The organism is Dickeya aquatica, from assembly GCF_900095885.1.
GTDB classification, from domain to species: domain Bacteria; phylum Pseudomonadota; class Gammaproteobacteria; order Enterobacterales; family Enterobacteriaceae; genus Dickeya; species Dickeya aquatica.
The window spans coordinates 4,200,184-4,430,869 of record NZ_LT615367.1 but is presented as its reverse complement, the minus strand read 5'-3'; the positions used below and the strand labels follow the sequence as shown (position 1 = coordinate 4,430,869).

At 55.1% G+C, this 230,686-nt stretch carries 191 protein-coding genes, 8 tRNA genes, 3 rRNA genes, 3 pseudogenes and 2 riboswitches (2 of these 207 running past the window's edge); of the genes and pseudogenes, 110 read left to right on the top strand and 95 right to left on the bottom strand.

The features are described from left to right. Both DAQ1742_RS20065 and DAQ1742_RS20060 read left to right on the top strand, forming a co-directional pair. Positions 1 to 742: the 3' portion of an SGNH/GDSL hydrolase family protein gene (locus tag DAQ1742_RS20065; protein ID WP_035338893.1), read on the top strand. Its footprint begins 380 nt before the window's first position; 742 of the gene's 1,122 nt are visible here — the last part of the coding sequence; its start codon lies off the left edge, out of view; it ends in the stop codon at positions 740 to 742. A 13-nt stretch (positions 743 to 755) separates the two neighbouring features. After that, a complete protein-coding gene (locus tag DAQ1742_RS20060; protein WP_035338895.1) occupies positions 756 to 1,952 on the top strand; it encodes a GDSL-type esterase/lipase family protein in 1,197 nt (398 codons plus the stop codon). Positions 1,953 to 2,021: 69 nt separating this feature from the next. Here DAQ1742_RS20060 and DAQ1742_RS20055 read toward each other — a convergent pair whose 3' ends face one another. Beyond that, entirely contained in the window at positions 2,022 to 2,669 is a 648-nt protein-coding gene (locus DAQ1742_RS20055) for a YitT family protein (RefSeq protein ID WP_035345594.1), read from the bottom strand. A 211-nt stretch (positions 2,670 to 2,880) separates the two neighbouring features. On the opposite strand from DAQ1742_RS20055, the gene DAQ1742_RS20050 reads away from it, so the two are divergent. Together DAQ1742_RS20050 and DAQ1742_RS20045 are read left to right on the top strand one after the other, a co-directional pair. Next, entirely contained in the window at positions 2,881 to 3,351 is a 471-nt protein-coding gene (locus DAQ1742_RS20050; protein ID WP_035338897.1) for an Lrp/AsnC family transcriptional regulator, read from the top strand. A gap of 78 nt (positions 3,352 to 3,429) precedes the next feature. Continuing rightward, positions 3,430 to 3,954, top strand: a complete 525-nt coding sequence (locus tag DAQ1742_RS20045; RefSeq protein WP_083960952.1) for a GNAT family N-acetyltransferase — start codon at positions 3,430 to 3,432, stop codon at positions 3,952 to 3,954. A gap of 6 nt (positions 3,955 to 3,960) precedes the next feature. Here the strand turns inward: DAQ1742_RS20045 and DAQ1742_RS20040 are convergent, their stop codons facing one another. Next, positions 3,961 to 4,401, bottom strand: coding sequence for a MarR family winged helix-turn-helix transcriptional regulator (locus DAQ1742_RS20040; protein WP_035338899.1), 441 nt, complete (start codon positions 4,399 to 4,401; stop codon positions 3,961 to 3,963). Positions 4,402 to 4,493: 92 nt separating this feature from the next. Between DAQ1742_RS20040 and DAQ1742_RS20035 the strand changes: the two genes are divergently transcribed. Continuing rightward, positions 4,494 to 4,796 carry a DUF3861 domain-containing protein gene (locus DAQ1742_RS20035; RefSeq protein WP_035338901.1) on the top strand — a complete coding sequence of 101 codons (303 nt, stop codon included), beginning with the start codon at positions 4,494 to 4,496 and terminating at the stop codon, positions 4,794 to 4,796. Between the two features lie 75 nt (positions 4,797 to 4,871). After that, the gene (glk, locus tag DAQ1742_RS20030) at positions 4,872 to 5,840 is read left to right on the top strand and encodes a glucokinase (RefSeq protein WP_035338903.1); all 969 of its coding nucleotides are present in this window, start codon (positions 4,872 to 4,874) and stop codon (positions 5,838 to 5,840) included. A 32-nt stretch (positions 5,841 to 5,872) separates the two neighbouring features. Here the strand turns inward: glk and pdxR are convergent, their stop codons facing one another. The 7 genes from pdxR to DAQ1742_RS19995 form a co-directional block, all read right to left on the bottom strand. Then, positions 5,873 to 7,351 carry a MocR-like pyridoxine biosynthesis transcription factor PdxR gene (gene pdxR, locus DAQ1742_RS20025; RefSeq protein WP_035338905.1) on the bottom strand — a complete coding sequence of 493 codons (1,479 nt, stop codon included), beginning with the start codon at positions 7,349 to 7,351 and terminating at the stop codon, positions 5,873 to 5,875. A 91-nt stretch (positions 7,352 to 7,442) separates the two neighbouring features. After that, positions 7,443 to 8,558, bottom strand: a complete 1,116-nt coding sequence (locus DAQ1742_RS20020; protein ID WP_035338907.1) for an alkylhydroperoxidase domain protein — start codon at positions 8,556 to 8,558, stop codon at positions 7,443 to 7,445. Further along, entirely contained in the window at positions 8,555 to 9,592 is a 1,038-nt protein-coding gene (locus tag DAQ1742_RS20015) for a putative FMN-dependent luciferase-like monooxygenase (protein WP_035338909.1), read from the bottom strand. Before DAQ1742_RS20015 ends, DAQ1742_RS20020 begins: the two co-directional genes overlap by 4 nt. Positions 9,593 to 9,607: 15 nt before the next feature. Beyond that, positions 9,608 to 11,251, bottom strand: a complete 1,644-nt coding sequence (locus DAQ1742_RS20010; RefSeq protein ID WP_035338912.1) for a dipeptide ABC transporter ATP-binding protein — start codon at positions 11,249 to 11,251, stop codon at positions 9,608 to 9,610. Further along, a complete protein-coding gene (locus DAQ1742_RS20005; RefSeq protein WP_035338914.1) occupies positions 11,248 to 12,105 on the bottom strand; it encodes an ABC transporter permease in 858 nt (285 codons plus the stop codon). The genes DAQ1742_RS20010 and DAQ1742_RS20005 overlap by 4 nt, the downstream gene beginning before the upstream one ends. Position 12,106: 1 nt before the next feature. Continuing rightward, a complete protein-coding gene (locus tag DAQ1742_RS20000; protein ID WP_067486514.1) occupies positions 12,107 to 13,048 on the bottom strand; it encodes an ABC transporter permease in 942 nt (313 codons plus the stop codon). Positions 13,049 to 13,074: 26 nt separating this feature from the next. After that, a complete protein-coding gene (locus tag DAQ1742_RS19995) occupies positions 13,075 to 14,715 on the bottom strand; it encodes a TIGR04028 family ABC transporter substrate-binding protein (protein ID WP_035338917.1) in 1,641 nt (546 codons plus the stop codon). Here DAQ1742_RS19995 and DAQ1742_RS19990 point away from each other — a divergent pair. Both DAQ1742_RS19990 and DAQ1742_RS19985 read left to right on the top strand, forming a co-directional pair. Beyond that, a complete protein-coding gene (locus DAQ1742_RS19990) occupies positions 14,714 to 14,929 on the top strand; it encodes a hypothetical protein (protein ID WP_035338919.1) in 216 nt (71 codons plus the stop codon). The genes DAQ1742_RS19995 and DAQ1742_RS19990 overlap by 2 nt on opposite strands. A 136-nt stretch (positions 14,930 to 15,065) precedes the next feature. Next, positions 15,066 to 15,317, top strand: coding sequence for a YdgH/BhsA/McbA-like domain containing protein (locus DAQ1742_RS19985; protein WP_035338922.1), 252 nt, complete (start codon positions 15,066 to 15,068; stop codon positions 15,315 to 15,317). Positions 15,318 to 15,469: 152 nt separating this feature from the next. On the opposite strand, the pseudogene DAQ1742_RS20670 reads toward DAQ1742_RS19985, so the two are convergent. Continuing rightward, a pseudogene (locus DAQ1742_RS20670) lies at positions 15,470 to 15,588 on the bottom strand (IS630 family transposase); the annotation flags it as partial. Between the two features lie 305 nt (positions 15,589 to 15,893). Here DAQ1742_RS20670 and DAQ1742_RS19980 point away from each other — a divergent pair. The 4 genes from DAQ1742_RS19980 (at position 15,894) to DAQ1742_RS19965 (ending at position 20,133) form a co-directional block, all read left to right on the top strand. After that, positions 15,894 to 16,589, top strand: a complete 696-nt coding sequence (locus DAQ1742_RS19980) for a thermostable hemolysin (protein WP_331888501.1) — start codon at positions 15,894 to 15,896, stop codon at positions 16,587 to 16,589. After that, complete coding sequence (locus tag DAQ1742_RS19975; protein WP_035338925.1) at positions 16,586 to 18,190, top strand: AMP-binding protein; 1,605 nt, start codon at positions 16,586 to 16,588, stop codon at positions 18,188 to 18,190. Before DAQ1742_RS19980 ends, DAQ1742_RS19975 begins: the two co-directional genes overlap by 4 nt. Beyond that, complete coding sequence (locus DAQ1742_RS19970) at positions 18,187 to 19,092, top strand: TauD/TfdA family dioxygenase (RefSeq protein WP_051123971.1); 906 nt, start codon at positions 18,187 to 18,189, stop codon at positions 19,090 to 19,092. Before DAQ1742_RS19975 ends, DAQ1742_RS19970 begins: the two co-directional genes overlap by 4 nt. Positions 19,093 to 19,356: 264 nt before the next feature. Then, complete coding sequence (locus DAQ1742_RS19965; protein ID WP_035338927.1) at positions 19,357 to 20,133, top strand: helix-turn-helix domain-containing protein; 777 nt, start codon at positions 19,357 to 19,359, stop codon at positions 20,131 to 20,133. Positions 20,134 to 20,188: 55 nt separating this feature from the next. On the opposite strand, the gene DAQ1742_RS19960 is transcribed toward DAQ1742_RS19965, so the two are convergent. Next, positions 20,189 to 20,959 (bottom strand): SDR family NAD(P)-dependent oxidoreductase, encoded by a 771-nt coding sequence (locus DAQ1742_RS19960; protein WP_035338929.1) that lies wholly within the window; start codon positions 20,957 to 20,959, stop codon positions 20,189 to 20,191. Between the two features lie 322 nt (positions 20,960 to 21,281). On the opposite strand from DAQ1742_RS19960, the gene DAQ1742_RS19955 reads away from it, so the two are divergent. The 6 genes from DAQ1742_RS19955 to DAQ1742_RS19930 all read left to right on the top strand — a co-directional run bounded on the left by DAQ1742_RS19955 (position 21,282) and on the right by DAQ1742_RS19930 (position 27,724). Next, complete coding sequence (locus tag DAQ1742_RS19955) at positions 21,282 to 22,607, top strand: aspartate aminotransferase family protein (RefSeq protein ID WP_035345600.1); 1,326 nt, start codon at positions 21,282 to 21,284, stop codon at positions 22,605 to 22,607. Positions 22,608 to 22,971: 364 nt separating this feature from the next. Further along, on the top strand, positions 22,972 to 23,811 hold the full coding sequence (locus DAQ1742_RS19950; protein ID WP_083960954.1) for an ABC transporter ATP-binding protein: 840 nt from the start codon (positions 22,972 to 22,974) through the stop codon (positions 23,809 to 23,811). Beyond that, complete coding sequence (locus DAQ1742_RS19945) at positions 23,801 to 24,691, top strand: ABC transporter permease (RefSeq protein WP_051123972.1); 891 nt, start codon at positions 23,801 to 23,803, stop codon at positions 24,689 to 24,691. The genes DAQ1742_RS19950 and DAQ1742_RS19945 overlap by 11 nt, the downstream gene beginning before the upstream one ends. Further along, positions 24,688 to 25,809, top strand: a complete 1,122-nt coding sequence (locus DAQ1742_RS19940; RefSeq protein ID WP_083960957.1) for an ABC transporter permease — start codon at positions 24,688 to 24,690, stop codon at positions 25,807 to 25,809. Before DAQ1742_RS19945 ends, DAQ1742_RS19940 begins: the two co-directional genes overlap by 4 nt. A gap of 94 nt (positions 25,810 to 25,903) precedes the next feature. After that, positions 25,904 to 26,914, top strand: coding sequence for an ABC transporter substrate-binding protein (locus tag DAQ1742_RS19935; RefSeq protein ID WP_035338930.1), 1,011 nt, complete (start codon positions 25,904 to 25,906; stop codon positions 26,912 to 26,914). A 141-nt stretch (positions 26,915 to 27,055) separates the two neighbouring features. Beyond that, a complete protein-coding gene (locus tag DAQ1742_RS19930; RefSeq protein WP_180706195.1) occupies positions 27,056 to 27,724 on the top strand; it encodes a TetR family transcriptional regulator C-terminal domain-containing protein in 669 nt (222 codons plus the stop codon). A 7-nt stretch (positions 27,725 to 27,731) separates the two neighbouring features. Here DAQ1742_RS19930 and DAQ1742_RS19925 read toward each other — a convergent pair whose 3' ends face one another. Both DAQ1742_RS19925 and DAQ1742_RS19920 read right to left on the bottom strand, forming a co-directional pair. Then, complete coding sequence (locus DAQ1742_RS19925; RefSeq protein ID WP_232046568.1) at positions 27,732 to 29,033, bottom strand: ferredoxin reductase family protein; 1,302 nt, start codon at positions 29,031 to 29,033, stop codon at positions 27,732 to 27,734. 258 nt (positions 29,034 to 29,291) lie between these two features. Beyond that, positions 29,292 to 29,573 (bottom strand): hypothetical protein, encoded by a 282-nt coding sequence (locus DAQ1742_RS19920; protein ID WP_035338934.1) that lies wholly within the window; start codon positions 29,571 to 29,573, stop codon positions 29,292 to 29,294. Between the two features lie 288 nt (positions 29,574 to 29,861). Between DAQ1742_RS19920 and DAQ1742_RS19915 the strand changes: the two genes are divergently transcribed. The 4 genes from DAQ1742_RS19915 to DAQ1742_RS19900 all read left to right on the top strand — a co-directional run bounded on the left by DAQ1742_RS19915 (position 29,862) and on the right by DAQ1742_RS19900 (position 33,170). Then, the gene (locus DAQ1742_RS19915) at positions 29,862 to 30,137 is read left to right on the top strand and encodes a helix-turn-helix domain-containing protein (protein WP_071604044.1); all 276 of its coding nucleotides are present in this window, start codon (positions 29,862 to 29,864) and stop codon (positions 30,135 to 30,137) included. A 209-nt stretch (positions 30,138 to 30,346) separates the two neighbouring features. Then, on the top strand, positions 30,347 to 30,523 hold the full coding sequence (locus DAQ1742_RS19910) for an Orn/Lys/Arg family decarboxylase (RefSeq protein WP_083960959.1): 177 nt from the start codon (positions 30,347 to 30,349) through the stop codon (positions 30,521 to 30,523). A 55-nt stretch (positions 30,524 to 30,578) separates the two neighbouring features. Continuing rightward, positions 30,579 to 32,075 carry a class I adenylate-forming enzyme family protein gene (locus tag DAQ1742_RS19905; RefSeq protein ID WP_035338937.1) on the top strand — a complete coding sequence of 499 codons (1,497 nt, stop codon included), beginning with the start codon at positions 30,579 to 30,581 and terminating at the stop codon, positions 32,073 to 32,075. Positions 32,076 to 32,204: 129 nt separating this feature from the next. Then, a complete protein-coding gene (locus tag DAQ1742_RS19900) occupies positions 32,205 to 33,170 on the top strand; it encodes a DMT family transporter (RefSeq protein ID WP_035338939.1) in 966 nt (321 codons plus the stop codon). Here the strand turns inward: DAQ1742_RS19900 and DAQ1742_RS19895 are convergent, their stop codons facing one another. Beyond that, positions 33,171 to 34,049, bottom strand: a complete 879-nt coding sequence (locus DAQ1742_RS19895) for a LysR family transcriptional regulator (RefSeq protein ID WP_035338941.1) — start codon at positions 34,047 to 34,049, stop codon at positions 33,171 to 33,173. Positions 34,050 to 34,809: 760 nt separating this feature from the next. Here DAQ1742_RS19895 and DAQ1742_RS19890 point away from each other — a divergent pair. The 4 genes from DAQ1742_RS19890 (at position 34,810) to DAQ1742_RS19875 (ending at position 40,436) form a co-directional block, all read left to right on the top strand. Then, on the top strand, positions 34,810 to 36,234 hold the full coding sequence (locus DAQ1742_RS19890; RefSeq protein WP_035338943.1) for an NAD(P)-dependent oxidoreductase: 1,425 nt from the start codon (positions 34,810 to 34,812) through the stop codon (positions 36,232 to 36,234). Continuing rightward, positions 36,227 to 37,540, top strand: a complete 1,314-nt coding sequence (gene preA, locus DAQ1742_RS19885) for an NAD-dependent dihydropyrimidine dehydrogenase subunit PreA (RefSeq protein ID WP_035338944.1) — start codon at positions 36,227 to 36,229, stop codon at positions 37,538 to 37,540. The genes DAQ1742_RS19890 and preA overlap by 8 nt, the downstream gene beginning before the upstream one ends. 61 nt (positions 37,541 to 37,601) lie before the next feature. Then, a complete protein-coding gene (hydA, locus tag DAQ1742_RS19880) occupies positions 37,602 to 39,053 on the top strand; it encodes a dihydropyrimidinase (protein ID WP_035338946.1) in 1,452 nt (483 codons plus the stop codon). Positions 39,054 to 39,146: 93 nt separating this feature from the next. Then, positions 39,147 to 40,436 carry a Zn-dependent hydrolase gene (locus tag DAQ1742_RS19875; RefSeq protein WP_035338947.1) on the top strand — a complete coding sequence of 430 codons (1,290 nt, stop codon included), beginning with the start codon at positions 39,147 to 39,149 and terminating at the stop codon, positions 40,434 to 40,436. Between the two features lie 70 nt (positions 40,437 to 40,506). Here the strand turns inward: DAQ1742_RS19875 and DAQ1742_RS19870 are convergent, their stop codons facing one another. The 3 genes from DAQ1742_RS19870 to lepA all read right to left on the bottom strand — a co-directional run bounded on the left by DAQ1742_RS19870 (position 40,507) and on the right by lepA (position 45,387). Further along, complete coding sequence (locus tag DAQ1742_RS19870; RefSeq protein ID WP_035338949.1) at positions 40,507 to 41,676, bottom strand: alpha/beta hydrolase; 1,170 nt, start codon at positions 41,674 to 41,676, stop codon at positions 40,507 to 40,509. Positions 41,677 to 42,193: 517 nt separating this feature from the next. Beyond that, positions 42,194 to 43,453 carry a valine--pyruvate transaminase gene (locus DAQ1742_RS19865; RefSeq protein WP_035338953.1) on the bottom strand — a complete coding sequence of 420 codons (1,260 nt, stop codon included), beginning with the start codon at positions 43,451 to 43,453 and terminating at the stop codon, positions 42,194 to 42,196. A gap of 134 nt (positions 43,454 to 43,587) precedes the next feature. Further along, the gene (gene lepA / locus DAQ1742_RS19860) at positions 43,588 to 45,387 is read right to left on the bottom strand and encodes a translation elongation factor 4 (RefSeq protein ID WP_035338955.1); all 1,800 of its coding nucleotides are present in this window, start codon (positions 45,385 to 45,387) and stop codon (positions 43,588 to 43,590) included. A gap of 503 nt (positions 45,388 to 45,890) precedes the next feature. On the opposite strand from lepA, the gene DAQ1742_RS19855 reads away from it, so the two are divergent. Beyond that, the gene (locus DAQ1742_RS19855; protein ID WP_035338957.1) at positions 45,891 to 47,099 is read left to right on the top strand and encodes an aldose 1-epimerase family protein; all 1,209 of its coding nucleotides are present in this window, start codon (positions 45,891 to 45,893) and stop codon (positions 47,097 to 47,099) included. A 68-nt stretch (positions 47,100 to 47,167) separates the two neighbouring features. Here the strand turns inward: DAQ1742_RS19855 and DAQ1742_RS19850 are convergent, their stop codons facing one another. The 4 genes from DAQ1742_RS19850 to DAQ1742_RS19835 form a co-directional block, all read right to left on the bottom strand. Then, the gene (locus DAQ1742_RS19850; protein WP_035338958.1) at positions 47,168 to 47,566 is read right to left on the bottom strand and encodes a rhodanese-like domain-containing protein; all 399 of its coding nucleotides are present in this window, start codon (positions 47,564 to 47,566) and stop codon (positions 47,168 to 47,170) included. Between the two features lie 78 nt (positions 47,567 to 47,644). Then, entirely contained in the window at positions 47,645 to 48,607 is a 963-nt protein-coding gene (ghrB, locus tag DAQ1742_RS19845) for a glyoxylate/hydroxypyruvate reductase GhrB (protein WP_035338960.1), read from the bottom strand. Positions 48,608 to 48,682: 75 nt separating this feature from the next. Next, positions 48,683 to 49,135: an N-acetyltransferase gene (locus DAQ1742_RS19840; protein ID WP_035338962.1), complete on the bottom strand. Its 453-nt coding sequence runs from the start codon at positions 49,133 to 49,135 to the stop codon at positions 48,683 to 48,685. Continuing rightward, a complete protein-coding gene (locus DAQ1742_RS19835; protein ID WP_035338964.1) occupies positions 49,132 to 49,692 on the bottom strand; it encodes a DNA-3-methyladenine glycosylase I in 561 nt (186 codons plus the stop codon). The genes DAQ1742_RS19840 and DAQ1742_RS19835 overlap by 4 nt, the downstream gene beginning before the upstream one ends. A 210-nt stretch (positions 49,693 to 49,902) precedes the next feature. On the opposite strand from DAQ1742_RS19835, the gene DAQ1742_RS19830 reads away from it, so the two are divergent. From DAQ1742_RS19830 to glyS, 3 genes are all read left to right on the top strand, one after another. Then, positions 49,903 to 50,709: a sulfite exporter TauE/SafE family protein gene (locus DAQ1742_RS19830; protein WP_035338966.1), complete on the top strand. Its 807-nt coding sequence runs from the start codon at positions 49,903 to 49,905 to the stop codon at positions 50,707 to 50,709. Between the two features lie 112 nt (positions 50,710 to 50,821). Next, on the top strand, positions 50,822 to 51,736 hold the full coding sequence (gene glyQ / locus DAQ1742_RS19825) for a glycine--tRNA ligase subunit alpha (RefSeq protein ID WP_012767825.1): 915 nt from the start codon (positions 50,822 to 50,824) through the stop codon (positions 51,734 to 51,736). A gap of 9 nt (positions 51,737 to 51,745) precedes the next feature. After that, positions 51,746 to 53,815: a glycine--tRNA ligase subunit beta gene (gene glyS, locus DAQ1742_RS19820; protein ID WP_035338968.1), complete on the top strand. Its 2,070-nt coding sequence runs from the start codon at positions 51,746 to 51,748 to the stop codon at positions 53,813 to 53,815. Between the two features lie 170 nt (positions 53,816 to 53,985). Here glyS and DAQ1742_RS19815 read toward each other — a convergent pair whose 3' ends face one another. The 10 genes from DAQ1742_RS19815 to DAQ1742_RS19770 all read right to left on the bottom strand — a co-directional run bounded on the left by DAQ1742_RS19815 (position 53,986) and on the right by DAQ1742_RS19770 (position 65,391). Next, positions 53,986 to 54,240, bottom strand: coding sequence for a hypothetical protein (locus DAQ1742_RS19815; protein WP_035338969.1), 255 nt, complete (start codon positions 54,238 to 54,240; stop codon positions 53,986 to 53,988). Positions 54,241 to 54,327: 87 nt separating this feature from the next. Continuing rightward, a complete protein-coding gene (locus tag DAQ1742_RS19810) occupies positions 54,328 to 55,215 on the bottom strand; it encodes an HNH endonuclease family protein (RefSeq protein WP_035338971.1) in 888 nt (295 codons plus the stop codon). A 2-nt stretch (positions 55,216 to 55,217) separates the two neighbouring features. Further along, positions 55,218 to 55,964 (bottom strand): OmpA/MotB family protein, encoded by a 747-nt coding sequence (locus DAQ1742_RS19805; RefSeq protein ID WP_035338972.1) that lies wholly within the window; start codon positions 55,962 to 55,964, stop codon positions 55,218 to 55,220. Between the two features lie 4 nt (positions 55,965 to 55,968). Continuing rightward, the gene (locus DAQ1742_RS19800) at positions 55,969 to 57,237 is read right to left on the bottom strand and encodes a hypothetical protein (protein ID WP_152482112.1); all 1,269 of its coding nucleotides are present in this window, start codon (positions 57,235 to 57,237) and stop codon (positions 55,969 to 55,971) included. 313 nt (positions 57,238 to 57,550) lie between these two features. Further along, positions 57,551 to 61,153 carry an urea carboxylase gene (gene uca / locus DAQ1742_RS19795; RefSeq protein ID WP_180706349.1) on the bottom strand — a complete coding sequence of 1,201 codons (3,603 nt, stop codon included), beginning with the start codon at positions 61,151 to 61,153 and terminating at the stop codon, positions 57,551 to 57,553. 127 nt (positions 61,154 to 61,280) lie between these two features. Beyond that, positions 61,281 to 61,946, bottom strand: coding sequence for an urea amidolyase associated protein UAAP2 (locus DAQ1742_RS19790; RefSeq protein ID WP_035338975.1), 666 nt, complete (start codon positions 61,944 to 61,946; stop codon positions 61,281 to 61,283). A 2-nt stretch (positions 61,947 to 61,948) separates the two neighbouring features. Beyond that, on the bottom strand, positions 61,949 to 62,668 hold the full coding sequence (locus DAQ1742_RS19785) for an urea amidolyase associated protein UAAP1 (protein WP_035345611.1): 720 nt from the start codon (positions 62,666 to 62,668) through the stop codon (positions 61,949 to 61,951). Positions 62,669 to 62,695: 27 nt separating this feature from the next. Beyond that, positions 62,696 to 63,475, bottom strand: coding sequence for an ABC transporter ATP-binding protein (locus DAQ1742_RS19780; RefSeq protein WP_035338976.1), 780 nt, complete (start codon positions 63,473 to 63,475; stop codon positions 62,696 to 62,698). A 30-nt stretch (positions 63,476 to 63,505) separates the two neighbouring features. Then, positions 63,506 to 64,318 carry an ABC transporter permease gene (locus DAQ1742_RS19775; protein ID WP_035338978.1) on the bottom strand — a complete coding sequence of 271 codons (813 nt, stop codon included), beginning with the start codon at positions 64,316 to 64,318 and terminating at the stop codon, positions 63,506 to 63,508. Positions 64,319 to 64,335: 17 nt separating this feature from the next. Continuing rightward, entirely contained in the window at positions 64,336 to 65,391 is a 1,056-nt protein-coding gene (locus DAQ1742_RS19770) for a putative urea ABC transporter substrate-binding protein (protein WP_035338979.1), read from the bottom strand. A gap of 77 nt (positions 65,392 to 65,468) precedes the next feature. After that, positions 65,469 to 65,564: riboswitch (guanidine-I (ykkC/yxkD leader) on the bottom strand. Between the two features lie 516 nt (positions 65,565 to 66,080). Between DAQ1742_RS19770 and DAQ1742_RS19765 the strand changes: the two genes are divergently transcribed. After that, a complete protein-coding gene (locus DAQ1742_RS19765; protein ID WP_035338981.1) occupies positions 66,081 to 66,791 on the top strand; it encodes a DUF3053 domain-containing protein in 711 nt (236 codons plus the stop codon). A 106-nt stretch (positions 66,792 to 66,897) separates the two neighbouring features. Here DAQ1742_RS19765 and DAQ1742_RS19760 read toward each other — a convergent pair whose 3' ends face one another. From DAQ1742_RS19760 to fdhD, 3 genes are all read right to left on the bottom strand, one after another. After that, positions 66,898 to 68,784 carry a methyl-accepting chemotaxis protein gene (locus DAQ1742_RS19760; protein WP_035338983.1) on the bottom strand — a complete coding sequence of 629 codons (1,887 nt, stop codon included), beginning with the start codon at positions 68,782 to 68,784 and terminating at the stop codon, positions 66,898 to 66,900. Between the two features lie 546 nt (positions 68,785 to 69,330). After that, positions 69,331 to 69,957 (bottom strand): superoxide dismutase [Mn], encoded by a 627-nt coding sequence (sodA, locus tag DAQ1742_RS19755; RefSeq protein ID WP_035338985.1) that lies wholly within the window; start codon positions 69,955 to 69,957, stop codon positions 69,331 to 69,333. Between the two features lie 254 nt (positions 69,958 to 70,211). Further along, entirely contained in the window at positions 70,212 to 71,039 is an 828-nt protein-coding gene (gene fdhD, locus DAQ1742_RS19750; protein ID WP_051124171.1) for a formate dehydrogenase accessory sulfurtransferase FdhD, read from the bottom strand. Positions 71,040 to 71,413: 374 nt separating this feature from the next. Here fdhD and exaC point away from each other — a divergent pair, with 374 nt between their 5' ends. Further along, positions 71,414 to 72,952, top strand: coding sequence for an acetaldehyde dehydrogenase ExaC (gene exaC / locus DAQ1742_RS19745; protein WP_035338986.1), 1,539 nt, complete (start codon positions 71,414 to 71,416; stop codon positions 72,950 to 72,952). 135 nt (positions 72,953 to 73,087) lie between these two features. Here the strand turns inward: exaC and DAQ1742_RS19740 are convergent, their stop codons facing one another. Both DAQ1742_RS19740 and DAQ1742_RS19735 read right to left on the bottom strand, forming a co-directional pair. Further along, positions 73,088 to 73,663, bottom strand: coding sequence for a DJ-1/PfpI family protein (locus DAQ1742_RS19740; RefSeq protein ID WP_035338988.1), 576 nt, complete (start codon positions 73,661 to 73,663; stop codon positions 73,088 to 73,090). 225 nt (positions 73,664 to 73,888) lie between these two features. Then, complete coding sequence (locus DAQ1742_RS19735) at positions 73,889 to 74,167, bottom strand: metal/formaldehyde-sensitive transcriptional repressor (RefSeq protein ID WP_035338990.1); 279 nt, start codon at positions 74,165 to 74,167, stop codon at positions 73,889 to 73,891. Positions 74,168 to 74,267: 100 nt separating this feature from the next. Between DAQ1742_RS19735 and DAQ1742_RS19730 the strand changes: the two genes are divergently transcribed. Both DAQ1742_RS19730 and argG read left to right on the top strand, forming a co-directional pair. Beyond that, a complete protein-coding gene (locus DAQ1742_RS19730) occupies positions 74,268 to 75,122 on the top strand; it encodes a nickel/cobalt efflux protein RcnA (RefSeq protein ID WP_035338992.1) in 855 nt (284 codons plus the stop codon). A gap of 293 nt (positions 75,123 to 75,415) precedes the next feature. Further along, on the top strand, positions 75,416 to 76,765 hold the full coding sequence (gene argG / locus DAQ1742_RS19725) for an argininosuccinate synthase (RefSeq protein WP_035338996.1): 1,350 nt from the start codon (positions 75,416 to 75,418) through the stop codon (positions 76,763 to 76,765). Positions 76,766 to 76,846: 81 nt separating this feature from the next. Here argG and DAQ1742_RS19720 read toward each other — a convergent pair whose 3' ends face one another. Continuing rightward, positions 76,847 to 77,347, bottom strand: coding sequence for a MarR family winged helix-turn-helix transcriptional regulator (locus tag DAQ1742_RS19720; protein ID WP_035338998.1), 501 nt, complete (start codon positions 77,345 to 77,347; stop codon positions 76,847 to 76,849). Between the two features lie 349 nt (positions 77,348 to 77,696). On the opposite strand from DAQ1742_RS19720, the gene DAQ1742_RS19715 reads away from it, so the two are divergent. The 9 genes from DAQ1742_RS19715 to DAQ1742_RS19675 all read left to right on the top strand — a co-directional run bounded on the left by DAQ1742_RS19715 (position 77,697) and on the right by DAQ1742_RS19675 (position 89,922). Further along, the gene (locus DAQ1742_RS19715; protein WP_035339000.1) at positions 77,697 to 78,581 is read left to right on the top strand and encodes a carboxylate/amino acid/amine transporter; all 885 of its coding nucleotides are present in this window, start codon (positions 77,697 to 77,699) and stop codon (positions 78,579 to 78,581) included. A gap of 452 nt (positions 78,582 to 79,033) precedes the next feature. Further along, positions 79,034 to 79,984: a pseudouridine-5'-phosphate glycosidase gene (locus DAQ1742_RS19710; protein ID WP_035339002.1), complete on the top strand. Its 951-nt coding sequence runs from the start codon at positions 79,034 to 79,036 to the stop codon at positions 79,982 to 79,984. Between the two features lie 10 nt (positions 79,985 to 79,994). Beyond that, positions 79,995 to 80,687 (top strand): HAD family hydrolase, encoded by a 693-nt coding sequence (locus tag DAQ1742_RS19705; RefSeq protein WP_035339004.1) that lies wholly within the window; start codon positions 79,995 to 79,997, stop codon positions 80,685 to 80,687. Between the two features lie 255 nt (positions 80,688 to 80,942). Beyond that, complete coding sequence (locus DAQ1742_RS19700; protein WP_035339006.1) at positions 80,943 to 85,412, top strand: amino acid adenylation domain-containing protein; 4,470 nt, start codon at positions 80,943 to 80,945, stop codon at positions 85,410 to 85,412. Positions 85,413 to 85,661: 249 nt separating this feature from the next. Continuing rightward, complete coding sequence (locus DAQ1742_RS19695) at positions 85,662 to 86,651, top strand: 3-oxoacyl-[acyl-carrier-protein] synthase III C-terminal domain-containing protein (RefSeq protein ID WP_180706194.1); 990 nt, start codon at positions 85,662 to 85,664, stop codon at positions 86,649 to 86,651. A 12-nt stretch (positions 86,652 to 86,663) separates the two neighbouring features. Beyond that, complete coding sequence (locus DAQ1742_RS19690; RefSeq protein WP_035339008.1) at positions 86,664 to 86,927, top strand: acyl carrier protein; 264 nt, start codon at positions 86,664 to 86,666, stop codon at positions 86,925 to 86,927. Beyond that, entirely contained in the window at positions 86,917 to 87,525 is a 609-nt protein-coding gene (locus tag DAQ1742_RS19685) for a VfmB protein (RefSeq protein ID WP_035339010.1), read from the top strand. Before DAQ1742_RS19690 ends, DAQ1742_RS19685 begins: the two co-directional genes overlap by 11 nt. A 23-nt stretch (positions 87,526 to 87,548) precedes the next feature. Then, positions 87,549 to 88,904 (top strand): MATE family efflux transporter, encoded by a 1,356-nt coding sequence (locus DAQ1742_RS19680; protein ID WP_035339012.1) that lies wholly within the window; start codon positions 87,549 to 87,551, stop codon positions 88,902 to 88,904. After that, positions 88,891 to 89,922 carry an alpha/beta fold hydrolase gene (locus DAQ1742_RS19675; RefSeq protein ID WP_035339014.1) on the top strand — a complete coding sequence of 344 codons (1,032 nt, stop codon included), beginning with the start codon at positions 88,891 to 88,893 and terminating at the stop codon, positions 89,920 to 89,922. The genes DAQ1742_RS19680 and DAQ1742_RS19675 overlap by 14 nt, the downstream gene beginning before the upstream one ends. Positions 89,923 to 89,991: 69 nt before the next feature. Here DAQ1742_RS19675 and vfmE read toward each other — a convergent pair whose 3' ends face one another. Next, on the bottom strand, positions 89,992 to 90,555 hold the full coding sequence (gene vfmE / locus DAQ1742_RS19670) for an AraC family transcriptional regulator VfmE (RefSeq protein WP_035339016.1): 564 nt from the start codon (positions 90,553 to 90,555) through the stop codon (positions 89,992 to 89,994). Between the two features lie 593 nt (positions 90,556 to 91,148). Here vfmE and DAQ1742_RS19665 point away from each other — a divergent pair. The 5 genes from DAQ1742_RS19665 (at position 91,149) to DAQ1742_RS19645 (ending at position 97,992) form a co-directional block, all read left to right on the top strand. Then, on the top strand, positions 91,149 to 91,856 hold the full coding sequence (locus tag DAQ1742_RS19665; protein ID WP_035339018.1) for an ABC transporter ATP-binding protein: 708 nt from the start codon (positions 91,149 to 91,151) through the stop codon (positions 91,854 to 91,856). A 3-nt stretch (positions 91,857 to 91,859) separates the two neighbouring features. Then, on the top strand, positions 91,860 to 94,301 hold the full coding sequence (locus DAQ1742_RS19660; protein ID WP_035339020.1) for an ADOP family duplicated permease: 2,442 nt from the start codon (positions 91,860 to 91,862) through the stop codon (positions 94,299 to 94,301). Between the two features lie 200 nt (positions 94,302 to 94,501). Next, entirely contained in the window at positions 94,502 to 95,902 is a 1,401-nt protein-coding gene (locus DAQ1742_RS19655) for a sigma-54-dependent transcriptional regulator (protein ID WP_035339022.1), read from the top strand. After that, positions 95,895 to 97,214, top strand: coding sequence for a sensor histidine kinase (locus DAQ1742_RS19650; RefSeq protein ID WP_035339023.1), 1,320 nt, complete (start codon positions 95,895 to 95,897; stop codon positions 97,212 to 97,214). Before DAQ1742_RS19655 ends, DAQ1742_RS19650 begins: the two co-directional genes overlap by 8 nt. Further along, complete coding sequence (locus DAQ1742_RS19645) at positions 97,171 to 97,992, top strand: 4'-phosphopantetheinyl transferase family protein (protein WP_035339025.1); 822 nt, start codon at positions 97,171 to 97,173, stop codon at positions 97,990 to 97,992. Before DAQ1742_RS19650 ends, DAQ1742_RS19645 begins: the two co-directional genes overlap by 44 nt. On the opposite strand, the gene DAQ1742_RS19640 is transcribed toward DAQ1742_RS19645, so the two are convergent. The 15 genes from DAQ1742_RS19640 to DAQ1742_RS19570 all read right to left on the bottom strand — a co-directional run bounded on the left by DAQ1742_RS19640 (position 97,989) and on the right by DAQ1742_RS19570 (position 112,754). After that, entirely contained in the window at positions 97,989 to 98,636 is a 648-nt protein-coding gene (locus DAQ1742_RS19640; RefSeq protein ID WP_035339026.1) for a GIN domain-containing protein, read from the bottom strand. The genes DAQ1742_RS19645 and DAQ1742_RS19640 overlap by 4 nt on opposite strands. 261 nt (positions 98,637 to 98,897) lie before the next feature. Continuing rightward, positions 98,898 to 99,863: a 3-oxoacyl-ACP synthase gene (locus tag DAQ1742_RS19635; RefSeq protein ID WP_035339027.1), complete on the bottom strand. Its 966-nt coding sequence runs from the start codon at positions 99,861 to 99,863 to the stop codon at positions 98,898 to 98,900. Then, positions 99,864 to 100,724, bottom strand: coding sequence for a hypothetical protein (locus DAQ1742_RS19630; RefSeq protein WP_035339028.1), 861 nt, complete (start codon positions 100,722 to 100,724; stop codon positions 99,864 to 99,866). After that, positions 100,708 to 101,844, bottom strand: coding sequence for an acyl-CoA dehydrogenase family protein (locus tag DAQ1742_RS19625; protein ID WP_035339029.1), 1,137 nt, complete (start codon positions 101,842 to 101,844; stop codon positions 100,708 to 100,710). The genes DAQ1742_RS19630 and DAQ1742_RS19625 overlap by 17 nt, the downstream gene beginning before the upstream one ends. A gap of 202 nt (positions 101,845 to 102,046) precedes the next feature. Continuing rightward, positions 102,047 to 102,970, bottom strand: coding sequence for a 3-oxoacyl-[acyl-carrier-protein] synthase III C-terminal domain-containing protein (locus tag DAQ1742_RS19620; protein WP_035339031.1), 924 nt, complete (start codon positions 102,968 to 102,970; stop codon positions 102,047 to 102,049). Positions 102,971 to 103,043: 73 nt separating this feature from the next. Continuing rightward, on the bottom strand, positions 103,044 to 103,571 hold the full coding sequence (locus tag DAQ1742_RS19615) for a hypothetical protein (protein ID WP_232046565.1): 528 nt from the start codon (positions 103,569 to 103,571) through the stop codon (positions 103,044 to 103,046). A gap of 1 nt (position 103,572) precedes the next feature. Then, a complete protein-coding gene (locus tag DAQ1742_RS19610) occupies positions 103,573 to 104,706 on the bottom strand; it encodes an acyl-CoA dehydrogenase family protein (protein WP_035339033.1) in 1,134 nt (377 codons plus the stop codon). Beyond that, positions 104,703 to 105,134, bottom strand: a complete 432-nt coding sequence (locus DAQ1742_RS19605; RefSeq protein WP_035339035.1) for a VOC family protein — start codon at positions 105,132 to 105,134, stop codon at positions 104,703 to 104,705. The genes DAQ1742_RS19610 and DAQ1742_RS19605 overlap by 4 nt, the downstream gene beginning before the upstream one ends. A 107-nt stretch (positions 105,135 to 105,241) precedes the next feature. Beyond that, positions 105,242 to 106,756 (bottom strand): AMP-binding protein, encoded by a 1,515-nt coding sequence (locus tag DAQ1742_RS19600; RefSeq protein ID WP_035339037.1) that lies wholly within the window; start codon positions 106,754 to 106,756, stop codon positions 105,242 to 105,244. Further along, positions 106,737 to 108,296: an AMP-binding protein gene (locus tag DAQ1742_RS19595; RefSeq protein ID WP_035339039.1), complete on the bottom strand. Its 1,560-nt coding sequence runs from the start codon at positions 108,294 to 108,296 to the stop codon at positions 106,737 to 106,739. The genes DAQ1742_RS19600 and DAQ1742_RS19595 overlap by 20 nt, the downstream gene beginning before the upstream one ends. Then, positions 108,284 to 108,601, bottom strand: coding sequence for an acyl carrier protein (locus DAQ1742_RS19590; protein ID WP_051123975.1), 318 nt, complete (start codon positions 108,599 to 108,601; stop codon positions 108,284 to 108,286). The genes DAQ1742_RS19595 and DAQ1742_RS19590 overlap by 13 nt, the downstream gene beginning before the upstream one ends. A 13-nt stretch (positions 108,602 to 108,614) precedes the next feature. Further along, positions 108,615 to 110,180: a class I adenylate-forming enzyme family protein gene (locus DAQ1742_RS19585; RefSeq protein ID WP_051123976.1), complete on the bottom strand. Its 1,566-nt coding sequence runs from the start codon at positions 110,178 to 110,180 to the stop codon at positions 108,615 to 108,617. Between the two features lie 9 nt (positions 110,181 to 110,189). Next, positions 110,190 to 111,134: a hypothetical protein gene (locus tag DAQ1742_RS19580; RefSeq protein ID WP_035339044.1), complete on the bottom strand. Its 945-nt coding sequence runs from the start codon at positions 111,132 to 111,134 to the stop codon at positions 110,190 to 110,192. Continuing rightward, entirely contained in the window at positions 111,131 to 112,450 is a 1,320-nt protein-coding gene (locus tag DAQ1742_RS19575; protein WP_035339046.1) for a type III PLP-dependent enzyme, read from the bottom strand. Before DAQ1742_RS19575 ends, DAQ1742_RS19580 begins: the two co-directional genes overlap by 4 nt. Beyond that, positions 112,443 to 112,754 carry a hypothetical protein gene (locus DAQ1742_RS19570; protein ID WP_035339048.1) on the bottom strand — a complete coding sequence of 104 codons (312 nt, stop codon included), beginning with the start codon at positions 112,752 to 112,754 and terminating at the stop codon, positions 112,443 to 112,445. The genes DAQ1742_RS19575 and DAQ1742_RS19570 overlap by 8 nt, the downstream gene beginning before the upstream one ends. A 713-nt stretch (positions 112,755 to 113,467) precedes the next feature. On the opposite strand from DAQ1742_RS19570, the gene DAQ1742_RS19565 reads away from it, so the two are divergent. Continuing rightward, positions 113,468 to 114,220 carry a helix-turn-helix transcriptional regulator gene (locus DAQ1742_RS19565; protein ID WP_035339049.1) on the top strand — a complete coding sequence of 251 codons (753 nt, stop codon included), beginning with the start codon at positions 113,468 to 113,470 and terminating at the stop codon, positions 114,218 to 114,220. Here DAQ1742_RS19565 and DAQ1742_RS19560 read toward each other — a convergent pair. After that, complete coding sequence (locus DAQ1742_RS19560; RefSeq protein WP_035339051.1) at positions 114,186 to 114,824, bottom strand: acyl-homoserine-lactone synthase; 639 nt, start codon at positions 114,822 to 114,824, stop codon at positions 114,186 to 114,188. The genes DAQ1742_RS19565 and DAQ1742_RS19560 overlap by 35 nt on opposite strands. A 472-nt stretch (positions 114,825 to 115,296) precedes the next feature. On the opposite strand from DAQ1742_RS19560, the gene DAQ1742_RS19555 reads away from it, so the two are divergent. From DAQ1742_RS19555 to DAQ1742_RS19545, 3 genes are all read left to right on the top strand, one after another. Beyond that, positions 115,297 to 117,954, top strand: a complete 2,658-nt coding sequence (locus tag DAQ1742_RS19555; RefSeq protein WP_232046563.1) for a class I SAM-dependent methyltransferase — start codon at positions 115,297 to 115,299, stop codon at positions 117,952 to 117,954. A gap of 262 nt (positions 117,955 to 118,216) precedes the next feature. Then, the gene (bhsA, locus tag DAQ1742_RS19550; RefSeq protein WP_035339052.1) at positions 118,217 to 118,462 is read left to right on the top strand and encodes a multiple stress resistance protein BhsA; all 246 of its coding nucleotides are present in this window, start codon (positions 118,217 to 118,219) and stop codon (positions 118,460 to 118,462) included. A gap of 200 nt (positions 118,463 to 118,662) precedes the next feature. Next, positions 118,663 to 119,346 (top strand): hypothetical protein, encoded by a 684-nt coding sequence (locus DAQ1742_RS19545; RefSeq protein WP_035339054.1) that lies wholly within the window; start codon positions 118,663 to 118,665, stop codon positions 119,344 to 119,346. A gap of 79 nt (positions 119,347 to 119,425) precedes the next feature. Here the strand turns inward: DAQ1742_RS19545 and tpiA are convergent, their stop codons facing one another. Together tpiA and DAQ1742_RS19535 are read right to left on the bottom strand one after the other, a co-directional pair. Next, positions 119,426 to 120,196, bottom strand: a complete 771-nt coding sequence (gene tpiA / locus DAQ1742_RS19540; protein WP_035339056.1) for a triose-phosphate isomerase — start codon at positions 120,194 to 120,196, stop codon at positions 119,426 to 119,428. 141 nt (positions 120,197 to 120,337) lie between these two features. After that, positions 120,338 to 120,931: a DUF1454 family protein gene (locus DAQ1742_RS19535; protein WP_371327841.1), complete on the bottom strand. Its 594-nt coding sequence runs from the start codon at positions 120,929 to 120,931 to the stop codon at positions 120,338 to 120,340. 181 nt (positions 120,932 to 121,112) lie between these two features. On the opposite strand from DAQ1742_RS19535, the gene DAQ1742_RS19530 reads away from it, so the two are divergent. Beyond that, a complete protein-coding gene (locus DAQ1742_RS19530; protein WP_035339059.1) occupies positions 121,113 to 121,544 on the top strand; it encodes a DUF805 domain-containing protein in 432 nt (143 codons plus the stop codon). A gap of 30 nt (positions 121,545 to 121,574) precedes the next feature. Here the strand turns inward: DAQ1742_RS19530 and fpr are convergent, their stop codons facing one another. The 4 genes from fpr to DAQ1742_RS19510 all read right to left on the bottom strand — a co-directional run bounded on the left by fpr (position 121,575) and on the right by DAQ1742_RS19510 (position 126,011). After that, positions 121,575 to 122,321: a ferredoxin--NADP(+) reductase gene (gene fpr, locus DAQ1742_RS19525; RefSeq protein ID WP_035339061.1), complete on the bottom strand. Its 747-nt coding sequence runs from the start codon at positions 122,319 to 122,321 to the stop codon at positions 121,575 to 121,577. A 159-nt stretch (positions 122,322 to 122,480) separates the two neighbouring features. Then, positions 122,481 to 123,491, bottom strand: a complete 1,011-nt coding sequence (gene glpX / locus DAQ1742_RS19520) for a class II fructose-bisphosphatase (RefSeq protein WP_035339063.1) — start codon at positions 123,489 to 123,491, stop codon at positions 122,481 to 122,483. A gap of 136 nt (positions 123,492 to 123,627) precedes the next feature. Then, positions 123,628 to 125,139, bottom strand: coding sequence for a glycerol kinase GlpK (gene glpK / locus DAQ1742_RS19515; protein WP_035339065.1), 1,512 nt, complete (start codon positions 125,137 to 125,139; stop codon positions 123,628 to 123,630). Between the two features lie 26 nt (positions 125,140 to 125,165). After that, the gene (locus tag DAQ1742_RS19510) at positions 125,166 to 126,011 is read right to left on the bottom strand and encodes an MIP/aquaporin family protein (RefSeq protein ID WP_035339067.1); all 846 of its coding nucleotides are present in this window, start codon (positions 126,009 to 126,011) and stop codon (positions 125,166 to 125,168) included. Positions 126,012 to 126,580: 569 nt separating this feature from the next. Here DAQ1742_RS19510 and zapB point away from each other — a divergent pair. Next, entirely contained in the window at positions 126,581 to 126,820 is a 240-nt protein-coding gene (gene zapB / locus DAQ1742_RS19505; protein ID WP_035339069.1) for a septal ring assembly protein ZapB, read from the top strand. Between the two features lie 86 nt (positions 126,821 to 126,906). On the opposite strand, the gene rraA is transcribed toward zapB, so the two are convergent. The 7 genes from rraA to priA all read right to left on the bottom strand — a co-directional run bounded on the left by rraA (position 126,907) and on the right by priA (position 135,418). Next, the gene (rraA, locus tag DAQ1742_RS19500; protein WP_035339071.1) at positions 126,907 to 127,392 is read right to left on the bottom strand and encodes a ribonuclease E activity regulator RraA; all 486 of its coding nucleotides are present in this window, start codon (positions 127,390 to 127,392) and stop codon (positions 126,907 to 126,909) included. 185 nt (positions 127,393 to 127,577) lie between these two features. Next, positions 127,578 to 128,495, bottom strand: coding sequence for a 1,4-dihydroxy-2-naphthoate polyprenyltransferase (locus DAQ1742_RS19495; protein ID WP_035339073.1), 918 nt, complete (start codon positions 128,493 to 128,495; stop codon positions 127,578 to 127,580). Between the two features lie 253 nt (positions 128,496 to 128,748). Then, positions 128,749 to 130,080 (bottom strand): HslU--HslV peptidase ATPase subunit, encoded by a 1,332-nt coding sequence (gene hslU / locus DAQ1742_RS19490; protein WP_035339074.1) that lies wholly within the window; start codon positions 130,078 to 130,080, stop codon positions 128,749 to 128,751. Positions 130,081 to 130,090: 10 nt separating this feature from the next. Further along, positions 130,091 to 130,621, bottom strand: a complete 531-nt coding sequence (gene hslV / locus DAQ1742_RS19485) for an ATP-dependent protease subunit HslV (RefSeq protein WP_035339076.1) — start codon at positions 130,619 to 130,621, stop codon at positions 130,091 to 130,093. Between the two features lie 85 nt (positions 130,622 to 130,706). Then, a complete protein-coding gene (gene ftsN, locus DAQ1742_RS19480; protein ID WP_071604046.1) occupies positions 130,707 to 131,696 on the bottom strand; it encodes a cell division protein FtsN in 990 nt (329 codons plus the stop codon). Between the two features lie 51 nt (positions 131,697 to 131,747). Then, the gene (gene cytR / locus DAQ1742_RS19475) at positions 131,748 to 132,818 is read right to left on the bottom strand and encodes a DNA-binding transcriptional regulator CytR (RefSeq protein WP_180706193.1); all 1,071 of its coding nucleotides are present in this window, start codon (positions 132,816 to 132,818) and stop codon (positions 131,748 to 131,750) included. Between the two features lie 401 nt (positions 132,819 to 133,219). Beyond that, positions 133,220 to 135,418 (bottom strand): primosomal protein N', encoded by a 2,199-nt coding sequence (gene priA / locus DAQ1742_RS19470; protein ID WP_067487413.1) that lies wholly within the window; start codon positions 135,416 to 135,418, stop codon positions 133,220 to 133,222. 365 nt (positions 135,419 to 135,783) lie between these two features. Here priA and rpmE point away from each other — a divergent pair, with 365 nt between their 5' ends. Next, positions 135,784 to 135,999, top strand: a complete 216-nt coding sequence (gene rpmE, locus DAQ1742_RS19465) for a 50S ribosomal protein L31 (protein WP_035339085.1) — start codon at positions 135,784 to 135,786, stop codon at positions 135,997 to 135,999. A 207-nt stretch (positions 136,000 to 136,206) separates the two neighbouring features. Here the strand turns inward: rpmE and metJ are convergent, their stop codons facing one another. Then, complete coding sequence (gene metJ, locus DAQ1742_RS19460) at positions 136,207 to 136,524, bottom strand: met regulon transcriptional regulator MetJ (RefSeq protein WP_035339087.1); 318 nt, start codon at positions 136,522 to 136,524, stop codon at positions 136,207 to 136,209. A gap of 185 nt (positions 136,525 to 136,709) precedes the next feature. Here metJ and metB point away from each other — a divergent pair, with 185 nt between their 5' ends. The 3 genes from metB (at position 136,710) to metF (ending at position 141,483) form a co-directional block, all read left to right on the top strand. Next, positions 136,710 to 137,870: a cystathionine gamma-synthase gene (gene metB / locus DAQ1742_RS19455; protein ID WP_035339089.1), complete on the top strand. Its 1,161-nt coding sequence runs from the start codon at positions 136,710 to 136,712 to the stop codon at positions 137,868 to 137,870. Positions 137,871 to 137,872: 2 nt separating this feature from the next. Next, a complete protein-coding gene (locus DAQ1742_RS19450; RefSeq protein ID WP_035339091.1) occupies positions 137,873 to 140,305 on the top strand; it encodes a bifunctional aspartate kinase/homoserine dehydrogenase II in 2,433 nt (810 codons plus the stop codon). A gap of 281 nt (positions 140,306 to 140,586) precedes the next feature. Next, positions 140,587 to 141,483 (top strand): methylenetetrahydrofolate reductase, encoded by an 897-nt coding sequence (gene metF / locus DAQ1742_RS19445; protein ID WP_035339093.1) that lies wholly within the window; start codon positions 140,587 to 140,589, stop codon positions 141,481 to 141,483. 132 nt (positions 141,484 to 141,615) lie between these two features. Here the strand turns inward: metF and DAQ1742_RS19440 are convergent, their stop codons facing one another. After that, positions 141,616 to 142,347 (bottom strand): glutathione peroxidase, encoded by a 732-nt coding sequence (locus DAQ1742_RS19440; protein WP_035339095.1) that lies wholly within the window; start codon positions 142,345 to 142,347, stop codon positions 141,616 to 141,618. A 163-nt stretch (positions 142,348 to 142,510) separates the two neighbouring features. On the opposite strand from DAQ1742_RS19440, the gene oxyR reads away from it, so the two are divergent. Next, the gene (oxyR, locus tag DAQ1742_RS19435) at positions 142,511 to 143,428 is read left to right on the top strand and encodes a DNA-binding transcriptional regulator OxyR (RefSeq protein WP_035339097.1); all 918 of its coding nucleotides are present in this window, start codon (positions 142,511 to 142,513) and stop codon (positions 143,426 to 143,428) included. Here the strand turns inward: oxyR and sthA are convergent. Next, positions 143,411 to 144,811: a Si-specific NAD(P)(+) transhydrogenase gene (sthA, locus tag DAQ1742_RS19430; RefSeq protein WP_035345625.1), complete on the bottom strand. Its 1,401-nt coding sequence runs from the start codon at positions 144,809 to 144,811 to the stop codon at positions 143,411 to 143,413. The genes oxyR and sthA overlap by 18 nt on opposite strands. A gap of 203 nt (positions 144,812 to 145,014) precedes the next feature. On the opposite strand from sthA, the gene fabR reads away from it, so the two are divergent. Together fabR and DAQ1742_RS19420 are read left to right on the top strand one after the other, a co-directional pair. Further along, positions 145,015 to 145,659 carry an HTH-type transcriptional repressor FabR gene (gene fabR / locus DAQ1742_RS19425; protein ID WP_180706348.1) on the top strand — a complete coding sequence of 215 codons (645 nt, stop codon included), beginning with the start codon at positions 145,015 to 145,017 and terminating at the stop codon, positions 145,657 to 145,659. 14 nt (positions 145,660 to 145,673) lie between these two features. Next, positions 145,674 to 146,045, top strand: a complete 372-nt coding sequence (locus tag DAQ1742_RS19420; protein WP_035339101.1) for a YijD family membrane protein — start codon at positions 145,674 to 145,676, stop codon at positions 146,043 to 146,045. Here DAQ1742_RS19420 and trmA read toward each other — a convergent pair. Continuing rightward, on the bottom strand, positions 146,042 to 147,145 hold the full coding sequence (trmA, locus tag DAQ1742_RS19415) for a tRNA (uridine(54)-C5)-methyltransferase TrmA (protein ID WP_035339103.1): 1,104 nt from the start codon (positions 147,143 to 147,145) through the stop codon (positions 146,042 to 146,044). The genes DAQ1742_RS19420 and trmA overlap by 4 nt on opposite strands. A 185-nt stretch (positions 147,146 to 147,330) precedes the next feature. Further along, a riboswitch (cobalamin riboswitch) is annotated at positions 147,331 to 147,525 on the top strand. A gap of 72 nt (positions 147,526 to 147,597) precedes the next feature. Between trmA and btuB the strand changes: the two genes are divergently transcribed. From btuB to DAQ1742_RS19370, 9 genes are all read left to right on the top strand, one after another. Further along, entirely contained in the window at positions 147,598 to 149,496 is a 1,899-nt protein-coding gene (gene btuB, locus DAQ1742_RS19410) for a TonB-dependent vitamin B12 receptor BtuB (protein ID WP_035339105.1), read from the top strand. Next, on the top strand, positions 149,441 to 150,313 hold the full coding sequence (gene murI / locus DAQ1742_RS19405; RefSeq protein WP_035339107.1) for a glutamate racemase: 873 nt from the start codon (positions 149,441 to 149,443) through the stop codon (positions 150,311 to 150,313). The genes btuB and murI overlap by 56 nt, the downstream gene beginning before the upstream one ends. A 355-nt stretch (positions 150,314 to 150,668) precedes the next feature. Continuing rightward, a 16S ribosomal RNA gene (locus DAQ1742_RS19400) occupies positions 150,669 to 152,209 on the top strand. 68 nt (positions 152,210 to 152,277) lie between these two features. Next, positions 152,278 to 152,354: transfer RNA gene (locus DAQ1742_RS19395), tRNA-Ile, on the top strand. Positions 152,355 to 152,411: 57 nt separating this feature from the next. After that, positions 152,412 to 152,487, top strand: a tRNA-Ala gene (locus DAQ1742_RS19390). A gap of 166 nt (positions 152,488 to 152,653) precedes the next feature. Continuing rightward, positions 152,654 to 155,559, top strand: a 23S ribosomal RNA gene (locus DAQ1742_RS19385). A gap of 118 nt (positions 155,560 to 155,677) precedes the next feature. Next, positions 155,678 to 155,793: ribosomal RNA gene (rrf, locus tag DAQ1742_RS19380) — 5S ribosomal RNA — on the top strand. The 16S, 23S and 5S rRNA genes sit together here with 4 tRNA genes alongside, the layout of an rRNA operon. 66 nt (positions 155,794 to 155,859) lie before the next feature. Beyond that, a tRNA-Asp gene (locus tag DAQ1742_RS19375) sits at positions 155,860 to 155,936 on the top strand. A gap of 8 nt (positions 155,937 to 155,944) precedes the next feature. Beyond that, positions 155,945 to 156,020, top strand: a tRNA-Trp gene (locus DAQ1742_RS19370). Between the two features lie 281 nt (positions 156,021 to 156,301). On the opposite strand, the gene hdfR is transcribed toward DAQ1742_RS19370, so the two are convergent. Further along, on the bottom strand, positions 156,302 to 157,129 hold the full coding sequence (gene hdfR / locus DAQ1742_RS19365; protein WP_035344980.1) for an HTH-type transcriptional regulator HdfR: 828 nt from the start codon (positions 157,127 to 157,129) through the stop codon (positions 156,302 to 156,304). 119 nt (positions 157,130 to 157,248) lie between these two features. Between hdfR and DAQ1742_RS19360 the strand changes: the two genes are divergently transcribed. Then, positions 157,249 to 157,587, top strand: coding sequence for a DUF413 domain-containing protein (locus DAQ1742_RS19360; protein WP_035344977.1), 339 nt, complete (start codon positions 157,249 to 157,251; stop codon positions 157,585 to 157,587). Between the two features lie 63 nt (positions 157,588 to 157,650). On the opposite strand, the gene DAQ1742_RS19355 is transcribed toward DAQ1742_RS19360, so the two are convergent. Next, positions 157,651 to 159,177 (bottom strand): YifB family Mg chelatase-like AAA ATPase, encoded by a 1,527-nt coding sequence (locus DAQ1742_RS19355; protein WP_035344973.1) that lies wholly within the window; start codon positions 159,175 to 159,177, stop codon positions 157,651 to 157,653. Between the two features lie 316 nt (positions 159,178 to 159,493). On the opposite strand from DAQ1742_RS19355, the gene ilvL reads away from it, so the two are divergent. The 7 genes and pseudogenes from ilvL (at position 159,494) to DAQ1742_RS19320 (ending at position 166,929) form a co-directional block, all read left to right on the top strand. Beyond that, positions 159,494 to 159,592, top strand: a complete 99-nt coding sequence (gene ilvL, locus DAQ1742_RS19350) for an ilv operon leader peptide (RefSeq protein WP_071604114.1) — start codon at positions 159,494 to 159,496, stop codon at positions 159,590 to 159,592. 139 nt (positions 159,593 to 159,731) lie between these two features. Continuing rightward, entirely contained in the window at positions 159,732 to 161,378 is a 1,647-nt protein-coding gene (ilvG, locus tag DAQ1742_RS19345) for an acetolactate synthase 2 catalytic subunit (RefSeq protein ID WP_067487371.1), read from the top strand. A gap of 17 nt (positions 161,379 to 161,395) precedes the next feature. After that, positions 161,396 to 161,653 carry an acetolactate synthase 2 small subunit gene (gene ilvM / locus DAQ1742_RS19340; RefSeq protein WP_035344957.1) on the top strand — a complete coding sequence of 86 codons (258 nt, stop codon included), beginning with the start codon at positions 161,396 to 161,398 and terminating at the stop codon, positions 161,651 to 161,653. Positions 161,654 to 161,677: 24 nt separating this feature from the next. Next, positions 161,678 to 162,604 (top strand): branched-chain-amino-acid transaminase, encoded by a 927-nt coding sequence (ilvE, locus tag DAQ1742_RS19335; RefSeq protein ID WP_035344955.1) that lies wholly within the window; start codon positions 161,678 to 161,680, stop codon positions 162,602 to 162,604. Positions 162,605 to 162,678: 74 nt separating this feature from the next. Beyond that, the gene (gene ilvD / locus DAQ1742_RS19330; protein ID WP_035344952.1) at positions 162,679 to 164,529 is read left to right on the top strand and encodes a dihydroxy-acid dehydratase; all 1,851 of its coding nucleotides are present in this window, start codon (positions 162,679 to 162,681) and stop codon (positions 164,527 to 164,529) included. A 5-nt stretch (positions 164,530 to 164,534) separates the two neighbouring features. Further along, the gene (gene ilvA, locus DAQ1742_RS19325; RefSeq protein WP_035344950.1) at positions 164,535 to 166,079 is read left to right on the top strand and encodes a threonine ammonia-lyase, biosynthetic; all 1,545 of its coding nucleotides are present in this window, start codon (positions 164,535 to 164,537) and stop codon (positions 166,077 to 166,079) included. A 110-nt stretch (positions 166,080 to 166,189) separates the two neighbouring features. Continuing rightward, a pseudogene (locus DAQ1742_RS19320) lies at positions 166,190 to 166,929 on the top strand (DUF2461 domain-containing protein). A gap of 3 nt (positions 166,930 to 166,932) precedes the next feature. On the opposite strand, the gene DAQ1742_RS19315 reads toward DAQ1742_RS19320, so the two are convergent. Both DAQ1742_RS19315 and ilvY read right to left on the bottom strand, forming a co-directional pair. Then, a complete protein-coding gene (locus DAQ1742_RS19315) occupies positions 166,933 to 167,697 on the bottom strand; it encodes a lysozyme inhibitor LprI family protein (RefSeq protein WP_051124141.1) in 765 nt (254 codons plus the stop codon). A 2-nt stretch (positions 167,698 to 167,699) separates the two neighbouring features. Beyond that, complete coding sequence (ilvY, locus tag DAQ1742_RS19310; protein WP_035344947.1) at positions 167,700 to 168,587, bottom strand: HTH-type transcriptional activator IlvY; 888 nt, start codon at positions 168,585 to 168,587, stop codon at positions 167,700 to 167,702. A gap of 158 nt (positions 168,588 to 168,745) precedes the next feature. Between ilvY and ilvC the strand changes: the two genes are divergently transcribed. After that, positions 168,746 to 170,224, top strand: coding sequence for a ketol-acid reductoisomerase (gene ilvC, locus DAQ1742_RS19305; protein WP_035344944.1), 1,479 nt, complete (start codon positions 168,746 to 168,748; stop codon positions 170,222 to 170,224). Between the two features lie 80 nt (positions 170,225 to 170,304). Here ilvC and putP read toward each other — a convergent pair whose 3' ends face one another. Further along, the gene (gene putP / locus DAQ1742_RS19300) at positions 170,305 to 171,801 is read right to left on the bottom strand and encodes a sodium/proline symporter PutP (RefSeq protein WP_035344941.1); all 1,497 of its coding nucleotides are present in this window, start codon (positions 171,799 to 171,801) and stop codon (positions 170,305 to 170,307) included. Positions 171,802 to 172,073: 272 nt separating this feature from the next. Here putP and putA point away from each other — a divergent pair, with 272 nt between their 5' ends. Beyond that, positions 172,074 to 176,051: a trifunctional transcriptional regulator/proline dehydrogenase/L-glutamate gamma-semialdehyde dehydrogenase gene (gene putA / locus DAQ1742_RS19295; RefSeq protein ID WP_035344938.1), complete on the top strand. Its 3,978-nt coding sequence runs from the start codon at positions 172,074 to 172,076 to the stop codon at positions 176,049 to 176,051. A gap of 60 nt (positions 176,052 to 176,111) precedes the next feature. Here the strand turns inward: putA and DAQ1742_RS19290 are convergent, their stop codons facing one another. The 4 genes from DAQ1742_RS19290 to ppiC form a co-directional block, all read right to left on the bottom strand. Next, positions 176,112 to 177,311 carry an MFS transporter gene (locus tag DAQ1742_RS19290; protein WP_035344935.1) on the bottom strand — a complete coding sequence of 400 codons (1,200 nt, stop codon included), beginning with the start codon at positions 177,309 to 177,311 and terminating at the stop codon, positions 176,112 to 176,114. After that, on the bottom strand, positions 177,308 to 181,357 hold the full coding sequence (locus tag DAQ1742_RS19285) for a non-ribosomal peptide synthetase (protein ID WP_035344932.1): 4,050 nt from the start codon (positions 181,355 to 181,357) through the stop codon (positions 177,308 to 177,310). The genes DAQ1742_RS19290 and DAQ1742_RS19285 overlap by 4 nt, the downstream gene beginning before the upstream one ends. 1 nt (position 181,358) lies before the next feature. Beyond that, positions 181,359 to 182,363, bottom strand: a complete 1,005-nt coding sequence (locus DAQ1742_RS19280; RefSeq protein WP_035344929.1) for a hypothetical protein — start codon at positions 182,361 to 182,363, stop codon at positions 181,359 to 181,361. A 387-nt stretch (positions 182,364 to 182,750) separates the two neighbouring features. Next, positions 182,751 to 183,032 (bottom strand): peptidylprolyl isomerase PpiC, encoded by a 282-nt coding sequence (ppiC, locus tag DAQ1742_RS19275; protein ID WP_035344927.1) that lies wholly within the window; start codon positions 183,030 to 183,032, stop codon positions 182,751 to 182,753. A gap of 183 nt (positions 183,033 to 183,215) precedes the next feature. Here ppiC and rep point away from each other — a divergent pair, with 183 nt between their 5' ends. Continuing rightward, positions 183,216 to 185,240 (top strand): DNA helicase Rep, encoded by a 2,025-nt coding sequence (rep, locus tag DAQ1742_RS19270; protein WP_035344924.1) that lies wholly within the window; start codon positions 183,216 to 183,218, stop codon positions 185,238 to 185,240. 125 nt (positions 185,241 to 185,365) lie between these two features. Here the strand turns inward: rep and DAQ1742_RS19265 are convergent, their stop codons facing one another. From DAQ1742_RS19265 to rhlB, 3 genes are all read right to left on the bottom strand, one after another. Then, positions 185,366 to 187,180, bottom strand: a complete 1,815-nt coding sequence (locus tag DAQ1742_RS19265; protein WP_035344921.1) for a glycosyl hydrolase family 28 protein — start codon at positions 187,178 to 187,180, stop codon at positions 185,366 to 185,368. Between the two features lie 232 nt (positions 187,181 to 187,412). Further along, positions 187,413 to 188,909, bottom strand: coding sequence for an exopolyphosphatase (ppx, locus tag DAQ1742_RS19260; protein WP_035346397.1), 1,497 nt, complete (start codon positions 188,907 to 188,909; stop codon positions 187,413 to 187,415). Between the two features lie 9 nt (positions 188,910 to 188,918). Further along, a complete protein-coding gene (gene rhlB / locus DAQ1742_RS19255; protein ID WP_067487368.1) occupies positions 188,919 to 190,211 on the bottom strand; it encodes an ATP-dependent RNA helicase RhlB in 1,293 nt (430 codons plus the stop codon). 118 nt (positions 190,212 to 190,329) lie between these two features. Here rhlB and trxA point away from each other — a divergent pair, with 118 nt between their 5' ends. The 23 genes and pseudogenes from trxA to DAQ1742_RS19140 all read left to right on the top strand — a co-directional run bounded on the left by trxA (position 190,330) and on the right by DAQ1742_RS19140 (position 211,005). Further along, entirely contained in the window at positions 190,330 to 190,656 is a 327-nt protein-coding gene (trxA, locus tag DAQ1742_RS19250; protein ID WP_035344919.1) for a thioredoxin TrxA, read from the top strand. A gap of 415 nt (positions 190,657 to 191,071) precedes the next feature. Then, a complete protein-coding gene (gene rho / locus DAQ1742_RS19245) occupies positions 191,072 to 192,331 on the top strand; it encodes a transcription termination factor Rho (protein WP_012886501.1) in 1,260 nt (419 codons plus the stop codon). Between the two features lie 245 nt (positions 192,332 to 192,576). Further along, positions 192,577 to 193,659: a UDP-N-acetylglucosamine--undecaprenyl-phosphate N-acetylglucosaminephosphotransferase gene (wecA, locus tag DAQ1742_RS19240; protein WP_408609442.1), complete on the top strand. Its 1,083-nt coding sequence runs from the start codon at positions 192,577 to 192,579 to the stop codon at positions 193,657 to 193,659. Between the two features lie 114 nt (positions 193,660 to 193,773). Next, positions 193,774 to 194,904, top strand: a complete 1,131-nt coding sequence (gene wecB / locus DAQ1742_RS19235; protein ID WP_035344916.1) for a non-hydrolyzing UDP-N-acetylglucosamine 2-epimerase — start codon at positions 193,774 to 193,776, stop codon at positions 194,902 to 194,904. Further along, a complete protein-coding gene (gene wecC, locus DAQ1742_RS19230) occupies positions 194,901 to 196,163 on the top strand; it encodes a UDP-N-acetyl-D-mannosamine dehydrogenase (protein WP_035344913.1) in 1,263 nt (420 codons plus the stop codon). Before wecB ends, wecC begins: the two co-directional genes overlap by 4 nt. 37 nt (positions 196,164 to 196,200) lie before the next feature. Then, positions 196,201 to 196,926, top strand: a complete 726-nt coding sequence (gene rffC / locus DAQ1742_RS19225) for a dTDP-4-amino-4,6-dideoxy-D-galactose acyltransferase (RefSeq protein WP_035344910.1) — start codon at positions 196,201 to 196,203, stop codon at positions 196,924 to 196,926. 42 nt (positions 196,927 to 196,968) lie between these two features. Beyond that, positions 196,969 to 198,099 carry a dTDP-4-amino-4,6-dideoxygalactose transaminase gene (gene rffA, locus DAQ1742_RS19220; protein ID WP_035344907.1) on the top strand — a complete coding sequence of 377 codons (1,131 nt, stop codon included), beginning with the start codon at positions 196,969 to 196,971 and terminating at the stop codon, positions 198,097 to 198,099. Then, positions 198,099 to 199,346, top strand: coding sequence for a lipid III flippase WzxE (wzxE, locus tag DAQ1742_RS19215; RefSeq protein WP_035344904.1), 1,248 nt, complete (start codon positions 198,099 to 198,101; stop codon positions 199,344 to 199,346). Before rffA ends, wzxE begins: the two co-directional genes overlap by 1 nt. Positions 199,347 to 199,433: 87 nt before the next feature. Next, on the top strand, positions 199,434 to 200,513 hold the full coding sequence (locus DAQ1742_RS19210) for a TDP-N-acetylfucosamine:lipid II N-acetylfucosaminyltransferase (protein ID WP_035344901.1): 1,080 nt from the start codon (positions 199,434 to 199,436) through the stop codon (positions 200,511 to 200,513). Beyond that, positions 200,506 to 201,834, top strand: coding sequence for an ECA oligosaccharide polymerase (wzyE, locus tag DAQ1742_RS19205; protein ID WP_035344898.1), 1,329 nt, complete (start codon positions 200,506 to 200,508; stop codon positions 201,832 to 201,834). The genes DAQ1742_RS19210 and wzyE overlap by 8 nt, the downstream gene beginning before the upstream one ends. Further along, on the top strand, positions 201,827 to 202,564 hold the full coding sequence (gene wecG, locus DAQ1742_RS19200) for a lipopolysaccharide N-acetylmannosaminouronosyltransferase (protein WP_035344895.1): 738 nt from the start codon (positions 201,827 to 201,829) through the stop codon (positions 202,562 to 202,564). The genes wzyE and wecG overlap by 8 nt, the downstream gene beginning before the upstream one ends. Before the next feature lie 284 nt (positions 202,565 to 202,848). Next, positions 202,849 to 204,242 (top strand): annotated as a pseudogene (thrP, locus tag DAQ1742_RS19195) (bifunctional threonine/serine APC transporter ThrP). 158 nt (positions 204,243 to 204,400) lie between these two features. Further along, positions 204,401 to 204,477, top strand: a tRNA-Arg gene (locus tag DAQ1742_RS19190). A gap of 74 nt (positions 204,478 to 204,551) precedes the next feature. Beyond that, positions 204,552 to 204,627 (top strand) — tRNA-His (locus tag DAQ1742_RS19185). Between the two features lie 20 nt (positions 204,628 to 204,647). Further along, a tRNA-Leu gene (locus DAQ1742_RS19180) sits at positions 204,648 to 204,733 on the top strand. 51 nt (positions 204,734 to 204,784) lie between these two features. After that, a tRNA-Pro gene (locus DAQ1742_RS19175) sits at positions 204,785 to 204,861 on the top strand. 138 nt (positions 204,862 to 204,999) lie between these two features. Beyond that, the gene (locus tag DAQ1742_RS19170; protein ID WP_035344891.1) at positions 205,000 to 205,335 is read left to right on the top strand and encodes a nuclear transport factor 2 family protein; all 336 of its coding nucleotides are present in this window, start codon (positions 205,000 to 205,002) and stop codon (positions 205,333 to 205,335) included. 224 nt (positions 205,336 to 205,559) lie between these two features. After that, positions 205,560 to 206,924: an adenylosuccinate lyase gene (gene purB, locus DAQ1742_RS19165; RefSeq protein ID WP_035344888.1), complete on the top strand. Its 1,365-nt coding sequence runs from the start codon at positions 205,560 to 205,562 to the stop codon at positions 206,922 to 206,924. Between the two features lie 11 nt (positions 206,925 to 206,935). After that, complete coding sequence (locus tag DAQ1742_RS19160) at positions 206,936 to 207,472, top strand: GNAT family N-acetyltransferase (protein ID WP_035344885.1); 537 nt, start codon at positions 206,936 to 206,938, stop codon at positions 207,470 to 207,472. Next, positions 207,473 to 208,246, top strand: a complete 774-nt coding sequence (locus DAQ1742_RS19155) for an amino acid ABC transporter substrate-binding protein (RefSeq protein WP_035344882.1) — start codon at positions 207,473 to 207,475, stop codon at positions 208,244 to 208,246. 75 nt (positions 208,247 to 208,321) lie between these two features. Then, a complete protein-coding gene (locus DAQ1742_RS19150; protein WP_035344879.1) occupies positions 208,322 to 208,993 on the top strand; it encodes an amino acid ABC transporter permease in 672 nt (223 codons plus the stop codon). A gap of 9 nt (positions 208,994 to 209,002) precedes the next feature. Then, positions 209,003 to 209,764 (top strand): amino acid ABC transporter ATP-binding protein, encoded by a 762-nt coding sequence (locus DAQ1742_RS19145; RefSeq protein ID WP_035344876.1) that lies wholly within the window; start codon positions 209,003 to 209,005, stop codon positions 209,762 to 209,764. 83 nt (positions 209,765 to 209,847) lie between these two features. After that, positions 209,848 to 211,005 (top strand): amidohydrolase, encoded by a 1,158-nt coding sequence (locus DAQ1742_RS19140; RefSeq protein ID WP_035344873.1) that lies wholly within the window; start codon positions 209,848 to 209,850, stop codon positions 211,003 to 211,005. A 73-nt stretch (positions 211,006 to 211,078) separates the two neighbouring features. Here DAQ1742_RS19140 and DAQ1742_RS19135 read toward each other — a convergent pair whose 3' ends face one another. The 7 genes from DAQ1742_RS19135 to DAQ1742_RS19105 all read right to left on the bottom strand — a co-directional run bounded on the left by DAQ1742_RS19135 (position 211,079) and on the right by DAQ1742_RS19105 (position 219,073). Continuing rightward, positions 211,079 to 211,843, bottom strand: a complete 765-nt coding sequence (locus tag DAQ1742_RS19135) for an amino acid ABC transporter ATP-binding protein (RefSeq protein ID WP_035344871.1) — start codon at positions 211,841 to 211,843, stop codon at positions 211,079 to 211,081. Next, positions 211,840 to 212,958 (bottom strand): amino acid ABC transporter permease, encoded by a 1,119-nt coding sequence (locus DAQ1742_RS19130; protein ID WP_051124250.1) that lies wholly within the window; start codon positions 212,956 to 212,958, stop codon positions 211,840 to 211,842. Before DAQ1742_RS19130 ends, DAQ1742_RS19135 begins: the two co-directional genes overlap by 4 nt. A gap of 11 nt (positions 212,959 to 212,969) precedes the next feature. After that, positions 212,970 to 214,184 (bottom strand): amino acid ABC transporter permease, encoded by a 1,215-nt coding sequence (locus DAQ1742_RS19125; protein ID WP_232046560.1) that lies wholly within the window; start codon positions 214,182 to 214,184, stop codon positions 212,970 to 212,972. Positions 214,185 to 214,260: 76 nt separating this feature from the next. After that, complete coding sequence (locus tag DAQ1742_RS19120; protein WP_035344866.1) at positions 214,261 to 215,325, bottom strand: amino acid ABC transporter substrate-binding protein; 1,065 nt, start codon at positions 215,323 to 215,325, stop codon at positions 214,261 to 214,263. A 178-nt stretch (positions 215,326 to 215,503) separates the two neighbouring features. After that, positions 215,504 to 216,253, bottom strand: a complete 750-nt coding sequence (locus DAQ1742_RS19115) for a sulfite exporter TauE/SafE family protein (RefSeq protein WP_035344864.1) — start codon at positions 216,251 to 216,253, stop codon at positions 215,504 to 215,506. Between the two features lie 62 nt (positions 216,254 to 216,315). Then, the gene (locus DAQ1742_RS19110) at positions 216,316 to 217,641 is read right to left on the bottom strand and encodes an MmgE/PrpD family protein (RefSeq protein WP_035344861.1); all 1,326 of its coding nucleotides are present in this window, start codon (positions 217,639 to 217,641) and stop codon (positions 216,316 to 216,318) included. A gap of 73 nt (positions 217,642 to 217,714) precedes the next feature. Further along, positions 217,715 to 219,073, bottom strand: a complete 1,359-nt coding sequence (locus DAQ1742_RS19105; protein ID WP_035344858.1) for an MmgE/PrpD family protein — start codon at positions 219,071 to 219,073, stop codon at positions 217,715 to 217,717. A 375-nt stretch (positions 219,074 to 219,448) separates the two neighbouring features. Between DAQ1742_RS19105 and DAQ1742_RS19100 the strand changes: the two genes are divergently transcribed. After that, the gene (locus tag DAQ1742_RS19100) at positions 219,449 to 220,105 is read left to right on the top strand and encodes a GntR family transcriptional regulator (RefSeq protein WP_035344855.1); all 657 of its coding nucleotides are present in this window, start codon (positions 219,449 to 219,451) and stop codon (positions 220,103 to 220,105) included. Positions 220,106 to 220,720: 615 nt separating this feature from the next. Here the strand turns inward: DAQ1742_RS19100 and hemY are convergent. The 4 genes from hemY to hemC all read right to left on the bottom strand — a co-directional run bounded on the left by hemY (position 220,721) and on the right by hemC (position 224,951). Further along, complete coding sequence (gene hemY, locus DAQ1742_RS19095; RefSeq protein ID WP_067487361.1) at positions 220,721 to 221,917, bottom strand: protoheme IX biogenesis protein HemY; 1,197 nt, start codon at positions 221,915 to 221,917, stop codon at positions 220,721 to 220,723. A 5-nt stretch (positions 221,918 to 221,922) separates the two neighbouring features. Next, entirely contained in the window at positions 221,923 to 223,050 is a 1,128-nt protein-coding gene (hemX, locus tag DAQ1742_RS19090) for a uroporphyrinogen-III C-methyltransferase (RefSeq protein WP_035344852.1), read from the bottom strand. A 216-nt stretch (positions 223,051 to 223,266) separates the two neighbouring features. Further along, entirely contained in the window at positions 223,267 to 224,016 is a 750-nt protein-coding gene (gene hemD / locus DAQ1742_RS19085; RefSeq protein ID WP_035344849.1) for a uroporphyrinogen-III synthase, read from the bottom strand. Continuing rightward, positions 224,013 to 224,951: a hydroxymethylbilane synthase gene (gene hemC / locus DAQ1742_RS19080; protein ID WP_035346391.1), complete on the bottom strand. Its 939-nt coding sequence runs from the start codon at positions 224,949 to 224,951 to the stop codon at positions 224,013 to 224,015. Before hemC ends, hemD begins: the two co-directional genes overlap by 4 nt. A 355-nt stretch (positions 224,952 to 225,306) precedes the next feature. Here hemC and DAQ1742_RS19075 point away from each other — a divergent pair, with 355 nt between their 5' ends. Then, complete coding sequence (locus DAQ1742_RS19075) at positions 225,307 to 227,862, top strand: class I adenylate cyclase (protein WP_035344846.1); 2,556 nt, start codon at positions 225,307 to 225,309, stop codon at positions 227,860 to 227,862. 83 nt (positions 227,863 to 227,945) lie between these two features. On the opposite strand, the gene cyaY is transcribed toward DAQ1742_RS19075, so the two are convergent. Continuing rightward, positions 227,946 to 228,266 carry an iron donor protein CyaY gene (gene cyaY / locus DAQ1742_RS19070; RefSeq protein ID WP_035344843.1) on the bottom strand — a complete coding sequence of 107 codons (321 nt, stop codon included), beginning with the start codon at positions 228,264 to 228,266 and terminating at the stop codon, positions 227,946 to 227,948. Positions 228,267 to 228,343: 77 nt separating this feature from the next. Between cyaY and lptM the strand changes: the two genes are divergently transcribed. From lptM to xerC, 4 genes are all read left to right on the top strand, one after another. Continuing rightward, the gene (lptM, locus tag DAQ1742_RS19065; protein ID WP_304412290.1) at positions 228,344 to 228,505 is read left to right on the top strand and encodes an LPS translocon maturation chaperone LptM; all 162 of its coding nucleotides are present in this window, start codon (positions 228,344 to 228,346) and stop codon (positions 228,503 to 228,505) included. A 90-nt stretch (positions 228,506 to 228,595) separates the two neighbouring features. Further along, a complete protein-coding gene (dapF, locus tag DAQ1742_RS19060) occupies positions 228,596 to 229,420 on the top strand; it encodes a diaminopimelate epimerase (protein WP_035344837.1) in 825 nt (274 codons plus the stop codon). After that, entirely contained in the window at positions 229,417 to 230,118 is a 702-nt protein-coding gene (locus DAQ1742_RS19055) for a DUF484 domain-containing protein (RefSeq protein ID WP_035344834.1), read from the top strand. Before dapF ends, DAQ1742_RS19055 begins: the two co-directional genes overlap by 4 nt. Continuing rightward, a protein-coding gene (xerC, locus tag DAQ1742_RS19050; protein ID WP_035344831.1) for a tyrosine recombinase XerC crosses the window boundary here: on the top strand, positions 230,115 to 230,686 show its 5' portion. Its footprint extends 337 nt past the window's final position; only the first 572 of its 909 coding nucleotides appear in the window; it begins with the start codon at positions 230,115 to 230,117; its stop codon lies beyond the right edge, outside the window. Before DAQ1742_RS19055 ends, xerC begins: the two co-directional genes overlap by 4 nt.

The window sequence follows — 230,686 nt, the reverse complement described above, 5'->3', positions numbered from 1 at the left end:
AGTGCTGTCGCCGCCATCGCCATTGGTGTTACCGCCTTCACCGAACGGTTTATCCGGTGTTCCGGTTGTGCCGTTGACCACACCGGTTGCGCTAAAACCCAGCCAAGCCGTAATGTTTATGGGTGATTCGATGATGGAAGGCGTTGCGCCGCACGTCATCAAAATGCTGCGTGACCGCTATCATCTGGCTGGGATTGATTTGAGTAAACGCAGCACCGGCCTTGCTTATCCGGGCTTTTTTAACTGGCCGCTCACGCTCGAACGAGAACTGAAGCGGCGGCAAAATGTCGGGTTGTTGGTGGTGTTTTTAGGCCCGAACGACCCGTGGGACATGCCTGCCGGCAAAGGAAAGCCGTTCCTTAAATTCGCCTCGCAGGAATGGGAAGAGGCCTACCGCGAACGTATCCGAACGATCATCCGTTTAGCCCGAGAAAAACAGATTCCTGTCATATGGGTTTCTCCGCCGAATATGGAGAATAAAAAGCTCAACTATGGCATGCATTACCTTGATGGCTTGTATCAGGCTGAGGTGACGGCAGCGAATCAGATTTTGATTCAGGTAAACGAGATCTTTGGCTACCGCGACACGAACTACTCGGCTGAGATTAAGCAAGAGAAGCAGAAAATACGCGTTCGCAGCGGCGATGGCGTCCATTTTTCGCCCGCCGGGCAAAAAATGATAGCCGATCGTATTTTCGACAAGATTGCGATATCTCCCTCAGAGAACGAGGTGAGCCATTAAGGTGATGATAGAAATGAAAAATAAAAAGTGGTATCTGATGCTGACAGCAGTTTGTCTTATGCTGCTCACGTCCTGCCATCGGGAAAGCGGCAATGCGCCGCTGGTTGTCAACACGCCCGGTACAGGGAGCAGTGAGGCACAACTGGTTGATTACGGTGATGTCAGGCTGGCGCAAATGAAGCGCAAGCTGGCAAACAGCAACCAGGAAAAGGTACACATCCTGCAACTCGGTGACTCGCACACGGCGGCGGATTTTTTCTCCGGCCAGCTGCGCCAGCATTTTCAGCAGCAATATGGTGATGGCGGTGCCGGGTTTGTCAGCCCGGTGGCGGTGCCGGGTAATCGTTATGATCAGGTGGTGTTTGGTAAAGCCAGAGGCTGGAGCCTGATTACCAGCCGCCGCAATAGCGATCCGGCGTTTACGCTGGGCGGGAATATTGCCACGCCGATGCAAGCGGGCAATAGCGCACAATTCGCCACCCGCAACGGTGATGACATGCAGGTACAGGCGTTGTACCGCAATCAGGCAGACAGCGTGCTGCAACTGTCAGGCCAGCGCGTTACCCTGCCGGACAGCCAGGCGCGCTGGCAGCTCAGTGCGCCAGTCACGACACACTCGCCGGTCAATTATTCGCTCTCTGCGGGCGCGGGCAGTCAACTGGCGGGCTGGTTATTGCGCTCACCGCGCGCAGGCGGCGTGATGCTCAGTGCGCTTGGCATTAACGGCGCGCAGGTCACGATGCTGGATAAATGGCACCTCAACTGGCCCTCGACACTTCAGGCGTTGCAACCGGATATGGTGATTCTGGCCTACGGCACCAACGAAGCCTTTGACCGGCAACTGGATTTGCAGCGCTACCAGCAAAATTACCAGCAGTACGTGCAGACCATTCGCCAGAGACTGCCGAATACGGTGATTTTGCTGGTGGGGCCGGGGAGCAGCATCAGCAACAAAAATGGTGCGTCGTGCCTACAGCGGCAGCCGGAAAACCTGAAGGCTATCATTGAGGTGCAGCGCGAGGTTGCCCGTGCCAATCAGGCGTTATTCTGGAACTGGTTTGATTACATGGGCGGGGATTGCGCCATTGAGAAATGGAACGCCCAAGGCTATGCGCGCAATGATCTTATCCACCTCAGCCAGCAGGGTTATCAGCGCAGTGCCGATGCGCTCTGGCAGCAATTCTCCACCTTGCTACAGGCGGCAAAATAAGCCGTTGTAGCCTGCAATTCCGATAAACACGGGGCGATATCTGATGACGTTTGTGCCAGTCGGCACAGACTAACCGCCTTGATAGCGCCCCGGTTTATGCCAGTTCATCAGCATCGCGTTCATCGCCAGCGCACTCAGGGCCGACCACAGCAACAACGGCAGCGGCAGGTTGATGAGCGAGAGCGCAAACACCAGCACATCCAACAGCATCTGGCTTTTCCCCGCGTTGATGCCAAAGCGCTGATACAGCCAGAGCGTCACCACGCCGGTGCCGCCAACCGAGGCGTTATGGCGCGCCAGTGACAAAATCCCCATGCCGAGAAACGTGCCGCCGACCAGGGCGGAAAACAGCGGATGAATGTAGTTAATCTTCAGCAGATAGGGCACCGTCTGGGTGGCGGCGCTCAAGGTGATATTAACGACAAGGGTTTTCAGCGTAAACGCGCGCCCCATGCTGAAATAGCAAAAAATCATAAACGGGATGTTGGTCAGGATGAACAACACCCCTATCGACAGCGGCAGGTGGTAGGAAAGCAGTAACGCGATACCGGCAATACCGCCCGTTACCATGCCGGATAATTTCAACATATTCAGGCCAAAGGCGATGAACATCACGCCGAGCGCCAGGCCGTAAATATCATCTTTCAGCGTGTGTGACAGCCCGGTTTTGGGCGGAGTTGCCGGGGACGCGGCGGGCAAAGCTGACTCTTTGATCACGGTGTTACCCTCATTGCCTGTCATTCGTTGTGCGTCATCTGTTTTTAGCCATAAGAAATGCATATATTTGCATCTTGTGTGATTTTGCATTCACTTTTAGCGCTCAAATTAACATTGATCATTGAGTGAGATTTAACTAAAAAGGAGGGTTTATTCTGCCATTTTTAGGGCTCGTCACTCGTTTGGGGCGATGATTTGGGGAAATTCACTCATGAAGATCGATCGTATAGATGCGCAGCTGTTGAATGAACTCCAGCAGGATGCGCGCCTGAAAACCACGACGCTGGCCGAGCGGGTGTGTTTATCAGCCACACCCTGTACCCGGCGGCTAAAACAGCTCGAAGACGCCGGGGTTATCGAGGGTTATGTCACGTTGCTGGATCAGGAAAAAGCCGGTTTCCCGGTCAATGCCTATATCTCGCTGACGCTTGAGCCGAAATCGGAAGCCACCTTTCGCAAGTTTGAACAGCAGATAGCCACCTTTGATGAAGTGATGGAGTGCCATTTGATGTCTGGCAGCCATGATTTCATGCTGCGGGTGGTGGCCGCCAGCCTGTCTGATTTTGAGCGCTTTTTGCAAAAGAAGCTGATAAAAATCGAAGGGCTGCGTGATGTGCAGTCATCTTTTTCGCTACGGCGATTGATTCATAAAACCGCGCTGCCGGTAAAAGCGCATGGCTAAGAGCAACCGATAACGCACGGGCGCTGCGCGAGTGCGGGTCGTTTAGTGGGGAAAGGCATGTATCAACGGGGGTGAGCTTTGTTAAATACAGGTGCGCGTGCGCCACAGCAATGGCGTCAGGGAGAGTATTGGGTTTCAACAGACCCACGGCAGCTTGATTTGGATACGGTGCACGGTTATCTCACCGAATCATCCTGGGCGGCGGGTATCGATAAAGAAACGGTGGCGCTGTCGCTGGAAAATAGCCTGTGCTTTGGGCTTTACCATCGCACGCAGCAAATCGGGCTGGCGCGCATGGTGACGGATTTCGCCACCTTCGGTTATTTATGCGATGTGTTTGTGCTCCCGGCCCATCAGGGCAACGGGCTGGGGCGGTTTCTGGTGCAATGCACGCTGGCGCACCCGGGTTTGCAGCGCCTGCGCCGCCAGTTGCTGCTGACCTCGACGGCCCCGTGGTTATACCAGAAATTAGGGTATGAAGCGGTGAACCAGCCGGATTACACCTGGACGTTACTGCGTCGGGATATCTATCGCCAACAGACGACAAGCGACAGCGGTGCGGATGATATCAACACCGCCGCCCCAGCCCGGCTGACTGACTGACTGACATTATTGTGCCGCTGCCAGGTTTTGCTGCATTTTTTGCAGCACTTGCGCAAACTGGCGGCGCTCTTCTTCGCTGACGTTGCTAAACGCCTGCTGCAATAACGCGCTGCGTGCCGCCACCACCTGCTGATGGATAGCCCATCCTTTTTCCGTGAGCGATACCACCTGCGCGCGCCGGTCATCCGGCGACGGCTGGCGTTGAATCAGCCCCAGCGCCTCCAGCTCTTTAAGCAGGCGCGCGATTTGCGCCTTGTCCCGGCCCGAGCGCGTCACCAGATGATGCTGGCTTTGTGCCGGGTGGCGGGCAATCATTCCCAGCGTGCGGGCCTGAAACGGAGCCAGCCCGGCCTCGCTCAATGCCGTGCTTTCTTGCAGACGTTGTTTAAACCCGTGGATCAATTCACCGAGCAGGTCGAACATTTGAGTGTCAGCCGTGTTATTCATTATTTGTTGACCTTATCAACCATTGAAGTGTATGGTTGATAATATCAACCATGTGGCGCTCTGCGCCATTTACAAACAGCAAGGATAAAATCATGCCGTATCACTATCGTATCACGCTGGAAAAACTCGCCGATAATCGCGATGACACGCCACAAAATCAGACTCTGACGTTTGACGCCACCAATCATGACGATATTCTGGAAATTATTGAACGAGTCCGGGCCAGGGCGATCCTGCCGGATGCCGAAGTGGCAGCGTTCTGCACGGGTTTGAAACTGTTTGGCGAGGTCATGATGGCCCACCGCAAAGACCCGCTGTTTGCAGAGCTGGCACCCCATTTTCGTGATTTTATGCTGCGGCTGAAAAAAGGTGCGCGGAAGAGTGATGACGCCTGAGTGCGGTGGCAAACGCTCTGCCGGTGCCGTTTGCCGCATGTTGGCAGATGACATTGCAACGGGAGACCATGATTTATGCCTCAGTATGCGCTGGTAGGTGATGTCGGCGGGACGAATGCGCGCCTTGCGCTGTGCGAGCTGGAAAACGGTGCGATTGCGCACAGCCAGCACTATGCCGTGCACGAGCACGACAGTCTGGAAACGGTGATCCGGCTGTTTTTAGCCGCCCATCCAGAGGCGTCGGTTAAACATGGGTGTATCGCCATCGCCTGCCCGGTGACGGGCGATTGGGTGGCGATGACCAATCATCACTGGGCATTTTCGATGGCGGAAATGCAGCAAAACCTTGGTTTTGAACAGCTTGCGGTGATCAACGATTTTACGGCGGTCAGCATGGCGGTGCCGGTGCTGGGCGGCGATGACGTTATCCAGCTTGGCGGCGGCGAGCCGCAGAAAGGCAAACCGGTTGCGATATACGGCGCGGGCACCGGGCTTGGCGTCGCGCACCTGTTGGCAGTCGGGGGCAAATGGCTCAGTCTGCCGGGCGAAGGCGGGCACGTTGATTTCGCCTCCAACAGCGAAGAAGAAGACCTGCTGTTACAGGTGCTGCGTCAGGAACTGGGGCATGTCTCTGCCGAGCGGGTGCTCTCCGGGCCGGGGCTGGTCAACATTTATCGCGCCATCGTCAAAGCGGATAACCGGGTGCCGGAAGCGCTGACGCCGCAGGTGGTGTCCGAGCGCGCGCTGGCGCACAGCGATGTTGACTGCCTGCGCGCTTTGTCGCTGTTTTGTGTGCTGATGGGGCGTTTTGGCGGCAATCTGGCCCTGACGCTCGGCACCTTTGGCGGCGTTTATATCGCAGGCGGCATTGTGCCGCGCTTCCTCGAATTCTTCCGCAACTCCGGTTTTCGCAGCGCCTTCGAAGATAAAGGCCGCTTTCGTGACTACCTTGCCGATATTCCGGTGTTTATGATCACCCACCCGCATCCGGGGCTCCTGGGCGCGGGAGCCTACCTGCGTCAGGCGCTGGGGCAAACGCTGTAATCGTGCTGGCAGGCCCGCTCTCGCTTTTGGCGTTAGCGGGCCACCTGCTCCAGCGCGAGAGCCAACCGACGAATCCCCTCATCAATCTGTTCCGGCCGGATGGCGTGAAAGCCGAGCCGGAAGTAATTTCCCGGCATCGGCGGCCCGAGAAAATGCGCCTGACCGGGTTCAATGACTACCCCGGCATGGGCGGCGCGCCATGCCAGTTGCTGGGTGTTTACGCCATCAGGGGCTTGCAGCCAGAATGCGCTGGCATGTTCGCTGCCCGCCCGACGCTGGCAGTGGGGCAAATCGCGGCCCAGCGCGTTATTTAATTGATGCCAGCGCCGCGCCGAGTCTTCCCGATAGCGGTGCAGGTACGCCTCGTAATAGCCTTGCGCCAGAAAATGCGCCATCTGGTGCTGGATGTTGGTGGGCGGGTGGCGATACATCAGCCGCCTGAGCGCCCGCAATTCGTCTATCAGCTCTGAGGGGGCGACCAGGTAGCCAAGCCGCAGGCCCGGCGACAGCGATTTGGACAGGCTGCTGACGTAAATCACCCGGCGGTTAACGTCACTGGCTTTCAGCGCCGCCCGAGGGTGCGGGTCGAAATTGGTTTCCGAGTCGTAATCATCTTCAATGATTATCTGGTCATAGCGGCTGGCATGGGCCAGCAGCGCGGTGCGCCGTGCGTTGCTCATTCTGACGCCGGTCGGGGCCTGATGGCTGGGGGTGACGTAAAAGTAGTCACACTGCGCCGAGTGCGCGTCGAGCACGAGCCCTTCATCATCCAGCGCGTGGGGAACGATGTGCGCGCCTTGCAAGGCAAAGGCGTTGATGGCCTCGCGGAACACCGGATTTTCTACCGCCACCCGGGTGTTGCGGTTAAACAGGAGCTGCGAGAGCAGGCTCAGGGCGTTTTGCGAGCCTAGCGTAATCAGAATCTCATCGGCGCGGGCGATGATGCCGCGCTTGGGCAAAATACGCTGGCGCAACTGTTCAATCAGGAACGGCACGTCCTGATCGATATTGTCATACAGCCAGTGGTGATCGCGGTGGCTGCCGGTGACGCGTCGGGTGGTATCACGCCATTGCTCAATCGGGAAGAGCTGGGTGTTGGGCTGGCCGTAAATAAACGGGTAGGGAAACGACATCCACTGCGCTGGTTTCATGATGGCGAGGAAATTGCTGGGGCTGACGTTCAGGCGTTTGCCCCAATCTGGTGCCTGGCCGTGTTCAGCGGCGGGCGCGGCGTTGGGGGCGGGCACGTCAGCAGGCTGATGGTAATCCGGGTGCAGGTAGTAACCGCTGCGCGGTCGGCTCACCAGATAGCCATCGCTTTGCAGCCCCTCATACACCAGCGCGACGGTATTGCGTGAAATATTCAACTGACACGATAGCTTACGGCATGACGGCAGCGCTTCATCGACGGGAAATACCCCGGCCAGAATCGAGGCAATCAACGTTTCACGCAACTGTTCTTGCAGGCTGCGGTGCGCCACAAAATCAATATGCAAACAGTGGTCGTTCATGCTGGCTGACTCCTGTGTTGAATCGGGTAACACAGGCAAGCAAGATATGTACCGGGTCAGTGCGCACTCAACACGCACTGACCGGTGCGGGTCAGTGTGAGGGCCAGAACGGTTCGCCAAGCGTCAGCATCAGGCGGTTAGCCCAGGCAAAAAACGCGGTGGACTGAATCAGGTCGAGGATGGCCTGTGTATCCAGCCCCGCTGCCCGCAGGCTATCGACATCGTGCGAGCTGACCTGCGCCGGGGTCGCAGAAAGCCGGGCGGCAAAGGTGATGATCGCCTGCCAGCGCGGGTCTTGTCCGGCCGCCAGAGAGCCGCCCGGCGGCACATTCAATAAGCGCTGCACCGCGTCATCCTGTTTTGACAGCTGGCTTGCCTTGCGCGCATGTACCGAGGCGCAATAAATACACCCGTTGACCTTGCTGACCACCGTGGCCGCCAGTTCGCGCTCGCTGCGCGGCAGGCCGCCCGAGGTATAAAAAATGCCCTTGTCGGTCAGGGTGCGTTGCTCGAGCAGCGGCAGGTTGCGCCCCAGCAGGCGGAAATAATCCGATTCGGTATGACCAAAACGCGCCAGAACCGCCTGTTCCTCTTCGCTGAAGGCCGCCAGCGGTTTCGCGGCTATCCACGGCTCCCAGCCCAACTCACCCTGCGTAAAGGCCGTCGGGGCGGTTTTGTTGCTGTGGGTCAACGGCTGGGTATGCCAGTGACCGGCGGTGACGTCAGCGGTGTTTGCCACCAGCGGCGCGGCGGTGGTGAGTTGCTGCAACCCCACCACCAGACGGCTTTGGAAACTGACAAACGCCACCAGTTGCGACAGCGTGACGATATCGTCATCGCTCCAGCCAGCCTGTTGTAATTCATGCAGGTGGGCTGGCGTTGCCGCCACGGGGTGGCGCGTCAGGCGCTCGGCGTGCGCCAGCGCCTGGGTTAACGCCTCGTCGCGGGCCGGTGTGGGAAAATCGGCCAGCCGACCGGCATAAAACTGTGCGAGTGCCGCATTGTCATGCAAGGTGCTGACGTGCGAGGCGATGAAAAAACGCAGCGCCAGCGATAAATTGCCCTGTGGCGGGTGGCTGAACAGCACGTCATAACTGCCCTGGGTGTGGCGGGTAGCAGCTTCGCGTACCGCTCTGGCCTGCGCCAGCGCGGAGTCGGGGGCTATCTGTGCCAGTTGTGCGATGATGTCTACAGTCGGGTGAGTCATACAAGCTCCTGTGTGGCGTTACCGGCAAAGGCATGTTGGGATGACCAGCCCAGCGCCGGGGCAACCCGGCTGGCGATAAGCTCCAGCGAGCGCAAAATATGGGCGTGCGGAGGGTCAATGGAATGCACCTGAAAGGCGATGTCGGTGGCGCGTGCCAGTGCGCTGTCGGCGGCAAGCGAGGCAATCACGTCCTCCGGCGTGCCGACATGGCTGTCAAACGAGGCGATCAGTTCCGCGACCGAGCCATCGCGCGCCGGGCGGCCCAGTTGCGCCAGCCGTGCCGCCGAACGGCGCAAACCGCTGTCGGCCAGTTGCAGCGCCAGCGCCCGGTCATCGGCCACAAACACGCTGCGTGACCCCATAATTCGCGGCGTCACGCCGGGTGGCAGTGCCGCCAGATAGGCGTCTATCATCGGGTTTTGCAGGTCAGCCAGCGTCGCATCAGGAAAACCGTCCGGGCGCGGCTGCGTGCGCGATAGCATCAGCCCGTCACCAGCCTGACCCGCGCGGCGCGCGCCCTCTGGCGAAAAGGTGGCCTGCCACACCCGGCGATTCAGGTGTGCGGCTGCCGGGTAGAGCTGGTTGCCATCGTCGCTCAGTGGCTCACCGGCCCAGGCCGCGCGCACCTGGCTGAGGTAACGCCCGAGGATCTCGCCGCGCCGGGCGCTGTCATGGCCGAACGCGGTAAAGGATGACGGGGTGCCGCCGGAGCCGATGCCGACCTCAAGCCGCCCGCCGCTGAGAAGGTCAAGAACAGCCGTATCTTCCGCCACCCGCAGCGGTTGCTCCATCGGCAGCGTGATGACGCCGGTGCCAAGCCGAATGCGGCGGGTCTGAGATGCCACATGCGCCAGAAACACCAGCGGCGAGGGCAGGCCACCCTCGTCGGCGTGGAAATGGTGCTGGGCAACCCAGGCGCTGTCAAAACCCAGTTGTTCTGCCTTAATAATTTGCTCGCAGGCCAGCCGGTAACGCTGCCCGGCGGGGGCGTCGTCCAGCAGCCGGGTGAAAAAGCCCAGACGTTTTTGCGTCATGATTAACTCCTTGATTTAGGCTGAGTCTCTTAACGACGAGACGGGGCGCTGGCCGGGAATGGCATGGAGCAGCGCCTGAGTATAGGGGGCGGTGGGGCGGTGGAAAATGTCGGCCACCGGCCCGGTTTCCACCTGCCGACCGTGATAGAGCACGGAAACGGTGTCGGCTATCTGGCGCACCACGGCCAGATCGTGCGAAATAAACAGATACGTCAGCCCCAGCGAGGCTTGCAGCTCGTCGAGCAGGCGCAGTATTTGCGCCTGCACGGTGACGTCGAGCGCGGAAACCGCTTCATCGAGCACCAGGATTTTGGGCTCCAGAATCAGCGCACGGGCAATAGCGACGCGCTGGCGCTGGCCGCCGGAGAGCTCTTGCGGGCGGCGCTGCAACAGCGTGCCAGGTAGCGCGACGCGCTCGAACATGGCGTGAACCAAACGGGCGCGCTCAGTGCGCGAGTGACGCTGAAAATTGCGCAGCGGCTCTTCTACGATATCGAACAACCGTTGCGACGGGTCTAACGAGCCGTAGGGGTTCTGGTACACCAGTTGAATGGTCTGGCGGAACTGGCGCAGCGCCTCGCCGCGCAGTTGTGTCATGTCGGTGCCGTTTATCAGAATGCGGCCTGAGCTTGGCCGCTGAAAGCCCATTATCATGCGCGCGGTGGTGGTTTTCCCTGAACCCGACTCGCCGACAATCGCATGGGTGGTGCCGGGCTGCACCTGAAAAGAGACGCCATCCACCGCCCGAAACGCGTTACGCCGCCCGCCGCCGGGCGGGAAATCCTGCACCAGTTGTTCCACTTGCACGATGGGTGGCGCGCTGCTGGCGCGTAACGGGCGGTGCAGCGCGGCCTGCGCGGGAATGTTCGCCAGCAGTGTGCGGGTGTACGGGCTTTGGGGCGCGCTCAGTACCTGCCGGGTTGGCCCCTGCTCCTGAATATAGCCTTGCTGAAACACCAGCAGGCGGTCAGCGCGCTCGGCGGCAACGGCCAAATCGTGGGTGACGAATAAAATCGCGGTGCCGCTTTCCCGGCGCAGTTCATCAAGCAGGTCGAGAATGCGCTGTTGCACCGTGACATCCAGTGCGCTGGTCGGTTCATCGGCGATGATCAGCGCCGGTTTGAGCGCGATGGCGATGGCGATTAACACACGCTGCTTCATGCCGCCGGACAGCTCGTGCGGATACTGGCTGGCGCGCAGCGCCGGGTCTGTCAGCCCGACGCGCGTCAGCAGCGTCAGCGTTTGCTGGCGCAGGGTGTGGCGGTCGGTTTTTTGGTGCAAACGCAGTATCTCATCAACCTGATCGCCAATGGTTCTTACCGGGTTCAGCGAGTTGCCGGGATCTTGCGGCACCAGGCTGATGACCCGACCCCGGATACCGGCCAGCCGGCTTTGCGACCAGCGGCTGATGTCAGTACCGTTGAGGCGAATCGCACCGCGAGCCAGACGGCCATTGTCAGCCAGCAGGCCAATCACCGCCTGCGCGGTGGTGGTTTTCCCTGAGCCGGACTCGCCGACCAGCGCCACCACTTCTCCAGGTGCCACGCGAAACGACACCCCTTCGACCACCGTGCGTTCGCCTTCGTCGCCCCGATATGTAATGGTGACGTCCTCCAGCTCCAGCACCGGCGGGGCGCTGTGGATGGGTGCGTGTGTCATGGCTGCCTCCTGATGGACTGGCTGATGCGATTGGCCGACAGCACCACGGCGACTACCAGCAGGCCGGGGAAGGTGGTCAGCCACCAGGCGCTGGCCAGATAGTTACGGCCTTCGGCTATCAATAACCCCCATTCCGGCGTGGGCGGCGGTGCGCCGTAACCCAGAAAACTGAGTGTGGCCAGCGCCAGGATCGCACTGCCGAACTGTAACGCGGCGAACGCCAGCACACTGGTCAGCGCGTTGGGTAACAGGTGCCGCCACAGCACGCTGAAAAAGGTGCCGCCGCTACCGAAAGCGGCTTCGACATAATCGCTGTGGCGCACGCGCAGCACCTCCGCGCGCGTCAGCCGGGTAAAATTGGCGATAGAGGTAACGCCGACGGCAATGGCGGCGTGCAGGTTGCTCACACCCAGCAAAATGATGACGCTCAACGCCAGCAGCAGGCCTGGGATCGCCAGCAGCACATCCACGCCGCGCATCAACAGTGTGTCGAGGCGGCCACCGATGGCTCCCGACAGTAACCCCAGCAAGCCACCGGCAATCAGCCCCAGCGACACGGCCAATACTGCACCTGACAGCGAATGTGATGCGCCATACACCAGCCGGGCGTAGAGATCGCGCCCTAACTGGTCGGTGCCTAACAGCGCCGCGCCGCCGGGTGGCTGGCGCTGGGCACCGGCGATGCCTTCCAGCGGTGAATGGGCGGTAAAAAACGCGGGAAACAGCGCCCACAGCACCACGGTTATGACGACCAGCCAGGCCAGCGTCAGCCCCGGCTGTTGCACGAAACGGCGCAAATGCGGCGTGCGGATGCGCCGTGAGAAGGTGATTTTTTCCAGTTGAATGATGGTCATATCACACCTGCGAGACAGTTTTCAGACGCGGGTCGAGCAGGCGATACAGCCCGTCCACCAGCAGATTGACGACCACAAATGCGCTGGCTGAAATCAGCACAATCGCCTGCAAGACGCTGGCATCCTGCGTGTTGACCGCCTCTTGCGTCAGTTGCCCTAATCCGCTGCGGCCAAACACGGTTTCCGTCACCAGCGCCCCGGCAATCAACTCGCCCAACAACAGCCCGGCCAGCGTCAGCGCGGGCAGGATGGCGTTGCGCGCTACATGCCGCCATAACACACTGCTGCGGTGCAGGCCTTTGGCGCGCGCCACCGCCACGAACGGCTGCGCCAGTACCTGATCGATGCTGCGCATCAGCACCTGCGCAATCGGGGCGGCAATCGGCACGCACAAGGTGAGCACCGGCAGGATAAGCCCTTCCAGCTCACCGGGATTGATGACGGAAATCCAGCCCAGCCGGAAGGAGAACACCTGAATCAGCACGATGCCGAGCCAGAATGTCGGAATCGAGATCAAAAGCGAGGGCACCGACTGAAACAACTGGCGCAGCCAGGCAAATGGCGTCAGGGCGCAGAGAAACGCCAGCGCGATGGCCAGAACCAGCGCGGCGACAAACCCCAGCGCCGCCAGTTGCAGCGTGGCGGGCAGGTTGGTTAACAGCAGCGTGCTGACAGGCAAACCCGCTTGCAGCGACAGGCCAAAATCGCCCCGTAACAGGCGCGAAAGCGCGGCGAGATACTGTGTGAACAGCGGTACATCGGCCCCGTAAATTTGGCGCTGTTCGGCAATCTGGCTGGCGCTCAGGCCCAGTTCCGGGCTCATGAATTTAATCAGCACAGCATCACCGGGCAGCGCCTGCAACAGCAGGAACGACAGGGTAAACGCCGCCCACAGCACTAACAGAGCGTGGCCAAGGCGGGTGGTTAGCGCGGTTATTGACATCCCTTGTCCTCCGTTAAGTGGAACGGTTATTTATCAAGCCAGGTGTTGTAGAAACTCGGGCGGCCGACGGCTTCAAAGCCGATGCCCTGCGTGGTGGCACGCCCGGCGTAGACCTGTGGTTCTTCAAAAATCGGGATCACGTACGCTTGATCGATAAGGTAACGCTGCACGTCGCCGACCAGCGCCAGCCGCTGCTCGCGGTCGGTCGCCGAGGCGATGCCATCCAGCAGGGTATTAAGGCGGTCATCGGCAAAGGTTTTCACCTTGTCGCTGGTGCCGCCTTTTTGCAGCAGTACGTTACGCAGCGTCGGGTAATATTGGCTTTTCAGCACATCCGGGTCGGCCCGGCCCACCATGCCCGGCGCAACGCCGGTTTTCAGCGGGTCGAGGCTGTCTACGGTTTTGCTGCCAGCATCACCCGCCAGCACGTTCAGCTTCACACCTACTTTGGCCCACTGCTGTGCCAGCAGTTGCAGCATCTCTTTGTTTTGCGGTTGTGGCTGAGATTCGTAAGCCGTCAGTTCCAGCGTTTGCCCCTCTTTTTGCCGCACCCCTTGTGCTCCGGCTTTCCAGCCCGCGTCATCCAGCAGGCGGCTGGCCGCCTGCGGGTCAAACACCAGCTTGTCGGCGAGGTTGACGTAACCGCTGGCGGTTTTCGCCAGAACTGAGGTGGCCTGCGGATAATTCTCGGAGTAGAGCGTCTGGATTATCTCTTGCGGGTTGGTGGCGTAACGCAGCGCCTGGCGCACGCGAATATCGGCGACCAGCGGGTTATCCGGGCGGAAGTTGATGCTGTTGTTAACGCCACGGGTGGGCGCGGCATAGATGTGAATGCCCTCACTTTGCACCCGTTTTTCGTCATAGGCCTGAATCTGGCGGATAAAATCGGCCTGGCCGGAAACCAGCGCACCGATGCGCACGCTGTCTTCCGGCGTCACCAGATAGGTAATGCCATCCAGATAGGCGCGGCCCTGATGGGCCGAGCCAGCCGGTGCCCACTGGTAATCTTTACGGGCCACCAGTTTCAGCTCCCGGCCCGGTTTTTCGCTGCTGACCACAAACGGGCCGGAGCCGATGATGTGGGTGGCGTCACCCAACTGGTTGAAATTGCGCGCCAGCGTATTGAGCGACACCAGCCCGGAGCCGATAGCCGCCGTGCCTTGCAGGAAGCCGGGCGACGGTTTTTTGAAGGAGAACTTCACCGTCAGCGGGTCGATAACTTCGCTGCGCAAATAGTTGTTAATCACCTCCGACACCGGCTGATTCAGTTCTTTGTTGCCAAGGCCGTAGGTGTCGAAATTTTTCGCGACCGCATTGGCATCCAGCGGTGAACCGTCGGAAAACGTGACGCCGGGGCGCAGTTTAAAGGTGTATTCGGTGCTGTCGGCGTTAATGGTCCATGACTCGGCAATCCACGGCTCAATTGCCAGGGTCTGCGGGTTCTGGTAGGTCAGCTTGTCGGTTATCTGATTAAGAATGCCGCCGTTAGGGTAAAAACCGCCCGCCGGTGGGTACAGGTTGGTGTGTGGTTGCTGTTCGAGATAGATCAAGGTGCCGCCGGTTTTAGGCGTTTGCGCCGCCTGACCCGGTGCGCCATAACCGAGCACCGCAAAGGCGGCAAGCAGGCCGAGCGCGCGCTTGTGTCGAGCGTTCAATGAAGCAGACATGATTTTTCCTTTTAATTATCAGAGTGATGTCAGCGAATGTGCAGGTGTTGTCGGCGCTGAAAAACAGCGGCCAGATACGAAAGGATACTTCCACAGGCAACCGGAAACGGCAAAGTACAAAACCGGTAATCCATATCCGGTTTTATGGCAAACGGCGGGTTGCAACCGCACAAAAAGTGAGGACGAAAACCTAAACTTCACGGTGGGATTTTAATTCAAAAAAATTGAATACAATAGGCAAATAAACCCGGTATTCATTGCGTGCTGGCTGCTCTATTATCACTTCCATCGAAGGCGATGACGCCTCCAGTTAAACCACTGAGCCCTCTTTGATGTGAAGGATATTGACCATGAAAGCTATCAAAAATTTTGTTGCAGTTATCGCACTGGCTACCGTTTCGTTCAGCACCCTGGCCGCCACTGAAGTTCAGCACAGCGCTAAAACGGCTATCGGCAGCGTCAGCGCGACCGCGATGACCCTCGATGGGTTGCAGGCCAGCTTGTCTGATAAGGCCAGTGCAGCGGGAGCCAGCGAATTTCGTATTATTACGACAACGGGCAGCGACAACCAGCTGCGTGGCGTTGCCGCGATTTATCAGTAACCGCCCGTTCATCACAGCACACCAGCTGTTGCATTGACCCTTGCATCCGTTATCCGGGTAATGCCAGTCAGTTAAACAACTGACTGGCTTTTTTTATGCGCTTTTCCGTATTGATATGCTCTTTCTTTCACCACTCGCCGGAAGGGTTAGAGCATCACTTTCCACAAGCGCTCTGTTGCGTTCAGCGTGTGACTGTAAGGCAATAAATAGTGAAGCGCTATATCACTATAAAGGCCCCATTCTTAATCAATTGGCGTTGGTGATAACCCGCTCAGCCCAATATTTTTTTCGCATTATTAATAAGTATTTTTATGTCGGAAAGGATTATCTTCTTGATACATAAATTAAAGCATCATTTAATGAATGTGGGTGTGGTTTTACAAGTAATTACTTCAATGAAATACATCTTCATAAGATATTTATAGTATCTCAATTGTTAAATATGGTTTTTATTTAATTAAAATAAAAACATGGTAACTAATTTCATTCTATCCTGTTTATGTCCGTCGCAATCGATATTATGTCAAGAATGGTCATTCACCAATTATAGTAACTCTTCTAGTATTCCCACTACGTATGGAATTCAAGTTGGAGAGTCACATGACCCGTTTTATCCAGCGAAATAGGGATTTTTCACAGACCAAAACGCAGCTCGATATTATTCATCGCCACGATGATGCTGCTATTGAAGTCAGAAAATATATTGCTGATATTTATCTTAAAACATATAAAGCCACAATTTCCCCCTGTCCAGATGTCATTATCTGTAGCCGGGACGTGGACACAAAAAAAATAGTCGCCTGCGCAGGCATCACGTTTGCGTCGCAACATGAACAGCTGTTTTCAGAACGTTATCTGCAAGGCTCACTGGAACCGTTGATTTATCAGCACACCCAACAACGGCTCTACCGGCATCAGTTAGTTGAAATCGGTGCGCTGGCATCCGACAACCCCAACGCCGCCGCCGATCTCATCCGTGCACTCCCGATTATCGCCTGGTTTATGGGCTCAATGGCTATTCTATGTACCTCGACTAAGCGTTTGAGAAAACTGCTGGATTACCATCAGATTCCATTTCAGCCGATCACGGATGCCTCGCCGCTGAGTCTGTCGGAACAGGAACGTCAAATCTGGGGTAGCTATTATGATCAGTCGCCCCAAACCGGCGTCATTTTGCTCTCACAATGCGGTAATTTATTCGAGCATTTTTCCGGTCGTCTGATGATGGCGGATTTCAATCATATGACGCAGGCATCGCAGGTGGCGGCATGAATATCCTGAATCGCATCATCGAACAGGCAAGCCAGACACCTGATGCCCCGGCCATCATTCAGTTACATTCCCTCACCCCGAATGGCAGCGGTGACGAAGTTCACCACAGTTATTTCTCGCTGCTGCAAGGTATACGGGCACTTTCTCATGTGATTGCTGCCCATGATAGCCACGCGTTGCCTGATAATACCGGACAAGCCGTTAATCGCGAGCGTGCCCTGTCTCCGGTCGGCCTTATCATGGGTAACAGTGTGGAATGGGTAGTTGCCGATCTGGCGTTATTGTACGCTAATCGGGTAGAAGTACCTGTTCCCCTCGCCTTCTCGGTGGAACAGGCATCTTGGTTGTTACGCGATTGCGACCTCATTCTGACCGATGCTATCGGCCAGCAGCAGCTTGAACGCTGGCAGCAACGCGGTTTGTCTCTTGAGGCGACGATTATTCCGGTTTCCTTCGACAGCCTGTCGTCATTGCCCTCGGCCCCCCTCGCGCCGCCAGATGCCGCGCAGGAGACTATTATCAAGGTCATCCATACCTCCGGCACCACCAGCCACCCGAAAGGGGTACAGATCCGCCGTCATGGTCTGGATGCACTGGTGGACGCGCTATGGCAACGCGCCTCTCAGGGCGATTACCATCGCTATTTGTGTCTGGTGCCGCTCAGCCTGTTGATTGAACAGGTGACGGCTATCTATATGCCTCTGACTTCTGGCGGTGCCATTCTGTTGCCGCCCGTCACACTGCCGCCGTTGGGCAGCCCCGGTGTTCAGGCGGTAGACCGCTTATCACTGATAGCGGCGGCGCGCCCTACCGCCATGACACTCACGCCAGCGTTGGTAGAAGCGCTGGCGGAAAAAGCCAGGAATTGCACGGCTGAAAACCGGCTGAGATCGCTGTTCGGCCATGAGCGTTTACCGCTATTAGCGGTTGGCGGCGCACCGGTGGAGAGCGAGATATTGCATGGGTTGAATCAGTTGGGCATCCCGGTTTACGAAGGATATGGACTGAGCGAAAACAGTTCGGTGGCCTGTTGGAATTACCGGGGTGCACATCGCATTGGCACAGTGGGTCAGCCACTGCCGCACGTTGAAATCCGGTTGGCTGACGACGGTGAATTGTGCCTGCGTAGCACATCGCTGTTTGCCGGTTACGCCGGTGATGACCCCAGCAGTTGCCATGTCGATGCCGATGGCTGGCTGCACACCGGTGACATCGCCCGGCAGGACGACGAGGGGTTTATCTCTATCGTTGGCCGGAAGAAGACCATGATTATTACCGCCAATGGCCGAAATATTTCTCCCGAATGGCTTGAGACTGCTTATCGATCCGTACCTGGCGTCGTCGCCACCATCGTTTTTGGCGATAAGCGCCAGTTTCTTGGCGGTATTTTTATTATCAACGACATCAGCAATGCTGACACCATACGTGACGCGATTCATGACTATGCGCGCCAGCATCTGAACGAACTGGAGCAAATCAGCGATCCAATCCTCGTTCCACACCACCCGGATATTATGGAGCAACTGTTTACTGTTACCGGTCGGCCACGTCGCAACATGGTCGCCGATTTTCTTGTCAATCATGAGGTTACTGTAGGATGACTATCAAGGAACTTGCCCACACATCCCATGCGGGGCTGATTATTACTTCATTGGACGAAGGCGATGTCACAGCACTGGCATCAGAGTATTTACTTAACCGACTTCAGACTCATGGTTATCTCATCCTCAGGGGATTCCGTCACAGCATTGCCGAATTTTCCGAGCGCGTGCGCAGCACCAGCAGCCGCATAAGCCTTGATCCGGCGCGCAGTTTTGACGGCGATACGGCCCAGAAAGTCGATGCCGGTTACGACAAAGTCGGCCTGCACTGTGAAAATGGCAACAGTCCCTTCTGGCCCGATCTCTGCTGGTTTTACTGCCAAAAAGCGCCGGAATACGGTTCACAAACCACCGTCTGCGACGGTAAAGCCGTTTTTGACCAGATGACACCCGCCCAACGCGAACGTTTCCTGTCTCAGGATATTGTCTACTCACGCCGCGTTGATGAAAAGAAATGGAAAACCTACGCGTTACATGCACTGGCAGGAGAGCAGGACGCGCCGGACAGCATTGAAACCATCACTCTGGAGCATCTGCGATCCGTCGCGCAGCAAGACAGCGGTATTCGTATCGAACTGCTTGACGACGGTGCCATTCGCTATAAATTCCAGACACCTGCGATCATTGGTAGCCGGGTTAACCCGCAGGAAACCCGCAATTTTGCCAACAGTATTTTTGGGCCATCCAATAACTATGAGGCACCAGTGATTACCTTTACCGATGGTAGCCCTATTCCCGATACACTACTGGCAGAAATGGATACGCTGTGCGAAAACCTAACGTTTGATATCGGCTGGCAGCAAGGCGACATCGTGTTGATCGACAATACCCGCGTCATGCATGGGCGACGTCGTATCGAAGATAAAGCCCGCACAATCTTCAACGCGCTCTCTTACCTTTAACAGCCTGTTAAGGCGTATTCGCGTTCGTTAATCAATATGTTCATCTCCCCTGACTGGCTCAGCGCACGACGGCACCGGTCAGGGTACTCACGCCCCGTTCACACGGCGGACACTTACCTCCACGACGATACATTTCAGCGTTGTTTCTTTGCGTAAACAAAATGTATGCTCATTAAGCTAAGCATGGTTTGCTGATTGTTTAATCTGTGCATTGATTAAGACCTCTGAGAAATTAAGAAATAATGTAAATGTAACGGGAATATCATGGATGAACTAAAACGTCAGGATGATGTATTGTGTATCGAACGTATTATTGACTCGACGTCCCCGCAATACCCGCCCCATAAACACCATCAGGGGCAGTTTGTCATGGTCAGGCAAGGCGTATTTTACGCCCACACCGCTCTTCGCAACTGGTTAATCAAACCCGGTATAGCGATATGGATCCCGCCTAACGTTGTTCACTGGGGGAAGGCTTTTCATCGGGTGGAACTCACGGTGTTATACGTCAACCCGACGCTGTATTGCAGCCTCGCCAACGACATAAAACTACTGGATGCCTCACCGTTACTCATTGGCCTGTGCGAGCGACTGGTGTTCCCGCGTACGCCGCTTAGCGACGAACGCCGTTCACGCATTCTGCAATTGTTGTTTGAAGAAATTGAAGAAATGCCAGCCAGCAGCCTTTCCCTGCCTTTACCCAGCGATCAGCGCCTGAAAAAAATCACCGACAGTTTAATAGCCACACCGGCGCTACGCCGTAGCCTTGCTGACTGGGGCACACAGGTAGGTGCAACAGAACGCACATTGGCTCGTCTGTTTGTCAGGCACACCGGCTTGCGTTTTACGCAGTGGCATAACCGGCTACTGTTGTCCTGCGCCTGGCAGGGGCTGACTGATAACAAATCCAACAGTGAACTGGCTAATCAACTGGGATTTTCATCCAGCGATTCGCTAGGACACTGGTTCAAACGGATGACCGGTTTTAGCCCAGGTCAGGCACGCCATCACCTGAGCAGACAAAATAAATTCTATACGTGACGCCGGGCCTCTTTTGTCGTGTTCTCGCGTGATACCGCCAGTTGCGCTTGCGCCGTTATGCCGGGTCGCGGTCGATGGCAAACGGCGACCATGCCTGACGGGTTGGCATCACTTCAAGCCGGTTGATGTTCATGTGGTCAGGCAGGGTGGCGATGTAGTAAATCTGCCCGGCGATGTCTTCGGCGCTCAGCGGCGTGGTGCCGCGATAGAGCCGGTCAGACGCGGCCTGATCGCCTTTGGTTCTCACCAGCGTGAATTCGGTTTCGGCGATGCCGGGTGCCAGGTCGGTCACGCGCACGCCGGTGCCTTGCAAATCGCAACGCAGGCTATAGCTAAACTGTTTCACGAACGCTTTGGTCGCCCCGTAAACGTGGCTGCCGGGGTAGGGCCATTGACCGGCGATGGAGCCGATGTTGATGATGCTGGCTCCCGCGCCGGTGCGAATCAGGGTGGGCAGCAGCGCATGCGTCACATTCACCAGCCCTTTGGCGTTGGTATCTATCATGGTGTGCCAGTCCTCGAGCGCCACCTCCTGTGCCGGTTGCGGTGACAGTGCCAGCCCGGCGTTATTCACCAGCGTTTTCACGTTGCGAAACCCCTCTGGCAGGTTTTTCACCACGGCGTTGACGGCGTCGGCATCGCGCACATCCAGCCCGGCGATGTGTACCGGCACCTGTGGCGAGAGCGCATCGGCCAGCGCATTCAGCCGTGCTTCGCGCCGACCGGTCAGCACCAGCGACCAGCCAAAACGGGCGAAGAGACAGGCCGTGGCATGACCAAACCCGGAGGTCGCGCCGGTAATAAACACAATATTGTCTTTGCTCATCAATGCTTCCTCATCACTCAACCTAATCACTCAACCGATCACGCGTTCCCGGTAACGACATTCTCTGCCGCCGTCAGTGGGCGGGCGTGAGCCACTTTACGAAGCGTGACCGGCTGCGCACAGGGCCAGTTGGCCGAAAAGGGTGGGACACCACCTGCGGCCCGGTGCAAGGGCACATGGGTGCATCTGGCTCAGGAATTGCCCGTAACTGGCTCTATCGCTGTGCGCGCGTTTGTTTCTAGTCTCAGGTGATTCCTGTCTCAATCACCTGGCGGCAAGTCACCTGATGGATGCCGCTGCGAAATCATGGGAGCACGCAACGATGACGTTGAAACCGGCACGGTCAAACGAGGATGTTCGCAGGCTGGATACACAATATGTGTTTCATTCCTGGTCTGCGCAGGGAGGGTTAAACCCGCTGGTTATCGCGGGGGGTGAGGGCTGCCGGTTGTGGGATTATGACGGTCACAGCTATCTGGATTTCAGCAGCCAACTGGTGAACACCAATATCGGCCATCAGCACCCGAAGGTGGTGGCGGCGATTAAAGCGCAGGCCGATGTGCTGACGACCATTGCCCCCTCGACCGCCAATGCGGTGCGCGGTGAGGCGGCCCGGCGTATTTTGTCCCATGCGCCCGCTACCTTTAATAAGGTGTTTTTTACCAACGCCGGGGCGGATGCCAACGAAAATGCCATCCGCATGGCGCGCTTGTTTACCGGGCGCGAAAAAGTGCTGTCGGGTTATCGCTCTTATCATGGCAACACCGGCGCGGCGATAGCGGCAACCGGTGACTGGCGGCGCTTACCCAATGCGTATTCTCGCGGGCATGTGCATTTCTTCACGCCCTATCTCTATCGCAGCGAATTTCAGGCCGCCACCGGGCAGCAGGAGTGCGCCGCCGCGTTGCACCACCTGCGGCGTATTATCGAGTGCGAAGGCCCGAATACGATTGCCGCTATCTTGCTGGAAACCATTCCCGGCACCGCCGGTATTTTGGTGCCGCCGCCGGGCTATTTGCCGGGCGTGGCGGCACTGGCGCAAGAGTTCGGCATCCTGCTGATTATGGATGAAGTGATGGCGGGTTTTGGCCGCACCGGACGGTGGTTTAGTTTCGAACATGATGGCATCACACCGGATCTGATCACCTTCGCCAAAGGGGTGAATTCCGGTTATGTTCCGGCCGGTGGCGTGATTATTTCCGAGCGTATCGCCCACTTTTTTACTGACCGGGTGTTCCCCGGCGGGTTGACCTACTCCGGCCACCCGCTGGCGATGGCGGCGATTGTCGCCACGATTGAGGCGATGGAAGAGGAGGGCGTGGTAGAAAATGCCGCCCGCATCGGTGACGGCCTGCTGGCCGACGGGCTGAAAAGCCTGGGTCAAAAGTATGACATCATCGGCGATGTGCGGGGAAAAGGGGTGTTTCATGCGCTGGAACTGGTGGCTGACCGCACCAGCCGCACGCCGCTTGCCGCCGCGCACATGGCCCGGCTTAAAGCGGCGCTCCTGGCGCGGGGCCTGCTGGGTTTTATCGCCGAAAACCGCCTGCATGTGGTGCCGCCCTGCACGATTTCCGTGCCGCAAGCCCGTCAGGGGCTGGCGATAATCGATGATGCGCTGGCCGAGCTGACCGGCTCGCTGGCATAAGCGGGCACAAGCTGGTATAGACCGATTGCCGGTTTCCCGTCCGTGGCGGCGAGAAACCGGCTGGCTCATTTGTCTTTATCAGGTGGCGAACGTTTTTAATCGTGTCAGGTTTTTTCTCGATTTCATCTCTTTCTGGCCTTTTCTGCACGACTCATCTTCGCTGTTACCCTTCCGCCCTATTCACTGCCCTGAACAAAGGCAATGTTGTCGATATTTGCACCAAAGTGGCGATAAAAAAGGGTTATGTTGCGGGCAAAAGCCGCTATCTCACTGGAGTGGATTAAAAAATAAACATTGGCACAAAAATGGCATGAGTCAGAGCGTAAACCTAACCAGACGGTCAGAAAATGGCGGAGGGAGAGCGATGATGAGCCAGAGCTATGCCGAGGATTCGGTCGTGACCATGTTGAAACCGGCGCAGGCACCTGCCCGACCGGCCATTGTGGTGCGCGATGCCAATGTGATTTACCCGGCGGCGGACAAGCCGGTTCATGCACTGAAAGACATTAACCTGACTATCCGCGAGGGCGAGTTTGTCTCGTTCATCGGGCCATCCGGTTGCGGCAAAACCACGTTGCTGCGCGCCATTGCCGACCTGGAGCCGATTACCCGCGGTGAGATTACGGTCAATGACATGACGCCTGGCGAGGCCCGCTGCGCCGGGGCATACGGTTACGTGTTTCAGGCACCGGTGTTGTTGCCCTGGCGCACGGTGCTGGCCAATGTGATGCTGCCGTTGCACATTCAGGGCCGCGCGCCGCAAGTGTGCGAAATCATCGCCCGTGAGCAGCTGGCGCGGGTCGGGTTGCAGGGCTTTGAGAAAAAATACCCCTGGCAGCTCTCCGGCGGCATGCAACAACGGGTATCGATTGCCCGCGCGCTCGGGTTTGACCCCAAAATCCTGATGATGGATGAACCCTTTGGCGCGCTTGATGAGCTCACCCGTGACAACCTCAATCAGCAACTGCAACAGCTGTGGGTGGCAGGCCAGCGCACCATGGTGTTTGTTACCCACTCGATTAGCGAAGCCGTCTACCTCTCGACCAAGATAGTGGTGATGTCGCCGCGACCGGGCCGTATCGTGAAGGTGATTGACTCGCCGCTGCCTGCCGAGCGCACGCTTTCGCTGCGTGACTCACCGGCGTTCCTCGAGCTGGCGCAAGAGGTGCGCGCCGCGCTGGTGGAGGGGCACCATGCGCACTGAACGCGGGCGTTACCTTGGCGATTTCCGCCAGCAGGTGCTGCCGGTGGCGGTGGTGGCGCTTTGCCTGACGCTGGTGTGGTATCTGCTGGCGGTGGCGCTTAATGCGCCGGGCGTCATCGAGCGGATGGCGGATGGCGCGCGCTGGCGCGAGGTGCTGGCCGCGACGCTGACAATGTCGCGCCCGGTGCTGCCTGCGCCGCATCAAATTGTGCTGGATATCTGGGCCAGCCTGACGCAATGGCCGCCCGGCTCGCCGCGTAATTTGCTGCTGCACACTGCCGTGACCGCCAGCGCAGCGCTAACCGGTTTTGTCATGGGCGTGGTGCTGGGCGGCTTGCTGGGGGTGGCGATTGTGCATTCCCGCACGCTGGATAAAGCCCTGCTGCCGTGGATTGTCGCGTCCCAGACGGTGCCGGTACTGGCGATCGCCCCGATTGTGCTGATTATCCTCGGCAGCCTTGGCATCACCGGGCTGTTACCCAAAGCCACCATCGCCATGTACCTGTGTTTTTTCCCGATTACGCTTGCCGTGGTGCAGGGGCTGCGCGCGCCGCAAAAACTGGAGCTGGAACTGGTGCATACCTATGCCGCCAGCCGAATTGATACCTTCTGGCTGGTGCGCTTGCCGTCGGCGCTGCCCTATGTATTTCCGGCGTGCCGGGTGGCTATCGCCAGCGGACTGGTGGGAACCATGGTCGCCGAGCTGCCGACCGGCGCGCAGGCAGGGCTTGGCGCACGCCTGCTGACCGGCTCGTATTACGGCAATACGCTGCAAATCTGGTCGGCACTGGTGATGGCTTCGCTGCTGGGGTTGGGCTTAACCGCGCTGGTGAGCCTGATTGAGCGATGGGTGATGGCAACACGCAAGGGGGCGCGATGATAACGCACACTAAACCGGTGCCAGGGGCACGACCACCGGTGCCGGGAGCACGATCACCAGTGCTGGGAGCACTACCGCTGACCGGCGCGCTGCTCGCGCTGGTGCTGGCGCTGCTGGATGGCGGCGCACCGCTGTGGCAAACCGACGGCCTGCTGCTGCTGGCGCTGGCGGCATTGCTGTCACCGGCCATACCGCTGTGGCGCGCGGGCGTACTGGCGCTGTTATTGCTTTCGGCCGCCGTTTCGTTGTTACCTGCCGCCGCTGGCGGATACCACTATGGGCTGACGGCGCTGGCACTGGCGCTGCTGGTGATGGTGAGCGTGCAGCATCTGGCGCGGGTGCGCTGCGTGCGCCTGCCTGACAGCGCCGTCGCCCTGCTGTTTGGCGGCTGGGTGCTCTATTTCTGGCAGCTACTGGTCAGCGGATTTGCGGTGCCGCAGGTGCTGCTGCCCACGCCGCTGGCTATCGCCCAGGCGTTGTATGACAGCGCCAGCCTGCTGCTCGGCGATGTGGTGCAAACGGTGCTCAAATCGGTACTGGCCGGTTATCTGCTGGGTTGCGCGGGCGGCATCGCCGTGGCGCTGCTGATTGACCGCCAGCCGTTTTTGCAGCGCGGCCTGCTGCCGCTGGCCAACCTGACCAGCACGGTTCCGCTGGTTGGCGTCGCGCCGATTGCGGTGATGTGGTTCGGTTTCGACTGGCCTTCGAAGGCGGCGGTGATCGTGCTGGTGACGTTTTTTCCGGCGCTGGTCAGCACGCTGGCGGGCCTACAGGCCAGCGGCAAACTGGAGCGCGAGCTGATGCACTGTTATGCCGCCTCGCCGCAGCGCACGCTGTGGGTGTTGCGCTTGCCTGCCGCGCTGCCGTTTATTTTTGCCGCGCTGAAGGTGAACGCGACGCTTGCGTTAATCAGCGCCATTGTCGCGGAGTTCTTCGGCTCGCCGACCGCCGGGCTCGGTTTTCGCATCTCCACCGAGGCCGCCCGGATGCACATGCCGCTGGTATGGGCGGCGATTGTGGTGGCCTCGCTGATTGGCTCGCTGGTGTATGCGCTGCTGGTCAGGCTGGAGCGCAAGGTCAATTTCTGGCACCCCTCGGTGCGCGGTGCTACGTCCTGAGCCGTCACCACAAGGGGCATCACCACACAACACCATAACCACAACCATAACGTGCAATCACTGTCGTGTTCACATCAACCTGAGGAGTCATCTGATGATAAAACGTTCCGATCTTTTCCCCAGTGGCCTGCTGGTGGCCATTGCCTTGACGGTGACATTGCCCGCGCAGGCTGCCGAGAACGTCACGCTGCAACTGAAATGGGTGCCGCAGGCGCAGTTTGCCGGTTATTACGTGGCGCAGCAGAAAGGCTTCTATCAGCAAGAGGGATTGAATGTCACCATCAAACCCGGTGGCACCGATATTTCGCCGGTGCAGGTGATTGCCGGTAAATCAGCGGATGTGATTGTCAACTGGATGCCGGATGCGCTGGCCGCGCGTGAGGCCGGGGTGCCGCTGGTGAACATCGCACAGGTGTTTGACCGCTCAGGCATGATGCTGACCTGCCGCAAGGCAAGCGGCGTCAACGCCCCGGCTGATTTGAAAGGCAAAACGCTGGGCGTGTGGTTTGGCGGCAACGAGTACCCGTTTTTTAACTGGATGAACAAACTCGGCTACAAGCCGGACAGCGACATCAAGGTGCTCAAGCAGGGCTTTAATGTTGACCCGCTGCTGCAAAAGCAGGCCGCCTGTATTTCCACCATGAACTACAACGAATACTGGCAGCTGATTGACGCGGGCCTGAAAAAAGAGGATTTGGTGACGTTCGCCTATGAAGACCAGGGGGTGTCTACGCTGGAAGATGGCTTGTATGTGCTGGGGCCGAACCTGAAAGACCCGGCATTTGTCGCCAAAATGGCGAAATTCCTGAAGGCGTCGTTCAAGGGCTGGAATTATGCCGTCAGCCACCCGGATGAAGCGGCGAAAATTGTGGTGGCGGAGGACGCTTCCGGGGCGGCGACCGAAGCGGTGCAGCAGCGCCAGATGGAAAATGTGGCTAAACTCATTACCCACGCCAATACGCCAGCCGTCGGCTATCTGGAGCCTGCCGCCTACCGCCGCACGATTGATGTGCTGCTAAATAGCGGCGGCAGTCATCCGGTCATCAAAAACGATCCCGGTGAAGAGGCCATGAGCCATGTGGTGTGGCAGGCGGCGGCAAAATAACGCTGACGAAACAACGGCGCGCGACCAGGCCGGTCGGTATTCGCCAGGGATGGCGTAATTAACACCGCGATCAATACACAACGATCAACACACAACGGGGTAAACAACAGGGGTATGGCCGCGAACACCATGAGCATGCAGATGCGTAGCACGGACGATGCCAGCGGCGGGCGCTTGTTGCCAGCCGGTGCTGATGAAGGCGAGAAAGGCCGCATCCGGCAGGATAATGAGGCGGTTATTCTGCTGGCGGCGGAGCGGGTGTTTGCCCGCTTTGGCTTTCGCGGGGCGACGATGGCGCAAATTGCTGAGGCGGCCGCGTTGCCTAAAGCCAACCTGCATTACTATTTTGGCAATAAACAGACGCTCTATCTCACGGTGCTGGACGGCATTTTGCACGACTGGCTGGCCCCGCTGGATGGCTTTCGGCCCGATGCCGACCCGAAAAGCGCCATCGACGCCTACGTGCGCCAGAAAATGCGCTTCAGTTTCGAGCGCCCGCACGCCTCACGGCTGTTCGCCAATGAGATTTTGCAGGGCGCACCGATGGTACACCACTTGCTGCAAACCGAATTGCGGCGGCTGGTGGCGGAGAAAGCCGCCGTGCTGGATGGCTGGATAGCGCAAGGCCGTTTACCCCCGCTGGACACCACGCACTTCTTTTTCAGCGTCTGGTCGATGACGCAAACCTATGCCGATTTTGACATTCAGATAGCGGCGGTGCTCGGCGAAGATTCTCACAGCGAGCAGGCCAGAGCGCGCGCCACTCGCCATGTACTCAACAGCGTGTTTCGTCTGTGCGGACTGTCGTAGCAACAGATTATCGTCGCGACTGACGGTTATAACGGCTAGCGGAAATCGAACTGCTCGAAATGCAACACCGACTGGCCCACCTGCTGTTGCAGGTCGCGCCGCATTCCGGCAGGCCCACAGAACCAGACGCCGGCGCAGTTGTCGGTATTGAGGCGCGCGGGTCGAGTAGCCCGTCACGGTCGCGCACGATGATGTGCAGGTCGATGGCGGCATCGCGCGCCAGTGTGGCCAGCGTCGCGGGGTGGATAAGCTCGCTTTCGCTGTTGACGCAGTAAAAGAGCGTGGTGTTGTGCTGCTGTTGCTGGCTGGCGCGCAGCTGATGCAGCCAGGATAAAAACGGCGTGATCCCAATCCCCCCGGCGACCCAGTAGGTTTCTTTATCGGAGTGCTCCGGCAAGGTGAATTCACCGTAAGGGCCTTCAATCACCACCGGGGTGCCCGCCAGATTTGGCCCGTTCACCAGCGCGGTGGTGTAATCGCCCAGCGCTTTGATGGTGAGCGTCAGCAGGTGGTTATCCGCATCGTATCGGCTAACGGTAAACGGGTGTTTGCCCTCTTTCGCATCAGTGGTCAGGAAAACAAATTTGCCCGCCTGATAGCGATGGGCAAATGCGGCTGGCACGCGGATGGTTAATTCCAGCGTGGAGTCATTTATTTTACTGGCTGCGGCGATTTGGGCTGAAAAATCATTTCGTCTGCCAATTCGCCCTGCCAGAGAATAAATAATAATGAACGAAGAGAGAATACATAACACCATGCAGGTGATGCCAAATACCGTCCAGCGCATGTCGCTATTAATCATATAAAATGAATGGAGCACACCCAGCAGGGCGATAATTGCGCCGACTTTGTGAATAATGCGGAAGTTTTTATAGGAGATCCATTTCATCAGGCTAATGGCAATAAAAAATATCATGCAATAAAACGCGATTTCCCCCAGCTCATTCATCACGCCACGCCAGGGGTCAATCGGGTGTGGCGGGCGGCGGCCCGGCGTTATCCAGGCGAGTGCGGCGGCGATGCCCGGCAATTTGGCGAAAAGCCAGTGCAGCAGGGTAGCGATACCGGCACCGATGCCGAGATATTTGTGGCAGACGTACAGCTTATCCATGCCGCCCAGCCACTTTTCCAGCACGGGGGGATGGAGCGCCATGATAAGCAACCCGGTAATACAGAGTACGGCGATAAGGCCCGTCAATTGCACCAGCATATTGCGCCAGTAAATAAACGTCGGCAGGGTAACAATATCCGGTAAACTTAACACCCAGACAGCAAGACAAATCAGCAACGATAGGACAATAAACTTCATAATAAAAAGCCTCTGGATACTATATGATGTATTTTTATTTTCGTTAAAAATAACGTAGCGAGGAAATATATTCCTGACTGGGCTAAATAATGTTTTATTAAATATAATTATTGGCGCAACAGAAGGCTATAGCGATACCCGTAAAGTTGTGTATTTGATTCTCCTGCCCGTGACGGGGTTATTTCAAACTGTAACATTGTGGAGATTAAACCGGATAATGTGCAGGTTTCTCCATATTTTCATCATAATAGCTGTGCGTCATAAATAGCGGTTTGCCATCAATCGCCGTTCGTCATAAACAGCCATGCGCCATAAATAATTGTGCATTCTATAATGCCGGGCTTTGCCGCTACGGGTTATGTGCCCCGGTTGCGCCGGTTTGCTGGCAAACGCGGTGACCGTCTTCCTGATGCCGTCGCATGAATCGCCATTCGCCAACGCGCTCCCACCACTGGTCATCTGGCCGGTTTTTTGCCTGAAAGTAAAAGTTTTACCCCGTGATACGGCCATTTCTCGCGCGGCATGAAAAATATTTTTCAATAAAAACAATGCCTTTTGTTTTTGTTATCCCCCTCTTCATCAACACTTATAGCTACATCAGAAAATAAAAATATTCATCGCTTTTGTTCATTGGCATATTTCACTCACAGCGAAACTGAATTAACCAAGAGGATAATTAAAGTGACAGCAGAAATTATCAATTTTATTACAGAAGAAATGCCATTGTTTAATGCGATAAATAAAATGTGCCATAAAAAACTTACATCTTAATATTTACAAAGAGTTAATTTTTTAAAGCGATAGTTTAAAAATAGTATAGAGGACACCATGTATATAAGGAAAGCTGACTGGCATCCGGCGGATATCATTGCAGCATTAAGGAAGAAAGGAACATCACTCTCAGCCGTATCACGAAAGGCCGGATTAAGTTCAAGCACTTTGGCAAACGCACTATATCGACCTTGGCCAAAAGGAGAACTATTGATCGCTAACGAATTAGGCGTTAAACCTGAAGAAATATGGCCGAGCCGCTACTATGACCCTCAAACTAATATCTTTATCGATCGTCAAAAGCGAATGAGAATTCGTTCTAATAAACCATAATCTTCAGCTTAAATATTTCATGACACACAGGTAAAAACAGCATTCTTAATGAGATATCGTCGAGCCGTGTGCTTAGAACTCCTGAGGTGGTGAATAATGTCTATAGTATGCGCGCCGTGAATACGGCGTGCTCTCGTGGGAAGTGATATTACTTCAGCACGGGGTTTGCACAATGAGAGGTACAGCATCAATGTGTAAAATTATCAGAAATGACTCAAGGAAAAGAAGAAAAAGAGTCGGTAGCACCTTGCGTTATCTCTGATAAATTTATTATTCCATATCCGCCGGGCGTGCCTATCTTATTCCCCGGTGAAGAGATAAGTGACGCCATTCAACAGAAAATTAATGAATGTCGTGACAACGGTTTGCTGATTATCGCTGCCTGATAGCGTAATTAAATTTTAAAACTCATTCAATTTAATCTATTTAGAGCCAAATAAAATGATCAACTTAAAAAAGATTGCTGAGATTGCTGCTGTCCGTGGAAATGCACCATGCCTTATTGCTGAAGATAAAGCATATACATGGAATGAGGTGTTGTCTTTAACCGAATCACGGGTGGCTTTTATTAAGAATTTCATCGAGCCTGAAAAGATGCGCTCGGCGTGTTTCTTGTCTAAGAATAACGGGGATTTAATTTGCTGGCTGGCAGCATTCACCACGCTGGGTATTCCAACTAATGGGTTGGATTATTCTCTGCCGATAACAACGCTGTTAAATCTGGTGAAGAAAATCAACCCTGGGATTCTATTAGTCTCTTATAGCTTATACACGACAGATGAGCTGAACCAATTATATTCAACGGGAGCGAATGTCATTTCTGTTAATTCGCCTACAGATGCGATGGTGGACAGTATTGGCAGCCTGCACCGTAAGCATGTTGCGGAAATACTCGAACAGCATCGCCCGGTGCCCTTTCGGGCGGTGTCATTAACATCAGGAACCTCTTCCGAGCCTAAAATCGCACTACGCTATCAGTCGTTTGATGCCCGCCGATTTAGCTGGTTTACCGAACGATACGGCTTTACACACCGTGATGGTTTTATGCTGATTTTGCCCTTATATCACGCAGCGGGTAATGGATGGGCGCGGATGTTTATGGGGCTTGGCGCGCCGCTCTACCTTGTTGACCAAAATGATGACGTGGCGATCGGTACGCTCATTAGCCGTGATGATATTACGGCAACGGTGATGACGCCGAATCTAGTCTCGAGGGTGACGAAATTAGTGGAACAACAGCATATAACCACGCATTTTCGCTGGATACTGGTGGGAGGCAGTAACTTTGCCCCCCATAATAAAATGGCTGCCATGTCTGCATTAGGGCCTGTAATTCACGAGTATTATGGCTGTACAGAGTCAGGTGTGAATATTCTGGCCGAACCTGATGATATTATTCGCCACCCTGATAGTGTAGGAAGAGCCTTTGATGGTAATAAGGTGGTTATTCTGGATGAAAATAACCGTCTGGTTCCTGCTGGTACGAAAGGCCGGGTGGCTATCGCCAGTTATATGTTGATGGATGAATATGGGGATGGACGAAAACCCTTCGTGACTCTCGGTGATGATGTCTATTTCCCCATGGCGGATTATGGTTATCTTGATAATCATGGCAGACTTTTTCTGATGAACAGAAATGGTGATCGTTATGACAAGAATCATGTTTATGGTGTAGAGGAAACACTGCGCTCATTACCCTGTATTCATGATGTGGCTATTATTTCAGTGGCAAATGAAAGCGAAAATATGATTAAACTTTTGTTCAGCACGTTTAATAACAGACCGGTTAATGATGATGTGCTCAATGAAAAAATAAAAGAAAAATTGCAACAGCATAATATTGTGAAGTTTAAAGCCAAAAAAATTGACGAAATTCCGTATAGCCCCAGTGGGAAAGTACGTTTTCAGGAGGTTGTTAACTTACTTGAAGCGGCATAATTGATATCGGTATCAGGATATCTGAGGTCTGTATAGAAATTTACGAATAGTCATCATCACCCCACTATGAAATTATGAACCCGTGATGATGACTAACCTGAAAAAAATTATTGAATTCGAAAAGGATAAATGATGAAAAACGTATACAGTAAAGGACTTTTATGTTGTTTAGCTGCAACCGTTTCATGGGGTGCGATGTTTCCGGTAATGACCGATGCACTGCAACATATTGACCCGTTTAATTTCACTACGCTGCGTTATGGTATTGCCGGGCTGGCATTTGCGCTGTTGCTGCTATTAAAAGAAGGTCGTCAAAGTTTTAATTTAAAAGGCGAGCGTTGGGGGCTGGCATGGTTGTTCGGCACATTAGGTTTTGCCGGATTTGGCTTCCTGGTTTTTCTTGGTCAGCACCTTGCCGGGCCTTCTGGCGCACTGACTGCATCAATTATGATGGCGACGATGCCGATGCTGGGGCTACTGACCATTTGGGCATTGAAAAAGAACCGCCCTCATGCCAGCACCTTCGGCTTTATTCTGCTCTCTTTTAGCGGCGTATTACTGGTGATTACCAATGGCAATCCGGCGGCGGTTCTTTCGTCATCCATCAACATGACCGCGAATTTATTGCTGATTGCTGGTGCGTTATGCTGGGTGCTTTATACCATCGGCGGTTCATATTTTCCTGGCTGGAGCCCGGTTCGTTACACCACGCTGACAACACTGCTGGGTATGATCAGTGTCCTGGTTATTGACCTCTTTCTGATGGCGACAGGAACGGTTGCTGTGCCGCAACTTGCCGCAGTAACAATCGTTGTCCCCCATCTGCTGTATATGGCGTTGGTTGCAGGTTTGATGGCGGTATTGTGCTGGAACGTGGGCAATAAAATCATCACCCCGACCAATGGTGTGCTGTTCATGGATGTTGTGCCAGTGACAGCGTTTATTGTCTCTGCACTCAATGGGGTAGTACCGACCGACCTGCAACTCATCGGTGCAACCATTACGGCAACCGCGCTGATTTTAAATAACCTGAATCAGCGGAAACTGGCCCAGATGCCTGTTGCACCGATGAAAGTGGCGACGAGCAGCCGTTAATTAATCAACCACATGCCATATTTCCCTCACCGTGTCGATTAAGGCAGTAACGACCGGTGAGGTTTCTCTTTTTCGTGACCAGATAAAACAGAGCTGACTGACGGTCTTCTCTCCCGGCCAAATAAAGACTTGCTGATTATCTTGTGCGGATAATGCCAGGTCTTCACGCATTAAGGTTAACCCCATCTCCATGCAAACCAGTTCGGTGAGTGTTTTTTCCTGGTCAGCGACGACTGACGGCTCAACGCTGATATTATTTTTGGCAAAAAAATCGCGGCTGATGGTCGTGAAAGAGCATTTATCGGGAGTCGCAATCCACGGGAAAGAGGGAATATCTCCCCATTTTGCTGCGGCAATTTTCTCTTTCCAGCTCCAGGGGCCAGCAATACACAGCGAAATGGGGGATATTTCTAATACGCCAATGCCGGGGGTGGATACATGGCCGATAACAAAACCTGCGTCTAATTCACCATTTATGACGCCATCAATAATATGCCCGGAAATATTTTGTCGAATAGTGAGGTTAACGTCTTGCTGGTGTTGGCGTAATCTTGATAGCACCCCCGGTAAATTCAAAATGACAGGGACGGAAATAGTTCCCAGCGAGCAGGTTTTTACATCATTAATGGTGCGGGCTTTGGTAATAAAATTATTCGCCGCATCCAGCGCTATTCGGGCTTCATCACGCATGATGATACCTGCGGCGGTCAGTTCCATTCCCCTTGGCGTGCGGTTAAAAAGCTTGACGTTGTACTCACCTTCAAGAGACTTAATATGTGCGCTGACGGCGGGTTGGCTGAGAAAAAGCAGGCTGGCAGCCCGGGTAAGGCTTGAGGTTTCTGCTACGGTCACGAATGTTTTAAGCTGATTGAGATCCATTAAATCCCTTTCCTATGAAGAAGGTATTCAAACTTCGTCAGTCCGGTAAAAATCGCTGTGTTTTTTATTAGCCTGCTTAAAATTAGATTATGCATCTAACTTAAACGCCAGGTGATCTTCACACCGGTATCGAATAACGCATGGTGATGCCATCATTGTCATACTTCGTTGTATGCACGCTAAATACTGCACGCTGAATATAAGCAGGTTACTGGATTGATTATCCGGCCTTGGTTCGGCTCTTACCCGTCATCTTTACCGACTCAAATCAGCCTGGGCCGGTGTGGATATATTTTTTGTGAGGTTAACGGTATCACGCAGCAGAAATCTGATAATGCATCAGGCAATGATCTGCGGCGAGAATTGGTAAGATCAATTTACCGTTATCTTTAACCCCGCCATAAGTTATATCAATTCTGCCCAAAAGCACAAAAATAGCGCAACGCATGGGCCTTTTTGCTGGTTTTGCACCCAATGTGGTCAAAAGTTGCGCTTATTGCTGCATTAATGATGGGCTAATTCCCTGTTTTTTCTTTGGTTATTGTGCGCTGAAAAGCTGGCACAACAATCGCATTACCTTTCCTGAAAAGTTAACCAAATGGTCAGGTTTTTAACCGGGCGGTCGGGTTCTCCCGCTGCCCCTGTTCAGGAGACGTACCATGCGCATTCGGCTGCAACCCCCTATTGGCGACTGTTCCCGACAGATAGCGTGCGTTAACCGCTGTTACCCCGATATTTCCCTTGTTCTTGAGGTGGCGTGATGAAGACTCCAACCCCTGTCGGTAGTGATGCGCCGGGTATTGTGCCGGGCCGGTTGAGCGAGGCGCACTATCGCGCGCAGTTTAGCGACAGCCACCCGCCGCTGAGTGCCACTCAAGCGGTTATCGAAGCCGAGCGCTGTTATTACTGTTTTGATGCGCCCTGCACGCGCGCTTGTCCGGCGGATATTGATGTGCCCAGTTTCATCCACCGCATCGCACAGGACAATGTGCGTGGCGCAGCCGAGGTGATTTTGCAGGCGAATGTGCTGGGCGGCATGTGCGCGCGCGTGTGCCCGACGGAAACCCTGTGCGAACAGCGCTGCGTGCGCCACGCGCAGGACGGTAATCCGGTGAAGATTGGCCTGTTGCAGCGGTTCGCCACCGACAGTTATCTGGCGAACCCCGGCAAACCGCTATTTATGCGCGCGCCGGATACCGGCAAGCGCGTCGCGGTGGTGGGGGCGGGCCCGGCCGGGCTGACGGTCGCGCACCGGCTGGCGGTATGCGGCCATCAGGTGGTGGTGTTTGATGCGCAAGACAAGCCCGGCGGGCTCAATGAATATGGGCTGGCGGCGTACAAAACCACCGGGGATTTTGCCCAAAAAGAGATTGCCTGGCTGCTGTCGGTCGGCGGGATTGAGCTGCGCCTTGGGCAACGGCTGGGCCAGAGCATCACCCTTGAGGGGCTGCGGGCCGGGTATGACGCCGTGTTTCTCGGCATGGGGCTGGCGGGGGTCAATGCGCTGGAGATAGCCAGCCCGCCGCTTGCGGGGGTCGAGGATGCGGTGGCGTTTATTGCCGCGCTGCGCCAGGCCGCCGACATGAGCGAGGTGGCGGTGGGCCGTCAGGTGGTGGTGATAGGCGGCGGCATGACGGCGGTGGATGCCGCTGTGCAGGCGAAAAAACTGGGCGCGCGTGAAGTCACCATCGTGTATCGCCGGGGTGAGGCGCAGATGAGCGCTTCGCACAAAGAGGTGCAGTGGGCGCAGCACAACGGCGTATTGATTCGCCACTGGGCGGTGGCGCAAGCGTTGCATGGTGAGGAGGGCAGGCTTAGCGCCGTCACCTTTGCGGTGATGCAGCCCCATGAGGGCGCGCTCGTGGCCAGCGGGGAAACCTTTACGCTCCCGGCCGATATGGTGCTGATGGCTATCGGCCAGCATTACGACCCGTTACCCGCAGGCCCGTTGCTGGCGCTGAAAAATGGCCGCCTGCGGGTGGATGACGCCGGGCGCACGTCACTGCCGGGCGTGTGGGCGGGCGGCGATTGCTGCGATGGCGGGCTGGATTTAACGGTTGATGCGGTACGTCAGGGCAAGCTGGCGGCGAAATCCATCGAACTGGCGTTAAGCGTGGATGGCCGGGTCGCGGCCAACGATACCTTATCACTCTCACTGTCAGGGCAGGAGCGTTCTCATGGCTGATTTACGCACGGAATTTCTGGGCATCAAAAGCCCTAACCCTTTCTGGCTGGCCTCTGCGCCGCCGACGGATAAAGAGTACAACGTGGTGCGCGCGTTTGAAGCGGGCTGGGGCGGCGTGGTGTGGAAAACCCTGGGGCTTGACCCGCACGTCGTCAATGTCAGCGGGCCGCGCTACGGCACGCTGCTGGGGGCCGATCGCCGGGTGCTGGGGTTAAATAACATTGAGCTCATCACCGACCGGCCGCTGCATGTCAACCTGGAAGAGATTGCGCGCGTCAAACGCAACTGGCCCGATCGCGCCGTGATTGTCTCGCTGATGGTGCCGTGCGAAGAGGCGGCGTGGCAGTACATTTTGCCGCTGGTCGAGCAGACAGGCGCAGATGGCATTGAGCTGAATTTTGGCTGCCCGCATGGTATGAGCGAGCGCGGCATGGGCGCGGCCGTCGGCCAGGTGCCGGAGTATATCGAGCGGGTGACGCGCTGGTGCAAGCAGTATTCTCGCCTGCCGGTGATGGTCAAACTGACGCCGAACATTACCGATATTCGCTACCCGGCGCGGGCGGCAAAGCGCGGCGGTGCGGATGCGGTGTCGCTGATTAACACCATCAACTCGGTGATGGGGGTGGATTTAAACCAAATGCGCATGACGCCGCATACCGGCGACAAAGGCTCTCACGGCGGTTACTGCGGCCCGGCGGTAAAACCGATTGCGCTCAATATGGTGTCGGAAATCGCCCGTGATAGGCAGACGGCAGATTTACCGATGTCCGGCATCGGCGGCATTTCTACCTGGCGCGATGCGGCGGAATTTATCGCGCTGGGCTGCACCACCGTGCAGGTGTGTACGGCGGCGATGGTACACGGCTTCCCCATCGTGCGAGACATGATAAGCGGCCTGTCCAATTTTATGGATGAACAGGGCTACCGTTCCCTGGCGGAGTTGCGCGGGCGCGCCGTCGCCAGCGTGACCGACTGGCGCTATCTAAACCTTAACCACGTCGAAAAAGCAGTTATCGATCAGGAATTGTGCATCAAATGCGGGCGTTGCTACCTCGCCTGTGAAGATACCTCCCATCAGGCGATTAGCCATGAAAAACAGGGGGAACGCCACTTTGAAGTCAAAGAAGAGGAGTGCGTGGGGTGCAACCTGTGCGCGTCCATCTGCCCGGTAGCAAACTGCATCACCATGCGCCACCTGCAACCCGGCGAGGTGGATTTACGCACCGGAAACAGCGTCAGCGGCGAATACGCCAACTGGACGACGCACCCCAATAATCCGCTCGCCACCGCCGCTGGCGCGGCCTGAACGGTCATTCGTGAATAACAGTCATGCGTGAATAACGGTCACGTGTGAATAAGGAGCCATCATGAGTACGGTATTGATTAAAGGCGGCACCGTGGTGAATGCCGATCGCCAGTTTCGCGCCGATGTGCTGTGCGTGAATGGCGTGATTGCCGCCGTCAGCGAGGCGGAAATAGCCACCGCTGAGGTGGCGGGGGCCGAGGTGATTGACGCCGCCGGGCTGTATGTGATGCCAGGTGGCATCGACCCGCACACCCACATGAACCTGCCGTTTATGGGCGCGACCACCATGGATGACTTTTACAGCGGCACGGCGGCGGGGCTGGCTGGCGGCACCACGACTATCCTGGATTTTGTTATTCCGAATCCGCAGCAGTCGCTGATGGAGGCGTACCACCTCTGGCGCGGCTGGGCGCAGAAAGCCGCTGCCGATTACAGCTTTCATGTGGCGATCACCTGGTGGGGCGAGAGCGTACACCGCGATATGGCAACGCTGGTGCAGCAAGAAGGCATCAACAGTTTCAAACACTTTATGGCCTATAAAAACGCCATCATGTGTGATGACGAAACCCTGATGAACAGCTTTCGCCGCTCGCTGGAGCTGGGCGCAATGCCGACGGTTCACGCCGAAAACGGCGAGATGGTCTACCTGTTGCAACAGGAGTTGCTCAAGCAGGGCATCACCGGGCCGGAAGGCCACCCGCTGTCGCGCCCGCCGGAAGTGGAAGGCGAGGCGGCCAACCGGGCGATTACGATTGCCGGTCTGATGGGCGTGCCGGTTTACGTGGTGCATGTCTCCTGTAGCGAGGCGGCAGACGCGATTGCCCGCGCCCGCGCCCGTGGCCAGCGGGTGTATGGCGAGGTGCTGGCAGGCCATCTGGTGATTGACGACAGCGTATACCGCGACCCGGATGCCGCCCGTGCTGCGGCGTATGTCATGAGCCCGCCGTTTCGACCCAAAGCGCATCAGGAGGCGCTGTGGCGCGGCTTGCAGTCCGGCCAGTTGCACACCACCGCGACCGACCACTGCACCTTCTGCGCCAGCCAGAAAGCGGCCGGGCAGGATAATTTCACCAAAATTCCCAACGGGTGCGGCGGGGTGGAAGAGCGCATGGCGGTTATCTGGGATGCCGGGGTTAACAGTGGCCGCCTGACACCAAGCGAGTTTGTCGCCATTACCTCGGCTAACACCGCGCGCCTGTTCAATCTCTATCCGCGTAAAGGCTGCGTGGTGCCGGGCGCTGATGCCGATCTGGTGCTGTGGGATGCCGCAGGCCGCCAGACGCTGTCGGCCAAAACCCATCACTCCCGTAATGATTTCAACCCGTTTGAAGGCCGCACCGTGACCGGCAAAGCGGCATTTACCCTCAGTCAGGGGGTGGTGGTGTATGCCAATGGCGATTTGCGCGCCCGCGAAGGGGCCGGTCGCTATCTCAAGCGCCCGGCATTCGGGCCGGATTTCAATGCGGCGGCACAGTGGGAGCGCCAGCGCGTGGCCAAAGCGGTCGCGCGTTAATCCCAAACGGTCGTGCGCGAATCCAACGCGGTCGCGCGAATAATGTCGGCACGGCGTGATGCACGCCGGGGTTCACTTGATGAGGAAGACAACATGATGAGCGATGTACTGAGCGACGCATCAGGCGTTATCGACACCCGCGATGTGCGGGTAAACGGCGAACGCCTGTGGCAATCCCTGATGACGCTGGCGCAAATTGGCGCGACGCCCAAAGGCGGCGTGTGTCGCCTGACGCTTACTGACCTTGACCGACAGGGCCGTGACTGCGTGGTGGACTGGGGCAAAGCCGCCGGATTAACGGTAACGATTGACCAAATCGGCAATGTTTTCCTGCGCCGCGCCGGGCGCAACAACGCGCTGCCGCCGATTGTCGCTGGCAGCCATATTGATACCCAGCCCACCGGCGGCAAGTTCGATGGTAATTTTGGCGTGCTGGCGGCGCTGGAGGTAATACGCACCCTGAACGATTGCCAGATAGAGACGCAGGCCCCGCTGGAGATGGTGTTTTGGACCAATGAAGAGGGCTCCCGTTTTGTGCCGGTCATGATGGGCTCCGGCGTGTTTGCCGGGGTCTTTTCACTGGAGCACGCCTATGCCGCTACCGATGTGGACGGTAAAACGGTGCGCGAAGAGCTGACGCGCATCGGTTACGTCGGGCCACAGACACCGGGCGATCACCCTATCGGCGCTTATTTTGAAGCCCATATCGAACAAGGGCCGATTCTGGAAGACGAAGGCATTGAGATTGGCGTGGTGCAGGCGGTGCTGGGCATCCGCTGGTATGACTGTGTTGTGACCGGGCAGGAGTCTCACGCCGGGCCGACGCCGATGGCGCTGCGTAAAGATGCGCTACAGGTGGCGGCGCGCATCATGCAGGAAGTGGTGGCGATAGCCGGGCGCTTTGCTCCGCACGGTCGCGGCACGGTGGGCATGGTGCAGGTACACCCGAACAGCCGCAACGTGGTGCCGGGCGCGGTGAAATTCTCTGTCGATTTTCGCAACATCAGCGATGCGCAGGTTGATGCGATGGACGCCGCATTGAAGGGGTATCTGCAACAACTTGAGCAGGAAACCGGCCTTGGTATTAGCCTGACGCAGGTCTCGCACTACCCGGCGGCCCCTTTTCACCCGGACTGCCAGGCGGCGGTGCGGCGCGCGGCGCAACAGCTTGGCTACTCGCACCGCGATATTGTCTCCGGTGCCGGTCACGATGCCGTCTACACCAGCCTGCTGGCCCCGACCGGCATGATCTTCATCCCCTGTAAAGACGGGATCAGCCACAATGAAATCGAATACGCCGCGCCCGAACAGGTGGCGGCGGGGGCTAACGTGTTGCTACATGCGATGCTGGAGCGCGCCGGTGTGGTCGCGCGCGGGCAGTAAGCGTCTGATGCGCTACACGGCACAGGGCAGCTGCCCTGTGCCGTGATGATGCGTTGTCGCGTGAGTGGCTTTAGCGGTCATTGACGGCGATGCGATGAATGGCATGCATCATTTTTTCCATACATTCATCAGCCATCGGCCCCATCAGCGCGTGCAGGCCAAGGGTATGGCCAACCCCTTCCAGCAGAGATATTTCAATATTTGGGAAATCATGGCGGTGCTCGATAAAAAAAGCATACTGCTTTTGATTATCTAATTGCGTATCCATGGTGCCGAGGAAAATGGATACGGGAAATGTGGTGTTTTTTAAATTGAACAGTTCCGGGGTAGCATCCGGCGCGAATAATTGTTTCCACCATGCATAAGCGTATTGGGTGAATGGCGCGGGCGCAGGCCAGGGGTCATCGTCGTGTTGGGCCATTGCCGCTGCTCTTTGATCTTCAAAATTTTTCATGCCTTCTGCGCGGGCGTTCTCCAGGTCGTGATAATCCCAGAACCCTTTATATGGAATAATTTTACTGATAGTGCTGATAAATGCGTGCGGGCTATTTCCATAGCCTTTTTTTATATCGTCGAATGTAATGATGCCGTTGGAGTGGGGGATATTTTTAAGCCACGTTATCTCTCTTTCATACAACTGCCATTGCATGATATCTGGCATGGAAAGCAGCGGCGGCGAGATTAACACCACGCCCTGTGGACGGATGCGGTAATGTTTAATCAGCCGGGAAATATTCATGCCCCCTTCCGAGTGGCCGAGAAGAAGGATATTTGTGGTATCACCCGCGGCTGTATATTGCGTCAGATAATCATAAATTGTGAAAATATCATCGTATTGGCTAAGTGGGGTGACGGTGCCTCGAATATCAGCATCGATAAATTGTTCAAGAAAAGCCAGGTCTTTTTTTACAATAAATTCAGGTTGATTGAGTCTGGCATCGCGCCGGTGGCTGCTGACGCCACGGCAGTCATAGCGGGCAACGGCGAGCCCTGACTCCAGCAGTTCCTGCGCCAGAGTTAAAAAAACAAAATCACTGTTGGTATGGCTTTCACCCACAAGATAATCGCGATTATGAAGCCCGGAACCAGGGCACATCAATACGATGGATGGGCTGTTTTTATCGCTGTTCGGCCAGTTAATTTGGCCATTAAGGGTGGCTTTTTTATCGCGGCTAGGCAGCGAGAATGCCTCTACGGGGTAGGTTTTATTAAGTTCATCAATAGACAAGTAATCTTTCATAACGTGCCGCCTTTGGCGTAATTGATAAATGATTTTAACACTCGCACTCAGCGTTTTTAATGAATTTTGTTGTTCGGTTTTTATGGCGGTTTTTTGATAAAGGTGCTTTTCGCCGGACGCGTTATTCCGGCGATGCTGGTTATAGAAAAGTTATGCTGAGGTTTATTTCTTTAAGCGATTTGAATTTCTCAGTGCGAATATCAGGCAAAAAAAGGAGGGTGATATGTAAATAAGAGAGTGACCTTATATAAAGATCATCAGCTATTCCAATGATGACAAGAAGGATCCCTGCGTATATCAGAAAACGGACTTTATCTTGCCTGAGAATTTTCATTGTTACTCCACAGAACACCAATGCCATGTCTTATTTTAACGCGGGGTAAACGGGCGTGACGGTTTTATGAATGGGTAAACAGTAGAACACATTGGCTGGATTGGCTCTCTGTGCCGTCTCTGCTGCGGCCCTTTTCTGCGTGCGGCGGCAAGCGACAACCGACAAGGAAAAGGGCCGTTGTGTTTAGCGCGGGCTGGCTTCACGCCGCGCCCGCGCTACCTCTTCGGCCAGAATGGCGACGCCCTGCTCGATTTTCTCCGGCTCCGGCACATAGTTCATGCGCAGGCACTGGTGGGCGTGTTCCCACTCTTGCTCCAGGCCGGGGAAGAAATAGTGGCCGGGCACCATCAGCACGCCGCGTTTTTTCAGGCGCTGGTACAGTTCATCGGTGGTGATGGGCAACTCTTTTAACCACAGCCACAGGAAAATCGCCCCTTCGGGTTTGTGGATAAGGCACACCTCCGGTGGCAGATAGCGGCGGATTATCGCAATGGTGTGTTCTACGCGCTGGCGGTAGAACGGGCGCACCACGTCGTTTGAGAGCCGCAGCAGGTCGCCGCGCCGGATCATTTCATCAGCCAGCGCCGGGCCAATCGAGCCGGGTGCCAGGCTGACAATGCCGTTCATGTTGCCAAGGGCGTCGATAACGCTTTCTGCGGCAATCACAATACCGCAGCGCGCCCCCGGCAGCCCCAGTTTGGACAGGCTCATGCACAGAATGATGTTTGGGTTCCACAGCGGTGTGGCATCGCTGAAAATAATGCCGGGAAAGGGCACGCCGTAAGCATTGTCGATAACCAGCGGGATCTGGTGTTCGCGCGCCAGCGCATCCAGATGCTGCACCTCGTCGTCGGTCAGCACGTTGCCGGTCGGGTTGGTCGGGCGGGAGACGCAGATCATGCCGATGTCATCGGTAATGTTCAGCTTTTCAAAATCAACGTGATATTTGAACTGCCCTTCAGGTAGCAGTTCAATCTGCGGGCGCACGGAAACAAACATCTCCTCATCGAGCCCCGAATCGGCATAACCGATGTATTCCGGGGCCAGCGGGAACAGCACGCGCTTGAGCTGCCCGGCGTCATTGCGCCCGGCGAACAGGTTAAACAGGTAGAAAAAGGCGCTCTGGCTGCCGTTGGTCAGGGCGATATTCTGCGGGCCAATCTCCCAGCCCAACTCTTCGCGCAACAGCGTTGCCAGCGAGTGCAGCAGGGCGTCTTTTCCCTGCGGGCCGTCGTAATTGCACAAGGCGTCTGTCAGCGTGCCTTGCGCCAGCAGGTCGCCGCACAGTTGCTGAAAATAGTCATCCATCGCGGGAATGTGCGCCGGGTTGCCGCCGCCGAGCATGATGGCTCCGGGGGTACGCAGCCCGTCGTTGAGGTCAGCCATTAACTGGGTAATACCGGAATGGCGGGTAAATTTGTTGCCGAAACGAGAGAAATTCATAAGGTGTCATTAATTATTGGTCGGTCGCAGGTAAGGCGCAACCTTAACGCGAGCGCAGATCCGGTGCAATCGGAACTGTTGCTGTTAAGCGGGTAACTCAAGTGGCGTTACCCGCAATTGGCACGCGTTCGGCGTTAAACCTCAATGGCCAGAATCGCCATAAACGCCTCGCGCGGGATATCCCGTTTGGAAAAGCCGATATTATGTTTCTTGTTCTCGCGCTGCTTGCGAATAAGCCGTTGTTTCTGCGACAGGCTGCCCTGAAACCCTTGCGCCAGCGCGCTTTTGCGCAGCGGCGGGATATCTTCACGGGCAATCACGCGGTTGCCCACTTTGGCTTGCGCCGGGACGGGGTACAGCTTGCGCGGGAGCACCTGCTTTAGCGTGTTGACGATTTGCGTGGCCCGCGCCCAGGCGTTTTGCCGGGCGATGATAAACGAAAAAGCATCAATTATTTGATTATCAAGGTAAATGTCGCAGCGCACCAGGTCGGCGCGCCGATAGCCAATAAAGGCGTAATCGAGCGTGGCGTAGCCCTGCGTCAGGGATTTCAGCTTATCGAAAAAGCCGAACACCATGTCGCACAGCGGCACATCCCAGTTCAGCGCCACCTGCCCGTTATCGAGATAGTGCATGTCGATAAACTCCCCGCGCCGCGTGGCGCAAAAGGTCATCAGCGCGCCAACATAGTCATCGGGCGTGTGCAGCGTGCAGCGCACATAAGGCTCTTCCACCCATTTCAGCGTCTCTTCGCCGGGAAAGTGTGCCGGGTTATCAATCGTCAGGCACTGCCCGTTATGCAGCGTGACCCGGTATTCCACGCTCGGTGAGGTGACGATGACGGAAATACCGTATTCCCGCTTCAACCGCTCCCGGATAATGTCCAGATGCAACATGCCGAGAAAACCGCAGCGAAAGCCCGCGCCGAGGGACGCGGAAACCTCGGGCGTGATGTGCAGCGCGGCATCGTTAAGCGAGAGTTTGCCGATGGCGTTGCGCAGGCCCTTGAGGTCGTCATCGGCGTCGGGATACAGGCCGGAAAACACCATCGGTTTCATCTCCTGATAGCGTGCAACGGGCGCTGTCGCCGGGGCATCGGCCAGGGTGAGCGTATCGCCGACCCGAATGGCCGCCGCCTCTTTCAGGCCAGCGGTGAGATAGCCGACTTCGCCGTCTCGCAACCGGGTAAGCGGCTGGCGCTGGGGGAAAAAGGCCCCGGTTTCACTGACGTCAACGCGCTGCCCTGAGGACATAAAACAGAGCGTGTCGCCGGGGCGGATAACGCCATCGACTACACGCACATGCATGATGGCACCCTGGTAGACATCGTAGTGCGAATCAAACACCAGCGCGCGTAGCGGGGCGTCGTTCCGGCCTTGCGGCGCGGGAAAATGGCGGGCGATAAACGCCAGCACCTCGGCCACGCCTTGCCCGGTTTTTGCCGACACCGCCAGCAGGTTGCTGATATCCAGTTCAGGGATTGCCGCCAGCTGGCGGGTGGTGCTGATGACATCCGCCTGCGGGCTGTCGATTTTATTGAGTACCGGCAGGATAGTCAGGCCATGCTGGCGCGCCAGACTGAGGTGCGCCAGCGTCTGTGCCTGTACCCCTTGGGTGGCATCAACCAGCAGTATTGCCCCTTCGCAAGCCGCCAGGCTGCGCGAGACTTCGGCGGAGAAATCGACGTGCCCGGGGGTGTCCACCAAATTGAACTGATAATGCTGGCCACGTGCATCCTGGTAGTTCATGCGCACGGTTTGCAGCTTGATGGTGATGCCGCGCTCGCGCTCGATATCCATGCTATCCAGCAGCAGCTCGCGCATGTCGCGTTTGGCCACCGTCGCGGTCAGCTCGATAATCCGGTCAGCCAGCGTCGATTTGCCGTGATCAATGTGGGCGATAATACAGAAGTTACGAATCAGAGAAGTGTGCATACCGAAGACCTTTTACATCATGGTTTGCCTTTCCCGGCGCACAAACCGTGCAGGAAACGGCAAACAACAGGAAACGACGCTGAAGATTCAGCGTGCGAAACAACCAAGCGATGTAAAAGTAAATAGCCGGGGCTGATGATAGAGCATGGGCGTCGGGGCTGGCAAGTCAGCGGTGCCGGGGTGCCGATGGGCTATGATGCAATAATCTGTTTTTTCTCGTTTTTTATCTGTTTCTTGTAGCTGAAGTTTTTCAGCTTCTCTCTCAGGGCTGGCGTCGCCTGAATCCACATGGGCTGAAATTCGTCAGCTAATAATGCCGTTTACCGTTATTTTTGCTGAAAATCGTCAATGATTTTTGTGCTTTCTGTGATTTGAGCGACAAAGTTAGCGCAAAAAACACCCGTTTCTATCGTCTGGTGAGGAAAGTCACAGTCTCGCCGTCGTGGGGTTTGTAGTCTTGGCTCTCGCAAGCTTAATCAATTCAGCTTAAAAAGGTGCAAAGGATGAAAAAACAACTGGCAATGGGTATCGCACTGGCGCTGGCTTCCTGGCAATTGGGGGCGCAGACCTTCGTGCTGACGGACGTGGAAAGCAGCACCGAGAAAGGCAACTGGCAGGTCAGCAGCGAGTCGCTGAAGATAAAAGATGCGCGTTTCAGCATCGAGCAAAAGGTATTGCACGGTGGCCGTCAGGAAGGCAGCAAAGTGCTCACCATTACCAGCCCGAACGGGTTGCAAATTGCCCTGAGCCCGACGCGCGGCATGGATTTACTGCATGTTACGGGCAAAAACATTCGACTGGGGTGGGATTCACCGGTCGATGAAGTGGTAAACCCGAATACCATCACGCTGGAAGGGCGCAACGGGCTGGGCTGGCTGGAAGGCTTTAATGAAATGATGGTGCGCTGTGGCTATGAATGGACAGGCCACCCCGTGACCAGCGACGGCATGATCTACACCCTGCATGGCCGCGCCGGGAATACGCCGGCGTCCAAAGTGGTGGTGGACGTGAGCGACAAAGCGCCCTACACCATCACCGTGCGCGGCTTGCTGAAAGAAAACAGCTTCAAGAAATCCAACCTCGAAACCTGGACGGAACTGCGCTATGTGCCGGGAAGCGAGTCGTTTACCGTTCATGATGTGCTGACCAACAAAGCCGACTACCCGCGCGACTACCAGATTATCTATCACAGCAACTTCGGCACCCCGATTCTGGAAGAGGGCGCGCGCTTCCTGGCACCGGTAAAAGAGATTTCACCGTTTAACGACTATGCCAAAGCGGGCCTGAAAAGCTGGCAAAGCTATAAAGGGCCGACGAAAGGCTTCGACGAAATGGTGTTTAACATGACGCCGTACGCAGATAAAGCCGGTAAAACGCTGGCTGCGCTGGTTAACCGTGCGGGTGATAAAGGCGTTTCCATCGCGTTTGATACCCGGCAGTTGCCGTTGCTGACGCTGTGGAAAAACACCGACACCGAGAAGCAAGGCTATGTCACCGGCATCGAACCCGGCACCAGCTACGCCTACCCGGTCACGATTGAGCGCCAGCAAGGGCGGGTGAAGAAACTGCAACCCGGCCAGAGCACCACGTTTGAGCTGACCTACAGCCTGTTAAGCAGCCCGGCGGCGGTGCAGCAAACCGAAGAAAAAGTGAAGGCGATTCAGGGCGACCGCCCCACCACGCTGACGGAAAAACCGATCGCGGTGGAATAAGCGTTACCCCTCACCGGGAGCGTCAGGCTGGCGGGTGTTCAGCGCCAGCCTGTATACGCATCGCCAGCTTAAGAGGCGCTCGCGAAGGCGAAGCCTTCGTCAGCCCAGCCGGTGATCCCGCCTATCATCACTTTTACCGGAAAACCGAGACGGGCGATTTTATACGCCGCCTGATCCGCACCGTTGCAATGCGGCCCGGCGCAGTAGACCACGAACAGTTTACCTTGATGCAGGGCCGCCAGCTTTTCGTGGGTTATCTCACGATGGGGCAGATGGATGGCACCGGGCAGATGTTTGTGGTTGAAGGTGTCGCGGCTGCCAACGACATGCAGCAACACAAAATCCACTTCCCCCGTGGTGATGGCGTGATGCACATCGGCACAGTCGGTTTCCAGCGCCAGTTTGTTCTGGAAATACAACGCGGTTTCTTCGCAGGGTAAAGCGGGTGTCTCAGTTACGTAGCTCATCGGTGCTCCTGATTTTTATGTCGGTATGATTTATCCGTGTCGTGTATCCATTCAGCGTCGTGTATCCAGAATCGTGTATCAATGCTGCACATCAGGATTCACGCAATTCTCCGTCACCGTGCCGGTCAGGGCGGCTATCAGGTTATCTACCGCGCAGGCCGCCATGTTGTAGCGGGTTTCGTGGGTGGCGGAGCCGATGTGCGGCAGCGCGACCACATTGGGCAGCGTCAGCAGCGGTGAGTCCACCGGGAGCGGCTCTTGCTCAAACACATCCAGCCCGGCGGCGTGCAGCGTGCCGTCGGTCAAGGCTTCAATCAGCGCCTGCTCATCCACCACCGGGCCGCGCCCGATGTTGATGAGGATCGCGCCGGGCTTCATCTTCGCCAGTTGCGCTTTGCCAATCAGGTGGCGGGTTTGCGGCGTCAATGGCAGGGTAATACACAGAAAATCCGATTCGGCCAGCAGGGTATCAAGATCGCAGTAACGGGCGTTAAAGCGGGTCTCTGCCGCCTCATGGTGGCGGCGCGCATGATAAAGCACCGGCATGCCAAAGCCGAAATGCGCGCGCTGCGCCACCGCAAGCCCGATACGCCCCATGCCCAAAATACCGAGGGTTTTGTGGTGGACATCCACGCCGAACCAGCTTTCACCGATGTTACCCGTCCACTCACCGGCTTTGACGCGCTCGGCGGATTCCAGCGCCCGGCGTGCGGTCATCAGCATCAGGGTCAGCACGGTATCGGCGACGGTTTCCGTCAGCACCGTCGGGGTGTGCATCAGTAACGCTTTCTTTTCATTGAGCGCCTCCACATCGATATTGTCGTAGCCGACCGACACGGTAGACACCGCGCGTAATTGCGGCAAATGAGACAGGTATTCGCGGCTGACGGTATAGCCAGCCCCAATAAGCCCCTCGGCGCGGGCCAGTAGCGGGTGGCCGACCGGCGGCAGCCCGTCAAATACGGAAACGGTAAAATGCTGTTCAAGTTTGCGTTGTAGCGCTTCAGGAATGTGCTTGTAGAGAATGACGTCAGGTTTCATCGTTCACTCCGGCTGAGGGGGATAAAAGCGAAATGGCATCATGAGCAACCTGCGCCAAGACTGCAAGCCGTTGCGTTAGCGCGCAGGGAAAAGCAGGTTGCTATCCTGCCAGTGCATCATCAGTAAGCAAGCCTGAGTGTCGGCCTGTTGGCTCTCCTGTACCGTCATAAAACCGTGTTTGCGGTAAAAGGCGCAGGCGCGATGGTTTTGCTGGTAAACCTCCAGGCTCAGTACCGGAAAACGCTGTTGAACATGGGCCATCAGCGCTGCCCCGGCACCGTGGCCATACAGCGAGTGGTGGACAAACAGCGCCCCGATAAAACGTTGATCCATCACGCTGATAAACCCGCCAATGCCCTGCTGAGTTTCATATACCCAGGTTTGCGCGCGCGGCAGATAGTGGTTGCGCACCAGCTCCTCGCTCTCTTGCCAGTAACCGGGGGCGATGAACGGGTGCGCGCGCGTGGTGCTCTCCAGCCACAGTGGCACCAGCGTGTCGAGGTCTTCGGTGTGATAGGCGCGGATCATGCGGTTTCGACATGGCAAAAGCAGGTGGTGACATGGTCGTTAACCAGCCCGGCGGCCTGCATAAACGCATAACAGATGGTCGAGCCGATGAAGGTGAAGCCGCGCTTTTTCAACGCTTTTGACATCGCATCAGACACGGCGGTTTTGGCTGGCACCTCCGCAAGCGTGGCCGGGTGGTTCACCTGCGGCTGGCCTGCGACAAACGACCAGATAAAGGTGGCAAAATCCTCACCCTGTTGCTGCATCGCCAGCAGAGCGCGGGCGTTGCGAATAATCGCCGTTATCTTGCCGCGATGGCGAATGATACCGGCATCTTGCACCAGACGGTCGATATCCGCTTCGGTCATGGCGGCGACGCGCTGAGGGTCAAAGTTGTGAAAGCAGTGACGATAGTGCTGGCGTTTTTTCAGCACCGTTATCCAGGATAATCCGGCCTGTTGCCCTTCCAGGCACAGGAGTTCGAACAGCGCCCGCCCATCGGTACAGGGTTTGCCCCACTCGTGGTCATGATAGTCAAGGTAAAGGGTGTCCTGCGTTACCCAGCCACAGCGTGTCATGGTTCCTCCCGTTACAACAGCATGATTGTTATCCGACAACATGATTGGCATTGATAGAGATTGTTGGTATTGATGAAGGCCGTTATGGCTCGCCGTTCGTCGGCAGAAATCATCCCCCGGATGGCCTGTGATGCAACTGGCGATGGCACAAGCCTGCGCGTTCGCGCTGATTGAAATAAAAAATAGAGATAACTGACAGGGGATTAGCACATGGGGATGGAGTGGGTTCTGGCTTATCTGGCGTTGGGCGCTGTGGTGGGGTTTATGGCCGGGTTACTGGGCATTGGCGGCGGCGGCATCATGGTGCCGGTGCTGACGGCGCTGTTTGCCGCGCAGGGCGTGGAGCAAGCGCATCTGGTGCATTTGGCGCTCGGCACCTCGATGGCGGCGATAGTGATGACGGCGGTTTCCAGCCTGCGCACCCACCATCAGCATCAGGCGGTGCTGTGGCCGGTGGTCTGGCGTATCACCCCGGCGATTCTGGTCGGTACGTTTATCGCCACCTGGCTTGCCGCCCTGCTGCCGACCCGGGCGCTGGCGATTTTCTTCTCCTGCTTTATGGCCTATGTCTCGCTGCAAATGGTGCTGAACATTAAACCGAAGCCGAACCGCCAGTTACCGGGTGTGGCCGGGCTGTCGCTGGCCGGGTTGACCATTGGCAGCATTTCGGCGCTGGTGGCGATTGGCGGCGGCTCGCTCACCGTGCCGTTTTTGAGCTGGTGTAACGTGCGCATTCAGCAGGCGATTGGCACCTCGGCGGCGGTCGGCTTGCCGATCGCACTCGCTGGCGCGCTGGGCTATATGATGAATGGCTGGCCGGCGAGCGGCCTGCCTGCGTTTAGTCTCGGTTATGTGTCGCTGCCTGCGGTGGTGCTGATTTCCGGCGTCAGCTTTTTTACTGCGCCGGTGGGCGCGCGGCTGGCGCATCGTCTGCCGGTTGCCACGCTGAAAAAAGCCTTTGCCGGGCTGTTGTTGCTGTTAAGCCTGAAAATGCTGCAAACCGTGTTCGCCGGGTAATCATCCGCCGGGCGGCTGAAGTTGTTGCCGCATTCTGGCTGTATATCTTGCACTCAGAGGGTATACTGACGCCCTCATTGTAAAAACCACTTGTATCGCGTGCGAATCCAACATGCAAAAGTTTGATACCAAGACCTTTCAGGGACTGATCCTGACGTTACAGGATTACTGGGCGCGTCAGGGCTGCACCATCGTCCAACCGCTGGATATGGAAGTCGGTGCTGGCACCTCTCACCCCATGACGTGCCTGCGCGCGCTCGGCCCGGAGCCGATTGCCGCGGCTTATGTGCAACCGTCACGCCGTCCGACCGATGGCCGCTACGGTGAAAACCCCAACCGCCTGCAACACTATTACCAGTTTCAGGTGATCATCAAGCCGTCGCCGGACAACATTCAGGAGCTGTACCTCGGCTCATTAAAAGAACTGGGCATGGACCCGACCATTCACGACATTCGTTTCGTGGAAGATAACTGGGAAAACCCGACGCTGGGTGCCTGGGGTCTGGGCTGGGAAGTGTGGCTGAACGGGATGGAAGTCACCCAGTTCACCTACTTCCAGCAGGTCGGTGGTCTGGAATGTAAACCGGTGACGGGTGAGATTACCTACGGCCTGGAACGTCTGGCGATGTACATTCAGGGCGTGGACAGCGTTTACGACCTGGTGTGGAGCGACGGCCCGCTGGGTAAAACCACCTACGGCGACGTGTTCCATCAAAACGAAGTGGAGCAGTCCACCTATAACTTCGAATACGCTGACGTGGATTTCCTGTTCACCTGCTTTGAGCAGTATGAAAAAGAAGCCCAGCAGTTGCTGGCGCTGGAAAAACCGCTGCCGCTGCCTGCCTACGAGCGCATTCTGAAAGCCGCCCACAGCTTTAACTTGCTGGACGCGCGCAAAGCCATTTCCGTAACCGAACGTCAGCGCTACATCCTGCGGATCCGTACCCTGACCAAAGCGGTGGCGGAAGCCTACTATGCCTCCCGCGAGGCGCTGGGCTTCCCGATGTGCAACCGTAAACAGAGCTGAGAGGCCGCGATGACAGACAAAACATTTTTGGTGGAAATCGGCACCGAAGAGCTGCCGCCGAAGGCTTTGCGTACCCTGGCACAGGCGTTTGCCGCCAACTTTACCGCTGAACTGGACGCCGCCGGGCTCGGTTATCAGTCGGTCAACTGGTTCGCCGCGCCGCGCCGTCTGGCGCTGAAAGTGGCCGGTTTAAGTGCCTCCCAGCCGGACAGAGAAGTAGAAAAACGCGGCCCGGCCATCGCGCAGGCGTTTGATGCCGAAGGCAACGCGACCAAAGCGGCCGAAGGCTGGGCGCGCGGTTGCGGCATCACCGTCGCGCAGGCTGAACGCCTGACCACCGACAAAGGCGAATGGCTGCTGTTCCGTGCGCAGGTGAAAGGCGAAGCGGCGCAAACGCTGCTGCCAGGCATGGTCAGCACCGCGCTGGCGAAGCTGCCTATCCCGAAACTGATGCGCTGGGGCGACAAAGAGACCCAGTTTGTGCGCCCGGTACACACCGTGACGCTGCTGCTGGGCGATGAACTGATCCCCGGCACCGTGCTGGGCATTGATTCCGCCCGCGTGATCCGCGGCCACCGCTTTATGGGCGAGCCGGAATTCACCATCGATAACGCCGACCAGTACCCGCAGATTCTGCTGGAGCGCGGCAAGGTGCTCGCTGATTACGAGGCGCGTAAAGCCAAAATCAAAGCCGATGCCGAAGACGCGGCGCGCAAGATTGGCGGCAATGCCGATTTGAGCGACAGCCTGCTGGAAGAAGTCACCTCGCTGGTGGAATGGCCGGTGGTGCTGACGGCAAAATTCGAAGAGAAATTCCTGGCTGTACCGGCGCAAGCACTGGTGTACACCATGAAAGGCGACCAGAAATACTTCCCGGTTTACGACAACAGCGGCAAGCTGCTGCCGAACTTCATCTTTGTTGCCAACATCGAGTCGAAAGACCCGCAGCAGATTATCTCCGGTAACGAAAAGGTAGTGCGCCCGCGTCTGGCGGATGCCGAATTCTTCTTCAATACTGACCGCAAAAAACGCCTGGAAGATCATCTGCCGCGTCTGGAAACCGTGCTGTTCCAGCAACAGCTCGGCACGCTGCGCAATAAAACCGACCGTATCGCGGCGCTGGCCGGTTGGGTCGCCGGGCAGATAGGCGCTGATGTCAATCACGCCAAACGCGCGGGCCTGCTCTCCAAGTGTGACCTGATGACCAACATGGTGTTTGAATTCACCGACACCCAGGGCGTGATGGGGATGCACTACGCCCGTCACGACGGCGAAGCCGAAGACGTGGCCATTGCGCTAAACGAGCAGTATCAGCCGCGTTTTGCCGGTGATGAACTGCCGTCTTCACCGGTGGCTTGTGCGCTGGCGATCGCCGACAAGATGGACACGCTGGCGGGGATTTTCGGCATCGGCCAGCACCCGAAAGGCGATAAAGACCCGTTCGCGCTGCGCCGTGCCGCGCTCGGCGTACTGCGCATTATCGTGGAAAAACGCCTGCCGCTGGACTTGCAAACCCTGACCGAAGAAGCGGTACGTTTGTACGGCGACAAGCTGACGAACGCCAATGTGGTAGACGATGTGATTGAATTCATGCTGGGCCGCTTCCGCGCCTGGTATCAGGAAGAAGGTCACAGCGTGGATACCATTCAGGCGGTGCTGGCGCGTCGTCCGACCCGCCCGGCGGATTTCGACGCCCGCGTGAAAGCAGTCAGCCATTTCCGCACGCTGGAACAAGCCGCTGCGCTGGCGGCCGCCAACAAGCGCGTCTCCAATATTCTGGCCAAATCCACCGAAACGCTGAACGACAGCGTGCAGGCGGCGTTGCTCAAAGAGAACGAGGAGATCCAACTGGCGACCTACGTCACTGCGCTCACCAGCAAGCTGGCACCGTGGTTTGCCGAAGGCCGTTATCAGGAAGCGCTGGCGGAACTGGCGCAGTTGCGTGAGTCAGTCGATAACTTCTTCGATAAGGTGATGGTCAACGCTGATGACGCGCAGGTGCGTATCAACCGCCTGACGCTGCTCAACGAACTGCGCAACCTGTTCCTGAAGGTGGCGGATATTTCGGTGTTGCAGTAATCCTCCGGTCAGCCGGGCGGTATTGCGCCGCCCGGTGCTGATGACTTGTGATGTTAAGCATCACCACTGACGGGGCTGCGGCCCCGTTTTTTATGCAAGCTGGCGCAGCCACAGCACCGCCGCCGCATACACCCCGATAGCGACAATACTCAGGCATGTGCCGCAGGCAATCAAAAACAGAGGTTTTGCACCGGGTCGCGGGTCTGGAGACGGCTGACCAGCAACATCACCCCCATCATGACTATCATGCCCAGCATAATCACGAACACCCCGGCGCGGTGGGTGGCAATATGAAAAATGATCACCAGCGGAATAACGATTTTTGTCAGCAACGCCGATGCGCGCCCTTTAATATCAAGCGGCGTATGCCCGGCAAGAAACCCTATCAGCAGATAAAGCCGCGGAGAGAAAATGGCTATCGACATGGGGAGGCTCCGTGGGGCGCACCGCCGCCCGTGACTGGCGGTGTAATCCTGGTGGTGTGATGTTGTCGGTATAATAACAGCGCGGCGTCAGGTTGCTGCTTTCAGCCAGCCTGTCAGCACGCTCTTTTCTTTTAAAAACAGGCTCAAGTCCGGGTGGCTGCGCATGTGTTCATGGTTAGGCTGTTGGGCATGGCATTCGATACACAAGGCTTGCAGGTTACTGTGCTGGTTTTCATTTTTCTGCCCATTACGGTGGTGGACATGCAAAAAGCGCCGCAGCCGCGTTGCGCTGAGGTCGGCATGACAGGCTTCACAGTGCCAGTTTTTCGCCTCCCGAAATTGGCTCGATATCAGATGAAAATCTGATGAATAGGTATTGGTTGGCGCGTCTTTATCGGTATATTGCGGCCGGTATGTGCTGGCCGAATGCGGGTATTTTGCAAAGAATTCTTTTAAATCAAAATGCTCAAAAATATGATTTTTTTCCTGGTAAGACTTTGACGCATATCCTTGCCAGTTGAGGGTATTCAGGCAAAGTTTACAAACATCCAGTTTTGCCTCCTCCGCGTTCCATTCCTTTCCTGATGAATTCGCACGTTTTATGGTAAAAATACCATCACTTCTTGTGGCGACAACATATCTGTTGCTGTGGTTCTTTTGCCACATTTCTTGCAGCTTACTGCAATTGGCTAAATGATATTTAGGCAGGCTGACTCTGTCACCGTATGATGCAATATCCCGAATATGCAGAATAACTTTTTTATTATGATAATCGATGGTGCCGTTTTTATTAAAAATAATATCGTCTATGGTGACATCCATACCGACGGTGGCAAGAATTTCATCAATATCGAGTTTTTTTATTTTCAACTCAGCGATAGGCGGCACCAGCTCTGCCTGCATAGCGGAGCGTAGTTGATTAAAATTATCCACCAGCAAAAAATCGGTCAGGCCGGAAATCAGAAACTGGCTCATCGTTATTTCCCGCCTTTTTCCAGGATATTTTTTTCTACGATATTAGCAACCTGGCGCTCAACATTGGTTCTGACCCGAAATTCCACCCGCTGGGAACGGGCCTGATCTTCCGTTTGGTCGGGGGAGGTAATCACTTTGCCGTCGGCATCCACCGGGCGGGCGGAAGAAAAACCGATGGCGCGGACATGGGTTTTAAACCAGCTAAAAGAAGGCTTCGACGGGGAAACCACCGGCATATTCATAATATATTCCAGCGTTGAACGGGTGCGGGACTGGGATAATTCCATATTATGAAAATAGGCGTCTTTATCGTTTACGCCGGTGCGCCACACCGTTGAAGTATGGCCCTCAATGCGAATCTCTTCGATATTTTCGATGTATTTCGGGTCGGTCATTATTTTCAGGTAGCGTGGAATAAATTCATCAAGAATGGTTTTAAATTCAGGCTTCAGTTCCGCCGAGCTGGTGGTAAACAGAATATTCGGTTCCTGAAATCGCACGGTGAGATCCTGGTCAATGGTGGCATGCCAGCGTTTTAAATCATCTTTAAACTCATGCTGCAACGCTTGCCCTAACCCCTGTAGCGTATTTTTATACACCGACGGGATTTTCACCATGTCTTGAACTTTTATCATGTAGATCAGCGAGATGAGCAGGAAAATCATCATCAGTGATGTCATTAAATCGCTCAGGCTTATCCAGAAATCTTCTTTGGTCTGTTTTGGTCGAGCTAACAGGGGGTTGGCCATCGTTTTATGCCCTCAGCGCTTCAGATAACCGCACCACCTCTTTTAAACGCTCGGTAAGCGGGGTGTAATCCTGCGTGAATTTGTTAGAGAGCGAAGCCAATTGTTGACCCAGCGAATCGAGCGATTTTTTCAGCGCATCGGATAAGGCCGCATCCAGTGCCGTGACCTGTTTTTTCGTATTTTCAGTCATGTCGGTGATATTCGTGGTAATGGATTCATTATGGCGTTGAATATATTGCGTCATCTCTTGTGACATGCTGGTCATTAATTGCTGTAACTGAGTGCTGGCTTTTTGTATTGTCTCGTTGGTTTTTATATTCTGCTCATTGACGTTATGCGCCATATTTTCCGCACTGAGCGTCATCTGCGCAGTGAAATGGCCGACGGAGGATTGCAAGGTTTGAGTGGCACCCTGTAAATGCTCGGTTATGATATTTGCTGACGCCTGCGCGCCGTGCTGAATATGGGTAATCATCTCCGAAACCCTGCTTTCTATTTCAGGAATGCCGCTTTTCGTCACATCAATAACGCCCGCCAGCTCGCTGAGGTTCGCTTCTAATGCCTGCTCAAGCGCAGAAAATGCACCAATGGTGCGTTCAATATTTGCCGCTGTCTGGCTAAAAGACTGCGCATGTTCAACAACCTGTGAGAAGCTTTCGCCCGCCTGCTGCATATTGGCGGTGGTCTGGGTTTGTTGGGCGATCATTTCCTGCATTTGCTGGCGATACTGCTCTTGCCAGTCATTAATTTTCCCCACGGCGGCGTTGAGTTGTTTAAAGTTTTCGCCAAACTGGTCGCTGATTTTTTCATTGAAATCACGAATCACTGCTTTTAGTGCATCGATCAGTGCATTAGAGTTATTTTCCGCCTGCGTGTTGGCAAATTCGACAAACGCTTTATGCAAATGGCTTAATTGATCGTTTTGGTCGCTACTAATTAATTTAAGTTGGGTTAACAATGAGGCTTCTTCATGACCGACCAGCGAGTAATGTAATTTATCCAGCGATTTGCCGGAGAGTTGCAGTTGCCTGACGATATCGTCAATGGTGGCATCTTGCACCGGTGTATCGGCAGCGGGAGCTTTAGCGCCCCAAAAGGTATAGCGGAATTTTATTGTCAAAGCGGAAAATACGCCGAGAGCAGAGGCCAAAAACGCTGTTTTTATACCATTAATCAGATTTGGCAGGCTATTTTCAACATCGTTCATATTGAAATCCAGCAGCCCTAATGTAATACCCAGGAATGTTGCAAATATGCCAATGGTAATTAACATTCCGGGAGCTTCATGCGCATTCTTTTCTGTAAATTTGACATGAAAGATGACGCAGAAAACAATAATAATAAAAGCAAATAACACCGTATCGTATGGGTGAATATAATTCATAGTATTACACGCTGTGTTAAAGGATAAGCCAATTGCCAGCACGGGGCTGAGTATAAAAACAGCAGAATACCGTATCCTGAAAAAATTAAAAAAACTTAATTCTTTAATTATTAAAGAAAAAACAATTGCGTGTCGTCACTATCAATCCGCGTTCGTCTGTGGGGTGTTCACCGGCAGGCCAGTGCCTGCCGGTGAAGGGGAATTACGCTTCAGCGGGGGTGATCACCATCAGTCGTTGCCCGGCCTGAACCTGTTGCCCGGCGTGCCGCAACTGGCTATGCAGTGTGCCCGCGACAGGGGCGAGGATCGGAATTTCCATTTTCATCGACTCCAGAATCCCGACCACTTGCCCGGCGCTGACGCGCTCGCCGGGCGCTATCAGCCATTGCCACACGCTGCCCGCCACCTGGCTTTCCACCGCGTGGCCGCCTTCCGGCACGGCGTCATCAGGTTCGGGTTCGTCTTGCAGGCGACTGTCAAAGGTGAATTGGCCGTCGGCGCGCCAGCGAGCCAGCTCGGTTTCAAACGCGTGCTGGCGCTGGCGTTCAAACGCGGCAATCTCCGCATGTTGTTCGGTGAGCCTCTGCTGATACTGCGCCAGACTAAACTCGCCCTCCTCAATACGCAGCGGGTAATCTCCCCACGGAAAACGCTCACGAATGCTCAGCAGTTCCTCTGCGCTGACCGGGTAAAAGCGAAGCTGATCGAAGAAACGCAGCAGCCAGGGTTGCCGGAATGCATCGGTTTGTCGATCGCGGTTCCACATCTGCAAGGTGCGGCCAACAAACTGATAGCCGCCCGGCCCTTCCATACCGTATACACACAGATACGCGCCGCCGATGCCGACGGAGTTCTCCGCCGTCCAGGTGCGGGCCGGGTTGTATTTGGTGGTGACTAAACGATGGCGGGGGTCAATCGGGGTGGCGACCGGTGCGCCCAGATAGACATCCCCCAGTCCCATCACCAGATAGCGGGCATTAAAGACGATGTCTTTAACCTGCGCCACATCATCCAGCCCGTTGATACGGCGGATGAATTCGATATTGCTGGGGCACCAGGGCGCGCCGGGGCGCACCGACTGGGTATAGCGGGTGATGGCGTCGCGGCAGGCCGCATCATCCCAGCTTAACGGCAGCCACAGGGTGCGAGAGGGCACGGTGGCGTGTTGCAGGTTGCCGAGCGCATCATCGGCGTGCCGCAGGTGCGCCAGCAACGGCTCGCGCGGGCATTGCAGGCTGTCAAAGTGGACTTGCAGCGAGCGGATGCCCGGCGTGAGTTCCTGTATACCGGGCAGCGGGTGGCGCTCCAGCCACTGCATTAAGGCGTGGACGCGAAAACGCAGGGCGATATCGAGCCGGTGCTCGCCATATTCCAGCAGGACAAAGCTGTCACCGGCGGCGCGGCAGGTAACGGCGGGGCGATCGTCACTGGCGGGGCGCTGATACAGCACCGGTGAGGTAATCGTGGCTGGTGTGCTGGTGCTGGTGCTGGTGCTGGTGCTCGGGCAGGCGGCAAGGTCGGCTTCGGCGGCCCGTGCCAGTGCATCGGCCTGCGCCAGGGTGACGGGCACAAAACGCAGACTGTCACCGGCTTTGAGTTGGCCGAGTTGCCATAAATCGGCCTGGATGACGGTCGCCGGGCAGACGAAACCGCCCAGCGATGGGCCGTCCGGCCCCAGAATAACCGGCATATCGCCGGTGAAGTCCACCGTGCCGAAGGCGTAGGCATTGTCGTGAATGTTAGACGGGTGCATCCCCGCTTCCCCGCCGTCGGTGCGCGCCCACTGCGGCTTCGGGCCAATCAGCCGCACCCCGGTGCGACTGGAGTTGTAGTGTACCTGCCAGTCGGCGGCAAAGAAGGTGTCGATGTCGTCCGGGGTGAAGTAGTCCGGCGCGCCGTGCGGGCCATAGATAACGCGGATTTGCCAGTGGTTGTGCCAGTCCGGTTGCGGCAGCGCTGCATCAAGGTGCGTGAGCGCAGGGGCGGCCAGATGCAACACATCGCCTGCGCGCAGCGCGCGACCGGCATGGCCGCCGAATTTGCCAAGCGTAAATGTGCTGCGGCTGCCGAGGTAGGTCGGGCAGCCCAGCCCGCCTGCCAGCAGCAGGTAACTGCGGCAACCGGCCCCGTCAATAGCACCGAGGGTGAGGGTTTGCCCGGCGCGGGCGGCATACACCTGCCAGCCTGTCAGCGGGGTGTCATCGAGCTGCGCTGCGATGGCCGCACCGGTAATCACAAAGGCGCAGTCGTGGTTAAAACGCAACGTCGGGCCGCGCAGGGTAATTTCGAGCCCGGCGGCGTCCGGGGTGTTGCCCAGCAACTGGTTGCCAAGGCGAAAAGAGCGGGTATCGAACGGGCCGGAAGGCGGCACGCCGACATGCCAGTATCCGGTGCGGCCGGGGGCATCCTGCACGGTGGTGAGCGTGCCGCCGCCAAGGACATCCAGCGTTGCCGGTTGCCATGCCACGCTGCCCAGCGTCGCGGTGATAATGGCTCCGCGTCTGACCGTTGGCAGGGTCAGCAGGTGGCGTAGCCAGGCAAGATTGGTTTCGATGCCGTACAACGATGTGGCGTCCAGCGCTCGCGTCATACCGTCGAGGGCGGCGTCGCGGCTGTCGCTGTGTACGATAATTTTTGCCAGCATGGGGTCGTAGAACGGCGACACTTCGCTGCCGCTGTCCAGCCAGTGGTCGATGCGCAGGGTCAGGCCGTGCAGCGCCTCTGGAAACGCGACCTGACTGAGCAAGCCTGCGCAGGGCTGGAACTGTTTGGCCGGGTCTTCGGCATAAACGCGCACCTGAATAGCGTGGCCGTGTGGGGTGGTGACAAGCTGTGGCAGCGGCGGCAGGCAGCCTGCGCCCAGCTCCACCATCCACTGCACGATATCCACGCCGTACACCATTTCGGTGACGCCATGCTCAACCTGCAAGCGGGTGTTGACCTCTAAAAACCAGAACTGTTTGGCGTTTTCGTCATAGACGTACTCTACGGTGCCTGCGCTGCGATACCCCACCGCCTGGCACAGCCGGATGGCGGTGGCGTGCAGCTCGGCGCGTACCGCGTCGCTCAGGCCGGGGGCGGGCGTCTCTTCCAGCACTTTCTGGTTGCGACGCTGGGCGGAGCAGTCGCGCTCGCCAAGGGCGATGACATTGCCCTGGCCGTCGCCGAAAACCTGTACTTCGATGTGGCGGGCGCAGGCGATGAATTTTTCCAGAAACACGCCATCATCGGCAAAGTTGTTGCCCGCCAGCCGTTTAACGCGGGTAAAGGCCTCGGTCAGTTGCGGTTCGTCATCGCAGCGCTGGCATCCCGATGCCGCCGCCCCAGCGGTGCTCTTTAACATCACGGGATAACCGATGTGGCGCGCCTGCTTGCAGGCGGCGTCCAGCGAGGTGAGCAGGCCGCTGCCCGGTAGCAGGGGAACGGCATTCTGCTGTGCCAGCGCGCGGGCGCGATGTTTCAGGCCAAAGGCTTCCATGTGTGCGACGGTCGGGCCAAGAAACACCAGCCCCGCCTGTTCGCAGCGGGTAACGAACTGGCTATTTTCGCTGAGAAAACCGTAGCCGGGATGAACAGCCTGCGCGCCGCTGGCAGCGGCGATGTGCAGCAATTTTTCCTGATCCAGATAGGTGTCGCGCACCGGGCCGTCGCCCAGCGACCAGGCTTCATCGGCCTGACGCACATGCAGCGAATGGCGGTCGGCTTCGGCATACACGGCAATGGCTTTAACGCCCATTTTCTTCAGGGTGCGGATAATACGCACCGCAATTGCGCCACGGTTGGCAATCAGTACGCGCTCAAACATGACAAGCTCTCTTGCGGGCAGGTCGTCCTGCGGGGTGTTGGACGCATGGTGCGGGTCGTCCCGCGCGTCGCGCTTGCGCCGGGTGGCGTTTCCGGTCTGGTGTTCTGGGGGAGTCCGGCGTGGGGGCTTATTGTGTGCGTTGACCGGTGTCCCCGTCCTGCCAAATGGCAATCTCCACCGGCGTTGGGTTGTAGCCGTTGCACGGGTTATTTAACTGCGGGCAGTTGGAGATAAGCACCAGCACGTTCATTTTCGCCACCATTTCCACATATTTGCCCGGGGCGGAAATGCCATCGGCGAAGGTCAGCCCGCCGTCGCGCGTCACCGGTACGTTCATGAAAAAATTGATGTTGTGGGTGATGTCGCGCTTGGTCAGGTTAAATTGCGGATGTTGGGCGATAGCCAGCATCCAGCTATCACGGCAGGCGTGCATATGGCGCTTTTCCAGATCATAACGCACGGTGTTGCTCTCGGTGGCGCAGGCCCCGCCGAGGGTGTCATGCCGTCCGCAGGTATCGGCGACGATTTCCAGCATCGGCCGGTCTTCGTTAGAGCGCAGAATGCTGCCGGTGGTGAGAAACACTTTGCGCTGGCCGCGCAGGGTATCGGTGACGCTATAGCGCTCGGCGGTGTCGTCGGCGTTATAAAACAGCGTATCCGCCGCCTGATTGCCTTCAAGATCGGTAATGCGCAGCGTCTGGCCAGCGTCCAGACGCTGCAGCCAGTAGTCGCCGGCTGCAATGGTGGTGCGACAGACCGCCGTGGCCGGGTCGCGGGGACTGGTTGTTATCATCATCAGACTCCTTGTGGTTGTTCAGCCAGATAGTAGAGCGTGTTGTTGCGCAGCCCGCGCTGGTTTTCCGGGCGCTCCAGGCAGTGTGCGGGCAGCGGTGCGCGCCGGTGGTCAATGGCTATCGACACCGGATGGCGCGGATAGGTGCGGGCATCGCTCAGTGGGTGCGGGCAGGTGTGCAGGATCACCAGCGTGTCCATGGCAAAACGCAGCGTGACGCTGGCCCCGGCCTGACCCTGACGCTCAAGCCGCAGGTTGCCGTCGTCATCGCTGGCAACCTGGGCGAAAAAGTTAACGCAGGCGGCCATATCGCGCTTGCCAAGGCCGTATTTCGCCAGCTCGACCAGAAAACTGTCGTAACCGTTCTGATGACGATCGTTACGCGCCTGTTGGTAGTTCAGCTCGCCGAACTGGCGTGCGACCTGTTGTGCCTGGCTCGCGCCGCAGACGGTTTCATGCCAGCCGAAGCTGTCGGCTTCAATGGCGCAGAAAATGCGCCCCATATCGGAATAGAGGCAGTGGCCGGCGGTTAGCTTAAAGGTGTGCTGGCATTTCAGGCTGTCTGGCGCGTTGTAGCGCTCCAGCGGATTTTCCGGGTTATAAAACAGCATGCCGACGTTGGCTCCGCCGCTGGTATCGGTCAGCGTCAGCGCGGTGCCCCGGCGCATAATCAGCGACCAGTGCGACCCGGCGGGCAGTTCGGTCTGGTAACACGTGTTCATGTCAAAATCGCTCATGATGTTCTCCTCTCAGGCGACGTGACGCCGCCCGTTCATCAATTCGCCCACCGAGGCGCGCACCCCGGCAGGGGCGCGATCGAGCGGCAGGTCGTAGGTAATACTGGCTCCCCAGGCATCGGGGGCGTGCGCATCCTGACGGAGCTTGTCGAACACCCACAGCCGGGTGCCGAGCGAAAACCCCTCTTTCAGGTCGTGGGTTATCATAAAAATGGTCAGACGGTGTTCCTGCCATAACTGACTGATGAGCTGGTGCATTTCGCCGCGAATGCCGGGGTCGAGCGCACCGAACGGTTCATCGAGCAGCAAAATGCGCGGGCGTTTGAGCAGCGCCTGTGCCAGCGCCAGCCGCTGTTGCATCCCGCCGGATAGCTGGTGCGGGTATTTTTCGGCGGCTTGCGCCAGACCGACCTGATGCAACATCGCCATCGCGTCATCGCGGATGGCCTGACGCCTGGCTCCCCACACCCGGCCAAGCCAGCGGGCTTTGGCAAATTCCGCGCCGAGCATCACGTTCTCCACCACGCTGAGGTGGGGGAAGACTGAATAGCGCTGAAACACCACACCCCGGTGTTCATCCGGTTCTTGCGGCATCGGCTTGCCATCCAGCAGTAACTGGCCGCTGCTGGGGTGCTCCGTGCCCAGTAACATGTTGAGAAAGGTGGTTTTGCCACAGCCGGAGGCCCCGACAATCGACACGAACTCCCCTTCGTCAACCGAAACGTTAAGCCGCTCCAGCACCACCTGGCTGCCGTACTCTTTGCGAATATTTTTCAGTGTTAATAACGACATAGCTTCTCTGGCTCTCTTGTTGTCGGCGGCTTATTTCGGGTAATACCAGGGCCAGCCGCGACGGCTGATGAGTTTGAGCAGCGCATCAAGCAGGAAGGCCAGCAGCGTTATCCAGGCGACGTAAGGCAAAATCACGTCCATCGCCAGATAACGGCGCATCAGGAAAATGCGGTATCCCAGCCCGTCTGTGGCGGCAATCGCTTCGGCGGCAATTAAAAACAGCCAGGCGGAACTGAGCGACAGGCGCACGGCATCAAGCAGGCGCGGCATCAGTTGCGGCAGGATCACCCGCCAGAGGATCTGGCCGCTGTGGCCGCCGAGGGTTTGCGCTTTCACCAGTTGCTCGCGCGGCAGCGTCTGAATGTAGAGCTGTAAGTCGCGGATAATAAATGGCGTGATGCCGATGGTTATCAGCACCACTTTGGCGACTTCACCCAGGCCAAAGCAGATAAACAAAATCGGCAGTACCGCCAGCGGTGGCACCAGCGCAAACAGCGTTATCAGCGGTGAGAGCGTGGCGCGCACCACCGGCAGCGCGCCGCACAGCAGGCCAAACACCAGCGCCAGCAGGGCGCTTAACCCGACGCCCGTTAACAGGCGCAGCAGGCTGGCGGCGGTGTCTGTCCACAGCAGGTATTCGCCCGTGCGCTCGTTGGGCTCCAGCGCCATGCGGTGAATGGCATCGCTCATGGCACTGAAGCCCGGCAGCAGTTTGTCGGCGGCGTTGAGCGACAGCCGGGCGTCGGATGCCATCAGGTAGACCAGCAACAGCGCCAGTAATGGCAGAAACCCCATCATGCCGCGTGTCAGCGGGAGCGGCTGGTAGTTGATCAGTTTACGCATCCGACATTCCCCTCGGTTTACAGCTTGTGGTCAGCAGCAAGTTTCAGGAACTCATCGCTAAAGCGCAGCTTGATGTTGCCCGTGTTGCCCCAGACCCCCGATGGCGTGCTGACCCCGACGACATTTGCGCCCGGCGCGTTATCGCCAAGCAGGCCGTGACGAAACGAGAATTCGGCCACTGACTGCATGGTGGTTTTGAGCTGGGCGTTTTCGACAAAGCTCAGGGCCAGTTGTGGCGTATCAAACAGGTGGGTGGCGGCAAGCTGTTCATCAAAGCCGGGCAAGTCTGTTCCCGCAGCCTGGCCCATCGCGGTGCGGGCCTGACGGGCGCTGGCGCTATCGCCAGACATGGCTTGCAGGGTTTCATACCAGGCACCGGTCAGCGCTTTGCCAAGCTCCGGGTGCTTTTGCAGCGTGGCGGTGTTGACGACCAGTAAATCGAGAATTTCGCCGGGGATCTGGGCTGATGAAAAGGCTAACTGGCTACCCGGTTGTTTTTTGGCGGCAGCCAGTAACGGGTTCCAGGTCACAATGGCTTGCACATCCGGGGTGCCGAAGGCGGCGACCAGATCGGCATCCGCCGTGTTTACCACCTTGATGTCCTTCTCGCTCATGCCATTTTTTTCCAGCGCGCGCGCCAGCAAATAGTGAGAGACCGATAACTGCACCAGATTAATCGGCTTGCCTTTCAGGGCAGTGAGGCTGTTGGTGCCTTTAATCAGAATGCCGTCGTTGCCGTTTGAGTAATCACCGACGATCAGCGCGGTGCTGTCTACGCCGCCTGCCGCCGGGATGGTCAGCGCGTCCATGTTGGTCATGGCGCAGCCATCGAAGCCGCCAGCGGTGTATTGATTAACGGATTCGATATAGTCGTTCACTTGCACGAACTGGATGGCGATACCGTATTTATCGGCCCATTTTTTGATGATGCCCTGTTGCTGGGCGTAGTCCCAGGGCATCCACCCGGCATAAATAGACCAGCACAGTTTGAAGGCCGGTTTGCCTTCGGCCTGTACGCCAAGGCTACACAGCGCCAGGGCGCAAAGAAGTAAGACGCGTTGAAGGGTTTTCATGGTGAGATGTCCTCTGACGTTGGGCGCAAGCATAAACAGCAAAACAGCAGGAGGGCGGCGAGCATCGACTCGCTGTATCCTCCCGGGCTTTTATCCCGCCGTGTAACCGCCAGAGGGCGGTCGGTAACTCTCGGACCTGCGCCATCACAGCCGGAACCCTAGTTACCCATTTCCAAATTGTCTGGCGACACCGGTTGCCCGCTATCGCTCCTGCCTGAATAAGTGTTAAGCAAAAAATCTGCCATGTTGTGTTTTGTTTCTCGGAAAACGTGGTTGCAGGAGGCGATTTTTTATTTATCAATAGCTTATTTTTCTATTCGCGGTGGGTTTTACCGGAGCTGAGCGGGCGGGCTGACCGGTGAGGTTGTGCCTCATGCACCGTTTACGTGCAGAGCGTGAAACGGGTGCGATGTGTTTGGGCAAGGATGACAAAAGCAGGAAGGCGCGCGAGGCAACAGGGTGTGGGGGGAGATTATTGGCAAAAGGGAGGATTCTGTACGTCGTCTGTACCGATCCAGCGTAGAATAGGCCCCCCGCATGTCTCCTTTGGTAAACTTTGTATGAGGAGCAGCCCGGATGCCGGTGACATTGCGGCTGAGCGGTGCGCGGCAGCGGGCTTGGATAACAGTAATGACCTGCTGACACAGGGTGTTGCCGGGTTGTGGTGGTGAAATCAAACAGGAGTCGTAATGATGTTGGCGGATTACCGTTCGCGCTGGCTGCTGCCAGTGATTATGTTGGTGACGGCATTGCAATTGTCAGCCTGTGGCGACAAAGATAAAGAAGCGCGTCAGGCGTTTACCACCTTCTTGCAGGGTATTTCTCAGCAGGAAGGGCGTCAGTTGCCTGCCTTGTCTGAACAACAAAAACAGAGTTTTGGGCGTTTTACTCAGGATTACGCCGTGATGACGTCGTTTAATCAGCAGTTGGATCAGGCGTTGGCGGGCAGCCTGACACCGGTGCTGGAAGCGATGTCACGTATTCGCGTGCCGCAGGATTATGTGGCCCAGCGTGACAATTTACGCCAGGCACTCGGTGCGCTGAACATGTTGAGCCCACAGGTGCAAAGTGCCAAAACGCAGGCGGATACCGCCCGTCACGTGCTCAAGCAAACCGAAGAGCTACAGGCCATTTATGACAAGGTTTACAATCGTGCGGTTTCGTTGCCCGCCAATGCGATGGTAACCGTGGTTCCAGCCAGCACCGCCTTTGCCCAGAGCGTGATGCAGGTGGGCGACTATCTTCAGGCTCAGGGGAGTCAGGTGGTGTTTGGCAACAATGGTGTGCAGTTTCACACCCCACAGCAGGTGGAGCAATACAACGGCATGATGACGGATATTGCCAGTCAGCAGCAAAAATTGTACACCACTCTGAAAGCGCAAAATTTCCTGCCTCACTGAATGAATCAAGGGATTGCGCGATAACCCGTGTTACAACGCAGCCGTTATAACAAGGGCAACCGTGTGGTTGCCCTTGCTGTTTGCGCGTATCTGACGTTCGCTCTGATTACTTTCTATAGGGTAACGAGGCGTGAGGGCTGGCAAGCGGTAAGCTGTGGCTGGCAGAGGGTAGCTCATGGGTTGACGAGAGGCGGAACGCGGATACCGTGTTGGAGAGGATCACGGCTTGATCTTCCAGTGAGCTGGCCGCCGCAGAAGACTGCTGAACCAGTGCGGCGTTTTGTTGCGTGGAGCTATCCATCTCGACAATCGCCTGATTAACCTGTGCAATACCCCGGCTTTGCTCATCAGAGGCAACGGTTATTTCCCCCATGATGTCATGTACATGCGTGACGGCAGTAACAATTTCCTGCATGGTTTTACCGGCAGAATGCACCAGATGTGCCCCTTTCGTCACCTGTTCAACCGAGGTGGAAATCAGCCCTTCAATTTCTTTGGCGGCTTGTGAACTGCGCTGGGCCAGATTGCGTACCTCGTTGGCCACGACTGCAAAGCCACGCCCCTGCTCACCGGCACGGGCAGCTTCGACGGCTGCGTTCAGCGCCAGAATGTTGGTCTGGAAGGCAATGCCGTTAATAACAGAGGTGATTTCTGCGATGCGTTTTGAGCTGCCTTCAATTTCAGACATGGTTTGCACCACATTTTCCACCAGCTTACCGCCTGACTGTGCCGTGTGTGTGGCATCCAGTACCAGCTTATTGGCCTGATGCGCGTTGGCAGCGTTCTGTTTCACGGTGGAGGTCAGTTCTTCCATGCTGGCCGCCGTCTGCTCGACGGATGCCGCCTGTGATTCCGTTCGGGCCGCGAGATCGTTATTGCCGGTGACTATCTCACTGGCGGCGGTGGTTATCTGGCTGACCCCCATGCGGATGTCATCAATCATGTTATGCAGGTTAGCTTTCATTTTTGCCATGGCATCAAATAACATACCCAGTTCGTCACGGCGGGTGCTTTCAATGCTGACGGTTAAATCGCCGGTGGCAATACTTTCTGCAATCGCCACGGTGTTATTTAGCGGCTGAGTTATCTGGCGCGAAATATACCAGGCTATCAGAATGCCCAGCACCAGCGTAATCAAAGCGGTGACGGCAATTTGCCATTCGGCATCACTAATATTTTGCTGAGTGGCGCTGTTTTCATCGTTTACCATCTTGTTGGCGGTATCGATAAGCAAATTGGCGGTGTCGCCCAGCAGTTGCCCCTGCACCAGTTCTACCTGATAGGCCGGGAGATACGCTATTACCTGGGTTTTATAGGTAGAAAGAGTGGAGACAACCGGTGCCATAATAGCCTGCTGCTCCGGGGTCAACGCCTGAATAAACTGGTTGAGTACCGCTTGTGCGTCATCCAGCGCGCTAATCAGCGGTTTTTCTGCCTCACTGTTTAGCGACAACAACAGGCCGCGCACCAGGTAACGGACATTGACCAATTTTTGATGCAGTGTGGTCAGTTGCAGTTGCAGCGCGGTGTTACCTGCAATCTGTTGCTCTATTTGTTTCAGGGGTTTTTCTGAGTCTGACAGGTTCCAGCTTTTACGCACGTCATCTTTTTTGGCTACCGCATCCGTATAATTTTTCCGGCGTTCCTTATACTGACTAATCAGCTTGCCGATATTATCCAGCCGGTCATTATAATCGCCGCGCCAGGATTTATCCTGCGTTGAGGATATCAACGTAATAATGTTATCAATATGTTTACTATTTTCTTTAAGGCTATCTGCATTATAACCATTTGCATAAACTGCGCGATAATAACGGGCTTCACTAACTTCGGTGTTAATTTGATTGCTGAAAAGTACTTTTTCAAAACGGCCTTTCAATATTTCAATGTAACGGACGCTAACAGCAGCAATAATTACAGTCAGCAACAGCACCAGGGCGAACCCTAGCCCTAATTTCCTGCCGACTTTGATATTTTCGAGTTTTATAACCATTGATTTTCTTCCATCACGAATAGGCTGAGTAGGTAAGGTTTCAGGTTTTGCCCCTGGTATTAAAAAATCTGACTGATGAGCGTTACTCAGGCCTGACGCTCCTCAGACGGTTTAAAAAATTCCTGTTAGTGAGTGGTATCGGTATGGGTATATACCGAACTGACGCCTTCCTGCGTCTTGATATCTAATTGAATTAGAGTATGGATGAGAGATTGTCGGGTTGACAGTCGCTTACAGACAATGAACAGAACACGCAGAGTCTATCGGCGAACCAGACGGAAACTTTATATATTTACCGTCATCGTTTTTATGAAATTTTTATGGTCTTTATGGTTTTTATGAATTTAACTGCTACGCACCCTCCATTCAGGTCAATATCCTGGCCAAGAGTGGATATTTTACTGTAATGCTATGGAAGGTATTTAGGCGATAATTTTTGTTGTTGTTGTGATCTGGAAAACAAAGTAGAAAAAACCCGGCATAACGAACGTTATTCCGGGTTTTCAGCATCATCCATTTTTCATCGAAAAATGGAGAGTTATGAATTTATTTCTTTGCTTCTGCGAAACGTTTAGCGGCTTCGTCCCAGTTCACGACGCTCCAGAATGCTTTGATGTAATCCGGGCGGCGGTTCTGATATTTCAGGTAGTAAGCATGTTCCCACACATCCAGAGCCACGAGCGGATAGCCGCTCGCGCCGGAAACCGCTTCACCCATTAACGGGCTGTCCTGGTTGGCGGTTGAAACCACAGCCAGTTTGCCGTCGTCTTTCAGTACCAGCCATGCCCAGCCAGAACCAAAACGGGTGGCAGCCGCCTGCTCAAATTTCTCTTTGAATGCATCCACGCTACCAAAATCACGTTCAATGGCGGCTTTCAGTTCACCTTCCAGCGTGGTGCCCAGTTTCAGCCCTTTCCAGAACAGGCTGTGGTTGGCGTGGCCACCGGCGTTGTTACGCAGCACGTTTTTCTTATCAGCAGGCAGTTGATCCAGCTTGGCGATCAGCTCTTCGGCAGACAGGCTGGCGAATTCTGGCAGAGATTCCAGCGCTGCGTTAGCGTTATTGACATAAGCCTGGTGGTGTTTGGAGTGATGGATTTCCATCGTCTGCTTGTCAAAATGCGGCTCCAGGGCGTCATAAGCATAAGGCAGGGATGGCAGTGAATAACTCATGTTTAGCATCTCCATTGTTGTCAGGCGCAAATGGTTATCGCGCTCAAATCATTATCGTACACAGTGTGCGGCACATCACGTTGTTAGCGCCGCGTAAGCGTTAAGTTCATTATAGTTAATTAAATGATCTTGAAAATGATTAATTCGTAGCGACATGGGTTCATTTTCTTATAATTGTTATTAAATTACAAAAACTTATAACAAATTTAACCAACTTAACAATAAATCGTTCTAAGTTATTTCCAGGCGGCCGCTTACTCTGTTAGCCGTTCTGGGTGGGTATATACCGTGGCGCGACCCGGGCGGCAGAACCCCACCAGCGTCAGGTTACAGCGTTCGGCGACATCAACAGCCAGCGAAGTTGCAGCGGAAACGGCAAAAACGATTTCAACACCACACATGGCGGATTTTTGCACCATTTCATAGCTGGCGCGGCTCGATAGCAGAGCAGCACCCTGCTGCCAGGGCTGGCGGGCTCGCACGCCAAGCAGTTTATCCAGTGCGACATGGCGGCCTACATCCTCACAGCCGCCCAGTAACTCACCTTCCGGTGACAGCCAGGCGGCGGCGTGGGTGGAGCCGGTCAACTGTCCCGCCTGCTGGACACTTTTTAACGCCTGTAGCGCCGGTTCCAGCCGTGACAGCGAGAAGGTTTGAGTAAAAGGAAGCGGTGCCACAGGCTTGCCTATCTCGGCCAACTGTTCAACGCCGCAGACGCCGCAACCGGTGCGCCCATCCATGGCTCTGCGGCGCGCTTTAAGCCCGACAAAACGGCGGCTGGAAAGCTCGATTTGCACTTCAATGCCGTTACAGGCTGCCACGACATCGATGCCGTAGATATCTTGTGGTGATTGAATAATGCCTTCTGACAGGGAGAACCCCAGCGCAAAGGCATCGAGATCTTTTGGGGATGCCATCATGACCACATGTGAAATACCGTTGTAGACCAGTGCTACCGGGACTTCCTCTGCCAGCCAGTCTGGTTGCGACGTGCCGAGTGTTCCCTGATGCCAGACGGTGCGCTGGCTGGCACCGACGGGTATCTGCGGCCTGGTCACGTCCTGAATATCATCACTGTTCACTGCTTGTGCCTGCTGCCTCATGAGTCTGTCCTGACATTATTTCACCGCTACGGTGCTGATGCGAACTTTTATCCCGCTGTGCAGCCTGTGGCAACGCTATTTTGCTGATGTTGCGCGGCGATACGCACAACCATGATGTGAGTGTTTATCGGTTAATAACAAACTGTGCGCTGTGTCGAAGAGTGACACTTTTCCTGATATTACGGCTTTTACAAGTTGATAACACTGTATACTATTTAATCATTATTTTCTGTCAGGGATTATCTGTCACACAAGGTTTATGGCCGAGCGTTCCCGAGTCGGCCACGGCGCGCGGGCGTGCTCATCGGCATTTTGACAGCGGCCTGCAATGACTTTCATGAAAGGAGACAGAAATGGCCATTGATACAACAGGAAACCGTGTACAGCCAGGGGAATACGGGTCTGCACTCACGCTGAAACCACGTTATGATAACTTTATTGGTGGTGCCTGGGTGCCACCTTCGGGCGGGGAATATTATGTCAATCTGACCCCTGTCACGGGGCTGCCTTTGTGTGAAGTGGCCAGCTCCAGTAACCGTGATGTCGATCATGCACTGGATGCGGCGCATAAAGCCAGTGCGGAGTGGGGGACGCTGTCTGCGCGTGAGCGTGCACAAATCCTTAACCGGATTGCCGATCGCATGGAAGCCAATCTGGAGCTGTTAGCCAGTGCGGAAACCTGGGATAACGGCAAGCCTATTCGTGAAACCCGTCATGCCGATGTGCCGCTCGGTATTGACCATTTCCGTTATTTCGCCGCCTGTATTCGTGCTCAGGAAGGCGCAATCAGCGAGATTGACCACGATACCGTCGCTTACCATTTTCATGAACCGCTGGGGGTGGTCGGGCAGATAATTCCATGGAATTTCCCATTGCTGATGGCGTGCTGGAAGCTGGCACCCGCACTGGCGGCAGGTAACTGCGTGGTGTTAAAACCGGCCAAATTGACGCCGCTGTCGGTGTTGCTGTTGATGGAACTGATTCAGGATGTGTTGCCGCCGGGCGTTATCAATGTGGTGAATGGCGCGGGAGGGAAGATTGGTGAATACCTTGCGACCTCACCACGCATTGCCAAAGTGGCATTTACCGGTTCAACCGAGGTTGGCCAGCAGATAATGGGTTATGCGGCCCAAAACGTCATCCCGGTCACGCTGGAGCTGGGTGGCAAGTCACCCAATATTTTCTTTGCCGATGTGATGGATAGGGAAGACAGCTTTTTTGACAAAGTGCTGGAAGGCTTTTCGCTGTTTGCCTTTAATCAGGGCGAAGTGTGTACCTGTCCGAGTCGCGCGTTGGTTCAGGAATCCATCTATGAGCGTTTTATGGAACGCGCTATCAAACGGGTAGAGGCGATTCGTGTTGGTAATCCGCTGGATAACCAGACCATGATGGGCGCACAGGTGTCGTCAGGCCAGTTGGATACTATCCTTAACTACATTGATATCGGTAAAAAAGAAGGGGCGGAAGTGCTCACCGGCGGGCAGCGCAAAATTCTGCCGGGTGATTTAGCTCAGGGGTACTACCTGGAGCCGACGATTCTGTTTGGTCAAAACAGTATGCGGGTGTTTCAGGAGGAGATCTTCGGCCCGGTGCTGGCAGTGACGACGTTTAAAACACCGGAAGAGGCGCTGGCTATCGCTAACGATACACCTTACGGTTTAGGCGCTGGAGTGTGGAGCCGCAACTCCAATATTGCTTATCGTATGGGACGCGGTATTCAGGCGGGCCGGGTCTGGACGAACTGCTATCATGCTTATCCGGCTCACGCGGCATTCGGCGGTTATAAGCAGTCTGGCATCGGGCGTGAAACCCATAAGATGATGCTGGAACATTATCAGCAGACCAAATGCCTGTTGGTTAGTTATTCGGAAAAACCGCTCGGTTTGTTCTAATCAACTTACCGTAGATGCACCTTGTTGCAGACATACTACCTTGCCGGGCTGCCAGCGCAGCCCGGTTTTCTGTCTCGGTAAACAGTAACGGCGTGCTGCGCTGTCACTAAAGCCGTGGTATCACGGTTGAGACAATCAGGCCGGTACTCGCCAGGAGTCATAGTAGATATGCTCAACCTGGAAGTTGACATCATCTTTGTCATCGCTCAGGCGGTTGGCGATAGTAAAGGCAAAATCGAATGCCACGCCGAGTCCTTTGCCGCTAATCAGGTTACCGTCTTCCACCACTTTTTGGTCGACATACACGCCGTCGGTGACATCTTGCCATAAGTCACCAGAGCAGACGTAGCGGCGTCCTTTGAGCAACTGATTGCCGCCGAGCACTCTGGCTGCGGCTGAACACAGTGGGCAGATAAGCTTACCGGCTTCATCGTGGCGGCGGATAAATTCTGTTACCAGCGGGTTGGCGGCGAGATTCACCGTACCCTGCGGGCCGCCAGGGATCACGACCGCATCAAATAGCTGGTCCATTTTTCGCTCCAGCAGCGCATCCGCGAACATACGGATATTGTGGTAGCTGTGTAGTTCCAGTCGGTCATGGCAGGAAAGCAGCGTGACATTCAGCTTGGTACGATGCAAGACGTCAATCACCATAATCGCTTCTGCTTCTTCAAACCCAGGAGCCAGCAGAATGGCAACATTCTTGGCCATAATATCTCCAGCAATCATCAAAAAAAGGGGAGGGCACGTTATGCCGCCAAGGATAGCAAAGAAACGAATTTCAAATGAAACGTTGTTTTAATATTGAGCGGTGGGTCGCGTAATCGGGGTTTCCTCATCCCCATGAGTAGCGAATAGCGCTATACTTACTTCCCTATTGCCTGCTATTGCCAGCCTGCGCTCCAGCCGCATAGTCGTCATATCGTTCCCGGTGATTTACTTCATATAAGAGCGAATAACGCTGACAATTGCTTCCAAATCAGCAGAGCGTTCGCTCGGGTCAGCCTCTTCATTCATCAGGTGGCTGCGGATATGACCTTCTAAAACCTCGCCCATCAGGCCGTTGACGGCTCCCCGAATAGCCGCAATTTGTTGCAGGATATCCAGGCAGGAGCGCCCACCGCCATCCAGCGCTTTTTCCAGCGCTTCTGCCTGACCTTTGATACGTCTAACGCGCGTGAGCAGTTTTTTCTTGTCATGAATGGTGTGTGGCATTTCAGCTCCCATCTTGTCTGGCACTATACTGGGGTATAGTATATTTCATCACTTTACTTTCAGACGGCCCTGACATGACAGTCTGCTTTGGACGCTAACTATGACGGATTTTTCCTTACTTTTGCAGCAGGGCGTGGCGAATGCCTGGCTATTTATCCCCAGTGCGATGTTGTTAGGGGCGTTACACGGGCTGGAGCCAGGCCATTCCAAGACCATGATGGCGGCGTTTATTGTGGCGATCCGCGGTACGGTGCGCCAGGCGGTGATGCTGGGGCTGGCGGCGACGTTATCCCATACTGCCGTCGTTTGGTTGATTGCGTTTGGGGGAATGTACCTGAGCCAGCGTTTTACGGCCCAGAGCGCAGAGCCTTGGTTACAACTGGTGTCCGGTGCGATTATTTTGACTACCGCGGTGTGGATGGGGTGGCGTACCTGGCGCGAAGAGGGGGTGTGGCGGAACCATCGGCATGATCACTATGACCATCACGACCATCACGACCATCACGACCATCACGACCATCAACATGTGCATTCTCATGCTGGTGATGCCCATCACCATACGCCACAGGCTGAGTATCAGGATGCGCATGAGCGAGCCCATGCCAATGAGATACGCCTTCGTTTTGCAAATCGCGAAGCAAGCAACCTTCAGATTTTACTGTTTGGCTTAACGGGGGGCTTAATCCCTTGTCCGGCGGCCATTACCGTGCTGCTGCTGTGTATTCAGGTGAAGGCTTTTACGCTGGGTGCGGCGCTGGTGGTGTGTTTTAGTGTTGGCCTTGCCTTAACACTGGTTGCCGTTGGTGTGGGGGCAGCGCTGAGTGTGCGCCATGCCAGCCAACGCTGGCCGGGATTAGCGGTGCTGGCACGCCGCGCGCCCTATTTTTCCAGCCTGCTGATTGGTGTAGTGGGGGCGTATATGTTGCTGCATGGCTGGGTGAGTTTGCCTCTCTAGCCAAGGGGCCAGCACCGTTTGTCGGGCGTCTTTTTTAGGCTTATCATCGGCGAGAAGCCGCCCGCGCGAATTTTTTTCCTGAAATGCCCCCTCTTCTCTTCCGGTCTGCTGGAAAAGATGTTTAAATTATCAATCATAAATTCTGCATAAATATGCATTGATGCGTGATGGCTAATGTCATCGCTTTGCGTGTACGGCATCGAGCGTGCTTCAATGCATCACCAGATAGTGCGTAACCCGGCGGCAGGGCTGTTAAGCTTAGCGCCATCGAAATCAAGCAGGGATTAATAGTTATGACGACGATTTTGAAACATCTTCCGGTGGGCCAGCGGATCGGTATTGCTTTCTCCGGTGGTCTGGATACCAGTGCGGCATTACTGTGGATGCGTCAGAAAGGTGCGGTGCCTTATGCTTATACCGCCAATCTGGGGCAGCCGGACGAGGATGACTATGAGGCGATTCCGCGTCGTGCCAAAGAATATGGCGCTGAAAATGCTCGCCTGATCGATTGCCGCAAACAGCTGGTAGCGGAAGGCATTGCGGCAATTCAGTGCGGGGCGTTTCACAACACCACGGGTGGCATGACCTATTTCAATACCACCCCGCTTGGCCGTGCGGTAACCGGCACCATGCTGGTGGCTGCGATGAAAGAAGACGGCGTGAATATCTGGGGCGACGGCAGTACGTACAAAGGTAACGATATTGAGCGCTTCTACCGTTACGGCCTGCTGACCAATGCGGAACTGAAAATCTACAAACCCTGGCTGGATACCGATTTCATCGATGAACTGGGTGGCCGTCAGGAGATGTCCGAGTTTATGACGACGTCGGGCTTTGACTACAAAATGTCGGCAGAAAAAGCCTACTCTACTGACTCCAACATGCTGGGTGCCACGCACGAAGCGAAAGATTTGGAGTTCCTGAATTCCAGCGTGAAAATCGTTAATCCGATCATGGGCGTGAAGTTCTGGGACGAAAACGTGCTGATTGCGGCAGAAGAAGTGACCGTGCGTTTTGAGCGCGGTCATCCGGTGGCGCTGAATGGTCAGACCTTCACTGACGATGTGGAACTGCTGATGGAAGCCAATCGCATCGGCGGGCGTCACGGTCTTGGCATGAGTGACCAGATTGAAAACCGTATTATCGAAGCGAAAAGCCGCGGTATCTATGAAGCGCCGGGCATGGCGTTGCTGCACATTGCCTATGAGCGTCTGGTGACCGGTATTCATAACGAAGACACCATCGAGCAGTACCACGCGCATGGTCGTCAACTGGGTCGCCTGTTGTATCAGGGCCGCTGGTTCGACCCGCAGGCACTGATGCTGCGTGATGCGTTGCAGCGTTGGGTGGCCAGTGAAATCACCGGTGAGGTGACGCTGGAACTGCGCCGCGGTAACGATTACTCCATTCTGAATACGGTTTCGGACAACCTGACCTACAAACCCGAACGCCTGACGATGGAAAAAGGTGAGTCGGTCTTCTCGCCGGATGACCGTATTGGCCAGTTGACCATGCGTAATCTGGATATTACTGATACCCGCGAGAAGCTGTTCAACTACGTGGAAAGCGGTTTGATCTTTTCTGGCAGTGCAGGTTTACCGCAGGTGGCGAACCCGCAATTACAGGATAAGTCGTCTAAATAATGTACTGAAAAAGTAAAAAAGCAGGGGCATCGTCATGATGCCCTTTTTTGTCGCCCGCTGTTTTGTCCGTTCGTTTTGCTTTTAGTGATGGCTGATCAGGTGCTTCTCAAAGCGCCCCAGCAGGGTGCGCAGCAGGGTTTTTTCTTCTTCACTAAACAGCGATAAAATATCGCGTTCATTTTCCACATGCTCTTCGACCACGCGGTTTATCAGGGTAAAACCTTCATCGGTCAGTTGAATGTTAACGGAACGGCGGTCACCCTCAATCGGCATTCTGCGTAACCAGCCCGCCTGTTCTAGCCTGTCCAGCCTGCTGGTCAGGGTACTGTTGTTAATCATTAACGCGTTGACAATCTGTGATGGGCTGATGGCATAAGGCGCGCCGCGTCTGCGTAGCGTGGCCAGAATATCAAACTCGCGGGCGCTAAGTTTGTATTTGCTAAACACTTTATCCAGTGCGCGGTCAATTAACAGGCTGACGCGAGACAGTGAGCCAATCACCAGCATGGGTTCTACATCAAGATCAGGGCGTTCATTGCGCCATTGCTGAACAATATCAGAAACTTCAAGATAACGAGCCATTAGAATTATATCCTTGAATAATAATAAAAAAGCATTCCTTTTTGTGAGCGGCGCAGAGGGGCTGCGACACCACTACTGTAATATTCTGGAAAAAAATATTCAACGTAATATGTTGTTGACACGTTAATTACGCATGTGTAAATTACGAAATCGTAATATACAGTGTTGTTTACCGGTATCACAGGGTGTGATGCGACACGATCTTGGATGATCAAGCGTTAGCTATCAGGAGAACTGCACATGGATGTGCGCCTTCTGTAGGCCGGGGAAGCAATGTGCTTCAGGCTGGCAGGAGCTGGCAAGCTGACTCCTGCTATTTAACAGGAACAGTTCGAGGAAGGTTCATCCCGTGAAACTCAAAGATTTCGCTTTTTATGCCCCCTGTGTCTGGGGAACAACGTATTTTGTCACCACCCAGTTTCTCCCTGCTGATAAGCCGCTGCTGGCTGCGCTGATTCGCGCATTACCCGCCGGTATTATTCTCATTTTGGGCAAGTCGCTTCCTCCCGCCAGTTGGTTATGGCGGTTGTTTGTATTAGGTGCGCTGAATATTGGTATTTTTTTTGTGATGCTGTTTTTTGCCGCTTATCGCCTGCCTGGTGGGGTTGTGGCGTTGGTGGGCTCGTCACAACCGTTAATTGTGATTCTGCTTTCTTTTCTGTTACTCACTCAACCGGTGCTAAAAAAGCAAATCATTGCCGCCGTGGCAGGAGGGATAGGCATTGTTTTATTGATCTCATTGCCGAATTCCCCGCTGAATCCCGCCGGATTAATCGCTTCCGTTTTAGCGACGTTCAGTATGGCATCAGGCCTGGTGCTGACTAAAAAGTGGGGGCGTCCTGCGGGAATGACGATGCTGACATTTACGGGCTGGCAGCTATTTTGCGGTGGTCTGGTTATACTGCCAATACAGATGCTGACTGAACCGTTGCCGGATATCATCACCCTGAATAATATTGCGGGGTATTTTTATCTGGCGATCCCAGGCTCATTACTGGCCTATTTTATGTGGTTTTCCGGCATTGAAGCCAATGCGCCGGTGATTATGTCGATGCTCGGTTTTCTCAGCCCGTTGGTGGCTCTGCTGTTGGGTTTTCTCTTTTTGCACCAAGGGTTATCAACCGCTCAATTAATCGGTGTGGCGTTTATCTTCTCTGGGATTATTATTGTTCAGGATATTCCATTGCCGGGAAGAAAGAAAAAATCAGTAGCAAATCTGGACTCTGTCTCATAGCAGTGAAATTATAATCAAGGGAATTATTCTTAGGGTGTCAGTGATGATATGACACGATATAGCTAACATATTTCTCTTTTGATAATTGACCTGTGCTGGTCTTTCAGTTAAGCGATGATCTGGTTATTATCATGAAAAAGTCACATAAGATAATATAAAGGTAATATATTTAAATTATCATACCGATAGCTAATATCTTGCAGACAGCCAACGTGTTTTTTTATTTAATGGAAAATGATAAGGCACAATAATATCCGTCATTTTTTAATGCGGGTATTATGTGGTGATAAATCAGGATGTATTATCATCAAGGCTTAAATTAGCGCTAATCGGGTAAGTTATTCATAAACTGTGGGTTTATCACCCTATCAGTTGACCCAACACAGGAAGATACTCTCACCTTATTAAACATGGGTGAGAGCCTGAAAATGACATCAGGATAAGGAGAGCGTATGTCTAAAAAGGATTTGTCACATCGACTGTTGCGATTTAGTGATGAGGTAAAAGAGGCGTTACATACGGGGCAACCGGTAGTGGCGCTGGAGTCTACCGTCATTGCCCACGGTTTGCCTTACCCTGAAAATGTAGCGACCGCCCACCGAATTGAGGCCGCTGTTCGTGCTGAGGGCGCAATACCGGCAACGATTGGCATCGAAAACGGCCAATTCTTGATTGGCATGACGGATGAGGATATTGACCGTTTTGCGTCGAGCAAAGGTGTACCCAAAGCCAGTAGCCGTGACATTCCGGTTATTTTAGCCCAGGGCGGCAGGGGGGCGACAACCGTCGCTTCTTCACTGGTGGCGGCCGATCTTGCTGGCATCCCTTTTTTTGCCTCGGCGGGGATTGGCGGCGTACACCGTGGCGCGGAAAAGTCGATGGACATTTCCGCTGACCTGATTCAGTTCACGCGTTCCAGGGTGGCAGTAGTGTGTGCGGGGGCGAAAAGTATTCTTGATCTCGGCCTGACGCTGGAATACCTGGAAACACAGTGTGTGCCGCTTATTTCTTACCAGTCTGATGATTTTCCTGCCTTTTATTGCCGTTCAAGTGGTTTTCCCAGCCCGCACCGGGTAGATGATGCCGCCACGATTGCCCGCGCTGTTGAATTACACTGGGCATTAGGCAATCGCAGTTCGGTGCTGATTTCTCACCCTATCGATGAAAAGGACGCCATTAACAGCGATGAAGTGGAAGCCATTATTCGGGAAGCCGCGTTACAGGCGGAACAAGAAGGTGTGCGCGGGCCAGGTGCAACCCCTTATCTGATGCGGGCGGTGGCGAAAGCAACACAAGGGCGTACGGTAAAAGCCAATATGTCGGTGCTGATTAGCACCGCTGCACTGGCCGGTAAACTGGCCTGTGCGCATACTGAGTATTTGCGGCAACAGCAACCGGCATAAGGACATGTCTATGAAGCCACTGGTTATTTTTGATCTGGACGGCACGCTGGTTGATACCCCGAGTGGTATTGTCAGTGCGTTTATTTCCGCATTGCACAGTATGGGCATTGCGTTTGAGGATGAACGAGCAATTCGCGCCACTATCGGTTTACCGCTGGAGCATGCGTTTGCACAACTGTTAGCGATTGCGCCTGACGATGAACAGGTGGCGGTGGCGGTACGCTGCTATCAATCCGCTTTTCGTGAGCAGGTATTGCCACGCGCAAGGGAACTGGTGTTTCCCGGTGTGGTTGATGGACTTACGCTGTTAAAGCGCCAGGGGTATTCACTGGCGGTGGCGACCAGCAAAGTGCTGACCAGCGCGCAGGCATTATTAGAGGCGGCCGGGTTGTGGTCGTTCTTTGATCTGGTTTTGGGAGCCGATTCAGTCACACATCCTAAGCCTGACCCGGAAATGGGCCTGCTGGCCATGTCGCGCCTCGGCGCTGAGGCGGCAACGACGGTTATGGTAGGCGATACCACACATGATTTATTCATGGCCCGGCAGGCGGGAATGTCCGCAATTGGCGTGACATGGGGTATTCACTCTGTTTTTCAATTAGAAACGGCACAGCCGCAGCTCATTGTCGATACATTTAGTGAGGTAGTCGGGGCTGCCCACGCATTATTAACCTTACCTTCTTCCCCGATGTCTTATTGTTGATTCAATATGTTTTTTTCTTGATTTTAAATAATGATGATTTCATTGCCGGGTCGTATGACTCTATTCCCGATGATGTATTGGAAACGTGAGTTTGGAATAAATTTATACGATGATTTTTCAGTGTTGAAATATGAGGGTTGAGCAGGAGAAATATTTTTCTGAAGGTTTTATCCCTGTGTGTAAACCGGCTTCGTCGCATTTTTAAAATGCTAATGGGCTGATAATATATCTGTTGGTAGAGGCATGAGAATTGTAATGGACAACAACATCTCGTATCACGCTTTTAATTATCCTGTTTTGGTATTGAATAAAGGATTGCTGCCAGACAATGATGCCATGTCACAACGCCGTTATGTGTTGTCGGCATTAATATTGGCAATATCGCGCCTTACCCGGCATGAAGAATTGATAGTGGGTTTTGCGCTACCACAACAAGAACAGAACGATTGGCAACGTATTGCCGGTGTTCAGCAACACATGCTGGCGTTAAACCTGCATGTGAATAGCACCACGGCACTGGCCGGGTTTAGCCATGCTATTGCGGCCTGGTTAAGGCCTGACCGGGTGTCTGATGAAAACCCTATTGGTGCCAGCCTGTTAACACTCAAGGATCACCATTCGCTGCACGAGGTAGCTGACCTGACGCTTTATTGGCAGCCGCCGCAAGATAATGACCCGGTGCGGGCGATAGCGTGCCATGTGCATGAGAGTGACGAAGCCTTTAGGGTGACGCTGCGTATTAACCCCGAGCGTTTTTCTGGCGTGGCGATGCAGCGCCTGCCTGCGGTTTGGCAACTGATCACCACCTTTATCGCCCATCATCCGGCGGCAACGCTGCGAGACATCCGCCTGCTGGATGACACCGAACTGCAACGCGTATTGCATGACTTTAACCAGACCGACCGGCACTGGCCCGGACCGGTACATCTGGTTGATCAGCTAAAACAGCGCGTCATGCAGCATCCGTTGCGAACCGCGGTGGTGTTTCGGGAACATGCGCTGAGTTACGCCGGGCTCTACCAGCAAGCCGGCGCGCTGGCTCACTATTTGCGGGCCAATACCACCGCAGATAATCCGTGTGTCGGGTTGTTCGTTGAGCCCTCATTGGCCTTGATGACGGGGGCCTGGGGCATTCTCATGGCCGGCTGTGCCTATCTGCCGTTGTCGCCGGAATACCCGCAAGAGCGGCTGGCCTATATGCTGGAAGACAGCCGTACCACCCTCGTTTTTACCGAACCACATTTACGTGAAACCCTGCTGGCGCTGGCCCCGCCGGGGGTAACAGTGGTCACGCCACAGGATGTTGAGGCGTTTATACATGCACAAGGGAATGTGTTAGCGCAAGCGCCTGCGCTGGCGATTGACCCGCACGATTTGGCGTATGTGATTTACACCTCTGGCAGCACCGGTAAACCCAAAGGGGTGATGGTTGAGCACCATAGCATACGCAATCAAATGTGCTGGCTGGCAGAGACGTTTGCACTGAACGAAGAGACGGTGATTTTACAAAAAACACCGATGAGTTTTGATGCCGCGCAATGGGAGATTCTGGCTCCAGCGTGTGGCTGTCAGGTGGTTATGGGGGAACCGGGCGTATATCGCAACCCGGAACAACTGATAGACATGCTGGCGGAATTTCAGGTCACCACATTGCAATGCGTTCCCACGCTATTGCAGGCACTGCTGGACACTGAGCGCATGGCCGAGTGCCGGGCTCTGCGGCAAATTTTTAGCGGCGGTGAGGCGTTGCAAAAACATCTGGCGCAGGCTTGCCTGGATTCTCTGCCCGAATGTGAGCTCATCAACCTGTATGGCCCGACCGAGTGCACCATCAACAGTTCGGCCTTTCGGGTGGCGCGTGAGCGGCTCAACGCCGGGCCTGATACGTTATCCATCGGTAAGCCGGTGGCAAACACCCGTTATTACATTCTCGATAACTGCCTGACGCCGGTGGCGCTGGGGCAGGTCGGGGAGCTGTATATCGGCGGAGAGGGCGTGGCGCGTGGCTACCTGCATCGTGAGGCATTGAGCGCCGAGCGCTTTATTGCTGACCCGTTTACCCATGCTGACCCGCTGGCCCGGCTCTATAAAACCGGCGATCTGGCCTGCTGGAATGACGATGGTACGGTGCAGTACATTGGCCGGGCCGATAATCAGGTCAAGCTGCGTGGTTATCGTATCGAGCTCGATGAAATTCGCTCAGCGATTGAAACCCACCACTGGGTAAAAACGGCCGCGGTTATTCTCAAACAAGACCCGTTCACCGGCTATCAGAACCTGATTGCGTTTATTGAGCTTAATGCGCGCGAGGCCGCGCTGATGGATCAAGGCAATCACGGCACACATCATCAATCCAAGGCGAATAAAGCGCAGGTGATGATGCAACTGGAGAACAAAGGCTGCCGGGAATTTCCGGCTGACAGCCAGCCTTATACGCTGGCGCTCCCCGGTAAGCAGCCGGATGAAAAGCAGGCCAGCACCGCCTTTTCGCGCAAAACCTATCGCTTTTATGATGCCGGTGCGGCGAGCCGTGAGGATATTCTGGCACTGCTGCGCGCGCCACTGCTGACGGTAACGCCCCGCCAGCCAGAGAGCCTGACGTGGCAGGAGCTGGGTTACGTTTTACGCTACCTTGGCCAGTTCACCAGTACCGAGCGGTTATTACCCAAATACACCTATGCCTCGCCGGGGGCGTTGTACGCCACACAGGTCTATCTGGAGCTGAATGCCATCGCCGGTTTATCTGCCGGACACTATTACTACCAGCCGGTGCACCATCAACTGATTCGCCTCAGTGAGCAGGTGTCGGTTGCTCCAGGCAGCCTGCGCCTGCATTTCGTCGGTAAAAAAAGTGCCATTGAACCTATCTACAAAAACAACATTCAGGAAGTGTTGCAAATGGAGATGGGGCACATCATTGGTATGTTAGACCATGTGTTGCCGGACCAAGGGTTAGGGGTAGCGGTGTGCGATACCCCGGCAACCGGCCCGGCGGCGCTGGCCATTGACGCACAGGACTACTATCTGGGCGCGTGTGATGTGTTGTCCGGCCCGCGTCTGCCAACCGATGACGACCTGGATATTTATGTTCAGACGACGCAGGTTCCGGTCGCTGGCCTGCCTGCTGGCACTTATCACTATCAGCATGGCGAACTGCGCTATCTGGCCGCCGACGTGATTGAGAAAAAACAGGTTATCGCCATCAATCAGGCGGTGTATGAACGCAGCTCTTTTGGCATCAGCCTTGCCAGCCGCCGCGAGGGCTGGCCGGGGTATGTACATGTCGGGCGTAAATTGCAGCAGTTACAGATGAATGGCCTGAATATTGGCCTGATGTCTTCCGGCTACAGCTCGGAAACCGGTCATGATCTGCCTGCGGCCCGCCGTTTCTGGCAAATTCTGGGGCAGCGCACCGGGCCGTACTATTTCTTTATCGGCGGGCGCATCAGTGATGAGCAAAAACACAGTGAAGGCATGCGGGAAGACACCGTGCACATGAAAGGGCCTGCGGAGATAGTCCGTGATGATTTGGCTTCGTTCATGCCCGATTACATGATGCCGAATAAAGTGTTGCTGCTTGACGACATGCCACTGACGGTCAACGGCAAGGTTGACCTGAAAGCGCTGGCAGAGCGCGATGTTGCTCTGGTGCAAAAGACTCATGTCGCACCCCGTAACGCACTTGAGCGTCAGGTGATGGCTATCTGGCAGGCGAAACTCAAGCGTGATGAGGTGTCGGTGGATGACAATTTCTTCGAGTCCGGTGGTAACTCGCTGATTGCTGTCAGCTTTATCAATACGCTTAATACCACGCTGAACGTTAACCTGCCGTTGCAGGTGCTGTTTCAGGCTCCGACGATTGAGAAACTGGCAGCCCGTCTGGGGCGTGAGCAGCAAGAGCCGGTATCCCGCCTGGTGCCGTTGCAGCCAAAAGGGCGTCAGGCTCCGATTTACTGCTGGCCGGGGCTTGGCGGTTATTGTATGAACCTGCGTTTGCTGGCGCAGCAGTTAGGTACGGCGCGGCCATTTTTCGGCATTCAGGCACAAGGGATAAACCCCGGCGAAACGCCTTACGCCACCATCAGCGAGATGGCCGCGCGCGATATTGAACTGATTCGCGCCCATCAACCGCACGGGCCTTACACGCTCTGGGGCTATTCGTTTGGTGCCAGAGTGGCGTTTGAAACCGCCTGGCAACTGGAGCAGCGTGGTGAGGTGGTTGAAGGCGTGTTCCTGCTGGCTCCCGGCTCACCGAAATTGCGCGACGACCGCATGATTGCCCAGAGCCGCTCGGCCGACTTCGATAACCCGGACTACCTGACGATTCTGTTTTCCGTGTTCATGGGCAGCATTACCGATCCGGCGCTGGAGCAGTGTCTGGCATCGGTGCGCGATGAGGCAGGGTTTGTGGCCTTCATCACCGGGCTTAACCCGACGCTTACTGACGCACTGGTACAACGTATCAGCCGGGTTGTGGCGCAAACCTTTGAGTTCACTTACACCTTCAGTGAGTTGCAGCAACGGCAATTGAAGGCCCCGGTGACGATTCTTAAAGCGCAGGGGGATGATTACTCGTTCATTGAAAGCCACAGCGGTTTCTCTGTGCAGGTGCCCACGGTGATGGATTTGCGCGCCGATCACTACAGCATGCTCAAAGCGCCGGGCATTGCCGAACTGGTTGAGGTGTTGCAGTACCCATTACAGGCGGCCCGGCAGGCGGGCTAAGGGACGGCGGGAGAGTGGGTTATCTCTCCGGTATGTGCTCCTCACCTGGTGGGGAGCACTGCATTTCAGATACTCCCCCATACTCTTTAGGGGGTGTCCCACTATCGGGCCGATTTTTTTGCTGTTTCTGCGGCACAATCCCATATTTCACCCACGTAATCCCATTTTTGAAACGAAAAGCATGCTGAAAAAACCGCTTCGGCAATTGCGGATAAAAACAAAATCTGCGTGTTGGCAAAGTGTCGAGAAATGTCAGTTATAGGCGTAATTGGGGCATTAATGGTGCGAACGTCATCGCAAACCGACTTGTTTTGCCTGAATGCTATCTATCACGCCGTGCCAGACAGGATTCGGCGTATCCCGTTGGGAGAGCTGGGTGCGTCTCATCAATTGCGTGACGGGCAGCGGCGGGTGATGGAGAAGCTCTACCGGTTGCGTACGGTGCCGATGCATCCGGCCAGCCATCAGCATATGCTGGAGGAGACGGTCGCCGGGCTGCTGGCAGACTGGCCTTCGCTGCGCGAACAAGGCGGGTTGTTGGTTTATGCAAAAACACAGACGCACAACACGCTGTTTGACCGCCCCTGGCTTGATGAGATGCTCCATCGCCAGCAGCTAACGCAGTGGGAAGCAGTAACATTCAGTTTGAATCACTGTGCATCGGCATTATCGGCGGTGCATCTGGTCAGGCAGTGCGTGGCCTATCGCCAGCGCCCCCTGCTGCTGTTAACCGGTGAGAAAGCGTTCCACCCGGAAATCAACCGCTTTGCGGTCGGGCTTCAGGGGGAATTACCGGTCGCGGCGCTGTTTAACGCGAACATGAGCCCTTATCGGGTGACGTTTACGGCCGTCAGGCATCTGAGCCAGTTTTATCAAAACCCCGGCAAGATGAGCCGGCAGGAAAAAGCACAGCTCAACGGTTGCCTGCTGGATGCGTTATGCCTTTTTGTGGAAGAGGGCGTCAGGGAGAGCGGCCTTAGCATGGATGCAATAGATTATTTCGTTCCCTGCAATTTGAATGTGCCGTTGTTAAATCAGATGGCGTTACGCCTGAATATGGGCGAGCGGTTATTCAGCCAGCAAGTGTCTGATTACGGGCATCTGTATTGTTCGGACGTATTGTTTAACTTTTCTTCATTAATGAAAAAGACCACCGGTAGCGCAAAAAACTATTTCTGTTTTTCAATGGGGATGGGCGTCACGCTCTCCTGCGCACTGATACAGCAAATTGACAGTTAACAGGAGACAGGCATGTCCACGGTATTCACGATTATTCAACAGGCATTACGCGAAGTGATGGAAAACGACACGCTGGAGATTGATGAGAATACGGATTTTGATAACGATCTCGACCTGGACTCCGTGATGTTCGTGCAATTTTTACTTACGCTCGAAGATAAAATTGACGGGCTGTTGTTCGACCCAGATCAAATCAATATGGATGCGTTTACGACGGTCGCCAGCCTGATAGGTTGGCTTGAGGCTAACGTGTTGGAGGTGCGGCATGTCAGCTGAACAGCTCACCCAGGTTTGGCAGGCTTTCAAAGATAACCCCCTGGACGAGGCGCTGGCCTGCCTGCTCCAGCCTGCGCCCGCCGCAGGCTATGTTCATCCGCTCGGTTATCAGATTAAAGCGAGCAACGCGCTCTCGCTGCAAGGCCAGCAACAGCCACTGTTTGACCGCGTGCTCAATCACCTTGGCCTGGAAGTGGTGCAAAGCCACGAGACGCGGGTGCTGCCCGCCTGTTTTCCGGTGCTGGTGTGCGCCGCACGTCTTGGCCTGTTGGCACGGATGCAGGCAATGAGCTGGCAGCATTTGTCCCAGCGCAGCAGTTTTGGCAGTAAAACCACGCGCCACCAGTTGATCAAAGCCAGTTTTGCCGATGTGGCAGGTAAAGCCGCCCTGCTGCTGGAGCAGCAGCATCTGCGTTTACAGCAGGCCGATTGGGCTGGCCTTGAAGATGATCACTACCAGATAACCCAGTTAAACAATGAAGCGGAAAAGATGATGGGAGGGCATGGTTTCCTGCTCGGTAATACCCATAGCCTGTCTTATTTCTCCATGATGCTTTATAGCGTCTATGGCAAAGCAAGTTGTCTGGTGGCGGCCTGAACATCACACAAGGATAGGGAACGATGAGTTTTATCTCTCGCGGAGTATCCCGTGCTGCGCCGGCGGCTAACGGGGATATCCGGCATCTTTTCGCGCTGGCCTGGCCGATGATGATCACTGCCGTGGTGGTGTCATTGTCGCAGAACCTGCAAATTGCCATTTTGGGTAACGGCGCGCAGAGTCAGACGTTGCTCACGCTCTCTTTTTTACAGCCTTTCAACTTTCTGTTTATCGCCATTATGGAGTGTCTGGCGATTACTAATCAGGTATTTAGCGCCCGTTCGCGCCATGACTGGCCGCGCCAGCGTATCCGCCACAGCAGTGTTTTGCTGGCGGTAGTGGGGGTACTGGCGACGCTGCTGGTGGCTGGGGCGTGCTGGTTGCTGGCGACACCGCTTGCGCACTGGATGAATAGCACCGATCTCTCGCTGATGCGCAGCGCGGCTCCAGGCTATCTGGTATCCATGACGCCTTTTCTGGCCCTCGAAGTTGTCAATGCCGCGTTGCGTGGTCAGGGCCGGACGGTGCAGGCCATGAGCCTGATGTGTGGCTATGTGCTGTTCAATGCCGCCGTGTGTTATCTCGGGTTTCATGTCTATCAGTTAGGGTTTGATGCGGTGCTGTTGGCCAACAGCGTGCCCGCGTTACTGCTGCTACCGTGGGCGGTGATAGCGCTGCGCCGGGCGGCGGTTCCTGTACCGGATGATCGCCCCGGTGCGTTTATTCCTCGCCTGATAGCGTTACTGGCGGATGCCGGTATCCCGGTGTTTTTCTCGATGCTGGTGGTATTTTTCAGCTCAATGGCGCTCTTTCCGCTGGTTGCGAAACTGGGTGAAGGCTACCTGCCTGCGTTCTTGATTGTGATTAAGTTGCGCGCGTTCTTTATCATTCCGGCGGTGGCCATCGGTTCAGCGCTTGCCATTTTGTTCAACCAGCGTTTGAAAACGCATGCTGTGTCGTTGCAGGTGCGGTTACTCAATAACGGCGTTGGCGTGATTGCGCTGGTCTATCTGTTACTCACATTGGGGGTGTGCTGGGCTGGCAGCGGCATTTTAGCGGGATTCTCCAATGATGCGACGATCCGCCTGGCCAGTCAGACACTGCTGGTTTTACTGTTGCCGACCTTCTTTCTCACCTCGCTGGTCGCGGCATTGCAAACGCTGCTTGAGCAACTCGGGCGCGGCAGGCGGGTACTGTTATTTACCGTACTGCTGGAGTTATCGATGGTAGCCGTGGCGTTGGTGGCAGCACGTTATTTCGATAATATCCGCCTGATTGCGTTACTGATAGTGTTGTTTAACCTGTTGTACGCTACGGTATTTTTACGTGAATACCGGCTACTGGCTAAAGGGCTGGGAGAGCGGGATGCTGCTGTATAACCTGTGCTACCCGTTGATGTGGCTGGCAACCGTCATTCACTACACTTATTACCGGCTGTTGGTGAAAATAAAGCGTCGCCCGTCGCTGTTACTGAAAGTGAAGATTACGCCGGAAACCCACTATATTCGCCTGTGCCGGGCGCTGCGGCTGGCCGATTTGTGGCTGCTTGAGCGCTGCTCATTGCAACTGGCCGCGCGCTATTTGCTGAGCTTGTTTGAAACCACGCGTTATATCTCCTACAAGCAGATGGACAGAGACTATCTGGCCGGGTTTGAGCAAACCACGCTGCGTTTTCAGCGCAAGAACGTGTGCGTGTTTCACTGGGCACCGGATGTCGGCGAGCCGGTAAAAACCGTGCTGCTGGTTCACGGCTGGGAAGGGCGAGGCATTATGTTTCGCCCGCTCTGCGAGGCACTAAAAGCACAAGGCTACGCTGTGGTGATGCCCGACCTGCTGGCACACGGGTTATCTGACGGGAAGCGGGTATCTAACTATGAACTGGCGGCATTATTGATTGAGCTGGCGCGGCATTATGGCCCGTTTGAGGCGGTAGTCGGCCACTCCAGCGGCGGGCTGGTGTGTAGTCTGGCGCTGGCTCAGGGGCTGGCTGCCAGACGGCTGGTGCTGCTGGCAAGCCCGGATAATTTCGGCCAGATGATTGACCGTTTTCTCGCTGGCGCATCGGTATCGTCGGCGTTGGCCATACCAATGAAAGAACTGTACGCGCGCCGTTTTGGCCTGCATCCCGATAAGGTAGGGGTTGAGCTTTACCGCTCACTCACATGTCCGGTGCTTATCTGCCATGACCGGCGGGATGCGCGCGTTCACCCGGATATGGCACAAGTGATCCATCAGGCGTTTGCCGACAGCGAAATGTTTTATACCGAAGGGCTCGGGCATCTTGGCATTTTGCGCAGTGCCGAGGTACATCAGCGTATTGTAATGTTTCTGGCTCAAGACTACGGAACTGAAGCGGGGCTAAGGCAACTGAATCAAGGCGAGTCAACAGCTGGCTAACCCCGCGCAGTGAGCGCCACTCATCGGGCGTGCGCCATCCTCGGTCAGGCCAGGATGGCGTCGTCAGGCTCAGTTACAGAGATTTTGAATGTTATCCAGCAGGACATGGCGGGAAAACAGATGGCGTTGCTTGCCAAAGATGATATCGAAACTCATGTTGCTCAGGGTGCGCGGGAGTTCGTTTTCTCTTTCCTGAGAGACGGCTTTGCGGTATTTCAGCGGCGGAATATTGTAGGTTTTGGTAAAGCAGCGTGAAAAATGCGGCAGGGATGAAAACCCGCAGGCATAGCAAATATCGGTCAGTGACCAGTTCGGCGAGATGTGAATAATTTCTTTTGCCAGTGTCAGGCGCACCCGCCAAATCCAGCGCATTGGGGTAATGTTGTAGACCTGATTGAACAGGCGGCAAATATCAAACTTGGATTTACCGCTGACGGCTTCCAGGTCTTCCAGTGTGATGTTGTTGCCAATATTGTCGATGATGTAATCAATAATACCAGCCAGGCTGGTGGCTTTGTTATTGGCAGCCAGCGTTTTGCGCAGGTTAGGGTGACGGCGGTACATATCCTGAATCAGGTTATTATTGAATATGTCGTTATCCAGTGTATGGGCGTAAGTCGTTTGCAGGCTCATGGTGTCATCCCCAAAATAGATTCCCCGTGTCTGGTCTGGCTCAGTCAAAAAAGTCCGTACAGCGGCGAAATCGATGGTTAATTATTGTCCCTTGTCAGCTGTGTCGTCTGTCTAATTACCGTGCAACACAGCCTGTCTTTCGCAAATTGCGTGCCAGCTTTTATGGTGTTGTTTTTAAAGATAAATGATTACGAATAACCGTAACTCATCCCATTATTGGGATGGCGGGGTTTCAGATATGGGATTTTCCGTCTCGCAAATGGCAGGCTCGGCGGGGGCGCATTGAGTCAGGGCGGAGGTCTGCGGCGTGTGGCGGTGAAAAAAAACGGGGATTTCTGTGGGGCCGTGGCGGATAAGCGGTATAAATTTTGCCTGTAACCGGTTACTTGCAACTGGCTGGCATGATTTGTGCTGTGATTTTGGTCTCTGCGCTGCATGATAGGGACAGACGACCGGTGAGCTTATCGTCCTGCCAGTATTTTTAATGTCAGTAAGCGATTTTTAAAACCAGAGATAAATGTGGGTATGCAGCGGTCTGTAAAATACCCTCGGCCTCAGGAAGGCTGACTCTATTTATACACTGAGGATTTCCCATGACGGTGCTGGTTCAACTTGATAATGTGCATAAAATTTTTCTTACCGATGAAATCGAAACGCATGCCCTTAGCAAGATAAACCTTTCTATTCACACGGGGGAGTATGTCTCTATCGCGGGGCCATCCGGGTGTGGGAAATCGACGCTGTTGTCGATAATGGGGTTGCTGGATACACCGAATGAGGGGCAGTATCGGCTCAACGGCACGGATGTTGAGCGTATCAGCCGTCGGGAAATGGCCCGGTTGCGTAACCGGGAAATCGGTTTCATTTTCCAGTCGTTTAACCTTATTAGTGACCTGACAATTGCTGAAAATGTTGCCTTGCCGCTCACCTACCGTAATGACTTGTCTCGTGCCGAGCAAAAAGAGCGGGTGATTCAGGCACTGGAGAAGGTCAATATGTCTCATCGGGTCAGGCACTATCCTTCGCAACTGTCTGGCGGCCAGCAACAGCGGGTCGCGGTGGCGCGTGCGATTGTCGGCAGGCCTTCTCTGCTGCTGGCGGATGAGCCGACCGGTAATCTGGATTCTGCCAACGCAGAGGCTGTGATGAATATTCTGGATGAATTACATCAGGATGGGGCGACCATCTGTATTGTGACGCATGATCCGCGTTCGGCAATGCGTGCCCAGCGAACCATTGTGCTATCTGACGGGCAAGTGGTGGCGGATGGCGAAAACGGACAGTTGCGGCAGGCGGTATAACCCATGAATTTTTGGTTTGATATTCGTTACGCCCTGCGTCTGTTGCTGAAAAGCCCGGGATTTAGCGTACTGACCATTACCGTGATGGCCTGTGGGCTTGGCCTGGCGCTGTATATGTATTCAGTGATTAACACCATTATGTATAAAACCCTGCCCTATCCGAAAGGTGAGGGGATGGTGATGGTGACGCCGAAAATGGACAGTGAGGCGTTGAATGATGCAGGAATAAATTTCCTCGATTATCAATATATTCGACAGAAAATGACCGGACTGACGGACGTCAGTTATTTTCATGCCGAATATGTTGATATGAAAGATAGTGAAAAATCGGCCCGTTATATCGCGGTGTACAATACGCCGGAGATGTTCAGTTATACCGGCGTATCTCCCTTCATGGGGCGGGCGTTTTCTTCGCAGGATATGCAGTCTGATGCAGAACATGTCGCGGTAATCAGCTATGTGTTATGGCAGAGCTATTTTAATGGCCGTAGCGATATTCTTAACCAAATTATTAAAATTAATGGCAACAGCACCCGTATTATCGGGGTGATGCCCAAGGGATTCGCTTTCCCGTTTTACCATGATCTTTGGTTACCTTCTCATCTGGAACCCGTGCAATTTTCTGCGAGGGAACAGGCACCTGAGGTTTTTGTCTTCGGCCGTTTGGCAAGAAACGTTAACGCAGAGGTAGCCAATGCTGAACTGGATGGATTGATGCAGGATATCGCGCGTCAATACCCTGTAATTAATAAAGGTATTTCAGCGAAAGTTCTTACTTTTCAGGAGAGTTTTACCGGGGAAGAAACAGCACAGACATTTTTTGTCATGCTGTCTGCGGTTGGATTTATCCTGCTGCTCGCCTGTTTTAATGTCGGTAATTTGTTGCTGGCGCGCTCAAATCAGCGGTCACGAGAAATTGCTATTCGCGTTGCGTTAGGCTCTCCGACATCCCGGCTGGTCATGCAGATGTTATGGGAAAGTCTCATTATAAGCTCCGTTGCCGGTGTCATCGGTGTCTTGCTGGCATCATGGGGGCTTGAGATAACTAACTATATTTTCCCTAAATTCGTGCCGAATAAAGTGCCTGTCTGGTGGCATTTGTCGCTGGATGGCAATGTGATTTTGGATGCCGTGATTCTTATTATCACGACATCACTTATCACCAGTGCGTTACCTGCATGGAAAATTGCCAATGGTAAATTTGCCTATGCCTTGCGTGATGGCGCTAACAGCGATCAGGGTCGCCGCGTGGGGCGTTTTAGCCGCACGCTGGTTATTGTTGAGGTGGCGCTGTCTTGTTCCATTCTTTGTATTAGTGTGCTGCTCTTGCTATTAGTCATGCGTGCTACGCGGGCAGATTATGGCGTACCGATAGACTCTTTTCTGGTGGCAAAGATAACGGTTGATAAAGACAGCTACCCTGATGACCAGAGCCGCCAGCGGTTATATCTGAATTTGATGAATCAGGTCAGCGCTATGCCGGGGGTTCAGGCGGCGGCGCTGACATCCAGCGCACCCGGGCAATTTACCTTGCCACATCAAATCGTGACCGAGGACAGAACGGTCTCCGGGCAGGAAGCTCAGGCTTATTCGCTGGTCAATGATGTGCGGGTGATGCCAGGGAGTCTGGCTGCGATAGGCGTCAAACTGGCAAGCGGGCGAGCGTTTTCCCACACAGATACCGATGATACGTTGCCTGTTGCGGTCGTTAGCGAGTCTTTTGCTAATAAATACTGGCCACATGAAAAAAATGTCATTGGTAAACGGCTACGCTTTCGTGATGGTGACGATTATCGCTGGTTTACCGTAGTCGGCGTGGTTTCTCACGTCATTCATGGTCGCCCTTTTAGTGAGTTTAAAACCCGACCAACGGTGTATCGTTCATTGCTGCAACTGCGTCAAACCAATCAACCGCTGACTGTTATGCTTAAAGCGTCACAGCCGTTACGGTTTTCATCATCGCTGGCGGAAACCTTAAACCAGGTTAAGCCGATGATAGACCACTCTCAGCCGCAAACCTTGATTGACCAGCTTACTCGCAACACGGTTGGCGTTCAGTTTGTCACCAATCTCTTTCTGCTCTTTGGTGCAGCAGCAATGGTGCTGGCTGCCAGTGGTATTTATGGCGTAACACAGCATGCCATTAATCAGCGTACTCAGGAGATAGGCATTCGTCAGGCATTGGGGGCGACGCCCGCTCGTTTGCTGCGCATGTTAATGTTTTCCGGGCTAAGGCAACTGTTCGCGGGTTTGGCGCTCGGGCTACCATTGGCGATTTTTGCTGCACCTAAAATTAACCGGGTGTATGGCGATGGCGGAGGCAATTTCGTCTTGCTGTTTGTCGGTGTCGCACTCTTCATCGTGGTTATCGTCGCGCTGGCCACCTGGATCCCTTCACGCCGTGTCATCATGATGAAGCCGGGTGATGCGATCCGTTACGAATAATCTGACGTGAAGGTGTTCTGCTGGTAGCGCCAGTGCGTGCGCTCATGGCAGGATACCGTCAGACGTTCCAGTTTCCCGCTGCCGTGCCGTTAACTGTTACCACGAATCGATTATGCTATAAGAAGCCTGTGGCTGATGTGTTCAGCTCAGGCATGCCTTGGCATAACAGTCAGTATGAATCAGCGCAATTAAGGACCCACATGACGGATAAGCAGCATATCCTCATTGTCGATGATGACGCACACATTCTGGCCAGCCTACAGATGTTGCTGTCCATGGAAGGGTATCAGGTGACGCTCTCTTCTTCAGTTGATCAGGTTCCTGTTCAGTTATCCCAGCATGATTTTGATTTGATTCTGATGGATATGAATTACCAGCGTGATACCACGTCGGGTCAGGAGGGGTTACTGCTGCTGGAGGACATTAAACGCTACGACGAATACCTGCCGGTGGTGGCGATGACTGGCTGGGGAAGCGTTGATATTGCCGTCAGCGCAATGCGGGCCGGCGCAGTGGATTTTATTCAGAAACCCTGGGACAACGAGCGGTTACTGAATGTGATTCGTCAGCAAATCTCGTTTAGCCGTAGCCAGCGTTCTGGCAAACGGCTAAAAGAGGAAAATACGCTGCTTAAGCTGGAGCTGGAAGATACCTTCAACGGTGAGTGGGTGGTGGAATCCGCACCGATGAAACAGTTGATGCGTATTGTCGAGCAGGTTGCCGCCACGGAAACCAATATTCTTATTCTTGGTGAGAATGGTACGGGAAAAAGCCTGCTGGCACGTATCATTCATCAGTTCTCGCCGCGCCGTGAGGAGAGCATGGTGTCGGTGAATATGGGGTGTATCAACGAGAATTTGTTTGAAAGTGAGATGTTTGGTCATGTCAAAGGCGCATTTACCGATGCGCGGGAAAGCCGGGTTGGGCGCTTTGAGCTGGCTGATAAGGGAACGTTATTTCTTGATGAAATTGGCAATCTGCCACTGAGCCAGCAAAGTAAGCTACTGCGGATTTTAGAAGAACGCAGCTTTGAGCGTGTCGGGTCATCACGTACGCTGAAAACCCACTGCCGTATTATTGCCGCCACCAATGCCGAATTGTCGGCCAGAGTGGCAGAAGGGGCTTTTCGGCAAGATTTGTACTACCGGCTTAATACCATCGAATTGCGGGTACCCTCACTGGCGGAGCGGCGAGAGGATATTCTGCCGCTGGCGTTGAACTTCATTGACCGGTATGCCAAAAAATACAATAAACCGGCACCGGTGCTCAGTGCGTCGGGGCAGTCTGCTTTGTATGGCTATCACTGGCCGGGAAATATTCGTGAACTCAGCCACCTGCTGGAGAGAGCGGTGCTGCTGTGTGGCTCCGCGCGCTTAAACAGTGATGACATCTTTCCCTCGCTGCCGACGGCATCACCCAAAGTGGCGACGACGGAACTGGCGCTGTCGGCTGATGCAACGCTTGCTGATATTGAAGAGCGACTATTGTGCCAGCGTATGGCGAAGTTTGATGGTAATGCTATCAAAGCCGCCCATTCGCTGGGACTGAGCCGCAGCGCGTTTTACCGACGACTGGAAAAATACAAGATTAACCATGAGTAAACTCGACTCCTCTTTTGAGCCACCTCACCTGTTGTCATTCAATGTTGCGGCGATCGCGGGTTTGCTGGGGTATTTATTGCTCTGGTTATTTCCCGATCAGTCGGTATACCTGAAGCTACTGACGGTATTTATTATTTTTCTGTGCCTTATCTACAGTAGCTTTACGTTTTCCGAGCGGCTCAACGCGAAAATTCACGTCGTTTCTAACCTGTTGGAAGCGCTGGAGCAGGAGAACTTCAGCCTGCGCGGTGTGACGAAAGGCAAAGGGGCGTTTGATAACCTGATCCGCCAAATTAACCAGCTTTCCGGTGCGATGGCGCGCAGTCGCCAGCAGCAGAAAGAAACTTATTATGTGCTGCACAAGGTGATTTCCAACATCAATATCAGTGTGTTCGCGCTGGACGCACAGCGGCATATCATCTGGTGTAACGAGGCAGCGGCGGCACTGGTGAATAAACCGCTGTCGCTGCTGGTCGGGCAACCGGCGGCGGAATTTGGCCTGGAGGGGTTGTTGCAGCAAGCATCCGGTGCCGAGCCGGTTGACTGGCGTTTTCCCGGTACGCGCGGCATGTTCCAGATTCGTCACGACTCATTTATCGAAGACGGGCGGCAAAATCACCTGCTGTTTATCAGCGATGTCAGCAAGTTGTTACGCAACGAGGAGCAGAAAACCTGGCAAAACCTGTTGCGGGTGATTAGCCACGAAATCAATAACTCGCTCACACCCATCGCTTCGCTCAGTCAGACCTTATTGCATGTGTTCCGTAAGGATAACCAGCATCCGGCGGCGGCAGATTTGATTAACGGCATGGAAATTATCAATAACCGCGCCCGTGAACTGATTACGTTTGTCGGCAGTTATCGCCAGTTAAACCGGCTGCCGCCTGCGAACAAGCAACCTTGCGATATTACCGGGCTGATTATGCAAATGGCTTCGCTGTTCCCGCAGCGCCAGTTGGTTTTTTATGGTGAGTCGCCGCTGGTAGTGCCGCTTGATGCCAATCAGATGCAGCAAATGTTGATTAATTTGCTCAAGAATGCCGATGAAGCCATGGAGCCCGGCGGCGGTGAGATCCTGTTACGCTGGAAGGTGATGGCTCGCCAACTGCATCTTGAAATTATCGATCAAGGCAAAGGGGTGGCAAATATTGAGAACCTGTTTGTGCCGTTTTATACCACCAAAACGCACGGCAGTGGTATTGGCCTTATTCTGTGTCGCCAGATTGTTGAAGGGCATGACGGGCACCTGACGCTGGAGAACCGTAAAGATGCCGAAGGGTGCGTCGTTAATATCTTCTTGCCACTGGGATGAGCTGACGGCACGCAGATGGCGCGATGTGCACTGCATCGTTATCTCTGAATTACAGCTTTCGCAGCCGCAGATGGCTCAGCGTGCGCGGGCCGCGTTACAACGGCCTGAAGGCGCACCGCTGACCTTGCGTGAACTGGCGCATGGGCTGTTGTTGTGGCTGCTGGCTCCCTTATGCCAACAGCCGCCCCAGTCGCTGATTATTTCCCGCGATGATTACGGAAAGCCATTTTTACCCCACTACCCGGATATTCGGTTTAACCTGTCGCATACCCAGGGGGCACTGGCGTTTGCTTTTGCTGAGGGCTGTCCGGTTGGGGTGGATGTTGAGCGTTGTCAGGGACAGGTTGAACGTAAGCGAGCCATTGCCCAACGCTTTTTTCACCCGGATGAGTGGCGCTGGCTGGCGACGCTGGATGACAGCGCATTTTTGCCTGCGTTTATTCAACTCTGGAGCCACAAAGAGGCCTATCTCAAAGCGTTGGGGATGGGGTTGCGTAAACCTCTCGCCTCGTTTAGCTGCCTGAGTGACCATCAGGGTGAGTTAGGTGTGTGGGAACAGGGAGAACGGGTTGAGAGTGTGCTGGCCAGTCGGTGGGTTCATCCCTGGGGGATAGGTGAGTCGTTTGATGCGGTGTTGCCTAACCCGTCAGTGGCGGGTGGAAACATGCCAGAGCCATCCGTGCCTGTGGCCCTGACGTGCTGCCTGCTCGGGCAGAACAGGCCGTCACCGGCACGATGGCACATCGTGATGGTACAGGACGCCACCGGTGCCAGTTAGCAGCCTGAGCGCTCTATCAGGCTGGCAATGCTGCTGCTGGTCTGAACACGCGTTTGTGGCCCGACGCGCACGCGGGCTCCGGTGGTGAGCGTACCGCTGAGTTGTTCGACCTGACACAGCCGGGCGTCCACTCCCATGGCGATGTTGACCACGGCGCTCTGTGCCGAGAAGGCGGTTTCGTCGGTATTAAAAGACGCCCCCATAGCCAGCGACAGATCAAGTTGCTGCGTTTTACCCGCCACATGAATGGCTGTGCCCATACTGCCATTGACGGTAAATTTTTCTGGCGAGACGGCACAGGCAGGGACGGTGACTTTGACGCCTGCTTGCGCTATCAGGGTATTGATGGGGGCATCCACCGTGATGGTGACATCGGCGCTGTGACTACGCAGGATGCTGTCATCACTGGACTGATTTTCAATCACCAGGCTTTGTCCCTGGGGGCGGATGACCAGCTTTTCCAGTACATCCTGTCTGGCGCTGGCCTCCACGCGGTTTCCCTTGCCGCAAACCAGAGTGACGCTTAAGCCTCGGCTGACATCCAGTGTCGTAAAGGAGGGCAAATCCACATTTTGCTGATTCGTTGGTGAACAGGCGACCGTCAATGGCAGCAGCACCAGCGCGGAACAAAGCAACGCTCTCATTCCTCTACTCCTTTTTCCTTTATCCCTGTCATGTCAGCCTGACATCCGGTGTCAGGAGGAACCAGCGGCCAGTCGGGTCCTTGCCTGGCCGAATCCATCTGAGGGGTCTTCCGTGGTTTCAGATGGGTGGTTCAGTTACGTCCCTGTCGCTTTGCAGGCAGCCCGCGAAAGCCTTCCCTGATTGCTATTATGCACAGCGTAATTATCCATTGTTGTCTGAAATTGAGCATTGCTCTGGTAAATAACATTTAACAAATATTTTTAGAGAGAACGGCGGTCAACCGGCGGCCCGTTATCGCTTATCCGACAACTGCCGATCCAGGCTCCCAGCCCGACAGAGAGCATCACATGAGGTTGACCTTTGCGGATGGCTGGCAGAGCCGCCGGGAGTAACAGCAGTGGATCAACGGTATAGCAGTGGCCGATATCTGGCATCAGGCCCAGCGAAATATTTTCCAGCGGATGCTGATGCCGCCGGGAATAGTTGAGCCAGCTTAACCGGTTAACATTATGAGGGAGCAGATGGATCTGGTGGCGCGCGATGTCGGTGTGTGGTGCTAATGCTCCCCACAGTGCGGTATTAACCATGTCATCATGTGCCTGATAAAACGCTTTGAGTGCCTGAGTATCACCATAGAGCCCTTCATGGAATTCCATTCTTTGATCCATGAAGACCGGCCCCAACTGCAATCCATCGGTATGTTCCTCAAGCAGTAATGCGGCAAATGCATCACCGGCCAGCGAGCACCCTGGAACATAGCGCTCTTGCACGGGATAGGCTGCGAACGTGTCACCCGCGATGATGGCCACCCTCGCGGCCTTTTGCTGTGCCAGTAAGCGTTGTGCCAGCGCCAGTGCCCAAAACAGCGTGGCACAATTTTGTTGGTCCAGCTCGTAGCACGGCGCGAGTGAATCGACAAAAGGATGAGTGCGTCCAAGCTGCGTCAGCCAGTCGGATGAGGTGGCGTACTGCACGGGCATACCGTGCGCGTAGATAAGGGCATCAACCGGTTGTTGCGGCCGGGGCGAGTGTTGCTGTAACTGCGTTAGCAGCCGGGAGAATACCGCCGTCAGCGTCAGGTTAGCATCAAGTACGGCAACCTGCTGAAAACCAAACAATTGCGAGAAAATCCGTGCTTCAGAGGCACTGGCTCCGGCGGCACCAATGATCTCCTGAGCAGACAAACGCGGTTCCGGCACCCAGGTGACGACATGAGTCAGGCGCATTTATGCTAGCCCCCGCAGCGCCAGTGCGCTCAGGTGTTGCTGGTGTTGGACCAGTAACAAATAGTCCTGACCGGGTTGATAATGCTCTGCCAGCGCCACGAACGGGGCGGCACAAACCAGCCGTGGATTGGTGGCGATGGGGGTGATTGAGGCGGGCAGACCGGCCAGTAACAGAGGCTCGGCAATCACGCACAACCGGTGTGTGCGTAGCGAAAAATGGTGTGATAGCCGCTGCACGGCGGGCGTCAGGGATGCGGTGTCGGGCTGTGCCTGACGGCAGAACCCTTGATAACGTAAAGGCTGTTCATGCCCGCTGACAGAGAACAGGCAGGCGTTACTTTGTGGGTCGAGTGATGTCATCAGCGCAGAGCGATACAACAGGTGGCGTTGATCGGCGATTAACAGCAAGGCGTCGTGATCGTCGTCTTGCTGGCAGTTTGCGATGCTGGAAAAGGCAAACAGCGCTGCATCCGGCCCGCGATCGCTTATCGTCAGGGCCAGACACGCGGGAAGCTTGAGCGACTCAATCACATAGTTCACCACTGAACTGCCAAGGTGCACGTCCGGTGTCCAGTGTGCCATTAAAACACTGTCGATATGGGCGGTGTCATTACCGGCCTGATACTCCGGCAGGAGATTCCCTATCATATTGATAAAAGAGGTTAAATTGCTAACGACCTTGGCATATTGCTGTGGGTTGACCAACTGTTCCTGCCAGCGCAGCCCGTTGCTGGCAAACAGTCTGGTGGTGTAATCATGCCAGTAATACTCCTGCGCTGGCGTCACCTCATGGTGGGGCAGCACATCGGGCAGCGGAAAATGGCGATGCAGAATTAACCGCGGGTCAAGATACGTGGGCACAGACGCCTCCCCTGGCGGTGTAGCAGCGAAAGCTGTTCATCAGGTGGATATGGGCAGTACCTTCCATGTACTCAAACGCCATCGCATCACGGCAGCGGCGGCGCAGTGCGGCATCCTCAAGCCAGGCCTGTTCACTTAACATATGCGGCATACGGTGCGCCAGCGTTTCAACAAATAGCGTGCAGCGGCGCTTTAACTGGCTGGTGGTGTGATATTGCGACTGACCGGCTTGGTAACGCATTGCAATGTTATCCAGCTGTTGGCGCAGCAGATGATAGGTGCGCCATTGCTGAGCGCGCCAGCGCTGGTCATCGCTATTGAGTGCACTGTTATCCAGCACGCGCAGCAGGCCGTAAGCGGTGCCCAACGCCATGGCACCGACCATCGGGCGATGGCGCTCAAACACCTGCCCCAGCGCATTCAAACCCTGATTAAGCCCTTTACGTTCGTAACCCAAAATCTGCTCTGGCATCACCGGTAGATCATTGATGGCGATTTCCGTGAGATTGGAGCCTTGTAAACCAAACTGCTCCAGCGGGGTGATGGTCATCCGATCGGCGGCCTGCTGTGGCTCGACCATCACCAGACGCTGTATGTTGCCTTCGCGTGCAAACACCAGACCCACCGAGGCCAGTTGCGCGCCGCCGATGAATTTTTTATGCGCATTCAGCCGATACCCGGTTTCTGTTCGTGTCAGTGAGGAGATGATGGCCTGGGTATCTGAGCCAAACTCCGGTTCGGTGACGGCGAAAAAGGCCCAGTTGGGGGGCTGATTAAAGCGCGAGAAAAAGAACGCCTGCTGCTCCGGTGTACCGAGTGTGGTCACTGCCCGTGCCGACAGCGATGCGCCTGGCAACATCATCAGGCCGCTGGCGTCAAAACGGCTTAAATATTCCAGCATACTGATGTGGTCACTGTAGTGACAGGCCAGATAGTCCCATCCTTTAAATGGAATAAACTGTGGCGGAATACCGATATAGGCAATGGTGTAAAGCAACTCATCTTCCAGGCAGGACAATGCCCGGGCACGGTCTGATTCCGCTTCACTGGCCGCGCGCCGCAGTTTTTCGCCCAGCGCGTCTAATTCCTTTAATACATTACTGAACGTAAGAGCTTTCATGTGTAGTCCTGCCTGTCAGATAAAGGGGCGTCATACCACGGTGCTGACGATCTATTTTATTTAATATCTCTATGATTAATAATGAATACTATTAACTGTGTAGCTCACTAACTATTTACCCTGTTGCGAATTACCTTATCGGGAATTACGCCGCTGTATTGCCCGATATTGCATCTCAATGCCACACCAGGGGGCGCTGGCGCTAAATCTGAACCAATAATGACGAGTACGTCGCCCCCAGCCCAACGCTGACTAACAGCACCTTGTCGCCAGTGTGGAGCGCCTGTTGTTGCTGCAACTGACGCAGGTTGATGAAGGGGTCTGCGCCGAAACAATGGCCGTAAACAGAAATGTTATCCAGAAAAATGCGCTCGCGTGGAAACGGCAGCAGCTGTGCCAGCCGATGCCACGATGACCGATTGACATTGTGTGGCGCTATCCAGTCCAGTTCACGAATGTTAAGACCTGCTTTATCCAGCGCGGCATAGAGATGCTGGCGGGTAAAATCAATATAGTGCTGACCAAAGTCGGAGGTTTCATCGGCATCGAAGCCGGTCTGTACACTAAAGCGGCCATCCTGCCCGGTATAACGGCTCAGAATCGCCGGGCCGCGCCCGCGACGACTGAGCAAAACGGCGCAGGCCGCTTCCCCCATCAAGGTGGTGTCACGAATCAGTTTAACGCGTGGATGAAACGCTTTTTCGCCGATGAGCATCAGGCCGAATTCATCTGGGGCAAGCTGTTTGAGCAGCCAGTCGGCTGCGGTCAGCGGCGTTGCGCAGTGCCCCATGGTCAGGCTGGCGAATTCGACATGCGCGGGAAAATGGCTGAGCCAGGCGGGCGAATGGCTGGCGTGCTCAAACACGCGCACGCCCGGCACCGTGTGGCAATGCACAACGTGACTGATGGCCGCAAACGCCTGGGGCTGGCTGGCCTGCATTTGCACTATCACCGGTGTGAGCAAATCGTCGAGCGTACCGGGGCCACCGTGGAAGCGGCGTAAGCCATAAAAGCGCTCGAACATGCGGATATCCAGCGGGTTGAGGCCAACTTCCCCGGCAACCTCGCTGAGTGACTGGACGACGGGGGGAAATGAGACCTCAATCGCCTCAAGGTGTCCTAGCATGAGTACACTCCTGGCGGGGGTAAACGCGGGATCGCTGTCACTCTGGCGCGAGACGCCAAGGCACTCAGTGGCATCACAACCTCCGGCGCAACGTAGCGTAGCGGTATAGCACCGGTACGGCATCTTCGTTTGCGCTAATGCGCACGAGGGGATCGTGCAGATACAGCACGGCATTGTCGTCGTCGAGTAACGTACTGGCGAGCGAGTGGGCAGACAGCGCAGCACCTTGCGCCTTCATCCCCTGGCTGTGCTGAAAACCCGGCGCAGCATAGAGCAAGCTTTGCAGTAACGGCGTGCGGAACTGATAAGGCACGCCGCAATACTCGTAAAGCAAGGTTGCACGAGGGTGTATTTCACAAAACCGGCGGCAAAGCGTAATGACCTGAGCGGCATGCAGGCCCGTGGCATCGTGTTGACAGGGCGAGTGAATAAACCAGGGGAGGTTTACATCAAGCTGGTTTAGCCTCAGCCACGGGCTTAACTGCGTCGCTTGTGCCGGGGTCAGTCTGCGCACCTGTGTGGCGACGCTCAGCGTGCCGGTTTCCTGTATAACCGTGCTCCCGACGGCAGACAGTATGCTGTCGATAACCTGCACCGCCACGCTACGCTCCCCGATAACCGTGATTGAGCAGATGGATAAAGGTCGTGCCTTCGGTGTATTCCAGTGCCTTGACATCCCGTAAGGCTTTGGCAAGGCGAGGGTATTGCGCCAGCGCGGCGGGTGGCGCGTGGTGCACGACATTGAGCACCACCTGCTCTGCGACCCGGGTGGCGGTAATTTTGGCCAGCCCGGCTTCGCGCCCGCACGGCTCGCCTCGTTCAATGCGTTCACAGATAAACCGGGCCTGAGCCAGTGCCGCCTGCAACTGACGTTGCGCTTTTTGCCGCCACTGGCTGCGTGGGGTTGCCCAGCGCTGTTGCAGTGATAAATCCAGTGCAGCACGGGCAACGCCCAGCGCGATCGCCCCGACGCACGGGCGCAGTGAATCAAATGTGACCATCGCCGAGCGGGCAAAGCGCTCGGTGGGTTTCAGGTGTTGCCCCAGCAGGGCGTTATCTGGCACGAACAGATTACGAAAACGCAGGTGCGACACATTACAACCGGGCACACCGTGTATCGGGATGCGCTCGGCCTCTACCCCCTCATCGTGGCGTGGCGAGAAGATAAACACGTTGATGCCCAATGGGCCGGGGGCCGTGCGCGCAAAAACCACGCCGATGTCCGCCACGACGCCATTACCTATCAAATATTTCTCACCGTTGATAAGCCAGCCGCCATCGGTTTTCACCGCATGGGTTTGGATATGCTGGGCATCGCTGCCGGCCTCCGGCTCCGTCATGGCAAAACTGCTCCAGGTGAGCTCCCGTTTAAATGCGGTGAAGAACGCTTCCTGTTGCGCCTGTGTGCCCATGTTTTCCACGACCAGCGCCGCCATACCCGGCCCCGGCGCGGCAAACAGTAAATTGGGGTCAATATAGCCGAAGGATTCATACAGCTCACAGCGTAACGGCAGTGGCAGCGCCCTGAGCGCGGTGTCATGTTCCGTCAGCCAACTGACCGGCTGAAAATCAGCGGGCACACCGAGGGTGTTGAGCATTGGGGCGAGCGAGTATTGCGCGGTGATGCGTGCTTTGTCCGGGTCGATATCAATTTGCCCGCCTAAATGACGCCCTTCATGCAGGGTATCTTCAATGAGCTGTTTGAGCGGCAGCAGAAAACGTTCAGTGTCATTCATGCGGTTTCTCCCAACGCAATCAGTTGGGTGCTGCCAGACATAATCTCCATGATACCGGCCTCGGGTTTATACAAATGGCTGGCCAGCGGGCCTTGCGGGTAGGCATGGAACGGGCGCGTTAACGCCAGCCAGCCTTCTGCACGCAGTTGCTGATACTTTTGTTCAAAGTCACTGACTTCAAAACAGATATGGTAAGGCAGGCAGGCTTTGTTCTCTTTTTCCAGCAGGCCGTTTAACAGCCGGTTTTCTGGCAGGGGTTCGACCAGCTCTATTTGCATATCGCCATCGGCGGTATTCATGAAGGTGACATAAATTTGCTGGGCGGTCACTTTTTTACGGTGCACGGCGATGTGGGGGAAGAAGGTGGCCATTGCTGCAATGGTGGTATCGCTATTCCTGACGATATATCCAAGATGGCTGAATTTCACGACTTTTCCCCCGTCATTATCCTTTATGACAGACTACCGATACCCGGTGTTTTTTTTTATGCCTGCTTGCAGGTCGTCACGCGATTTTTACCGTTATCGCGCTGTCTTTAATCGATTGCCGCCACCTCGGCCTGATACTGGCGCATTAACGCCACCCGGTCGGTTTTGCCATGCAGCGTCAATGGAAACGGGCCGGTAAAATGAATGATGCGTGGCACCATATAGGCGGGTAAACGCTGTGCCAGTTCATGGCGCAGGCTGGCACGCCGCTCGGCGGTGTCCGGCGCGAGGTGTAGACACAAAATCAGGTCTTTGATGGTGGTGGTGTTTTTTTCTGTGAGCACCACCGCTTGTTGTACCGCGTCTAACTGGCGGGTAACGGCTTCAATATCACCGGTTTCTATGCGATTTCCCAGCCATTTTATCTGCCCGTCATCACGGCCTTTCACGAAGAGCTGACCCTGACTGTCGAGATACCCCTGATCGCCGGTACGGTAATAGCGCCCGGCAGGGCCATCACCAAATAGCGCATTACGCGGGTCGGTTTCTGGCAAATAACCGGGACTGATTTGCGGGCCATACAGCACAATTTCACCCACGGTGCCAGAGGGGACGGGGTGCTGTTGCGCGTCAATGATGCCCAATTGGTTGTCGCCACAAGCGCATCCTAATGAGAGCGGCGGTGAGGCAGGTAGATTATCCAGACCTATCGGGGCGGCATGTGTCATACAGGCGGCTTCTGTCGGGCCATAGCAATGCAGAATCTCTGCCTGAGGGAAACGTTCGTGTAGTGTCGTGGCCAATGCAGGCAGCAGCGCCTCGCCGCCAATGGCAATCTTTTTCAGGTTAGGCAGTGAGTGCTGGCTAAATTGCGCATCTGCACACATTAATTCAAGAAAACCCGGCGTGGAAAACCAACTCTCCACCTGTATTGCGGGCGAAGCCAGCAGTGACAGGTTCTTACGCGGGCGAATGTTATTGCGGTGGTCGAGCATGATGAGGGTTTTACCCGCAGCCAGCGTCAGAAACACATCCATTATCCCCAAATCGAATGACAGGCAGGCATGGTTGACGTGCGCGCCCCGAGGTTCAGGGTGGAGTAATGGTAATGCCCAGCGCGCCAGTGCTTCATAGTTGCCACGGCTGATTTTCACACCTTTGGGCTCACCGGTTGTGCCGGATGTGGTCAGTACATACAACAGGGTTGATGGTTCAGCCGCCTGCGCGGGGCGTAATGGCGCACGCTCTGCCAGCGCATCGGTCATCTGTGTGGGGAGTGCCGGAAATGCGCTGCCCTCTGGCGGCAAACATGTCAGTAGTATCAAGTCAGCCTGTGTGACGCTGGCTATCCGCCCGATACGTTCGGCGGGGTTGGCGATATCGGCAAAGGTAAACGTCATCGCTTCAAACGCACAGGCCAGCATGGCAGCGGCGGCATCAAGCTGCTTGTGGCCGTAAATCAGCACGCAGTGCGGCTTATGCGCGCGCAGCACCTGACGAATGGCCTCAATGCGCAAACCCAGCGTGGCAAAGCTGTAGCTGCCGCTGTCGTTGATGATGGCCAGTTGCTGTGGTTGCTGGCGGATGTGCGTTTGTATCGGGTCAAGAACTGACGAAAACATAGCGTTTGCCCTTGTCGATTGCCTGCTCTGTCACGCGCAGGCGATCGAGCTTACTGTTGTGGTTAAGCGCTGCCTCCTCTACCGGATACCAGAATTTCGGCACCATATAGACCGGGAAATAGCGGCGCAGGTAGTCGGCTAATTGCGGGAAAATATCAGGCTGGTCAGCGAGCACGAATGCCTGTAGTCCCTGAGCAACACCGCGCAGCAGCCAGGGGGTGACGATGGCATCCTGCACCAGCGGATGCGCGCGCAGCGCATTTTCAATATCGCTGATAACGACGCGATAACCCTGAATTTTCAGCTCGCTGTCTTCCCGGCCATGAAAATAGAGCAGGCCATCGCGCAGCGATCCGATATCACCGGTGCGATAACCGCGCACGCCGCTGGCATCGGTAAAAAAGCGCGCCTGTTGTGCCGGGCTGGCATTGAGATAGCCTGCGCTGACGGCATCACCGGTAATGATGATTTCACCGCGTGCGGCTTCGCCCTCGATACGCAATGTGACGCCAGGCCGGGCTGTGCCGAGCGGTAGTGGTGCGTCGTGCTCCAGCATTGACGGCGTGATGTCACAGGCGCTGACTGCCACGGTACACTCGGTCGGGCCATAGGTATTAACGAGGCGGCAGCCGGGAAACGCGTGCTGCAATGCCTGCACCAACTCTTTGCTCAGCACTTCGCCGCAAAAAATAAATTGGTTAAGCGCGGGCAGGTTTTGCTGGCAAAACGATTTATCACGCAGGTAGTTACGTGTTAGTGACGGCGTGCTGACCCAGGTTTGGGTTCCGGCATCGGCGTGACGGGCGATCATTTTGCGGGTGTTGATGACATCCCGGTAATCCAGTACGCACAGCGGCTGGCGGTAATACCAGGCGAGCCACAGCTCGTATTGGCTGACGTCAAAACAGTAGCGAATATTGCCACTGACCGGGCCGGGGTCGGCAAAGTGTTCAACGGCCCAGCGCACAAAATGGGCCAGATTCGGGTAGCTGACCTGGATCCCTTTGGGCGCGCCAGTGGTGCCGGAAGAGAACATGATATAGGCAATGCCGCTCACCTTTTTATGGCCAAAGGCGTGCTCCATGTGCTGGCAGAGTGCGGCGAGCGTCTGGGGAGTGTCGGTATCCGGCATCCTCGCTTCACTGAGTACCGTGGCGAGGATAACCGGCAAGCCACACTCAGGTGCAGCGTGCTCGCTGGCGTTTAACAGCAGGCCGGCCTGAATACCGTCGGCGATAAAGCGCAGCCGTTCAGCGGTATTGTCGTTTTCTACCGGCACCACCGGGTGGCCGGTGAGCAGGCAGGCCCACCACCCTGCCAGACTTGCCGGGTGTTTGTGACCATACAGCAGCACTGGCGCGGGCTGTGGGTGTCCGCTTGCCTGATGGTGGGCCTGGAGTTGCGCAGCCAGCGTCAGGGCGCTGTGGTAGAGCTGGTGGTAGCGGAGATCGCCGTTCACGCTATACGCCGCAGCGCTCTGCACGCCATCAAAGCGCGCAAACAGCGAAACCAGATACTGCCATGCGGCTACTGTGCACAAGATAGGTCGTGCTCCCGTTGTGCGTGGATGAAGCGGTCAAGCGAGTCGATGGTGGTGATGTGCTGGGTGTCCAGCATCACCGGGTCAATCGATAACCCGGTTATCATCTCTTCAAGGTACATCATCAGCTCAATGAAGATGCCGCTCTCAAACCCCAGGTCCCGCTCCAGATCGGTATGCGGATGCAGCTCCGACAGATCATCGGTTTCCAGCACCATGCCGATAGCTTTCACGATATAAGGGTAATAGCTTGCCGCGTTATCGGGCAGCACACTGGTGCTGGTTTCAGGTGATTTTGCTGACATAAATAGGGCTCCATCAGGCCGGGCTGCGTTGCGCCGCTGTGCGGCCCGCAACCAGTTGTTCTTGCAGCAGGGTACGGTGAACCTTGCCGTTGGGATTAAGCGGGAATTGCGCCATCAGGCAGATACGGTGTGGCACCATGTGCGACTCCATCTGGCTTTTGCACCAGCCGGTTAGCGCTTTTTCATTCAGTTCGCCCTGTGGCACGATGCAGGCGACGATTTCGTCACCGTAGACCGGATGCGGTACACCGATAACGGCCACCTGAGCCACCTGCGGGTGGCGGCTGAGTACCGTTTCCACCTCTTTGGGTGAGACTTTTTCGCCGCAGCTTTTCAGCATGTCATCGCGTCGGCCAATGAAATAGAGCAACCCGTTTTCATCCAGCCGACAGATATCGCCGGTGTATAACACCTGCTCACCCGGCAGCAGGCCGGGGCGCAGCTTCTCACGGCTTTTTTCTTCATTGCGCCAGTAGCCGCACATCACGGTGGCCCCACGGATCACCAGCTCGCCGGTAGCATTGCGGGTGTGGCGCTTGCCGTTGTCATCCACCACCCACAGTTCGGTATTCGGGATGGCAATGCCGACACTTTGCGGGTGGCTGTCGAGGTATTCCGGTGGCAAATAGGTACAGCGGTGGCACTCGGTCAACCCGTACATCGAATAAATGCGCGCCTGCGGGAAGTGCTGTTGCAACTGTGCGATGTCTGCCGGGTGCAGGGCAGCGGCGGTATTGGTGACGGTGCGAAGGGTGGAGAAATTATAGCGCGATGCCAGTGGCGTAATCAGGCGCAGCATGGTTGGCACAATCGGCAGCACGGTGGCCCGCAGCGCCACCATACGTTGCAGCGACAGCAACGGGCGGCGGAAATCAGGCTCGATTATCAGGGTGCATTGCACCACGGCAGCCATGATCATCTGATACAAGCCGTAGTCGAAGCTCATGGGGATCATCAGCATGATACGGTCATCGTCACGCAGTTGCAGGTAGCCTGACACGGAACTGGCGGCGGTTATCATATTGCGGCGGCTGAGCATCACCCCTTTGGGCTGGCCCGTGGAGCCGGAGGTGTAAAGAATGCAGGCTAAATCAAGGTCAATACCGCCGGGCTGTTGGTGTTCGCAAATGCGGTAGGGTTCGCAGACGAGTGTGGCGGCAATTTCCTGGCTGACGCAGACCCGCGTCTGGCGGTTGTAATGCTGCCAGTGCTCGCAGGCTTGGGCCTTGGTGATTTCATCGCCAAGCGTGGCATCCGCGATCAGCAGGCGGCAGCCTGCGTTATCCACCAGCCAGCTCAGTTTGTCAGCCTTGGTTTCCGGGCTGAGTGGAATAAAAATCGCGCCCAGATACTGCAATGCCCAGAAATAGAGTGCGAACGTCAACGAATTGGGCATGTAGACGATGACCCGATCGCCTTTTTCTACCCCCTGCGCGCCGAGGTAATCTGCCAGTTGGCGGGCTTGCAGACGTAGCATGAACCAACTGATTTCACGCTCCGGGTCGATAATCGCGGTCTTGTTGGCGGCCTCTTTCGCGGCCCGGTCAAGCCAGACGGTCAGGTGGGTAACGTTTGTCATGATGCATCCTTATCCGAGAGGGGGAAGGCAGTCAGGCTGCCTGTCACCGTCAGGTTGATAGCGTAAAATACACGCCGTGAGGTGGCGTATTTCCGGCACCACCAGCAGATAACGGCCGCCCGGCCGGGCCTGTTGTTTCAGGCTGACGAACGGAGCGGCGCACAGCAGCGCCTCGGGCAGGGCAAGCGTTGGCACGCTTTCGTCTGCGCCCGTAACCGCGGCCAGCAGCGACGGGCTGGCGACCAGCGTGAGCGGCCAGTCATCCGCGCCGGATAAGGGGGACGGGGTTATCTGCTCAAGTAGTGAGGCCAGCGTGCTGGCCGTCGGGCCGCCGGCCTCATAGGGCTGGCGGTAATAACCTTCAAACACCAGCCCGCTCGCCTGCTCCGGGGGGCGCGCTTCCAGCCGAATCAGGCAGCCGGTGTTTTGCGGTGCCAGCGCGGCCAGTGCGTCACTGGTGTAGGGCGCGCGTGCCTGATCGGCAATCATCAGCAGCGCCGTTGGTGGCGTCGCTTTGGCCTCATGGCCCAGATATTCGTTGATGGTATGGAGCGCAAACAACGGGGCTGCCTGCGCCCGGTCAGACACCGAAAAGCCAAATGCCTGCGGCGCATCGCAGGCGTGGATCAACGCATTGGTCACTGCGCAGCCCAGTTCGCTGTCTGGTGTCCAGTGCGCCAGCACCACCATATCAAGCTGGCTTGATATCACGGGCCGACGCGCCTGAAGCTCGGGCAAGAGAGCCAGCGCCATGGCGCTAAAACGGTGTGGTTCGCTGTTCAGCCAGCGCAGCAACGTGTCTGGTTCGGGTTGACGTGTGTCGTGGTGGGAGTGGAAAAACGCCTGTAAATAGTCGGCCATCAGCTCCGCATTTGCGTGTGGAGCCAGCAGGTTTGTCTCTTCATCGCGAAAAGTACGCCATACCACCTCATCGGGCTGAAAGCACAACGTCATGATGGCTCCTTGTCGGGAAGCGGTGCGTCGAGCGAGACCGGTTGCTGGCGTGCCAGTAACTGCGCGGTGGTTTCCGGCTGGCGGATAAGCGTCAGGTGTGTGCCATCGACCATCACCTCTGCCGGTGCGCCAAAACTTAAAAACGCACCTGGTGAGGCCGTCAGACCATAGGCACCCGAATGGGTAATACCGATAAGGTCGTTCACCTCGAGCATCGGGAGCGGCACGTTATCGCCCAGCAAATCGGTAGGGGTGCACAGCGGCCCGCTGATTTGGTAAGTCTGAACGGGCCGCCCGTGATTATCACCAAGACGCAGCAGCGGAAAGTTTTTACGCCGCAGGCTGTTAAGCCCGGCGGCGGCACTGTGGCAGTTAGCCCCGCCGTCACACACTGCAAAGGTTTTACCACCCGCAGTTTTTAACGTGTTGACCCGGGTGACGAAGATACCCGCCTGCGCGACCAGATAGCGCCCCAGTTCGATGACGATTTGTGTGGCGGGAGCCTGCTGGCGGAATGCTGCCATGACCGGAGCCATTGCTTCGCCCAGCGCTGGCAAATCCAGCGGTGTTTCTTTCGGGTAATAGGGCACGCCGAACCCGCCACCCACATCGACAAAATCCAGCGTCAGGCGGTAGCGATCGCGCAGTGTCAGCGCCAGTTGCAAAATATTGCGTGTATTGTCAGCAATAGCCTGAGCATGCAGGATCCGGGTGCCCAAATAGACGTGAAAGCCGCAAAGGTGGATGTTTGGCCAGCGGTGCAGACTATCGAGCACCGTTTCGACGGTTTCCTGCGTCATGCCGAATTGCGTTGGTTTACCACTCATCACCAGCCGGGCATGTTCGCTGCTAAAATCAGGATTAATGCGTAATGCCACCGGTTGTACGGTATGCGCTTGCGCGGCCAGATGGTTGATGTTGTCCAGTTCGGTGACGGATTCCACGACAATGGCGCGAATGCCGCAATCAATGGCCCGCGTCAGCGCGTCCAACGATTTCCCCGGGCCGACATAGAGAATGTGCTGTGGCAAAACGCCTGCCGCCAGGGCGGTTTCCAGCTCGGCGGGGGAGCACACCTCGCATCCGGCTCCCTGCCCGACCAGTGTTTTGACGATGGAGAGCGTGGGGTTGGCTTTCAGCGAGTAATAAATGGCGGTTTCGCGCGGCAGGTATTGCCAGAGTTGCGTGAGCTGCTGGCGTAGCTGGCGGGCGCTGTAGGCATAAAAGGGGGTTGCGATGCGACGAGCTATCTGCGCAATGGCAACCCCTTCCAGATAGCCATCGGCTAAAACCGGTACATGAACCGGATCAGCCATGATGGAGCCGCTCACGCAGAAAACGGGTCAGGCTGGCCAGATCCTGGAATGCATCGAACACCCGATCATCGGCCAGATTGAACAGATCGCCACGCAGGCCATAGGCCGCCTCGCAGTGGTCGCTTAAGACTGCAATCAGGCTGACGATGTTAATAGAGTCGAGCAGTCCTTCTGCGCCAAACAGGGTAGAACCTTCAAAAATGGCTTTAATTCGCCCGTTATCAATGCCAATCGCGACCAGTTTATCACGCAGCAGGGTGTGTAAGGTTTCATCATCATGATGAGTGACCAGCGCATGCTCCATTCCATTCCCCTTTATTCAGTGTTTCTCCGGGGAAGTATAAAACTTGCGGCAGGCTGGCGTTTTGTTTGAGATTGCACGCGATGACATACGTCACCGCAATGGTATAAAGCAGGCATAGTATCTTCTGATGGCTGCAATATCGTGTATTTTCACCGTTGATGTTTACCACACGGCCATTCTTCGCCAGGTATTGCAGATGAGACGGTTGTAAGAGATAAAAATACCGTTATAGGCAATAGACGAGTGTGGAAAAGAAAGTGCAGGGAAAAATGAAGAAGGGAATGAAGAGGACAATAGAGAAAAAAACGACCTTTCTCTCTCTTATCAACCACGAGATGGCGGTAAGAGAGAGAAGGGTTAACAATAATTAATTTCGCGTGCTTCGCTGTTGCAGGTATGTCAGCTAGCCTTATCACCTTATGGCGGCATACTTTGACTATGCCGTCACCAGTGGTTCGATAACTGACGTCCTGCAATCTGAAATTTATTTGGCACGCAACAAAAAAACTAACAGATATTCCCTGGTGTAAGCCAATTTGGCTTTCCGTTCTTTAAGAAAGAGCGGATTTTTTATTTTGGTGCTTGATATTATTTTTTGAAAATTCTAAAGATTTTGAATCCGGAAAGATAGTTAGACTTAGGTATAGGTTGATACTATACTTTCGTGCCGTTATGGTCAGTTTGAACTGCGTACTCGGTTTTAGGAGAGTTAGATGTCTATATCATTCTCTAACGTTGACTTCATCAATAGCACAATACAGAGCTATCTTAACAGAAAGTTAAAGCGCTATGGCGATCTCAAGTACGCCTATTTGATCATGAATAAGAAGAAACCTACTGACGTGGTGATTATCTCTAATTATCCACCAGAGTGGGTTGAGATATACAGGGACAATAATTATCAACATATTGACCCGGTCATTTTAACGGCTATCAATAAAATCTCGCCATTCTCCTGGGACGATGAGCCGGTGATCAGTTCAAAGCTAAAGTTTGCAAAGATATTTAATCTCTCAAGAGAGTATGACATTGTCAGTGGCTATACGTTTGTCTTGCACGATCCGAGTAATAACCTTGCTGCACTGTCAATTATGATTGAAGAAAATCGCATTCAGGAAATGGAAGATATTATTCATAATAATAAAGATAAGCTGCAAATGCTGCTTATTTCTGCTCACGAAAAAATCACCTCTCTTTACAGAGAGATGAATCGTAATAAGCATCACCATAAGTCTCAGGAGGTGGATCTCTTCTCCCAGCGTGAAAATGAAATTCTATACTGGGCTAGCATGGGGAAAACGTATCAGGAAATTTCGCTGATTCTCGGGATTACCACCAGTACGGTAAAATTTCATATTGGTAATGTCGTTAAAAAACTGGGTGTGTTAAATGCCAAGCATGCAATCAGGCTTGGCGTTGAGATGAATCTTATCAAGCCAGTGGAACCAACAAAGGCAAAGTCGTAAGCCGCTCGGTTTCCACGGCTGTCATTTGCGTAATGCGTTCAATCAAGGCGAGACGGCTCTCGTCATCGGCAGGCAGCAGCAGCAGGTAAATGCGCTCCTGCTTTTCTGATAATCCTTGCTCTATAACAGAAATTTGCCAGCCGGACCGTTTTAATAAGGTGAGCATTGGGTGACTGACAATTGTCAGTATACCGTCATAATGGTATTTCCTGGCGTAATTGATCATGGCAAGGAACAACGTCAGGCAGGCAGGATTACGTGTGCCGATAAGATGTCTTACCCGGTCGCGATCGACAAAGAAGCGACTGGATTCAATATAGTTCCCTTCGGGAAGGGCGAGCGTGTTAAAGTAAGAATAGAACGTGCCGGTAATCATGTTAGGGTATTTCATTTCAATAAATCTGACACTGCAAACGACTTTCCCCTCTTTGACACCTAAAAGATAGGTCGTATTCTCATTGTCATATTCATCAAATTCCATGCCATTAATACAGTTAACACGCCAGTCTAGCCTATCTTTAAATGTCTCCTTACGTAGCGTAAACACCTCGTCTAGCTTGTTATTTGACATTAAGCTAAAACTCACATCAAATATTTCTAACATTTGTCCCCTGTTATCACTTTTATGTCTTTTCGCACGGAAGCTTGTTTGATGGGATATATGGTAACGTTTTTATCACTTACTTTTCCAGAGTGATTATTTTTATCTATTTAAGAAACTTTTTGCTTTATTAGTTGACATATTATTTCCATATGTACCTTAAGGTTCGCTCTGGTAAGCCATTTTTTATTGAATCGGGCTACTGATGTTCTGTGATCCAGCACTCATAAATAACGTTATTATTTCAGTAATGGCAGGATGTTTTCTACCTGATGAGCAAGACGGTTGTTATCGGCATGATATGCGGCGATAGCCGATGTTGAGTACCCGTAAACTGGTGGTGCCGATGTGTGCATGATGTTGGAAATAAAGTTTCGTTATCATAATAAATAAAAATATTAGATTGGTAATTATCTGCTGTCCTTGTCATTGAATACGACGCAAGGATGATGGCTCACAACAAAAGGACTGAAACATGCAAAAAAAGAGCGTGATGTACCGTATGTACTGGCATGCGGCCATGCTGGCCGCATCGATGTTATCGGCCACGATACTTGCCAGCCCGGCGCTGGCGGCACAAACCAACCAGACCGCCGCACTGCCTGCCGGAACGATTGACCAGATCCGCTTTGGTGATAGCGCATCAGAGAAAGACCACAGCCTTACTGACGCCAGCAGTCAGACACTGACCGGAGGATTGGCAGAGCCTGCTCGCCAGTTACTGCCTCTGAGTCCGGCAGGAATGTATGGCGGTAGTTTGACGTTTACCATGAAGGTGGATCCTCAGCGGCGCAACTATGTGTCTGTCAAACTGTGGGGGGATGACGATGTTAATTCCGCCATAGGCCGGCTTTACCTGTACGTGGTAAAGGAGGGCGTCGAGTATCAGGTGGGCTACCGACATGAGGGTGACTACATGCCGCTGAGTGTGGCTCACTGGCATAAACCTTTGCCGGGACGCTTCTTTTACTCCACCACGTTGCTGCCTTATACGATGACCAAAGGCCGCAGTACGATAACCCTGAAAATCGTTTCTACCGGTCGGCTCTATCCGTTCGGAGCCGGAGGGCCTGATGCGGCCAACCCCTATCAGTACGCCATGAATACACCCAGTCGCGGGGTTTACCGTGCTTATACGCATGTTGATCCCTTTCTGGATGTCTCGACGGAGCCTCAGGGCCGTGAGCCTTCTGTTGCGGCACGCATTTCACCGGGGGAGGAGATTTTAGGTGTTAACGGTTCATTTCGTAACGCCATCAATAATCGCATTACCAGCCTGCTTGCCAGCACGCCGACAACGGCCAATCTTTCAGGGAGTGACCTGCGCTATCTTGCCCGTGCCTATTCGGTGGCCGGGCTGAAAAGTGAACAAAACCCAGCGGTGATAAGCCAGGTTGTTGCCGGGCTGGATGCTTACGCAACGCAATACTACGCTGACAACAACACGGTAAAAGGCTGGGGGGGTAGCTTTGGCGTGCAAGGGCAGGCTATCTATTACCTGCGTGATGTACTGACACCGGCTATCCTCAACGCGTCGGTCAGCTATGGCAGCGGCGGCACGAAAACCCGACGCACCGCCTGGGCGGATATGCTGTTTGCCAGTCGTGAATTTGGCCGCCTTCAGGACAGGCGCACGCTAACCAATCAGTCAATGATTGCCAGCAACAGTATCTACTTTGCCAATAAAGGCCTGCTGGTGTTAAACGACAGCCGGGCGTTCGCTGAAAAAACAGCACAACGTTACATCAGAGAGGCGGTGGGCCTGCTGCCCTGGACGGGAAATGACCTGACGGATGGTGGCGGACGCCTTCCTTACGGCAATGCCTATTATCAGGTGACGGATAAGGGCCAAACCCGTGAATGGGGATATGTCGGTGCGGGTTATGGCGAATTGCAGTCCTATCTGGCGGAATATGTTCGCGTGACCGGTAGCGATGATTTTTGCCAGCAAATGGTGAAAATGGCAAAGGCGCGGGCACCGTTTCGCCGCCCGGCTATCGATGTTGTGAATGGCAATAATTATCGGGCAATGGAGGCGATAGGCTTGCTGGCCTGGCGCGGTGCGCATGAAAGTGACGGTAATTTTGCCGGTTATATTGCCTATGTTGACTCGCTCAATACCAATGAACGGGCGAAAGGGTTGCGGGTTGCTGCGGCCAGTCAAGATGCCACGCTCATCGGTTATGCCAAACAAATGCTTGAAGATGGGCAGTTTTTTGCCAGCCTGAGCGGGGCGGAGTCGGCATTTGAAGCGCTGGATGTGTTTGCTGATTACCAAACCATTAAAACGGCCAGCGACAGTGGTGCACGTTTGCCGATGACTGACGGCCAGCCTGATTTTGCCTGGACGGATGAAGACAATGCCATCGTTGCCTTGAAGAAAGGTGATGAGCGCCTGTGGTTAAGCGCTTACTGGCAGGCCAAGGCGGGTACGGGTATCAATGCTCTGGCGCGTTTTCACTTTAGTACGCCGGGGTATGATCAGTACGGCGTGCTGGAAACGACGCCGCTTTTTCGCGCGACCACCAGTTATACCCGCGCCAATATGATAGATAAGCCAGAACAGAATCAGTATGTGCCGCCCAATGCGCCCAACAATGCGTATGCCGGAGAGATCCTGCCACTGGGCGCTACGCCGTCGGATGCCTCCGGTAGCGACCCTTTTCGGGGTAAGGCGGATTTCTATGCCTTACGCTTTGGCCACTACCTGATGGGGATTAACACCAGTACCCGCAACAGTTATCCGCTAAAAACACCGGCTGGCTTTAATGCTGCACAGGATTTGGTATCACAGCGCACGCAGTCCGGCACCATCACCGTTGCGCCACGCAGCAGTGTGGTGTTGTATCTGGAGAGTACCCGTGATGCGGCACCGGTACCGGCGACCCCGCTCTATCTCAAAGCACAAACCAGCGCTGGGGTGACAACGTTATCGTGGTCGGCCGCCTCTGGCGCGACACGTTACGCTGTCCAGCGCTCCGGCAGCGAGGCGGGGAATTATCAGACCATCGCGACCGTGACGACCAATGCCTACAGTGATAACGTGACTGCCCCTTCCGGCGGCGACTACTATCGCGTGGTGGCAGTGAATGATAAGGGAGAAAGCTACCCTTCCATGTGGAGCCATCCCTGAGGCGGGATGATGCCCTCTCGGGGTAAGCGTTATCTTGCGCTGAGCCTGTCGCCGCCAGCCCACCATGCCAGCGGCGCATGATTTCAGTCAGGCATGAAAATTTTCTTCACTAACCATATGAAAAAACGGTGTTTTCATTTTAAGTGCATAAGAGTGTGATATGGATCGCACTTTTTGTGAAATGGGATATAGTTACTATGGTGATAATTGACTTGTCATTTACGAACACCCCAAACGAAAATTTAAAATGAAGGAAACCACCATGAACATGAAAACTCTTTTTGCCACCATCGTACTGAGCACACTGTCTGCGGGTTCTTTTGCGGCGACCGAAGTTCAGTATCCGCAGGGCCAGGAAATCGGCAGTGTTTCTGCCACTGCCAGCACGCTGGACAGCCTGCAAGCGAAACTGGCTGCAAAAGCTGATGCCGCGGGTGCTAAATCTTTTCAGATAACCGCAGTGCAGGGCGACGATACCCTGCACGGTAATGCAGTGCTGTTTAAATAAGTTGTAACCCGGTCAGGGAGTCTCCCTCCCTCTCCTCCCTGGCCTGATTGACTTTCCTCCCTTTGTGTCTGTTGTGTCTGATTCTTGTGTTTTAACCGGGCGTTGCCCGGTTTTTTTATTTCTGTTCCGTGAGTTCTGGTCAGGCGACAGGAATCGGTATCATGCATGGTATGTGTTGTATTCATTAAGGAAGAGATGTCGTGAAAACCATAATGGCCGGTTTAGTGTTACTGACGTCATTGCCCTGCCTGGCAGAGCGTGATTATGAAATGGAGATGTGCCGAGATGGTCATTTCCCCCATTACCCTGGGCAGTATGCCAGCGGCAAAATTAACGCGTCTGAGGGTAATAAAGCCTATTTCTATGATGATGATACGGATAAAGGGTGCCCGGCGAATCAGGCGCAATGCCAGCAAAAAGCCTATCTGATAGAAGGTGACAACGTGCTGGTTGCACAGGAGCAAAACGGCTGGTCGTGCGTCGGGTTTCAGGGCAAGAAGAGCGTGTTTGTCGGCTGGTTGCAGTCCAGACTCATTGAAAAACAACCGACGAAACCCCCTGTGTTCAATGACTGGCTTGGTACATGGCGCAATGGTGAGAACAACATTACCCTGACACAGGGAAAGAACGGGGCACTGCGCATAAAAGGCCGCGCGTATTGGCATGGCGGCGTGTCTCCATCCGGTGAAGAGAATGTGCATTTGGGGAGCCTTGCCGAGACCGCGCAGCCAACAGGAAACCGGCTGGAATGGGGGAAACCGAATGAGGAATTTAAATGCGCAGGGGCAATGCGGCTTATCAACGGTCAGTTAGTTGTTGCAGACAATAATGAGTGCGGCGGGATGAACGTCAGCTTTAGTGGCGTGTATCGTTTGCAAAAATAGCCGCGAAGGGGCGAGTCACGCAATAGCAATAAAAACGGCCCCAGTCCGGGGCCGCTGAATATCTGTCACCTGAAAGGGATTATTCCAGCCCTTTGGCTTGTGCTGCTGCTTTCACGATGACCGCGAACGCATCTGCTTTCAGTGACGCGCCGCCAACCAGTGCGCCGTCGATATCCGGCTGGGTGAACAGCTCTGCCGCGTTAGATGCGTTGACGGAACCGCCGTACTGAATGATGACTTGTTCAGCCACGGCTGCATCCTGCCGGGCAATGTGGTCACGAATGAATTTGTGAACCGCCTGCGCCTGCGCCGGAGTAGCGGACTTACCGGTGCCGATAGCCCATACCGGTTCGTAGGCAATGACCGCGTTGTCGAACGCTTTCGCACCCAGTGTGTTCAGCACTGCGTCCAACTGACGCGCACAGACGGCTTCGGTCTGGCCCGCTTCGTTTTCCGCTTCGGTTTCACCAATACACAATACCGGGATCAGGCCGGTTTCTTTCAGCACCGCGAATTTTTTTGCGATGAATTCATCACTTTCGTGATGATAAGTGCGGCGTTCGGAGTGGCCGATGATGATGTATTTGGCACCGAGGTCTTTGAGCATCGCGGCGGAGGTTTCACCGGTGAATGCGCCAGCGAGGTTGACGTCCACATTCTGGGCACCCAGTGCAATACGGCTGCCTGCCAGCAGATGTTTGGCCTGATCCAGATAAAGGGCTGGCGGCGCAATGGCTACGCCACAACCGGTGACTGCGCTCAGCTCGCTGCGCAAGCCGGCTATCAGTTCGTGAACCAGGCTGGTGCTGCCGTTCAGCTTCCAGTTGCCCATGACTAAGGGATGTCGCATCTTGTTTCCTCCAGGCATATAGCCAGTTAATCAATTCATGGCTGCGTCAGGCAGCCAGTCTGACGAGTGTATCGAACTGCCGATAGTATAGAGTTGAAATGGCGCGGTGGCTCTGTTTTTCGTGCCTAATTATCGAACCGATCACGAATCAGATAGCGCCAGCTTAATCGGTTCAACAGCGAAAGTTAGCCCCTTTTCGCCATGATCAACCACCACGTAACGCAATGCGCCCTCCGTCTGTTGGTAAAATCGCTGCCCTTTGCCTTTTTCCAGCAGGGTTTCCACTTTTTTCAGGCTTTGCTCGCCCGTCAGTGACGGCATAAAGGTGCGTAACAGGGCGGCCATATAGTCGATAGCCTGTTTACGGCGACCGTTCTGATCCGGGTCGCGTGGTTTGGGCAACCAGGTTATCTGCATGGTTTTAATCTTGCCGGTGCCCTTTTCCAGCGCAGTAGAGGAGTAAAGGCGATCGTTAATGCGGCTGGCAGCGCGTATCAGCGCCGGTGAGTCGTCACCGGTATCAACCACTTTGTACTCACCCAGTGGCAGCGACGGATTGCTCAGGTTGTAGCGGGTGCGGAACTGTAACAGATTCATGTCAAACGTAGGGGCGCTCGGCAGCAGATAGGGTGCTGTGGATGCTGCGCGTGGCTGAAACAGCGTATCCCCCCTGACGAACGACGGGAACAGTAAGCTTATCGACAGGTAACAGAGCGCCAGCAGGGCATTTTTCATCATCACGTTTTTGTCATCGCCATCAAGTTTTGTCATCAAGACAGTCTGCATCGTCAGGTGTTGCGGATATGCTGTGTGATTAAAACGGGATCCGTAAGTGATTGTCAAAACACACGATGAAAAACCCATGTGGATTTAAGGTAAAATCCCGCCCGTAGTACGGCAATCAGGAATAAGAGTAATGACAATACAACAATGGTTTTTTTCATTTCGCGGTCGAGTGGGCCGCCGGGATTTCTGGCTGGGGATAACGTTGGTGGTGGTAGTGATAGCGGCGTTGTTCGTTCTGGCGGGTATCGGCTGGCTTGAGACACAGAGAGCGGCCTTTGCGCTGGTGGTGTTGATGTGGCCACTGTCGGCTATGCTGGTGAAAAGATTACATGATCGCGACCGCAAAGGCGGCTGGGCGCTGCTGTTGGTCGTGGCCTGGATGCTGGGGAGCGGTAACTGGGCGATGCTGCCCGCGCTTTTACAGTGGCTGGTCGAACGGTTTATACCGGTGCTGATTGCCGTCATGATGTTGCTGGAGTGCGGCTTGTTGGCGGGAACCGCTGGCACAAACCGCTTTGGTGCACCGAGCGGGCCGCTGCGGTTGCGTGAGAGTGAGCACTGAACCTGAACGCGCGCTATTGATGCTGGCGCATTACCAGTAATGTTCGCTGGTGATGTGCCCAGGGCGACGGCGCAGGTGTTTGGTCATCTGGCGCGCGTCTTTCAGCAATTGCTGGGTATCTCTGACCATCTGCGGGTTGCCGCATAGCATGACGTGGCTGGTCTGCGCGTTAAGCGGCAGGCCGACGGCGGCTTCGAGCGCACCGTTTTCAATCAGCGTCGGAATGCGCCCGGTGAGCGACCCTGGCTGTGCTTCACGGCTGATGACGGTCTGGATACGCAGTTTTTCCGGGTAGCGTTGCTGCAAGTCTCGCATCAGCGGCAGGTAGCTCAGGTCACGGGCAAATCGCGTGGCATGAACCAGTACAATATGCCGGAATCGCTCCAGGTCGTGCCCTTGCTGTAGAATAGACAGATAAGGGCCAATGGCTGTACCGGTGGCCAGCATCCATAGCGTGTCGCAGTCCGGCACTTCTTCCAGCACGAAAAACCCGGCGGCATCTTGCGTGACCAATACCTCATCACCGGGCTGACAGCGATGCAGGTGCGGGCTCAATTTGCCATCCGGCACGTTAACCAGATAAAACTCTAACTGCGGATCATCCGGGGCATTGACGTAGGAATACGCCCGCTGTATGCGTTCGCCATCCAGCTCAAGCGCCAGCTTGGCAAATTGCCCGGCGCTAAACGGTGCCACGGGGGCGCTCAGTCGCAAACTGAATAGATTTTCCGTCCAGTGTTCAACGGCAAGTACCTTACCTGTCACCCACTCTGCCATGATGTCATACTCCTGTTGTTGTCGCGGGTATGTTGTTGTAACGGGTAGGGCAGGGTCGCCTGCCACCCGACCCTAACCATACGCTATCTTTTAACAACTGTGAAACCTTTCGCCAGTGCAGATGGTTACCCGTGGCTGACCGGTGTGGCAGAGGCTCAATTACAGCAGAAATTCGTGCAGCGCAGCGTCTTTGCGGTCCAGATAATGGGTGGAACTGATGCGGCGAATCGTGCGGGATTTGCCGCGAATCAATAGCGTCTCGGTGGTGGCGATGTTGCCGCGCCGGGCAATGCCGTTGAGCAGGTCACCTTTGGTGATGCCGGTGGCAGAAAATATCACATTATCGTTGCGCGCCATGTCAGCCAGCATCAGCACCTTACCGGCTTCAATGCCCATTTCACGGCAGCGTGCCAGCTCCTGTTCGCCGAGCGTGCGATTGTGTTCGTTGTCTTCTTTCACCTGATGACGCGCCAGCAGGCGGCCTTGCATATCGCCATCCAGTGCACGGATCACCGCCGCTGAAATCACGCCTTCTGGTGCACCGCCGATACCGTAGAGCACATCCACCTCGCTTTCGGGCATACAGGTCAGAATAGAGGCGGCCACATCGCCATCAGGAATGGCGAAGACTTTTACCCCCAGTTGCTGCATATCGGCGATGACTTTGTCGTGACGTGGTTTGGCCAGCGTGATGACGGTCAGCTCGCTCAGTGGTTTACCCAGCCGTGCGGCAACGCGCTTGAGGTTCTCTTCCAGCGGCAGGTCGAGGTCGATAGCGCCTTTAGCCTGCGGCCCGACAATCAGCTTTTCCATGTACATATCCGGCGCATGTAAAAACGCGCCCTGCTCACCGACGGCCAGTACCGCCAGCGCGTTGGCCTGGCCCATTGCCGTCATACGGGTGCCTTCAATCGGGTCAACGGCGATGTCTACCGCATCGCCGTTACCGGTGCCCACCTGTTCGCCGATATAAAGCATCGGGGCTTCGTCGATTTCACCTTCGCCAATGACGATATGGCCTTTGATATCAACCTGATTAAGCATAATGCGCATTGCCTGTACGGCGGCGTTATCGGCGGCGTTTTTGTCCCCGCGTCCCAGCCATTTATAACCGGCCAGCGCAGCCGCTTCAGTAACACGGGAGAATTCGATGGCTAATTCACGTTTCATGGATAGCAGTCCTGAAAAGGAGAAGAAGAAAAGACCAGAGTGGGGCGTAATGGTAGCACAGGCGGGGAAATGGCAGATGACCGGCGGGAGTGAAAAACGGGCGCGATAGCCGCGCCCGATCAAAGCAGCGTGAAATTTACTCGTCGTGTTCTTCCCAGGCACGCGCGCGCTCCACCGCTTTTTTCCAGCCACGGTAGCGGACATTGCGCTCAACGGTTTCAATACTGGGGCGGAATTCCTGTTCAATCGCGGTTTTGCTTTTCACCTCGTCGAGATCGTTCCAGAAGCCGGTAGCCAGGCCCGCCAGGAAGGCGGCACCCAGTGCCGTGACTTCGCGGATAACCGGGCGCTCAACGCGTGTCCCCAAAATATCCGACTGGAACTGCATCAGGAAATTGTTGGCGACGGCACCGCCATCAACCCGCAATGATTGCAGACGGGTATCGGCATCAGCCTGCATGGCGTCGAGCACATCGCGCGTCTGGTAGGCAATCGACTCCAGCGTCGCACGGATGATGTGATTCGCATTGACGCCACGGGTCAGCCCGAAGATAGCGCCTCGGGCGTAGGGGTCCCAGTAGGGTGCGCCCAGACCGGTAAACGCAGGCACCACATAAACACCGTTGGTGTCTTTCACTTTGGTGGCGAAATATTCGGAGTCCATGGCGTCATTGATAAGCTTCAGCTCATCGCGCAGCCACTGAATAGACGCCCCGCCGATAAACACTGCGCCTTCGAGCGCGTAGTTCACTTCACCGCGTGGGCCACAGGCAATGGTGGTCAGCAGGCCGTGTCTGGAGCGAACGGCTTCTTTGCCGGTGTTCATCAGCAAGAAACAGCCAGTACCGTAGGTGTTCTTCGCCATTCCAGGCTGAACACACAGCTGGCCGTACAGTGCTGCCTGTTGGTCACCGGCAATACCGGCGATAGGAATACGGGTGCCGCCCTTGCCGCCAATGTTGGTCTGGCCGTAAATTTCTGAAGAAGGTCGCACTTGTGGCAGCATGGCACGGGGAATATCCAGCACTTCCAGCATGCGTGCATCCCAGTCCAGCGAGTGAATGTTGAACAACATGGTGCGTGAGGCGTTGGTGTAGTCAGTGACGTGCGCACGGCCCTGCGTCATTTTCCAGATAAGCCAGGTGTCGATGGTGCCGAACAGCAATTCGCCACGTTTCGCTCGCTCACGGGCACCTTCTACGTTGTCGAGGATCCACTTGACTTTGGTGCCGGAGAAATAGGGGTCAACCACCAGGCCGGTGTTGGCGCGGATGTACTCTTCCATGCCGTCTTTTTTGAGCTTTTCACAGATATCGGCAGAGCGGCGGCACTGCCAGACAATCGCGTTGTAAATCGGCTTGCCGGTCTCTTTTTCCCATACAACGGTGGTTTCACGCTGGTTGGTAATACCGATACCGGCGATTTCATCGCTGCTGATGCCTGCTTTGGCCAGCACTTCTACCAGCGTTGAGCTTTGTGAGGCCCAGATTTCCATCGGGTCATGCTCTACCCAGCCTGCTTTCGGGTAGATTTGGGTAAACTCCCGCTGTGACACGCTGACGATATTCGCGTCATGATCCAGCACCACGGCGCGTGAGCTGGTGGTTCCCTGGTCGAGTGCGACAATGTACTTTTTTTCCTGGTTCATAAACGTAATCCTGTTCGGGGAGAGGGTTAGACCTTACGGGTTTGAGCTGCGGGTGCATTATCGCTGTCAGCCGCACAGACATCACAAGGCAGGTTGCGGCCAATCAGGGCACGGTAGCCCAGCGCACCCAGGCAGGCACCGACAATCGGGCCAAAAATCGGTACCAGAATATAAGGAATATCACGCCCGCCGGTCAGCGCTATCTTGCCCCAGCCTGCCAGGCAGGCAAACAGTTTGGGGCCGAGGTCACGCGCCGGATTCATGGCAAACCCCGTGAGCGGGCCCATTGATGCGCCAATAACGGCAATCAGAATACCGATGAGCAGCGGAGCCAGCGGGCCACGCGGAATACCATTACCGTCATCGGTCAGCGCCAGAATCAGGCACATCAAAATAGCGGTGATCACCATTTCCACTAAAAATGCCTGAAGTACCGAAATGTGCGGGTTCGGGTAGGTGGAGAAAATGCCCGCCAGATCGAGGCTTTCCACGCTGCCGCGCACCATGTTGTGGGTCTGTTCGATGTTGTCGAACAAATTATGGTACAGGCCGTAGATAAGCGCCGCCGAGCAGAATGCCCCGGCCACCTGAGAGAGGATATAAGGCAGCACTTTGCGCCCGTCAAAGCAGGCGAACAGCCATAGTGCAATGGTGACGGCAGGATTGAGGTGTGCGCCAGAGATTGCGGCGGTCAGGTAAATCGCCATGGCGACCCCTAATCCCCAGACAATACTGATTTCCCATAACCCAAAACTGGCACCTGCCAGTTTGAGTGCCGCGACACAGCCAACGCCAAAAAAAATCAGTAAGCCAGTACCAAGAAACTCGGCAATACACTGGCCTTTAAGGGAGGAAAGTTCAGATTGACTCATGATGCTTGTTTCCACCTGTGGGTTTACAGTAGGGAGAGAGGGCGCTGAGTCATTGAATGACCCGCGCGTTTTAGGCTGGTCTCGTGGAGCTGAAGAGGGCGACGGCCAGGCTCTTTTTGTATTTCGGATGTGAATTTATCGTTAATGTTCGAAAACGAGAAATATCGAAATTAAAATGTGTGTGACGCGTCAAGAAAATGAGCGAGTTCGCGTCATCAATGCGATTGTGCGCAAGTATACGTATTCCATGCCCGGTGACGTGTTAAAGTAAATGTTGAATTCATTAACATTAATATCGGTTAACCCTTGCGGGATATCTTTTGGGTGGATGCTGATGGCCTGCTTGTGAAAAAGCAGGCAGAGTGGTGGTTTTACCTATGGTGTCGCTGGACAGCTCTGAACCGGCTACATACAATCATCATGTGTTGACTTGTCAGACGTTTATGTCCGTCGTCGGGCAGCCGCGGTCACTGGATGTCAGATTCAGTAACTCACGTCTGGCGTTCATCTGTTCGTGATACGTCTGCGTTAACCGGCCTGGGCCGTGCTATCAAAAGGGGTTTGAAGTTATGTCATTTGAAGTGTTTGAGAAGCTGGAAGGGAAAGTTCAGCAGGCGATTGACACGATCACGCTGTTGCAGATGGAAATCGAAGAGCTGAAAGAGAAGAACAATGCGCTGTCGCAGGAAGTACAGAGCGTGGCAGACAATCGTGATGCATTGGTGCGCGAGAACGAGCAACTAAAGCAGGAACAACAGGCATGGCAGGAACGTCTGCGTGCACTGTTGGGTAGGATGGAAGAGGTCTAATCTCTGTGGGTATTACCGTCACAGCGGTAATACCCTTTCGTGCTAAACGTGACGGGTCTTGCGAAACGCAATGGTGTGCGGGACGGTTATTCCAGGTCGAGCGGGTCTTCTGACAGGATGATACCGGTGTTATCGGCATAAAGATGGTCGCCCGAGAAAAAGGTGACGCCGCCAAAATTAACCCGAATGTCTGTTTCGCCAATCCCTTCACTGGCTGCGCCTGCCGGGATTGCGGCCATGGCCTGAATGCCGATATCCAGCTCAGCCAGTTCATCAACCTGGCGTACCGCACCGTAGACGACGATACCTTCCCACTCATTCTGGGTGGCCACCCGTGCCAGGCCTGCATCAATCAACGCGCGCCTGACGGAACCTCCGCCATCAACCAGCAGTACCCGGCCTGCGCCGTTTTCTTCCAGCACATCGAACAGCAAGCCGTTGTCCTCAAAGCATTTCACCGTAGTGATTTTGCCACCGAATGAACTACGCCCGCCAAAATTGGAAAAAAGAGGTTCAACGACATTGACCTCTTCATGATAGATATCACACAGTTCGGAAGTATCGTATTTCATAGGAGCCACGTTTGTCGCCGCTGAGAATGTGGGGGTGAGTATATCCCTTTCTGGCGACTGTTGGCAAAATCATCAACAGCGGCTTTGACCAACATCAGGGATAGGCCGGGTTTTTGCCCCCGGCCTTTGAAACGCGGTGTTTTTATACAAGGGTTCGCTGACCGCTCACGCTACGCGATGTGGCGTTAGCTTAACAACACACCAACGGCGAACAGCAGGTTGGTGAGCAGAGCTCCTTTAACGGTTTTCTCCAGCATCGGTCGCATGCTGAATGCGGCGGTTTCCCGCATGACATAACGCCCCTGACGCACGAGCAGAGGCAGCGCCAGAATAAACAACCAGCCTGCCAGCGTATGCAGGTACAAGGTGGCAAACAGCGCCAGACAAATCGGTGCAGTCATCAACAGCAGCATATGGTAGCGGCGCGCTTTATGTGCACCGAGGCGTACTGCCAGCGTATTTTTGCCATTTTCCCTGTCGCTGTCGATGTCGCGCAGGTTATTGATGTTTAAAACCGCCACCGCCAACAGACCGCAGGCTGTGGCGGGCAGAATGACAATCGTATCGAAATAACCGGTTTGCAGGTAATACGACCCGGCAACGCTCAACCAGCCAAAGAAAATCAGCACGGAAATGTCGCCAAGCCCGATATACCCGTAGGGTTTGTTGCCAACGGTATAGGTAATCGCCGCCAGTATCGCCAGCAGGCCCAGTGACAGAAAAACCACGATATCCACCGGTTTTTCGCACGCCAGCACCACCAGCGCACAGCCGGCAATCGTGGTCAGTGCCACGGTGACGAACAGTGCCCGGCGGAGTTCCGGCAGGCTGATGGCTCCGGTTTGAATACCGCGCAATGGGCCGAGGCGATCGGGTTTATCGCTGCCTTTTACGGCATCGCCATAGTCGTTGGCCAGATTAGAGAGAATTTGCAACAGGCCAGCAGTTAGCAGTGTCAGCAGTGCGACACCAGGCTTAAAGCTGCCGTGCCAGCAGGCAATAGCTGTACCGGTTACAATCGAAGCAAAGGCCAGCGGCAGCGTTTTGGGTCGCAGGCTGTCTAACCAGGCTTGGGTTTTGCTGCTATGTGTCAGTTGGGTCATGGCGTCAATCGGTCAGGGTATCAATGAGTGTCAGGGCGCTGCTGGCAGCGTATGTTGCCAACAAGAGCAGTCAACGTTCTTACGGCGCAGGCGATTTACTGTTCAGAGAAATTTCGTCAGTTCAGAAAGCCTCTTTTTTCATACAGATAGCATGCAACCGTTTTGAAATTGCAGGCCTGATAATGCTGACAAAAACAGCAGCGGGAGGCCAGGCCTCCCACTGTCAGTCATCAGTGCAGTCCGTCAGCACGGATTATAAGATAAATCGGCTCAGATCTTCATCTGCTACCAGCTCGTCCAGATGACTGCTCACGTAATCTGCATCAATGGTCACGGTTTGGCCGTTCATTTCGCTGGCGCTGTAGGACACATCTTCTATCAGACGCTCCAGTACCGTATGCAAACGTCGGGCACCGATGTTTTCTGTGCGTTCATTGACCTGCCAGGCCGCCTGGGCGATGCGGCTGATACCATCCGGCTGGAAGGTCACATTAACACCTTCTGTCGCCATCAGCGCCTGATACTGGCGGGTGAGTGAGGCACTGGGCTCGGTCAGGATACGCTCGAAATCTTCGGTGGTCAGTGCCTGCAATTCAACGCGAATAGGCAAACGGCCCTGCAATTCAGGGATCAGGTCTGACGGGCTGGCGACCTGGAAGGCTCCAGAGGCGATAAACAGAATATGGTCCGTTTTCACCATGCCGTGTTTAGTCGATACGGTACAACCTTCAACCAGCGGCAGCAGGTCACGCTGTACCCCTTCACGGGACACATCCGGGCCTGAGCTTTCACCACGCTTACAGATTTTGTCGATTTCATCAATGAACACGATACCGTGCTGCTCAACTGCTTCAATGGCTTGCTGTTTGAGCTCTTCCGGGTTCACCAGTTTGGCGGCTTCCTCTTCCACCAGCTGTTTGAACGCTTCACGAATCTTGACCTTCCGGCTTTTCTGTTTCTGACCAGCCAGATTCTGGAACATAGACTGTAACTGATTGGTCATCTCTTCCATACCCGGCGGTGCCATAATTTCCACGCCAACCGGGGCGGCCGCCAGCTCGATTTCTATTTCTTTGTCATCCAGTTGGCCTTCGCGCAACTTCTTGCGAAAGGCCTGACGAGCGGCTGAAGGTTCATGGCTCTCTTCGGGCTGGCCCCAATTGTTTTTGGCCGGTGGGATAAGCACATCCAAAATGCGCTCTTCGGCGAGCTCTTCGGCGCGATGGCGGTTTTTCTCCATGGCCTGCTGGCGCACCATTTTGATGGCAACATCGCTCAAATCGCGGATGATGGAGTCAACTTCCTTACCCACATAGCCTACTTCGGTAAATTTGGTCGCTTCCACTTTGATGAAGGGGGCATTAGCCAATTTGGCCAGACGGCGGGCTATCTCCGTTTTCCCGACACCGGTCGGGCCTATCATCAGAATGTTTTTCGGTGTGACTTCATGGCGCAGGCTCTCTTCCAACTGCATGCGACGCCAGCGGTTGCGCAAGGCGATAGCAACCGCCCGTTTCGCCTGATGTTGGCCGATGATATAGCTATCAAGCTCGCTGACGATTTCGCGCGGGGTCATTTCAGACATAGTGGGGTCCTTACGCCTTGGAGGCTAATTCTTCAATCGTGTGGAACTGGTTGGTATAAATACAGATATCACCGGCAATACCCAGAGACTTCTCGACTATCTCGCGGGCGTTCAATTCGGTGTTCTCCAGTAAGGCACGGGCGGCTGCCTGTGCGTAGGGGCCGCCAGAGCCAATGGCGATAAGATCATTTTCCGGCTGAATCACATCACCGTTGCCGGTAATAATCAGCGAGGCATTCTCGTCAGCGACAGCCAGCAGAGCCTCCAGACGCCGCAGCATGCGGTCTGTGCGCCAGTCTTTGGCCAGTTCCACAGCGGCTTTGACCAGATGCCCCTGGTGCAGTTCCAGCTTACGCTCGAACAGCTCAAACAGGGTGAAGGCATCCGCAGTGCCGCCAGCGAACCCGGCAATCACCCTGTCGTTGTACAGGCGACGGACTTTGCGCACGTTCCCCTTCATTACGGTGTTGCCCAATGTGGCCTGACCATCCCCACCGATGACCACCAGACCATTGCGGCGTATGCTTACAATTGTTGTCACGAGCTTATCCCCGTTACTGAGAGAAAGGCCCCCGCAGGAACGCGGGGCATATTGACGGTAAACATGGGGTGGTGCGTGGGGGTTTTCAACCCCCACTGGCTAGCGGGATGCAGTTAGACTGGCCCATTGCTTTGAGTTTTTGAGCCATCTTATCGGCTGTCGCGCGGTTGCCGTAGGGGCCGAGTATGATTCGGTGCCAGCCGCCGCTATTGGTGATACGGCTTTCCACACCGGCAAACGCCAGCTCCGCCCGGACAGATTCGGCCGGCTCGGCTGTTTTAAATGACCCGCATTGCACCATCCAGCGCGGCTCTTTCTCCGGTTTGGTCGTGTCGGGTTTCGCACTATCAGGTTTGGTATTTTCGGTTCTGGTGCTTTCAGCACGCGGGGTTTCGGCTTTGGTATTCTCGGCTTTAACCGTCTCTCTTACCGGCGGTTCTGGCTTACGCACATCGGCCGCAGGGGTTTTCGGTGTGCCGGGGCTTTGCGTTTGAGCGGGCGTGGCAGGCGCAGTGTGGCGCGGAGTCGGCGCTGGTGGTGGCGTTGCCGTTGTGCGTGGTGTACTGGGTTGCAGTGTTACCGCGTTGCCACCAGGTACTACGGGAACCACCATCTGTGATTTGGGGGCGGCCCGGGTTGGCATCTGGCTTTGGTCGTTGTAAGGCACCTCGTTGAGCATGGTGGGCTGGCGTTTCATGTCTGACTGCATTTGGTCAAGCAATTGCCGCTGTTCATCGGTCAGTTGCCCCGGTGACTGGACTTCACCACCCGCTGATGGCTCAGTCGGTGAGGTCACACCAATCTGGCGATTTTCCAGCTCTTTGATATAACGCCAGCGCTCTTCCGGTTTCGGCGGTAGCCCGTTACCTTTGGTACTCTGGTGCGGCAAAATGGGGGATTCGTCCGGTTTATTGTGGGCGATAAAGTAAAGCCCACCGGCAAACGTGACCAACACGGCGACGGCGAGCGCCATCATGGTTTTGGATACGCCTGAGGAGCCTCCCCGTTTCCGGCTGGCTGTTTTTTTCCGGCTCGTTCCAGAACGTCCCCGGCTGACATAGTCTCGTTGTGCCACAATCGTTTCGTTGCGAAGAAAATAAGTAACAGGTCGCCATGTTACTGAACCCTAAAATATTTGACCAGCACCTGAATTCTTAAAGCCTGTAACACGGGATGCCGGGGCGGCGGTACTGTCGCGGATAACCAACTGGCTACTCATCAGGCGCGACCCTCTGCGTACCTTGTGTTGCTGCAATTGCGCCAGCAGTAACTGCGTGGCTTCCCGCCCTATCTCGTAGCGTGGCTGGGCGACGGTAGTCAGTGCCGGAAAGCAGTGATTCGCCTGCTCAATATCATCAAAACCTATCAGCGACAGGTCACGCGGCACGTCCAGACCCATTTTTCGTGCCTGTGTCAGTGCGCCTAATGCGATGATATCGCTGTGGACAAAAGAGGGCGGTGGGGGCGTAGGGTGCGACATCAACTGAGTCAGCCCTCTGGCTCCGGCATCATAGCTGAAATCGCCACGCACAATGTACTGGTTATCGACCGTTAAGCCGCAGCGTCGCAGCGCCTGTATATAACCCTGTAGCCGGTACTCACTGAGCGGGATTTGGTCTGGGCCTGCGATACAGGCGATCCGCCGGTGACCCAATTGATGGAGATAGCTGACGGCTTCAAACGCGGCGGTCAGGTTGTCGATATGTACCGTCGGCATATCCAGCTCGGGGGCAAACTCATTCGCCATGACCATTGGCGGCAGGTGGCGGCGCTCCTCTTTGCCGACATCAAACGGCAGCGGGGAGCCCAGCAGCAAAATGCCGTCTATTTGCCGGGCGGTGATTAAGTCAAGAAATGTGCGCTCGCCATGACGCTGGTAGGCGCAATCACCGATCAGCACCAGATAACCGCGCTGTGCCGCCGTGTCTTCAATACCGCGCAGCATTTTGCCAAAAAAGGGATCGCTGATATCAGGCACCAGTGCCAAAATCGTGCGCGATTCGTGTCGTTTCAGATTGCGGGACAGATGTTGTGCCGAGTAACCGACGGCCTGTGCGGCCTGCTCCACTTTTCGGCGTGTGAGGGCAGAGACTTTGTCCGGGCTGGTTAACGCGCGTGAAACTGTTGCGGTAGAGACGCCGGCCTTGTCGGCGACATCTTTCATGGTCGCAGGTGAGGCAAATTTTTTCGGCTCCAATCTATTTCCTCCTTGCGTCAGTCTTGACTGGCGCGCTCTTCAGGCTGTGGTCAGTGGGCGTATGCGGGCCTGCTTGCTTCATGGTGAAACCCTCTGCCGGACCCCTGCTTGCGGCGGGTAAACCGCACCCGTGTATCGGGTCAGGGGCCGCTTCCCTACGCACAGGTATAGCACTGCCTGGTGAGCTGTCACCCGGCAAAACCGCGTGTGACGGGCTCATGTGCTCTGATCAGCATACTGCTTCCGCTATTGCTCGTAACAGGTTAAGGGTAAGGTTTATCAAATAATTTACTCTTCTGCCGTATGGATGAGCGGTTTTTCGGTACGCGCCGCAAAAACCATTATCGATGATGGTATCGGTGGGAGAGGTGGAGCAGAATCGACCTGTTTTCTGTATTGCATCAATTGTCGGTGGGGTCGATATCCAGCACCCATTTTACTTTGCGTGCCTGCGGCAGGGTATCAATCAGCGCAAGCGTCGTGCGGAGCAGCCGTTGCAGTGTGGTGCGTGATGGATGTTGCAATAGCAGTTGCCAGCGAAAGCGCCCGGCCCTTTTGGCTTGCAGCGCCGGTGTTGGCCCCATTAGCCACAGTGACTCATCACGCAGCGGGCTGGCATCGAGCAAATTACGTAACTGCTGCAAAAACAGGCTGGCTTGCTGGTTGTCGTGGTCATCGGCCCGGAACAAGGCATGGCTGGTAAACGGCGGCAGGAAAACACTCTGGCGCTCTTTTAACGTCTGGCTGGCGAATGCGTCATAACCCTGGTGTAGCAGGGTCTGGAGCAACGGGTGCTCAGGGTGGTGGGTTTGTAAGACCACTTCTCCGGCCTTGCCCGCCCGCCCCGCCCGCCCGGAAACCTGAGTGTATAGCTGGGCGAAACGCTCGGTAGCGCGAAAGTCGGCGCAAAAGAGTGAGCTGTCCACATCCAGCAGCGCCACGAGTGTCACATCGGGAAAGTGGTGGCCTTTGGCCAGCATTTGCGTACCAATCAGGATGCGTGCGCCTCCCTGACGGACCTGTGCCAGTTGTTGTTCCAGTGCCCCTTTGCGGCTGGTGGTATCACGATCGATACGGGTGATGGGGGTGTCTGGAAAGAGCGCAGGCAGAGCCTGTTCCAGCTGTTCAGTACCAAGCCCGACCGGCACCAGATGGGTTGAACCACACTGTGGGCATTGCTGGGGAATCGGGCGCTGGCTGTCACAATGATGGCAGCGCATCATCTTTTGATGCTGATGTAATGTGTAGTAGCTGTCGCAACGCTGGCATTCGGCTATCCAGCCGCATTCATGGCACAGTACCACCGGTGCGAAGCCGCGACGATTGAGGAACAGAATCACCTGGTTGTTGTCTGCCAGATGATGGCGGATGCGTTCGATCAGCGGCTGCGATAAACCGCAGTTCAGCGGTAATCCTTTCAAATCCAGCAAATGCTGTTGCGCCAGCCGGGCATTGCCGGCGCGTTTGCTCAGTCGTAACTGACGGTATTTCCCAACCTGCACGTTGTAGAGGGTTTCCAGTGCCGGTGTGGCTGAACCCATCACCACAGGAATGTTTTCCTGACGGGCGCGAAACACCGCCAGATCGCGGGCGTGGTAACGCCAGCCTTCCTGCTGCTTGTAAGAGTTGTCATGCTCTTCATCAATCACGATAAGCCCCAAACGGGCAAAGGGCGTAAACAGCGCAGAGCGGGTGCCTATCACAATCGCCGATTCCCCCTCGCGGGCACGCAGCCATACCGAGAGCCTTTCGCTGTCGTTCAGCCCTGAGTGCAGTGCTTCTACCGGCGCGTTGAAGCGGTCGCGAAAGCGGGCGATGGTTTGTGGCGTGAGGCCAATTTCCGGCACCAGCACCAGCGCCTGTTTCCCCTGTGCCAGAATGTTCTCTAACACGCTGAGGTAGACTTCGGTTTTGCCCGAGCCGGTAATGCCAGCCAGTAGCCAGGCGGCGAAGCGATCATCTTCGCTGCGAATGGCTCCAACCGCAGTGGCTTGCTCGGTATTGAGCCGCAATCGCTCTGTTGCCAGACTAAACGCGCCATGCCAATCCTGCCGGGGCTGCACCTGCGCACGCAAATCGCATAACCCTTTGGTGCGCAGGGCCTGAAGGGGCGCTTCGGTAAGGCCGCTCTGGGCGATTTGGTGACGGTAGAGCGGCCCCTGCAATAGCGCAGCCAGCGCCTGTTGCTGCTTGGGGGCTCGTTTTAACGTCATCAGCGGGGTGGCGCGGCCTTGTTCGGTGGCAAACCATTGCCAGAGTGGTGCGGAGTGCGCCGGTTTTCCCTGACGTAGCAACACCGGTAAAGCGTGAAACAGCACTTCACCCAGAGGGTAGTGATAATACTGCGCCGCCCATTGCAACATCTGCCACAGGCTGTCAGGGAACAGGGGAACTTCATCAAGCACACCGTGGATAGCTTTGAGCTGATCGGCAGGGAATTCACTGTGATGACTCAGCGCGGTAATGATACCCGTCATTTTTCGGTGGCCAAAAGGCACGCTGACCCGCATTCCCGGTGCCGGTTTGGCGAAACTGGCAGGAAGCTGGTAATCGAAGGTGCGCGCCAGTGGCACTGGCAGGGCAACCTGAACGATGGACAGAGTCTGGGTGTTCAAAGGCGTCATCCGGGGTTGGCTATCGTGTCGTGTGGTGAGGCTATTTTTGTGGTCATGATGATTCTGCGCATCACGCGACCGGTTTTCTCACCGTACAATCGTTGCCACGGTACTGTGCAGTGACGACTTGTGCAATCGTTGTCATCCGTTACGTTGCGTTGAGCCTGGCAGATTGCATCGGGTGGTTAATTTCTGTATGATCCGCCGCCTTCACACCTTGTGTTGCAGAAAGGCATGTACCAGTGCGCATGTTTTGCTGTCAGGGCGTGAACATTCACTATATAGACAACTTCGTGTGGTGTCTGGCGGAACAGGGCTGGATAGCGACACGGCCTTAACAGAGGTTTCCCATGAAAAAAGGTATTCACCCGAATTACGTTGAAATTACCGCGACTTGTTCTTGCGGTAACATCATCAAAACCCGTTCCACCGCTGCTCATGACCTGAACCTGGACGTGTGTGGTGCTTGCCACCCGTTCTTTACTGGCAAACAGCGCGTTGTTGATACCGGCGGTCGTGTTGAGCGTTTCAACAAACGCTTCAGCGTCCCGGGCAGCAAGAAGTAATTATCGCGGTGGCGAGGCGGGCGTCTTTTATGGCGAGCCTGCCAAAGCGGTTCGAATGCGAACCGTTCCACCAAAACAAAGGCACCCGCGGGTGCCTTTGTCGTTTCTGCCGTTTGTCGTTTTCGTTTGTGTCTTGTGTGGTGTCAGCCTGCGCGGTGTGATGACAACACATGGTTATCACGGTGTATCGCAGGCCTGACGCTCACATCAGTATTCCCAGGTATCCGGGTCAATACCCATTTCGCGCATAATCACCTTCGCCGCTTCCGGAATTTCATCACTGCGCTCTTTACGCAGATCATCGTCATTCGGTAAGGGTTGGCCGGTAAAAGCATGTAAAAACGCTTCGCACAGCAACTCACTATTGGTCGCGTGACGCAGGTTATTGACCTGGCGGCGGGTGCGCTCGTCTGTCAGTATCTTTAACACCTTTAAAGGGATAGATACGGTGATTTTCTTAACCTGTTCACTTTTCTTGCCGTGTTCAGCGTATGGGCTTACGTATTCGCCATTCCACTCAGCCATGGGATACCTTAAATATTGATCGTGATGAAAACAGTCACTGGCATAAAACACCATAATTCTAACGATTATTATAGGGATGCTCAATCTATACGCAAAGAAGTTTAGAAGTCCAGATGTATTGACGTCTATATTATCCGGGTTTACTCTACCCTTCTTCACATCCGCTCCAGTCAGGAAAAGCACCGATGACGCGTAAACAGGCTACGATTGCAGTCCGCAGTGGGTTAAACAATGACGAACAGTATGGCTGCGTTGTTCCCCCCATCCATCTCTCCAGTACCTATAATTTCACCGGCTTTAATGAACCCAGAGCTCATGACTACTCGCGGCGCGGCAACCCGACGCGCGATGTGGTGCAACGCGCGCTGGCCGAGCTGGAAGGCGGAGCGGGTGCCGTGTTAACCAACACCGGCATGTCGGCAATTCTGCTGGTGTGTACCGTGTTCTTGCGTCCGGGTGATTTGCTGGTGGCTCCCCATGATTGTTATGGTGGCAGCTATCGTCTGTTTGATAGCCTGAGTAAGCGTGGCGCTTTCCGGGTGACGTTTGTTGATCAGGGCAATGAGGCCGAGCTTCGTGCTGCGCTGGCGCAAAAACCGAAGCTGGTGCTGGTGGAAAGCCCGAGTAATCCGCTGCTGCGCGTGGTCGATATTGCGGCTATCTGTCAGGCAGCCCGCGACGTGGGGGCGGTGAGCGTGGTGGATAACACCTTCCTGAGCCCGGCGCTGCAAAACCCGCTAAAGCTGGGGGCCGACCTGGTGGTGCATTCGTGTACCAAATACCTCAATGGACACTCCGATGTAGTTGCCGGCACCGTGATAGCGCGCGATGCTGAGGTGGTGACGGAGCTTGCCTGGTGGGCGAATAATATCGGTGTGACCGGTGCGGCATTCGACAGCTATTTACTGCTGCGTGGTTTACGTACATTGTCACCACGTATGGCGGCAGCGCAGAAAAATGCGCTGCAAATTGTGGAATATTTACGGCATCAACCGTTGGTGAAAGCGTTATATCATCCTTCATTACCGGAAAATGCCGGTCATGAGATTGCCTGTCGGCAGCAGTCCGGTTTCGGTGCGATGCTCAGTTTTGAACTGGACGGTGATGAAAATACCCTGCGCCGTTTTCTGTCGTCTCTGGAGTTGTTTACTCTGGCTGAGTCACTCGGTGGTGTAGAGAGCCTGATTTCTCATGCTGCCACCATGACGCACGCAGGTATGGCTCCGCAAGCACGGGCCGCCGCGGGTATTTCGGAAACGTTATTGCGTATTTCGGTGGGTATTGAAGATGGCGACGATTTGGTTGCCGATCTCGACCGGGCCTTTCAGTCAGCAGTCAAGGGGTAATAATGGGTGCGTTAGGGGGATCTGCGGTCAAAGGACGGCAGTTGCATAAATTTGGCGGCAGCAGCCTGGCTGATGTGAAGTGCTATCAACGTGTTGCCGGTATCATGGCGGACTACAGCCGCCCGGGTGATTTGATGGTGGTGTCTGCCGCAGGCAGTACCACGAATCAGTTAATCAGTTGGTTGACGCTCAGCCAGACGGATCGCCTCTCTGCCCATCAGGTTCAGCAATCGCTGCGCCGCTATCAGAGCGATTTAATCGCCGGGTTGCTGCCTGCCGAGACGGCAGCCGCGCTGACGCAAGCGTTCATCCGTGACCTCGAGCGGCTGGCGGCGTTGCTGGATGGCAACATCACCGATGCGGTATACGCCGAAGTCGTCGGGCATGGCGAAATTTGGTCTGCCCGGCTGATGGCAGCGGTACTGAATCAGAAAAACCTGCCTGCCGCCTGGCTGGATGCCCGGACATTTTTACGCGCCGAGCGCGCTGCACAGCCTCAGGTGGACGAAGGGCTTTCCTGGCCGTTACTGCAACAACTGCTGACGCAACATGCCGGGCAACGGCTGGTGATCACCGGTTTTATCAGCAGCAACGAGGCGGGTGAAACCGTGTTGCTGGGGCGCAACGGTAGTGACTATTCCGCCACGCAGATTGGTGCGCTGGCGGGGGTTGAGCGCGTTACCATCTGGAGTGACGTTGCCGGGGTGTACAGTGCCGACCCGCGTAAAGTAAAAGATGCCTGCCTGCTGCCGTTGCTGCGCCTTGATGAAGCCAGCGAACTGGCACGACTGGCGGCCCCGGTTTTGCATGCCCGCACATTGCAGCCGGTTTCCGGCAGCGATATCGACCTGCAACTGCGTTGTAGTTACCAGCCAGAACAAGGCTCAACCCGTATTGAACGCGTTTTGGCATCCGGTACTGGTGCCAAAATTGTCACCAGTCATGATGATGTGTGCCTGATTGAACTGAATGTCCCGGCCTCTCACGATTTTGCGCGTGCGCAAAAAGAGGTCGAGCAACTGTTGCAAAAAGCCCAGATAAGGCCGCTGGCGCTGGGTGTGCATCAGGATCGCAACCTGCTGCAACTGTGCTACACCTCTGAGGTCGTGCGCAGTGCCTGGCAGGTGCTGGAGCAGGCGGCGCTGCCGGTGTCGCTGCATTTGCGCGAGGGGCTGTCGCTGGTGGCGATGGTGGGGGCGGGCGTGTGCCGTAATCCGCTGCATAGCCACCGTTTTTATCAGCAATTGCATGACCAGCCGATTGAGTTTGTCTGGCAGGCGGAAGATGGCATCAGCCTGGTGGCGGTGTTACGCGTCGGGCCGACGGAGCATCTGATCCGCGGCCTGCACCACTCGCTGTTCCGCGCCGAGAAGCGCATTGGCCTGGTGCTGTTCGGCAAAGGTAACATTGGCTCGCGCTGGCTGGAGCTGTTTGCCCGTGAGCAAAGCCTGATTTCGGCGCGCACCGGTTTTGAGTTTACGCTGGCTGGCGTGGTCGATAGTTCGCGTAGTTTGCTGAATTACGATGGGCTGGATGCCAGCCGGGTGCTGGCGTTTTTTGGCGATGAAGCCCAAACGCGTGACGACGACGAGCTGTTTTTGTGGATGCGCGCCCATCCCTATGATGACCTGGTGGTGCTCGATGTGACCGCCAGCCAGTCGGTCGCCGACCTGTATCTGGATTTTGCCAGTTACGGTTTCCACGTTATCAGCGCCAACAAGCTGGCCGGTGCGTCGGGGGGTGATAATTACCGCCAAATCCGCGATGCTTTCGCCAAAACCGGGCGGCACTGGTTGTATAACGCCACCGTTGGCGCAGGCCTGCCGGTTAACTATACCGTGCGGGATTTACGTGAAAGCGGTGACAGTATTTTGGCCATCAGCGGCATTTTTTCCGGCACGCTGTCATGGCTGTTTTTGCAGTTTGACGGCATGGTGCCCTTTACCGATTTGGTTGATCAGGCCTGGCAGCAAGGGCTGACGGAGCCCGATCCGCGCGTTGACCTCTCCGGGCAGGATGTGATGCGTAAACTGGTGATTCTGGCGCGTGAAGCGGGTTATGAGATTGAGCCTAATCAGGTGCGCGTTGAGTCACTGGTGCCCGCTGGTTGTGCAGATATCTCGGTCGATCAGTTCTTTGAAGAGGGCGAGTCCCTGAATGAACAAATGCTGCAACGGCTGGAAGCCGCCAATGAGCTGGGGCTGGTGCTGCGCTATGTCGCCCGGTTTGATGTGAACGGCAAAGCGCGGGTTGGCGTTGAAGCCGTGCGCCCGGATCATCCGCTGGCCGCCTTGCTGCCCTGCGATAACGTGTTTGCCATCGAAAGCCGCTGGTATCGTGATAATCCGCTGGTCATTCGCGGGCCGGGAGCGGGTCGGGACGTTACCGCCGGGGCGATTCAGTCCGATCTCAACCGTCTCGCGCAGTTACTATAAGCCGCTCCGGTTGTGCGTACACTGCCTGTTAAGCCCGTTGCGACGGGCTTTTTTGTGTCCGAAGAGGGCATGTGGCGCATCCGGTTTTTTTTGTTAATACTGAAAACCGGTACCGCAATGTCTTACCTTGAATTTTATTCATGTTCAATGAGTAAACATCAGCACCTGTCCGCGTGAAAAGCGTTGACTCTTTGTGCGGATTCGGTCATTTTCTATATGGACGTCTAAACGTATAGACGTTTGAAAAAATAACGATAAATATGGCGAATTGAGGTAAGGATATGAGCTTTTTCCACGCAAACCACCAGGAAGCGCTGAACCAGAATCTGGCGGAGTTACAGGGTCGGATCAACGTTTCCTTTGAGTTTTTCCCGCCGCGCACCAGCGAGATGGAAGAAACGCTGTGGAGCTCGATTGACCGCCTCAGTAGCCTGAAACCCAAATTTGTGTCGGTGACATACGGCGCTAACTCAGGAGAGCGTGACCGTACCCACAGCATTATCAAAGGGATTAAGGAGCGTACCGGCCTTGAAGCCGCACCGCATTTGACCTGCGTTGATGCGACCCGCGAGGAGCTAAAAGCCATTGCGCAGGATTACTGGAGCAGTGGGATTCGTCACATTGTCGCGCTGCGGGGTGACTTACCGCCGGGTGGCGGTAAACCGGACATGTATGCTGCCGATCTGGTGTCATTGCTAAAAGAAGTGGGCGATTTTGATATTTCTGTCGCCGCTTACCCTGAAGTTCACCCGGAAGCAAAAAGTGCCCAGGCAGATTTGATTAACCTGAAACGTAAAATCGATGCCGGTGCTAATCGTGCCATCACCCAATTCTTTTTCGACGTGGAAAGCTACCTGCGTTTTCGTGACCGCTGTGTCACCACCGGTATTGATGTGGAAATCGTTCCAGGCATTCTGCCAGTCTCAAACTTCAAACAGTTACAGCGTTTTGCCACCATGACCAATGTGCGGGTGCCGAACTGGATGACGGCGATGTTTGAAGGGCTGGATAATGACCCGGAAACCCGCAAGATGGTAGGCGCATCCATTGCCATGGATATGGTGAAGATTCTTAGCCGTGAAGGGGTGAAAGATTTTCATTTCTACACGCTTAATCGTGCAGAACTGAGCTATGCCATTTGCCATACTCTGGGGGTGCGTCCGGCAATATCCGCCTGATTCTTGCCGCATACGCATAACACAAACGCCCGCCTGGCTATCTCCTGGTGGGCGTCTTTGTTTTTAGTCTTTCGTGTCGGGCGAAAAAAAGGGCGGGCCGAAGCCCGCCAAAGTTTCGTTGGCTTGAAAAACTTATGCGCTCAGGAAGGTTTCGAGCTCTTCGCTGCCGCCGATGTGGCGGCCACCGATGAACACCTGAGGTACGGTGCTGCGCCCGGTGACAGCCCGCAGGCTGACGGTGGTCGCATCTTTCCCCAGCATGATTTCTTCGTACGGTATACCGTGGTCCAAAAGCAGCTGTTTGGCTTTGGCGCAAAACGGGCAGCCCGGCTTGGTAAACAGTGAAACGGATTCCTGTATTTTATAGTGTGGGGCAAGGTACTTCAGCATGGTGTCGGCGTCGGAAACTTCAAACGGATCGCCCGGCTTGTTCGGCTCAACAAACATCTTTTCTACGGTGCCATTGCGAACCAGCATCGAGTAGCGCCAGGAGCGGGGGCCAAAGCCTAAATCCGCTTTTTCAACCAGCATGTCCATGGCTCGGGTGAATTCGCCGTTGCCATCGGGAATAAAGGTAATATTTTCTGCGTTCTGATCAGCCTTCCAGGCATTCATCACAAAGGTGTCGTTAACGGAAACGCACAACACTGCGTCAACGCCAAATTGCTTGAATACCGCAGCCAACTCGTTATAGCGTGGCAAATGGCTGGAAGAACACGTCGGTGTAAAGGCCCCTGGTAAAGAAAAGACGATCACGGTTTTATGGTTAAAAAGCTCGTCGGTCGTGACGTCAACCCATTGATCGCCTTGTCGGGTGTGAAAGGTGACGGATGGAATTTTTTTGCCTTCTTGGCTTATAAACATATTTCAGTCTCTAACTTGTCGAAAAATTCTGTTTGACGAAATCCGTCACTTATCAGGATTCGCTGTATTAACGTTATTATTCACTATCAAAGGTTGATAGGGCTAATCGTTCGTTGCTATTCTATCTATCGCTAGGGGCTATCATGTTTAGGGGAATTAAGGCATGAATATTCGGGATTTAGAGTATCTGGTGGCATTGGCAGAGCACCGCCATTTTCGGCGCGCAGCGGACTCGTGCCACGTCAGCCAGCCCACTCTGAGTGGTCAGATTCGTAAACTGGAAGACGAACTGGGGGTGATGCTGCTGGAACGTACCAGCCGTAAGGTGTTGTTCACGCAAGCCGGATTATTACTGGTTGAGCAGGCCAGAACGGTGTTACGCGAAGTGAAGGTGCTCAAAGAGATGGCCAGCCAGCAAGGTGAAACCATGTCAGGCCCGCTGCATATTGGCCTGATCCCGACCGTTGGCCCTTATTTGCTGCCGCATATTATTCCCATGCTGCATCGCAGTTTCCCGAAACTGGAAATGTATTTGCATGAAGCCCAGACCCATCAGCTGTTAGCCCAGCTTGACAGCGGCAAGCTGGATTGCGCGATTTTAGCCATGGTGAAAGAGACGGAGGCGTTTATTGAAGTCCCGTTGTTCGATGAACCGATGAAACTGGCGATTTATCAGGAACATCCGTGGGCTAACCGCGAACGTGTGGCGATGTCCGATCTGGCGGGGGAAAAATTGCTGATGCTGGAAGATGGCCATTGCCTGCGCGACCAGGCAATGGGCTTTTGTTTTCAGGCCGGTGCCGATGAAGACACCCATTTTCGCGCCACCAGTCTGGAAACCTTGCGCAATATGGTGGCCGCAGGCAGCGGGATAACGCTGTTACCGTCGCTGGCGGTACCGCAAGACAGGATACGTGATGGCGTGTGCTATCTGCCGTGTTATAAACCTGAGCCCAAACGCACCATTGCGCTGGTGTATCGTCCGGGCTCACCGTTACGTGGCCGTTATGAGCAACTGGCCGAGTCTGTTCGTGAACATATGCAGCTCTACATGGAGCAGCAATCAAAACAGCCGGTTTAACCCATTCAGCGCCGCTACCCGATAGGCTTCGGCCATGGTCGGGTAGTTAAACGTGGTATTCACAAAATACTCGAGAGTGTTACCTTCCCCTTTCTGTTCCATAATGGCCTGGCCGATATGGATAATTTCGGCCGCCCGCTCGCCGAAACAGTGGATGCCGAGGATTTGTTTGGTATCACGGTGGAACAGAATTTTCAGGCTGCCGACATTCATGCCGACAATTTGCGCCCGTGCCAGATGCTTGAACTGCGCACGCCCCACTTCGTAGGGCACTTTCATCGCCGTCAGCTCTTGCTCCGTTTTGCCGACAGAGCTTATCTCTGGAATGGTGTAGATACCGGTCGGGATATCCTCAATCAGATGGGCGGTGGCGTTCCCTTCGGTAATCGCCTGGGCAGCAATACGACCTTGATCGTAAGCGGCTGAGGCCAGACTGGGATAACCAATCACATCGCCGACGGCGTAAATGTGCGCCTGCGCGGTTTGATACATGCTGTTGACCTTCAGCAGGCCGCGACTGTCTGTTTCCAGCCCGACATTTTCCAGACCAAGATTTTCGGTGTTACCGGTTCGTCCATTGGCGTACAGCAGGCAATCCGCCTTCATTTTTTTGCCGGATTTCAGGTGCACAATGACGCCGTTATCCACTCCTTCGATTTGGTCGAACTCTTCGTTGTGGCGAATAACCACACCGTTGTTCCAGAAATGGTATGACAGCGCATCCGACATTTCCTGATCCAGAAACGCCAGTAGCCGGTCACGGGTATTAATCAAATCAACTTTGACGTTTAATCCGCGAAAAATCGACGCATATTCACAGCCAATCACTCCTGCACCGTAGATAATGACGTGTTTAGGCTCGTAATCCAGCTCCAGAATAGAGTCGCTGTCGTAGATATGTGGATGACTGAAATCCACGCTGGCCGGGTGATAGGGGCGGGAGCCGCTGGCGATGATGATATGGGCGGCAGTGAGCGTATCGTGGGAGCCGTCCGGGTAGTAAACCGCGAGGGTATGGGCGTCGATAAAGCGGGCTTCGCCGGAGAACAGCTCGCAATGGTTGCGCTCATAAAACCCCTGACGCATACGGGTTTGCTGGCCGATGACGCTATCGGCGTGGCGCAGAATATCGGAAAACGAAGAGCTGATGACGCGGGCGTTATCGCTATAGAGCGGGTTTTGGTTGAATTCAATGATGCGGCTAACGGCATGTCTGAGCGCTTTGGACGGGATGGTGCCCCAATGGGTACAACCACCGCCGACATTGTAGTGCCGTTCTATCACGGCGACTTTTGACCCTTGCTTTGCCAGCCCCATCGCGGCACCTTCGCCACCGGGGCCTGACCCAATCACGATGGCATCGTAATCGTATTGCTGTTGTATCGACATGGTAGTAACCACCTTGTTTTTATACAAATTGCTAACTCGATTGTAACATTGCCCGACGGATAACCCAATCACCCCTCATCTCTGTAGGGGAAAGGCGGATCACATTTTTACTATGGCAAACTTTGCCGCAGTATGTCGCAACTAAAGTTTGTTATAGTGCGTTTCTTCACTTAAGGAGAGCGATGACGTTGGGCAGGATAATGGGTGTCAGAGCACAACAAAAAGAACGGACGCGCCGTTCCCTGATCGAAGCGGCATTCAGCCAGTTAAGCGCTGAACGCAGCTTCGCCAGCCTGAGTTTGCGTGAGGTGGCCCGTGAGGCTGGCATTGCCCCTACTTCGTTTTATCGCCATTTCCGCGATGTGGATGAACTGGGATTGACGATGGTCGATGAAAGCGGCCTGATGTTGCGACAACTGATGCGTCAGGCGCGTCAACGCATTGTCAGAAGCGGCGGCAGCGTGATTCGCACCTCGGTTTCGACGTTTATGGAGTTTATCGGTAACAATCCAAATGCGTTTCGTTTGTTACTGCGTGAGCGTTCTGGCACCTCGGCGGCATTTCGTGCGGCAGTAGCGCGTGAAATTCAGCATTTTATCGCGGAACTGGCCGATTACCTTGAAGTCGAAAATCATATTCCGCGCAGTTTCGCTGACGCTCAGGCCGAGGCGATGGTGACGATTGTCTTTAGCGCGGGTGCGGAAGCGCTGGATGTAGATGCCGAGCAACGCCGGCAACTGGAAGAGCGCCTGGTATTACAACTGCGCATGATCGCCAAAGGCGCTTATTACTGGTATCGCAAAGAGCAGGGTAAAGGCTTCGGCGCTTATCCTGAGGGATAATCAGAGGAGGCATGATGACTGAGCAGAGACATTCAGAAAAAGGCACGCTGGTACTGGCATTGCTGGCGGGGTTGTCGGCGAACGGTTCTTTTATTGCGCTGTTCAGTTCGCCGGTGCCCTTTTCCATTTTTCCGTTAATTGCACTGGTGTTATCGGTTTATTGCCTGCACCAGCGCTACATTCACCACGCCATGCTACAAGGTACGCCCTTGCTGGCGGCAGGCTGTTTTTTGCTTGGCTTGTTACTCTACAGCGCGATTGTGCGCGCGGAATATCCGCAAATCGGCTCTAATTTCGTGCCGTCTATCCTCTGTGTCGCGCTGGCACTGTGGCTGGTGGTGAAGCTGCGGGCGCGCAGGCCCGCAGACGAGAGTGACACACCCTAGACGTATCGTTCCAGTAAGACGCCGCACTCCATATGGTGGGTGTAGGGGAACTGATCAAACAGCGCTAACTGGCTGATACGGTGAGTCTGGCTCAGGGTTGTCAGGTTATCGCATAAGGTTTGTGGGTTGCAGGACACATACAAAATGCGCGGGTAAGCCTGCACCAGTTTCACCGTATCCTCATCAAGGCCGCTGCGCGGTGGGTCAACAAAAATAGTCTCGCAGTGGTAGTCATTCAGGTTGATGCCCTGCAAGCGGTTGAACTGGCGCACCCCGTTCATTGCCTGAGTAAATTCTTCCGCCGCCATACGAATAATCTGCACATTATCAATGTGATTGGCGGCGATATTGTACTGTGCGGCAGCCACCGAAGGTTTGGCGATTTCTGTTGCCAGTACCCGCGCGAAGTTGCGTGCCAGCGCCAGTGAAAAGTTGCCGTTACCGCAATACAGCTCCAGCAAATCGCCCTTTGAACCGGCAGTGGCGCTGAGCGCCCACTCCAGCATCTGAATATTCACCCCGGCATTCGGCTGGGTGAAGCTGTTTTCAACCTGACGATAAATCATCTCCTGGCCAGCAACCGGCAGGCGCTCGTCAACGTAATCACGATCCAGACAAATTTTGGTTTTCGTTGCCCGGCCAATCAGTTGCAGCGCAAAACCCTGTTCGCGTAATTGATCCCGCAGCGTAGCAGCTTGCTGTTGCCATTCATCGTTCAGTGCTTTGTGGTAAAGCAGTGACACCACAATTTCGCCGCTGAGCGTTGAAAGGTAGTCAATCTGGAACAGTTTACGGCGCAACACCGGTTCACCGCGCAATGCCTCAAGCAGGACGGGCATCAGGCGATTAATGAGCTCACTGGCGGCAGGGAACTGATCGACCCGGATCCGTTGCTTGGTGTGCTGATCGAACACGATGTGGTAGAGGTCATCCCCCTCATGCCAGATTCGAAATTCCGCCCGCATCCGGTAGTGACTGACTTGCGAGCGAAATACACTCGGTGCGGGCGCGCCGAAAGGGGCCATCATGGCAACAAGACGACCGGTTTTTTCCTCAAGCTGGGCATCATACTGGTCGATGGGCAGGATATCTGGCGTCATGCGGGTCTCATCCGAAAAGCAGTCAATAAAGGGAATGTGGGCGCTGAAAACATTGGGTTTGCACAATTTGCACAACAGGAATGTTGTCAGTGCGCGATTGTAGGGGATCTGACAATGATGTCCAACCTTGTTGTTCAGTTTGTCTCTCCAATAAATGGAAGTCTAGACATCCACTTTTAGCGATCGTAGCATGAGCGTCCGGTCTTGTTTGCAAGTGAAAAGGGAATCCAGTGTAAATCTGGAGCTGACGCGCAGCGGTAAGGGGAAATAGCAGGCGATAGCCTTGTGCAGACACTGTCCTGATGGATGGGAAGTCATCGTCTTTTTGCCAGCAATGGCAGCCCCCAAGCCCGAAGACCTGCCGGTATACGTCGCAATGTTCATGGTTATCGCGTGCTATCTATCATGAGGGTGCGGCATCCTGCCAATTCAGTTTGGATGCTTCTTTAATTATGCTTAATAAAAAAATAACGCTACTGGCGGCCACTATCGCTGCCTCATTTTCGGGATGGGCGCAGGGTAGCGACAACACACAGTCAACTAACCGTGACGCGATGGTAGTCACCGCTAACCGTTTCCCGCAACCGGTATCCTCCGTGCTGGCACCCACAAACGTGGTGACGCGAGAAGACATTGACCGCTGGCAGGCGAAAAATGTGTTAGAGGTTATAAAACGTCTACCCGGTGTGGATATCGCACAGAATGGTGGTCTTGGCCAAAGTGCTTCTATCTATATTCGTGGTTCAGAAGCCCGTCATACATTAGTTTTGATTGATGGTATTCCGCTGGCGAAACCCGGTATTACTGGTGTTGCGGATTTTAATCAAATACCGATGTCTTTGGTTCAACGAATTGAATTTATCCGAGGTCCTCGTTCTGCCGTTTATGGTGCAGATGCAATTGGTGGCGTTATCAACGTCATTACGCAGTCAGACAAAAAAGGTGGGACGCTGGAAACCGGGATTGGTAGTAATCACTACCAGCAGTACAACGGTAGCTTACGCCAGGCAATTAGTGATAACACAACATTAACATTAGCGGGAGCATATCAAGATACAAAAGGATTCAATGTTCAGCCGACGTCATCAACATACGGCCCGGACAGCGATAGAGACGGCTGGCGTAATAAATCGTTCTGGGGCGGTGTAGATCATCGTTTTAATGAACAATGGTCTGCGTTTATCCGTGGATATGGTTACGGCGCGAACAGCGATTACGATGCTTTATCCACTAACAGCACAAACGAGCAGCAAATTTATAACCACTCTTACAATACGGGTGTACGCTTTATTCAAGGCGATTTCGCCTCACAACTGGTAGCGAGTTATCAAAAATATCGCTTCATCAACTATCTGAATACGGAAGGTCGGTACGACGGTATTAGCTCCCTGGATAATATGGAGCAACACAATCTGCAATGGGGAAATACATACCGAATTGGTCAAGGTATGCTCAGTGCGGGGGTAGATTGGCAGCAGCAAAAATTAATTTCCGAAGGCGTAAATTATAATACGGCTGCCAGGGAGTCTGATGATTATAAAAGAGACAATACCGGTGTTTACCTAACGGCCCAACAACAAATAAGTGCTTTTACGGTCGAGGGTTCCGTACGTGGCGATGACAACGAGCAGTTTGGCCAGCATGGTACTTGGCAAACAGCGGCTGGTTGGGACTTTTTGCCTGATTATAGGCTGACCCTTTCTTATGGAACTGGGTTTCAGGCACCGACTTTAGGGCAAATGTTTGGGCAAAAATACAGTAATATTATGCCTAACAAGGACTTGAAACCTGAAGAATCCAAACAGTGGGAAGCAGGGGTTGAGGGAATAACCGGCTATTTGAATTGGCGCTTGTCTGCGTATCACAATAAAGTGAACAACTTGCTCACCTATTCGTCTGATCCTGTGACATTTAATGGTGTTTACAGCAACGTTAAAGCTGCGACCTTACAAGGGGTGGAATGGACAGGGCAATTTGATACTGGAATCTTTAATCATCAAATTACGCTGGGCTATCTTGATGCCAGACGGGATGAGGATAACGAAGTTATCGCGCGCCGTGCCAAACAGCAGGCTAAATATCAACTTGGCTGGAGGGTTGCTGATGTCGATGTTGATGTAAGTTATCAATATTTTGGTAAACGTTATGATAACAATACCAATGAGTATGCGTCTACACAGCGCCAGTTACCTAGCTATAGTACAGTTGATATCGCCGCTTCATATCCCGTCACCTCTCATCTCACGGTTCGTGGTAGAATAGCCAACCTGTTTGATAAGAATTATGAGACGGCGTATGGCTACCGAACCGCAGGGCGAGAATACTATCTTACCGGAAGCTATAGTTTCTGATTTATCCCCCCGCCCCACCGTGCTGGTATTTGATTCTGGGGTGGGCGGCTTGTCTGTTTATGATGAAGTTCGCAATTTACTGCCGGACTTACATTATATCTACGCGTTTGATAACGAGGCTTTTCCCTACGGGGAAAAGCCTGAACAATTTATTATCGAACGTGTGCTCTCTATTGTTGAGGCGGTAGAAAAGCAGCACCCTTTATCCTTAGTCATTATTGCCTGCAATACCGCCAGCACTATCTCACTGCCCGCACTGCGTGCGCGTTTTGATTTCCCGGTGGTAGGTGTCGTTCCTGCGGTGAAGCCTGCGGCGAAACTGACCCGCAACGGGGTTGTCGGTTTACTCGCTACCCGCGCGACGGTACAGCGCTCTTATACTCATGAACTGATTGCTCGTTTTGCCCATGACTGCCAGATTTTGTTATTGGGCTCGGCAGAATTGGTTGAGTTTGCTGAGGCTAAACTGCAAGGCGAGTCTGTTTCTGAGGAAGCGCTGCGCAGAATTTTGCGTCCGTGGCTGAAATTGCCAGAACCGCCGGATACGGTTGTTCTGGGGTGTACCCATTTTCCGCTGCTAACCGAGGAGCTACAGCATGTATTGCCAGATGGCACTCGTCTGGTCGATTCCGGCTCCGCAATTGCACGCAGAACCGCATGGTTAATTGACCATCTGGAGAATCCTAACTGCTCAACGGAGAAAAACGTGGCCTACTGCTTGTCGATTACACCGAAAGTTGCGACGCTTTGGCCAGTTTTACGCCGTTATGGCTTTAATTCGCTCGAAAAATTGACCTTGCTCACCTCTTCTGCGTGAATATTGAGCGGTCGATATTATTTTTGAAATTTAGGGCTTGTCAGCCTGCAGGAAGTCCCTATAATGCGCCTCCACTGACACGGCAACAGCGGCAACGCAGTGCGGTGTCAGCGAAGAAGAAACGAAAAAAAGCGTTGACTCTTCATGAGGAAAGCGTAGTATACGCCACCTCGCGACAGCAGGCTCAGGCCGGTCGCACTGCTCTTTAACAATTAATCAGACAATCTGTGTGGGCACTCGCAGGACACTTCGCAAAAACTTTTGTGAAAGTCTTGAAGAGTGACAACAGTTAATTCATTACGAAATAACAGTAAATTCTTTGAGCACGTTTTCTTCGGAAAACACAATCAAACTTAAATTGAAGAGTTTGATCATGGCTCAGATTGAACGCTGGCGGCAGGCCTAACACATGCAAGTCGAGCGGTAGCACAAGGGAGCTTGCTCCCTGGGTGACGAGCGGCGGACGGGTGAGTAATGTCTGGGAAACTGCCTGATGGAGGGGGATAACTACTGGAAACGGTAGCTAATACCGCATAACGTCTTCGGACCAAAGAGGGGGACCTTCGGGCCTCTTGCCATCGGATGTGCCCAGATGGGATTAGCTAGTAGGTGGGGTAAAGGCTCACCTAGGCGACGATCCCTAGCTGGTCTGAGAGGATGACCAGCCACACTGGAACTGAGACACGGTCCAGACTCCTACGGGAGGCAGCAGTGGGGAATATTGCACAATGGGCGCAAGCCTGATGCAGCCATGCCGCGTGTGTGAAGAAGGCCTTCGGGTTGTAAAGCACTTTCAGCGGGGAGGAAGGGAACAGGCTTAATACGTCTGTTCATTGACGTTACCCGCAGAAGAAGCACCGGCTAACTCCGTGCCAGCAGCCGCGGTAATACGGAGGGTGCAAGCGTTAATCGGAATGACTGGGCGTAAAGCGCACGCAGGCGGTCTGTTAAGTTGGATGTGAAATCCCCGGGCTTAACCTGGGAACTGCATTCAAAACTGACAGGCTAGAGTCTCGTAGAGGGGGTAGAATTCCAGGTGTAGCGGTGAAATGCGTAGAGATCTGGAGGAATACCGGTGGCGAAGGCGGCCCCCTGGACGAAGACTGACGCTCAGGTGCGAAAGCGTGGGGAGCAAACAGGATTAGATACCCTGGTAGTCCACGCTGTAAACGATGTCGATTTGGAGGTTGTGCCCTTGAGGCGTGGCTTCCGGAGCTAACGCGTTAAATCGACCGCCTGGGGAGTACGGCCGCAAGGTTAAAACTCAAATGAATTGACGGGGGCCCGCACAAGCGGTGGAGCATGTGGTTTAATTCGATGCAACGCGAAGAACCTTACCTACTCTTGACATCCAGCGAACCTTGTAGAGATACGAGGGTGCCTTCGGGAACGCTGAGACAGGTGCTGCATGGCTGTCGTCAGCTCGTGTTGTGAAATGTTGGGTTAAGTCCCGCAACGAGCGCAACCCTTATCCTCTGTTGCCAGCACTTCGGGTGGGAACTCAGGGGAGACTGCCGGTGATAAACCGGAGGAAGGTGGGGATGACGTCAAGTCATCATGGCCCTTACGAGTAGGGCTACACACGTGCTACAATGGCGTATACAAAGAGAAGCGACCTCGCGAGAGCAAGCGGACCTCATAAAGTACGTCGTAGTCCGGATTGGAGTCTGCAACTCGACTCCATGAAGTCGGAATCGCTAGTAATCGTAGATCAGAATGCTACGGTGAATACGTTCCCGGGCCTTGTACACACCGCCCGTCACACCATGGGAGTGGGTTGCAAAAGAAGTAGGTAGCTTAACCTTCGGGAGGGCGCTTACCACTTTGTGATTCATGACTGGGGTGAAGTCGTAACAAGGTAACCGTAGGGGAACCTGCGGTTGGATCACCTCCTTACCGAGTGAAGAGCCTGCGTGGTGTCCACACAGATTGTCTGATGAAGAAGATGAGCAGTAAAACCTTATAGGCTTGTAGCTCAGGTGGTTAGAGCGCACCCCTGATAAGGGTGAGGTCGGTGGTTCAAGTCCACTCAGGCCTACCAGTTTCGCGAGGGTGCGGGAGCACGGCGCGGGGCTGAAAAAGGTTGAACTCACACAATGGGGCTATAGCTCAGCTGGGAGAGCGCCTGCTTTGCACGCAGGAGGTCTGCGGTTCGATCCCGCATAGCTCCACCATTAACGAATGACTTCAGAGTGTACTGGCAACAGTATGCTGCGAAGTATTCTGCTCTTTAACAATCTGGAACAAGCTGAAAAATTGAAACGACAGCATGTGTATGAGAATGCATGTGTTGTTCGAGTCTCTCAAAAACTTGCATCCCGAAACACCTTCGGGTTGTGAGGTTAAGCGACTAAGCGTACACGGTGGATGCCTAGGCAGTCAGAGGCGATGAAGGGCGTGCTAATCTGCGATAAGCGTCGGCAAGGCGATATGAGCCGTTATACCCGACGATACCCGAATGGGGAAACCCAGTGTGTTTCGACACACTATCACACACTGAATTCATAGGTGTGTGAGGCGAACCGGGGGAACTGAAACATCTCAGTACCCCGAGGAAAAGAAATCAACCGAGATTCCCCAGTAGCGGCGAGCGAACGGGGAGGAGCCCAGAACCATCATCGGCGTGTGTGTCAGTGGAAGCGTCTGGAAAGGCGCACGGTACAGGGTGACAGTCCCGTACACGAAGATGCACAGGCCGTGAGTTCGACGAGTAGGGCGGGACACGTGGTATCCTGTCTGAACATGGGGGGACCATCCTCCAAGGCTAAATACTCCTGACTGACCGATAGTGAACCAGTACCGTGAGGGAAAGGCGAAAAGAACCCCGGCGAGGGGAGTGAAATAGAACCTGAAACCGTGTACGTACAAGCAGTGGGAGCCTTGATTTATCAGGGTGACTGCGTACCTTTTGTATAATGGGTCAGCGACTTATATTCTGTAGCAAGGTTAACCGAATAGGGGAGCCGCAGGGAAACCGAGTCTTAACTGGGCGTTAAGTTGCAGGGTATAGACCCGAAACCCGGTGATCTAGCCATGGGCAGGTTGAAGGTTGGGTAACACTAACTGGAGGACCGAACCGACTAATGTTGAAAAATTAGCGGATGACTTGTGGCTGGGGGTGAAAGGCCAATCAAACCGGGAGATAGCTGGTTCTCCCCGAAAGCTATTTAGGTAGCGCCTCGTGAATTCATCTTCGGGGTAGAGCACTGTTTCGGCTAGGGGGCCATCCCGGCTTACCAACCCGATGCAAACTGCGAATACCGAAGAATGTTATCACGGGAGACACACGGCGGGTGCTAACGTCCGTCGTGAAGAGGGAAACAACCCAGACCGCCAGCTAAGGTCCCAAAGTCATGGTTAAGTGGGAAACGATGTGGGAAGGCCCAGACAGCCAGGATGTTGGCTTAGAAGCAGCCATCATTTAAAGAAAGCGTAATAGCTCACTGGTCGAGTCGGCCTGCGCGGAAGATGTAACGGGGCTAAAACCATGCACCGAAGCTGCGGCAGCGACACTATGTGTTGTTGGGTAGGGGAGCGTTCTGTAAGCCTGTGAAGGTGGCCTGTGAGGGCTGCTGGAGGTATCAGAAGTGCGAATGCTGACATAAGTAACGATAATGCGGGTGAAAAACCCGCACGCCGGAAGACCAAGGGTTCCTGTCCAACGTTAATCGGGGCAGGGTGAGTCGACCCCTAAGGCGAGGCTGAAAAGCGTAGTCGATGGGAAACAGGTTAATATTCCTGTACTTGGTGTTACTGCGAAGGGGGACGGAGAAGGCTATGTCATCCGGGCGACGGTTGTCCCGGTTTAAGCGTGAAGGTGGGTGGACCAGGCAAATCCGGTCTGCTGTCAACACTGAGGCGTGATGACGAGGCACTACGGTGCTGAAGTGACAGATGCCCTGCTTCCAGGAAAAGCCTCTAAGCATCAGGTAACATTAAATCGTACCCCAAACCGACACAGGTGGTCAGGTAGAGAATACTCAGGCGCTTGAGAGAACTCGGGTGAAGGAACTAGGCAAAATGGTGCCGTAACTTCGGGAGAAGGCACGCTCCTGTGGGTGAAGTCCCTCGCGGACGGAGCTGACGGGAGTCGCAGATACCAGCTGGCTGCAACTGTTTAATAAAAACACAGCACTGTGCAAACACGAAAGTGGACGTATACGGTGTGACGCCTGCCCGGTGCCGGAAGGTTAATTGATGGGGTCAGCCGCAAGGCGAAGCTCTTGATCGAAGCCCCGGTAAACGGCGGCCGTAACTATAACGGTCCTAAGGTAGCGAAATTCCTTGTCGGGTAAGTTCCGACCTGCACGAATGGCGTAATGATGGCCAGGCTGTCTCCACCCGAGACTCAGTGAAATTGAACTCGCTGTGAAGATGCAGTGTACCCGCGGCAAGACGGAAAGACCCCGTGAACCTTTACTATAGCTTGACACTGAACCTTGAGCCTTGATGTGTAGGATAGGTGGGAGGCTTTGAAGTGTGGACGCCAGTCTGCATGGAGCCAACCTTGAAATACCACCCTTTAATGTTTGATGTTCTAACGTGGGCCCCTAATCGGGGTTGCGGACAGTGTCTGGTGGGTAGTTTGACTGGGGCGGTCTCCTCCCAAAGAGTAACGGAGGAGCACGAAGGTTAGCTAATCCTGGTCGGACATCAGGAGGTTAGTGCAAAGGCATAAGCTAGCTTGACTGCGAGAGTGACGGCTCGAGCAGGTGCGAAAGCAGGTCTTAGTGATCCGGTGGTTCTGAATGGAAGGGCCATCGCTCAACGGATAAAAGGTACTCCGGGGATAACAGGCTGATACCGCCCAAGAGTTCATATCGACGGCGGTGTTTGGCACCTCGATGTCGGCTCATCACATCCTGGGGCTGAAGTAGGTCCCAAGGGTATGGCTGTTCGCCATTTAAAGTGGTACGCGAGCTGGGTTTAGAACGTCGTGAGACAGTTCGGTCCCTATCTGCCGTGGGCGTTGGAAGATTGAGGGGGGTTGCTCCTAGTACGAGAGGACCGGAGTGAACGCACCACTGGTGTTCGGGTTGTCATGCCAATGGCACTGCCCGGTAGCTACGTGCGGAAGAGATAACCGCTGAAAGCATCTAAGCGGGAAACTTGCCCCGAGATGAGTCTTCCCTGGGAACTTGATTCCCCTGAAGGGACGTTTAAGACGAAGACGTTGATAGGCTGGGTGTGTAAGCGCAGCGATGCGTTGAGCTAACCAGTACTAATGACCCGAGAGGCTTAACCTTACAACACCGAAGGTGTTTTAGAGAGACGGAAAGAAGAGATTCAGCTTGTTCAGAGATTGGTTCGGGTGGTTGTGTGTAAGCGAAAGCGGAGCATGACGGCCGGAATGAAACGAATTTGCCTGGCGGCGACAGCGCGGTGGTCCCACCTGACCCCATGCCGAACTCAGAAGTGAAACGCCGTAGCGCCGATGGTAGTGTGGGGTCTCCCCATGCGAGAGTAGGGAACTGCCAGGCATCAAATTGTGGTGTAAGAAAGCACCGGTTATCAGAATGACCTCTCTGATGACATACAGAATCGGTGGTGCGGTAGTTCAGTCGGTTAGAATACCGGCCTGTCACGCCGGGGGTCGCGGGTTCGAGTCCCGTCCGCACCGCCACCCTATTTAGGGGCGTAGTTCAATTGGTAGAGCACCGGTCTCCAAAACCGGGTGTTGGGAGTTCGAGTCTCTCCGCCCCTGCCAAACATAAACCCTTCACGCTTGCGTGAAGGGTTTATTGTTTTTCTACCCTGTTATTTTCCTTTTTCAGGAAACTGACTGTCATTCCATTCCATTGGTGCTCTGTTATTACTTGAGTACCGGTGAATATCCGTTGTATATCCGTGCATTTTCTTTTATTCATGGTTTCTGCGAATTAATCGAATTTTCTGGCCATTAGATGGCTTTCTGCTGCTTGATACGCGCATTGTCATTGGTGATGCTTCGAAAGCCCTGCGGGCTTTCTGATGGATGGAGTTTGTGATTTACACACTGGTATCGATAGGTGTCTTTAATAATTGCCTGATAAGTTCCTGTTGGTCACTGTTTTCAAGCCATACGGCATAACATGGACGAATAACAGTTTCTGATTTAGGCATCTGATGCAATTCAGGATACTGCTCCAGCCAGTGGCTTGGAAGGAACGCACAGCCACCAAGAGTGAACATCAACTGTCGTGCAAGGTGTGCAGATGATGTCGTTAAAGAGGGTATCTGATCGCCAGCCAGCCAGGCATTTTCGTGCTGATGAAAGTCAGCACCCCACTCAAGCTTGATATAAGGTAATTCATCTGCTGATTCATTAATGGAATAACCTAGTAGCGATAACGAGAAATTTCCCAGTAACTGACAGGAAAGTTCATCCATCTTTGGTGATTCTGTTGTTATTAATAAATCGAGCTGACGCTCGTGGAGCTCCTTAATCAAGGCCTGTCGGGGGGCTATTCGCGCCTCTAATTGTAATAATGGACGTTGTTGATAAAGCTCGTTTAGCCATGGGGTTAAAAAGGCTTCCCATAGTGAGGCGGTAGCGCCGATGGCAAGCTGACTGTGTTGCTGGGAACGTGCAACTTCTTTTTTGGCAATCTGCCATGTACCAATCAGGCTCTCTGCATAGGGTAGTAAGCGCTCACCAGCAGGTGTCAGGCGAATATTATTTCTGTGACGTGTAAACAAGTGTGCCCCGAGTTGATTTTCGAGCTGCCGGATACGAAAGCTTACTGCGGATTGCGTGAGATAGAGAGATTCAGCAGCCCGACCAAAGTGTCGTGTCCGGCTGACTTCCAGAAAGGTTTTCAGTAAGTCGGTGTCCATTCTTTTCTCCAAAAAAATTTATCGTCATGATTTAAATGTTTTGTTTTACAGGAAGTCAAGCCTATCTAATACTCCGCGCCATAAACGGCACGACCATATGAGAATTAGGAGCGTGTAAGATGGCGGAAAGCTTCTCAACAAACAGTCGTTTTTTTGATAACAAATTCTATCCACGTGGTTTTTCCCGGCACGGTGACTTTACGATTAAAGAAGCTCAACTGCTGGAACGTTATGGGCAAGCATTTAACGAACTGGATACGGGCAAACGTCAGCCAGTAACAGATGAAGAAAACCAGTTTGTCGCTGTGTGCCGTGGTGAGCGGTCTGCTGAGACTGAGTTGGAAAAAATCTGGGCCAAGTATACTGCTCGTATTCGTCGTCCGAAACGCTTCCATACGTTATCTGGTGGCAAGCCACAAATGGATACCGTTGAAGAATATACGGAAAGCGATGACTAATCTTAATGGGGCTGTTGCCCCATTCTTGCTTTCTGATGGCTGTGACTGCGCATGACATTGAGGTTATGTAAGACTCTTGTGCAATTGAATAAGCAGGCGGTCCATGCATCGGTAACTGAGCGCTTCCGATAAGTGTTTACGCTGAATGTGCTCCTCACCCCCCAGATCGGCGATGGTGCGTGAAACTTTTAGTATCCGGTGCCAGGCCCTCACTGAAAGACCTAATTTACCCATCACTTCTTCCAGATAAGCGGCGTCCTCGTTTTTGAGTTTGCAGTAGCTGGTAATATCGTCAGGCTTCATCTGTGCGTTAATACGCCCTGCACGCGCCAGCTGTCGTTTGCGAGCCTGAATGACCCTTTCCCTTACTGCTTCGCTGTTTTCGCCGTTGCGTGTCTGCTGGCGTAGTATACCGGGTGCAAGCAGAGGAACTTCAATTGACAGATCAAAACGGTCCAGGAATGGACCTGATAATCGATTGAGATAGCGCAAAACTTGCTGTGCTGGCATGCGGCTATGCATTCCTTGATAGTGCCCTGATGGGCTGGGGTTCATCGCGGCGACAAGTTGAAAGCGTGCAGGGTAACAGACTTTGGCACGAGTGCGTGAAATGACGATTTCGCCTGATTCGAGAGGCTCACGCAGTGAGTCTAAAACCCGGCGTTCAAATTCCGGTAATTCATCTAAAAACAGCACGCCATTATGCGCCAGTGAGATCTCGCCAGGTTTGGGTAACACACCTCCCCCCACTAATGCAGTTATCGATGCCGTATGGTGCGGAGCCCGAAAAGGGCGGCTACGCCATTGAGAAAGGCTGGGCTGAATATTGATAAGACTGTTAATTGCGGCGCTCTCTTGTGCTTCTTCGTCATCAAGCTCGGGAAGTAGCCCCGGCAAACGGCTGGCCAGCATGGTTTTTCCCGTCCCTGGTGGGCCTAACAGCAGTAAGTTGTGGCCACCAGCAGCGGTTATCTCCAGCGCTCTTTTGCCTTGCTCCTGGCCGATTATTTCTTTCAGATCAGGGATGGCCTGGCTAACGTGGGCGATGGGGGAGACATCACGCCCTTTTTGTAACGTCTCTCCGGTTTGTAAAAATGCACAGACTTGCAATAAATGGCTGGCGAGCAAAGCATTACTGTGAGGCACCAGTACCATTTCCATTTGATTGTCTTGCGGCAGAATCAGGCTGCGCCCTGCTTTGTGGGATTCCAGAGCCGCAGGAATAGCGCCATGCACGCCACGCAGGCTGCCAGATAAGCCTAGCTCACCGAGAAACTCAAACTGTGCCAGCTTCTCTCCTGCAATCTGTTCTGAGGCTGCCAGAATGGCCAGTGCGATAGGCAGATCATAACGTCCTCCCTCTTTAGGCAGGTCGGCAGGTGCCAGGTTGACGGTGATCCGCTTGGCTGGAAAGGTAAAGCCACAATTGATAAGAGCACTGCGCACCCGGTCTCGTGCTTCTTTGACAGTGGTTTCCGGTAAGCCGACCAGCGTGAGAGCGGGCAGCCCGTTACTGATGTGTACCTCAATGGAGACTTCAGGTGCCTGCATGCCAATAGTGGCGCGTGTATAGGTGATGGCCAGTGTCATTCTCATTCCTCCCTGCGACGGGTACATCATGGGGTGCTGGGGGCGTTTATGCATCATGACAGTAACGGTGGTGCGAGCGGTTGCCAGAAAAAAAATGGCTGTTGCAGCGCGAAAACATAATATTGCGATACAGGCCTGTTTGATGACAAAAAGTGCAATAGCTAATACCAAGGTTTACTTTATGAATAGTAAGTGTTTTTTTAGATAAGTCCGCGTTTTCCCACTGGAAGGTAAAGAAAAAAGAGTTGTCATTGCGGGGCTTGCTGTGATAACTCTGTAGGCATTCGTTCGACAATAGATTAATGAACAACCTGAAATGAAAGCCCTAAACCTAGTGATTAGCCTAGTCGTGATTAGCGTGGTGGTGATTATTAACCCACCGTGCGGGGCTGCACTTGGACGAAGAATGGCTTAAAAATCAAGGCCGAATTCAAGAAAACCCCCGCACCGAAAGGTCGGGGGTTTTTTTATGGGCCGACAATCTCAATAAGGGAGCAGAGCATGTCCGGTAGCATAAAATCCTGTTTTCCTCAGATGGAATCGGGGAAATAACTATGAATGGCGCACAGTGGGTAGTACAAGCGTTGCGGGCGCAGGGAGTGGAAACCGTTTTTGGTTATCCAGGTGGCGCGATTATGCCGGTTTACGATGCCTTGTATGACGGCGGCGTCGAGCATCTGCTGTGCCGCCATGAGCAGGGTGCCGCCATGGCGGCGATTGGTTATGCCCGCTCGACTGGCAATGTTGGCGTCTGTATTGCCACATCCGGCCCCGGAGCCACCAACCTGATAACCGGGCTGGCCGATGCTTTGTTGGATTCGGTGCCAGTTGTGGCGATTACCGGTCAGGTTGGCTCGGCGTTGATAGGCACCGATGCCTTTCAGGAAATTGATGTGCTGGGGTTGTCGCTGGCATGTACTAAACACAGCTTTTTGGTGGACTCCATCGAGTCATTACCGGAAATCATGGCTGAAGCTTTCGCCGTTGCCCGCAGCGGTCGCCCCGGCCCGGTGCTGATTGATATCCCGAAAGACATTCAGTTGGCACAAGGCGAGTTTTCCCCCTGTTTTATGCCGGTGGATGACAGCCTGCCTTTTTCTGCCCATCGCGTTGCTGAAGCGCGGGCGATGCTGGCTCAGGCGAAAAAACCGGTGTTGTATATCGGTGGTGGTGTGGGCCTGGCACAGGCCGTCCCTGCGCTGCGCGCGTTTATCGACACCACGCAGATCCCGGCGGTCGTGACGCTCAAGGGGTTAGGCGCGGTTGCCAATGACTATCCGTATTACCTCGGTATGCTGGGGATGCACGGTACGCGGGCGGCAAACTTGTTGGTACAAGAGTGTGACCTGCTGGTGGCGATAGGGGCGCGTTTTGATGATCGCGTGACCGGCAAGCTCAGTGCGTTCGCACCTCACGCCAGCGTTATTCATATGGATATCGACCCGGCGGAACTGAATAAATTGCGTCAGGCACACGTCGCGCTTAATGGCGATTTGAATCAATTATTGCCAGCATTACAGCAATCGCTCGATATCGCCGCATGGCAGCAACAGGCGGCGATGATGAAAGCCGAATATCCATGGCGTTACGACCATCCCGGCGAGGCGATCTATGCTCCGGCGCTGCTGCGCACTCTGGCGGATCGTATGCCTGCCGAGACCGTTATCACTACCGATGTTGGTCAACACCAGATGTGGGCTGCCCAACATATGCACTTTACCCGGCCTGAAAACTTCATCACCTCCAGTGGGCTTGGCACCATGGGGTTTGGCGTGCCTGCGGCGGTTGGCGCGCAGGTTGCCCGCCCGGAGAATACGGTTATCTGTGTTTCAGGCGACGGCTCTTTTATGATGAATGTGCAGGAGCTTGGCACTATTAAGCGAAAACGTCTGCCCGTGAAGATCCTGCTGCTGGATAATCAGCGGCTCGGGATGGTACGACAATGGCAGCAGTTATTTTTCGATGAGCGCTACAGTGAAACCAACCTTTCTGATAACCCCGATTTCCTGATGTTGGCCAGCGCCTTTGGTATCCCCGGCCAACACATTACCCGTAAAGACCAGATTGATTCCGCCCTGGATGCGCTGCTGAACAGCGAAGGCCCTTATCTGCTGCATGTTTCCATCGACGAGAATGAGAATGTCTGGCCGCTGGTGCCACCGGGTGCCGGTAACGAAACCATGCTTGATAAAACAGAATAATGGCAGGAGACTTTCCCATGACACATCATCAGCTTTCCATTCAGGCCCGCTATCGTCCCGAGGTGCTGGAGCGCGTCTTGCGCGTGGCCCGTCATCGCGGCTTTCAGGTTTGTACCATGAATATGACGCAGGAGTTAAGCGGCGATCGGGTACAGATAGAAATGACCGTTGCCAGCCAGCGACCGGTAGATTTATTGTCAACCCAATTAAGCAAACTGCTGGACATTGCCTGTGTCGAGATCCAGCCGCTCACATCACAACAGATACGTGCCTGAAGGCACCGGTAAGGAAAATTAACAATGACGAAAAAAGCAGACTATATCTGGTTCAACGGTGAAATGGTTGCCTGGGCTGAGGCCAAAGTGCATGTGATGTCCCATGCGCTGCATTATGGCACGTCTGTGTTTGAAGGGGTGCGCTGCTATACCTCTCACAAAGGGCCGGTGGTGTTCCGCCACCGTGAGCACATGCAGCGCCTGCATGATTCGGCCAAAATCTACCGTATGCCAATATCCTACAGCGTTGATGAGCTGATGGAAGCCTGCCGCGAAACGCTGCGCCGTAATAACCTGACCAGCGCGTATATTCGCCCGCTGGTGTTTGTTGGCGATGTGGGTATGGGCGTGAACCCGCCCGCGGGTTATAGCACCGATGTGATTATCGCCGCCTTCCCGTGGGGAGCCTATTTGGGCGAAGAAGCGCTGGATCAAGGTATTGATGCGATGGTGTCGTCATGGAATCGTGTGGCTGCCAATACCATTCCGACGGCGGCCAAAGCGGGCGGTAACTACCTCTCTTCTCTGCTGGTGGGCAGCGAAGCGCGTCGCCATGGCTATCAGGAAGGGATTGCGCTGGATGTGAACGGCTATGTGTCGGAAGGCGCAGGCGAAAACCTGTTTGAAGTGAAAGACGGCGTGATTTTCACCCCGCCGTTTACGTCTGCTGCGCTGCCGGGCATCACCCGTGATGCCATCATCAAACTGGCGAAAGACAAAGGCTTTGAGGTGCGTGAGCAGGTACTGTCGCGTGAATCGCTGTATCTGGCGGATGAAGTCTTTATGTCCGGCACGGCGGCGGAAATCACCCCGGTGCGCAGCGTGGACGGTATTCAGGTTGGCATCGGCAAATGCGGGCCTGTCACCAAACAATTGCAGCAGGCGTTCTTTGGCCTGTTTAGCGGCGAAACGCAAGACAAATGGGGCTGGCTGGATCCGGTCAATCGTTAATTCGTTATCACAGAATGCTTTTTCCGGTGGCGCTCTCGCCACCGGCTACCCGTTTAAACTGGAGTAATCAGAGTATGCCTAAGTACCGTTCAGCCACCACCACGCATGGTCGTAACATGGCTGGAGCGCGAGCCCTGTGGCGCGCCACAGGAATGACCGACGCCGATTTTGGCAAACCTATCATTGCGGTCGTGAACTCGTTCACGCAATTTGTTCCCGGCCACGTTCATCTGCGCGATCTGGGTAAACTGGTCGCCGAGCAGATTGAAGCGGCGGGCGGTGTTGCCAAAGAGTTCAACACCATCGCGGTGGATGACGGGATAGCGATGGGCCATGGCGGTATGCTGTACTCGCTGCCCTCGCGTGAGCTGATTGCCGACTCGGTAGAGTACATGGTTAACGCACACTGCGCGGATGCCATGGTGTGTATTTCTAACTGCGACAAAATCACCCCAGGCATGCTGATGGCCTCGCTGCGCCTGAATATTCCGGTGATTTTTGTTTCCGGTGGCCCGATGGAAGCCGGGAAAACCAAACTCTCTAATCAGCTCATCAAGCTGGATCTGGTGGATGCCATGATTCAGGGCGCGAACCCGAATGTCAGCGATGCCGACAGCGACCAGATTGAACGCTCTGCCTGCCCGACCTGCGGTTCTTGCTCTGGCATGTTCACTGCCAACTCGATGAACTGCCTGACTGAAGCGCTGGGGCTGTCTCAGCCGGGTAACGGCTCGCTGCTGGCCACCCACGCCGATCGCAAACAACTGTTCCTCAATGCGGGAACACGCATTGTTGAGCTGACCAAGCGTTACTACGAGCAAGACGATGCCAGCGCGCTGCCGCGTAATATTGCCACCAAAGCGGCGTTTGAAAATGCCATGACGCTGGATATCGCCATGGGCGGCTCCACCAACACCGTACTGCACCTGTTGGCATCGGCGCAGGAAGCGGAAGTGGACTTCACCATGGATGACATCGATCGTCTGTCGCGCAAAGTGCCGCAGCTGTGCAAGGTGGCACCGAGTACCCAGAAATACCACATGGAAGATGTACACCGCGCCGGTGGCGTGATGGGTATTCTCGGTGAGCTGGATCGCGCCGGTTTGCTGAACCGCGACGTGAAAAATGTGCTGGGCCTGACGCTGCCGGAAACGCTCTCAACTTATGACGTGATGCTCACCCAGGACGAAGCGGTGAAAACGATGTTTGCCGCTGGCCCGGCAGGGATTCGCACCACGCAGGCGTTCTCGCAGGACTGCCGCTGGGATTCGCTGGATACCGATCGTCAGGAAGGGTGTATCCGTTCGCGCGAACACGCTTACAGTCAGGATGGCGGGTTGGCGGTGCTGTACGGCAATCTGGCTGAAGATGGCTGCATTGTGAAAACCGCCGGGGTAGACGAAGGCAGTCTGGTGTTCCGTGGCCCGGCAAAAGTGTATGAAAGTCAGGATGATGCGGTTGAAGCCATTCTGGGTGGCCGTGTGGTGGCTGGCGACGTAGTGGTGATTCGCTACGAAGGGCCGAAAGGCGGCCCCGGGATGCAGGAAATGCTCTACCCCACCAGCTTCCTGAAATCGATGGGATTGGGCAAGGCCTGTGCGCTTATCACCGACGGGCGCTTCTCTGGCGGCACCTCTGGCTTGTCTATTGGTCATGCCTCACCGGAAGCGGCCAATGGCGGCACCATCGGGCTGGTGCAGGATGGCGACATGATTGCCATCGACATTCCGAAACGCAGCATCGCGCTGGAAGTGGATGATGAGGCGCTCGCTCGCCGTCGTGAGCAGGAACTGGCGCGTGGCGAAGCGGCCTGGACGCCGAAAAACCGCGATCGTCAGGTGTCGTTCGCGCTGCGTGCTTACGCCAGTCTCGCCACCAGCGCAGATAAAGGCGCGGTACGCGATAAGAGCAAACTCGGAGGCTAACCATCATGGCAGTTTCTCAACCGCTTCCCGCCGAACCCGGCGGTGCGGAGTACCTGCGCGCGGTACTGCGCGCGCCGGTGTACGAAGTGGCGCAGGTGACGCCGCTGGAGCCGATGGATAAGTTGTCATCGCGCCTGGGTAACGTCATTTTGGTCAAACGTGAAGACCGCCAGGCGGTACACAGCTTTAAGCTGCGTGGCGCTTACGCCATGATGGCAAGCCTGAGCGAGACGCAAAAAGCGCACGGCGTGGTGACGGCATCGGCCGGGAACCACGCGCAGGGCGTGGCGTTATCCGCCAGCCGCCTGGGTATTCGGGCGTTGATTGTGATGCCGGTTGCCACCGCAGACATTAAAGTCGATGCGGTGCGTGATTTTGGCGGCGAAGTGTTGCTGCATGGCGCGAACTTCGATGAAGCCAAAGCCAAAGCCATTGCGCTGTCACAGCAGCAACACATGACCTTTGTGCCGCCGTTTGACCACCCGGCGGTGATTGCCGGGCAGGGTACGCTGGCGATGGAGCTGTTGCAGCAAGACGCGCACCTCGACCGGGTGTTTGTACCGGTCGGCGGCGGTGGGCTGGCGGCGGGCGTCGCGGTGCTTATCAAACAGCTGATGCCACAGATTCAGGTTATCGGTGTTGAAGCCGAAGACTCCGCTTGCCTGCGCGCTGCGCTGGATGCCGGCCAGCCGGTGGACTTGCCGCGCGTCGGGCTGTTTGCCGAAGGGGTGGCGGTAAAACGCATTGGTGACGAAACCTTCCGCCTGTGCCGGGAATATCTGGATGATGTGATAACGGTCGATAGCGATGCCATTTGCGCGGCGGTGAAAGACCTGTTCGAAGATGTGCGCGCCATTGCCGAACCGTCCGGTGCGCTGGCGCTGGCGGGCATGAAAAAATACATCCAGCAGCACAACATTCAGGGCGAGCGGCTGGCGCATATTCTCTCGGGGGCGAACGTCAACTTCCACGGCTTGCGTTATGTTTCCGAGCGCTGTGAGCTGGGCGAGCAGCGCGAAGCGCTGATGGCTGTCACCATTCCCGAGCAGAAAGGCAGTTTTCTCAAATTCTGCCAGTTGCTGGGCGGGCGATCTGTCACCGAATTTAACTACCGCTATGCGCACGCCGATAACGCCTGCATTTTTGTTGGCGTGCGCTTAACGCGCGGCAGCGCAGAGCGGCATGAAATTCTGTCACAGTTGCAGGCGGGCGGTTATCAGGTGGTGGATTTGTCTGATGACGAGATGGCGAAACTGCATGTGCGCTACATGGTCGGTGGCCGTCCTTCCAAGCCGCTCAAAGAGCGTCTCTACAGTTTTGAGTTCCCGGAATCACCGGGCGCGCTGTTGAAATTCCTCAACACGCTGGGGACGCACTGGAATATTACGCTGTTTCATTACCGCAGCCACGGCACCGATTTTGGCCGGGTGCTGGCGGGATTTGAGCGCACCGAGCACGACCCGGCGTTTGAGCAACATCTTCAGGCGCTCGGTTACGAGTGCCATGACGAATCGCAAAACCCGGCGTTTCGTTTCTTCCTGCAAGGCTAGCGTCAGTTAGCCTCACCTCATGCGCCCGACGGTGTGACGCCGCCGGGCGCATGTTATTTTGAGCCGCACTGCGGTAGGCTTGATGTCTCATTGGTCAAGGACATCACATCATGGCAACGGGATTTAACGGCTTTCCCCCCAGGCGCTGACGTTTTTACAGCAGGTACGCCAGCAAGACAGTAAAGAGTGGTTTGAAGATCACCGGCAAACGTATGAAAACCAATTGCTGACGCCGTTTCGCGCGCTGGTGGAAACCCTCTCCATCACTATGCTGCAAATTGACGATCACATCGAGACTCGCCCGGCGGTGGGCAAAACGTTGTCCCGTATTCACCGCGATACCCGTTTTTCCCACGACAAATCCCGCTACCGCGACAAAATGTGGTTTACCTTCAAACGCACGCCGAAAGACTGGACGGATTCACCGGTCTATTTTTTCGAGCTGACCCCAACGGACTGGCGCTATGGTCTTGGCTACTACAGCGCCAGCCGTGCCACCATGGAGTTGTTCCGGCAGACGGTGCGTGATAATCCACAGGGTTTTCTGACGGTAGCGGCATGTCTTGGTGGTGAGTTTGAGTTGGTCGGGGAGAGTTACAAACGGCCATTGATTAAAGAGCAGCCAGCGGAACTGGCACACTGGTACAACCGTAAATCGTTCGCGGTGATGGCAACCCGGCAAGATCTGGAACCGGTGTTGAGCGGGGAACTCGCCTCAATACTCGCGACAGGGTTTACGCAACTGGAACCGCTCTACCACTATCTGATGAAGATTGAAATGCTGAAAAAAGCAGCGGAGCCCGAGAAAATCAGCCCCGCCTTTATGGATGAGCGCTGGTTGAGTCGTTGAAGGTTATTTTCCCTTTACCATCAAATAATCAAACAGATAGCCTTCACCAGCGGCATCAAATACCGTGATTTGCAACTGGCGGTTATCGACGCAGGTGAGCAGTAGCTTTTTCTGCCCGCCAAAGCTGCCTTCGGCCAGGCCAATCGCCTGAGTGTCGCTCATCTGGCGTGCCGTCAGGGTGAAATCGTCCAGTTTATTGGCATAGCGAAAGGCGACGGAGCCGCTGGCGGTGAGTTCGCCGTCTTCATTATTGAGCGTCAGGTTAGCCAGATGATAGGGCGCTTTCTGGTCATACATCTCTTTGAAGTAATCACTGAGCTCGGCGTATTCCTGCGCGGAGAGTTGCAGGTAATATTCGTAGCTGTAATCGCCATCAAAGCAGCGGTTACGACGCGCGGGCGTAATGGCGTCCGGCAGCGTGTGCTGGGTGACATCGTTCAGGTAGCGCAAGCGACTGAGCTGCTGCTGGTAGCTTTGTTGCAGGCAGGCTTCGTCGCGGCAACTGTTGCGGCGGGTCAGCCAACTGCGTTGGAATTGCGTCAGGCTTTTATCTTGTGCGTCGCGTTCCGGGTTGCCGGTAAGCAACGCGCGTGATTTTTGCCATTCCTTTCCCAGTTCGTCATCTAACTGACTGAGTGCCGGTATCTGGCAGATCAGCTTTTCTTGTGCCGATGTTGCCTGTTGGCAGGGAAAACTGGCTGCCAATGCCGGAAGCGCACCGCCTCCCAGCAGCAGTGGCAGCAGCCACGTTGCAAGCGTTCGTTTCATTATTATTTTTCCTGTAAGGTTTCCCAAAAGGCCGCTATTAACGGGTCGGTTAGGTGTTTTTTTTGTACACAGACACCCAGTTCAAACGGTTCCATAGCCTGAGCTTCTAATATCGACACCCGATTACGCACCGGTTCCGGGCTATTTTCAAGTACCACATCAGGAATGAGAGCGATACCGCAACCGAGCGCCACCATGGACACCATCGCCTCGTGGCCGGAAACGGTGGCATAAATCGGCGGATTGGTAATATGTTGGCGACGAAACCACACGTCGATACGTTTTCGCACCGGGCCGTGCTCCGGCAAGATAAACGGAATTTGCGACCAGTCTGGCTGAGGCTGTAACGCCTGGGTTTGCACCGGGCAAGGCAGCGCCGGAATAATCAATACCAGCGGAACGCTGCCAATCGGCATAAATTCGACGCTGGCAGGCAGGCTTTCCGGGTGCCCGGCGATGCCCAAATCCGCTTCATTGGATTGAACTTTGTCGAGCGCGTCGGCGGCATCGCCCGTGGTGAGCTTGATTTCCACCAGCGGATGGCGCGCCCGGAAGCGATCCAGAATCGGCGGCAGATGGCTATAGGCGGCGGTAACAGAGCAGAACAGCCGCAGTTCACCACTGAGTGACTGCCCCTGCTGCTGTAACACGAAACGCAATTGCTGATATTGCAGCAGGGTTTGCTGCGCGAAGGTCTTGAGGTGCTCGCCGGCATCCGTCAGGCGCACGGTGCGATTATCACGTAAAAACAGCGCCTGACCGAGGTCTTCTTCGAGCCGCTGAATCTGGCGTGAGAGCGTGGAAGGGCTGATATGCATCGCTTTGGCGGTGCGACCAAAGTGGCGGCTCTCTGCCAAATGCAAAAACAGCTTCAGATCGCGTAAATCCATGCGTGCTCTCTCGTTATGATGTTGCAATTCTTGCAATATGACGTTGTTAATATATCAATTTAAGCAATGTATTTCCTGTCATATGATAATGACATTGTGACAGCGGCAAGCGCCGCTTTCGATAAACACCCAATACGATATCAAATGGAGCACCTCGCATGGCCAATTACTTCAACACACTGAATTTGCGTCAGCAGCTGGCGCAACTGGGCAAATGCCGTTTTATGGGCCGCGATGAGTTTGCGGACGAAGCCAGCTACCTGAAAGGCAAGAAAGTGGTGATCGTGGGGTGTGGCGCTCAGGGCCTGAACCAGGGCCTGAACATGCGTGATTCTGGTCTGGATATTTCTTATGCGCTGCGTGCTGAGGCGATTGCGGAAAAACGTGCTTCATGGCGTAAGGCAACCGAGAACGGCTTTAACGTCGGCACCTATGAAGAGCTGATCCCGCAGGCCGACCTGGTGGTTAACCTGACGCCGGACAAACAGCACTCCGCAGTGGTGCAGGCAGTTCAGCCGTTGATGAAACAAGGCGCGGCGCTGGGCTATTCCCACGGTTTTAACATCGTTGAAGTCGGCGAGCAGATTCGTAAAGACCTGACCGTTGTCATGGTAGCGCCGAAGTGCCCGGGTACTGAAGTGCGTGAAGAGTACAAACGTGGTTTCGGCGTGCCGACCCTTATCGCCGTTCACCCGGAAAATGACCCGAAAGGCGAAGGCATGGCGATTGCCAAAGCCTGGGCTGCGGCAACCGGTGGCCATCGCGCGGGCGTACTGGAGTCCTCTTTTGTTGCAGAAGTGAAATCTGACCTGATGGGCGAGCAGACCATTCTGTGCGGCATGTTGCAGGCTGGTTCACTGCTGAGCTTCGATAAGCTGGTGGCTGAAGGTGTTGACGCGGCCTATGCCGAGAAACTGATCCAGTTCGGCTGGGAAACCATCACCGAAGCGCTGAAGCAGGGCGGTATCACCCTGATGATGGATAGGCTCTCCAACCCGGCTAAACTGCGTGCGTTCGCGCTGTCTGAACAGCTGAAAGGCATTATGGCTCCGCTGTTCCAGAAACACATGGATGACATCATCTCTGGCGAATTCTCCAGTGGTATGATGGCTGACTGGGCCAACGATGACGTAAAACTGCTGACCTGGCGCGAAGAAACCGGCAAAACCGCGTTTGAAAATGCACCGCAGTTTGAAGGCAAAATTGAAGAGCAGGAATATTTTGATAACGGCGTCCTGATGATTGCGATGGTGAAAGCCGGGGTAGAACTGGCGTTCGAAACTATGGTGAGCTCCGGTATCATCGAAGAGTCTGCCTACTACGAATCACTGCACGAACTGCCGCTGATTGCCAACACCATTGCCCGTAAGCGCCTGTATGAAATGAACGTGGTGATTTCTGATACCGCAGAATACGGTAACTACCTGTTCGCCAATGCCGCCGTGCCGTTGCTCAAAGGCGCATTCATGGACAGCCTGCAACCGGGCGACCTGGGTAAACCGGTTGCCGCCTCAGCGGTGGATAACGCCCAACTGCGTGACGCGAATGATGCTATCCGCAATCACCCGATTGAAGTGATCGGTAAAAAATTGCGTGGCTACATGACCGACATGAAACGTATTGCCGTCGCGGGTTAATTTTACCTGTCGCCGATTAATATTAACGGGGTGCCTTGGCACCCCGTTTTTTTGTCGTTTATCGGGGAGATTGCCCGTCGTTACTCTGCCGGGCGTGATTTAAATACGTGCTCGGCTTGCTGAAAACGTGCGGTAACAACCGCAGACGGTGCGCGGCCCAGCAGGCTGACGACCACTATCGACAATGATGCCAGCAGGAAGCCGGGAATAATTTCATACAGTTTCAGCCAGCCGTACTGTTTCCAGATAATCACGGTGGCGGCCCCTACCAACATCCCGACCAGCGCGCCGTTGCGCGTCATGCGTGGCCACAGCAGGGAAATCAGGATAACCGGGCCGAACGCGGCACCAAATCCGGCCCAGGCGTAGCTGACCAGCCCCAGCACCCGGTTTTCCGGGTTGACCGCCAGCGCAATGGCTATGACTGAGACTAACAGCACCATGGCGCGCCCAACCCAGACCAGCTCTCGCTGGCTGGCGTTTTTGCGCAAAAACGGTTTGTATAAATCTTCGGTAATTGCACTTGAGCAGACCAACAACTGGCAACTGAGTGTACTCATCACCGCCGCCAGAATCGCGGACAGCAGCACACCGGCTATCCACGGGTTAAACAGCAAGCGTGCCAGTTCGATAAACACCCGCTCACCATTCTGGCTGACATTGCCTGCCTGCGAGGGGTTGCCGGTGAAATAAGCGATGCCGAAGAACCCGACGGTGACAGCCCCGGCCAGGCACAGCACCATCCAGGTCATGCTGATGCGGCGGGCGTTGCGAATGGTGTGATGCGAGTCGGCGGCCATAAAGCGCGCCAGAATATGCGGCTGGCCGAAATAGCCAAGCCCCCAGCCCAGCAATGACAGAATCGCTATCGTATCGAGGCCCTTGAACATGTCCAGGTTGGCCGGGTTTTTAGCGGCAATAACCGCAAGTGAGGGCGCTACGCCGCCAACGGAGAGGATAACGATGACTGGCGTCAGGATCAGGGCGAAGATCATCAGGCTGGCCTGGACGGTGTCCGTCCAACTGACGGCCAGATAACCGCCGATGAAGGTATAGGCGATGGTGGCGGCGGCCCCGGCCCACAGCGCGGTGTCGTAGCTCATGCCGAAGGTGCTTTCAAACAGCCGTGCGCCCGCGACGATGCCGGACGCGCAATAGATGGTGAAAAACACCAAAATCACCAGCGCGGAGATAACCCGCAGCAGCTTGCTTTTGTCTTCAAAGCGGTGGCTAAAGTAATCCGGCAGGGTCAGCGCGTTGTGGTTGATTTCGGTGTGTACGCGCAGGCGGCCCGCCACCCAGGTCCAGTTCAGGTAGGCACCGATAGTCAGCCCAATGGCTATCCAGCTCTCAGAAATACCGGACAGGAACACCGCGCCCGGCAGCCCCATCAGCAGCCAGCCGCTCATGTCGGATGCGCCAGCGGATAACGCCGTGACGACGCTACCCATGCGGCGGCCACCGAGAATGTAGTCGCCGAAGTTGTGGGTGGCGCGGTAAGCCATCAGGCCTATTAATACCATGCCGAAAATGTACACCAGAAAAGTGACCAGCAGCGGTGTGCTCAGGGTGGTCATGATTATCTCCATTGTGATGCGAGTCCGTGAGTACCCGGTGTGATGACGAAAATCGTCAGGTTTTACCGGGTTGTACCTTTCATCCAGATGGCCGTGGCTGAGGGAGCAACGGTTTTTCTCTGTCGCCATGCTCCTTGGATGCGGTACGAAAATATGCTGAAAAAGACAATGTATTAACAAGGTTGCACAAGGTTGCAACATGCCGGATAGTAACCCTTGCCTTTCAACACGGCGTTGTTACTGACACGACGTTCTTCTAAACAGGAGTAGGTATGGGCACCACCACGATGGGCGTTAAACTCGATGAGGCCACGCGCGAACGCCTCAAAGCCGCAGCACAGCGTATTGACCGCACGCCACACTGGCTGATTAAACAAGCCATTTTCAGCTATCTCGAACGCCTGGAACGTGGTGCTGATACCCCTGAAATCCCTCTTGCTCCCGGCCAGGAGCCACTTGAGGTGACAGAGATTATGCCGCAATCGGCGCAAGAAGAAACCCATACGCCGTTTTTAGCTTTTGCCGGGCAGGTCTTGACGCAGTCGGTGTTGCGCTCGGCGATTACGGCGGCTTACCGGCGGCCGGAAACCGAAATGGTGCCGATGCTACTGGAGCAGGCGCGTATGCCTGCGCAGCAGTCACTTGCTGTCAGCACGCAGGCCGCGTCGCTGGTGGAAAAACTGCGCGGGCAAAAAGCGGGAAACGGGCGCAGCGGCATGGTGCAAAACCTGTTGCAGGAATTTTCGTTGTCCTCCCAGGAGGGCGTAGCGCTGATGTGCCTGGCAGAAGCGCTGCTGCGAATTCCCGATAAACCGACGCGAGATGCGTTGATCCGCGACAAAATCAGTCACGGTAACTGGCAGGCGCATATCGGCCACAGTGCATCACTGTTTGTCAACGCGGCCGCCTGGGGGCTCCTTGTGACCGGTAAACTGGTGGCAACCCACAATGAGTCGCATCTTTCCGGTGCGCTGAACCGCGTGATTACGAAAAGCGGCGAACCCCTGGTGCGCAAAGGCGTCGATATGGCGATGCGTTTAATGGGCGAGCAGTTTGTCACCGGTGAAAATATTGCCAGAGCGTTGGCCAATGCCCGTAAGCGTGAAGAGCGCGGTTTTCGCTACTCCTATGACATGCTGGGCGAGGCGGCGCTCACCGCCGAGGATGCCAGCGCTTATCTGGCTGCGTATCAACAGGCGATCCACGCCATTGGCCGGGCGGCCTGCGGGCGCGGTATTTACGAAGGCCCCGGTATTTCCATCAAGCTTTCGGCGCTGCACCCACGCTATAGCCGGGCGCAGTATCAGCGGGTGATGAGCGAGTTGTACCCGCGCCTGCTGTCGCTGACGCTGCTGGCGCGCCAGTACGACATCGGCATTAATATTGACGCCGAGGAAGCTGACAGGCTGGAGCTGTCGCTCGATCTGCTGGAGCGCTTATGCTTTGAGCCGCAACTGGCGGGCTGGAACGGCATTGGTTTTGTGATTCAGGCTTACCAGAAGCGCTGCCCGTTTGTGATTGATGCCTTGATTGATGTGGCGCGCCGCAGTCAGCGCCGCTTGATGGTGCGGCTGGTGAAAGGGGCCTATTGGGACAGCGAAATCAAGCGTGCGCAAATCGACGGGCTGGAGGGCTACCCGGTCTATACCCGTAAGGTGTATACCGATGTCTCGTATCTGGCCTGCGCCCGCCGCTTGCTGGCGGTGCCGAATCTGATTTATCCGCAGTTTGCCACCCACAATGCCCACACGGTGAGCGCCATCTACCATCTGGCGGGCAATAATTACTATCCGGGGCAGTATGAGTTTCAGTGCCTGCACGGTATGGGGGAACCGCTGTATGACCAGGTGGTTGGCCCGCTCGCCGAAGGGAAACTCAATCGTCCATGCCGGATTTACGCACCGGTCGGCAGCCATGAAACCCTGCTGGCTTATCTGGTGCGTCGTTTGCTGGAAAACGGTGCGAATACGTCATTTGTTCACCGTATTGCTGACCCAACGGTAACGCCGGATGCGCTGGTGGCAGACCCGGTTGCCGACGTGGACGCACTGGCGGAGCGTGAAGGTCAGATAGGGCTGGCACATCCCCGTATCGTGTTGCCGCGTGCGCTGTATGGCCGGGCGCGGCGTAATGCCAGCGGGCTCGATTTATCTAACGAACACCGGCTGGCGTCACTGTCCAGCGCCTTACTCTCCAGTGTGTCGCAGCCGTGGCGCGCCGCCCCCGTATTGGGGCAAGCCGGTGATGACGGCGGTGAAACCGCCCCGGTCATCAACCCGGCGAATACCGGTGATGTGGTCGGTTATGTGCAGGAAGCCAGCCCCGCGCAAATTGCCGCTGCGCTGGCGCTGTCGGTCAGTGGCGCGGAGCTGTGGTTCGCCACGCCTGCCCACCAGCGCGCTGCCATTTTGTTGCGCGCAGCCGATGACATGGAAAACCAACAACAGCAGTTATTGGGCTTGCTGGTGCGCGAGGCCGGGAAAACCCTGGCGAACGCGATTGCCGAAGTGCGCGAAGCGGTGGATTTCTTACGTTACTACGCCGTACAGGTGAGCGAGCGGTTTAATAACCATGACTATCGCCCGTTAGGGCCGGTGGTGTGCATCAGCCCGTGGAATTTCCCGCTGGCTATCTTTACCGGCCAGATTGCCGCCGCGCTTGCCGCTGGCAATAGCGTGCTGGCCAAGCCCGCCGAGCAAACGCCGCTGATTGCCGCCCAGGCGGTGCGTATTCTGCATGAGGCTGGCGTGCCTGTGGATGCGCTGCAATTGCTGCCGGGCGAGGGGGCGCGCGTTGGCGCGGCGTTGGTGGCAGACGAACGGGTGCGCGGCGTGATGTTTACCGGTTCCGGCGCGGTGGCCGCGCAGTTGCAGCGTGCGCTGGCCGGGCGGCTTGACCCGCAGGGGCGCACGATACCGCTGATTGCCGAAACCGGCGGTATCAACGCCATGATTGTCGATTCTTCTGCGCTCACCGAGCAGGTGGTGGCAGATATCATGACGTCGGCGTTTGACAGCGCCGGTCAGCGTTGCTCGGCGCTGCGTTTGTTGTGTGTGCAACAGGAAGTGGCGCAAAAGACCCTCTCGATGCTGCAAGGCGCAATGGCGCAATACCGCATGGGCAACCCTGACCGCCTGACGACCGACATCGGGCCACTGATTGATGCAGAGGCCAAACAGCAGATAGCGCGCCATATTCAGGCGCTGCGTGCCCGTGGGCGCACGGTGTATCAGGCGGCCTCGCCCGATGCCGCAGATGAAGCACAATGGGCGCGCGGTCATTTCATTGCCCCGACGCTTATTGAGCTTGAAAGCGTTGAGGAACTGCGCCACGAGGTGTTTGGCCCGGTACTGCATGTGGTGCGTTATGCGCGCCGCGATCTCGATGCGTTGATTACACAGATTAATGCGGCAGGTTATGGCTTAACGATGGGGCTGCATACCCGTATTGATGAAACGATAGCGCAGGTCAGTGCGCAGGCGAAGGTCGGCAACCTGTATGTCAACCGTAACATGGTTGGCGCGGTGGTCGGGGTGCAACCCTTTGGTGGCGAAGGGCTTTCGGGCACCGGGCCGAAAGCCGGTGGGCCGCTGTATCTCTACCGGTTATTGTCGCACTGCCCGCCGTCAGCGCGGGTGCTGCATACTGACCACCATGGCGAGTCTGCACCGATAGCGTCGGGCGCTCGCCCGTCATGGCTGGCCGTACTCGATTCGCTGGAAAACTGGGCGCGTCAGGTGCATCGTGACGGTTTGGCCGCCTGCTGCCAGCGTTACGGCGAACTGACGCAAACCGGCCGAGGGTGGGTGCTGGCGGGGCCAACCGGTGAGCGCAATGCCTACACCTTGCACCCGCGTGAGCAGGTGCTGTGCGTGGCCGATAACGACGATGACGCGCTGGTGCAACTGGCCGCCGTGCTGGCGGCAGGCAGCCGGGCGCTGTGGCTCAATACGCCCGAGCGGCAGGCGCTCTATCGGCAACTGCCGGAGCCTGTACAGGCGCGACTGGCGTTCAGCCACGACGGTGTGGCGGATGACAGCCGCGTTGATGCGGTGCTGTTTCATGGCGATGCCGACAGGCTACGCCACCTGTGTGAGCAACTGGCGCAGCGTGACGGGCCGCTGGTCAGCGTGCAGGGGTTCTCACGCGGTGAAACGGACATTGTGCTGGAGCGGTTGCTGACAGAGCGCTCGCTGAGTATCAACACGGCGGCGGCGGGCGGCAATGCGAGCCTGATGACGATTGGCTAGCTAACATCGGCAAACCATCAGGCACGGGAAGGGAGCCCAGTGTTGACTGGGCAATGCCCGTTATCGCCCCTCTTCTGATTGAAGCGGGTGCCATCGCATGCTGAACAGCAGCATAAATACCACCGCGCTCAATGCCGCAATAAACCCAACGATGAGGAACGCGGCCGTATTCCCCATTATTCCGGCGATAAACAGCATCTGGGGGGCGAAAATCCGGCTGATGGAGAAACGAATGCTGGCGGCGGCGAAATAGCTACTGCGCTTATCTTCAGGGCTGATTGTCGCAATGTAGGTATCCTGCACGCTGACCACAAGCAACTCAGCCAGCGTGAGCACCAGTACGCCGCCCATAAACCCGCCAGGCCCGGTTGCGAAAGCAAAAATCACCATGCTTAGCCCGTACAGCATGCCTGATGCGCAGAAAGCAAACTTCAGGCTGTAGCGGTCAGAGAGGCTGGCAAAAGGTCGTGTCAGGGCAATAATGAGCGCGCCGTTGACGACCATGCAGAGCGTAAACAGCGAAACCGAGCTCACCGAATAGGTCAGCAGGGTGGCCGACAAATCCCTGAGCCGCTCTTCAATCGTCACCGGCAGCAAAAGTTCTAACTGCATAAATGCCTGTGCCGCCAGAATACTGCCCAGCAGGAAAAGGGATAGCCGATAGTCTTTGGATAGGCCATAAAATTGCTGAAAGGCATTGCGTTTTTTTTGCGGCGGAGGAACTACATCATCCGTCAGCACATGGTGAGCGGCCATGTTAACCAGCGTCGCGGCCAGCATTATCCCTGCGTGCCAGACACCCTGATTCGCCAGTAGGCCGCCAAGCAGCGGCCCGACAACAAACGCGACGTTAAAAATGACGTGCAGAGCAGAAAATACGCGTTTCCATTCACTGGCCGGGAATGCATCGCTGACTATCGCCTTGCTCACTGAAAAGTAGAGGGTAAATGACCAGGAAAGCAGGCTGAAGGCGCACAGGTAGAGCACGGGTGAGGCATACCAGAAGGAGAGGACAAACAGGAGTGCGGCCAACAGATACCCTGAAAAAATGGCATTGAGCACTTTTTTCTTGGCGTAATAGTCGGCAAGGCGAGCCACATACAGGCTGATGATGACACTCAGCACCGCAACCAATGACAGCAGCGTGCCCGTCAGCGCGCCGCCCCATTGTTGATTGAGGTGAATGGCGACGAACGGAAACCAGGAAAAGAAACTGACGTACATGATGGCGTCAGAGATATAGCGATAAATCCGTTTCACACGTACGACTCCATGTTAACAAAGGTGGCCAGATGACTCGCCACATCCTGCGTAGCCGGTGACTTGTAAATATCAAAATGCCCGGCATCAACGGTAACAACCTTCATTTTTTTCAGGTGATTATCCCAGCCGCTGGTGGAATCCGAGGGGTTTTTCGTCGCCCGGATGAACAGGCATTCCCCCTCGAATGTGCCCACAGGATCGTGAGAATGAACCGCTTCGTTGTTCGCCAGCCACATGCTAAGGCCGGATTCAATATCAGCCAGCGGTGTATCGGCGGTGATATGTCCGGTGCTGATGCCAATGGATTTGATGTAGGCAAAATCTATCGCGCCAGAGGAAGGATAGAGCTTATTGATATCCAGCAGATGGGGCTTTCCTTCAGTAAATTTCGTTGCATAACTGAGCGTAAAGTCATCCTGACGAAAGGGTTTGACGGCACAAATATGGCTGTCCAGCAGGATGAGTTTGCAGCGCTTGCCGTAATGCTGCGTCAGGAGGCGGCCTATCTCATAGGCCACATTGCCGCCAAAGCTATACCCGATAATCGTATAACGCTCTGCCGGGTCACGATCCAGCATGTCGAGGCAATAGCGTTGCGCCATCTCGTTAATATTGTTGATAAACTTACCTGTTGATGCATCAGGAACGCATTCGATGCCATAGGAGCCTATCTGACGGGGAAGCAGTTTTTCCGCGATATCTTGATAACACCACAGCGCACCGCCGGCAGGATGAATGAACCAAACATGCTGACCCGGCTGACCTTCTGTCAGTTTGGCCACGCCGGAAATACGGTGGTTGCCGCCGGGCTCGGCTATCTCTTTTAGCGATACGGCAATATTCAGCGCGTTGCGGCCTTCAAAGATAAGGTAGGACGGAAGATGCTTGCCATAACGCTTGCCAAGCGCATTTAAAATCCTGATGGCCAGAAGGGAGTGACCACCTGACAGGAAAAAATCATCCTGCGCGTTAACCTCTTCGCCAAGATACTGCCTGAACAGACTGAGCACCTCATGAAGATAGGCCGCATCGGCATCCGCAACGGTGACGGGGGCGGCCTCAGTGAGCGTGTCATCACTCGGTGCGTACTGGCGAACCACGTCATCGTTACCGGAGAGGTGCAGTTCAAGATTGCGCAGCCAGGCACTCATCATGGCATCAGCGGTAGCGGGCGTAAGGATATCGGAGCAGTATTCGAGTCGCAGGGTGGTTTTTTTCTCTGAACGCGTAATGACAAACGCGCTATCCGCTTTCGGAGACTCCGTGTGCTCATAGCGCCATTCCAGGCCGTCAGGCGCATTGCCACATTCGTTGTAGACAAAGGTATTCTGCCAAAGCGGCCGACTCCCTGTCCCTTTTGACCTCACTTTACGCCGTATCAGCGCGTTCACTGACACCGCTGAATGCTCAAGGCAGGCGGCAAAGGTTTTGCACGCCTGTTCCAGCAGGTGCTCGCTTTTATCACCGAACCTGAAAGGCACTGGCAGAACGTCAACAAAGTTGCCCAGGCTACCCGCCTCTTCTGCCGAACGGCCAAACACCGGTACCCCGAGGCAGAACGCCTCTTTTTTGATAAATTCGGACAGCGTCAGAGCCGTGGTGCTTAACAACAGGTTGAATGGTGTCACACCACGCTGACGGCTGAAACGGGTTATCGCTGAATGCGACTCTGGCGATAAGTCGACTGATAACGACTCGCCACGCGGGGTGAGGCGGGCACCGCAGCGAAACTCAGGCGCAATGCGCGACTCTTCGGCCACCATAGACAACGCGCGCTCCCACCATAACAGATCCGATGTTTCCGCTACGGCGGCGGAGGCTGCGCAGTGCTGGAGGAACGACAGGTCACTCTCCAGCGATAATTCCTGGCCTGACAGGATTGCGCCGAGTTCGCTAAAGAAAATGTCTGCGGAATAGCCGTCAAATATCACATGATGGAATATAAACAGGTATTCGTCTCTTTTGGCGAGCGAGATGACTTTCCAGAGCGGGTTATCAATCACGCTCATGCCTTGCTTTTTTACGCCTGATGCGTGAGTTGCATCGAGGATACCCGGCACACATTCAGCCGGTGAGGCAATGTGCTGGGCAAAGAGGCCTTGCGGGTTGGCCTTAATCCGCACCCTGAGTGCGGGATGGCGTTGAGACATCACCGCCAGCGCGCGCAGTATCTCATCCTGTGTGCGGTGTTTAATGGTGACGTGGTAGTGAAGATCCCAATTAAGCGGCTCGCTTTCATTAAGCGCTGAAAACAGAATTCCCTGTTGTGGCTCAGAAAGCGGTATGACCGCTGGCGTTTGCGCGACCTGTTTTTCCTGCCAGGCCGGTGGCGAGGCGCACACCATCTTATACAGCTTTTCAAGATTGCCGCTGTTCATGATGGCGGCGCTGGACAGGTTCACATGATAGCTGTCCAGCATCATTCTGGCTGCCCTGACGCAGTGCAGCGAATTCACTCCCTGACTGAGAAGGCTCTCCCCGATGTCCACCTCATCGCCGACCAGCGCACTCCAGCGCGCCTTAAATTCCTCAAGCCCGGCGGGGATTTGATGGCCCGCCGGGCGGATTTTATTCGTGCGGATGGCCGTTAACGCATTAACGTTGATCTTGCCGTTCGGCAGGGTGGGAAAGGCACTTAGCGTAATGAAGCGCGATGGGATCATCCAGGCAGGAAGGGTGCGGCTAAGGTGCTGACGCAACGCCTCATCATCTATTCCGGTTTGCGATTCAAGCCACATGAACAGTGAATCTTCATTGACCACGTCCAGGTGCGTCGCGTTGATCGCCTCCGAGAATGCATGAGCCGTTTTAGCGATTTCGTCTTTCTCAATGCGCAGGCCGCGAAGCTTAATCTGGTGATCGCGTCGGCCGATAAAATACAGCATGCCGTCATCCGCGCGACGCACGATATCCCCCGTCCGATAGCGGATGGGGACACCGGCGCTATCGACGATAAATTTTTCTGCTGTTGCCGAGGGATTATTGATATACCCGGATGCCACGTTAGGCCCGGAAATTATCAGTTCGCCCTGCGTGCCGTCGTGTTTACCTTCCGCTGTGACGACCTCATAACTGACGCCGGGCAACGTATTGCCTATCGGAAGCGCATCGCCCTGAATACGGTGGTGTGGCGAATAGCGATAAAAACAGCACTGGATCGTGGTTTCCGTTGGGCCGTAAAGGTTAACCAGTTCAGCCTGGGTCTGCGCAATAAGGGCGTCAGCCAATGCTTTTGTAATGGCCTCTCCGCCGCTGAACAGCAGGCGCAACCCTTTTAGACCGGGCGCTTGCCCGGTTTCGTTGATGAACCTGAGTACAGTCGGCACGAACTGGGCGACCGTCACATGATGGTGGTTAATGTTTTCCAGTATTTCAGCCGGGTCGGCTCCACTGATAACAAAACGGGCTCCGCTCATGAGCGGAGCAAAATATTCCCAGACGGAGGCGTCAAAACTGATGGATGACTTCTGAATAAAGACATCTTCATCAGACCATCTGAATTCATCATTCATCCAGTGCATATGAAACGCCAGGGCGCGTTGCGAAACCACCACGCCCTTCGGTTGACCGGTGCTTCCGCTGGTATAAATGACGTAAGCCGGTAACGCTGAGGCGTTGCGCGCACAGGCGCGTTGCAGCAATTCGCGGGCGCTTTCGCTTCGTGTTCCGTCAATCAGTTCAGACAGGATAACCGTATGTCCGCCAATCCGTGGCTGATGCTTGCTGTCTGTCAGCACTAACTGCGCACCGGCATTTTCGATGCAGTAAGCGATCCGTTCAGCAGGATAGGACACATCCAGCGGAATATAGGCGGCATCACACAGTTGCACTGCCAGCATGGCGGTAAACCAGTCCGCGTTTTTCTCCGCATACAGCGCCACAAAACAGCCGGGGGTGACCCCCAGCGCCTGAAGTTTGATGGCCAATTCCGCCGCGCCATGAACGAGTTCACCGAATGAAACCGTCGTGGCTTCATGCACAATTGCCGTACGTTCAGGCGTATTTAAGGCGACGTGACAAATGGTACTGATGGGTGTTTGCATATTATCCTGCTACGATATTTTTCTTACCCGGAACGAAGTATTTAGTATGTTTATTAAGGTCGCGGACGTTAACTGTTTTCATTAACCAGCGATTTTTTAGCGCGTCATGATTATTAATCTTACGAACTTCCTTATTATGAAGGCAATCATTGTTAGCTGCCCCCATAAATAATCCCGGTGAAATGAAAACAGGAATTTTCACATCATGAATGGCCTGTTGCAGTTTAGCAATGGCCGCTTTTGCTATTTCATTGATGCCTTGGGTTCTGTTTTCGAAATAGCGGATATCTGTTGGTGTCGCCCCTCCGAGCACCGGATGAATGTCAGCCTCACCCAGCTCGATATGGCTTTTATGCGTAGAAAGGTCGTCAAACGGTGTGTGAAAGAGTTTTTCTCTGAGTATGCTTTTTGTTTCACTGGAAAGCGTTGACAAGATATCAATATTACGAGAAAAACAGGTATAAATTTCATTTTCACTGCTATTGCGTAACCCGAGAATATTGACCCAATCGGGCCTGACGAAGTGGTTCGCCAGATCTTTATGGAAAAATATTTCGCTCAACGCTTTCTGGGACTGGCTGTTTTGAAGATCTTCTTTGGGATGAATATCCTGAAAAACATCACCGTCATTGACGTTCATATACCCAATCGGGCTCTGGTTTAGAAGTATGGCGCTTAACCCCAGCATTCCTTCTGCTATATACGTCTTCTTGAAATTACGTTTTTCTTCGACAGGATTCTTAAAGCCCAGCCAGGGTAATTCGGCATCTATTGGACAGTTGGCGAAAACAGTATAAGGAGATTCATATTCATCATCCTTCCTTTTATTTTCACAGTGAACCAGGAATCTTTCCGGCACTTCACCATTTCGCACAATAGTAGCCACTGCTGCCATGAATGCATCATATTGCTGATACGGATTAATGGTTATTTTATTAAGTAATTCGTATGTCTTAATCTTTTCAGTATCAGAAAATGCGAACTGAATAACTTCCGAATTGTTCATTGTCCTTTACCTTGATTGTTAAATGGCTTGATAATGTGTTTGTTATGATTATGTTTATAAAGAAACATAAACGTATCAAATCATATTAGCCAAAACAACCTTTCAGCAGAGAGGCAGGAGTGTGCTGACAGGTTGTTATTCCATGAAAATGATTATTAAGGTGATTTGTTGTTTATTGTTTTCAAATAAAGAATAAAAAACCGATAAAAGCGCAAGAATAAACTTATTTATCTGAGTTCACGGGTGGCCAGCAAGAGGGTGATATTAGCATTGTTAATGTTTGGTTTGCTTTTTTTGTAAAAGTCAAGCGTGGCACGTTACGTAATTGAGCGGTCGGCACTGTTTTATTTAGCATTGACTGAAAAGGCGGCAATGGCCGCCTTTTCCTTAATTGCGGTACAGCACTTTGATAATGTGATAGCCGAACTGGGTTTTCACCGGGCCGATGGGCTTGAGCAGTTCGCAGGAAAATACCGCTTTATCAAAATCCGGCACCATATCGCCTTTGCGGAATTCACCCAGGTCGCCGCCGTTACGTTTTGACGGGCAGGTGGAGTATTTTTTTGCTAACTGCTGAAAATCCGCGCCTTTTTCCAGTTTAGCGAGAATATCAGTGGCTTGTTGCTCGGTATCCACCAGAATGTGCAGTGCTGCTGCGGTATTTGCCATCGTTGCGCTCCTTTGAGCTAAGAGAAAGCGAAGGTTAGACGCCACAGCCTACCACCCACGGGAAATGAAAGGAAATGCGGGGCGTCTTCAGAAGCCACGCAATGACGCTCTCCCGCGCCCGAACTTTTGCTACACTCCGCTTCTGTTACAATCCCTTTCTGTTTGATAGTCGGGTAACTCACCATGCGCATGAACCCCAGCCAACAACACGCCGTTGAATTTGTGACCGGGCCCTGTCTGGTCTTAGCGGGGGCAGGGTCGGGAAAAACCCGTGTCATCACCCAAAAGATTGCCCACTTAATTCGTGCCTGTGGCTATCAGGCACGCCACATTGCTGCCGTTACCTTTACCAATAAAGCGGCGCGTGAGATGAAAGAGCGTGTGGCACAGACACTGGGGCGGCAGGAAACGCGTGGCCTGCTGATAGCCACTTTCCATACGCTCGGGCTTGAGATAATCAAGCGCGAATATGCCGCACTGGGCATGAAATCCAACTTTTCGCTGTTTGACGATCAAGACCAGCTGGCGCTGCTCAAAGAGCTGACCGAGCCGTGGTTACAGCAGGACAAAGACCAACTGCAACAGCTGATTTCGACGTTGTCGAACTGGAAAAACGACCTGATTGACCCGGCGCAGGCGGCGGCTGGCGCGCGCACTGAGCGCGACCAGCTGTTTGCGCACTGCTACCGTTTGTATAACGAACACCTGCGCGCCTGTAATGTGCTGGATTTTGACGATCTCATCCTGCTGCCGACGCTGCTGCTAAAACGCAATGAAGAGGTGCGCGAGCGTTGGCAAAACCGCCTGCGTTATCTGCTGGTGGATGAATATCAGGACACCAACACCAGCCAGTATGAACTGGTGAAACTGCTGGTTGGCAGCCGGGCGCGCTTTACCGTGGTCGGTGATGATGACCAGTCGATTTACTCCTGGCGCGGTGCCCGCCCGCAAAACCTGTCGCTGTTGCAGCAAGATTTCCCGCAGTTGCAGGTGGTGAAACTGGAGCAGAATTACCGCTCTTCCGGGCGCATCCTGAAAGCGGCCAACATCCTGATTGCCAACAACCCGCATGTGTTCGAAAAGCGGCTCTACTCTGAGCTCGGTTACGGTGAGGTGCTGAAAATCATCACCGCCAACAATGAAGATCACGAAGCCGAACGGGTGGTTGGCGAGCTTATCGCCCACCACTTCATTCAAAAAACCCAGTACGGCGATTACGCCATTTTGTATCGCGGCAACCATCAGTCCCGGTTATTTGAAAAGGTACTGATGCAAAACCGTATTCCCTATCGCATTTCTGGCGGTACGTCATTTTTCTCACGCCCGGAAATCAAAGATTTGCTGGCGTATCTGCGGGTGTTAACCAACCCGGATGATGACAGCGCTTTCTTGCGCATCGTCAACACGCCAAAACGGGAGATTGGCCCGGCCACGCTGCAAAAGCTCGGGGAGTGGGCGAGCCAGCGTAATCGCAGCCTGTTCAGCGCCAGCTTTGATGTCGGGCTGGCCCAGCGCCTGAGCGGGCGCGGGCTCGAATCATTGCAGCGTTTCACCGGCTGGATGGCGGATATCGCCCGGCTGTCAGAGCGTGAGCCGGTGAATGCCGCGCGTGATTTAATTCGCGGGCTGGATTACGAAAGCTGGTTATATGAAACCTCACCCAGCCCGAAAGCGGCAGAAATGCGCATGAAAAACGTCAACCTGCTGTTTACCTGGATGACGGAAATGCTCGAAGGCAGCGATCTTGACGAGCCGATGACGCTCACGCAGGTGGTGACGCGTTTCACCCTGCGCGACATGATGGAGCGTAACGAAGCGCAAGAAGATCGCGATCAGGTGCAACTGATGACGTTGCATGCCTCGAAAGGCCTGGAGTTCCCTTATGTCTATCTGGTGGGCATGGAAGAAGGATTGCTGCCACATCAAACCAGTATGGATGAAGATAATGTCGATGAAGAGCGGCGGCTGGCTTACGTCGGCATTACGCGGGCACAAAAAGAGCTGACGTTTACCCTGTGCCGTGAGCGACGCCAGTATGGCGAGCTGATTCGCCCGGAACCCAGCCGATTTCTGCTGGAATTGCCGCAGGATGATGTGATGTGGGAAACCGAGCGCAAGGTGGTGAGCGCGCAAGAGCGGATGCAAAAAGGGCAAAACCATTTGGCCAATTTACGCGCACAACTGGCGAAAGCCAGAGACAAGGAGTAACGCGCGTCAGCGGTGGGTGTGATATCTATTCATACCTCGCGGCGATCGCCATGATATACGATAAAAAGAAAACGCCGGGCAGGGTGCCCGGCGTTGGTATCGCATTTGCCAGATTTGCTCGCGCCTTACTGTGTCACCAGTTTGCCGTCTACCGAGACGTTTTTCACCGTACCAAATTTCCACGGTGAGGTGCCGCTAGTCAGGTTGCTGAACGTCAGGTTGTTAAACTGACTGTCGCTCAGGTCGCCGATAGAGGTGGGGGACACGCCGCTGAATTTGATGTTGTTGAAGATAAACTGGCTGTGCCAGATCCCTTTCGCGCTGTCGCCGACGATTTCAATCGCCGGGCTCTTGCCGGTGCTGTTCTGCACGGTGACGTTTTTCACTGTGAAATCATAGAAACGAGCAGGCACTTTGGCGGCGGTATAGTCAAGGGTGCCGTTGCTGTCGCTGTAACTTAACGTGACGATAACAGCCTGTTTAGCGAGGCTTTTCATCGCGGTATTACGGAAAACGATGCCGTGAGCACCGCCGCCGATGGCCGGGGCACTCTTGGCGCGTAAACCGATGTCGTTCTGGCTGACCACGTTGTTTTCTGCCAGGACGTCAACAATGCCAGCGCCGGTATGGCTGCCCAGCACGACGGCACCGTGGCCGTGGCGGAAGTAGTTGTTAAACAGCCACGCCGTTTGCGCAGGCTCCAGACTCTGAGCCTCCTGACCGACGCCTGCCGCGAAGTTGATGCTGTCATCACCGGTATCGAACACGCTGTTGAAGACCATCACGTTCTGGCTGTTGCCGAATTCGACGCCATCGCCATTGTTGGCATTATAGGTCTGGTGGGTCACACCGTTTTCCACAACGTTCTTGCTTTCCAGGAACATAATGCCGTGGTTCGCCGGGTTGCGAATGGTGACGTCAGCCACGTAAACATTTTGCACACCGCGCAGGGTAACCAGGCTCGAGCGGCGCTGGCTATAGGCATCTGCTTTGCTCATACCGGTCGCAACAGCGGCGGCGACCTGGTTTTTCGCCAGAATCCCGTCGGTGCTGACTTTGCTGTTATCACTCTTCACATACTGCGGCAGGCTATTGCCCAGCTCATCTTTCGCATCGGCCGCGCGTTTCCAGCCGTTACCGTCAATCACGCCTTTACCGACGATACGGATATTTTTAAAGGTGCCGACGGCAGAGCTGTTCTTGTCGATGGCGTTCAGCAATGAGGCCGGGCGCACCTGAGAGACGTAGCTATAAATTTTGTAAGCGTCAGGGTAATCGGCGGCGTTGTCAGAGCCCAGCAAGGTTGCGCCCTGCACCAGGTTCAGCGTCATATCACTTTTCAGCCACAGTGCGCCGGTTTTGAACACCCCGGCAGGCACATCGATACGGCAGCCGACCGGGCAGGCATCGATCGCTTTTTGAATCGCGCTGGTGTTGAGCGTGGTGCCATCACCCTTAGCGCCGTATTTGGTGATATCAATAACCGGTGGTACTGCGGTGGTGGTTGCCGTCACGGCATTGCTGTCAGCCGAGGTCGTGCCATCGGCATACACCGCCCGCACGGTAAAATGATAATCACTGCTGGCTTTCAGGCCGTCAATTTTGGCGTTTTGTACCACGATGCGGCGATGAAAACTGCTGGTGTCACTTTTATAAAAAGCACTGATATAGGGTTTGGCTGGCGAGTTCTTGTCATTGTTCTGGCTGGCAAGCCCGACCAACTGACCATTTTGGTAGATCTGATAATCGGTGATGTTGGAGGTATCCTCCGGCGCATCCCAGGCCAGCACCACGCTGTGGTCATCGCTGGATAAGGTGGGCACCTGCAATTTCTGCGGCGCTTGTGCGCTGGTTGCCGCCGCCAGTGCCGAGGTGCTGATCAGGCATACCGATACCATCGACGCGAGTACCGTGCGCCGTGAGAATATGATGTTTTTCATCCTTGTTCCTTTATTTCTTAATCAGATAGTCTCTTGAATCCGGTCATGCGTTTAACCGGGTGATAGCACAGGTTTCAGTTCGGACAACGCGCTGCATGCACACAGAAACAGTGTTTTATAAAAATACATCCCGTATTTCTTTTTTCCCGTAAGGGGAGTCACAGTTCAGGCAGGCTAATAAAAGAAAGGGGTAACGAATTGTTACCCCAGATGACATGAGATGGCGGGTGTTTCAGATGGCGTGTTCTTCAATGATGAGCGACCAGTGGACATAACTTTGCCACAGGCTTTCTTGCGACAGGGTTTCCGCTCGCAACGGGTGCTTATCCAGCCAGCCCGAGGGTAAAATCACCCGCAGGGTTTCGCCTTCTACTCGCAGGCGCACAGCGGGTAGCGTATCGTCACGGCGTCGGCTGGCAAAAATAATCGCCAGACGCAGCAGGCGGCACAGCCGTTGTGCCAGATTGACGGGTAGCGCGTTTTGCTGGGTTAGCGGGATAGGGTCGATGGTGTTGCTCTGATTTTGCAGTAGCGTTGCCAGCAGTTTTTTCTGTGCCGGAGTGAAGCCAGGTAAATCGCTATGACGAATAAGGTAAGCGGCATGCTGTGGAGCCTGACGAAAATCGACGCCCAGACCGATTTCATGCACCAGGCAGGCACTGGCTAATAGCTCCCGACATCGGTTGTCGAGCTGCCAGTCACGGGCTACCTGTTGCAGGAAGTTATCGGCCAGCGCTTTCACTCTCTGTGCCTGGTCGCTATCTAACAGGTAACGTCGTTGCAGGTTGTGTAATGTGCGGTGGCGAATGTCTTGCTCTATCGGCAACTGGAGCATGCTGTAGACCAGCCCTTCACGCAGCGCCCCGCCGGCCAGCGTCATGGAGTCGATATCCAGTTCCTGAAAAATGGCCAGCAGAATGGATAAACCGCTTGGGAATACCAGCGCCCGTTCCAGCGTCAGCCCTTCAATTTCCAGCTCTTCCAGTTTGCTGCATTGAATCGCCCGTTGCCGGAGCTGGCGTAATTTACCGAGGGTGATGTATTCATCCATCCCCTGCGCCACCATGATCTCCTGCAAGGCTTGCACGGTGCCGGACGCGCCGACACAAATTTGCCAGCCTTGCTGGCGCAATACTGCGGTTATCGGGCGCAGCATTTCACGGGCGGCCTGCTCGGCGCGGTCAAAGTGTGCCTGAGTGAGGTTGCGGTCGGCAAAGTAACGCTCAAGCCAGGTGACACAGCCCATTGGCAGGCTAAATAACTGCGTGTGGTTAGACCCGCAGCCGGTGGCAAGCTCGGTACTGCCGCCGCCGATATCGACGACCAGCCGTTGTTCCGGGCCACCGGTGGTATGCGCAACACCCTGATAAATTAACCGGGCTTCTTCTTCACCGCTGATAACCTGAATCGGCAGGCCAAGAATCTGGCTGGCGCGTGCCAAAAACTCATCGGCATTAATCGCAAGCCTCAGCGTCGCGGTGGCGACAACGCGCACTTGTTGCGGCGGAATGTCTTGCAGTCGTTCAGAAAACAGCGCCAGACACTGCCAGCCGCGTTGCATCGCTTCTGACGAGAGCCGGTTGTTGCCATCCAGTCCGGCGGCCAGCCGGACTTTGCGCTTGATGCGTGCCAGCGTTTGTACGCTACCGGCCACTTCACGCACCACCAGCATATGAAAGCTGTTAGACCCTAAATCAATCGCGGCATAGAGAGAAGAAGCGCTTGGCATATCGGCCACTCAACCCGGTCGTTTACGATTATGATTACTGCGAGGCGCACCGCTGCGGCGCGGTGCACCGGGGCGACGAGGGCCACCGGCAGAGCGCGGGCGGCTCAGGCGCTTCGGCTGCGGTAACTCGGCCAGCAGGGCATCGCTGTTGTACTTGCTCACCGGAATGCGGTGGCCAATATAGGTTTCGATAGCTGGCAGATTCAGCGCGTATTCTTCACAGGCCAGGCTGATGGAAAACCCGCTGGCTCCGGCGCGTCCGGTACGGCCGATACGGTGCACGTAATCTTCACAGTCATCCGGTAAGTCGTAATTGAAGACATGGGTGACAGCAGGAATGTGCAAGCCGCGTGCGGCAACGTCAGTTGCGACCAGAATATCCAGATTGCCTTGTGTAAAGTCGTCCAGAATACGCAGGCGTTTTTTCTGCGCGACATCGCCGGTCAGCAGCCCGACACGATGGCCGTCTGCCGCCAGGTGGCCCCAGATATCCTCACAGCGATGTTTGGTGTTGGCAAACACGATGCAGCGATCCGGCCACTCTTCTTCGATAAGCGTCTGCAACAGGCGCATCTTTTCTTCGTTAGACGGATAAAACAGCTCTTCTTTGATCCGGTGGCCCGTTTTTTGTTCCGGTTCCACTTCGACATACTCGGCGTTGTTCATCTGCTCGAAGGCCAGTTCGCGCACACGATACGACAACGTGGCGGAAAACAGCATGTTCAGGCGCTGATTGGCCGCGGGCATCCGACGAAATAGCCAGCGAATATCTTTAATGAAACCCAGATCGTACATGCGATCAGCTTCATCGAGTACCACGACCTGAATCGCCCCCAGATGGATGTGATTCTGTTTGGCATAATCGATTAAACGACCGGTTGTGCCAATCAGAATATCGACACCGTCTTCCAGCACTTTTAGCTGTTTATCGTAGCCGTCGCCGCCGTAAGCCAGCCCGAGCCGTAACCCGGTTATTTTCGCCAACGCTTCGGCATCAGAGTGGATCTGCACGGCCAGCTCACGCGTCGGTGCCATAATCAGGGCACGGGGTTGATTGGTCTGGTGGTCAGCAGGTGCAGGGTGGGTCAGCAGATGATGAAAAGTAGACGCCAGAAATGCCAGCGTCTTGCCCGTTCCTGTTTGCGCCTGACCTGCCACGTCACGACCAGACAGCGTCAGCGGCAAAGCCAGCGCTTGAATGGGCGTACAGTTATGAAAGCCTTTATTTTCAAGAGCTTCAATAACCTGCGGATGCAGTGCGAAGTCGGAAAACTTCTGTTCGGTTAAGTGTGTTTTGCTCATAGCGTGGTAGAATATCAGTTAACTATTGCTTTACGAAAGCGTATCCAGTGAAATAAAGTCAACCTATAGTTGGTTAATGCTACACCAACTGGATAGCGATAATCCTGCGGAGTAAAACATGAGCGATAAAATTATTCATCTGACAGACGACAGTTTCGAGACCGACGTATTGCAGTCTGCACACGTCACACTGGTTGATTTCTGGGCTGACTGGTGTGGTCCCTGTAAAATGATTGCTCCGATTCTCGACGAAATCGCCGATGAGTACGAAGGCAAGCTGAAGATTGCCAAGCTCAACATTGATGAAAACCCGGCGACGGCACCGAAATATGGCATCCGTGGCATTCCTACTCTGCTGCTGTTCAAGAATGGCGAAGTGGCAGCAACGAAAGTGGGTGCGCTGTCGAAAGGCCAGTTAAAAGAGTTTCTGAACGCCAATCTGTAATTCGTCACGCAAATCAGCTCCCGGGCGACAGCGGACGATGAGATTTTCTCATTCTGACCGCTGGACGCCCAACGGGAAGCATGCTAGATTCGTCGATACTGCATACCGTACTTACCTATAGTTTGAGTCCCTCTGGGCTTGAGCCTGAAGTTAGAATCTAAAGCTTTATTCTGTACCAAGATCAAAAAATCATCACTTTACATAAAGTTATTATTTTGATCCGGTAATCTGACAGTTTTACATTAATTGGTTTTAAGGTGTCTTCGATCTCTTGCCGTGTTTATACAGCGTCAGTGCTTTTAGCCTGCGTGACACGGGTGTCTGGTGGTTGAAGGCTGTTAAGCGGCATGGGTTTCCTGCCATACCATTCACGTTAATAGTTCGAGATTTACCCCGAGTTTAAGAACCCACCATTATGAATCTTACCGAATTAAAGAATACGCCAGTATCTGAATTGATTACTCTTGGCGAAAATATGGGGCTGGAGAATCTGGCTCGCATGCGTAAACAGGATATTATTTTCGCTATCCTTAAGCAGCACGCGAAAAGTGGTGAAGATATCTTTGGCGATGGCGTACTGGAAATATTGCAGGATGGTTTTGGATTCCTCCGCTCCGCAGACAGTTCCTACCTCGCCGGCCCTGATGACATCTACGTTTCCCCAAGCCAAATCCGACGCTTTAACCTCCGCACTGGTGATACCATTTCCGGTAAGATCCGCCCGCCAAAAGAGGGTGAACGTTATTTTGCGCTGTTGAAAGTTAACGAAGTTAACTATGACAAACCGGAAAATGCCCGCAGCAAGATTCTGTTTGAAAACCTGACGCCGCTGCATGCCAATTCACGTTTGCGCATGGAACGGGGTAACGGTTCAACCGAAGACTTGACGGCTCGTGTGCTGGATTTGGCTTCACCGATTGGCCGTGGCCAGCGTGGTCTGATTGTGGCACCGCCGAAAGCCGGTAAAACCATGTTGCTGCAAAATATCGCCCAGAGCATTGCCTATAATCACCCCGATTGCGTGCTGATGGTGCTGCTGATTGACGAACGTCCGGAAGAAGTGACGGAAATGCAGCGTCTGGTGAAAGGCGAAGTCGTCGCATCAACCTTTGACGAGCCAGCCTCTCGCCATGTGCAGGTGGCTGAAATGGTGATTGAGAAGGCCAAACGCCTGGTTGAGCACAAGAAAGACGTTATCATTCTGCTCGACTCCATTACCCGTCTGGCGCGTGCCTACAACACCGTGGTGCCGGCTTCCGGCAAGGTGCTGACCGGTGGTGTGGATGCTAACGCCCTGCATCGTCCGAAGCGTTTCTTCGGTGCGGCGCGTAACGTTGAGGAAGGCGGTAGCCTGACTATCATCGCCACGGCGCTTATCGACACCGGTTCGAAGATGGACGAAGTGATTTACGAAGAGTTCAAAGGCACCGGTAACATGGAATTGCACCTGTCTCGCAAGATTGCCGAGAAGCGTGTGTTCCCGGCGATTGATTACAACCGCTCCGGTACGCGTAAAGAAGAGCTGCTCACTACGTCTGAAGAACTACAGAAGATGTGGATCTTGCGCAAAATCATTCATCCGATGGGTGAGATTGATGCGATGGAGTTCCTTATCAACAAACTGGCGATGACCAAAACCAATGATGAGTTCTTCGATATGATGAAGCGCTCATAACGTTTTGACTGTGAATGCAGGGTCGTTACCTGCATTTACGCCGCAAAATAATGACGCCACGGCAACGTGGCGTTTTTTTTGCCTTCAATTCAGGCCGTGCAGCGTATGACTTGCCTGATGACCGTCAGATTATCGCTATGTACCGCAACAGACGTTTCTGAAAACGCGGCCTTTGCCCCCAAGGCTCGAATGATTCCCGGTAGTATGGGTCGTGCGATATTGTGAAGTATGACGGGTGTATCATGATAAATGTTCCATTGTTCGCCATGCTGCTGTTTGTCGTATTACTGTGTGCCTTCTGTGCATTGTTACTGGCGCGCGGAGTGGCAAGGAAAGTGGGGCTGGTTGACCGACCCAATCACCGCAAACATCATCATGGCGTGATTCCGTTGGTGGGGGGCTGTCGGTTTTTAGCGGTATCAGCTCGCTGTTTGCTCTTCTCCGTTCCCCTGCCGGGCTTTTTTGCGTACTTATCTGGAATGAGCATACTGATGCTGGTCGGTATGCTGGATGATCGTTTTGAAGTGAGTGTGGCATGGCGTGTTGCCGCTCAGGCTGTTGCTGCCATGATAATGATGATACCTGGCGGCCTGACGTTACAGCATCTGGGGTATATCCTCGGGCCGGACTGGGATATCGAATTGGGGTGGCTGAATTATCCGATAACGGTGTGCGTCGTTTGGGCGGCGATTAATGCGTTTAACATGATTGACGGTATTGATGGCCTGTTGGGCGGGCTTTCCTGTGTCTCGTTCATGGCGCTGGGTGTTTTGTTTTATCATCACGGTGATAGCGCCTTGGTGCTCTGGAGTATGGCGATGATCGCCGCGTTGTTGCCTTACTGCGGGCTGAATCTCGGCATATTTGGACGGCGTTATAAAGTTTTCATGGGTGATGCCGGCAGCACGATGGTGGGGTTTAGTGTAATTTGGCTGCTGTTACAAGGCTCTCAGGGAGAAAACGCATCGTTGCGGCCTGTTACTGCGCTGTGGGTCATGGCGATTCCGTTGATGGATCTGGTGGCCATTATTTACCGCCGCTTGCGCCGGGGCCACAGTCTGTTTTTGGCCGACCGTCAGCACATCCACCATTTATTGATGCGGGCCGGGTGGTCTTCCCGTCAGGCATGCGGGCTGATTACGCTGTGCGCCGCGTTACTGGCGGCGGCAGGGATTAGCGCAGAGCTGCTGGCGATACCGGAATACCTGATGCTGGCCGCTTTCCTGCTGGTGTTTGGTTGTTATGGCTATGGCATCAAAGGCTCGTGGCGGTTAGCGCGTATCAGGCGGCGTATGCAGCGTCATGCAAGCAGGCAGCCGTTAGCGTGAGCCGTGTTAATGCGGCGTATAGCGAATTGCCGCACGTTCGTCACTGACGATATCCGTTGTCTGAAACCCGTGATACCCTGCGCCAGAATATTGATCATGCACCGGTATTAGCCTGTGAAAGTGTTGACAGTTTTTGGCACCCGCCCTGAGGCGATCAAAATGGCTCCGGTTATCCGGGCAATGGCTGAGGATAACTTCTTTGAACCGCGCGTGTGCGTAACGGCGCAGCATCGGGAGATGCTCGATCAGGTGCTGCGCCTGTTTGCCATTGTGCCGGATTACGATCTTGATATCATGCAACCCGATCAGAACCTGGCTCAGACGTCTGCGCGGATCCTGGCCGATCTGACGCCAGTGCTGACGCAGTGCCAACCGGACATGTTGCTGGTGCATGGCGATACCAGCACCACCTTGATGGCGAGCCTGGCGGCGTTTTATCAGCGCATTCCGGTCGCGCATATCGAAGCGGGGTTGCGCACCGGCTCTCTTGATTCCCCCTGGCCTGAAGAGGCCAATCGCCGTTTAACCAGCCAGCTCGCGGCTTACCATTTCGCGCCGACCCTGTCTGCCAGACAACACCTGTTGCAGGAAAATATTCCGGCATCACACATTTGGGTGACGGGTAACTCGGTGATTGATGCGTTGTTTTGGGTACGAGAGCGCATCGCCCATGATGCGCGCTTACAGCAGCAATTGAGCGAGCAGTACGCTTTTCTTGATAAGCGCCGTAAAACCGTACTCGTGACCAGCCATCGGCGAGAGAGCTTCGGCCGTGGCATCGGGCAGATTTGTCAGGCGCTGGCGACGCTGGCGCATCGCTACCCTGAGATACAAATTGTTTATCCGGTGCACCGCAATCCGCATGTTCTTGAGCCGGTGCGGCATATTCTCAGCGATATCGAGAATGTGTTTCTGATTGAACCGCAAGACTACCTGCCTTTTGTCTACCTGATGAGCCGTGCCTGGCTGATATTAACCGATTCAGGCGGTATTCAGGAGGAGGCTCCAGCTCTTGGCACGCCAGTGCTGGTGATGCGTGATAGCACTGAGCGCACAGAGGCGCAGGCGGCGGGCGCGTTAACGCTGGTCGGAACGTGCAGTGAGTCAATCGTCTATCATGTGTCCGCACTGCTGGGGGATGACGAGGCTTATCATGCGATGTGTCAGGCACACTCTCCCTATGGCGACGGGAAGGCCAGCCAACGTATTCTGTCGGTATTGAAAAAACACCGGGTAATGGCATGAGTATTGAGCGTATCTGCGTTATAGGGCTGGGGTATGTCGGCCTGCCGACGGCGGTTTTACTGGCAGGCGCAAGACGCCGGGTTTTTGGTGTAGATGTGAACCCGCGAGTGGTAGAGCAGGTCAACCGAGGCCATACTCATCTTGACGAGCCGGGGCTGGCGCAGGCGTTGGCGCAGGCGTGTGCGCAAGGTTATTTGCAGGCAGGCGAAAAGCCGACAGCCGCCGAGGCGTTTATTGTCGCGGTGCCAACCCCTGTTACGGCCGCGCACCAGCCTGACCTGGCGCAGGTGCAGGCGGCGGTATTATCGCTGGCACCGGTGCTAAAGCGCGGTGATGTGGTGATACTGGAATCGACTTCGCCGGTTGGCACCACCGAGAGTATGGCCGAGTGGCTGGCGCAGGCCCGCCCTGATTTGCGTTTCCCCCATCAGGCCGGTGAACCGGCGGATGTGCATCTGGCTTATTGCCCGGAGCGCGTACTGCCGGGGCGTATTATGAGCGAGCTGGTGAGCAATGACCGCGTGATTGGCGGCATGACGGCCGCTTGCTCGGCACGAGCCGGTGAATTGTATCGTCTCTTTATTGACGGCGAGTGTGTGATAACCGATGTGCGCACCGCCGAAATGTGCAAGCTGGTGGAAAATAGCTTTCGTGATGTCAACATCGCGTTTGCCAATGAGCTTTCGATGCTTTGTGCACAGCAACAGATCGATGTGTGGGAATTGATTCGCCTGGCTAACCGGCATCCGCGCGTGAATATTTTACAGCCGGGGCCGGGGGTCGGCGGGCACTGTGTGGCGGTGGACCCGTGGTTTCTGATAGCCCGTCACCCCGAGCAAACGCAGTTGATTCGCTGTGCCCGGACGGTTAATGACACCAAACCGCACTGGGTTGTGGAACAGGTAAAAATTGCGGTGGCGGATGCGTTGGCATGCAGGCAGCAGCCTGCCACTGAATTATGCATCGCCTGTTTGGGGCTGGCATTTAAAGCGGATGTGGCGGACTTGCGGGAAAGCCCGGCACTGGCCATCACACAGCAGATTGCCGCATGGCATGCAGGTAGCACCTGGGTGGTGGAGCCGAATCTGGCGCAATTACCGCCTGTGTTACAGGGCCATGCCGTCTTGGTGGATAGCACCCAGGCGCTGGCGGCGGCCGATATTCTGGTGGTGCTGGTTGATCATCGCCCATTCCGGGCGATCAAGCCTGAACAGGTGCGGCAGCGTTGGGTGGTGGATACCAAAGGGATCTGGCGCTAAACACCGGTCATAGTCTGACCTTAACCGGAGTTGACCTATGGTGATACATGCTGAAATTGATCCGCTGGTCTGGGAAAGTGAGTTTTTCCAGTGTGTCAGCGGTCGCCTGAAGTTTTCTGCCGATGCGCCTGCGCTGACGCCGCAGAGCCTGGATGCGTATCAACTGTGCCAGGCAAAGCTGGCTGCCGCAGAGTGGGTGACGGCAGATGCACTTGCTGAGCTGGGGTTTCGGCTGGCAGAAGGCGAGGTCGATTTCAGCATGCCGGTGGTGCCAGCGGCGCGTGCCGTGTTTGCGGTTGGCGTTCGACAGGCTGATGCTGAAGATATCCCGGCGCTGCGTAAGGCGGCATCGCGCAGCTTTGTATTAAGCCGTTTCCGTGTGCCGTGGTATCGGGCGGATGACTGCGGGCGCTTTTACGCCCGCTGGGTGGAAAAAGCCGTAGACGGTACATTTGATGATGCCTGTCTGGTGATTGAAGCGCCGGGCGATCGCCACGGGTTACAGGGGTTTGTCACACTACGTCAAACCTCACCGCAGGCGGCGCGTATCGGTGTGCTGTCGGCCTGGCCGGGGATGACCGGGCAAGGCATTGGTCAGCGCCTGATGCAGATGGCGCGAGTCTGGTGCCAGCAACGCGGCATTCGCCGTCTTGCGGTGGCGACGCAAACCAGTAATCTGGCGGCGATACGGCTCTATTTACGCAGTGGTGCCCGTGTGGAAAGCACGGCCTATTGGTTTTACCGCCAGCCCATATCTCAATAACGTATTGATTGATAACAACGTGAACCCGCGGCAGGTGACGACATGATCCCATTTAATGCGCCACCGGTGGTGGGAACGGAACTTGAGTACATGCGCGCCGCGATGCAAAGCGGCAAACTCAGCGGCGACGGTGAGTTTACCCGGCGTTGTCAGCACTGGCTGGAGCAGTATGCGGGCGCAGGCCGGGCGTTGTTGACGCCATCATGCACCGCCGCGCTGGAAATGGCGGCGTTGCTGCTCAATATCCAGCCGGGTGATGAAGTGATCATGCCGAGCTACACCTTCGTGTCCACCGCCAATGCCTTTGTGCTGCGCGGGGCGACCATCGTCTTTGTCGATATCCGACCCGATACACTCAATATTAATGACGCGCTGATTGAAGCGGCCATCACCGCCCGGACGCGAGCGATCGTGGTGGTGCATTACGCCGGGGTCAGCGCGCAGATGGACAGCATCTTGTCGCTGGCGCAGCGCTACGGGTTATGGGTGGTCGAAGATGCGGCTCAGGGGCTGACGTCCCGCTATCAGGGCAGAGCGCTTGGGGCGATAGGCCATATCGGCTGCTTTAGCTTTCACGAAACCAAGAACTACACCGCTGGCGGCGAAGGCGGTGCCATCATGATTAATGACCCGTCGCTGGTCGAGCGTGCAGAAATTGTGCGTGAGAAAGGCACCAACCGCAGCCAGTTTTTTCGTGGTCAGGTGGATAAATACACCTGGCGAGATCTTGGCTCCAGCTATCTGATGGCGGAAGTGCAGGCGGCATACCTGTGGGGCCAACTGGAGGCGTCAGCCGTTATCCAGACGCGGCGTCAGGCAGTGTGGCAGCGTTATTGGCAGGCGCTGTCGCCGCTGGCGCAGGCCGGTCGCGTTATCCTGCCGGTGGTGCCGCCAGCGTGTCAGCACAATGCTCATCTGTTCTACCTGCGCCTGCGTGATGAGCGCGAACGCACGGCCTTCATCCGGCAGATGCAGGCTGCCGGGATCCTGGCGGTATTCCATTATGTGCCGTTACACCAAAGCCCGGCAGGCCAGCGTTATGGGCGCTTTGTCGGAGAAGACCGTTACACCAGTCTTGAAAGCGCGCGGCTGGTGCGCCTGCCGCTGTTTTATAACCTGTCTGATGCCAGTCAGCAGGCAGTGATTGACGCGGTGTTAGGGTTTTTCGCCTGATGTCGCTGGCACGAGCGTCACTCTGGACGGCGGCGTCCACGCTGGTCAAACTTGGCACCGGGCTGGTGGTGATAAAACTGCTCGCGCTGCTGTTTGGCCCGCAGGGCGTCGGGCTTGCGGGGAATTACCGTCAGTTGATTACCGTGCTGGGTGTGATGGCCGGAGCCGGTATTGCCAACGGGGTGACGCGGCTTGTGGCGAGTGCGGCGGCGGCTCATCATCCACCGCAAGGGTTAGGTACTGCGGTGACGCTGGCAATCGGGTTTTCGCTGTTACTGGCGGCCGGGCTAGGGTGGCAGGCCGCGCGGATATCGCGCCTGCTGTTTGGTGATGAGGATTACGTTTCGGTGATACGGGTGCTGGCCGGGTTGCAACCGGGCATCGCCGCCGCCAGTGTGCTGCTGGCGGCGCTGAAAGGGTTTCAGGATGCACCGGGTAGCGCACGGGTAGTCGTGGCAGCCAGCCTGGCAGGCGTGCTGGCGTATGGCATTTGCCTTGGCGTGTGGGGCTATCAGGGGGCGTTGATAGGGCTGGCGCTGATGCCTGCGCTGGGGGTGGTGCCTGCCTTTTTCATCCTGAAACGGCACATACCAATGAGTTTGCAAGCACTGACGCCATTGTGGTCGTGGCCGCATGTGCGACAGCTCTCCCGTTTTAGTCTGATGACGCTCATCACCGTGCTGACGCTGCCTGCTGCCTACCTGTTGATGCGTAATCAACTGGCCGCACTCGATGGCTGGCACGCCGTCGGGATGTGGCAGGGCGCGAGCCTACTCTCAGATGCCTGGCTGTCGCTGATAACCGCATCCTTTAGCGTTTATCTGCTGCCTGCTTTGTCGGGGCATCAACACAAGTCGGCGATTTGTCGTGAAGTGCTTCAGGCGCTGCGCTTTGTCATGATACTGGCAGCTGGGATGGCAGCCGTTATCTGGCTGTTGCGCGACGCGGTGATAAGGCTGCTGTTTTCTGCTGACTTCCTGCCGATGCGTGACCTGCTTGCCTTCCAGTTAGCAGGCGATGTGTTGAAAGTGAGTGCTTACGTTTTTGGTTATCTGGTGCTGGCGAAAGCCTCGCTGCGCTATTATTGGCTGGCGGAAATCAGCCAGTTTTTGTTATTGACCGGCTTTGCCCGATGGCTGATCCCCAAACAGGGGGCACTGGGGGCATCGCAGGCGTATTTATTGAGTTATCTGGTTTACTTCCTGCTGTGCAGCGCTATTTTTTGGCGCTATTGCCGACAACGCTGATCGAGCGGCAATCGCGGTGAGTGCATGGGGTAACACAGATAGAACAGGTGAAGAGAACGTGCTGGTAACAATGCTCAACGGGCGGTTATGGCCACGCTAATCCATGTGCTGGGGGCGGATATTCCCCATCATAATCAAACGCTGCTGCGCTTTTTTAACGATACTCTCAGCCCGGTGCTGCCCGCCCATCAGGTGCGGCGGTTTATGGTGGTGTCGGCAACGGTGCTTACCGGGCCTGCGTTGCAATCGCTTGAAATAGAAAGGTTCTCTGGCCCGCTGTTGCTGGCGCGGGCGGTGGTGTCGCTGGCGCGGCGTGATCGTGAGGCACGTTTCTTCTTCCACGGGCAATTCAACCCCTGGCTGTGGCTGGCGCTGTCGGCGGGGTTGCTGGCACGCGAGCGCGTTAACTGGCATATCTGGGGCGCGGATCTGTATGAAGAGGCGCACGGCTGGCACTATCAGTGGTTTTATCGCCTGCGACGCTATGCCCAGCGCCGCGTAGGGCGGGTATTTGCCACACAAGGCGACATGGCGGTATTTCATCAGCGTCACCCGAAGGTGCCCGCTTCGCTGCTCTATTTCCCGACGCGCCTGAGCCCGCTCGCGCCTGTGCGCCCGGTTCCGGCGGATACGCCGCTGACCATTCTGGTGGGGAATTCCGGCGATCGCAGCAACCGTCATCTGGAGGCACTGGCGGCTATCCACCGTCAGTTTGGCCGGGCGGTGCGGCTTATCGTGCCGATGGGCTATCCGGCGGGCAATGAGGCGTATATTAATCAGGTGGCGGCCTGCGGACAGGCACTGTTTGGCGATGAGATTGAAGTGCTGCGCGATGCGCTTGCGTTTGAGGACTATCTGACGCTGTTGCACCGCTGTCATCTCGGCTATTTTTTGTTCCACCGTCAGCAAGGTATTGGCACCTTATGCCAGCTGATTCAGTTGGCTATCCCGTTTGTTATCAGCCGTCATAACCCGTTCTGGCAGGATCTGACGCAGCAACAACTGCCGGTATTATTCAGCGATGCGCCATTAGATGAGGCCACGCTCGCACGGGCGCGGGCGCGTCTGGCGCGTATCGACACCCGGCGCATTGCCTTTTTTGCCCCGCAGTACCAGCAAGGATGGCATCAGGCGTTAGCCCTGGCGGCAGGAGATTCGCGTGACTAAAGCCGATTTTCTCGGCCTTTTGCTGGTGTGGCTTGCCAGCAGTGGCATGGTGGCGTGGCGAATCTGGCGTGAATACTGCCGATGCCGCTTCACCTTTAATATGGTGTTTTCACTGCTCTATTGGCTGACCTTTTTTTTCGGCTTCCCGCTCACCGGGGTGCTGGTGTTCCGTTTTGGTATCACCACCGCCGACCCAGTCAACCTGCTGCTGGCGCTACTCTCTGCGGCAGGGTTTTATGGGCTCTACGACGTTTGTTATCACGCCCGATTATGGCCTGCACGCGCGCCTGTGCCGCGTGCGTTAGCGCATGTCAATCGCCATGAATTGCACCTGAGCGCCGCGCTGCTGGCGCTGGTGGCGTTTGGCACAGCGGCGGTCTTTTTCGCACACAATGGGCTGCTGCTGTTTAAACTCAGCGCCTATAACCAGATTTTCTCGCGTGATATCGCAGGCGTTGCCCTAAAACGCTTCTTCTATTTCTTTATTCCGGCGATGTTGATGGTGTATTTCCAGCGCCAGACCCGGCGCGCCTGGCTGCTGTTTCTGCTGGTGTGCGCGGCGTTTGGCGGTTTTACCTACCTGTTGGTGGGCGGCACGCGCGCCAATATCCTGATAGCCGTGGCGCTGTTTTTATTGATTGGCCTGCAACAGCGCTGGCTGCGCTGGTGGATGCTGGCGTTGGCGGGCGCGCTGGCGGTGCTGGCGATGTTCGGGCTGGCGTTGCTGCGTTATCGACTCGCTGTGCAGGGCGATGAAGCTTTCTATACGTTTTTGTATTTAACGCGCGACACCTTCTCACCGTGGCAGAATCTGGCGACGTTATGGCAGCACCAGCCGCAAACGCAATTACAGGGGCTCGCGCCAATCGTGCGTGATTTCTATGTGTTTATTCCCACCTGGCTATGGCCGGAGCGCCCGGCGCAGGTGCTGAACACCGCCAACTATTTCACCTGGGAGGTACTCGGTTATCATGCCGGGCTGGCGATGTCGCCGACAGTGCTGGGCTCGCTTCTGGTGATGGGCGGGCCATGGCTGCTGGCGCCGGGGGCGTTGGTGGTGGCGATGATGATTAAAGGGTTTGACGCGCTTTATCGATGCGCGCAGCACAGCGCAAACCGCGCGTTATCGGCACTGTTGCAGTCGTTTTGTTTCGGCGCGTTATTTAACCTGGTGGTGCTGGTGCGTGAGGGGCTGGACGCTTTCTTCTCACGCATGGTGTTTTTCTGCCTGATATTTAGTGCCTGTGTGCTGCTGGCTAAAGGTATTTACGCGTTGCTATTGCGTATGGGTATGGTGACGTCAGGAGAGGGTCATGAGTGATAAACCGCTGCAATGTGACGTGCGCGGTATTCCGCTGCAAGGGTTTCGGGACATGGCGCAGTGCGTGGCTCATCTGTTCACCGCTGATGCCCCACGCCCCGGCGTGTTGGTCGCCATTAATGCGGAAAAAGTGGTGAGCGCCGAAAATGACCAGCTATTACGTGCGCTGATGTTACAGCCGGAAAACTGTAATTATGCTGATGGCATCAGCGTGGTGTGCGCGGTGCGCCGCAAATATCCGGGGGCTGCCGTCACGCGTATTGCCGGGGCGGATTTATGGCAGGCACTGATGCAACGCGCCGGGCAAACCGGCACACCGGTGTTCCTGCTGGGCGGGCGGGCAGAGGTGTTGGCCGAGACCGCGCGCCTGCTGCAAACGCGCTGGCAGGTCAATATTGTCGGTATGCAGGATGGCTATTTTTCCGCGCAGCAACGCCCGCAGGTGCTGGCGCACATTCGTGATAGCGGCGCCAGACTGGTGACGGTTGCGATGGGCTCGCCGCGTCAGGAATTATTTATCCGCGAGGCATGGCAGTTATACCCAGAAGCGCTCTACATGGGCGTTGGCGGCACTTACGATGTGTTTACCGGTAAGGTAAAACGCGCCCCGCTCTTCTGGCGTCAGCACGGGCTGGAGTGGCTGTATCGCCTGCTCACTCAGCCGACCCGTTTTCGTCGCCAGCTTAAGCTTGTGCGCTATGTATGGTGGTATCTGCGCGGCGTGCTTTAGCGCCCGTCCTGTCGGTTTGCCATGCCGTTTGGGTGGGGAGAATGCCGCCGTGGCCGGGGGAATGTGCACTTTTTTAGCCGCTTTATCGTTGTGATCAAGGTCTGGCATCGCTGTTTATTTCATCATGCACCGGTACAGGAGAAGTAGGAATCCGGCGTGCATTGCGGTATCTTCTCGGCCGTTTTTTCCGGCCGGAAGGCGCTCATGCCTTGCCGGGCGAGAGCCGGCCAAACCATAATGCTTCTTATGCCGGCATAAAAAGGAACCATTCAGACAGAGGTTATATGGCAAATACAGAGAAACAAGAGGCCCTTCACCGGGGGCTGGAAGCGCGGCATATCGAACTGATCGCGCTTGGCGGCACCATCGGGGTTGGGTTGTTCATGGGGGCGGCCAGCGCCCTGAAATGGGCAGGCCCGTCGGTGCTGCTGGCCTATATTGTTGCTGGCATCTTTGTGTTCTTCATCATGCGTTCGATGGGGGAGATGCTGTTTCTGGAGCCTGTCACCGGCTCTTTTGCCGTGTATGCACACAAATATATGCATCCGTTCTTCGGTTATCTCACCGCGTGGGGTTACTGGTTTATGTGGATGGCGGTGGGGATTTCGGAAATCACCGCTATTGGGGTGTACGTACAGTATTGGTTCCCAACGTTGCCGCAATGGCTGCCTGCCATCGGGGCCGTTGCGCTGGTGGCGGCGGCCAATCTGGCGGCGGTACGTTTATACGGTGAAATCGAATTCTGGTTTTCGATGATCAAAATCACCACCATTGTGGTGATGATTGTGGTGGGCGTGGGCATCATTTTCTTTGGTATCGGCAATCACGGCCAGGCCACCGGGTTTGTCAACCTGACCGAACACGGCGGTTTTCTGGCTGGTGGCTGGAAAGGGCTGCTGTTTGCGCTCTGCCTGGTGGTGGCCTCGTATCAGGGGGTCGAGCTGGTGGGGATTACTGCCGGTGAAGCACGTAATCCGCAGGTAACGTTAAAACGTGCTATCAATAACATCCTGTGGCGTATTCTGATTTTCTATGTGGGCGCTATCTTCGTGATTGTGACCATTTTCCCGTGGAACGAAATAGGCACGTCTGGCAGCCCGTTCGTATTGACCTTCGCTAAAATCGGCATTACCGCAGCGGCTGGCATCATCAACTTTGTGGTGCTCACGGCGGCGTTGTCGGGCTGTAATAGCGGGATGTACAGTTGCGGTCGTATGCTGTATTCGCTGGCGAACAACCGTCAGTTGCCAGCAGCGTTAGGACGCGTGACGAAAGGTGGCGTGCCGGCGGCGGGCGTCATGGTGTCGATTCTTTGCCTGATAGCAGGCTCGGCGCTCAATTACATTATCCCCAACCCGGAGAAGGTGTTTGTGTATGTCTACAGCGCCAGTGTGCTGCCCGGCATGATCCCGTGGTTTGTGGTGTTGATTAGCCAGTTGCGTTTTCGCCAGCAGCACCGCGAGGCGATGGCGGGGCATCCGTTTAAATCTGTCCTGTTTCCGTGGGTCAACTACCTGACGATGGCGTTTTTGCTTTGCGTGCTGGTGGGGATGTATATCAATGAAGATACGCGGATGTCGCTGGTCGTCGGGGGGGGGTCCTGGCGGCGGTCAGTCTGGGCTATGTCGGGCTCGGATTGGGTAAAAAAACGGCGCAAATAGAGGCGCAGGCAGAGTAACCGCGGCATGACACCGGGGGATAGTGGCGGATTGAGGCAGGTTTTGAGCAGAACTGAGCAAAGCATAAGCAAACGCATCTTTAACGCATCATTTCTGTAAAAAAGCACTGGACAGCTTTCGCCTAAGTCCGTACTATCCCCACCCGCAACGGCGCTACGCGCCCGTAGCTCAGCTGGATAGAGCGCTGCCCTCCGGAGGCAGAGGTCTCAGGTTCGAATCCTGTCGGGCGCGCCATTAAGTTGTGCGCAGAGCTGCGGAAGGTACCCCGTAATCGAGTACCGAAATACGTAGTTAAGCAGTGGTATATGGTGGCTATAGCTCAGTTGGTAGAGCCCTGGATTGTGATTCCAGTTGTCGTGGGTTCGAGTCCCATTAGCCACCCCAGATTCAAAGGTTTGTGTCAGGCGAAGGTGGCGGAATTGGTAGACGCGCTAGCTTCAGGTGTTAGTGTCCTTAGGACGTGAGGGTTCAAGTCCCTCTCTTCGCACCACACAGGCATTTGTACCGTGCCAGAAGCACGGGGAGCAGTAAGGTATAAAATCGGCGAGTAGCGCAGCTTGGTAGCGCAACTGGTTTGGGACCAGTGGGTCGGAGGTTCGAATCCTCTCTCGCCGACCACCTCTTCAAAAAAAACGGCAACCGTAAAGGTTGCCGTTTTTTTTGCGTCTTTTGCGGTACTGATTGCGTTTTGGCTACGGCTGATGTACATATCATTTGAATTTATATTCACTTTTATAGAATTTAAATGAGGTTTGTATGTCAGTGTTAACCCCGGTTGAAAAACAGTTTGCCGCTTATAACGCACACGATCTGGCGGCATTCACCGCCTGCTTTCACGATGATTTTCAGGCGTATCGCATGCCCGGCGATCACCCCTCTCTATGCGGAAAAGCAGCCCTGGAGCGCTTTTATCGCGATCACCGTTTTAATAATCCCGCTCTACGAGCCGAACTGATCTCCCGTACCGTGCTGGGCTGCCATGTCTTTGATCATGAAAAAATTTATGGCATAGCTGAACAGCCTATCGAGAGCATCGCTGTGTTTGAGGTTAATGCGGGGTTGATCACCAGCGCTCGGTTCTATTTTGCTTAATTATGCATTTCATGTCGTGATGAAGGCACCTTCATCGCGCATGGGCCGTTCGGCAGGTTATTTTAAATGAAGTAATTTCCATAGTGATTATAAAACCATAAAGAATATGTTATATCGAAGCGATATATCGGTGCGAATATCGCCAGTGCTATAGTTATCGACAAACAACAGCGACGTCTCGGCCCGCCTCCATTCCCCCATTATTACAATCTAACGAGTAATCTATGGCATCACATCTGATTGACTTTCTTCTTATTGGTAACAATTTTGGTACACCAGAAATGCGTGATGTCTGGTCAGAGCAAAACCGCTTGACCCGTCAGGTCGAGGTGGAAATTGCGCTGGCGCAGGCTGAGGGTGAATTAGGTGTCATTCCGCCAGAGGCTGCCAATGCCATTGCGTCCCGCGCCAATGCGGCGGCGCTTAATGTTGAAGATATCGCCAAAGATGCGGCCCGCATGAAGCACTCGCTGATGCCGACCATTGCCGCTATTCAAAAACAGTGTGGTGAAGCGGGAGAGTACATTCATTACGGCGTCACCACGCAGGATGTGGTGGATACCGCTACCGTGCTGCAATTGCGCCAGGCGTTTGACATCGTTGCGCGCGATACCCGTCTGGTGGCGATTGAACTGAAACGGCTGGCGAAAAAGCACCAATATACTCTGATGACCGGTCGAACCCACGGCATGCAGGCCCTGCCGACAACGTTTGGTTTTAAGCTGGCCGTCTGGCTGGACGAGTTCGTCCGTCACTTGCAACGTCTGAATGAAATTCGTGATCGGGTGCTGGTCGGTAATATCAATGGCGCTATCGGTACTTATGCTTCGTTTGGCGAGCTGGGGCCGGAAATTGAGCGTCATACCCTTGCCCGTCTCGGCCTGAATACCCCGAACATCGGCTGGCAGTCTGCGCGCGATCGTTTTTCTGAATACGCGTCTGTTACCGTGTTAATCAGCGGGACGCTCGGTAAAATCGGTAACGAGCTCTACAACCTGATGCGCACGGAAATCAACGAAATCGAAGAGCCGTTCTCTGAGGGGAAAATTGGCTCGACCACGATGCCGCATAAACGCAATCCGGCGGCCCTCGAAGGGCTGGCGAGCCTGACGGCTCCCTTGTTCAAGAGCGCGGCGCTGATTCATGAATCGATGAAAGTCGAGCATGAGCGTGATGCCATGAGCTGGCGTGCGGAGTGGATAGCCCTGCCGGAAATCAACATTTATCTGTCGGCGCAGTTGCAAAATGCGCTCGGTATTTTGCGCGGTATGTCAGTTAACGAAAAACAGATGCGTGCCAATCTGGATTTGCAAAACGGCCTGCTGCTGTCTGAGAAAGTGATGTTCGAAATTGGCAAACTTCTCGGTAAGCAGACCGCCCATCATCTGGTGTATGAATGTTCGATGGCGGCGTTTGAGCAGAATCGTGCATTCAAGAGCGTACTGCTGGAGCACCCGGTATTATCTGAACATCTCACCGAACAAGCCCTGGAAGCCTGGCTTGACCCGGCAAATTATCTTGGCAGCGCGCCGCAAAAAGTCGACGACGTGATTCGCTATGCCGATGATATCGGCTTGCTGGCTGAGTGACGGGAGCGGCCATGAGCACAGTATTTCGCCAGGTCACTTTGGCGGATGATGACGCCTTTCTCGAACTGGCACTGGCGGCGTATGCCCCGGTGCGTGAGATGGGGCTCAGGTTTGATGCCGCCTATGCGGATATTGAACGGATCCGTTTTCATATTCAAAACAACGGTGTTTACGTGATGGAAAAAGAGGGGCGCTTCGCCTCTTCATGTTCCATTCGTTATCCGTGGGGCCCGGAGCCTGGGCCGTTTGGATTACCGCACATCGGGTGGTTTGCCACACACCCTGACTTCAAACAGCAAGGGTTAGGCCGCCAGATGCTGAACTGGCTGGAGCAGGACATTCTGCTGACGCAATTAAAAGCACCGGCGGTGTCGCTGGGGACAGCGAAAAACCACCCCTGGCTACTTGAGATGTACAGAAATTATGGATTCAAGGACGTGTGTCAGGCTGATTTGGGTAAAGGACACCAAACCATCTTTATGGAAAAAGTGCTCGACCCGCAGCGTTATACCCAGTGGAAAAAAACACACCCAAGATCGGAGACCTAAATGAAAAAAATAACTTTATCAGCACTCACCTTAGCAGCGGCTTTCCTGATAGCGGGTTGTGATGGACAGAAAAGCAGTGAAAAAGTGCTGCGTGTTGGTGCGACCGGGCAGAGCTACCCAAGCGCGTTCAAACAGGATAACAAGCTGGTAGGCTTTGATGTCGAAGTGGCAGAAACCATAGCCAAGGATTTGAACTACAAGGTTGAATGGGTGACGGCAGATTTCAGTGGCCTGATGGGGCAACTGGAAGCCAGTAAGCTTGATACCATCGCCAATGTGGTAGCGATTACGCCGGCGCGTCAGGAAAAATACAGCTTCTCTGCGCCTTATAGCTACTACGGCAGCCAGATTGTTACGCACAAAGACAACACCAACATCAATACGCTCGATGACCTGAAAGGGAAAACCGTGGCGGGCGTGCTGGGCTCTAACCACGTCAACAACCTGAAAAAGGCCTTTGCTGATGGCAGCGTCACGATTCGTACTTACGAAACCCGTGATGGTGCGATGAGCGATGCGCTGGCCAAGCGTGTTGAAGGTTATATCAACTCGCGCCCGATTCTGCTGGCGGAAATCAATAAGCGTAATCTGCCGTTTAAGATGGTGGGTGAGCCGTTGGTGGTCGAGCAGGTTGGTTTTCCTTTCCATAAGGACAGCCAGGGTGATGCGCTGCGCAAACAGTTTGACGACCAACTCACCAAAATGCGCAATGATGGCCGCCTGAAAGCGCTGTCGGTGAAATATTTTGGTGAGGATATTACGGCGGCCAAATAATCCGTCGCCCACTCAATTCCCCGGGTGGTCGCTGCATCTTCGTCGGTGTGGCTGCCGCCCGTAATGGTATGGTTCATGAATATCGATCTCTCCTACCTGTTAAAGGTCTTTCCCCAGGTACTGATGTACTTACCCACCACGCTGTTACTGGCGGTGGTATCAATGCTGTTTGCGATTGTGCTGGGGTTGGTGCTGGCGCTGGTGCGCGAAAGCCGCTTTATCGTATTGGTGAAACTGGTTGAGTTATACATCTCACTGTTTCGCGGCATTCCTTCGCTGGTGCAGTTGTTCATTATCTATTTTGGTCTGCCGCAACTGTTTCCTGCGCTTAACGGCCTGTCAGCCATGACGGCGGCGATCATCGGCTTTAGCCTGAAAAACTCGGCGTATATGGCAGAAATTTTCCGTGCGGCGCTGGCATCGGTGGATTTCGGCCAGACCGAAGCCGGGCTGTCGGTTGGCATGAGTAAAGTGCAGATTTACCGCCGTATCGTGCTGCCTCAGGCGATGCTCAATGCGCTGCCGGCAACGGGTAACACGTTTATTTCATTGATTAAAGATACGTCAGTGGCGTTTGCACTCGGTGTATCTGAACTGTTTGCCGAAGGGAAGATGATTGCTGCCGAATCACTGCGTTTCTTCGAAACCTTCCTGGTGGTGGGGCTGATTTACTGGATGCTGATTATGGTTTATTCCTGGCTTCAGACCCAGTTGGAAAAGAAACTGAGCCACTCACGGCAGCGTTAAGGAGCCCCTATGATTAGCGTAAAAAACCTGACCAAACGTTTTGGCGACCAGGTGGTGCTCGATAACATCAGCCTGGATATCGCTGAGGGCGAAGTGGTGGCGATTATTGGGCCGTCGGGTTCGGGCAAGTCCACGTTGCTGCGCTGCCTGAACTTGCTGGAAAAGCCCGAGTCTGGCGTTATCAGCATTGGCGGGCAGTCACTGGATACGCGCCGTTATACCACCCGTGAGGAGTATGCCCTGCGGCGGCAAACGGCGATGGTGTTTCAGAACTACAACCTGTTTAAGAATAAAACGGCACTGGAGAACATCACCGAAGCGCTGATTGTGGTGAAAAAAATGCCGAAAAAACAGGCCGATGAAATCGGTCTGGCGCTGCTGGAAAGCGTGGGGTTACGGCCACAGGCGCACCAATACCCGGTGACGCTCTCCGGGGGGCAGCAACAGCGGGTGAGTATCGCACGCGCGCTGGCGGTCGATCCGAAGGCGATTTTATTTGATGAACCGACTTCGGCGCTCGACCCGGAGCGTGTGCATGAAGTCTTACAGGTGATTCAACACCTTGCCGGGCAGAACACCACGATGGTGATAGTCACCCACGAAATGCAATTCGCCAAAGAGGTGGCTGACCGGGTGATTTTTATGGCGGAGGGCCATATCGTTGAGCAAGGGCCAGCGGAGAAGGTGATCAGCTTTTCTGATAATCCGCAAACGCGCCGTTTCCTGCGCCAGCTTACCCAGATTCAGGAACCACCCGAGTTCGATATTTAATCGATAACATCATTCACCTGCGAGCCCCATTAGTCGGGCTGCCCTGAGTGACAGGGCGAGAAAAAAAAGAGGAGTCACCCTGCATGAAACAGCATGCCCAGTACGAGCCGCTGGCTCAATTTATTCAGGCATTCCGGCACGATTTGCATCAACATCCTGAGTTATCGAATCAGGAGTTTGAAACCACGCGTAAAATTCGCGCTGTACTGGAAAAAGAAGGCATCCGCGTTCTGGCGTTGCCGCTGAAAACCGGTCTGGTGGCGGAAGTGGGCGGTTTGCAGGATGGCCCGCTGGTCGTGGTGCGCTCTGACATTGACGCGCTGCCGATTGAAGAAGAATCCGGCGTGGAGTTCAGTTCAAAAAACAGTGGTGTGATGCACGCCTGTGGCCATGATTTTCACTCCTCGGCGGCACTGGGTGCGGCGATTTTGCTAAAACGCATCGAGCCGGAATTAAAGGGCACCGTGCGCATTCTGTTTCAGGCTGCCGAAGAAACCGGCCTTGGTGCTCCCGAAGTGATTGCCGCCGGTGCACTCGATGGTGCGGCGGCGATTTTCGGTATCCATAACGACCCGACGCTACCGGTTGGCGTTATCGGCGGTAAAGACGGCGCGCTGACGGCGGGCGTTGACCGCTTTGAAATCAAAATTGCCGCCAAAGGCTGCCACGCTGCCAAGCCGCATGAAGGCAATGACCCTATCATCATTCTGGGGCAGTTGATTGGCGCGGTGCAGACCATCATCAGCCGTAGCGTACCGTCTGATAATAACGCGGTGGTGTCGATTACCCAGGTACACAGCGGCAGCACCTGGAACGTCATTCCCGATACGGCCTATCTCGAAGGGACGGTACGTACGTTTAGCCAGCAAGCGCGTGAACTCATCGAGCAGCGCTTTCGCCAGATTGTTGCCGGTATTGCCAGCACCTTCGGTGCGCAGATAGAGCTGATTTGGCACGCCGGGCCACCGTCGGTGGTCAATACACCGCGCTGGGTGGAGTTTGCACTACAGGTGGCCGATGCCGAAGGGTTCGAGGCGCGCCGTGTCGAGGCGAGCCCGATTGGTGAAGATTTTGCGTTCTACCAGCAAAAGCTACCGGGCACGTTCATGATGGTCGGCTCCGGCGGCCCTTACGCGCTGCACCACCCTAAATTTCGGGTGGACGACCGGGCGCTGTTTCCCACTGCGCACTATCTGTATCAACTGGCCACGCAGAGCCTGGAGCAGTTGTCAGCGCAGTGACGGGTATGATTGATTGAGATAAACAAGCAATGCCGACGCGGGTCGTCGGCATTGCCGTTTCTGCCGCTCACCTTCAGTGGCGAAGAATCTGCTCCAGAAACTGGCGGGTGCGCGGGTGTGCCGGCTGGCTGAAAAAGGTTGTCGGTGGCGCGGATTCGACGATTTGCCCGTCCGCCATCAGGATAACCTTGTCGGCCACCGTTTTGGCAAACCCCATTTCGTGGGTGACGACGATCATGGTCATGCCCGAGTCAGCCAAATCCAGCATCACGTCCAGCACTTCTTTGATCATCTCCGGGTCCAGCGCCGAGGTTGGCTCATCAAACAGCATGATTTCCGGCTGCATGCACAGCGCCCGGGCGATGGCGACACGCTGTTGCTGGCCGCCGGAGAGCTGCTGCGGGTATTTGTGCGCCTGATTGGCGATATGCACCTTGTCCAGATAGTGCATCGCCAGCCCGACGGCCTGCTGCTTTTTCATCTGGCGCGCCAGCGTCGGGCCGATGATCAGGTTATCCAGCACACTCAGGTGCGGGAACAGGTTGAACTGCTGGAACAACATGCCGATGCTGGCGCGAATGCGCTGAATGTTGCGAATGTTGTCGTTCATCTCAATGCCATTGACCAGAATTTGCCCCTGATGGTGCGCTTCCAGCCGGTTGATACAGCGGATCAGTGTGGATTTGCCCGACCCCGACGGGCCACAAATCACCAATCGTTCGCCCCGGGCTACGTTCAGCGACACCTGATTGAGCGCCCGGAACGCACCGTACCATTTACTGACGGCGTTGATTTCAATTACCGGCGGGTAGGCGGATTCAGATGAGAGAGAGGTCATGAAGTGGCTCCAGCGTTTAATGTTTCAGGGGTACGGCCTGCGTCAATACGTTTTTCCAGCCATAGGGCGTAACGGGAGAGCAGAAAACCGAACAGCAGATAGACGGTGGCGATAAACAGATAAGTTTCCAGATAGTAGCGTCGCCACAGCGGGTCCTGCATCACTGAGCTGGTGGCGGTCAGCATATCGAACAGCCCGATAATGATGACAAACGAGGTGTTCTTCATGGCGGCGATGATGTGGTTGACCATGCCCGGCAGGCAGATGCGCAGTGCCTGCGGCAGAATAATGCGGGTGGTGGTGTGCCAGTAACCGAGATTCAGTACCGCCGCCGCTTCATACTGCCCGCGCGGGATGGATTGCAGCCCGCCGCGAATCACTTCCGCCTGATAGCAGGCAAAAAATAGCGCGATGCCGATAACGATGCGCAGCAGTTTGTTGATTTCCAGTCCCGGCGGCAGAAACAGCGGGAACACGTTGACGGCCACGAACAGGATGGTGATAAGCGGTACGCCGCGCAGCCCTTCAATAAACATGACCGACAACCCGCGCAGGAACGGCAGCGGCGAACGACGCCCCAGCGCCAGCAGTACCGATGCTGGCATGCCGATAACCACCGTACCGCTAAACAGCAGGATTGTCAGCGGCAGCCCGCCCCATTCGCTGGACGGCACCGGTTTGAGGCCGAACACGCCGCCTTTCATCAGTATCGCCATCAAAACGATAGACAGCGTCCACAGCGGCAGCAGCACGCGTGAACGCCAGTAGCGTGGCATTAACGACAGGCCCAGCGTCAGAAAATAGAGCATCATGGCAACCACCAGCCGCCAGTGCTGATCGTAGGGGTACAGGCCGAACAGTATCGGACGGTGCTTTTCAACAATCACCGCCCAGCAGGCTCCCGCTGCGGCGCGGCAGACGGCGGGATCGGTGGTATGCCACACGGCATCAATAATACCCCAGCGAATTATCCGCTGGGCAGCCAGGATAATCAGCGCCAGCAACAGCAGCGTTAGCAGCGTTTGTGGCAGGCTGCTAAACAGCTTCTCCCGGCTCCAGCGCCACCCGCGCTGAAGCGGCCCGCCCGCCGGGGATAACGCAGATGAGAATGACATAATGCCCTCTTTCATCGCTCTTTAATGGCGACAATACGGTTAAACACGTTCATCAACAGTGACATCAGCAGACTGAAGGTCAGGTACACCACCATCATGATGGCGATGACTTCCAGCGCCTGCCCGGTTTGATTCATTAATGTGTTGCTGATATTGGTAAGATCGGGGTAGCCGACTACCACGGCAATTGAACTGTTCTTCGACAGGCTGACGAACTGGCTGGTGAGCGGCGGAACGATCACCCGCAGCGCCTGGGGAATAATGATATGACTCAGGATTTGCCAGCGCGACAGCGACAAGGCATTGGCCGCTTCCAGTTGCCCTTTAGGGATAGACTGAATACCCGAACGGACGATTTCTGCGATAAACGCGGAGGAGTAGAGCGCAATGCCCAACAATAGCGCGGTGAATTCCGGGCTGATAATACCACCGCCCTGAAAGTTGAACCCCTGTAATACCGGGCGGTTAAGCTGGTGCGGCGCGCCGGACAACCACCAGGCCAGTAACGGCAGGCCGACAATCAGCGTTGCCGACAGCATCCCCGTCGGCAACGTGTGGCCGCGACGCTCTCGTAGCCTGCGCCCGAATGCCGCCAGTGCAAGGCTTGCGATCAGCGCCGTCAACAGAGCAAGCGCGCACCAGCGCCAGCCAGTGTGGGCGGCGGGCAGGGCGAACGTCAGCCCCCGGTTGGTGAGAAACGCCAGATCGCCCAGCGTGATGGCGTCCCGTGGTGACGGCAGATTACGGATCAACACCGACCAGAAAATCACTTGCAGGATCACCGGAATATTGCGCATCAGTTCGATATAACCGCTGGCGAGGTACGCCAGCAACCCGTTAGCGGAGACTCTGGCGATACCGACGGCAAACCCCAGCAGCGTCGCCAGCACGATCCCCCAGCCAGTCACATACAGTGTATTGAGCAGCCCGGTGGCCAGTGCCCGGTAGTAATTATCACGGGCGGTAAAGTCGATTAACTTTTCGCCGATTTCAAAGCGGGCAATATTGCCCAGAAAGCCGAATCCGGTGGCGATATTCTGGGTGCGAAGATTGGCTTCCACGTTGGCATACAGCCAGTAACTGAAATAGACAATCAGCACGCCGAGCAGCAGTTGATAACAGGCGGCCCGCAATGACTGGCTGCCCATGAGCCTGAACCAGAGGGGGGCGTCAGCGCCTGTTTTCCCGGCCTGCGGGGCGATGGTTGGTGCCTTGATGTCAGACAAAACGGTTCCTCTGCAAGAATGCGGGCAGAACGCGCCCGACGTCGAGATGACGGCGACACCGGGCTGTAAACGGTTATCAGCGCATTGGCAGGCTGTACAGCAACCCGCCGTTGGTCCACAGGTTGTTCAGGTCGCGTTCCAGCGGCGTTGGCGTCTCGGGGCCAAAGTGGCGGTTGTAGATATCACCGTAATTACCCACCTGTTTGACGATGTTGTAGGCCCACTTGTTATCCAGCCCCAGCGACTGACCGTAATCGCCGTTAACGCCCAGCAGAGCCTGTACTTCCGCATCGCTGGAGGTGAGCTTGCTATCGACGTTTTTCTGACTGATATCCAGCTCTTCTGCGTTGAACGTGGCATACACCACCCATTTCACGATGTCGTACCACTGGTCGTCCCCTTTGCGGACCGCCATCGCCAGCGGCTCTTTGGAGTAAATCCCCGGCAGAATGATGTGGTCGGTCGGCTTTTCGGCGTCAAACATCCGTACCCCCGGCAGCGCGACTTTATCGCGGGCCAGCACGTCGCAACGGCCAGAGAGGTAAGCGGCGACAAACTCTTTATTGTTCTCGATAACCACGGGCGTATAGCGCAGATGGTGTGCGGCGAATAGCTGCGCCACATTCTGCTCGGTGCTGCTGCCCGGTGTGATACAAACCGTCGCGCCGTTCATGTCTTCCAGCTTTTTCACGCCTGCATTGGCGCGCACCATAAATCCGGTGCCGGTATAAAACGTTGGTGGTGCAAAACGCAGCCCCAGCGAGGTTTCCCGCGACAGTGCGGCGGTCACGTTGCGGGATAGCACGTCAACTTCGCCTGACTGAATGGCCGGGAAGCGCTGAGCGGTGGAAAGGGCAGCGAAGCGGACTTTACCGGCGTCGCCGAAAATGGCAGCGGCCAGCGCCCGGCAGTAGTCGATATCCAGACCTGACCACTGCCCTTTGCTGTCAATGGCAGAGAACCCGTGGCGTGAAGGGTGTACGCCGCAAATCAGCTCGCCGCGCGCTTTGATTTTTTTCAGCGTTTCACCGTTAGCGTTGGTGCTTGTGCTGGCGGCGGCTGTTTCCGCCTGGGCGGTGGAAAACAGACTACTAAGTGTTAGCACTACTGCCGCCGTGAAGCCGAGGGTGTTTTTCAGCATGAGGCATCCTTAATCATCATCGTGGTGGTGTGGGTGTGTGCATCAAACAAGCGGGTTATCTTATTTGTGTTCTTTTGTATACCAATGGTCTCAGCCGGTTTCCCGCAAAACAAATAGCAAATTGCGCAATCCAAATTCATCGTGTTGCTATACACAGGTTATGCAGGCAGTCACCCGCTCAATGGGCGATGGCCTGCCAGAGCAACTGTGCGCTGAGTGCTGTCATGGTGAGCCGGAATGTGGTGCGAAACAGTTTTTCCGGCAGGCTATCGAGAATGCGGGTGCCGAGCCAGGTACCCAGACAGCCGCTGACTGCCATCGCCGCCAGCATCGGCAACCAACTGGCGTAGGCAAACCCCATCAGACCGAAAGCCAGAATTTTCAGCAGATGCTGTAACGCCATGCAGGTGGCATGGGTGGCTATCAGCGGTTGTCTGGTCAACCCCTGTGAGCTTATCAACCCCGCCACCAGCGGGCCGGTCGCACCAACAATCATGGTGCCGACGCTGGTGATGACACCACCCAGTACAAAGAGTGTCCGGTTGGTGGTCTTCGGCCGTAACGGCCGGCGAAACACCGACCACAGGATGAATAGCGCCAGCATGATTTTGGCCGCGCTTTCTGGGATCCAGACCACGACCGGTGAGCCGGCCGCAATGCCGATGACACTGCCCGCCAGAAACCACCACACCAGTTTCCAGGCCACATGGCGGCGTTGCAGCAGCGTGCGGCTCAGGTTCGACCCCAGTTGCACGATGCCGTGCACCGGCAACAGACTGCTGACCGGCATACCCAGCCCCATAATCGCCAGCAGCGTTACGCCGCCACCGAGCCCCATCGCGGCGGTCAGCGCCGAGGTCAGAAAGCTAGATAGCACCAATATGCCAGCGAATAGCGGTGAAATTTCTGGTGGAATAAGAGAGATCATGGCGCGGCTCTGTAGTGAAAAATTTAAATAAATTCAATTTGTTGATTCTTTCTGTGCCCGGCTCACCGGTAATCGTCTTGCAGCAGCCGCTGATAAAGTGCCTGGGCTTCCAGGGGGGAGAGAATGTGCCCGGCGCAATCAAGAAACTTTTGTGCAATCAGATTTTCCGGCAGCGGTAATTCGGCGCTGGAGCCCATAGCGCCCGCAACGTTGTGGGTAATGCGTCGTCCGTCATGACAGTGCAGCGTGACCCGTGCGCTGTGGGTGGCCGTATCGTCGTGACTTGACAGTGATACCCGCGCCATCAGTGCGTTAGTTGCAGGATCGCTGAAAGCGACGTCATCAATAAAGTCGTCCAGCGTTAGCCCGCCGGTTATCCAGGCACGGGCGATGCAGTAATGCAGGCTGAATTTCCCGGCCAGCGGCGTATTCGGCTGCGGCTGGTTAATGTGCGGGAAACGCAGAGGGTGCACTTCCACCTGAATCTGTGCGATGTCATCGGTAGAAACGCCGGTATCAGCCCGCAGCGCCAGCAGTGCATCCAGCGGTGACAAAATGGCGTAGCAGCAAGGGAAGTATTTGTAATTATTCCCTTTCACCCGGTCGAGAATGTGCGAAGGTGTCAGCCAGGGCTCGGTCAGCGGGGCCGGATCGTAGTTGCCCGGTGCCTGATTGTAGACATTGAAATACCCGTGCGAGTGCTCGAAAGCCTGTAGCCCGGCGCTGAATCCCTGTTGCGCCAGGCGAACTGCCATCACCGCGTTGCGGTTGGCATGGCCGACCGCCAGCGATTTGGTCTGGCTGCCGAAGTTGGATTTAATGCCCGAGGCCAGCGAGGCGGTAATACACAGTGCCGTGGCGGTCTGTTCCTCATCAAGCCCCAATAGCACGGCGCAGGCGGCCACGCCTGCGAATACGCCGACGGAGGTGGTCGGGTGCCAGCCGTGCCGGTACTGGAATGGGCTGACGGCTTTTCCCATGCGTACTGCCGTTTCATACCCGGCCAGATAAGCGCGCAGGATAGCGTCGCCGCTGGCGTGTTGTTCGTCTGCCAGCGCCAGCAACGCAGGCAACACCGCAACTGAAATATGGCCGTGCAACCAGGAGTTGGAATCATCGAAATCAAGCAAATGGGCGGCGGTACCGTTGAGCAGTGCGGCGTCCTGCGCGTTGAGCCGCAGTGACGTTCCCAGTACGCGGCTCTGGCCGGACGCCGCCGTGGGGACTATCACGGCGCGTAACTTGTGCGCACCATCCTGAATACTGCCCGCCAGTGTGACCCCCAGCGTATCGATAATGGCAGTACGTGCCAGCGCCAGAACGTCTGGCGAGAAGGTCTGGCGTGAAAAGGCCAGCAGGCTGTGCGCGAATCGGCGGGCAACGGTCATAAAAAATTCCTGGTTAAAACGTTATTTATCAAATTAATACGTAGATTTTTTACGGGAAAGCCATCGCGTGTTTTCAGTCTCGTGCGGCAAGTATCCCGTTGATGGTGGCGAGCGCGCCGACGTGTTCGAAATGCATCGCCGCCTGATACAGCTTGCCGCTTTGTTTTTTACCCAAAACAGGAATGGTCAGCGCATCAAACTTGGCGCGCAGTTCGTGCTCTGACAGCGGGTTCTGCGGGTGGCCGCGATAGACGTCGGTTTGCGCGTGCAGGTGTTGCCCATCTTCCAGCCAGATGTCGATAAATGCTGCGCTGGCCGACTGCCCTTCAACTGCTTCGATCTCCAGCAGCGGTAGTAGCTGGCGTGGCACCGGGTCGTCCACCGTGCGCCGGGTGAAATCGGCGTCATGCAATTGATAGCCGCTGAGCGCCAGCGCAATGCAGTGTGGAATACTGAATTTGCTCTCCAGCGGTGTTGCGGGGTTCATTATCCCGGCGTTGACCATCCCCATCGGATGTACGCGGGCGTAAATACGTTGAATCTTGCGCCCGCCCAACTGCGGGAACAGTTTTCGGGCGGTTTCGATGCAAGCATGTGTTCCGCGGCAACTGGCATAAAGTTTGTAGCCGTTACCGGGCAGCTCCCACGTTTGCCCGAAATCCAGGGCAGGAATGTCCGCGCTGCCGTCCTGAATAAAGGTGTTTACCCAACCGTCGGTTTCATAAAAATGGTGGGCACCGGTAAACCCTTCCGCTGCCAGTTCGGCGGCGAGAATGCCATCCATCGCTGCCTTTCCGGCATGGAACGGTTTGCCGTGTGTGCCGGAGGATTTCTGTAACCCGCCCATCATGGTGGCCGCGCTGCCGAGAGCATTGGCGGTTTGTTCACGCGACAGTTTCAGCAGCACGGCGGCAACGGCCGCCGCACCGGCCCGGCCGACGACCGATGTGGGGTGAAAGCCGCGGCGCTGTAAGTTACGCCCGACGCCCGTTACCCAGCCGCCGCCAAGTTTCGCCATCACCTCGAAGCCGATGATAAAGGCGGTCAGCGTTTGCTGTTCGTCGGCGCGATACGCCTGAGCCAGCGCCAGCGCCGCAGACCAGCAAGGTGCGCCGGGGTGGCCCGCACCGGCAGGGTGGGTATCGTCATAATCTGCCGCATGGGCCATGGTGCCATTCACCAGCGCTGCCAGCGCGGGCGTGGTTTTTCGGCCCAGCCATATTTGTGCTTCGCCACTGGCGTTCCAGCGATTGGCGACCTGCCGTACTGCCTTTACCGCGTCGTCATTAAGCGCACCAAGCGCCACGCCGAGGTGATCGACCAGCGCCCTTTTGGCCTCGTGTCTGACCTGCTCTGGAATAATGAGCGAGGAGGACGAGCAGATAAACTGGCACAGTTGTTCTCCCCGAGGAAACGGTGGCGAAACGCTCATGACGACGGCTCCTTGATCATTGGCGGTTATTGCCCGACGTGGCCAATATGGCCGTCGATTTTAAATGTCACCAATTGAATTCATTTGTATACAATGTGTGGCGGCAGCATACCAATCCCTCTATGGCGGGACAAAAACGCTTTTTTGCTAAGCTATGAACAAAATAAGCAATACAAGAGGTTGCCAATGGCATCATGTCGGGCAAACATGCGATTGCTTTCGGTTTTGGCACATCCTCGTCGGCGCAATGCACCCCGGAGGATTGCCGCCATGTGGCAGATGATATGCAACATGCTTGTTTAGACATGGTTGATGTTCAGGAAAACCGGGTGCCTGAATTGGCGCGGCTAATTACGTTGATGAAAATGATGGATTATGAATTTAAAACAGACCGACGACAGCAATGTTGCCTTATCGCCGTTTGACACATTACTCGCCGCAATTGAGCGGGGAGAACTGCTGCCGGGCGAGCGTTTGCAAGAAACCCGGCTGGCAAAGCAGTTTGGCTTGAGCCGCACGCCTATCCGTGAAGCACTGCACCGCCTGGAGATGCTGGGGCTGGTGCAGCCAGGGCCGCAGCGTGGGCTGATGATTGCCCAACTCAGCTACGAACGGCTAAGCCAGCTCTTTGCCGTGCGCGAGGGGCTGGAGCGGCTGGCGATGGAGCTTGCCGTCGCGTCTGCCTCTGTGGAGGAGATGGCGCTGCTACAAGATATGGTCAGGGTTGAGCGGGATATCAGCGACGGCAAGGCATTGCATGACCATAACCGATTGTTTCACCGCCAGATATATCGGGCGACCCACAATCCCTATTTGAATGAAATGCTGGATAACTTGCGTATCCATCTTTCATTGTTACGCGGCACGACCTATGAGCTGCCTGAACGGGTTGAAGAAGCTAAACGGGAACACCAGATGATTGTTGATGCATTGGTTCGCCGTGATAAAGAGGCTGCGCAGGCAGCAGCGTGCCAGCATATTCGTAATGGCTACCGCGCCCGGCTGAGGATACTGAACCAGCATGATCGGTAGTGCGCTGAAAGGCCATCAGCGGTGGGTTGCGGTGTCATATTTTGACAACGTGGCCACCTGTTGGTAAATGGCGACAGTACACGGACTTAAATGTCTCCATTAGGAGACATTTAAGTTTTTGATATTTAATACCTTCTTGTTGTCCTGCTATTACTGTTGCTAATTGGCGACGGTTTCTGCCACGCCCGGTGTTTTCCAGGGTTTTGCGCTTGTCATCTGACAGGTCTTATTAATTAAAAATGATTATTAATCATTTTGTTATGTTTATTTTTAATCAAAATTTATTTTTTGGCACATCATTTGCTAAACATACTGCGTAGATGCTCATTCCACCTTCTATGCTTGCTTCGGCTTCATAAACCTGGGAATGACGCAGAGCCAGTTAGGGTGCCTGTCGTTTAATGATGGTGTAACGCTCATTCATCATTGTTAAACGTCACGTTGAGTGGGGCACCGTAATGTTGTCTTTCAGACCTGATTTTTATTGCACGCTTGTCGCTGGTCGGCAAGCGTTTTTTTTGCTTAAATTCAGTGAGTTAGTTGTGTTTATTCGGCGCGAAAAAAACCGGTGCGATGCACCGGCTGGCTGGTGATAGGGTGACCGCATGTTCCGGCTCAGGCATCCTGCTGCGGTTGCAGTGTCAGCATCAGGCCTTCACGCCGCATACGCGCGGCATCGTCATAACGCTTGAGCTTGTCAAACGCATCGGCGCACCAGGCGTAATCATAAGCATCCGGCCTGAGTGCCAGCGCCGCGCTGAATGACTCACTGGCCTGTTGCCATTCACCGTGCTTCATGAGTAGCTGGCCCAGCGTGCTGTGCAGCAGTGCATCATCACTGTGCTGTTTTAACCGTTGACGTAACAGCTTTTCCAGCGGTTCAGGCTGCCCGGCATCAAGGCGAGGGATCAGTTGTACCAGCCGAGGGTCGAATTGCTGTTTCAGTCCATTAATAATGGTGGTCTGAGCCGTTGCATGGTCATCGCACATAATCAGGTGTTCTGCCATAGCGACTTGCATGATGAGCGCTTGCCGTACCTTACGTGGTTGATTTTTCCACCATTGTTTTAAACCGCCGCTGCCGCCTTCGGCCATCGCCTGGTCCATCAGGCCCACGGTGGCACGTTGCTGCAATTCGTCCAGTTGGGCTTCGCTGTGCAGACGGAGTTTGCGCATTATCGGCAGAATATCGAGCAACGCACTGTAAGCATGGGTGCGTAAAAAAGCCTGTTCAGCCAGACGTAACACCTCGGGATGGCGAGGGGCGACTTCCAGCAGACGGTCAGCACCGTGGCGCGCCGCATGATCTTCATTACGGGCTAACTGAATGCGTACACGCGTAATATCAACGGGCAACGGATTACGATCGGCGATTTCCGCTGCCCGTTCCAGATACTGCCGGGTACGGAAGTCGTCACCGCGCTGTTGCGCCGCTTCTGCCGCCAGCAGATAGTTCACCACCGGTTGCTCCGCATGATCGGCATTGCGGGTGAGCAGTTTTTCCACTTGCAGATAGTCGCCTTCAGCCAGCTTGAGTAGCGCGGCTTTGGTTTGCTGGCGTGCCCGGCTACGTTTGCGCCCGATGAACCAGCCGCGGGTTCGCGCACCGGTACGGAACACGCGCCGTAGTAGCCATTCAAGTGCCAAAAACACCAGTAAAAACAAAACCAACATAATCACCAACCCGGTGACGCTGGTTTCAATATTGTAACTGTCGGTTTGAATCAGCACATAACCCTGGTGGCCTGCCAGCATCGGCCCGAGCACGATCCCGGCGATTAGCACCACAAATAACAGCAAGACTTTGAGCATGTTGATCAGCCCTCCTGTGGTTTGGCTGACGGTTGGGCCAGCAAGTTGCGAACCCGGGTTTGCATCAGTTTGTCTAATAGCGGCTGGCTTTGCAGCTCCGTGGGAATGTCCATGGATACGGTCTGCTGACTCAACGCATCGAGCTGTTCCAGAAAGGCTTTTGTGCTGGGGTCATTCTCATCAAAGTAGGCTCGTACCCAGGTGGCAGCCGTTTCCAGCGACTGGCGGTAGGTTTCATTTTGATGGCGAGGCACCGCTTGTGCGGCAATGAGCAGACGCGAGCGGATATTTTCACGCAGATACACGTCCTGATTGGGAGCCAGCAAGGGTTCGGCACTGTCATCGCGGCGGCGAATGGTGATGAAATCCGACAGGAAATTGTGCCAGCTTTTGCTCAGATTTTGCCGCCATTCACTGAGCGAAGCCGAGAGAGTGGCCTCGTTTTCCTCCATTGGCGCATCATCGGTGTTGTTATCTGCCAGCCGCAGGTTATCGACCTGATCCGCTAACTGATTGACCTTGAGAATAATGCCGTCAAAATCGATTTGACTGACGCCTGCCAGCGTACTGATATCGTGGGTGATAGCGCGGCGGACATCAAGCAGGCTTGGGTCGTTCATCTCCGCCAGGCTGGCATCGGCGCTTTTCAGTAACGCACCTGCGGTTGTCACGTCTTTGTCACTCCACAATTTACGCCCGGCCTGTTTAACCAGGAAGTCGGCTTGTGCCAGTAACCAGGTTTTGGCGTCACTGCTGGCAAGTGTTGCCAGTTTTTCCTGCATTTCCCCTGCCTGACGGCTGAGTGTCGCCAGCCGCTGTTCATCGGCACTGAGGGTTTTGGCTTGTTGCTCCAGCGTTTGTTGCCACTGCTGTTGCGACTGTGACTGCTGTTTTTGCAGCGCACTGAATTGCTCTTGCAGCCGCGTCAGTTCGCTGGTTTGGCGCACCAGTTGCTGATGGGTGTAATAGTAGAGACCACCGCCCAGTGCCAGTGACACCACGATGGCAACCGCACCCAGCACCATTCCATAGCGCCCGCCGCCGGGAGAGGCCGGTGACGTTGGCGGATGTGCGGGTTTAACCCGTTCGACCACCGTATCAGAGGAGGTTGAGGGGGTAATGTGTTCCGTCATATGGGTACATCCTATGATCAGGTAATGGTAATTGTTCGGGTTGCGGCGAGTGACGTTATGGTCAGTGAAATACCGGGGCAGGCAGGGTAATGCCAAACCATGTGTTATCTCATCTCGCCATGTGGCTGGTTATTATGCCGTTAATTAGTCGGGTTATCAGCCTGCAATGGTCACAAGGCGCTTCTTGTTGCAGGTCTTCGTTTGTTGCCGATAGCATCAGTGATGTGTTTGTAATGCGTGCATCAACGCATCGTTATCTGCATTATCGGCGATACAGATATCACGCCAGCCCAGCGCTTGAGCCTGCGTGGCCAGCCGTTCGCTCACCACTATCAGGCGACAGCCCGACAGCCAGGTCTGGCGATAATACTCTGGCACCAGTGTATAGAGTTGTTGCAGCATTTCGCCACTGGTGACAACCAGTGTATCCACGCCCAAATGCTGCCAGCGCCGACATTGCTCTGCGCCTTCATAAGGCACCGGGCTGCGTTGGTAACATTCACAATAACGTACCTGAGCCCCACGTTGTTGCAGCGTCTCGCCCAACAGTTCCCGCCCGCCGTTGCCCCTTAACAGTAGCGCCTGTTGCCCGGCAACCTGCTGTAATGCAGGGAGTTGTAACAGTGTTTCGCTGGTTGCGCGTTCTGGCGGATAGTGCACCGCCAGACCACTGACCGTATGCAATGCCAGCCCGGTGGCACGGCCGACGGCAAAATAGGTGAGTGATTTTGGCCAGGCCGTTCCGGTGCGAGTGAGCTCGGGGTCGGCGAACTCCACCACCTGCTGGGATAACGCGAAAACCAGTGAACCGGCAGGCAGGGCCTTTAGCCAGCCGGGGAGTTGTGATAATTCCCGGCCCGGCGAGAATTCGATTAAAGGACTATGGTAGGCCGACAGACCTGCCATGCGCAGACGGGCGACCAGTTGCTCACCGGCTGGAGAGGGACGAGTCACCAGAATGGTCATGACAGTGCTCCACCATAGACCGCCTGTAAAATGTCGCGAGCGCCGCGCTCAAGCAGCTCTTCTGCCAGGCTGATTCCCAACTGTTCGGCCTCCTGACGCAGGCCGTAACGCTGCGCATACAGGATCTGGCTGCCGTCCGGCGCGCCGACCAGCGCACGTAGCCATAACTGTTCACCCTGTAATTCGGCATAGCTGCCAATTGGCACCTGACAACCGCCTTCTAGCCGGGTGTTCATGGCGCGTTCAGCCTGTACCCGGGTTGCGGTGTCTGCATGATTTAGCGGTGCCAGCAGCGCACGGGTGCGGTCGTCATCAAGACGGCATTCCACGCCGACTGCGCCCTGACCAACCGCGGGCAATGACTGCTCCGGGCTAAGCGCACAACGAATGCGCGCTTCAAGGCCAAGGCGCTTGAGACCCGCAACGGCGAGAATAATGGCATCGTATTCGCCATTATCCAGCTTCGACAAGCGGGTGCCGACATTGCCGCGCAAATCGCGGATAACCAGGTCCGGGCGTCTGGCGCGCAGCTGGCACTGCCGACGCAGGCTGGAGGTGCCGACGCAGGCCCCCTGCGGCAGCGCTTCAAGGCTGGCATACTGGTTTGAGACAAACGCATCACGCGGGTCTTCACGTTCACAAATAGTGACTAACCCAAGCCCGGCGGGAAATTCCACCGGCACGTCTTTCATCGAATGTACGGCGATATCGGCACGATTTTCCAGCAGCGCCAGTTCCAGCTCTTTGACAAATAAGCCTTTACCGCCCACTTTTGCCAGCGGAGTATCGAGCAGTACGTCGCCTCGTGTGACCATCGGAACCAGTTCCACCCGTAATCCGGGGTGGCAGGCTTCCAATTGTTGTCTGACGAAGTGGGCCTGCCATAACGCCAGCGGGCTTTGTCGGGTGGCAATTCTCAGAGTCGTGTCTACCATGCTGATACCGTTTTGGTCCTTTTTCCATCGTACCATTTCTTTTCATCGTACCATTGAAGCCCTGAGCGTTGAAGGTAAGCCGGTGGAATCCCCCTGAAATGGGCAGGGGTAACGGCTGCGATAAATCGATGGTGGGGGGATGGCTGCCAGCGTAAAAAACGGCGATAATCTATACAGCGCTGAAGCATCATTAATCACCTCTAACTTTCTTTAGTTTCTTTACGCTCTTTCAGCAAGGTGTTAAATTGATCACGTTTCCAGCAATCATCGGCCCGCCATTCTTCCAATATCTACTCAGGGCTGGTTCGGAAATAATGGCTCTTTTATCGGCACTGGGATAAGCAGGCGAAACGTCTTGTACTTCTACATCGAGACCCTGAAGCAAAGACTGGATGCGATCAACCAACTGCGTGTGGATCGTGCTCTGGAAGCAATGAAACCGGCTTTTCAGCAGGTGTACAGTCTTTTGCCAGTATTATTACATCACCACCATCCTCTCATGCCCGGTTATCTGGAAGGCAAGGTGCCGCACGGCATTTGTCTTTTCTCACCGGACGAAAAACAACAACATTATCTTGATAGCGTCGAGCTGCGCTGGGGCGAACTTACCACGCCTGACCGTAAAGGCCAGTTGCCGATAACCGGCGTCTATTCTATGGGCAGTACCTCGTCGATTGGGCAGAGTTGCAGCTCGGATCTTGATATCTGGGTGTGTCATCAATCCTGGCTGGATGGCGAAGAGCGCCAGCGTTTACAGCAGAAATGTTCGTTGCTGGAAAAGTGGGCTGCCGGTCACGGCGTAGATGTCAGCTTTTTCCTGATGGATGAAAACCGTTTTCGTCACAATGAAAGCGGCAGTCTGGGGGGAGAGGATTGCGGCTCTACCCAGCATATTCTGTTGCTGGATGAGTTTTACCGTACTGCCGTGCGCATGGCGGGTAAACGTATTCTATGGAACATGGTGCCTGAGGAAGAAGAAGCGCATTACGATGAGTTCGTCTTGTCGCTCTATGCCCGTGGCGCAATCGCACCCAACGAGTGGCTCGATCTTGGCGGGCTTGGTGCCCTTTCGGCAGAAGAGTATTTCGGTGCCAGCCTGTGGCAGCTCTATAAAAGTATCGACTCGCCTTACAAGGCGGTGTTGAAAACCTTGTTGCTGGAAGCGTATTCATGGGAATACCCGAATACCCGCTTGCTCTCCAGCGAGATTAAATCCCGTTTGCACAATGGCGAGATAGTCTCATTTGGGCTTGACCCCTACTGCATGATGCTAGAGCGCGTCACCCATTATCTCAACGCCATTAATGATCCGACCCGGCTTGATCTGGTGCGGCGCTGTTTTTATCTTAAAGTCTGCGAAAAGCTTTCCCGCGAGCGAGCCTGCACCCAATGGCGTCGGCAAATTTTGACGCAGATGGTTGATGCGTGGGGATGGAGCCGCGAGCGGCTGGTGATGCTGGATAACCGGGCCAACTGGAAAATCGGGCAGGTGCGCGAGGCGCATAACGAGTTGCTGGATGCGATGATGCAAAGCTACCGTAACCTGATTCGTTTTGCGCGCCGTAATAACCTGAGCGTGAGCGCCAGCCCGCAGGATATCGGGGTGTTAACCCGCAAACTGTATGCTGCATTCGAAGCGCTGCCGGGTAAGGTGACGCTGGTGAACCCGCAGATCTCCCCCGATTTGTCCGAGCCGAATCTGACCTTTATTTACGTGCCAGCCGGGCGAGCCAATCGTTCCGGCTGGTACTTGTACAATCAGGCTCCGTCTATGGATGCCATTGTCAGCCATCAACCGCTGGAATATAACCGTTACCTCAACAAACTGGTGGCCTGGGCGTATTTCAACGGTTTGCTGGCCCCGGCAACCCGCTTGCACATCAAGGGTCACGAGTTGTGCGATATCGCAAAACTACAGGAACTGGTGTCAGACGTTTCCAGTCATTTCCCGCTGCGTGTGCCCGCACCGACACCGAAGGCGCTGTATAGCCCGTGTGAAATTCGGCATCTGGCGATTATCGTCAACCTGGAACATGACCCGACGGCGGTGTTCCGCAATCAGGTGGTTCATTTTGATTTCCGCCAGCTCGACGTATTTAGCTTCGGCCAGCAGCAGCAATGCCTGGTGGGGAGCATTGACTTGCTGTATCGCAATTCGTGGAACGAAGTGCGAACACTGCATTTCAGCGGTGAGCAGGCAATGCTGGAAGCACTGAAGACCATTCTTGGCAAGATGCATCAGGATGCAGCGTTGCCTGAATCGCTGGAAGTGCTCTGCTACAGCCAGCATCTGCGCGGTCTTATACGTACCCGGGTACAGCAATTGGTGTCGGAGTGCATTGAACTGCGCTTGTCGAGCACGCGTCAGGAGCCGGGGCGCTTTAAAGCGGTGAAAGTGGCGGGTGAAACCTGGGGTTTATTCTTTGAACGTCTTAGCGTGTCAGCGCAAAAGCTGGAAAACGCGGTGGAGTTCTACGGGGCGATTTCGAATAACAAACGTCAGGGGCTGCCTATTCAGGTAGAAACCAATCACATCCATCTGCCGCCGGTGGTGGATGGGGTTGCCAGCGAAGGGATTATTCAGTTCTTCTTTGAAGATCAGGCAGATAATAAAGGGTTCAATATCTATATTCTGGATGAGTCTAACCGTGTTGAGGTTTATCACCACTGTGAAGGCAGCAAAGAGGATCTGGTGCGTGATGTCAGCCGTTTCTATTCGTCCTCGCACGATCGTTTCACTTACGGCTCCAGCTTTATTAATTTCAACCTGCCGCAGTTTTATCAGATAGTACAGCTTGATGGCCGCACTCAGGTGATTCCGTTTCGCAGCAGCGCGTTATCGCATTTGTGTGTCACGCCTTCATCGGAAGAGAAAAGCCTGATTCTTAACCAACGCCTGCAAATGCAGTAACGCTGGTGCGCCAGTCACTGCCGGAGAACCCGGCAGTCAGCCTGATATTTTCGCGTCGTTACTCCGTCAATGATGCAAACCCGTTATTCAAAATGGACGGGTTCGCCGCTTTGCTCCGAGCAAGCCTCAGCCAGTAAGGCCATAAAATCCCGGCCACTGCGATCACACAGCCAGCGACCTTGCTGATGGTTAAAATGGTAGCCACCGCCCTTGGTTGCCAGCCACACCTGATGCATCGGCTCCTGACGGTTAACAACAATTTTGCTGCCGTTTTCAAAGCTGAGTGTCATCACGCCGCCATTGGTTTCATAATCAATGTCCGCATCACCCTCAAAGTGGTCCAGCGTTTCTTCTATCTTGAGCATCAGCGCGTCGGCCAATTGGTGAAACTCGCTATCGTTCATATTCGATTCCTATTGATTTTCAAGATCCACCTGCGATTATAGAGAGCATAGGTAGCTGAATAACAGGTTTTAACGACATGAAAACAATTTTTCGTCAGGGCGCACTGGCCATGCTGGTGTTGTCACTGGCTGGCTGTGGTTTGAAAGGCCCGCTGTATATGCCACCGGAGCAACCGGCACCGGTTAAAAAAACACAGCCACAACAGACCAAGGCCCCGCAAACTGCGCCTGTACGGTAAGCAACCGGTGTGTCAGGCAAGGTGATAAATAAATAGCGCGGGCAGCGGCAGGACGCCGCGCATGCCCGCTTAACGTAGCGGGGTCAGAAAATGCAGTTCACCAAAATGCACGGCCTGGGCAACGACTTTATGGTTGTTGATGCCGTCACCCAGAATATCTACTTTTCACCGGATTTGATTCGCCGGTTATCGGACAGGCACTGCGGTGTGGGGTTCGATCAGTTGTTGATAGTCGAGCCGCCTTACGATCCCGAGCTCGATTTTCACTACCGCATCTTCAATGCCGATGGCAGCGAAGTGGCGCAGTGTGGTAACGGTGCCCGGTGTTTTGCTAGTTTTGTGCGTCTCAAAGGCTTGACCAACAAACGTGAGATCCATGTCAGTACCCATAATGGCCGTATGGTACTGTCGGTCACAGAAGATGAATCTGTGCGGGTGAATATGGGCGAGCCCAATTTTGAGCCGCAGCAGGTGCCTTTTCGTGCCACAAAAGCGGAGAAAACCTACATCCTGCGTGCCGGTGAGCACACCGTGTTGTGCGGGGTTGTATCCATGGGGAACCCCCACTGCGTGATTCAGGTTGATGCGGTTGAGAGCGCACCGGTAGAGATACTCGGGCCGTTGCTGGAAAACCATGAGCGTTTTCCCGAACGCGCCAATGTGGGCTTTATGCAGGTGGTGAACCCCAACCAGATCCGGCTACGGGTGTTTGAACGTGGTGCCGGAGAAACGCAGGCCTGTGGCAGCGGTGCATGTGCGGCGGTTGCGGTGGGGATTCAGCAAGGGTTGCTGGCCGCCGATGTGAAAGTCAAACTGCCGGGCGGTGTACTGGATATTCACTGGGATGGCCCGGGTCATCCCCTGTTTATGACCGGCCCGACGACACACGTTTATGACGGATTTATTCATCTATGAAACGTCTGGAAGAGCAGGTTGAGCGTCAGGAACTGACTGACGATCAGGTGTTAGCGTATTTACATCGGCATCCTGACTTTTTCATTCATCATGCCCGAGAGGCACAAACGCTGCGGGTATCGCATCCGGTGCGCGGCTGTGTATCGCTGGTGGAGTGGCAACTGGCCCGCCAGCGCCAGCGTATTACCTATCTGGAAGAAGAAATTCACCTGTTGACGGAGCAGGCGAGCCGCAATGAGGCGTTGTTCAACCAGTTACTGCAACTTCAGTTGACGCTCTCAAGTGCCACTTCATTGCAGGATTTGCTTGACCAACTGAACCGCTGGGCACGTCAGCTTGGGCTGGCTGGCGCATCTATTCGCCTGTTTGTCGATCGCTGGCGCATTGGCGCACCGTCTGATTTTACCCATCTGGCCTTAAACCGGACGTTGTTTGAGCCGCTACGTATCCACCGCCTGGGCGATCGTGCGCACTATCTGGGTACGCTTAATGGCCCTGAGTTATTGTTCCTCATGCCGCAGGCGCGCCACGTCGGGTCAGTGGCGTTGTCGCTGCTGGGCAAACAGGGCGATTTAGGGCTGCTTATTTTCAGCAGCCGCGACAGCCATCATTATCAGGAAGGGATGGGCACAGACCTGCTCGCGCACCTGGCGACGTTGTTGCCGCTGTTGCTGGCGCGCTGGATTGAACGCCTATGAGTTGCGACGACGCCCTGATAACACCGGTTGATGCTTTCCTGCGTTATCTGCGGGTTGAGCGGCAGTTAAGCCCGCTGACCCAACGCAGCTACGCCCATCAGTTGCACACCATCACCACGATGCTGACCGCTTCCGGCGTGACGGACTGGCGGGCGCTGGACGCCGCCGTAGTGCGCTCGCTGGTGGCGCGCAGTAAACGTGACGGGCTGAATGCGGCAAGCCAGGCTCAGCGCCTGTCGGCGTTACGCAGCTTCCTTGACTGGCTGGTGGGGCGCGGTGAGCTTCAGGCGAATCCGGCGCGTGGGGTGGCGGCCCCCAAAGCCGGTCGTCACTTGCCGAAAAACATGGATGTGGATGAAATGAGTCGCCTGCTGGAGATAGAAAATCACGACCCGCTGGCCGTGCGTGACCGCGCCATGCTGGAGGTGATGTATGGTGCGGGCCTGCGTTTGGCTGAACTGGTCGGGCTTGATTGCGCCCACGTTAATCTCGACAGCGGCGAAGTGTGGGTGATGGGAAAAGGCAGCAAAGAGCGCAAACTGCCGATTGGCGCGACAGCCGTGACCTG

What these genes read in the sequence shown, in the direction of transcription:
- DAQ1742_RS19790 (WP_035338975.1), bottom strand. Translation starts at nt 61,946, where the DNA reads ATGATAACAACCAGTCCCCGCGACCCGGCCACGGCGGTCTGTCGCACC.
- DAQ1742_RS19265 (WP_035344921.1), bottom strand. Translation starts at nt 187,180, where the DNA reads ATGAAAAACATCATATTCTCACGGCGCACGGTACTCGCGTCGATGGTA.
- DAQ1742_RS19450 (WP_035339091.1), top strand. Translation starts at nt 137,873, where the DNA reads ATGGGTGCGTTAGGGGGATCTGCGGTCAAAGGACGGCAGTTGCATAAA.
- preA (WP_035338944.1), top strand. Translation starts at nt 36,227, where the DNA reads ATGGCTGATTTACGCACGGAATTTCTGGGCATCAAAAGCCCTAACCCT.
- wzxE (WP_035344904.1), top strand. Translation starts at nt 198,099, where the DNA reads ATGTCGCTGGCACGAGCGTCACTCTGGACGGCGGCGTCCACGCTGGTC.
- DAQ1742_RS19865 (WP_035338953.1), bottom strand. Translation starts at nt 43,453, where the DNA reads ATGAATTTCTCTCGTTTCGGCAACAAATTTACCCGCCATTCCGGTATT.
- DAQ1742_RS19420 (WP_035339101.1), top strand. Translation starts at nt 145,674, where the DNA reads ATGACTGAGCAGAGACATTCAGAAAAAGGCACGCTGGTACTGGCATTG.
- DAQ1742_RS19835 (WP_035338964.1), bottom strand. Translation starts at nt 49,692, where the DNA reads ATGACACGCTGTGGCTGGGTAACGCAGGACACCCTTTACCTTGACTAT.
- glyS (WP_035338968.1), top strand. Translation starts at nt 51,746, where the DNA reads ATGACAGACAAAACATTTTTGGTGGAAATCGGCACCGAAGAGCTGCCG.
- hemY (WP_067487361.1), bottom strand. Translation starts at nt 221,917, where the DNA reads ATGCTCAAAGTCTTGCTGTTATTTGTGGTGCTAATCGCCGGGATCGTG.
- DAQ1742_RS20050 (WP_035338897.1), top strand. Translation starts at nt 2,881, where the DNA reads ATGAAGATCGATCGTATAGATGCGCAGCTGTTGAATGAACTCCAGCAG.
- DAQ1742_RS19785 (WP_035345611.1), bottom strand. Translation starts at nt 62,668, where the DNA reads ATGAACACGTGTTACCAGACCGAACTGCCCGCCGGGTCGCACTGGTCG.
- DAQ1742_RS19690 (WP_035339008.1), top strand. Translation starts at nt 86,664, where the DNA reads ATGTCCACGGTATTCACGATTATTCAACAGGCATTACGCGAAGTGATG.
- DAQ1742_RS19970 (WP_051123971.1), top strand. Translation starts at nt 18,187, where the DNA reads ATGACTATCAAGGAACTTGCCCACACATCCCATGCGGGGCTGATTATT.
- DAQ1742_RS19565 (WP_035339049.1), top strand. Translation starts at nt 113,468, where the DNA reads ATGTCTATATCATTCTCTAACGTTGACTTCATCAATAGCACAATACAG.
- bhsA (WP_035339052.1), top strand. Translation starts at nt 118,217, where the DNA reads ATGAACATGAAAACTCTTTTTGCCACCATCGTACTGAGCACACTGTCT.
- DAQ1742_RS20040 (WP_035338899.1), bottom strand. Translation starts at nt 4,401, where the DNA reads ATGAATAACACGGCTGACACTCAAATGTTCGACCTGCTCGGTGAATTG.
- DAQ1742_RS19980 (WP_331888501.1), top strand. Translation starts at nt 15,894, where the DNA reads ATGGAATTCAAGTTGGAGAGTCACATGACCCGTTTTATCCAGCGAAAT.
- ppiC (WP_035344927.1), bottom strand. Translation starts at nt 183,032, where the DNA reads ATGGCAAATACCGCAGCAGCACTGCACATTCTGGTGGATACCGAGCAA.
- DAQ1742_RS19610 (WP_035339033.1), bottom strand. Translation starts at nt 104,706, where the DNA reads ATGAATGACACTGAACGTTTTCTGCTGCCGCTCAAACAGCTCATTGAA.
- DAQ1742_RS19660 (WP_035339020.1), top strand. Translation starts at nt 91,860, where the DNA reads ATGAATTTTTGGTTTGATATTCGTTACGCCCTGCGTCTGTTGCTGAAA.
- DAQ1742_RS19055 (WP_035344834.1), top strand. Translation starts at nt 229,417, where the DNA reads ATGAAACGTCTGGAAGAGCAGGTTGAGCGTCAGGAACTGACTGACGAT.
- ilvA (WP_035344950.1), top strand. Translation starts at nt 164,535, where the DNA reads ATGGCAGTTTCTCAACCGCTTCCCGCCGAACCCGGCGGTGCGGAGTAC.
- DAQ1742_RS19855 (WP_035338957.1), top strand. Translation starts at nt 45,891, where the DNA reads ATGAAAAAACAACTGGCAATGGGTATCGCACTGGCGCTGGCTTCCTGG.
- tpiA (WP_035339056.1), bottom strand. Translation starts at nt 120,196, where the DNA reads ATGCGACATCCCTTAGTCATGGGCAACTGGAAGCTGAACGGCAGCACC.
- DAQ1742_RS19640 (WP_035339026.1), bottom strand. Translation starts at nt 98,636, where the DNA reads ATGAGAGCGTTGCTTTGTTCCGCGCTGGTGCTGCTGCCATTGACGGTC.
- metB (WP_035339089.1), top strand. Translation starts at nt 136,710, where the DNA reads ATGACGCGTAAACAGGCTACGATTGCAGTCCGCAGTGGGTTAAACAAT.
- DAQ1742_RS19675 (WP_035339014.1), top strand. Translation starts at nt 88,891, where the DNA reads ATGCTGCTGTATAACCTGTGCTACCCGTTGATGTGGCTGGCAACCGTC.
- DAQ1742_RS19440 (WP_035339095.1), bottom strand. Translation starts at nt 142,347, where the DNA reads ATGTTTATAAGCCAAGAAGGCAAAAAAATTCCATCCGTCACCTTTCAC.
- DAQ1742_RS20035 (WP_035338901.1), top strand. Translation starts at nt 4,494, where the DNA reads ATGCCGTATCACTATCGTATCACGCTGGAAAAACTCGCCGATAATCGC.
- sodA (WP_035338985.1), bottom strand. Translation starts at nt 69,957, where the DNA reads ATGAGTTATTCACTGCCATCCCTGCCTTATGCTTATGACGCCCTGGAG.
- DAQ1742_RS19720 (WP_035338998.1), bottom strand. Translation starts at nt 77,347, where the DNA reads ATGGCTCGTTATCTTGAAGTTTCTGATATTGTTCAGCAATGGCGCAAT.
- rho (WP_012886501.1), top strand. Translation starts at nt 191,072, where the DNA reads ATGAATCTTACCGAATTAAAGAATACGCCAGTATCTGAATTGATTACT.
- trxA (WP_035344919.1), top strand. Translation starts at nt 190,330, where the DNA reads ATGAGCGATAAAATTATTCATCTGACAGACGACAGTTTCGAGACCGAC.
- ppx (WP_035346397.1), bottom strand. Translation starts at nt 188,909, where the DNA reads ATGCCAAGCGCTTCTTCTCTCTATGCCGCGATTGATTTAGGGTCTAAC.
- vfmE (WP_035339016.1), bottom strand. Translation starts at nt 90,555, where the DNA reads ATGAGCCTGCAAACGACTTACGCCCATACACTGGATAACGACATATTC.
- DAQ1742_RS19355 (WP_035344973.1), bottom strand. Translation starts at nt 159,177, where the DNA reads ATGACACTGGCCATCACCTATACACGCGCCACTATTGGCATGCAGGCA.
- DAQ1742_RS19955 (WP_035345600.1), top strand. Translation starts at nt 21,282, where the DNA reads ATGACGTTGAAACCGGCACGGTCAAACGAGGATGTTCGCAGGCTGGAT.
- ilvG (WP_067487371.1), top strand. Translation starts at nt 159,732, where the DNA reads ATGAATGGCGCACAGTGGGTAGTACAAGCGTTGCGGGCGCAGGGAGTG.
- hdfR (WP_035344980.1), bottom strand. Translation starts at nt 157,129, where the DNA reads ATGGACACCGACTTACTGAAAACCTTTCTGGAAGTCAGCCGGACACGA.
- DAQ1742_RS19740 (WP_035338988.1), bottom strand. Translation starts at nt 73,663, where the DNA reads ATGGCCAAGAATGTTGCCATTCTGCTGGCTCCTGGGTTTGAAGAAGCA.
- DAQ1742_RS19645 (WP_035339025.1), top strand. Translation starts at nt 97,171, where the DNA reads ATGCCGAAGGGTGCGTCGTTAATATCTTCTTGCCACTGGGATGAGCTG.
- DAQ1742_RS19530 (WP_035339059.1), top strand. Translation starts at nt 121,113, where the DNA reads ATGACAATACAACAATGGTTTTTTTCATTTCGCGGTCGAGTGGGCCGC.
- DAQ1742_RS19120 (WP_035344866.1), bottom strand. Translation starts at nt 215,325, where the DNA reads ATGCTGAAAAACACCCTCGGCTTCACGGCGGCAGTAGTGCTAACACTT.
- DAQ1742_RS19730 (WP_035338992.1), top strand. Translation starts at nt 74,268, where the DNA reads ATGACGGATTTTTCCTTACTTTTGCAGCAGGGCGTGGCGAATGCCTGG.
- DAQ1742_RS19965 (WP_035338927.1), top strand. Translation starts at nt 19,357, where the DNA reads ATGGATGAACTAAAACGTCAGGATGATGTATTGTGTATCGAACGTATT.
- wecG (WP_035344895.1), top strand. Translation starts at nt 201,827, where the DNA reads ATGAGTGATAAACCGCTGCAATGTGACGTGCGCGGTATTCCGCTGCAA.
- DAQ1742_RS19925 (WP_232046568.1), bottom strand. Translation starts at nt 29,033, where the DNA reads ATGAAGTTTATTGTCCTATCGTTGCTGATTTGTCTTGCTGTCTGGGTG.
- zapB (WP_035339069.1), top strand. Translation starts at nt 126,581, where the DNA reads ATGTCATTTGAAGTGTTTGAGAAGCTGGAAGGGAAAGTTCAGCAGGCG.
- DAQ1742_RS19830 (WP_035338966.1), top strand. Translation starts at nt 49,903, where the DNA reads ATGGGGATGGAGTGGGTTCTGGCTTATCTGGCGTTGGGCGCTGTGGTG.
- DAQ1742_RS19585 (WP_051123976.1), bottom strand. Translation starts at nt 110,180, where the DNA reads ATGACAAACGTTACCCACCTGACCGTCTGGCTTGACCGGGCCGCGAAA.
- lptM (WP_304412290.1), top strand. Translation starts at nt 228,344, where the DNA reads ATGAAAACAATTTTTCGTCAGGGCGCACTGGCCATGCTGGTGTTGTCA.
- DAQ1742_RS19935 (WP_035338930.1), top strand. Translation starts at nt 25,904, where the DNA reads ATGATAAAACGTTCCGATCTTTTCCCCAGTGGCCTGCTGGTGGCCATT.
- ilvC (WP_035344944.1), top strand. Translation starts at nt 168,746, where the DNA reads ATGGCCAATTACTTCAACACACTGAATTTGCGTCAGCAGCTGGCGCAA.
- oxyR (WP_035339097.1), top strand. Translation starts at nt 142,511, where the DNA reads ATGAATATTCGGGATTTAGAGTATCTGGTGGCATTGGCAGAGCACCGC.
- DAQ1742_RS19555 (WP_232046563.1), top strand. Translation starts at nt 115,297, where the DNA reads ATGCAAAAAAAGAGCGTGATGTACCGTATGTACTGGCATGCGGCCATG.
- DAQ1742_RS19975 (WP_035338925.1), top strand. Translation starts at nt 16,586, where the DNA reads ATGAATATCCTGAATCGCATCATCGAACAGGCAAGCCAGACACCTGAT.
- DAQ1742_RS19890 (WP_035338943.1), top strand. Translation starts at nt 34,810, where the DNA reads ATGAAGACTCCAACCCCTGTCGGTAGTGATGCGCCGGGTATTGTGCCG.
- DAQ1742_RS19285 (WP_035344932.1), bottom strand. Translation starts at nt 181,357, where the DNA reads ATGCAAACACCCATCAGTACCATTTGTCACGTCGCCTTAAATACGCCT.
- DAQ1742_RS19580 (WP_035339044.1), bottom strand. Translation starts at nt 111,134, where the DNA reads ATGACGTTGTGCTTTCAGCCCGATGAGGTGGTATGGCGTACTTTTCGC.
- ilvM (WP_035344957.1), top strand. Translation starts at nt 161,396, where the DNA reads ATGACACATCATCAGCTTTCCATTCAGGCCCGCTATCGTCCCGAGGTG.
- DAQ1742_RS19665 (WP_035339018.1), top strand. Translation starts at nt 91,149, where the DNA reads ATGACGGTGCTGGTTCAACTTGATAATGTGCATAAAATTTTTCTTACC.
- DAQ1742_RS19680 (WP_035339012.1), top strand. Translation starts at nt 87,549, where the DNA reads ATGAGTTTTATCTCTCGCGGAGTATCCCGTGCTGCGCCGGCGGCTAAC.
- DAQ1742_RS19805 (WP_035338972.1), bottom strand. Translation starts at nt 55,964, where the DNA reads ATGGCCAACCCCCTGTTAGCTCGACCAAAACAGACCAAAGAAGATTTC.
- rffA (WP_035344907.1), top strand. Translation starts at nt 196,969, where the DNA reads ATGATCCCATTTAATGCGCCACCGGTGGTGGGAACGGAACTTGAGTAC.
- metJ (WP_035339087.1), bottom strand. Translation starts at nt 136,524, where the DNA reads ATGGCTGAGTGGAATGGCGAATACGTAAGCCCATACGCTGAACACGGC.
- rpmE (WP_035339085.1), top strand. Translation starts at nt 135,784, where the DNA reads ATGAAAAAAGGTATTCACCCGAATTACGTTGAAATTACCGCGACTTGT.
- DAQ1742_RS19650 (WP_035339023.1), top strand. Translation starts at nt 95,895, where the DNA reads ATGAGTAAACTCGACTCCTCTTTTGAGCCACCTCACCTGTTGTCATTC.
- DAQ1742_RS20000 (WP_067486514.1), bottom strand. Translation starts at nt 13,048, where the DNA reads ATGTCAATAACCGCGCTAACCACCCGCCTTGGCCACGCTCTGTTAGTG.
- DAQ1742_RS19700 (WP_035339006.1), top strand. Translation starts at nt 80,943, where the DNA reads ATGGACAACAACATCTCGTATCACGCTTTTAATTATCCTGTTTTGGTA.
- DAQ1742_RS19575 (WP_035339046.1), bottom strand. Translation starts at nt 112,450, where the DNA reads ATGGCTGATCCGGTTCATGTACCGGTTTTAGCCGATGGCTATCTGGAA.
- exaC (WP_035338986.1), top strand. Translation starts at nt 71,414, where the DNA reads ATGGCCATTGATACAACAGGAAACCGTGTACAGCCAGGGGAATACGGG.
- DAQ1742_RS19130 (WP_051124250.1), bottom strand. Translation starts at nt 212,958, where the DNA reads ATGTCATTCTCATCTGCGTTATCCCCGGCGGGCGGGCCGCTTCAGCGC.
- DAQ1742_RS19140 (WP_035344873.1), top strand. Translation starts at nt 209,848, where the DNA reads ATGAAACAGCATGCCCAGTACGAGCCGCTGGCTCAATTTATTCAGGCA.
- ilvD (WP_035344952.1), top strand. Translation starts at nt 162,679, where the DNA reads ATGCCTAAGTACCGTTCAGCCACCACCACGCATGGTCGTAACATGGCT.
- glk (WP_035338903.1), top strand. Translation starts at nt 4,872, where the DNA reads ATGCCTCAGTATGCGCTGGTAGGTGATGTCGGCGGGACGAATGCGCGC.
- DAQ1742_RS19915 (WP_071604044.1), top strand. Translation starts at nt 29,862, where the DNA reads ATGTATATAAGGAAAGCTGACTGGCATCCGGCGGATATCATTGCAGCA.
- DAQ1742_RS19735 (WP_035338990.1), bottom strand. Translation starts at nt 74,167, where the DNA reads ATGCCACACACCATTCATGACAAGAAAAAACTGCTCACGCGCGTTAGA.
- DAQ1742_RS19900 (WP_035338939.1), top strand. Translation starts at nt 32,205, where the DNA reads ATGATGAAAAACGTATACAGTAAAGGACTTTTATGTTGTTTAGCTGCA.
- DAQ1742_RS19510 (WP_035339067.1), bottom strand. Translation starts at nt 126,011, where the DNA reads ATGAGTCAATCTGAACTTTCCTCCCTTAAAGGCCAGTGTATTGCCGAG.
- DAQ1742_RS19105 (WP_035344858.1), bottom strand. Translation starts at nt 219,073, where the DNA reads ATGAGCGTTTCGCCACCGTTTCCTCGGGGAGAACAACTGTGCCAGTTT.
- glyQ (WP_012767825.1), top strand. Translation starts at nt 50,822, where the DNA reads ATGCAAAAGTTTGATACCAAGACCTTTCAGGGACTGATCCTGACGTTA.
- rraA (WP_035339071.1), bottom strand. Translation starts at nt 127,392, where the DNA reads ATGAAATACGATACTTCCGAACTGTGTGATATCTATCATGAAGAGGTC.
- pdxR (WP_035338905.1), bottom strand. Translation starts at nt 7,351, where the DNA reads ATGAACGACCACTGTTTGCATATTGATTTTGTGGCGCACCGCAGCCTG.
- ilvE (WP_035344955.1), top strand. Translation starts at nt 161,678, where the DNA reads ATGACGAAAAAAGCAGACTATATCTGGTTCAACGGTGAAATGGTTGCC.
- ghrB (WP_035338960.1), bottom strand. Translation starts at nt 48,607, where the DNA reads ATGAAACCTGACGTCATTCTCTACAAGCACATTCCTGAAGCGCTACAA.
- DAQ1742_RS19170 (WP_035344891.1), top strand. Translation starts at nt 205,000, where the DNA reads ATGTCAGTGTTAACCCCGGTTGAAAAACAGTTTGCCGCTTATAACGCA.
- hemC (WP_035346391.1), bottom strand. Translation starts at nt 224,951, where the DNA reads ATGGTAGACACGACTCTGAGAATTGCCACCCGACAAAGCCCGCTGGCG.
- rffC (WP_035344910.1), top strand. Translation starts at nt 196,201, where the DNA reads ATGGTGATACATGCTGAAATTGATCCGCTGGTCTGGGAAAGTGAGTTT.
- uca (WP_180706349.1), bottom strand. Translation starts at nt 61,153, where the DNA reads ATGTTTGAGCGCGTACTGATTGCCAACCGTGGCGCAATTGCGGTGCGT.
- btuB (WP_035339105.1), top strand. Translation starts at nt 147,598, where the DNA reads ATGCTTAATAAAAAAATAACGCTACTGGCGGCCACTATCGCTGCCTCA.
- DAQ1742_RS19940 (WP_083960957.1), top strand. Translation starts at nt 24,688, where the DNA reads ATGATAACGCACACTAAACCGGTGCCAGGGGCACGACCACCGGTGCCG.
- putP (WP_035344941.1), bottom strand. Translation starts at nt 171,801, where the DNA reads ATGACCACCCTGAGCACACCGCTGCTGGTCACTTTTCTGGTGTACATT.
- fpr (WP_035339061.1), bottom strand. Translation starts at nt 122,321, where the DNA reads ATGGCAGAGTGGGTGACAGGTAAGGTACTTGCCGTTGAACACTGGACG.
- DAQ1742_RS19535 (WP_371327841.1), bottom strand. Translation starts at nt 120,931, where the DNA reads ATGAAAAATGCCCTGCTGGCGCTCTGTTACCTGTCGATAAGCTTACTG.
- DAQ1742_RS19990 (WP_035338919.1), top strand. Translation starts at nt 14,714, where the DNA reads ATGATTTTTCCTTTTAATTATCAGAGTGATGTCAGCGAATGTGCAGGT.
- DAQ1742_RS19905 (WP_035338937.1), top strand. Translation starts at nt 30,579, where the DNA reads ATGATCAACTTAAAAAAGATTGCTGAGATTGCTGCTGTCCGTGGAAAT.
- hemD (WP_035344849.1), bottom strand. Translation starts at nt 224,016, where the DNA reads ATGACCATTCTGGTGACTCGTCCCTCTCCAGCCGGTGAGCAACTGGTC.
- DAQ1742_RS19760 (WP_035338983.1), bottom strand. Translation starts at nt 68,784, where the DNA reads ATGGTTATAAAACTCGAAAATATCAAAGTCGGCAGGAAATTAGGGCTA.
- DAQ1742_RS19770 (WP_035338979.1), bottom strand. Translation starts at nt 65,391, where the DNA reads ATGAAAACCCTTCAACGCGTCTTACTTCTTTGCGCCCTGGCGCTGTGT.
- ilvY (WP_035344947.1), bottom strand. Translation starts at nt 168,587, where the DNA reads ATGGATTTACGCGATCTGAAGCTGTTTTTGCATTTGGCAGAGAGCCGC.
- DAQ1742_RS19315 (WP_051124141.1), bottom strand. Translation starts at nt 167,697, where the DNA reads ATGAAACGAACGCTTGCAACGTGGCTGCTGCCACTGCTGCTGGGAGGC.
- DAQ1742_RS19850 (WP_035338958.1), bottom strand. Translation starts at nt 47,566, where the DNA reads ATGAGCTACGTAACTGAGACACCCGCTTTACCCTGCGAAGAAACCGCG.
- murI (WP_035339107.1), top strand. Translation starts at nt 149,441, where the DNA reads ATGGCTACCGAACCGCAGGGCGAGAATACTATCTTACCGGAAGCTATA.
- DAQ1742_RS19985 (WP_035338922.1), top strand. Translation starts at nt 15,066, where the DNA reads ATGAAAGCTATCAAAAATTTTGTTGCAGTTATCGCACTGGCTACCGTT.
- DAQ1742_RS20005 (WP_035338914.1), bottom strand. Translation starts at nt 12,105, where the DNA reads ATGACCATCATTCAACTGGAAAAAATCACCTTCTCACGGCGCATCCGC.
- DAQ1742_RS19870 (WP_035338949.1), bottom strand. Translation starts at nt 41,676, where the DNA reads ATGAAAGATTACTTGTCTATTGATGAACTTAATAAAACCTACCCCGTA.
- hydA (WP_035338946.1), top strand. Translation starts at nt 37,602, where the DNA reads ATGAGTACGGTATTGATTAAAGGCGGCACCGTGGTGAATGCCGATCGC.
- DAQ1742_RS19710 (WP_035339002.1), top strand. Translation starts at nt 79,034, where the DNA reads ATGTCTAAAAAGGATTTGTCACATCGACTGTTGCGATTTAGTGATGAG.
- DAQ1742_RS19210 (WP_035344901.1), top strand. Translation starts at nt 199,434, where the DNA reads ATGGCCACGCTAATCCATGTGCTGGGGGCGGATATTCCCCATCATAAT.
- dapF (WP_035344837.1), top strand. Translation starts at nt 228,596, where the DNA reads ATGCAGTTCACCAAAATGCACGGCCTGGGCAACGACTTTATGGTTGTT.
- DAQ1742_RS19150 (WP_035344879.1), top strand. Translation starts at nt 208,322, where the DNA reads ATGAATATCGATCTCTCCTACCTGTTAAAGGTCTTTCCCCAGGTACTG.
- DAQ1742_RS19160 (WP_035344885.1), top strand. Translation starts at nt 206,936, where the DNA reads ATGAGCACAGTATTTCGCCAGGTCACTTTGGCGGATGATGACGCCTTT.
- purB (WP_035344888.1), top strand. Translation starts at nt 205,560, where the DNA reads ATGGCATCACATCTGATTGACTTTCTTCTTATTGGTAACAATTTTGGT.
- rhlB (WP_067487368.1), bottom strand. Translation starts at nt 190,211, where the DNA reads ATGAGCAAAACACACTTAACCGAACAGAAGTTTTCCGACTTCGCACTG.
- putA (WP_035344938.1), top strand. Translation starts at nt 172,074, where the DNA reads ATGGGCACCACCACGATGGGCGTTAAACTCGATGAGGCCACGCGCGAA.
- metF (WP_035339093.1), top strand. Translation starts at nt 140,587, where the DNA reads ATGAGCTTTTTCCACGCAAACCACCAGGAAGCGCTGAACCAGAATCTG.
- DAQ1742_RS19995 (WP_035338917.1), bottom strand. Translation starts at nt 14,715, where the DNA reads ATGTCTGCTTCATTGAACGCTCGACACAAGCGCGCGCTCGGCCTGCTT.
- ilvL (WP_071604114.1), top strand. Translation starts at nt 159,494, where the DNA reads ATGAAAGCCCTAAACCTAGTGATTAGCCTAGTCGTGATTAGCGTGGTG.
- DAQ1742_RS20015 (WP_035338909.1), bottom strand. Translation starts at nt 9,592, where the DNA reads ATGACGCAAAAACGTCTGGGCTTTTTCACCCGGCTGCTGGACGACGCC.
- DAQ1742_RS19910 (WP_083960959.1), top strand. Translation starts at nt 30,347, where the DNA reads ATGACTCAAGGAAAAGAAGAAAAAGAGTCGGTAGCACCTTGCGTTATC.
- DAQ1742_RS19100 (WP_035344855.1), top strand. Translation starts at nt 219,449, where the DNA reads ATGAATTTAAAACAGACCGACGACAGCAATGTTGCCTTATCGCCGTTT.
- DAQ1742_RS19600 (WP_035339037.1), bottom strand. Translation starts at nt 106,756, where the DNA reads ATGTTTTCGTCAGTTCTTGACCCGATACAAACGCACATCCGCCAGCAA.
- DAQ1742_RS19135 (WP_035344871.1), bottom strand. Translation starts at nt 211,843, where the DNA reads ATGACCTCTCTCTCATCTGAATCCGCCTACCCGCCGGTAATTGAAATC.
- DAQ1742_RS19945 (WP_051123972.1), top strand. Translation starts at nt 23,801, where the DNA reads ATGCGCACTGAACGCGGGCGTTACCTTGGCGATTTCCGCCAGCAGGTG.
- DAQ1742_RS19815 (WP_035338969.1), bottom strand. Translation starts at nt 54,240, where the DNA reads ATGTCGATAGCCATTTTCTCTCCGCGGCTTTATCTGCTGATAGGGTTT.
- DAQ1742_RS19950 (WP_083960954.1), top strand. Translation starts at nt 22,972, where the DNA reads ATGATGAGCCAGAGCTATGCCGAGGATTCGGTCGTGACCATGTTGAAA.
- DAQ1742_RS20020 (WP_035338907.1), bottom strand. Translation starts at nt 8,558, where the DNA reads ATGACTCACCCGACTGTAGACATCATCGCACAACTGGCACAGATAGCC.
- glpX (WP_035339063.1), bottom strand. Translation starts at nt 123,491, where the DNA reads ATGAAACGTGAATTAGCCATCGAATTCTCCCGTGTTACTGAAGCGGCT.
- DAQ1742_RS19840 (WP_035338962.1), bottom strand. Translation starts at nt 49,135, where the DNA reads ATGATCCGCGCCTATCACACCGAAGACCTCGACACGCTGGTGCCACTG.
- DAQ1742_RS19930 (WP_180706195.1), top strand. Translation starts at nt 27,056, where the DNA reads ATGCGTAGCACGGACGATGCCAGCGGCGGGCGCTTGTTGCCAGCCGGT.
- DAQ1742_RS19705 (WP_035339004.1), top strand. Translation starts at nt 79,995, where the DNA reads ATGAAGCCACTGGTTATTTTTGATCTGGACGGCACGCTGGTTGATACC.
- DAQ1742_RS19560 (WP_035339051.1), bottom strand. Translation starts at nt 114,824, where the DNA reads ATGTTAGAAATATTTGATGTGAGTTTTAGCTTAATGTCAAATAACAAG.
- hslU (WP_035339074.1), bottom strand. Translation starts at nt 130,080, where the DNA reads ATGTCTGAAATGACCCCGCGCGAAATCGTCAGCGAGCTTGATAGCTAT.
- DAQ1742_RS19625 (WP_035339029.1), bottom strand. Translation starts at nt 101,844, where the DNA reads ATGAAAGCTCTTACGTTCAGTAATGTATTAAAGGAATTAGACGCGCTG.
- DAQ1742_RS19655 (WP_035339022.1), top strand. Translation starts at nt 94,502, where the DNA reads ATGACGGATAAGCAGCATATCCTCATTGTCGATGATGACGCACACATT.
- DAQ1742_RS19280 (WP_035344929.1), bottom strand. Translation starts at nt 182,363, where the DNA reads ATGAACAATTCGGAAGTTATTCAGTTCGCATTTTCTGATACTGAAAAG.
- argG (WP_035338996.1), top strand. Translation starts at nt 75,416, where the DNA reads ATGACGACGATTTTGAAACATCTTCCGGTGGGCCAGCGGATCGGTATT.
- DAQ1742_RS19145 (WP_035344876.1), top strand. Translation starts at nt 209,003, where the DNA reads ATGATTAGCGTAAAAAACCTGACCAAACGTTTTGGCGACCAGGTGGTG.
- DAQ1742_RS19495 (WP_035339073.1), bottom strand. Translation starts at nt 128,495, where the DNA reads ATGACCCAACTGACACATAGCAGCAAAACCCAAGCCTGGTTAGACAGC.
- hemX (WP_035344852.1), bottom strand. Translation starts at nt 223,050, where the DNA reads ATGACGGAACACATTACCCCCTCAACCTCCTCTGATACGGTGGTCGAA.
- DAQ1742_RS19635 (WP_035339027.1), bottom strand. Translation starts at nt 99,863, where the DNA reads ATGCGCCTGACTCATGTCGTCACCTGGGTGCCGGAACCGCGTTTGTCT.
- DAQ1742_RS19155 (WP_035344882.1), top strand. Translation starts at nt 207,473, where the DNA reads ATGAAAAAAATAACTTTATCAGCACTCACCTTAGCAGCGGCTTTCCTG.
- DAQ1742_RS19115 (WP_035344864.1), bottom strand. Translation starts at nt 216,253, where the DNA reads ATGATCTCTCTTATTCCACCAGAAATTTCACCGCTATTCGCTGGCATA.
- DAQ1742_RS19685 (WP_035339010.1), top strand. Translation starts at nt 86,917, where the DNA reads ATGTCAGCTGAACAGCTCACCCAGGTTTGGCAGGCTTTCAAAGATAAC.
- DAQ1742_RS19895 (WP_035338941.1), bottom strand. Translation starts at nt 34,049, where the DNA reads ATGGATCTCAATCAGCTTAAAACATTCGTGACCGTAGCAGAAACCTCA.
- DAQ1742_RS19775 (WP_035338978.1), bottom strand. Translation starts at nt 64,318, where the DNA reads ATGCGTAAACTGATCAACTACCAGCCGCTCCCGCTGACACGCGGCATG.
- rep (WP_035344924.1), top strand. Translation starts at nt 183,216, where the DNA reads ATGCGCATGAACCCCAGCCAACAACACGCCGTTGAATTTGTGACCGGG.
- DAQ1742_RS19765 (WP_035338981.1), top strand. Translation starts at nt 66,081, where the DNA reads ATGATGTTGGCGGATTACCGTTCGCGCTGGCTGCTGCCAGTGATTATG.
- wecC (WP_035344913.1), top strand. Translation starts at nt 194,901, where the DNA reads ATGAGTATTGAGCGTATCTGCGTTATAGGGCTGGGGTATGTCGGCCTG.
- DAQ1742_RS19360 (WP_035344977.1), top strand. Translation starts at nt 157,249, where the DNA reads ATGGCGGAAAGCTTCTCAACAAACAGTCGTTTTTTTGATAACAAATTC.
- DAQ1742_RS19780 (WP_035338976.1), bottom strand. Translation starts at nt 63,475, where the DNA reads ATGTCGTTATTAACACTGAAAAATATTCGCAAAGAGTACGGCAGCCAG.
- DAQ1742_RS19810 (WP_035338971.1), bottom strand. Translation starts at nt 55,215, where the DNA reads ATGAGCCAGTTTCTGATTTCCGGCCTGACCGATTTTTTGCTGGTGGAT.
- DAQ1742_RS19570 (WP_035339048.1), bottom strand. Translation starts at nt 112,754, where the DNA reads ATGGAGCATGCGCTGGTCACTCATCATGATGATGAAACCTTACACACC.
- lepA (WP_035338955.1), bottom strand. Translation starts at nt 45,387, where the DNA reads ATGCACACTTCTCTGATTCGTAACTTCTGTATTATCGCCCACATTGAT.
- DAQ1742_RS19620 (WP_035339031.1), bottom strand. Translation starts at nt 102,970, where the DNA reads ATGCTAGGACACCTTGAGGCGATTGAGGTCTCATTTCCCCCCGTCGTC.
- DAQ1742_RS19800 (WP_152482112.1), bottom strand. Translation starts at nt 57,237, where the DNA reads ATGTTAATTACCATTGGCATATTTGCAACATTCCTGGGTATTACATTA.
- glpK (WP_035339065.1), bottom strand. Translation starts at nt 125,139, where the DNA reads ATGAACCAGGAAAAAAAGTACATTGTCGCACTCGACCAGGGAACCACC.
- DAQ1742_RS19875 (WP_035338947.1), top strand. Translation starts at nt 39,147, where the DNA reads ATGATGAGCGATGTACTGAGCGACGCATCAGGCGTTATCGACACCCGC.
- DAQ1742_RS19960 (WP_035338929.1), bottom strand. Translation starts at nt 20,959, where the DNA reads ATGAGCAAAGACAATATTGTGTTTATTACCGGCGCGACCTCCGGGTTT.
- DAQ1742_RS19110 (WP_035344861.1), bottom strand. Translation starts at nt 217,641, where the DNA reads ATGACCGTTGCCCGCCGATTCGCGCACAGCCTGCTGGCCTTTTCACGC.
- cyaY (WP_035344843.1), bottom strand. Translation starts at nt 228,266, where the DNA reads ATGAACGATAGCGAGTTTCACCAATTGGCCGACGCGCTGATGCTCAAG.
- DAQ1742_RS19590 (WP_051123975.1), bottom strand. Translation starts at nt 108,601, where the DNA reads ATGTCAGCAAAATCACCTGAAACCAGCACCAGTGTGCTGCCCGATAAC.
- DAQ1742_RS20010 (WP_035338912.1), bottom strand. Translation starts at nt 11,251, where the DNA reads ATGACACACGCACCCATCCACAGCGCCCCGCCGGTGCTGGAGCTGGAG.
- trmA (WP_035339103.1), bottom strand. Translation starts at nt 147,145, where the DNA reads ATGACGCCAGATATCCTGCCCATCGACCAGTATGATGCCCAGCTTGAG.
- DAQ1742_RS20060 (WP_035338895.1), top strand. Translation starts at nt 756, where the DNA reads ATGAAAAATAAAAAGTGGTATCTGATGCTGACAGCAGTTTGTCTTATG.
- DAQ1742_RS19695 (WP_180706194.1), top strand. Translation starts at nt 85,662, where the DNA reads ATGTCAGTTATAGGCGTAATTGGGGCATTAATGGTGCGAACGTCATCG.